This window comes from Streptomyces sp. NPDC037083 (assembly GCF_055606485.1).
The window spans coordinates 249,012-456,973 of the sequence record NZ_JBVJSQ010000007.1 but is presented as its reverse complement, the minus strand read 5'-3'; the positions used below and the strand labels follow the sequence as shown (position 1 = coordinate 456,973).

Genomic DNA, 207,962 nt, shown 5'->3' with positions numbered 1-207,962 from the left:
GCGGAGTGCTGCTGCCGTTCTTCTCCTTCATGACGTTCCTCATCGCCGTACCCACCGGCGTGAAGTTCTTCAACTGGATCGGAACGATGTGGAAGGGCTCGCTGTCCTTCGAGACGCCGATGCTGTGGGCGACGGGCTTCCTGATCACCTTCACCTTCGGCGGACTGACCGGCGTCATCCTGGCCTCGCCGCCGATGGACTTCCACGTGTCGGACTCGTACTTCGTGGTGGCGCACTTCCACTACGTGGTGTTCGGCACGGTCGTCTTCGCGATGTTCTCCGGCTTCCACTTCTGGTGGCCGAAGATGACCGGCAAGATGCTCGACGAGCGCCTCGGCAAGATCACCTTCTGGACGCTGTTCATCGGTTTCCACGGCACCTTCCTGGTCCAGCACTGGCTGGGCGCCGAGGGCATGCCGCGTCGGTACGCCGACTACCTGGCCGCCGACGGGTTCACCGCCCTGAACACGATCTCGACGATCAGCTCGTTCGTCCTCGGTCTGTCCGTCCTTCCGTTCTTCTACAACGTGTGGAAGACCGCCAAGTACGGCAAGCCGGTCGGCGTCGACGACCCGTGGGGCTACGGCCGCTCCCTGGAGTGGGCCACCTCCTGCCCGCCGCCGCGCCACAACTTCCTCACCCTGCCGCGGATCCGCAGTGAATCCCCGGCGTTCGACCTGCACCACCCGGAGATCGCGGCGCTCGAGCAGCTGGAGCACAGCGGCCACGGCGCCAGCGCCATCGCGGGCAGCAAGGAGGCCGGCAAGTGAAGATCCAGGGCAAGATGTTCGTCTGGCTGAGCGTCTTCGTCCTCGCCATGGCGGTCGTCTATGGCGTGTGGTCGAAGGAGCCGGCCGGTACCACGGCGCTCTTCCTGGCCTTCGGCCTGTGCATCATGATCGGCTTCTACCTGGGCTTCACTGCCCGGCGGGTCGACGCGGGCGCGCAGGACGACAAGGAGGCGGACGTCGCGGACGACGCCGGCGAGGTGGGCTTCTTCAGCCCGCACAGCTGGCAGCCGCTGTCGCTCGCCATCGGCGGCGCCCTGGCCTTCCTCGGTGTCGCGGTCGGCTGGTGGCTGCTCTACTTCTCCGTCCCGATGATCATGATCGGTCTGTGGGGCTGGGTCTTCGAGTACTACCGCGGTGAGAACCGCACCCAGTAACACGCGTGGCATGCCGCGAGAGCCCGGACACTCCGTCAGGAGGGTCCGGGCTCACGCTTTTGCCGTAGTCGGAGTCCTCCGTCCGTGTCACTCAGCGCGCCGCGGCCGACCCGGCTCCCTAGCGTGAAGCCATGAGCCACCAACCCCGCACCCGCACCGTCGTCGGCTGCACCCTGCTGGTGATCGCCCTGGTCGCGGTCGCCGGCGCCTGCGGCTCGGACGGCGACCCGCTCTCCGCGCGCCCCTACGACGCGACGGACCAGATCTCCTTCAACGGCCCCGACGGCGACGGCGAGAAGGCCGACCCGGACAAGCCGCTCGAGGTCACCGCGGAGGACGACGACCGCATCACGGACGTCACCGCCGTGGACGGCACAGGCCGCTACCTCGCGGGCGAACTCTCCGCCGACGGCAGCCGCTGGCACAGCACCGAGCCGCTGGCCGCAGGCGCCCACTACACGGTCCGCGTGAGCACCGAGGACGACGACGGCGCACCCGGCCGCCGGGTCCTCGCCTTCGACACCGGCAAACCCACCACCAGGAAGCGGCTGGCGGTCGAGTTCGGCCCCGACGCCGGCGAGTACGGCGTCGGCCAGCCCGTCACCGCCAAGCTGGACCAGCCCGTCAAGGACCCCGCCCAGCGGGCCGTCGTCGAACGGGGTCTCAAGGTCACCTCCACGCCCTTCGCGCAGGGCGGCTGGCACTGGGTGGACGACAAGGAACTCCACTACCGGCCCAAGGAGTACTGGCCCGCCCACGCCACGGTCCGCGTCCGCAGCAATCTGGACGGCATCAAGATCAGCGACCGGCTGTGGGGCGGCCCCACCAAGGACCTCAAGCTGACGATCGGCGACCGGGTCGTCGCCGTGACGGACGCCTCGTCGCACTCCATGACGGTCTTCAAGAACAACGAGGAGATCAAGCAGATCCCCGTCACCACCGGCAAGCCCGGCTTCGACACCCGCAACGGCGTCAAGGTCGTCCTGGGCAAGGAGTACTTCGTACGGATGCGCGGCACCACCGTGGGCATCGCGGAGGGCTCCTCGGAGAACTACGACCTGCCCGTCTACTACGCCACCCGCGTCACCTGGAGCGGCGAGTACGTGCACGCCGCCCCCTGGTCCGTGGGCTCCCAGGGCTCCGAGAACGTCAGCCACGGCTGCACCGGCATGAGCACGTCCAACGCCGAGTGGTTCTTCGACAACGTCCGTCAGGGCGACGTCGTCCAGGTCGTCAACAGCAACGGCCACACGATGGAGACCTTCGGCAACGGCTTCGGCGACTGGAACCTGGACTGGGCGAAATGGACCAAGGGCAGCGCACTGACCGGCGGCAAGCGCGAGACGAACCAGGACACGGCACGACTCAGCCCGGCGGCCGTGTAGACGCCGTCAGCCCTCGGGGGCGCGGGGCCGTGACCTGTGCGGCCGCGCCGCGTGGGCGCGACAGGCCACGGTGGACCCATGGGGCCGCCGTACCGCCGCGCCCTTGTTCCGCGGGCGTCACGCGCTCTGCTGAAGCCTCTTGGTCCGCATCAGGGAGGCCAGCGCCGCCGCGAACTCCACGGGCTCCACGGGCAGCGTCACGGCCGCGTCCGCCCGGCTCCAGGTGGCCAGCCACGCGTCCTGCGGCCGCCCGATGAGCAGCAGCACCGGCGGGCACTGGAACACCTCGTCCTTGAGCTGACGGCACAGCCCCATGCCTCCCATGGGCACGGCCTCCCCGTCGAGGACGACGACGTCGATGCCGCCCTTGTCGAGCTCCCGCAGCACCGCCGCAGGCGTCGCGCACTCCAGGAACTCCACCACAGGGACGTCCGGTGCGGGCCTGCGGCCGGTCGCGAGCCGTACCTGCTCCCGCGTGTTGGAGTCGTCGCTGTAGACCAGCACCGTGGCGGTCGCCTGCATGCTTCCTCCGTGACATCAGTGTCGTACGGACAGAACCGATGCCGCGGATGCTACTCCCTCGCCCACCTCGTCAACACCGCCTGGAACACGACTTCGATGGGCCATACGGGCACTCCACGGCGTGCGAACACTCCGAACGGCACCCCCCGGAGTGAGGGCGGGATAAGGGACCGACATAATGTCGGTCGTGGCGACAGCAACGACAGTAGAAACCGGGCACGCGCACCCGTCGGTCAATCGGCCGAACCTCACCAGCGTCGGAACCATCATCTGGCTGAGTTCCGAGCTGATGTTCTTCGCGGCCCTCTTCGCGATGTACTTCACCCTGCGATCGGTGACGGGTCCTGATCACTGGAAGGAAATGGCCGAGGCCCTGAACTTCCCGTTCTCGGCCACCAACACCACGATCCTGGTGCTCTCCTCCCTCACCTGTCAGCTCGGCGTGTTCGCCGCCGAGCGCGGTGACGTGAAGAAGCTGCGGATGTGGTTCATCGTCACCTTCATCATGGGTGCGATCTTCATCGGCGGTCAGATCTACGAGTACACGGAGCTGGTGAAGAAGGACGGGCTCTCGCTCTCCTCCGACCCGTACGGCTCGGTGTTCTACCTGACCACCGGCTTCCACGGCATGCACGTGACGGGCGGCCTCATCGCCTTCCTGTTCGTCCTCGGCCGCACGTACGCGGCCAAGAGGTTCACCCACGAGCAGGCGACCGCGGCCATCGTCGTGTCCTACTACTGGCACTTCGTCGATGTCGTCTGGATCGGCCTCTTCGCCACGATCTACATGATCAAGTAGCCGGGCACGCTCGCTCCCGCACATCCCAAGCATCGACGCAGAAGATCCTGACACCGGGGTAATCCGTGAAAAAGCTCTCCGCACGACGACGCCATCCGCTGGCGGCGCTCGTCGTCCTACTCCTCGCGCTGGCGGCTACTGGGGGGCTGTACGCCGCGTTCGCGCCCGCGAGCAAGGCGCAGGCAGACGACAGCGCCCAGTCCCTCACCATCGACGAGGGCAAGAAGCTCTACGCCGTCGGCTGCGCCAGCTGCCACGGCACCGGCGGTCAGGGCACCTCCGACGGTCCGAGCCTGGTCGGCGTGGGCGCCGCGGCCGTCGACTTCCAGGTCGGCACCGGCCGCATGCCGGCGGCGACCTCCCAGGGCCCGCAGGTGGTGAAGAAGAAGAACATCTACACGCAGGCCGAGATCGACCAGCTCGCCGCGTACATCTCCTCCCTGGGCTCCGGCCCGTCCGTCCCGACCGAGGCCGAGTACGGCCCGGAGGGCGCGGACATCGCCAAGGGCGGCGACCTGTTCCGCACCAACTGCGCGCAGTGCCACAACTTCACCGGCAAGGGCGGCGCCCTGACCAAGGGCAAGTTCGCTCCGACCCTCGAGGACGTGGACCCGAAGCACATCTACGAGGCCATGCAGACCGGCCCGCAGAACATGCCTTCCTTCCCCGACACCACCCTGTCGGAGCAGAACAAGAAGGACATCATCGCGTACCTGCACGCGGTCAACAGCGACGAGACGAACAACCCCGGTGGTCTGGAACTGGGCGGCCTCGGGCCGGTCAGTGAGGGCCTGTTCGCCTGGATCTTCGGTCTCGGCGCCCTGATCGCGGTCGCCGTCTGGGTCGCCGCTCGGACCGCAAAGGCCAAGAAGTCATGAGTAGCCAAGACATTCCTGAAGAGAACCTGCCCGCTGAGCAGGGCCACGCGCACGGCGCGGTAGGCGTCGCGGACGAGAAGAACCCGTTCGCGGACCCCGGTCTGCCGCCGCACGAGCACCGCGTCCAGGACATCGACGAGCGGGCCGCCAAGCGGTCCGAGCGTGCGGTCGCCTTCCTGTTCACGCTGTCGATGCTGGCCACGGTCGGCTTCATCGTCTCGTACGTGGCGATCCCCGCCGACAAGTCGATCTTCGTGTTCCCGATCGGCCACCTCAGCGCGCTGAACTTCGCGCTGGGTCTGACGCTGGGCACGGCGCTGTTCACCATCGGCGCCGGCGCGGTCCACTGGGCCCGCACCCTGATGTCGGACGTGGAGGTCGCCGACGAGCGGCACCCGATCGCCGCGAGCCCCGAGGTCCGTGCGAAGGTCCACGCGGACTTCAAGCAGGGCGCCAAGGAGTCCGCGATCGGCCGCCGCAAGCTGATCCGCAACACGATGCTCGGCGCGGTCGCCCTGGTGCCGCTCTCCGGCATCATGCTGCTGCGCGACCTCGGCCCGCTGCCCGAGGACAAGCTGCGGCACACGCTGTGGGCCAAGGGCAAGCTGCTCGTCAACATGAACACGAACGAGCCGCTGCGTCCCTCGGACGTCGCCGTCGGCTCGCTCACCTTCGCCAAGCCCGAAGGCCTGGAGGAGCACGACGAGGACTTCCAGAACGAGATCGCCAAGGCGGCCCTGATGATCGTCCGGCTGCAGCCGGACAACATCAAGGACAAGCGCGAGCTCGAGTGGTCGCACGAGGGCATCGTGGCGTACTCGAAGATCTGCACCCACGTCGGTTGCCCGATCTCCCTGTACGAGCAGCAGACGCACCACGTGCTGTGCCCCTGCCACCAGTCCACCTTCGACCTCTCCGACGGTGCCCGAGTGATCTTCGGTCCCGCCGGTCACGCCCTGCCGCAGCTGCGCATCGGTGTGAACGACGAGGGCTACCTCGAGGCGCTCGGCGACTTCGAAGAGCCCGTCGGTCCTGCTTTCTGGGAGCGCGGATGAGCACGACAGAGAACCACGGAAGCAACACGGCCCGCGAACGCGGGAAGGCTCCGGCCGGCGAGCGCATCGCCGACTGGGCCGACGGCCGGCTGGGGATCTACTCCCTCGCCAAGGCCAACATGCGCAAGATCTTCCCCGACCACTGGTCGTTCATGTTGGGCGAAGTGTGCCTGTACAGCTTCATCATCATCATCCTGACGGGTGTGTATCTGACGCTGTTCTTCCACCCGTCGATGAACGAGGTGGAGTACCACGGCAGCTACGTCCCGCTCCAGGGACAGCTGATGTCCGAGGCGTTCAGCTCGACCCTGCACATCTCCTTCGACGTGCGCGGCGGTCTGCTCATCCGGCAGATCCACCACTGGGCGGCGCTGATCTTCCTCGCCGGCATGTTCGTGCACATGATGCGCGTGTTCTTCACGGGCGCGTTCCGCAAGCCGCGTGAGGTCAACTGGCTGTTCGGCTTCCTGCTGTTCGTCCTGGGCATGTTCACCGGCTTCACCGGTTACTCGCTCCCGGACGACCTTCTCTCCGGCACCGGTGTGCGCTTCACGCAGGGCGCGATCCTGTCGATGCCGATCGTCGGCACGTACATCTCGATGTTCCTGTTCGGCGGCGAGTTCCCCGGCCACGACTTCGTGGCGCGGTTCTACTCGATCCACATCCTGCTGCTGCCGGGCATCATGCTGGGCCTGGTGGTGGGCCACCTGATCCTGGTCTTCTACCACAAGCACACGCAGTTCGCGGGCCCCGGCAAGAGCAACAAGAACGTCGTGGGCATGCCGCTGCTGCCGGTGTACATGGCCAAGGCCGGAGGCTTCTTCTTCCTGGTCTTCGGCGTGATCGCGGCCATCGCGGCCGTCGCGCAGATCAACCCGATCTGGGCCATGGGCCCCTACCGTCCGGACCAGGTGTCGACCGGCGCCCAGCCCGACTGGTACATGGGCTTCGCCGAGGGTCTGATCCGCTTCATGCCGGGCTGGGAGATCAACCTCTGGGGCCACACGCTGGTCCTGGGCGTGTTCATCCCGCTGGTCCTGTTCGGCGTGGTCCTCGCGGCGCTGGCGCTCTACCCCTTCATCGAGGCGTGGATCACCGGCGACAAGCGCGAGCACCACATCCTGGACCGCCCGCGCAACGCGCCGACCCGTACGGCGCTCGGCGTCGCCTGGGTCACGATGTACATGATCACGCTGGTCGGCGGCGGCAACGACCTGTGGGCCACGCACTTCCACCTGTCGATCAACTCGATCACCTGGTTCGTCCGGATCTTCTTCTTCGTCGGACCGGTCATCGCGTACATCGCCACCAAGCGGATCTGCCTCGGTCTGCAGCGTCGCGACAAGGACAAGGTGCTGCACGGTCGCGAGACCGGCACCATCAAGCGCCTGCCGCACGGTGAGTTCATCGAGATCCACGAGCCGCTCAGCCAGGAGCAGCTGCACACGCTCACCGCGCACGAGCAGTACGAGCCGGCCGCGATCGGCGCCACCGTCGACGAGAACGGCGTCGAGCGCAAGGTCACCGGCAAGGAGAAGCTCCGCGCGAAGATCAGCGGAGCGTACTTCGGCGAGGACCAGCAGATTCCGAAGCCCACCGTCGAGGAGTACAAGGAGATCACGAGCGGCCACGGCCACCACTGATCGCTGAGGCGTCGCCACGCCGCACAAAGGGCCCCGTCCGGTCTTCGGACGGGGCCCTTTGCCGTGCCCGTGGCTGGATAGGGTGGGGGTTCACCCTGTTCCCACGACGGACGACGACACACGCAGGAGCGGCTATGAGCGCTGTGACCCCCGCTGGAGGCGACACCGCGGCGGGCCGTTCCTGGCCCGAGGTGCTGAACGGCCTGCTCTACGGCCAGGACCAGGGCGCCGACGCCACGTTCTGGGCGCTGGACCGGATCATGCGCGGTGAGGCGACCGACGCGCAGATCGCCGGCTTCGTGGTGGCGCTGCGGGCCAAGGGCGAGACCGTCGAGGAGATCAACGGGCTCGTCCGGGCGATGTACGAGCACGCCAACCTGATCGAGGTGCCGGGGCGGACCGTCGACATCGTCGGCACCGGCGGCGACGGCGCGAAGACGGTCAACATCTCCACGATGTCGGCGATCGTCGTCGCGGGCGCGGGCGCCACGGTCGTCAAGCACGGCAACCGGGCCGCGTCCTCCGCGTCCGGCGCCTCGGACGTGCTGGAAAAGCTCGGCGTCAATCTGGAACTGACCCCGCGCCGGGTGGCCGAGGTGGCGCAGGAGGCCGGGATCACCTTCTGCTTCGCGATCAAGTTCCATCCGGCGCTGCGTCATGTGGGCGCGGCGCGCGGCCAGTTGGGCATCCGCACGGTGTTCAACGTGCTCGGCCCGCTGACGAACCCGGCCAAGGTGCGGGCCCAGGCGGTCGGGGTCGCCGACCCCCGCATGGCGCCGGTCGTCGCGGGCGTCTTCGCCGAGCGCGGCAACTCGTCCCTGGTCTTCCGGGGCGACGACGGCCTCGACGAGCTGACCACCACGGCGACCTCCCACGTGTGGGTCGTGCGCGACGGCAAGGTCGCCGAGGAGACCTTCGACCCGCGTGACGTCGGCCTGGACCTGGTCCCGGTGGAGGCCCTGCGCGGCGGCGACCCGTCGTACAACGCGGAGGTCGCCCGCCGCCTGCTGGAGGGCGAGACGGGCCCGGTCCGTGACGCCGTCCTGCTGAACTCGGCGGCCGCGCTCGTGGCGCTCGACCCGGGCGCCGGGACGCTGGCCGAGCAGCTGCGGGCCGGCATGGCCCGGGCCGCCGAGTCGATCGACTCCGGCGCGGCCAAGCGGGCCCTGGAGCGCTGGGTGGCGGCCAGCAACGCCTGACGCCGGCATGACGCGGTCCCGCCATCCGGACACGGGTTGCGGGACCGTGATCACCTCGCGTACGTTTCTGTATCAGGTCATGAGTGACAGTCATGAGGCCCCGGCCGACTGTCCGGCAACCCTCCGTCCGTGGCGGGGTGCCCCGGGTGAAGACCAGGTCGTGGACAGCAAGGTCCACGGCAAGCGCGGACCCCTCGCGAAACCAGGGGTCCTGGGTCGTTCGAGGGAGTCTCCCGTGAGCAAGCGAATGCGCTAGGGCGTAGAGCCCCGCCTCCGCATCCCCCTTTCACCTTCCTCCGTGCCGGAGCCATGTCCGCCCGCACGGCGGTTCCGCCCTGCCTTTCACGGGAGTTCCCCCATGTCCGTCTCCACCGTTGCCGCCGGCCGTACCCTTTGTGCCCCTCTGCCTGTTCTGGGCAGTGATGTCACCGTCCCGCTCGTGACGGGCGGCGAGGTCGCCTACGCGGCCCTCGACTACGCGGCCAGCGCCCCCGCCCTGCAGCGCGTCTGGGACGACGTGGCGGCCTACGCCCCGTACTACGGCAGCGTCCACCGCGGCGCCGGGTACCTCTCGCAGCTCTCCACCGACCTCTTCGAGAACGCCCGCAGGACGGTCGCCGAGTTCCTGGACTGCCGGGCCGACGACCAGCTGATCTTCACCCGCTCGACCACGGACTCCCTCAACCTGCTGGCCAGGGCCCTCCCCGCCGGCTGCCAGGTCTTCGTCTTCGAGACCGAGCACCACGCCTCGCTGCTGCCCTGGCAGAACGCCCGGGTCAGCTACCTCGACGCCCCGCGCACCCCGCGCCAGGCCGTCGAGACGCTCGAGCGGGCCCTCGCCGAGCGCGACCCCCACGGCCCGGCCCTGGTCTGCGTGACCGGCGCCTCGAACGTCACGGGCGAGCTGTGGCCGGTGCGCGAGCTGGCGGCCGCCGCCCACGCGCACGGCGCCCGGATCGTCCTGGACGCGGCACAGCTGGCCCCGCACCACGCGGTCTCCGTGCAGGAGCTCGACGTCGACTGGGTCGCCTTCTCGGGCCACAAGCTGTACGCGCCCTTCGGCTCCGGCGTCCTGGCCGGCCGCGCCGACTGGCTGGCCGAGGCCGCCCCGTACCTCGCGGGCGGCGGCGCCAGCCGCAGGGTCACCCGGCGCGAGGACGGGGGAGTGGACGTGGAGTGGCACGAGAGCGCCGCCCGCCACGAGGCCGGTTCCCCGAACGTGATCGGCGCCTACTCCATCGCCTCGGCCTGCAGGGCGCTGACGGAGGCGGGCTTCGAGAACCTGGTCGCCCGGGAGGAGCACCTGATCGCCGAGGTGCGGGCGGGCCTGGCCGACGTTCCGCAGGTCAGGATCCTGTCCCTGTTCGGCGACGACGCCCCCCGGGTGGGCGTGCTCTCGTTCGTCGTCGAGGGCTGGAACAGCTCCCACTTCGCCGCCGCCCTGTCCGCCGAGTACGGCATCGGCGTCCGCGACGGCCTGTTCTGCGCCCACCCGCTGGTCCGCACCCTCCTGGGCGGCGACCCGCACACCCAGGGCGAGTGCGGCGCTCCGGAGGCGGCCCCGGGGGAGAAGTCCCTCAACGCCATCCGGGTGAGCTTCGGCGCGGGCACGCCCGACGAGCACGTCGAGCGCTTCGTCGCGGCGGTCCGTGAGCTGGTGGCCGAGGGGGCCAAGTGGCAGTACCGCACCGAGGACGGCCGCTGCGTCCCCGCCGTGGGCTGACCTCCGCGGCCGGAGCCCCCGAAGGCGCGGGGAACCGGACGACCGGCCGGCCGCGGCGCGCGCACGCGGGCCGCGGCCGCGCGGAGGCGGAGGCGGGATCGTGCGGCCGGGGCCGACGGGATCGCGCGGGCGCGGGCCGGGGTACCGCGGAGGCGGGGCGGGGCGGTTCTACGAGTCCAGTCCCTCTACGAGTCCAGTACCTCTACGAGTCCAGGCCGATGGCGAACGCGGCTTCCAGGTCGTGCTGCGAGTACGTGCGGAACGCCACGTGGGTGTCCGTCCCCTCGACGCCCGGGATCTTGCTGATGCTGCCGGGGATGACCTCCGCGAGGTCTTCGTGCTGCTTCACCCGCACCATCGCGATGAGGTCGTAGGTCCCCGTCACGGAGAAGACCTCGCTCACGGACTCCAGCGAAGCGATCCGCTCCGCGATCTCGGGGATCCGGTCCACGCTGGTCTTGATGAGGACGATCGCGGTGATCACGGCTGGTTCTCTCCCTCGGGGGCCGGAGCTGGGGCGGGCTTCACTCTACGCGTCCGCCCGAACCGGGCCCATGCGTAGCCGAACCCCAGGCCGAAGCCCACCAGGTGGGCCAGATACGCCACCCCCGGCCCCTGGGAGGCCCGCCCCGCGGCCACCCACTGCAGGGCGGCCCAGAACGGCAGTACGACCCAGGCCGGGAAGCGCAGCGGCAGGAAGAACACAAACGGCAGGAGACTGGTGACCCGCGCGCGGGGAAACAGATACAGAAAGGCGCCGAGGACCGCGGAGATCGCCCCGGAGGCGCCGACCAGGGACTGCGACGACCCGGCGTTGGCGGCGGCGTAGCCCAGCAGGGCCAGGTAGCCGCAGCCGGTGTAGAAGAACGTGAACTCGGCGCGGCCCATCCGGTGCTCGGTCATCGCCCCGAAGACGTAGAGGAAGAGCATGTTGCCCAGCAGATGCACCCAGCTGCCGTGGACGAAGAGGGCGGTCGCCGGGGTCAGCGCGGCCCGGGGAGCGCCCTCGAAGAGCTCCACGGGCACCACGCCCCAGTCCCGGAAGTAGGCGCGCTGCGCCGCGGGCAGGTCGTCGCCCGAGCCGTACGCCGCGTTGAGGCCGGAGGCGGGGCCGATCACGAAGATCAGGCAGCACAGGGCGATCAAGCCGCGGGTCACCGGCGCCGAGGGGTTCCGGAGCGTCCTGCCGACCGGCCCGTTCCAGTTGCTGATCATGGGTACAGAGCATGACGTAACCGGACGCACTAGCCCAGAGCGCCTCGCCGCCCGACGGCCCCCGTGGACGGACGGGCGGCGAGTACCCGCCAGGCCGTAGGGTTACGAGCCACACGCACGGGGGAGCCTCCGGCCCGACCCCGGCACCGGAAAGCACGACACTAGAAGGAAGCGGAAAGTCACGATGACGGTTCCCCTGCCGACCGCCACGACGCGGTGGCGCTGCACGCTCTGCGGCAACCTCACGCGGTTCGACGTGACGCGCTCGTCGAAGGTCGTCGAGTACGTGCACCTCGACCTCGCCGGTGAGCCGAAGGTCGAGGAGCGCGAGGTGGTCAGTGAGACCATCGAGTCGGTGCGGTGCCGTTGGTGCAATGCCGTGGACCAGGTGGAACTCGTGGACCGGCCGGGCGCCGGTTCCTGACGACGGGGGTCCCCCCGCCCGAGCGACGAGGGTGGGGAGGCCTCGCACAGTATTGGGGTGTGACGGATGGTGGAGAGCGCAGGCGGGGGGCCGGGCGACGGCGCCGCCGAGATGCTCGACCGTCCGCTGCCGGACGGCGTGCGGCGCAGGGTCGTCACGATCGTCTCCGACGGCTTCGGCGGACTGACCGTCGGCGAGCTGCCCGTCCAGTTGCGGCAGTACGCGCGCTTCGCCCCCAACCGGCGGGCCAAGTTCGCCGGCAACGCGATGGCGGCCGCGCTGGAGACCGATCCGCTGTTCAGGCAACGCATCGCCGAGAAGTTCAGAGAGGTCCAGCCGGAACTCTCCGGCGCTCTCGACTCCGGCTCGCCGACCCCGGCCGCGGACCCGCTCGACGTGGCGGCCGCGGCCTACGTACTGCGGCCCGTCGGCTGGGTGAAGCTGGTCACCGCGGCCGGCGAGGAGGCCCAGCGGGCGGACGCCGAGCGCGCCGGCGAGGAGAGCCGGGCCGAACTGGAGCGGCTGCGCGAGGAGCTCGAACGGGCCCGGGAGCAGACCCGGACGGACACCGAGCGGCTGCGCGCCGAACTGGACGCGGCGAAGAAGGAGACCGAGTCGCTGCACCGCAAGCTGCGTTCGGCCCTCAGCGACGTCAAACGGGGCGAGGCCGCGCTGCGCAAGGCGCAGGGCGAGATGGAGACCGTTCGCGCGGAGGGGCAGGCGCAGGTGTCGGCCGCCGAGAGCGAGACCCGGCGGCTCAAGGCGCGGCTCGGGGAGGCGGAGGCCGCGCTGGAGGCCACCCGGCGGGCGGCGCGCGAGGGCCGCAGCGTCGAGGACATGCGGGTGCGGCTGCTGCTGGACACCGTGCTCGACGCGGCCCAGGGGCTGCGGCGGGAGCTGGCGCTGCCGCCGGTGTCGGTGCGGCCGGCGGAGACCGTCGACGCGGTCGAACCCGGGCGGATGTCCCCCAAGGACATCGCCGCCCGTGCCCTGTCGGAGCACGATCCGGCCATTCTCGACCAGTTGCTCGCGCTGCCGCAGGCGCATCTCGTCGTCGACGGCTACAACGTCACCAAGACGGGCTATCCGCAGATGCCGTTGGAGAAGCAGCGGCTGCGGCTGCTGGGGCAGCTCTCACAGCTCGCCGCGCAGACCGGCGCCGAGGTCACCTGTGTCTTCGACGGGGCGGAACTGGCCGCCCCGGTGCTGCTCGCGCCGCCGCGCGGGGTGCGGGTGCTGTTCTCCAAGCCGGGCGTCACGGCCGACGAGCTGATCCGTCAGCTGGTGCGGGCGGAGCCGTCCGGCCGGCCGGTCATCGTCGCCTCGACCGACCGTGAGGTGGCCGACGGGGTGGCGAAGGTAGGCGCCCGACCGGTGGCTTCCGCGGTACTTCTGAAGCGCCTGTCCTGAAGGTCGAAGTTCGCAGGTTTAATGACCGAATTGACTGAATCGTCACGCAACGTAGTGTCAATCCCGCATCACAGCATGTGAGTTGCGTGAAAAAACTGCGTTGCGTGATGAGGTTTTTTCTCCTGAGGATTTGAACTGATCACGGCGGGGTCACTAAGGTCTGGTGCTCGAACCTCCACACGGGTGATCACTCAAAAGAAGGAGCCCGTCTCCGTGGCGTCCCATCGTCGACCGAAGCAGCCGAGTCGCACGCGCGTGACCGTGCTGACCACCGCAGCAGCCGCTGCCGTGGCCCTGAGCTCCCAGGCCGCCAACGCGGCGCCCGCCGAGAAGCTCACCAAGGACGAGGTCAAGACCAAGGTCGACAAGCTCTACGAAGAGGCGGAGCAGGCCACCGAGAAGTACAACGGGGCCCAGGAGAAGCAGGAGAAGCTCCAGAAGGAGATCTCCACCATCCAGGACAACGTGGCCCGGGGGCAGTCGGAGCTCAACGAGCTGCGCGACTCCATCGGGCTGGCGGCCGCGGCCCAGTACCGCACCGGCTCCATCGACTCCTCCCTGCAGCTGCTCCTGTCGTCGAACCCGGACGACTTCCTGGACAAGGCGTCCACCGCGGACCAGCTCAGCGCCCAGCAGGTCGAGGCGCTGAAGAAGATCCAGGAGAAGCAGCGCGAGCTCGCCCAGGAGCGCAGCGAGGCCTCCACCAAGCTGACGGACCTCGCCTCCACCCGCACCGAACTGGGCAAGAAGAAGAAGGAAGTCCAGGCCAAGCTCGCCGAGGCGCAGCGGCTCCTCAACACGCTGACGGCCAAGGAGAAGGCCGCCCTCGCCGCCGCCGACTCCCGCGCCAGCCGCGACGCCGGCGACCGGGTCGACCTCGGGGACGCTCCGGCCGGCTCCGGCCGGGCCATGGCCGCCTTCCAGGCCGCCCAGAGCCAGATCGGCAAGCCCTACGTCTACGGCGCCACCGGCACCGCCTCGTACGACTGCTCGGGTCTGACCTCCTGGGCCTACGCCCAGGCCGGCGTCTCCATCCCGCGCACCTCGCAGGCCCAGGCCAACGCCGGCACCCGCATCTACTCGCAGAGCGCCCTCAAGGTCGGCGACCTGGTCATCTTCTACGGCGACCTGCACCACGTCGGTTTCTACGCGGGCAACGGCCAGGTGCTGCACGCCCCGCGCTCCGGCACCGTCGTGCGCTACGAGTCGATCAACAACATGCCGTTCCAGTTCGGCGTCCGGATCTGATCCCGGTCGTGATCCCCGCCGGGATCATGCCCCGGCCGACTTCAAGATCAGGACACCACGCCGCCCGAACGGGCGAATCGTGACGACGAGAAGTGACCCCACGCCCCGCCGGTGACCTGCGTCAGCGGCGGGGCGTCACTGTGCGTGCCCGCCGAGGTCTTTGGCCGACCCCCTGCCACGGGGCTACTGTCTGCCGCGTTTCCCTGTCCACCGGTGGAAGGAGCGCGGCTTCCCGTGGGGTCCCATCGCCGCCTTGCACAGTCCGGGTTCGACCGGGGCGCCTACAGCGCCCTGAGCGTGCTGTCCGTCGCGGCCGCCGCACTCGGCGCGGTGTCCGCCGTGCCGGCCACGGCCGCACCGCACGACGACACCCGCGCCGAGGTGGACCGTCTCTACGAGGAGGCCGAGAAGGCCACCGAGGCCTTCAACAAGGCCGACGAACGCGCCGACGCCCTGCGCGAGCAGGTCGGCGAGGCCCAGGACCACATCGCCCGCCAGCAGGAGCGCATCAACGGCCTGCGCGAGCAGCTCGGTTCGCTGGCCGGCGCCCAGTACCGCTCCGGGGGCCTCGACCCCTCCCTGGCGCTGCTGTTCTCCGACGACCCGGAGGAGTATCTCGCCAAGGCGTCCGTCCTGGACCGGATCACCGCCCACCAGGCCGGTGAACTGAGGGAGCTGCAGGGCGCCATGCGCGAGCTCGCCCAGGAGCGCTCCGAGGCCGCCCACAAGCTCGCCGAGCTGGAGAAGAGCCGCAAGGCGGTGGTCGGCCACAAGCGGACCGTGGAACAGAAACTCGCCAGGGCGCGGCAGTTGCTCAACCTGCTGCCGTCCGCGGACCGCGCCGCCTACGACCGCGCCTCCCGTTCCGGCCGCGAGGACATGCCCGGCTTCTCCGGCGCCGTCCCGGCCTCCGGTCGTGCGGGCGCCGCCCTGGCCGCCGTCCGTTCCGCGCTCGGCAAGCCGTACGTCTGGGGCGCCAACGGGCCCTCCGGCTTCGACTGTTCGGGCCTCGTGCAGTGGTCGTACGCGCAGGCCGGGGTCTCGCTGCCGCGCACCTCGCAGGCCCAGGCGCACGCCGGCCGGCGGGTGCCGCTCTCCCAGGCGCAGCCCGGCGACATCGTCACCTACCGCTCCGACGCCAGCCATGTCGGCATGTACGTCGGCAACGGCCAGGTCATCCACGCCCCCTATCCGGGTGCGCCCGTGCGCTACGACCCGGTCGGGATGATGCCGGTCTCGTCCGTCACCAGGCCCTGACCCTCGGCCCGTCCGGCACCGCGGCCGTACGATCGGGAGGATGACTGGTCGAAGGCGGGTGCGCGGATCCCGGGTGGTCGGGTCCTGGCTGCCGATCGTCACGCTGCTCGTCTCCCTGGTCGCCTGCGGCGGCCGCCCGGGCACCGACGGCGCGAGGGCCGAGGTGCAGCGGGTCCTCGACCGGCGGGCCGCCGCGGTCCTCGACCACGACCCGGGCGCCTACGCGGCCACCGGACACGCGGCCGGATACGCGGCCGTGCGGTCCGTTCCGCTGGCGGCCTGGTCGTACCGGGTGACGGCACTCCGTCGCAGCGGGGACACCGCCACCGCGGACGCCGAGCTGAGCTACCGGGTCGACGGCTACGACCGGGCCCCGGTGGTCGTGGACCGCACCCTGGCCCTGGCGCTGGACGCGGCGGGACGATGGTCGGTGACCTCGGAGCGGCCCGCGAGACGGACCGGCCAGCAGCTGTGGGACCAGGGCACGGTGAGCGTGGTGCGGGGCGCGCACAGCCTGGTGCTGGGGGTGGGGCAGTCCGGCGAACAGCTGCGGTCCTTCGCGGAGCTGGCCGACGACGCCGTCCCGGCGGTGTCGGCGGCCTGGGGCACCGACTGGGCGGGGCACGTCGTCGTCCTGGTGCCGAAGTCGCTGGAGGGCATGGCGGGGCTGCTCGGCTCGCCCGCCTCCTCCTACCGGGGGATCGCCGCGGTCACCACGGGTGAGACGGGCGGCAGGGCCAGGGCGCCCGCGGACCGGGTGATCGTCAATCCCGACGCGTACGCCATGCTCGGCCGGGTGGGCCGGCAGGTGGTCCTCACCCACGAGACGACGCATGTCGCCACCCGCGCCCACACCAACGCCGCCACCCCGCTGTGGCTGTCCGAGGGGTACGCCGACTGGGTCGGCTACCGCGGCACCGGCCGCACCCCGCGGGAGGTGGCCCCCGAACTTCAGCACGCCGTGGGCAGCGGCACCGTCCCGGCGGCGCTGCCCGCCGACGGCGACTTCGGCTTCTCCGGCGACGCGGACCGGCTGGCCAAGGCGTACGAGGGCGGCTGGCTGGCCTGCCGGATGGTCGCCGAGCGCTGGGGCGAGGTGAAGCTGGACGCGTTCTACCGGGCCGTGGGGGAGCACGCGGAGCGGCCGGGGGCGGTGGAGGGCGCGTCCCAGAGCGTGCTGGGCGTCTCCCTCGCGGAGTTCACGCGCGACTGGCAGGACTATCTGAAGGCTCAGTTCGGCTGAGCCGGCCGGGTCAGCTCCTCGATCGCCTCACACAGCCACGCCCGCTCCGCCCGGCCCGTCGCCCGCGCGACCCGCGGCATGCCCTGCCGGGGGCCCTGGGCGGGGTCTTCGAGGGCAGCGGGGGAGCGCCCGTGCCGCTGCGGGTGTCCTTGCTCGGCACGGCCGTCCAGCTGCCGCCGGCGTACGGGCTGCCGGGGCTCGGGCTGCCGGGGGTCTGCCGGGCGACGGCGCTCTCCACGGGCGTGCGGTGCACGGTGGTGGGGGCGGTGCTGCGGCGGTCCTGGCATGAGCCTCAGGGGGAGGCGGCGGGCTCGTCGGTGCGGACGGCGTGACCGAGGAGGGGGACGCGATCGCGGCCCGCCGCCGTCGAGCGCCAGAGGCGTACGGCCGCGGTGAGCGCGGCGGCCACCAGCAGGCCGTTGCGCAGGAACACGAGGGCGACGCCGAGGGCGGTGCTCGCGACGACGTCCGCGAAGAAGACGGGGAACTCCAGGCCCGTCACCCCCGCCGCGGCCAGGACCAGGACGGCGGGTGGCGTCATGCACCCGGCCCGGAAGCACAGGCAGACCGCCGCGAGGCCGATCAGCCACACCAGGTACTGCGGGCTGATCACCCGGCTGGTGACGGTGAACAGCAGAACCGCCGTGAAGGCGGCCTCCGCGAGCGTGTGCGGCGCGAGGCGTCGCGCGGTGAGCCGCCACAGCAGCAGCCAGCCGAACGCCAGCACGGTGAGCCCCAGGGCCACCTCGTCCACGACGCCCACGTACGGGCCGGCGAACTCCAGGGAGCCGTAGCGGAAGAGCACCTCGCCCCGCCAGCCGAACTGCCGGGCCATGTGCAGGGCGAGGGCGCCCACCGACTCCACCTCGGTGCCCCGGTCGCGCTGGAAGGCCAGAAAGGCGAAGGCGCCGGGCATGGTCAGGGCGAACAGGGCGCACAGGGCGAGGACCGTCACCGCCGCCGCACCCCACGCCCGACGGCGCACCGCGCCCGCCAGCAGCAGTACCGGCCACGCCTTCAGCAGCGCCGCCAGGCCCGTCAACGCCCCCATCACCCGGGGGCGGCGGACGCCGGCGACCAGGGCGGCGACCGCGACCGCCGTCACCATCACGTCGTAGCGGGCGTAGACGGTGGGGCCCAGCAGCGGGACGCCCGCCGCCCACGTCCAGGCGCCGCGCAGCGACCGGCCGGGGCGCAGGCCCGTGTCCAGCAGCAGCACGAGGACGGCCAGGTCGGCGAGGAGGGCCAGGACGAAGAAGGCCGACGCGTAGCCGAGGAAGGGCAGCAGGCCGGGGGAGAGGACCGCGAGGGCGGCGCCGGGCGGATACTGCCAGGTGACGTCGGCCGCCGGGAAGACGCCGGTGCGCAGCACCTCGTACCAGCCCCGGTAGATGACGGACACGTCGCCGGTGACGTCCGGACCGGGGAAGGGCAACACCCCGAGGACGAGGAGCAACAGCGCCGGCCGGGTCACGCCCCACGTCGTGAGCAGACGGGTCGGGGGCCGCCTCGCGTCCGTGATCTCCACCTGTGGCCGTCCGTTCCTGTCCGCCCGCTCGTCCGGGTGCGCGTCGCGCACATGATCCCCCGCCGGGCTGTCGGGCGCCGCCGGGCGCGGCGGTGAAAAGCGTTTGGATAGGGTCGGCTGCGATGCACAAGACCCTCATCGTCACGAACGACTTCCCGCCCCGTCCGGGCGGCATCCAGGCGTTCCTGCACAACATGGCGCTCCGGCTCGACCCCGACCGCCTGGTCGTCTACGCGTCCACCTGGAAGCGCTCCCGCGAGGGCGTCGAGGCGACCGCCGCCTTCGACGCCGAGCAGCCCTTCACCGTCGTGCGGGACTCCACGACGATGCTGCTGCCGACGCCCGGGGCGACCCGGCGGGCGGCCGGGCTGCTGCGGGAGCACGGGTGCACGTCGGTGTGGTTCGGGGCGGCCGCGCCGCTCGGGCTGATGGCGCCCGCGCTGCGCAGGGCGGGCGCCGAGCGGCTGGTGGCCACCACCCACGGGCACGAGGCCGGGTGGGCCCAGCTGCCCGCCGCCCGGCAGCTGCTCGGCCGGATCGGTGAGAGCACGGACACGATCACGTACCTCGGCGAGTACACCCGCTCGCGGATCGCGACCGCGCTGAGCGCCGGGGCCGCCGGGCGGATGGTGCAGTTGCCGCCGGGCGTCGACGAGAAGACCTTCCACCCGGGCTCGGGCGGCGACGAGGTGCGCGCGCGGCTCGGGCTGACCGACCGGCCGGTCGTCGTGTGCGTCTCGCGGCTGGTCCCGCGCAAGGGCCAGGACACGCTGATCCTGGCCATGCCGCGGATCCTGGCCGCCGAGCCGGACGCCGTGCTGCTCGTCGTCGGGGGCGGGCCGTACGAGAAGGACCTGCGCAGGCTCGCGCACGAGAGCGGGGTCGCCGGCTCCGTGCGCTTCACCGGGTCCGTGCCCTGGTCGGAGCTGCCCGCGCACTACGGCGCCGGGGACGTCTTCGCGATGCCGTGCCGCACGCGGCGGGGCGGTCTCGACGTCGAGGGGCTCGGGATCGTCTACCTGGAGGCGTCGGCGACCGGGCTGCCCGTCGTCGCAGGGGACTCCGGGGGTGCGCCCGACGCCGTGCTCGACGGCGAGACGGGCTGGGTCGTGCCGGGCGGCTCGCCGGCCGCGACCGCCGAACGGATCGTCGCCCTCCTCGGGGACGCCGAGCTGCGCCGCCGGATGGGGGAGCGGGGGCGCCAGTGGGTCGAGGAGAGGTGGCGCTGGGATCTGCTGGCGGAGCGGCTGAGAAGCTTGCTCTAGACTTTTCTCCCTTTGCCCTAGGCGGAGGGAGAAAATCCGCTGATGCTGCGCACATGACAGCCAAACTGATGCAGCGTCAGCTGACGAGACGTCAAATCCTTGGTATGGCCGCCCTCCAGACGGCGGCCACCCTCGGCTTCACCCGCATAGGTCTGCAGTCGGCACAGTCGGCCGAGCCCGCCGCGGTCGAATCCGCCCCCGCCGTCGTGGTCGGTTCCGGCTACGGCGCCGCCGTCGCCGCCCTGCGCCTGGGCCAGGCAGGCATCCGCACCCTGGTCCTGGAGATGGGCCGGCTGTGGAACACGGCCGGCTCCGACGGCAAGGTCTTCTGCAACACCGCCAGCCCCGACCAGCGGTCCATGTGGTTCCGCACCCGCACCGAGGCGCCACTGGCCACCTTCCTGTGGCTGGACGTCGTCAACAAGGACATCGGCCTCTACCCCGGCGTCCTGGACCGGGTGCACTTCGCGGACATGTCCGTCTTCGTGGGCCGCGGGGTCGGCGGCGGCTCCCTGGTCAACGGCTCCATGGCGGTCACCCCGCTCCCGTCCTACTTCGCCGAGCAGTTCCCCACCGTCGACGCGGCCGAGATGTACGCGACGTACTTCCCGCGCGCCCGCGCCATGCTCGGCGTCAACACCGTCGACCCCGCCTGGTTCGAGTCGACCGAGTGGTACAGGTTCACCCGCGTCTCCCGCAAGCACGCGGTGAACGCCGGGCTGAGGACCACCTTCGTGCCCAGCGTCTACGACTTCGGCTACATGCAGCGCGAGGCCGCGGGCACCGCCACCCGGTCCGCCCTCGGCCAGGAGGTCATCTACGGCAACAACCACGGCAAGAAGAGCCTCGACAAGACGTATCTCGCGGCGGCGCTCGGCACCGGGAACGTCACGATCCACACCATGGAGAAGGTGCGCGGCATCAGCCGGGCGAACGACGGGACGTACGTCCTGACCGCCGACCGCATCGACGACACGGGCCGGGTCGTCGAGACCAAGCAGTACGGCTGCACCTACCTGTTCCTGGGCGCCGGCAGCCTCGGGACCAGCGAGCTCCTCGTCCGGGCGCGGGAGACGGGCACGCTGCCCGCGCTGAACGCGAGCGTCGGGGCGGGCTGGGGGACCAACGGCAACGTGATGCTGGGGCGGGCCAACCACCTGTGGGACACGGTCGGCGCCAACCAGTCGACCATGCCGGTCATGGGCATCGACGACTGGGCGAACACGGCCAACCCGGTCTTCGCGGAGATCGCCCCGCTGCCCACGGGGCTGGAGCACTGGGTGAGCCTCTATCTGGCGATCACCAAGAACCCGCAGCGCGCCGCCTTCACGTACGACGCCGCCTCGGACGGGGTCAGGCTCGGCTGGAGCGCCGCCCAGAGCGCCGTCTCCGTGAGCATGGCGAAGAAACTGTTCGACCGCGTCAACGCGGCGAACGCCACCATCTACCGCTACGACCTCTTCGGCTCCGGCAACAAGGTCTTCGCCGACGACTTCACCTATCACCCGCTCGGCGGCTGCGTGCTGGGAAAGGCGACCGACGACTACGGCCGGGTGAAGGGGTATGCGAGGTTGTACGTCACCGACGGCTCGCTGGTGCCCGGCAACATCGGGGTGAACCCCTTCGTCACCATCACCGCGCTCGCCGAACGCACCATGGCGCGGGTCCTCGTGGAGGACACCGCGCCATGACGTCCGGTCAGCAGGCCCTGCGGGGCCGCTACTTGGCGTAGATCGCCTCGATCTCGCCCGCGTAGTCCTTCGCCACGACACTGCGCTTGAGCTTCAGCGACGGCGTGAGGTGGCCCGAGTCCTCCGTGAACTGGGAGGAGAGAATGCGGAACTTCCGCACCGATTCCGCCTTCGAGACCGCGGCGTTGCCGTCGTCGATCGCCGACTGGATGGCGGCCTGCAGGTCGGCGTCCTCGCGCAGCGACGCCGCGGTCGAACCCGCCGGCTTTCCGTGGTCGGAGACCCAACGCCCGAGGAACTCCTCGTCGATGGTGACCAGCGCGCCCACGAACGGCCGCCCGTCGCCCACCACCATGCACTCCGCGACCAGCGCGTGCGCGCGGATGCGGTCCTCGATCACGGCGGGAGCGACGTTCTTGCCGCCCGCGGTGACGATGATCTCCTTCTTGCGGCCGGTGATCCGCAGGTAGCCGTCCTCGTCGAGGGTGCCGATGTCACCGGTGTGGAACCAGCCGTCGGCCAGCGCCTCGGCCGTCGCGCCCGGGTTGTTCCAGTACCCCTGGAACAGGTGCTCGCCGTGCAGCAGCACCTCGCCGTCGTCCGCGATCCGCACCACCGAGCCGGGCAGCGGCTGACCGACCGTGCCGATCTTCTGCCGGTCCCACGGGTTGAAGGCGGTGGCCGCGCAGGACTCCGTCAGGCCGTAGCCCTCCAGGACGGTGAAGCCGATGCCGCGGAAGAAGTGCCCGAGACGCTCGCCCAGCGGCGCGCCGCCCGAGATCGCGTACTCGCCCCGGCCGCCGAGCACCGCGCGCAGCTTGCTGTAGACCAGCTTGTCGAACACCTTGTGCTTGATCTTCAGCGCGAGGGGCGGGCCCGCGGGCAGCTCCAGCGCCTTGCTGTAGGCGATCGCGGTGTCCGCCGCCTTGTCGAAGATGGCGCCCTTGCCGTCCGCCTGCGCCTTGGCGCGGGCCGAGTTGTAGACCTTCTCGAAGACCCGCGGCACGCCCAGGATCAGCGTCGGCCGGAAGGACGCCAGCTCGTCGGTGAGGTTCTTGATGTCCGGCACGGTGCCCAGCTTGATCGGCGCCATCATCGGGGCGATCTGCACCAGCCGCCCGAAGACGTGCGCGAGGGGCAGGAAGAGCAGGACGCTGCACTCGCCGGTGCGGAACAGCGGCCGCAGCCGCTCCACGACGTTGCCGCACTCGGCGAAGAAGCTGCGGTGGGTGAGCACACAGCCCTTGGGCCGGCCGGTCGTGCCGGAGGTGTAGACGATCGTCGCCGGGTCGTCGGCCCTGGCCTGCGAGCTGCGCTCCTCGACGACCTCGTCGGAGACGTCCCTGCCGAGCCGCCCGAGCTCCTCGACGCCCCCCGCCTCGATCTGCCAGACGTGCTTCAGCGCGGGCAGCGACTCGCGCACCGACTCGACGGCGGCCGCGTGAGCGTCGAGTTCGACGACGACGGCGGTCGCGCCCGAGTCGGAGAGGATCCACTGCACCTGCTCCGGCGAGCTGGTCTCGTACACCGGGACGGTGACCGCGCCCGCGCACCAGATCGCGAAGTCGAGCAGCGTCCACTCGTAGCGGGTGCGCGACATCAGGCCCACCCGGTCGCCGGGCTGGACGCCGGAGGCGATGAGGCCCTTGGCGGCGGCGTGCACCTCGGCGAGGAACTCCGTGGCCGTCACGTCCTGCCAGGCGCCGCCCACCTTGCGGGCGATGACGGCGACGTCGGGATGCTGCGCGGCGTTTCTGCGGACGATGTCGGTCAGATTGCCGTCCGCAGGGACCTCGTACAAAGCCGGAAGGCTGAACTCGCGCAAGACTGCTGCTCCTCATAGGGCGCCGGCGCCACGACGTTGTGTGATGCGACGGTGCGGTCCAAGGCTCGGGCTTGGGCTCATGGATCTCGGTGGACCTCGGTGGTTGAAATCCTGAGCACGACTGGACTGCCCGGACGTTACCCGCCGGTATGGCCTCTTCGACAGGGGGGTCCACGAGATGTTCGCTGCGTCACACAGATTGGTGTTTCCCGGGTGACAGTAGTCCACCACTTTACTGACTGGCCAGTAACCGCTATCCGGGCCGCCACTGTTCACGTATGCCGCACACGCCTACCCTTGATCGCCATGGCACCCACACCGTCCGGTACGCGCGGAACACGCATTCACGTGGTCAGCGACGTACACGGCAACGCTCGCGACCTGGCCCGGGCCGCGGACGGCGCGGACGCGCTGATCTGTCTGGGCGACCTCGTCCTGTTCCTGGACTACGCCGACCACTCCCGCGGGATCTTCCCCGACCTCTTCGGCGTCGAGAACGCCGACCGCATCGTCGAACTGCGCACCGCCCGCCGCTTCGAGGAGGCCCGTGAGCTGGGCGCCCGGCTGTGGGGCGGCATCGGCGGCGACCGGGCCGCGCTGATCGAGCAGGCGGTCCGCAAGCAGTACGGCGAGATGTTCCCCGCCTTTCCGACCCCGACCTACGCCACCTACGGCAACGTCGACATGCCGCAGCTGTGGCCCGAGTTCGCCGGCCCGGGCACGACCGTCCTGGACGGCGAGCGGGTGGAGATCGGCGGCCGCGTCTTCGGCTTCGTGGGCGGCGGCCTGCGGACGCCGATGCGCACCCCCTACGAGATCAGCGACGAGGAGTACGCGGCGAAGATCGAGGCCGTCGGCGAGGTGGACGTGCTGTGCACCCACATCCCGCCGGAGGTCCCGGAACTCGTCTACGACACCGTGGCCCGCCGCTTCGAACGCGGCAGCCGCGCGCTGCTGGACGCCATCCGCCGCACCCGGCCCCGCTACTCCCTCTTCGGGCACGTCCACCAGCCGCTCGCGCGCCGGATGCGGATCGGGTCGACCGAGTGCGTGAACGTCGGACACTTCGCGGGCAGCGGCAAGCCATGGGCCCTGGAGTGGTGAACTCGCCCGGCCGACCGCGCGGTAGCCTTCACGCTGCACACACGTACCCTTACGGGCCCGCATCCGGAGGAGCCACGGCGATGGCGGAACACACCAGCTCGAGCATCACGATCGAGGCGGCACCGGCCGACGTCATGGCGGTGATCGCAGACTTCGCCCGCTATCCGGACTGGACCGGAGAGGTGAAGCAGGCGGAGGTCCTCAAGAAGGACGAGCAGGGCCGCGCCGAACAGGTCCGCCTGGTCATGGACGCCGGCGCGATCAAGGACGACCAGGTCCTCGGCTACACCTGGACCGGCGAGCACGAGGTGTCCTGGACGCTGGTGAAGTCCCAGATGCTGCGCCAGCTCGACGGCTCCTACCTCCTCAAGCCGGCCGGCGCCGGCGGCACCCAGGTCACCTACCAGCTCACGGTGGACGTCAAGATCCCCATGCTGGGCATGATCAAGCGCAAGGCGGAGAAGGTGATCATCGACCGGGCGCTGGCCGGCCTGAAGAAGCGGGTGGAGTCGGGCGAGAAGTAGGCGGCCCCTTCCTCGGGCACGGCCGGGCGCCACTCCGGCCGCCGCTCGAGGGCGAGGCTCCTCGGGACCGAAGCGGGTCCGGGGCGCAGGCCCCGGGCCGGCACGACCGGTACCGTTCACCCCCATGCGCACCCTCCTGATCACCGGCCCCGGCGGCAGCGGCCGTACCACGATCGCGGCCGCCACCGCACACCACGCAGCCGCCGGAGGCACTCGCACCCTCGTCCTGAGCGCCGACCGCACCGACACCCTCGGCGCGGCGCTCGGGGTGCGCACGGGTCCGAGTCCCGTGGACGTCGCCCCGCACCTCACCGCCTGGCGTCCCGACGCCGCCGCCGGCTTCCGGGACGACCTCGCCGGATTCCAGGACCGCGCCACCACCGTGCTCGACCTGCTCGGCGCCTCCCGGCTCGACCCGGAGGAGGTCACCCCTCTCCCCGGAGCCGAGGAACTGACCCTGCTGCGCGCACTGCGCGACGCCGCCCTCGCCGAGGCCCACGACCTCCTCGTGGTCGACCTGCCGCCCGCCCCGCAGGCCCTCGCCCTGCTCGCCCTCCCCGAGGAACTGCGCCGCTACCTGCGTCGTCTGCTCCCGCCCGAGCGCCAGGCGGCCCGCGCCCTGCGGCCCATGCTCGGCCGGCTCGCCGGGGTGCCGATGCCCGCCGAGTGGCTGTACGAGACGACCGCCCGCTGGGACATGGAGCTGGCCGCCGTCGAGGCCGTCCTCGCCGACCGCCGCACCGCCGTACGGCTCGTCGCCGAGCCCGGACCCGCCGGCGCCGACGCGCTCCGCGACGCCCGCCTCGGCCTCGCCCTGCGCGCCCTGCCCGTCGAGTCGCTCGTCGCCAACCGGTTGCTGCCGGAGACGGACACCGACGACGGCCGGCTCGGCCGGCTCGTCACCCAGCAGCGCAAGATCCTGGAGGAGTGGGGCGAGACGGCCCGTCCCGTCGCCCACCTCGGCCATGATCCCCGCGGCGCCGACGACCTCGCCGCACTCGCCGTGCCCGCCGTCAACCCGGCGGTCTCCCCGGTCGAGTGGCCCGTCGTCGACCGGCTCGAGCAGGACGGCGTGCTCGTCTGGCGCCTCCCGCTGCCCGGCGCCGTACGGGACGAACTCGACCTCGTCCGGCGCGGCGACGAACTCGTCGTCACCGCCGGGCCGTTCCGCCGCATCGTCGCGCTGCCCTCCGTGCTGCGCCGCTGCACCGTCGACGGCGCCGCCCTGCGCGACGGCGAGCTGTGCGTGCGCTTCGCCCCCGATCCCGGCCTGTGGCCGCGCGCGAAGTGAACGGCATACCGCCGTTCGGGTAACGTCGTAGAGACGAGCCGTAGTCAGGCGTCGTCCACCAGGAGTCGTCAGGAGTCCGCCATGAGCGAAGAGCGCCCCACGCCCGACGCCGCCGGGGAGCCCGCCGGGACACAGGGTTTCGACGAGGAGCGTCGCGCGAGCGACGCCGACGCCTGGGCCACCGCCGCCGCCGAGGACCTGGCGGCGGAGAAGGCCCGCCGCCGCGCCGAGCAAGGCCGGCCGCAGGGCTCGGCCGCCGACGAACTGCGCAAGCTCGTCGACGCCGTCAGCGACAAGCTGTCGTCGATCCAGTCCCCGCTGCTCGGAGCGGTCGCCGGACCCGCCGCCCAGCAGGCCGTGCGACAGGTCGTCCAGCAGGCCAGGGCCGCCGTGGAGCCCGTCATCGAGCGCAATCCGGATGTCTTCGACCACCTCGCGGCGGCCGGCAGCGAGCTCCTCGCCGCCTACCGCTCGGCGGTCCAGACCCAGGAACGGCGCTGGACGACCGGAGCGAGCGACCCGCGCGACACGGGCCGCGAAGGCGGCGACGACACCGGCCCGGGCCAGCGCATCGACTTGGACTGAAGCCTTCCCACGGCAGGGGCTCGGGTACGGTTGGCCGTAGCGGGGCTCGACCGGAACTGAGGGATTCATGGGACTCACCATCGGCGTCGACATCGGCGGCACGAAGATCGCGGCCGGCGTGGTCGATGAGGAAGGCAACATCCTCTCGACCCACAAGGTGCCGACCCCGGGCACGCCCGAGGGCATCGTGGACGCCATCGCCTCCGCCGTGGAGGGCGCGCGTGCCGGGCACGACATCGTCGGTGTGGGCATCGGCGCCGCCGGCTACGTCAACCGCCAGCGCTCCACGGTCTACTTCGCGCCCAACATCGACTGGCGCCAGGAGCCGCTGAAGGACAAGGTCGAGGCCCGCGTGGGTCTCCCGGTCGTCGTGGAGAACGACGCCAACGCAGCCGCGTGGGGCGAGTACAAGTTCGGTGCGGGCAAGGGGCACCGCAACGTCATCTGCATCACCCTCGGCACCGGCCTCGGCGGCGGCATCATCATCGGCAACAAGCTGCGCCGCGGTCACTTCGGCGTGGCCGCCGAGTTCGGCCACATCCGCATGGTGCCGGACGGCCTGCTGTGCGGCTGCGGCTCGCAGGGCTGCTGGGAGCAGTACGCCTCCGGTCGCGCCCTCGTGCGGTACGCCACGCAGCGCGCCAACGCCACCCCGGAACGTGCCGAGGTGCTGCTCGGGCTCGGCGACGGCACCCCCGACGGCATCGAGGGCAAGCACATCTCTATGGCCGCCCGCCAGGGCGACCCGGTCGCCGTGGACTCCTACCGCGAGCTCGCCCGCTGGGCCGGCGCCGGTCTCGCCGACCTCGCCTCCCTCTTCGACCCGTCCGCGTTCATCGTCGGCGGCGGCCTCTCCGACGAGGGCGACCTGGTCCTCGACCCGATCCGCAAGTCCTACAAGCGCTGGCTCGTCGGCGGCAACTGGCGTCCGGTGGCCGACGTCATCGCCGCCCAGCTCGGCAACAAGGCGGGCCTGGTCGGCGCGGCGGACCTGGCCCGGGAGCCCGACCCGATCATGTAGGCGTACCGCACGGTGCGGTGGGACGGGGGCCGCTCGCGGCCCCCGTTCGCTTTTCCGGACGTACGGGACGCGGCGGCGTATCTTGATCGCTATGCCGACGACGTCGCCGCTGCCCGACTCCCGTACCGAGCCCGACGGTTCGGCCGTCATCCGGGTCCTCAGCTACAACATCCGCTCGATGCGGGACGACACGGACGCCCTCGCCCGCGTCATCACCGCCTGCGCCCCCGACCTGGTCCTCGTCCAGGAAGCGCCGATCTTCTTCCGCTGGCGCAAGAAGCTGGCCGCTCTCGCCGCGGCCGCCGGCCAGGTGGTCCTCACCGGTGGCGGCACGGCCGCCGGACCCGCGATCCTCTGCTCGCTGCGGGCGACCGTCGAACGCACCGAGGACGTGCTGCTGCCGCTCACGCCGGGGGAGTTCCGGCGCGGCCTCGCCACCGCCGTGGTCCGCTTCGGCGGCACCAGGATCGGCGTCGTCAGCTGCCACCTGAGCCTGCGCGGGGACGAGCGCCACGAGCAGGGCGGCATGCTCCTCGACCGGCTCGCCGGGATGGGCGTGGAGCACGCGGTCGCGGGCGGCGACGTCAACGAACGGCCCGACGGACGCACCTTCGGCCGCCTGGCCGCGACCCTCCAGGACTGCCGTACCGCCGCGCCCTGGGGGGCCGAGCACACCTTCCCGTCCACCGGGCCGGACCGCCGCATCGACGGGATCTTCGCGACGAAGGGCGTGGAGGTACTGGGCTGCGGGGTGCCCCTCGGGCTGCGGGGCATCGCCGAGAACGACTTGAGGGCGGCCACGGACCACCTCCCGGTCCTCGCCGCCCTCAGAATTCCCGCCGCCGTCGCTTGAGACGACCGACCGCCGGTCGGTCAGGAACCCGCCCCTCCGTCACGAGCGCTCCGACGGTCGGACGACCGACCGCTCGCCGTCAGGACCCCGCCCCCGGGTCAGGAGCCCGCCTGTCGATCGGACGAACACCCGTCGGCCGGACGGACGGGCGTCGGTCAGACGACCGCGCCCCGGCCGGGGTCCCCGTCGTCTTCGTCGTCCGTCCGCATCCGCATCACCAGCGTGGCGAAGCCGCCGAGGAAGCCGCCGAGGGCGACCGTCGTCAGCCACCACGTCATCTCCCAGCCCAGCAGCACCGCGAGCAGGAGCAGCACGGGCCCGCCGATCACCCCGAGCCAGGCGAACTTGGCCGTGGTGTCGGCGGCGGGCAGCGGCGGCGGCTCCGGCGGGACGAAGTGACCCTCGTCCTCCTCGTCGAAGTCCTCCTCCACCGGTTCGGCCGCTGTGTAGTCGCGAGGTCCGACGCCGGGTGCGAAGGCGACCGAACTGCCCAGCGGCTTGGCCGGTTTCTTCTCCTCGCCGGGGTCCTTCACGGGCTCTTTGCCCGCTTCCGTCCCGGCCTCCTCGTCGTTCGCCTCGACTTCGAGGAGCGCCAGATCCTCGACCGACTTGAACGGCTTGGCGCCCGGCGGGTCCGGCGGTTCCTCGCCGTACCCCGCGACGATCGCCGCCCACGCCGCGGCCTCGTCGAAGGGCACGCTCTGCTCCTCCGGCTCGTGGCCCCGACGGGCATCCAGGCCGTCCCGCTCGTCCCGGTTCTCCCGGTCCTCGCGGTCGGCGTCGTGCTCAGCCACCTACGGCCGTCCCTTCCTTGCCGACACTGGGCGCGATCCGGGCGATGAACGCGTAGCTCTCCTCGAAGATCCGGTCCGCATCGTGGTCCAACGTTGCCACGTGGTAGCTCTGTTCCAGCAGGATCTCGGTCACGTCCGTCGAGGACACCCGGCTGAGCACCCGGGCCGAGTCCGCCGCCGGCACCACATGGTCCTGGACGCTGTGCAGGAGCAGCAGCGGCTGGGTGACCTGCGGCAACTCGCCGTCGACCAGCCGCAGGAAGGCGCGCAGGGAGTGCGCCGAGTGCAGCGGCACCCGGTCGTACCCGCTCTCCAGGACGCCCTCCCTGGCGATGTCGCTCGTGATCCCCTTCGTCGTGCGGACGACGTGGCGGGCCACCGGAAGCGCGTACGCGGACAGACCGTGGACCTTGTTCGCGGGGTTGACGACGATGACGCCCTCCACCCCCTCGCCGTGCCTGGCGGCCAGCCGCAGGGCCAGCGCTCCGCCCATGGACAGACCCGCCACGAACACCCTCGTGCAGCGGCGGCGCAGCGCGCGCAGCTCGCGGTCCACCTCCGCGTACCAGTCCTGCCAGCCGGTGAGCGCCATGTCCTCCCAGCGCGTGCCGTGCCCCGGCAGCAGCGGAAGGGAGACGGTCAGACCCTGCCCGGCCAGGTGGCGCGCCCAGGGCCGCAGCGACTGCGGGGAACCGGTGAAGCCGTGACAGAGGAGCACTCCGACCTCCCCGCCCTCATGGCGGTACGGCTCGGCTCCAGGAAGGACCGGCACCTTCGGTCTCCTGTCTTCGTCTGTTCTTCATGGGAGGGACGTGTGCTTCACCGTACGCGACCCCACTGACACCGACCAGGGTCGCCGGAGCCATTGCGGCCGCTCCGGGTTAAGGTCTGAGCGACACAAACAGGAGGCACTCGCTTGTTGTACGGCGCGATGAAGGTCGCTATCGGGGGACCGCTGAAGGTCGCCTTCAGGCCCTGGGTGGAGGGCCTCGAGAACATCCCCGACGAGGGCCCCGCGATCCTGGCGAGCAACCACCTGTCGTTCTCCGACTCGTTCTTCCTGCCCGCGGTCCTCGACCGCAAGGTCACCTTCATCGCGAAGGCCGAGTACTTCACCACGCCCGGTGTGAAGGGCCGGCTGACGGCGGCCTTCTTCAAGGGCGTCGGCCAGCTCCCGGTGGACCGCTCCGGCGGGCGCGGCGCGGGTGAGGCCGCGATCCGCAGCGGGATACAGGTGCTGGAGCGCGGTGAGCTGTTCGGCATCTACCCGGAGGGCACGCGCTCGCCCGACGGCCGGCTCTACCGGGGCAAGCCGGGCGGCCTCGCGCGCGTGGCGCTCGCCACCGGCGCGCCCGTGATCCCCGTCGCCATGATCGACACCGAGAAGATCCAGCCGCCGGGCAAGGTCCTCCCGAAGATCATGCGGCCCGGCATCCGCATCGGCAGGCCGCTGGACTTCAGCCGCTACCAGGGCATGGACCACGACCGGTTCGTGCTGCGCGCCGTGACCGACGAGGTCATGTACGAGATCATGAAGCTCTCCGGGCAGGAGTACGTCGACATGTACGCGACCGCCGCCAAGCGGCAGATCGCGGAAGCGGCGAAGGCCGAGAAAGAGGCGGAGAAGGCCGCGAAGGCGGCGCTCGCGCAGGCCGAGAAGGACCAGGCGGCGAAGGACAGAGACCAGTAGTCGGCGGTCCCGGGGGGCGGACGGATGGCCAAGCGCGAGAGAGTCCTGAGAATGTCGGTCGAGCTGCCGCTGTGGCGTGCGCTCGCCGGCTACCGGGTGCTCACCATGCTGTACGCGGTGGGCTTCTTCGCCACCGCCTACGACGGGTTCGTACGTCCCTGGGTGGCCGTCGCCTACTACAGCGTCCTGGCCGTGTGGACCCTGGCCACCCTGCCCCGGGTCGCGAACGCGGCGAGCTGCACCAAGCGCTTCCTCGCCGCCGACCTCACCATCGCACTGGTCGGCATCATGCTCACGACCGTCGCCGACGCACCCGAGCGCATCCAGGCGGGCGGTCCGACGCTGCCGTCGATATGGACCGCCGGCTCCGTCCTGGCCTTCGCCATCAAGGGCGGCTGGCGCTGGGCGGCCGTCGCCTCCTCCGCGGTCGCCGTCGTCAACCTCGTCGAGCGCGGCACCCCGGCCCGGGACACCGTCCACAACGTGATCCTGGTCTGGGTCGCCTCCATCGCCATCGGCTACGTCGTCGAGGTCGCCCGCGCCTCCGAGCGCACCCTCGCCCGCGCCCTGGAGATCGAGGCGGCGACGCGGGAGCGGGAACGCCTCGCCCGGGACATCCACGACAACGTGCTGCAGGTGCTGGCCATGGTGCAGCGGCGCGGCGCGGTGATCGGCGGCGAGGCGGCCGAGCTGGGCCGGATGGCGGGGGAGCAGGAGGTGGCGCTGCGCACACTGGTCTCCGGCGGCCTCGTGCCGGTCTCCCGGGTCTCCCAGGACGCGGCCGACGGCGCCGTCGTCTACGCGGTGGAGGAGCCGTCGCCGGAGCCGTCCGAGCAGGACGGGCCCGTCGACCTGCGCGCGCTGCTCGCCCCCTTCGCCGCCGCCCGCGTCAACCTCGCCGAGCCCGGCGCCCCGGTGCCGCTGCCGGCGCCCGCCGCGAGGGAGCTGGCCGCGGCGGTCGGGGCCGCCCTGGACAACGTCCGCCGGCACGCCGGCGAGGACGCCCGGGCCTGGATCCTCGTCGAGGACGAGCCCGACGCGGTGATCGTCACCGTGCGGGACGACGGGCCGGGCATCCCGGAGGGGCGGCTCGCGCAGGCCGAGGGCGAGGGACGGCTCGGCGTCGCCCAGTCGATCCGCGGCCGGCTGCGCGACCTCGGCGGCAGCGCCGAGCTGATCTCGACGCCGGGGCAGGGCACGGAGGTCGAACTGACGGTGCCGAAGGAGAAGAACGTGCAGCGGGGGAAGGCAGGACAGTGATGAGCCGGCAACAGGATCCGATCAGGGTCATGGTGGTCGACGACCACCCCATGTGGCGCGACGCGGTCGCCCGGGATCTGGCGGAGTCGGGCCTCGACGTGGTCGCCACCGCCGGCGACGGCGAGCAGGCCGTGCGCCGCGCCAACGCGGCCATGCCGGACGTGCTCGTGCTGGACCTGAACCTGCCCGCGAAGCCGGGCGTCCAGGTCTGCAAGGAGGTCGTCGCCGCGAACCCCGCCCTGCGGGTCCTCGTGCTGTCGGCGAGCGGCGAGCACGCCGACGTGCTGGAGGCGGTGAAGTCCGGCGCGACCGGCTATCTGCTGAAGTCGGCGTCCACGGAGGAACTGCTGGACGCGGTGCGCCGGACGGCCGTCGGCGACCCCGTGTTCACGCCGGGCCTGGCCGGCCTGGTCCTGGGCGAGTACCGGCGCCTGGCCTCCGACCCCGGTCCCGCCGCCGGCGGCGACGAGCCGAACGCGCCCCGGCTGACCGACCGGGAGACCGAGGTGCTGCGGCTGGTCGCCAAGGGCCTGAGCTACAAGCAGATCGCCGAACGCCTCGTCATCTCCCACCGCACGGTCCAGAACCACGTCCAGAACACCCTCGGCAAGCTGCAGCTGCACAACAGGGTGGAACTGGTCCGGTACGCCATCGAACGGGGCCTCGACGACGAGTGAGGGCCCTCGCCGCGCGGTGGACGGAGCCCTCGTCACCGTCGGCGGCGAGGACACCGTCGGCGGCGAGGGCCGCCCCGGCGGCGAGGGCGGCCCGTCGCCGGCGGCGAGGCGGACCACCGGCGCTCTGCGGCCGGGCCGCTACGGCCGCAGGCTCGGCGCGCCGATCCCGGCCACCGCCTCGCGCACCACGGCCGTCCCGTTCAGCGTCAGCACCGACTCCGGATGGAACTGCACCCCGGCGAACCCGGGTCCCCGCAGGGCGTGCACCTCGCCGTTCGGGGCCCGGCTCACCTCCACCCCGTGGGCGGCCAGTTCCCGCGCGGCGTCGTCGTCGCACCGCGCCACGAAGCTGTTGTAGAAGCCGACGGTCTCCGCCCGTCCGAACAGGTCGATCACCGTCTGCGCCCCCTGGTACGGCACCTCCTTGCGGACGATGTCCATCCCCAGCTCGGCCGCGATCAGCTCGTGCCCGAGACAGACGCCGAGCACCCCGTGCCGGTGCTCCCGCAGCACCCGGGCGGTCAGCTCCCGCAGGAACCGCATCTTGGGATCGTCCAGGTCGGACGGGTCGCCGGGGCCCGGACCCAGCACCACCGGCCCCTGGTGCGCGAGCACCGCCGCCCGCAGCCCGGGCTCGTCGTAGCGCCGGACGCTCACCCGAAGGCCGCTGGAGCGCAGAACGTGCGCGAGCATCGCCGTGAAGGTGTCCTCGGCGTCGACGACCAGCGCGTGCCCGGTCAGCTCCCGCGTCGGCTCCTGCATCCGCAGCCAGAACGGCGCCAACGAGGCCCGACGTCCGTCGAGCGCGGCCCGCACCCGGGGGTCGTCGGCGAGCTGCGGCCGTACGCCCTGCGCGCGCGGGCGCTGCGCACGCACCCCCAGCGCCGCCAGCACCCCTGCCGCCTTGGCGTGCGTCTCCGCGACCTCGCCCGCCGGGTCCGACCCCCGCACCAGGGTGGCCCCGACCGGCACCCGCAGCCGCCCGGCCGCGTCGATGTCGGCGGTGCGGATGAGGATGGGGGAGTCGAGGGTCTGCGCCCCGCCCGAGTCGCGCCCGATCAGGGCCAGCGCGCCCGCGTAGTACGCCCGCCCGCCGACCTCGTGGCGCTCGATGACCCGGCAGGCGTTCTGCACCGGCGAGCCGGTGACGGTCGCCGCGAACATGGTCTCCTTCAGCACCTCCCGGACGTCCAGCGAGGACTTGCCGCGCAGTTCGTACTCGGTGTGCGCGAGGTGTGCCATCTCCTTCAGCCGCGGCCCGACCACCACCCCGCCCATGTCGCCGACGGTGCACATCATCTTGAGTTCCTCGTCGACGACCATCGACAGCTCCTCGATCTCCTTGCCGTCGGCGAGGAAGTCCAGCAGATGTCCGGGGGTCGGCCCCTCGTCGGGATACCGGTACGTCCCGCTGATCGGGTTCATGACGACCGTGCCGCCGGACATCCGCACATGCACCTCGGGGCTGGCGCCGACCAGTGTCCGGTCACCGGTGTGCACGACGAACGTCCAGTACGCGCCGCGCTCGCCCTCCAGCAGCCGCCGGAACAGGGCGAGGGCGTCGGCGCGCCCGAACCCGGGGATCTCCCCCTGGTAGGTCCGCCGGATCACGAAGTTCGCGCCCTCCCCCCGGCCGATCTCGTCGCGCAGCACCCGTCCGACGATCTGCGCGTACGCGTCGTCGGCGACGTCGAAGCCGCCGTTGTCGACTCTCACCTCGTGGGCGGGCAGCTGGGCGATCGCCGTGGCGAGCGGGATCTCGTACCGCTCCTCGGGGGTCAGGACGGTCAGCGGGGTGCCGTCGTCGCGCACGTCGAAGCCGCGCTCGCGGATCTGGCGGAAGGGAACGAGCGCGAGGCCCTCGTCGGGGAGGTCGGCGAGCCGGTCGTGGTCGGCGACCGGGCCGAGGAGCAGTTCCACGACGTGGTCGTCGTGGCCCGGCGTGCGGCGGCGCAGCAGGGCGAACGGGCGGGGATCGTCCAGCAGGTCGAGCAGATGCATGGGGCGTGTCCTTCTCGCTGGGAGGAGCTGTCAGGAGAGGGACGGCCGGGCCCGGAAACACCGAAGGCCGCCCCTCGGGCGGCCTTCGCGACGTCTTGGGTACGCGCAGTCAGTGGGCCGCCGGATGAGCGGTCCACCACCAGTTCTGGGTCGAAAGCGCGAACATGCGCCGCACCCTACCGCATGCGTCCCGGCCCCACAGGTGAGCGGTACTGCGTCTCACCTGTCGAGCCGGGCGAAAAGGACTCGACACGACCCCGTAATGTGGAGGGCGTGACCGTGAACGCTAAGACCAGCTCCAGCGCTGGCAACACCTGGCGAGACCTGCCCGCGGCGCAGCAGCCCGAGTACCCCGACACCGAGGCTCTGCGCGCAGTGATCGCGGACCTCGAGTCGTATCCGCCGCTCGTCTTCGCGGGCGAGTGCGACCAGCTGCGCGCCCGGATGGCGGCCGTCGCCAAGGGAGAGGCGTTCCTCCTCCAGGGCGGCGACTGCGCCGAGGCTTTCGACGCGGTGTCCGCCGACCACATCCGCAACAAGCTCAAGACGCTGCTCCAGATGGGCGCCGTGCTGACGTACGCGGCCTCCGTGCCGGTCGTCAAGGTCGGCCGCATCGCCGGCCAGTACTCCAAGCCGCGTTCCAAGGGCACCGAGACCCGCGACGGCGTGACGCTGCCGACGTACCGCGGCGACTCGGTCAACGGCTTCGAGTTCAACGAGGCGGCCCGCATCCCGGACCCCGAGCGCCTGAAGCGGATGTACAACGCGTCCGCCTCCACGCTCAACCTGGTGCGCGCCTTCACCACCGGCGGTTACGCCGACCTGCGCCAGGTGCACGCCTGGAACCAGGACTTCGTGAAGTCGTCGCCGTCCGGCCAGCGCTACGAGCAGCTCGCCCGCGAGATCGACAACGCGCTCAACTTCATGCACGCCTGCGGGGCCGACCCGGAGGAGTTCAAGACGGTCGAGTTCTTCTCCTCGCACGAGGCGCTGCTGCTCGACTACGAGTCCGCGCTCACCCGCGTCGACTCCCGCACCGGGCAGCTGTACGACGTCTCGGCCCACATGGTGTGGATCGGCGAGCGCACCCGGCAGCTGGACCACGCGCACATCGAGTTCGCCTCGAAGATCCGCAACCCGGTCGGCATCAAGCTCGGCCCGACGACCACGGCCGAGGAGGCGCTGCAGTACATCGAGCGTCTCGACCCCGACCGTGAGCCGGGCCGGCTGACCTTCATCGTCCGCATGGGCGCCGACAAGGTCCGCGACAAGCTGCCGGAGCTGGTCGAGAAGGTCACCGCCTCGGGCGCGACCGTGGCCTGGATCACCGACCCGATGCACGGCAACACCTACGAGGCGGCCTCGGGTCACAAGACCCGCCGCTTCGACGACGTGCTCGACGAGGTCAAGGGCTTCTTCGAGGTCCACAAGGGCCTCGGCACCCACCCGGGCGGCATCCACGTCGAGCTGACCGGTGACGACGTCACCGAGTGCGTGGGCGGCGGCGACGAGATCTTCGTCGACGACCTCCACCAGCGCTACGAGACCGCCTGCGACCCGCGTCTGAACCGCAGCCAGTCCCTGGACCTGGCGTTCCTGGTGGCGGAGATGTACCGGGACCAGTAGTCGTCGGTCATGGGAGTGGGGCGCGGATCACATACGATCCGCGCCCCACTCCACTTTTGTGCTCGCCGAGTGCCGGGTAAGGTTAGGTTAGCCTTATTGATCTCGGCGGGAGGTGAATCCGCGTGTACGTCTGCAGCTGCTTCGGTGTGACCGAAGCGCAGGTCCAGCGGCACGCGGACGACGGGGCCTGCACGCCCCGCCAGATCGCCTCCGCCTGCAAGGCCGGCACGGACTGCGGCTCGTGCGTCCGCCGCATCCAGGCGATCCTCGGCCGGGGCGCCTGCTCCCGCCGAGACCTGACCGACCGCGTCGCGCCCGTGGTCGCCGGACTCGAGGACGCGGCGGCGGCCTAGCGGCCCCGAGGTCCCGCCTCAGCCCTCCGGCTGCTCGATCAGCTGGGCGATGTACAGCGCCTCGCCGAGCTTCTCCACCAGTTCCAACTGTGTGTCGAGGTAGTCGATGTGGTGTTCCTCGTCCGCGAGGATCGACTCGAAGATGTTCGCCGACGTGATGTCGCCCTTCTCGCGCATCACCTTGATGCCGCGCCTGAGGCGGTCGATGGCCTCGACCTCGACCTGCCGGTCGGCCTCGAACATCTCCTTGACCGTCTGGCCGACCCGCACGTGGAACAGGCGCTGGTAGTTCGGCAGACCGTCCAGGAAGAGAATCCGGTCGGTGAGCACCTCGGCGTGCTTCATCTCGTCGAACGACTCGTGCCGCGTGTACTTCGCGAGCTTCGTCCAGCCGAAGTTCTCCTGCATCTTGGCGTGGAGGAAGTACTGGTTGATCGCGGTGAGCTCGCCGGTGAGCTGCTCGTTGAGGAACTCGATGACCTCGGGGTCGCCCTGCATCGCAGAGGCTCCTTCCACGTGGGTACTCGGAGAGGAAATCCGGGGAGGGAATTCGGGGTGGTTGCCGCCGCATGATTTCACCGGTGACGAAGATCGTCCAGTAAGTGCGTACTTAGTAAGTTAGTGCATGCTTAGTAGCAGTTGCCCGATTCGGGATTTGCCCGGTCATGGCTGGTCATGTGCACCGTCCCGGGTCTGTCAGGATGGAGTCATGGGTCAGCCGGTGGAGCGCGAATCTGGAGAAGAAGCGGTGTCCGAGCTTCCGCCGGGACAGCGACTGCAGCGTGGCTGGCCCGTCACCCACTACGGTCCGGTGCCCAAGTTCCGGCCCGAACGGTGGGACTTCAGGGTCTTCGGCGCCACCGCCGACGGCGAGAAGCACTCCTGGAACCACGAGGAGTTCACGGCCCTTCCCCACGCGTCCGTGGTGGCCGATCTGCACTGCGTGACGAAGTTCAGCATGCTCGGCGCCGAGTGGGGCGGCATCCCGGCCCGCACGATCCTCGACATCGCGCCCCCCGCGCCCCACGTCACCCATGTGATGGTGTGGGCCGAGTACGGGTTCAGCTCGAACCTGCGCCTCGCCGACTTCACCGCCGACCGCACGATCTTCGCCACCCACAAGGACGGCGAGCTGCTCACGGCGGAACACGGCTTCCCGCTCCGGCTGGTCGTGCCGCACCTGTACGCCTGGAAGGGGCCCAAGTGGGTCCGGGGCGTCGAGTACATGACCGCCGACCGGCGGGGATTCTGGGAGGAGCGCGGCTATCACAACGTCGGCGATCCCTGGAAGGAACAGCGCTACTCGTACCAGGAGGGCCCGGGGGACGGCCCCGAGCTCTGACGCGCCGGGGCGCGGGAGCCCCCGGCGCCTCGGCCGCACCCGGAGTTCTCCAGCGGTCCCCGACGTTCTTCGGCGGTCCCAGACGTTCTTTCGCCGCACCCGGGGTGCGTCAGCCGTCCCGGAGTTTCTTCAGGCGCTCCACGTCCGCCGCGTGACCTTCCTTGCCGCCGGGCGTCTCGATGATCAGCGGCACGCCCGCGGTCGCCGGGTGGGTGAGCAGCGCCCGGAACGGGTCCTCGCCGATGTGACCGGCGCCGATGTTCTCGTGCCGGTCCTTGTGGGCGCCGACCACGTCCTTCGAGTCGTTGGCGTGGATCAGCTTCAGCCGGCCCTCGCCGACCGTGTCCACCAGCAGGTCGAGCGTCTGGTGCATGCCGGCCGGGCCGGTCAGGTCGTGCCCGGCGGCGAAGACATGGCAGGTGTCGAGACAGACCCCGAGCCTGGGGTGGGCGTCGAGCGCCTCGAAGTACGGTCCGAAGTCCCAGGCGCGGGAGCACAGTGAGGAGCCCTGGCCCGCGGTGGACTCCAGCAGCACGAACGGGTCGTCGTCGTGGGTGAGCTCGTCCAGCAGCGGCAGCAGATGCTCGCGCACCTGCTTCAACGCCACGGAACGGTCGCGTCCGCCGGTCGCGCTTCCCGTGTGCACGACCACGCCCAGCGCGCCGATCTGCCGCCCGCGGCGCAGCGAGTGCCGCATCGACTCCACCGACCGCTCCGCCGTCGCCTCGGTGTGCGAGCCGAAGTTGATCAGGTACGGCGCGTGCACGTACGCCGGGACCGACTCCGCCGCGCACCGCTCCCGGAAGGCCTCGTCCTGCCGCGGGTTCCCGACGGGCGTGGCCCAGCCGCGCGGGTTGGCGACGAACACCTGGACCGTCTCCGCCCCGAGGTCATGGGCGTACGACAGGCCCACGTCGTGCAGGCCGCCGGCCACGGGGACATGACTGCCGACGGGGTTGCGGGAGCGCAGGGGGGCTTCAGGACTCACCCGTTCAGGGTGTCATGTCCGCCGGGCGCGCCGGTCACCGGATGGTGATCGTGATCGTCGAGCCCTTGGGCGCCGTGTCGCCGGCCTCCACGGACTGGCTCTTCACCGTGTCGCCGAACAGCCCGAGCAGCCCGCGGTCCTCCTTGACCTCGAACCCGGACTGCTCCAGGAGCGACGTGGCGTCGTCGACGCTCGCGCCCACCACGTCGGGGACCTCGACCATCTCCGGGCCCTTGGACAGTGTCAGCGTCACCGTGTCGCCGTCGGCGACCTGGCTGTCCGCCTTCGGTGTCTGCGCGGCGACCTGCCCCTTGTCGAACTCGGAGTTGACCTCCTGGGCGGAGACCTTCACCTTCAGGCCGGCCTCCTCCAGCTCGGCCCTGGCGTCTTCCAGATCCTCGCCGGTGACGTCCGGGACGTCGATCGGGCTGCCCTTGCTCACGACGATCGCGACCGCGGTGCCCGCGCGGCGCTGCTTGCCCGCGCCGGGGTCGGTGCTGACGACGAAGCCCTTGATGACGTCCTCACTGAAGGCCTCGGTGACCAGGCCCGGCTCGAGGCCGTCCGCCTTCAGCAACTCCTCGGCCTTGTCCAGCCGGGAGCCCTTCACGTCCGGCACCTTCACGATCTCGGGGCCGTCGGAGACGGTGAGCGTGACCGCGTCGTGCTTGCGGATGCGGGCGCCCGGATCCGGGTCCGTGTCCATGACGGTGCCGCGCTTCACGGTGTCGCTGTGCCGGTGCTCGACCTTGCCCACCTTCAGCCCGGCCGCCTCCAGCCGCTTGGTGGCCTCGGCCTCCTTCTGCGTCAGCACCGCGGGGACCTTGGTGAACTGGCCGGAGTTGATGTACCAGACGCCCGCGCCCACGCCGAGCACCAGCAGCACGGCGGTGATCAGCGCGAGCACCCCGCGGCGGGGCCGCACGGAACGGCGCCGGGGCGGCAGGGGCGGCGGGCTCTGCAACCGGGAGGTGTGGTGGAGCGCGACCTCTTCGTCGTCGTCGCCTACGGGCAGGCGCCGGGGGACGGTCAGGGAGCGCGGGATCACGCTGGTGCGGTCCTCGGCGTTGTCGTGCGCGGCGGAGACCGCCTGCGGGGGCAGCGCGTCCAGCTGGTCCTCGCTGAGCGTGGCGCGCGCCTCGCGCACCTCGCCCAGCAGCGCGACGGCGTCGTGCGGGCGGACGTCCGTCGTGCGGGCGGTGGCGGCCGCGACCAGCTCGTCCAGCGCGAACGGCAGGCCGGGCACGACGGCCGACGGCGGCGGCACGTCCTCGTGGAGGTGCTTGTACAGCACGATCGCGGGGGAGTCCCCGTCGTGCGGCTTCTCGCCGGTGAGCATCTCGTAGAGCACGACCCCGCACGCGTACACGTCGACCCTGGGGTCGGCGGCGCCGGGCTGCTCGATCTGTTCGGGGGCGAGATAGGCGACGGTGCCGAGCACGGCGCCGGTGGTGCTGGTCACGGTGTCCACGGACCGCACCAGCCCGAAGTCGGCGACCTTGACCCGCCCGTCGTCCCCTATCAGCACGTTCTCGGGCTTCATGTCCCGGTGCACGAAGCCGGCGCGGTGGGCCGCGCCCAGCGCCGCGAGCACCGGCTCCATGATGTCGAGCGCGGCCCTCGGCTGCAGCGCCCCGCGCTCACGCAGCACGTCGCGCAGCGTGCAGCCGGCGATGTACTCCATGGCGAGGTAGACGTACGACCCGTCGGCACCCTGGTCGAACACCTGCACGACGTTCGGGTGCGCGAGGCGGGCGACGGACTTCGCCTCACGGATGAACCGCTCGACGAACGCCGCGTCGACGGCGAGCGCCGGGTGCATCACCTTGAGCGCGAGCACGCGGTCGAGGCGGGTGTCCACGGCCCGGTAGACCGTGGCCATCCCGCCGACCGCGATCCGCGCCTCGACGCGATACCGGCCGTCGAGCACCTGCCCGACCAGAGGGTCCTGAAGGGTCGTGTCCACGCAGGTGAGTGTACGAGCCGTCACCGACAACTCACCGGTCCCGCCGGGATCGCAGCGGGACTGCAGCCGACCTGTGACGCGAGTCGCGGAAGGGAGTCGTTGTCGGCCGGACGGGGGTCAGAACGCGGGGCGCTCCGGGTCCAGCGCCGCCAGGCCCTCGGCGGGGGACGACGCCTGCGCGAAGTAGCGGCGGGGGATGCGGCCCGCCAGCCGGGCCAGCCTGCCCGCCTCGACGCCGGCCCGCATGGCGGACGCCATCCGTTCGGGATCCTGCGCCCGCGTCACCGCCGACGCCAGCATCACCCCCGCACACCCCAGTTCCATCGCCAGGGCCACGTCCGACGCCGTACCGGCGCCCGCGTCCAGAATCACCGGCACACGCGCGTGCTCCACGATCAGCTGGAAGTTGTGCGGGTTGCGGATGCCCAGGCCGGAGCCGATCGGAGACCCCAGCGGCATGACCGCGGCGCAGCCTACGTCCTCCAGCTTCCGCGCCAGCACGGGGTCGTCGTTGGTGTACGGCAGCACCGTGAACCCGTCGTCCACCAGCGTCTCCGCCGCATCCAGCAACTCCACCGGATCCGGCAGCAGCGTCCGCTCGTCGGCGATGACCTCCAGCTTGACCAGCTCGGTACCGAGCGCCTCCCTGGCCAGCCGCGCCGTCAGCACGGCCTCGCCGGCCGTGAAACACCCCGCGGTGTTCGGCAGCACCCGGATGCCCAGGCGCTCCAGCACCGACAGCACCGAACCGTGCACCGTGGGGTCCACCCGGCGCATCGCGACCGTCGTCAGCTCGGTCCCGGAGGCGACCAGGGCCCGCTCCAGCACCTCCAGGCTGGGCGCACCCCCCGTGCCCATGATCAGCCGCGACGAGAAGGACAGGCCCCCGAGGGCGAAGGAATCGTCGGCCATGGCTCTCAACCCCCCTGGACCGCGGTCAGGACTTCCACGCGGTCGCCGTCGCGCAGAGCCGTGGACGGCCACTGCGCGCGCGGGACGACGGTCTCGTTGAGCGCGGCGGCCACCCCGGAGGGCGCCGGCGTCAGGGACCGTACGACGCTGTCGAGAGCCGTGCCGGGAGCGAACTCCCGCCGCTCGCCGTTCACCGAGACGTTCATGCGGGCTGCTCCGAGAGTGCGGCGACGCCGAAGCGCCGGGGCGTGAAGGGTCGGGCCTCGTCCGGGAGTTCCCCGGTGGCCAGGGCGTGCGCCATCGCGTCGCCGGTCACCGGCGTCAGCAGCACGCCGTTGCGATAGTGCCCGGTCGCCAGCGACAGCCCCGCGAGCTCCGTCGGCCCGAGCAGCGGCGCGTTGTCCGGGGATCCCGGCCGCAGCCCCGCGCGGGTCTCCGTGAGCGGCAGCTCGGTGATCCCCGGGACCAGTTCGTGGGCGTCGCGCAGCAGCTCGTACACGCCCCCCGCCGTGACCGTCGTGTCCCAGCCCATTTCCTCGCTGGTCGCGCCGACCACCAGCTCGCCGTTCTCGCGCGGCACCAGGTAGACCTGGCTGCCGCGCACCACGGCCCGCACGGTCCGGCTCAGGAACGGCGCGTACCGCTGCGGCACGGTCAGCCGCAGCACCTGCCCCTTCACCGGCCGCACGGGCGGCACGACGTCCTGCGGGACCCCCGCGAGCCGCCCGCTCAGGCTGCCGCCGGCGAGCACCACCTGCCCCGCGGGCAGCGTCGTCCCGTCCCGCGTGACGACCCCCTCGGCCCGCTCGCCCGCCACGCACAGCCGCTCGGCCCAGTCCCGGCGGAACACCACGCCCGCCCGCTCGCACGCGGTCACCAGGGCCGCGGTCAGCCGTCGCGGGTCGATCTGGTGGTCGCCGTCCACCCGCAGACCGCCGCGCACCCCCGGCGCGAGCATCGGCTCCAGGCGCCGGCACTCGCGCCCGGACAGCCACTCCGACTCCAGCCCCGACTGCCGCTGCAGGGCGTGCAGTTCGCGCAGATGGGCACGGTCGTCGGCGTCCAGCGCCACCGCGAGCGTGCCGCACCGCCGGTAACCGAGGTCCTGCCCGGTCAGCTCGGTGAGCTCGGCCGCGAAGTCCGGATAGCGCCGGGCCGAGGCGAGGTTGAGGCCGAGCAGTGTCTGCTCGCCGTGGTGCAGTTCGGTGACGGCGGCCAGCATGCCGGCGGCCACCTGGGCGGCCCCGCCGCCCGGCCGCGGGTCCACCACCGCCGTGGCGAAGCCGCGCTGCGCGGCCCGCCAGGCCGTGACCAGCCCGATGATCCCGCCCCCGATGACGAGGACGTCTGACGTACGTGGAGACGACATGGGCGTCCAGCCCCTCCCTTCGCCGGCATGACCCGGATCAGGTTCGTACGGTCGGAGGCCGCCAGCCTCCCTCTCAGCCCGGTGCGTCCGGGCTCCCGCGAGTGCTCTACGGTGGCCACCCTAGCCCGCCGCCGCACACCGCAGTAAGGGAGCCTCCGCGCATGGCCCGGTCACTGGACGGCCTCGTCCTCGCCCCTGTCGCCGACCAGGCTCCCGGGCAGGTCGGCACTCGCACCCGCTTCGCGTACCACGAGCGGGACGGAGCGGTCTGGGCCGAGTACGCGGGCGGTGACGTCGTACGCGGGCATCTCGTGGGTACCCGTGAGGGAGACCGGCTCGACTTCCGGTACGTCCAGCTCAAGCACGACGGGACGACGTCCTCGGGGCACTGCGTGTCCACGGTCGTCGAACTGCCCGACGGCCGGGTCCGTCTCGACGAGACCTGGGAGTGGGAGTCGCAGCCGGGCAGCGGCACGAGCGTGGTGGAGCAGATCCCGGACGGTGTGGAGCAGTTCACGGAGCAGGACGGCTGACTGACTGATCGTCAGTTGTCTAAGGTGATCAGGTGAGTGAGCAGAGGCAGGAAGAAGGCAGGCCGGGCGGGCGGCGCGTGGTCGTCGCCGGCGCGGGCATGGCCGGGGTGCAGACCGCGGTCGCGCTGCGCGAACAGGGCTTCGACGGCCGGGTGACGCTGATCGGAGCCGAACCCCACCAGCCCTACGACCGGCCCCCGCTGTCCAAGGCCGTGCTGCTCGGCAAGGCCGAGGGCTCCGCCTTCGACGTCGACTTCGAAGGCCTCGGCATCGAGCTGGAACTCGGCCGCGAGGTCCTCGGTCTGCGACCCGCCGACCACGAGCTGGACACCGAGCGCGGACCCGTCCCGTACGACGTCCTCGTCATCGCCACCGGCGCCGAGCCGATCCGGCTGCCGGGCGCGGAGGGCGTGCCCGGCGTGCACCTGCTGCGCACCCTGGACGACGCCGAACGGCTGCGGCCCGTGCTCGCCGCCCGGCACGACGTCGTGGTCGTCGGCGCCGGCTGGATCGGGGCGGAGTTCGCCACGGCCGCACGCGAGGCCGGCTGCGAGGTCGCCGTCGTCGAGGCGGCCGACCGGCCGCTGGCCGGCGCCCTGCCCGCCGAGGTCGCCGCCCCGATGGCCGCCTGGTACGCCGAGATCGGCGCCGTCCTGCGCACCCGCACGCGCGTGGAGCGCGTCGAGCCCGGCGCGGTCGTCCTCGACGACGGCTCGCGGCTGCCCGCCGACGCCGTCGTGGTCGGCATCGGCGCCCGGCCCGCCACCGCCTGGCTGGCCGGCTCCGGCATCGAGCTCGGCGCCCACCGCGAGATCGTGGCCGACGCCTGTCTGCGCACCTCCCTGCCGGACGTGTACGCGGTCGGCGACTGTGCCTCCTTCCCGTCGGGCAGGTACGGCGAGCGGCTGCTCGTCCACCACTGGGACAACGCGCTCCAGGGGCCGCGCACGGTCGCGGCGAACATCCTCGGCGAGGCCACCGGCGAACCGCCGGCCGTCTACGACCCGGTCCCGTACTTCTGGTCCGAGCAGTTCGGCCGCTTCGTCCAGTACGCCGGGCACCACGCCGAGGTCGACGGCGTCCTGTGGCGCGGCGACCCGTCCGGACCGGCGTGGACGGTCTGCTGGCTGCGCGAGGACCGCCTGGTCGCCCTGCTGGCCGTGGGGCGGCCGCGCGACCTCGCCCAGGGCAGGCGGCTGATCGAGGCGGGCACGCCCATGAACCCGCGGCTCCTCGTGGACCCGGCGAGGCCCCTGAAGGCGGCGACCGCCTGAGCCGGACGGGCCCGGCCGGACCGGCCGGCTTCCGACTGTCAGCGGCAGATGGCAGGCTTGTTCCCGTGACCGAGATTGACGCAAAGATCGATGCTCTCGTCCCCGCCTGGCTCACCCTGCCCGACATCGCCGAAATGCTCGACGTCGAGGTGACGCGTGTGCGGCAGCTGGTCAAGGACGGCCAGCTCATCGCCGTACGCCGGGGCGAGAACCGCGCGCTGCACGTCCCCGCCGCCTTCATCGACGAGGACAAGGTGGTCAAGGGCCTGCACGGGACCCTGACCCTGCTGCGGGACGACGGCTTCACGGACGAAGAGATGCTGGAGTGGCTCTTCACCCCCGACCCGAGCCTGCCCGGCACGCCGGCGCAGGCCCTGAGTGAGAATCGCGGCACGGAGGTGAAGCGCCGCGCCCAGGCGCTCGCCGTCTGACCTTCGGATTCGAACCGACACCCGGCGTACGGGGGCCCTGGCGGCCCCCGTCCGCCACCACCCTGGGGGGACTTCCGCATGCCCGACACCGCCCGCGCCCGTCTGACCTCCGCCCGGCTGTACCTCTGCACGGACGCCCGCACCCGCCAGGGCGACCTCCCGGAGTTCCTGGACGCGGTCCTCGCGGGCGGCGTCGACATCGTCCAGCTGCGCGACAAGGGCATGGAGGCGGCCGAGGAACTGGAGCACCTGAAGGTGTTCGCGGACGCCTGCGCCCGGCACGGCAAGCTGCTCGCGGTCAACGACCGCGCGGACGTCGCCCACGCCGCCCGCGCCGACGTCCTCCACCTCGGGCAGGGCGACCTGCCCGTCCCCGCGGCCCGCGCCGTCCTCGGCGACGGCGTCCTCGTGGGCCGTTCCACGCACTCGGTGGCGGAAGCGGAGGCCGCCGCCGTGCAAGAGGGCGTGGACTACTTCTGCACCGGCCCGTGCTGGCCGACCCCGACCAAGCCCGGCCGGGCCGCCCCCGGCCTCGACCTGGTCCGGCACACGGCGTCCCTCGGCACCGGCCGTCCCTGGTTCGCCATCGGCGGCATCGACCTCGGCAACCTCGACGAGGTGCTGGCCGCGGGCGCCCGCCGGGTCGTCGTCGTCCGGGCGATCACCCAGGCGGACGACCCCGGCGCAGCGGCCGCCGAGTTCGCCAAGCGGCTGAACGAGGGGTGAGCGGTCCGCCGTCGCGCCCGGTCGTCACGCGCCTCGCACTGCTGTCCAAGGGATGGACAACAAATAGACAATCCGGGCAAATATCCCGCATCCGGTTGGGGGACCGCCCACCCCTGGCTAACCTGCCCGTATGGCCCTAGGAACCGCATCCACCAGGACGGACCGCGCGCGCACCGTGCGCGACATCCTGGCGACCGGCAAGACGACGTACTCGTTCGAGTTCTACGCGCCGAAGACGCCGAAGGGTGAGCGGAGCCTGTGGAACGCCCTGCGCCGGGTCGAGGCGGTCGCACCCGACTTCGTCTCGGTGACCTACGGCGCCGGCGGCTCGACCCGGGCCACCACGGTCAGGGAGACCCAGCAGATCGTCGTCGACACCACCCTCACGCCGGTCGCGCACCTCACCGCCGTGGACCACTCCGTCGCCGAGCTGCGCAACATCATCGGCCAGTACGCCGACGCCGGGATCCGCAACATGCTCGCCGTGCGCGGCGACCCGCCCGGCGACCCGATGGGCGCCTGGGTGCCGCATCCGCAGGGCCTGACGTACGCCGCCGAACTCGTCCAGCTCATCAAGGAGTCCGGCGACTTCTGCGTGGGCGTCGCCGCCTTCCCCGAGATGCACCCGCGCTCCAGCGACTGGGACGCCGACGTCTCGCACTTCGTCGACAAGTGCCGGGCCGGCGCCGACTACGCCATCACACAGATGTTCTTCGAGCCCGAGTCGTATCTGCGTCTGCGCGACCGGGTCGCGGCGGCCGGCTGTGTGACTCCGGTCATCCCCGAGGTGCTTCCGGTGACGAGCGTGAAGATGCTGGAACGCCTGCCCAAGCTCAGTAACGCCCACTTCCCGGACGCCCTGAAAGAGCGGATCCTCACAGCCAAAGACGATCCGTCCGCTGTACGCTCCATTGGCATCGACTTCGCCACGGAGTTCTGCGCACGGCTGCTGGCCGAGGGAGTGCCCGGACTGCACTTCATCACGCTCAACAACTCCACGGCGACGCTGGAAATCTACGAGAACCTGGGCCTGCACCATCCGCCGCAGGCCTAGACCGGTCGCACTCACATACGACACACTGCGTAGCGGCCACTGGGAGAGGGGCGTACATGGGCTGGACGGTCCTCTACATCGCGTTCGGCATCGTCGCGCTGTGGCTGCTCGGCGAGGTTCTGCTGCAGTACAAGGCGCGGCTGCGCTGGCGACTGCTGGCCTTCGTCGGCTTCCTGGGCGTCGTCCTCGGTGTCCTGATTCCGTCGGTCGTCGTCATCGCGCTCGGCGCGGCCGCCTTCGCGGTCGGCCAGACCTACGTCACCCTGTCGTTCCGGCGGGGCTTCGCGGAGGGCTGGGCCTTCCGGCGCACGGACACGGAGGGCGACGGGGACGTCGTCACCAAGCGCCGCCGCGGCAAGGCCGAGCGCCAGGACCCCACTCTGGAGGTCTCCGACCTCGAACCGACCGAGGCCGGCTTCGACCCGGGGACGCCCTACGGACAGGACGAGAACGCCTTCGCCGGCAAGAACGCCTTCGCCGACGACGACTACGACCGCGACGACGTCTTCACGCCCGCGTCCCGCTCCGCCGGCCCGACGGCCGCCGAGACCACCTCCGTCTACGAGCCGCAGCCCCTGCCCGACGACACCGGCTCCTACGGCATATACAGCGACGCCGCGTACGCGGCCGCCACCGGCCAGGGCCAGCCCCAGGACCAGTACGCCACGGCCGCCCAGGGCTCGGACCAGAACTACGGCTACGACACCTACGCCGGGTACCACCAGCAGCAGTACGGCTACGACGCCACGGGCGAGCAGCAGTACGCCGCCTACTCCGACCCGTACATCGGCACCCAGACCTACGGCGGCGGCTCCTACGACGCCGGTTACGGTCAGCAGCAGTACGGCCAGCAGGGCTACGGGCAGGACCAGTACGGCGGCGGCTACGGGGAGACCCCGGCCGGCGGGGTCTGGGTCCCGCAGCAGCGCAACACCGACGACCCGCTCGGCGGCGAACTCCCGCCCGAGCAGCAGTACCCGTACCAGGGCGGCGGACAGCAGCCGGGCCAGGGCAACGGCTACGACGAGCAGTACCGGTTCTGACGGCCGCGTCCGCCTCGGCTCCTGCCCGCGGGGCCCGTCCGCCTCACCGCCGCGGGCTCACTGCGAGCCCTTGAACTCCGGCCCCTCCACGATCAGTCCGGACACCAGCGCGCCCGACATCCCGGCGTGCGGGAGGCCGCCGCCCGGGTGCGACCAGCCGCCGACCGTGAACAGCCCCTGCAGGCCGGTGGAGTTGGCGGGATGCAGCAGTCGTCCCCCGGCCGCGGCCAGCGCGGGCGCGGGGACGGCGCCGCCCGCCGCGCCGGTCTCCCGCGCGATGTCGTCGGGCGTGCGCACCTCGCGCCACAGGACGCGCTCGCGCAGACCGGGGACGGCCCGCTCGGCGACGGCGACCAGCGCGTCCACGCTCGCGTCGGACGTCTTCGCCCCGGCGGGGACCACCGCGCTGAGGGTGAGCGCCTCATGGTCGCCGTCGGGCGCCGACCGGGCGTCGTCGGGCCGCAGGATCGTGACCGTCGGCCGCGCGGGCACGGACGGCGCCGTGCCGAAGAGACACTCCAGCTCGTCTTCACGGTCCTGGGCGTGCACCACGGTCCGGTGAGCCGTGCCCTGCGGCCGGGAGCCGCGCAGCGCCAGCAGCACGGTCAGCCGGCTCGGCAGGCCCCGCTGGGGCGCGACCTCGGCCGTGCCGCGCGCGGGGAGACCGGGGAAGCAGCCCGGAGCCAGCACGAAGTCGGCCTCCGCGACCGTGCCGTCGGCCAGTTCCACACCCGTCGCCCGGCCGTCCTTGTCCAGGACCCGCGCGACCTCGGCGTCGAAGACGAACTCGACCCGGCGTGCCAGACACCGCTCGTACACCGCGCGGGCCAGCTCCCGCAGGCCCCCGCGCACATACCAGGTGCCGAAGGCGTGCTCCATGTACGGCAGGACGGCCGCGCTCGCCGGGGTGACCCGGGGGTCGAGGCCGTACGCCAGCGCGTGGCCCTCCAGCAGGGCGGCGAGCCGGGGGTCGCGCAGCTCCCAGGCGCCGACCTCGGCGAGGGTGGCCGCCCGACGGGTGCGCAGCAGGCGCTTGTGGGGAACCGCCGGATAGGGCTCGCGGTCGGCGAGGACCGACCAGTTGGGCCACAGCGGCTCCTCCAGGAGCGGGCGGCGGGTGCGGTCCCAGGCCTCGCGGGCACGGACCAGGAAGTCGCCCCAGCGCTGCCCGGCCCGCGCTCCGAGTGCTTCGTCCAGTGCGGAGACGACCCCCGCGCGCGAGGCGTTCGGCAGATCCACCTCGGTGCCGTCCGCGAACACATGGCGCGCGGACGGGTCGACCTGGACCAGCTCGACGCAGGCCTCCAGCGGCTCCTTGCCGGTCTTCACGAACAGGTCGCGGTAGACGGCGGGCAGGGGGAGCAGGCCCGGCCCGGTGTCGAACACGAATCCGTCCCGCTCGAAACGGCGTACCGCTCCGCCGTACGTCCGCGTCCGCTCGTACACCGTCACCCGGTGGCCCGCGACGGCCAGCCGGGCGGCCGCCGCCAGCGCGCCCGTCCCGGCGCCGATCACCGCAATCCCTGCCATGACCGCGACCTTATCGGCCGCCGCCGACACCCGGTCCGTCAGCCCGGCGGGTGCGGACCGGGAAACCCGGCCGGCCGGCGCTCCTCCCGCCGTTGCGCCCTGCGCCGCAGGAACCGGCGGATCCGTGACACCAGGAAGAACAGGACCAGCAGCCCGCCCAGCAGCAGGGCCCCCGCGACGACCGAGGCCGCCAGCGGATGGAATATCGCGAACGTCACGATCCCGGCGACCCCGAGATCCTCCGCCAGACTCACGACCACGTTGCTGAAGGGCTCCGGGGAGGTGTTGACCGCCATCCGCGTGCCCGCCTTGACAACGTGGCTGGCCAGCGCCGTCGAGCCGCCGAGCAGGCCGGCGGCCGCGTCGGAGAGCGAACCGCTCTGCCCGGCGAGCAGGGCGCCCACCCAGGCCCCGGCCAGCGGCCGGACCACCGTGTGCGCCGCGTCCCACGCCGAGTCCACGTACGGGATCTTGTCGGCGACCGCCTCGCACAGGAACAGAAGGCCCGCGACGGCGAGCACCTCGGGCCGCTGCAACGTCTGCGGGACGTCGTCGCTCAGGCCGGTCGCGCCGAAGACGCCGAGCAGCAGCACCACCGCGTAGGCGTTGACGCCGCTGGCCCAGCCGCTGGTGAAGACGAGGGGGAGTACGGACACGGACGCGATCGTAACCAGTCGGCCGCCCGGCGTCCTGGGGTTGAGCGCGCAGACCTGAGTACGCGTACCTAGGGACGGAGTTGAGTACGCGCGCGGATGGGGGGCCACCTGCGCGAACGGGAGAGTGGAGGCACGGAAAGGGGCGCGGCTCCGGCACCGGCGACACGGGGCGCCGGAACGGAGCGGCCCTCGATCCGCTCCTTCCGCCGACCAGCTCGGCGGGAGCGAGGCACGGGGGGAACCCCGGGGGAACGACCGAACGGGGAGCAACGGGGGAGGTGACGGGGGAACGGGGGAGCACGCGGAAGCGCCGGTTCGAGGCGGCCCACGGGGGACGTGGCCATCACGAACCGGCGCTTTCGCGTCCACGCGCGCGTGCCGTCTCTGCGTCCACGCGCGCGTGCGGTCATTCGTGCGCACGCGCGCGTGGCGCACCGCTAACGGTGGCCGCTCACCCGTCCCTGCAGCAACCGCGACAGCGCCGAGTGGACGTCGTCCAGGGAGCGCTCCGGCTGGAAGGCCTGCCAGTCCAGGGCGGCCACCAGCACCATGCCGACCAGTGCGGCCGCCGTCAGCGGCACGTCGATCTCGTCGCTGAACTCGCCGTTGTCGACGCCCTCGCGCAGCACCCCCTCGACCACCGCCACCGCCTCCTGCCGGACCACCATGAGCGTGGACTGCCAGGCCCGGTTGGTGCGCCACAGCTCGGCCACGTACAGCTGCGTGAAGGACGGGTAGCGGTCGATGAACACGAGACCCGCGCGGATCATCGCGTCCAGGGCGTCGACCTTGCTCCCGCCTTCCCGCGCCGTGCGGTCGGCGGCCTCCCGCAGCGACGCCGTGAGCAGGCCCACGCCGTGCCGCAGCAGCTCCTCGAAGAGGACGGACTTGCTCGCGAAGTTGTAGTAGACCGTGCCCTTCGCCACGCCCGCGCGTTCGGCGATCTCGTCCACCGTGGTCGCCGAGAAGCCCTGCTCGGCGATGAGGGTGACGGCCGCCTCGTAGAGCTTTTGCCGGGTGGCCTCGCGGCGCGTGCGGACGCCCGGGGTCGTGCTGCTTTCCATGGTCCTGATTGTCACAGGAACGCGGCCTCCCGGACGCCGGATCGTCACAGGCTCAGCTCCGGGTGCAGCCGGTCCAGGGTCCACACCTGGCGACGGCGGGCCGACAGCGAGGTCAGCGCGAGGGCGCCCGCGGTGAACGCGACGAGCACCACGCACGCGTGCCACACCGGTTCCAGGCCGCCGCCGCTGATGAGCCTCCGGAGCGCCTCGACGACGTAACTCATCGGCAGCCAGGGGTGGATCGCGTTGAAGAACCCGGGACTGGTCTGCACGGGATAGGTGCCGCCCGCGGACGTCAACTGCAGCATCAGCAGAGCCAGGACGAAGATCCGGCCCGCGGCCCCGAAGCGCGCGTTGAGCCACTGCACGAGGGCCGCGAAGCACGCCGTCACCAGGAACAGGAAGCCCACCGTGCCGGCTGCCCGGGCCATCTGCAGGCCGACCGCCCAGTGCAGCACGGCCATCAGCGCCGTCGTCTGCAGCACCCCGACCGCGACCACCGGCAGCCAGCCCGCCAGCGCGATCCGCCACGCCGAGGCGCCCGCGGCGAGCGCGCGTCGGTTCATCGGCGCGATCAGCATGTACGCCACCATCGCGCCCACCCACAGCGACAGCGGGATGAAGTAAGGGGCGAAACCGGTGCCGTAGTTGGGCGCCTCGTGCAGGTCCCGCGAGGCGAGCTGCACGGGGTCGGCCATGACGGCGGTGCGCGCCTCGCGCTGCCGCCGGTCGTAGTCGGGGATCTGCTCGACGCCGTCGTGCAGCCCGTCGGCGAGCTTCCCGGAGCCGTCGGACAGCTTGAACATGCCGCCGTTGAGGTCCTGGGCGCCCGTCTCGAGCTTGCCGACGCCCTCGTCGAGGTCGACGGAGCCGGTCTTGGCCGTGCCCAGCCCGGTGTTGATCTTCTCGGCGCCCTTGGCGACCTTCCCGGCGCCGGTGTTCAGGGCGTTGACCTTGGTCACGGCGTCGTCGAGGTCCTCGGACAGGTGCGGGGCGTCGTCGGCGAGCGCCTGCGCCTGCTTCTGGAGGGTGGTGACGTTCGTGCGGAGCGTCTTCAGATCGCCGTCCTGGTCGGCGATCAGCGTGTTGACGTCGTCGGCGACCTTCGCCGCGTCGGCGGCCGCGTCCTTGGCCTTCTTCAGGTCGGCGCACGCGGGGTCGGGCAGCACCTGTGCCTCGCACCGCGCCTTGTGGACGGCGGCGAGGGTGTCCGCGGCCGTGTGCGCGTCCTCGGCGGCGGTCGGCGCGACCTTCACCAGGGTTTCGAGATTGTCGTGGATGATTTTGGAGGAGTCCGCGACCAGTTGGGCCGTGTCCCCGATCGTCTTCTCGTTGTCCTTGAGGAAGGGCCCCGCCGCGTCGGCGATCCCGTTGACCTTGTCGGCCAGCGCCTGGGTGCCGTCCGCGACCTTCTGGGCTCCGTCCTGGAGGCTGTCGGCGCGCTCGTCGAGCGTGGTGAGCCCCTTGGCCAGCTTGCCGCTGCCGTCCTTGGCGTCGCCCAGCTTGTCGGCGAGTTCCTTGGACCCCTTCTCGGCCTTCCCGATGCCGCCGTTGAGGTCGTCGGCGCCGTCGGCGGCCTTCGCGGTCGCGCCGTGGATGTCGGAGAAGGAGACGAAGATCTTGTCCAGGAAGGACCGCGACGCCTTCGTGGACGCGGCCGTGCGCACCTCGCTGAAGACCGTGCGCGAGATCTGCCCGACGATGTAGTTGTTCGCGTCGTTCGTGCGCACCTGGAGGGCGCTCGACTCCGGGGAGTCGCCCGAACTGGAGGCGATCCGCCGGCTGAAGTCGGCCGGCATGGTGAGCGACAGGTAGTACCTGCCGTCCTCCACGCCCGCGCGTGCCTCGGCGGAGCTCACCTCGTGCCAGTCGAAGACCTTGCTGTCGCGCAGGTTCTCGGTGATGTCGTCACCGGCGGTGATCTTCTTCCCGTCGGCGGTGGCTCCTTTGTCGTCGTTGACGAGCGCCACGGGAATGCGGTCGAGCCTGCCGTAGGGGTCCCAGAAGGACCACAGGTACAGCGCGCCGTACAGCAGGGGCAGCAGCAGGAGCGCCACCAGGGCGGCCCGCGGGAGCCGGCCCCGGCCGAAGCGCCTGAGCTCAAGCGCGGCGAGTCTCGGCGAGCGCATCCGCCTCCCCCTCCTCATTCTTCTTCTGCCGGTCCTTCTGATCGGCTTCCTGCCCGGCTTCCCGCCCGGCTTTCTGCTCCGCTTCCTCTGCGGCTTCCTGGTCGTCGTCCCGTCCGGCTTCCTTCTCGCCGTCCCGCACGCCGTCCTGCACGCCGTCCCGCTCGTCGCCCTGTTCGCCGTCCCGCTCGTGGTGCCGCTCGACGCCCTGTTGGTCGTCCTGCTCGGCGTCCTGCTCGGCGGACGGGACGGCGTCCGGGCCGGTGGAGACCGCGACCGCGCCCTCGGGGGCCCCGGCGCACACCGCCAGGACGGTCGTCCCCGCCTCGGCGAGGGATCCGAGCAGCGCCCAGGCCTCCTCCCGCTCGGCTTCCGTCAGCTTCAGGTCGACGTCGTCCACGGCGAGCAGCCGGGGGCGGGCGATGAGCGCCAGCGCCACCGACAGCCGCAGCGCCTCGATGCGCTCCAGGTCGCGGACGGCGGTGCGCGAGCCCTTGGGCAGGGCCTCGCGGTCGAGTCCGGCGGCGTCGAGCGCGGCGTCGATCCGCAGCCTCGCCTCGGCCGCCCGGTCCGCGCGCGGCCGCAGCAGCGCGCGCAGGGAGCCGCCGAAACGCCGCTGCAGCAGCGCCCGTTCGCGCAGGTGCTCGTCGACGGTGAGGGCCGGGTCGAGGTCGGTCACGCCGGTGACGTGCGCGAGCGCGCTGACGCGACGTACGGCCGACAGCTGCTTGGGCAGCCGCGCCCCGCCCACGGTCGCCGTCCCCTCGGTGGCCTTCATCCGCCCGGTGAGGGCGAGCAGCAGGCTGGTCCGGCCCGAGCCGGAGGCCCCCTCGATCGCGATCAACGAGCCCGGCCTCGCGTCGACGCCGATGTTCCGGAACGCCCAACCGCGAGGGCCTCGGAGCCCGAAGCCGTCGGCTGTGACACCGACTCCGTCCATGGGGTCCCCCCTGGATCCTTTTGAACTGACTGGTCAGTGCAAAAACTAACCCGAACCTTCGATCGAAGCAAAAGCCCAGGTCAGAACGGATTGTCAGTGGCATACCGCACGATGGGCACATACGGCAGCCCGTATCAGGGCGTGCCGTCACACAGACGACAGGAGGTTCGTCATGGCCACCTACCACGCAGCCGCCGCAAACCGGCGCCGCGCCACCGGCCCTGCCCCCTCACTGACCGGCCCGGCGAACGACGTGCACCCCGTGCTGCGCCGCACCACGGCCCCGCCCGCCGCCCTCGACCTGCTCGCCCAGGCCCGCGCCGGGCTGGACGAGGCGGCCACCCTCGACACCCCCAACGAGCGCTACGCCACGGCTCATCTGGCGGCCCTGCGCACCGCGGCGGCCGTGCTCGCCGCCCGCGGCCGCCCGGAGCCCTCTCCCCGCCGGCGGGCCCGCATCCGCAGCGCCTGGGAAGTGCTCCCCGAGATAGCGCCCGAACTCACCGAGTGGAGCGCGCTGTTCGCCTCCGGGGCCCGGCGCCGCGCCCGGGCCGAGGCGGGCATCCAGGGCGCGGCCAGCCGCCGCGACGCCGACGACCTCGTGCGCGACGTGGCGATGTTCCTCCGTCTCGTCGAGCGGATGCTGGTGCTCCAGCCGGTCCTGCCCCAGCCACGCCACGACGAGGACGGCCCGGAGGCCACCGGAGCGGCCCGCGACCTCCCGGACGCGGGGTGACACGACAGCCGGACATCCGCCGACCCCGGCCCCTCGCCGGCGTCCTGAGCCGCGCGACCCCTCGGGCGCAGGGCCGAGCCAGGGCCCGACGGCGGCCTGCCCGGCACCGGCTCGACGAGGCCTGCCGGGCACCGGGCCCGACGCAGCCATGTCGGGCACCGGCTCGACGCGGTCCGCCGGATACCTGCCGGCGCGGCCTGTCGGACGGTCGCCCGTGTCACGCCGGACACCCGCCGCGGTGGGCCCACCCTGCGCCGTCCGCCGGCGCGGTCAGCCGGTGTGGCCCGTATCCGGGTCCGGTCGGTGGACGCGGTTCGGTCGGGTGGCCGGGCGGTGCGTCGGAGGCAATAGGGTGGAAGGCGCCTGAAGCCTTCCCTCCGTCCCTCCCTCGGCCCGCGCGCCGGGCCGGACCTGGCCGGGGAGGGCAGCCCGTTCGCTCCGCCGCGCAAGAGGCGGTGCCGCGCCGAGGAGTCAACTGCCGTGTCGGACCCGATGCGCCCGCCCGCCTCCCACCACAGCCCGCAGCCGACGTCGCCACGGGCCGGCGGCCCCTCGCGGTCCCGCGCCTCTCTCCGTACCGCCGTGGTCTGGGAGGTCCTGCAGGACGCCCTCGAGCGCCGGGGCAAGGCGACCGGCCGTGAGTCGCTGGACGTCCTCGACACCGGGGGCGGCAGCGGCAACTTCGCGGTGCCCGTCGCTCTCCTCGGGCACCGGGTCACCGTCGTCGACCCCAGCCCCAACGCGCTGTTCGCCCTGGAGCGCCGTACCGCCGAAGCCGGCGTCGCCGACCGTGTGAAGGGCGTCCAGGGTGACGTCCACGGGCTGTTCGACGTGGTCGAGCGCGGCGGCTACGACGCCGTCCTGTGCCACGGCGTCCTGGAATACGTCGACGACCCGGCCGAGGGCGTGCGCAACGCGGTGGCCGCGCTGCGCGCCGAGGGCGTCCTCAGCCTGCTCGCCGCCGGCCTCGGCGGAGCCGTGCTCGCGCGCGCCCTGGCCGGCCACTTCAAGGAGGCCCGGCAGGCCCTCACCGGACCGGACGGCCGCTGGGGCTCGGGCGACCCCGTGCCGCGCCGCTTCACCGCCGAGCAGCTCACCGCGCTGGTCGAGGACGCCGGCCTCACGGTCGGGGCCGTGCACGGCGTGCGGGTCTTCGCCGACCTTGTGCCCGGCGTTCTCGTGGACACCGAGCCCGGAGCCCTGGAGGCGCTGCTGAAGCTGGAGGAGGCCGCCGCCGAACTCCCCGCCTTCCACGCCGTGGCCACCCAGCTCCATGTGCTCGGTGAGGCACGGGGGACCGACGGGAGCTGAGCGCCTCCCGGGGCGTACCGCTGATCAGGGGCTTGACTGCGCATGGAGTACGCCACAGGCCCCCCGTTCGGGCGTGGTGCGCCGTATGATCGAGGGAGACCGCCCGGCATGACGGGTCGGCTGCTGGGGAATGGAAACCTCAGTGAGCCGGGACGTCCATGGCGGGCTCCGGTTGGCCAATTGGCGTAGAGGGGCGGGTTTCACGGGGGCGATTCCCTGCCTATCCTGAAGGGACCCCCGGGTCGCCCCGGCGACTGCACGATGAGGAGGACTCCGTGCCGCTCTCGGAGCACGAGCAGCGCATGCTCGAGCAGATGGAGCGAGCGCTGTACGCCGAAGATCCCAAGTTCGCGTCGGCGCTCGAGGGAAGCGGGCTGCGTACGTACACCCGGCGGCGGGTCTACCAGGCGGTCGCTGGCTTCCTCGTGGGAATCGCGCTCCTCATGGCCGGTATGGTCGCCAAGCAGGTCTGGCTGAGCGTGGTGGGCTTCCTCGTGATGCTGGGCTGTGCGGTTCTCGCCGTGACCGGCTGGCGCAAGGCCCCCAAGCCGGGTGAGCAACCCGCCGCAGGAGCCCAGGGCGCCTCGCACACACGCGGTCAGGGCAGGCAGAAGCGCTCCATGATGGACCGGATCGAGCAGCGGTGGCAGCGCCGCCGTGACGAGCAGGGCGGCCACTGACACCGCCCCCGTACGAACCATGACGAGGGGGTGACCACCCAGGCCGGGTGGTCACCCCCTCGACGTTTTGCCTCCCTGGTCGGAGCAGTTCCGCTGCTCCGACGCCCTGCCGGTCAGCCGCTCTGCTGGCCCGAGGGCCGGCCCCAGGGCCGGCGCACCAGGGCGGTCAGCCGGGCCGTCCCCGACGCCTTGAGGGCCGCCCAGCGGTCGACGAGCTCCCAGACCGCGCGGACGGCGGAACGCGGCGCCGCCACGGCCCGCAGGCGCGTGGTCCAGCCGGCCTTCTCCCGCAGCGCCGCCCGCACCCGGCGAACCTCGTCGGCCAGCCCTGCCTCGGCCTTCGGCTCCGGGGCGTACAGCACCTGCTCCACCGCGCCCGCGACCCGGTGCACCGAACGGCTCACCGTCTCGTCCAGCTCTCCGATCCGGACGATCCGAGCCGCCGCCCGCCGGGGGGTCAGCGCCTCGTCCGGCTCGATGCCGTAGTCCCAGGCCGTGTCGGTGAGCTCGCGCCACACCGCCAGCACATGCCCGGCCGCGGCCGCACCGGCCTCCTGCGCGGGGACGTCCAGCAGCACCGCCGGATCGGCGTCGTCCGCCTCCCGGCCGTCGGCGCCCCCGCGCCGGCCCGGCACGGCCCCGGCCGCCGCGGAGTGCTGGGCGGACGCCAGCCGCACCGAACGCCGTCTCAGCCGCCACAGCATCGGCAGCAGCGGCAGGGCGAGCGCCGCGCCTCCCAGCAGCGTCCATGCGGCGATCTTGTACCAGGGGGTCCCGCCGCCGCCCTGGCCCGCCTGGTCCACGGGCAGCGCGCTCGCGCACCCCTCGAGCTTCTTCTCGGCGGCCGAGCAGCTGGTGCTCTCCGAGGGCTGGCTCGACGGCGCGGCGTCCGCCGAGCGCGAGGCCTGCGGCAGCTCGGGGAGGACTTCGCCCGGCGAGTCCGGCACCGTGTAGGTGGGCGTCGTGCCACGGGTCGGGGTCGGTTCGAAGCGGGTCCAGCCCACGCCCTCGAAGTACAGCTCGGGCCAGGCGTGCGCGTCCTTCAGGCCCACCGCCACCGAACCGTCCGCCTGCGGAGAGCCCGGCGCGAAGCCGACCGCGACCCGCGCGGGTATGCCCAGCGTGCGGGCCATCGCCGCCATCGCGAACGAGAAGTGCACACAGAAGCCCTGCTTGTCCCGCAGGAAGCGGGCGATCGCACCCGGGCCGGTGCCGACCTCCACCTCGGTGTTGTACTCGAAGCCGCCCGTCACCGCGAAGTGGTCCTGGAGCTTGACCGCCTTCTCGTAGTCGTTCGCGGAGCCCTTGGTGATCTCCCGGGCCTGCCGTGCCACCACCGCCGGCAGGGAGTCCGGCACCTTGGTGTAGTCGCGCTCGATCGAGTCGGGAGCATGGGGAGCCGCCGCCAGCTGCTGCGCCGTCGGCTGCACCTGGAGGCTCGTCACCTGGTACGTCTTGCCGCTGGTGTTCTGGCCGTGGTCGCCGACGAGGGTCATGCCGACCGGCTCGTACCGCCACTTGCCCTTGATCTGCACCCCGCTGGGCGGGTAGGGCATCGGCAGCCAGTCCTGGGCGTAGTCGGGGGCGGCCGCGATCCGGGTGGTGATCTCCGCGCGCTTGACCTCGGGGCCCAGCCCGGTGGGTGAGGGGAAGTCGTCGGGCACGGCGACGATGTGGCGCTTGGCCGGCTTCCAGGTGGTGCCGTCGAAGTCGTCCAGCGACACGATCCGCAGATACATGTCCGCGAGGTTGTTGGTGTTGGTGCGCAGGGTCAGGACCGTGCGGTCCTCGTCCACGTTCAGGCTGTCGCGCAGCGACACCAGCGGGTTCACCGCGGAGATCGTGCCCCCGCCGCCGTTGCCCGCGCCCACTCCGGTTCCCGTCCCGCCGAGCAGGCCGCCCTGTATCGCCGGCAGCGGGAGCAGCGGCACCACTAGGGCGACGCCCAGCGCGGCCATGCCGATGCGCCGGCCGGTGCGCACCGGCGCCACCGGTCCCGGCTGCCCGCCCGGGCCGCGCGCCGTCCCGCCGAAGACGCGGCCCCACTGCGAGAGGCGCTCACGGCTCTCGGCGAGCAGCAGCATCAGGTAGCCGGCGGCGGCGAGCAGGAACCACAGCCAGTCGGCCGCCCCGTCGGACAGGCCGGCGGCGACCGAGTACAGGGCGAGCAGCGGCAGGCCGGCCGGGGCGGCGTTGCGGTAGGTCACCGCGAGGGTGTCCACGGCCAGGCCGATCGTCAGCACCCCGCCGATCACCATCAGGCGTATGCCGTCGGACAGCGGGGCCGGGATCGCGTACCGCCCCACGTCGTCGGCGCCCGCCTGGAACAGGTCGCCGAAGTACCGGAAGGCCTCGGGGCCGGGAATCAGGCCGCCGAGTGCGTGCTCGCGGGCGAAGAACAGGGTCAGCAGCAGCAACGTGACCAGGGCCTGCACGGCCACCGTCAACGGCCGGGCCAGCGGCACGCGCCGGGCCGCGGCGCCCGCTCCCGACTGGACCGCGAGCAGGAAGGCCGCCTGCACCAGCCAGGTCGCCGGCTCCACCAGGGGCAGCAGGGCGGACGACGCCATCAACGTGGCCGCCGCCGAGCACAGCGTCAGTCGAGCCCGCCCGCTCATGATCTGCCCTCCCCGCCGCTCGCCCCGCTCGGCGTCATCACGCCCGCACGGTCGCGGTCCGCCTGACGCCACAGCTCGTTCAGCGAAGCGCCCCGCGGCACGCTCAGGGCCGTCCAGCCCGCCTCCCGCAGCATCCGCAGCCGCTCCTCCTGCCTGTTCATCGCATCGGGGGCGCCGTTCGGTTCACGTACCCAGTCGTCCCCGTCCAGCAGGAAGGCGACGGCGCCGCCGCTGCGCTGGCGCATCTTCGCGGCCACCGCCGCCTCTTCCTCGTCGAGATCGCCGAGGAACGCCACCAGCAGCCCCTCGTTGCCGCCGCGCAGCACGTCGTACGCCCGGGACAGGCCCGTGCCGTCGGAGTGGTCGACCACGGCGAGGGTGTCCATCATCAGCCCGGCCGCGTCCGCCGACTCCTGGCTCGCTCCGGCGAACCCGTCGGCCCCTTCGCCGGGTACCGAGTTGCCGGTGTCCGTCAGCAGCCGCACGGAGAAACCCCGTTCCAGCATGTGCACCAGCACGGACGCGGCGCCGGAGACCGCCCACTCGAAGGCCGAGTCGGGGCCCGCCCCCTGGTAGGCCAGGCCCCGGGTGTCCAGCAGCACCGTGCAGCGCGAGCGCTGGGGCTGCTCCTCGCGGCGCACCATCAGCTCGCCGTAGCGGGCGGTCAGCCGCCAGTGCACGCGGCGCAGATCGTCGCCGTAGCGGTAGCCGCGCGGGATCACGTCGTCCTCGCCGGCCAGCGCCAGGGCGCGCTGCCGGCCCTCGCCGTACCCCTTGGCCTCGCCGCTCAGGCGGACCGCGGGCAGCGGCTCCACGCGCGGTATGACCGTCAGCGTGTCGTAGGTGGAGAAGGCCCTGGTGAGCTCGCACATCCCGAACGGGTCGTTCAGGCGCAGCTGCAGCGGTCCCAGCGGGTAGCGGCCGCGCAGGTCGGAACGGACCCGGTAGGACACCTCGCGGCGGCCGCCCGCCTCGACCCGGTCCAGGACGAAGCGGGGGCGCGGGCCGAGCACGTAGGGCACCCGGTCCTGGAGCATCAGCAGACCGGTGGGCAGCCGCGAGACGTTGTCCATCCGCAGATGGACGCGGGCCTCGCTGCCGGCGGGCACCCGGGCCGGAGAGAGCCGTCGGCTGCCGGCGACCCGGTAGCGGGTGCGGTAGACGACGGCCGCGCAGATCAGCGGAAGGGCGGCCAGCAGCAGCCCGACCCGGAGCAGGTCGGGCTGTCCGAGCACATAGGCGCAGATGGCGGCCGCGACACCGGCGGCCAGGAAGGACCGGCCGCGGGTGGTCAGCCCGGCCAGAGCCGTGCGCACGCCGCTCTTGTCGCCCTTGCGGCCCGTGTCGTCCTGGCCGGTCGAGGGCCGCCCGGATCCCCCGGCGGCCATCACAGCCTCCGCGACTGCTGGCCGTACGCCTGGGGGCCGCGGCCGAGCCCGTACCCGTGCTGCTGGGGGGACGAGGGCACCGGGGTGCGCTGGATGATCTCCTCGACGACCTGCTCGGCCGTGCGGCGGTTGAGCTGGGCCTGCGCGGTGGGCAGCAGACGGTGGGCCAGGACGGCCACGGCGAGGTTCTGCACGTCGTCCGGCAGCGCGTAGTCCCGGCCGCTGAGGGCGGCGGTCGCCTTGGCCGCGCGTACCAGGTGCAGCGTCGCGCGCGGGGAGGCGCCGAGTCTGAGGTCGGGGTGGGTACGCGTGGCGGTGACCAGGTCGACCGCGTAGCGCCGCACGGAGTCGGCGACGTGGACCCCGCGTACGGCGTCGATGAGCTTCACGATCTCGTGGGCGTGGGCGACCGGCTGGAGGTCGTCCAGCGGGCTGATCCCGCCGTGCACGTCGAGCATCTGCAGCTCGGCCTCGGGGCTCGGGTAGCCGATGGAGACCCGCGCCATGAAGCGGTCGCGCTGGGCCTCGGGCAGCGGGTAGGTGCCCTCCATCTCGACCGGGTTCTGGGTGGCCACCACCATGAAGGGGCTGGGCAGCTCGTACGTCTGCCCGTCGATGGTGACCTGGCGCTCCTCCAGCGACTCCAGCAGCGCCGACTGCGTCTTGGGCGAGGCGCGGTTGATCTCGTCGCCGATCACGATCTGCGAGAAGATCGCACCCGGCTTGAATTCGAATTCCCGGCGCTGCTGGTCCCAGATCGACACACCGGTGATGTCCGAGGGCAGCAGGTCGGGGGTGAACTGGATCCGGCGTACCGAGCAGTCGATGGACTTCGCCAGCGCCTTCGCCAGCATCGTCTTGCCGACGCCCGGTACGTCCTCGATCAGCAGATGCCCCTCGGCGAGGAGCACGGTCAGCGAAAGCCGTACGACCTCGGGCTTGCCCTCGATCACTCCCTCCACCGAACTGCGGACACGCTCCGCAGTGGCGGTCAGATCTGTGAGGCTCGCTCGCTCGTCATAGGTCGTCACCCGGCCCTCCTCGGCCCAAACTTTCCCGGGCCGACGCACTGTGCGGCAAACCGGCCCACCCCGAATCACGGACGCCGCTCCAGAACTGCTCAGCGTGGCGTCACACCCGCATTCTTGCCGCCGTTACCGATTCGTGTCACTCGCCTGTGGACAACTGTCTGCGATATGTCGGCGTTGTGGCGATTCACGTGCCCTGAGGGCGCACATCAACAGCGAATCGACAGTCGACGACAGGGTCGAAGAACGGTTACGCGAAGGTCACGGCAGCGACTGCGCGGGGCTGGGGACGAGACTACGCGGGGCCGGGCAGGAGATTACGCGGGGTCGATCTCGCGCAGCAGACCCGTCCGCACGTCGAACACGAACCCGCGGACGTCGTCGGTGTGCAGCAGGAACGGCGAGGTGCGCACCCGCTGCATCGACTGCCGGACGTCCTGGTCGACGTCGCGGAAGGCCTCCACCGCCCAGGCCGGACGCTGGCCGACCTCCATCTCCAGCTCGGTGCGGAAGTCCTCGGTGATCGCCTCCAGGCCGCAGCCCGTGTGATGGATCAGGACGACGCTGCGGGTGCCGAGCTTGCGCTGGCTGATGGTGAGCGAGCGGATCACGTCGTCGGTGACCACACCGCCCGCGTTGCGGATCGTGTGACAGTCGCCGAGCTCCAGGCCGAGCGCCGCGTGCAGGTCGAGGCGGGCGTCCATGCAGGCCACGACCGCGACGTGCAGGACGGGGCGGGCGTCCATGCCGGGGTCGGCGAAGGCCGCGGCATACCGCCCGTTCGCCTCCACCAGGCGGTCGGTCACGGCGCCACCGCGTATGGCGCCTTCGGACTCGGTGGGTACGGATGCGGAAGTCGTCATACCCATGACGGTACTGGTCACGGACGTTCCGGTCCTGCTGTGAGTACGGAAAAAGAGCGTCATCACGCCCTCTTTGTGAGGTACGCCACAACCATGTGGGAAAGGGGGCCCTCATCGGGCCGCGCCGCGCAGGCCGGTTGATTGACCGCGAGACAGCGTGGACTAAAGTGACGCGAAGCGGGAGGCGACGATCTCCCTGCTGGACTGAATCCCGAGAGACCCCGGCCCGGCCGCCGGAGATCTCCCCGCGGCGCCGGCAGGCCTTCCCTTCACGAGGGGCGGGGAACCCGGCGGTGCGTACCACCCGCCGGATCTGAGAGGGCCCCTTGAGTCAGAGTCGACACGTCCCGGTGATGCTCCAGCGGTGCCTGGACCTGTTGGCCCCCGCCCTCCAGGAACCCGGAGCGGTGGTCGTCGACTGCACGCTCGGCCTGGGCGGGCACAGCGAGGCCCTGCTCACCCGGTTCCCCGAGGCCCGGCTCGTCGCCCTCGACCGCGACAAGGAGGCCCTGCGCCTGTCCGGCGAGCGCCTCGCCCCCTTCGGGGAGCGCGCCACCCTCGTGCACGCGGTCTACGACGAACTTCCCGAGGTGCTGGACCGGCTCGGCCACACGCGCGTGCAGGGCGTCCTGTTCGACCTCGGCGTCTCCTCCATGCAACTGGACGAGGCCGACCGCGGCTTCGCCTACGCCCAGGACGCCCCGCTCGACATGCGCATGGACCAGACGACCGGCGTCAGCGCCGCCGAGGTCCTCAACACCTACCCGCCCGGCGAACTCGTGCGGATCCTGCGGGCGTACGGCGAGGAGAAGCAGGCCAAGCGGATCGTCTCCGCGATCGTGCGCGAGCGCGACAAGGAGCCGTTCACCAACAGCGCCCGGCTCGTCGAGCTGATCCGCAACGCCCTTCCGCAGGCCGCCAAGCGCACCGGCGGCAACCCCGCCAAGCGCACCTTCCAGGCGCTGCGCATCGAGGTCAACGGCGAACTCTCCGTCCTGGAGCGGGCGATCCCGGCGGCGGTGGAGGCGATCGACGTGGGCGGGCGGATCGCCGTCCTGTCGTACCACTCGCTCGAAGACCGGCTCGTGAAGCAGGTGTTCGCGGCCGGCGCCGCCAACACCGCGCCGCCCGGGCTGCCGGTCGTCCCCGAGCGCTACCAGCCGCGACTCAAGCTGCTCACCCGCGGTGCCGAACTTCCCAGCGAGGAAGAGGTCGCCGAGAACCGGCGCGCCGCCCCGGCGCGTCTGCGCGGGGCCGAGCGAATCAGGGAGTCCATCGAATGACGGGCGTGAGCCGAGGACGGGGAGTCCCGTCCGGGGGAGGGCGAGTGAGCAGGAAACCCGAACTGAAGGGTAGGGCCGCCCGGCTCGCGCGGCTCTTCCCGACAGGACCGCGGCAGGCGGCCCGCACTCCGTTCGTCCTCCTCGTCGTCCTCCTCCTCGGCGGCGGCCTCATCGGACTGCTCGTGCTGAACTCCGCGCTCAGCGAGGGGTCGTTCAAGATGGACGACCTGCAGCAGGACACCAAGAGCCTCACCGACGAGGAGCAGGCGCTCCAGCGCGACGTCGACTCCTACTCCGCCCCCGACGCCCTCCAGCGGCGCGCGCGCGAACTGGGCATGGTCCCGGGCGGGGACCCGGCCTTCCTCGACCCCGACGGCACCGTGAAGGGCGTCCCCTCGACCGCGCGCCAGTCCGTGCAGGAGGCCCCAGCCGTACAGCCGCCCGAGGCCCTTCCGCTCTCCCGGACGCCCGGGTCCCCGCCGTCGCCGGAACCGAGCGGCGCCGACGGCGCTCCCGCACAGGGCACCGCCCCCGACGAGCCGGGCGCGGCCCCCGACCCGACCGCAACCACCCCCGAGACCCCCGGCAGGTGACGGAAGTGTCCGACAGGGAACCGCCGCGCCGGCGCGTGCCCGGGCCCGCCCGGCCCGCCCGGCCCTCCCGCCCCGCGTCCGGCCAGCGCCGCCCGGGCGCCGGCGGCCGCCCGGCCCGCCGTCCCGCACCGCCCGCCCCCCGGTCCGCGCCCCCGCGCGTCATCCGGCTCGGCAGCCCCCGGCCCCGGCTGCGCATGGTCGGCCTCGCGCTGACGCTGGTGCTCCTTGCCTTCGTGGTCCGCCTCCTGCAGGTGCAGGCCGTCGACGCGAGCAGCTACACCGCCAAGGCCGAGCAGAACCGGTACGTCGGCCAGGTGCTGGCCGCCGAGCGTGGCGAGATCACCGACCGCACCGGCGTGGCCTTCGCGACCAGCGAGGACGCCTACGACATCACGGCCGACCCCACGATGTTCGCCCCCGAGCAGCTGAAGATCGACGACGGTCCCGAGCAGGCGGCCGTCCTGCTCGCCCCCATCCTCGGCCAGGAACAGTCCGCGCTCGTCAGGAAGCTGCGGCCCAAGGCCGAGAACGTGCGCTACGTCAAGCTCGCCGGCCGGCAGACCCCGCAGGTCTGGAAGCAGATCAGGGACCTGAGGTCCGCGCTCACCAGCAAGGCGAAGACGGACAAGTCCACGGCCAACGTACTCGCCGGGGTCTTCTCGGTGCCCAGCAGCAAGCGCGTGTACCCCAACGGCGAGCTCGCCGCCGGGATACTGGGCTGGGTCAACGCCGACGGCAAGGGCGGCGGCGGCGTCGAACAGCAGCTGGACGCGACCCTGGCCGGCAAGGACGGCAAAATCCGCTACGCCCAGTCCGGCGGCCGCCAGGTGCCCACCGCGGGCTCCACCGAGACCCCCGCCGTGCCCGGCTCCGACGTCGAGCTGACGATCGACCGTGACATCCAGTGGGCCGCGCAGAACGCCATCACCGAGCAGGTCGAGCAGTCCAAGGCGGACCGCGGTTACGTGATAGTGCAGGACACGCGCACCGGCGAGATCCTCGCCATGGCCAACTCGCCCGGCTTCGACCCCAACGACCTCTCCAAGGCCGACGCCACGGCCCTGGGCAACGCGGCCGTCCAGGACGCCTACGAGCCCGGGTCCACCGCCAAGGTCATGTCGATGGCCGCCGTGCTGGAGGAGAACGCCGCCACACCGCTGACGCACGTCACCGTGCCCAACCGGCTGCACCGCGGCGACCGGCTCTTCCAGGACGACGTCGACCACGCCACCTGGTACCTCACGCTCAACGGCGTGCTCGCCAAGTCGAGCAACATCGGCACCATCCTGGCCACCGGCCAGCTCGGCAAGACGCAGGCGCAGGCCAACCGGGTTTTGTACTCGTACCTGCGCAAGTTCGGCATCGGCAGCCACACCGGGCTCGGCTTCCCCGGCGAGACCAAGGGCATCCTCGCCGCCCCCGACAAGTGGTCGACCTCGCAGCAGTACACGATTCCTTTCGGCCAGGGCATGTCCCTCAACGCGCTGCAGGCGGCCTCCGTGTACTCCACGATCGCCAACGGCGGGGTCCGCGTCGAGCCGACCCTGGTGCGCGGCACCAAGGGACCGGACGGCCGCTTCACTCCCGCCGAGGCGCCCGGGAAAACCCGGGTCGTCAGCCAGAAGACGGCGAAGACCCTCGCCCAGATGCTGGAGTCGGTCGTGGACGACGAGCAGGGTACGGGCGCCAAGGCGCGCATCCCCGGCTACCGCGTCGCGGGCAAGACCGGCACCGCCAACCGCGTGGATCCGGCCACCGGCACCTACAAGGGATACACCTCGTCGTTCGCCGGGTTCGCGCCCGCCGACAACCCCCGGGTCACCGTGTACTGCGCCATCCAGAACGCCACCGAGGGCAGCTACTTCGGCGGCCAGATCTGCGGCCCCGTCTTCAAACAGGTCATGGAGTTCGCCCTGAAGACGCTGCAGGTCCCGCCGACCGGCGCGAAGCCCGCGAAGCTCCCGGTCTCCTTCACGCCCTGAGCGGCCCGCCCCCGGGCCGGCCGCTTCCGCCCGATCCCCCCGACGACCCGCCCCCGCCCGCCCACGACCCCCGCCCGCCACTGTTCAGCGCCGAACAAGCCAGGAACCGAGCCCGTGACCATGATCACTCCCGACCCCGGGAAACCCGCGTCGCCCGCGTCCCCCGCAGCGCCCTCGCTTCGCCCCCGGGCGGGTACGCCCGGTACGCTCACCGCCGTGCCACACGCTGATCAGTCCCAAACCACCCAGAAGGGCGCTTCCGTGACATATCCGGGACCGCCGCGACCGGCCCAGGTCTCCGCCACACCCCTCGTGGAGCTCGCCGGTCAGCTGGGGGCCGAGCAGCCGGAGAGCGCCGCAGTCGAGGTCACGGGTATCACCCACGACTCGCGCGCGGTCCGCCCCGGCGATCTGTACGCCGCGCTCCCCGGCGCCCGCCTGCACGGCGCGGACTTCGTCACCCAGGCCGCGAGCCTGGGCGCGGTCGCCGTGCTGACCGATCCGGCCGGTGCCGAGCGCGTCGCCGCGACCGGTCTGCCGGCCCTGGTCGTCGACGACCCGCGCGGACGGATGGGCGAGCTGGCGGCCACGATCTACGGCCGCCCCGGCCGCGACCTCCTCCAGATCGGCATCACCGGCACCTCCGGCAAGACCACCACGGCGTACCTCGTCGAGGGCGGTCTGAAGTCGGTCAGGTCCACCGGACTCATCGGCACCGTCGAGATGCGCATCGGCGACGAGCGCATCAAGTCCGAGCGCACCACCCCCGAGGCCACCGACCTCCAGGCCCTGTTCGCGGTCATGCGCGAGCGGGGCGTCGAGGCGGTCGCCATGGAGGTCTCCAGCCACGCACTGGTCCTCGGCCGGGTCGACGGCTGCGTCTTCGACATCGCCGTGTTCAACAACCTCAGCCCGGAGCACATGGAGTTCCACTCCGGCATGGAGGACTACTTCCAGGCCAAGGCACAGCTGTTCACGCGGAAACGCAGCAAACTCGGCGTGGTCAACTTCGACGACGAGTACGGCCGCCGACTGGTCGACGAGGCGGAGGTCCCCGTCGTCACCTTCTCCGCCGAGGGGCACCCCGACGCCGACTGGCGCGCGATCGACGTCGAGATCGGTCCGCTGGACTCGACGTTCACCGTCATGGGCCCGGACGGGGTGCGGGTGGCCGCCAGGTCGCCGCTGCCGGGCTCCTTCAACGTGGCGAACACCCTCGCCGCGATCGTGTCCCTCGCCGCCGCCGGCATCGACGCGCAGACCGCCGCCGACGGCGTCGCCGCCGTGCCCGGCGTGCCGGGCCGCCTGGAGCGGGTGGACGCCGGTCAGGCCTACCTCGCGGTCGTCGACTACGCCCACAAGACGGACGCCGTCGAGTCGGTCCTCAAGGCGCTGCGCAAGGTCACCAAGGGGCGGCTGCACGTCGTCCTCGGGTGCGGCGGCGACCGGGACCGCACCAAGCGCGGCCCGATGGGCGCCGCCGTGGCCCGGCTCGCCGACACCGCCGTGCTGACCTCCGACAACCCCCGCTCCGAGGACCCTCTGGCGATCCTCGCGACCATGCTCGAGGGCGCGGCGTCCGTGCCCGCGCACGAGCGCGGCGAGGTCCTGCTGTTCGAGGACCGGGCCGCCGCGATCGGCGCGGTCGTCGCCCGCGCGCACGCCGGGGACACCGTGCTGGTCGCGGGCAAGGGCCATGAGCAGGGCCAGGACATCGCCGGCGTCGTCCGTCCGTTCGACGACCGCCAGGTGCTTCGCGAAGCTATCCAGCAGACCCAGGGATGAACTTGTGATCGCCCTCTCCCTCGCCGAGATCGCAGCAGTCGTCGGCGGGCAGACGCACGACATACCGGATCCGTCCGCGCAGGTCACCGGACCCGTCGTCCGGGACTCCCGCGAGGTGGAGCCCGGCAGCCTCTTCGTCGCCTTCGTCGGCGAACGCGTGGACGGCCACGACTACGCGGCCGCGGTCGTCGAGGCGGGCGCGGTGGCCGTACTGGCCTCGCGGCCGGTCGGCGTCCCCGCGATCGTCGTGGACGACGTCCAGGCGGCGCTCGGCGCCCTCGCCCGGCACGTCGTGCACAAGCTCGGCGTGACGCTCGTCGGTCTCACCGGCTCGGCCGGCAAGACCAGTACCAAGGACCTCATCGCGCAGGTGCTCCGGCGCAAGGCGCCGACCGTGTTCACGCCCGGCTCGCTCAACAACGAGATCGGACTGCCGCTGACGGCCCTGTCGGCCACCGAGGAGACGAAGTTCCTCGTGCTGGAGATGGGGGCCCGCGGGATCGGGCACATCCGCTACCTCACCGGTCTGACGCCCCCGAAGATCGGCCTCGTCCTGAACGTCGGCACCGCCCACATCGGCGAGTTCGGCGGCCGCGAACAGATCGCACAGGCAAAGGGCGAGCTGGTCGAGGCCCTCCCGCCCGCGAGTGAGGGCGGCGTCGCGATCCTCAACGCCGACGACCCGTCGGTGCGGGCCATGGCCTCCCGTACGAAGGCGAAGACGGTCTTTTTCGGAGAGTCCGACGAAGCGGACGTTCGGGCCGAGAACGTGCGACTCACGGACAGCGGACAGCCCGCCTTCAGCCTTCACACACCCTCCGGGTGCAGCGATGTGACCATGCGCCTGTACGGTGAGCACCACGTGTCGAACGCGCTCGCCGCGGCCGCCGTCGCCCATGAGCTGGGCATGTCCGCGGAAGAGATCGCCACCGCGCTCTCCGAGGCGGGCTCCCTCTCCCGCTGGCGGATGGAGGTCACCGAGCGCCCGGACGGCGTGACGATCGTCAACGACGCCTACAACGCGAACCCCGAGTCCATGCGAGCCGCCCTGCGCGCGCTCGCGGCCATGGGCAAGGGGCGGCGGACCTGGGCGGTGCTCGGCAAGATGGCCGAGCTCGGGGACGAGGCGCTCGCCGAGCACGACGCGGTCGGACGGCTCGCCGTCCGGCTCAATGTCGGCAAGCTCGTCGCGGTCGGGGGCAGGGAAGCCGCCTGGCTGCAACTGGGCGCATATAACGAGGGTTCGTGGGGTGAGGAGTCGGTGCACGTGTCCGACGCACAGGCGGCGGTCGACCTGTTGCGCAGCGAGTTGCGCCCGGGGGACGTCGTGCTCGTGAAGGCGTCCCGTTCGGTCGGCCTCGAGAGTGTCGCGCAGGCGCTGCTCGCGACCGGCGCCGAGGGTGAGGTCGCCGCCCGATGATGAATCAGATCCTGTTCGCGGGTGTGATCGGCCTCTTCCTGACGCTGGTCGGCACGCCACTGCTGATCAAGCTGCTGGCGCGCAAGGGCTACGGCCAGTACATCCGTGACGACGGCCCGCGTGAGCACGCCAGCAAGCGCGGTACGCCGACCATGGGCGGCATCGCCTTCATCCTGGCGACGGTCGCCGCGTACTTCCTGTCCAAGGTGATCACCGGCAAGCCGCCGACCTACTCCGGTCTGCTGGTGCTGGGCCTGATGTGCGGCATGGGCCTGGTCGGCTTCCTCGACGACTACATCAAGATCGTCAAGCGCCGTTCGCTGGGTCTGCGGGCCAAGGCGAAGATGGCCGGCCAGCTGATCGTCGGCATCGCCTTCGCCGTGCTCTCGCTGCAGTTCTCCGACGCGCGCGGCAACACCCCGGCCTCCACCAAGCTGTCGTTCATCACGGACTTCGGCTGGACGATCGGCCCGGTGCTGTTCGTGGTCTGGGCGCTGTTCATGATCCTCGCGATGTCCAACGGCGTGAACCTGACGGACGGTCTGGACGGTCTCGCCACCGGCGCCTCCGTCCTGGTCTTCGGCGCCTACACCTTCATCGGCGTCTGGCAGTTCCAGGAGTCCTGCGCCAACGGCGAGACCCTGACCAACCCCAGCGCCTGTTACGAGGTGCGCGACCCGCTGGACCTCGCGGTCATCGCGTCCGCGCTGATGGGCGCCTGCCTCGGCTTCCTGTGGTGGAACACCTCGCCGGCCAAGATCTTCATGGGCGACACCGGTTCGCTGGCGCTCGGCGGCGTGCTCGCGGGCCTCGCGATCTGCTCCCGCACCGAGCTGCTGATCGCCCTCCTCGGCGGCCTGTTCGTGCTGATCACCATGTCGGTGGTCATCCAGGTCGGCTCCTTCAAGCTCACCGGCAAGCGCGTCTTCCGGATGGCGCCACTGCAGCACCACTTCGAACTCAAGGGCTGGTCCGAAGTCCTGGTGGTGGTCCGTTTCTGGATCATCCAGGGCATCTGTGTGATCGTCGGACTGGGCATCTTCTACGCGGGATGGGCAGCGGACAAGTGACCGACTGGCAGGGGAAGAACGTCACCGTCGCCGGGCTCGGCGTCTCCGGCATCCCGGCGGCCAAGGTGCTGCGCGGGCTCGGCGCGAACGTCACCGTCGTCAACGACGGCGACGACGCACGCGCGCGTGAGCAGGCCGCCGAGCTCGAGGCGCTGGGCGTCACCGTGCGCCTCGGCGACGGGGCGACCCTGCCCGAGGGCACCGAACTCATCGTCACCGCACCCGGCTGGAAGCCGGACAAGCCGCTGTTCACGGCGGCGCACGAGGCCGGGGTCCCGGTCTGGGGCGACGTCGAACTGGCCTGGCGGCTCAGGGAACTGGACGGCAGGAAGGCCGCGCCCTGGCTGTGCGTCACGGGCACCAACGGCAAGACGACCACCACCCAGATGCTGGCCTCCATCCTCAAGGCGGCCGGCCTGCGCACGGCGGCCGTCGGCAACATCGGGGTCTCCCTGCTGGACGCGGTGCTCGGGGACGAGGAGTACGACGTCCTGGCCGTCGAACTCTCCAGCTACCAGCTGCACTGGGCGCCCTCCCTTCGCGCCCACTCCGCCACGGTCCTGAACCTGGCCCCCGACCACCTCGACTGGCACGGCTCCATGGAGGCGTACGCCAGGGACAAGGGGCGCGTCTACGAGGGCAATCGGGTCGCCTGCGTCTACAACGTCGCCGACAAGGCCACCGAGGACCTGGTGCGCGAGGCGGACGTCGAGGAGGGCTGCCGCGCGATCGGCTTCACCCTCGGCGCCCCCGCCCCGTCCCAACTCGGCGTGGTGGACGGCATCCTGGTCGACCGCGCCTTCGTCGAGAACCGGCAGAAGAACGCCCAGGAGCTCGCCGAGGTCGCCGACGTCGACCCGCCGGCCCCGCACAACATCGCCAACGCCCTTGCGGCGGCGGCCCTCGCACGCGCCTTCGGGGTGCCCCCCAGGGCCGTCCGGGACGGTCTGCGGGCCTTCACCCCGGACGCCCACCGCATCGCCCACGTGGCGGACGTGGACGGCGTCGCGTACGTCGACGACTCCAAGGCGACCAACACGCATGCGGCACAGGCCTCGTTGGCGGCCTACGCGTCGATCGTCTGGATCGCGGGCGGACTGGCCAAGGGGGCGACCTTCGACGAGCTGGTCGCCGAGTCGGCCGGGCGGCTGCGCGGCGCTGTGCTCATCGGCGCCGACCGCGCCCTGATCCGGGAAGCCCTGGCGCGACACGCCCCGGAAGTACCCGTCGTCGAGCTCGACCGGACCGACACTGGGGCGATGCTCGCGGCTGTCCAGGAGGCTCGGCGCCTCGCCGTGGAAGGCGACACGGTGCTCCTCGCCCCGGCCTGCGCCTCCATGGACATGTTCGTCAACTACAACCAGCGCGGTGACGCGTTCGCACAGGCCGTTCGCGAACTCGGCGCCTGACCCGGCCGCCTGCCGGGCGACCTTGGGAGGGACGCGTGGGACCGTCACGGCCGACGTACAGCGGACACATCGCGTGCGGAGCGGCAGATGCCCGGTAGCCGTACCGGGCGTCCGCCCGTCCAGCGGACCGTCCGCCGACCCCCGACCGCCTCCCGGCCGGGCCGCGACAACCCCGTACGACGGCTCTACACGCGCGCCCAGAAGGCCTGGGACCGGCCGCTGACCGCCTACTACCTGATCTTCGGCGGCAGCCTGCTGATCACCGTGCTGGGCCTCGTGATGGTCTACTCGGCCTCCCAGATCACCGCACTGCAGATGTCGTTGCCGGGGTCGTTCTTCTTCCGCAAACAGTTCCTGGCCGCCTCCATCGGGGCCGTGCTGCTGCTGGCCGCGTCCCGGATGCCAGTGAAGCTGCACCGCGGGCTCGCCTACCCGATCCTCGCGGGCGCCGTCTTCCTGATGGCGCTGGTGCAGGTGCCGGGGATAGGGATGTCGGTCAACGGCAACCAGAACTGGATCTCGCTCGGCGGTTCCTTCCAGATCCAGCCCAGCGAGTTCGGCAAGCTCGCCCTGGTGCTGTGGGGCGCCGACCTGCTCGCCCGCAAACAGGACAGGAAGCTGCTGGCCCAGTGGAAGCACATGCTGGTGCCGCTCGTGCCGGTGGCGTTCATACTGCTCGGGCTGATCATGCTCGGCGGCGACATGGGCACGGCGATCATCCTGACGGCGATCCTGTTCGGCCTGCTGTGGCTCGCGGGGGCGCCCACACGGCTCTTCGTCGGGGTCCTGTCGATCGCCGCCGCACTCGGTGTGATCCTCATCAAGACCAGCCCGAACCGCATGGCCCGGCTGCAGTGCATCGGCGCGACCGACCCCGGCCCCGGGGACGCCTGCTGGCAGGCCGTGCACGGGATCTACGCCCTGGCCTCCGGCGGGATCTTCGGTTCCGGGCTCGGCGCGAGTGTGGAGAAATGGGGCCAACTCCCCGAAGCCCACACCGACTTCATCTTCGCCGTCACCGGTGAGGAACTGGGCCTCGCGGGGACGCTGTCGGTGCTCGCCCTGTTCGCGGCTCTAGGCTATGCGGGTATCCGCGTGGCCGGACGCACGGAGGACCCCTTCGTGAGGTATGCCGCGGGAGGCGTGACCACGTGGATCACCGCTCAGGCGGTGATCAACATAGGTGCGGTGCTCGGCCTGCTGCCGATCGCCGGCGTCCCCCTCCCGCTGTTCTCCTACGGGGGCTCCGCCCTGCTGCCGACCATGTTCGCCATCGGGCTGCTGATCGCCTTCGCACGCGACGAGCCCGCTGCGCGGGCGGCGCTTGCGATGCGACACCCCCGCTTTGGTAGAAAACGGGGGGCGGGGGGCTCGGCGTTCGACCGGAGCCCCCGGAGATGGAACACGATGCGACGGCGTGCCTCGGCGGCGCGCCCGTCCGGAGAGCGGTGAATTTCGGTGCATGTCGTACTCGCTGGTGGGGGGACCGCCGGCCACATCGAGCCCGCGCTCGCCCTCGCGGACGCCCTGCGCAGGCAGGACCCCGGTGTGGGGATCACGGCCCTGGGCACGGAGCGCGGCCTGGAGACCACGCTCGTTCCGCAGCGGGGCTACGAGCTCGCGCTGATCCCCGCCGTGCCGCTGCCGCGCAAGCCCACCCCTGAGCTGATCACCGTCCCGGGCCGGCTGCGCGGCACGATCAAGGCCGCCGAGCAGATCCTGGAGCGCACCAAGGCGGACTGCGTCGTCGGTTTCGGCGGTTATGTGGCCCTGCCCGGCTACCTCGCCGCCAAGCGCCTCGGCGTGCCGATCGTCGTCCACGAGGCCAACGCCCGCCCCGGCCTGGCCAACAAGATCGGCTCGCGCTACGCGGCCCGGGTCGCCGTCTCCACGCCCGACAGCAAGCTGCGCGACGCCCGCTACATCGGCATTCCGCTGCGCCGCTCCATCGCCACCCTGGACCGGGCCGCGGCCCGCCCCGAGGCCCGGCACATGTTCGGCCTCGACCCCAACCTGCCGACCCTGCTGGTCTCCGGCGGCTCGCAGGGCGCCCGGCGCCTCAACGAGGTCGTCCAGCAGGTCGCGCCCTGGCTGCAGCAGGCCGGCATCCAGATCCTGCACGCGGTCGGCCCGAAGAACGAACTGCCGCATGTGCAGCAGATGCCGGGGATGCCCCCCTACATCCCGGTACCGTACGTGGAGCGCATGGACCTCGCGTACGCCGCCGCCGACATGATGCTCTGCCGCGCGGGCGCGATGACCGTCGCCGAACTGTCCGCCGTCGGGCTCCCCGCCGCCTATGTCCCGCTGCCCATCGGCAACGGCGAACAGCGGCTGAACGCCCAGCCGGTGGTCAAGGCGGGCGGCGGCCTGCTGGTCGACGACGCGGAACTGACCCCTGACTGGGTCCGGGAGAACGTCCTGCCCGTGCTCGCCGACCCGCACCGGCTGTACGAGATGTCGCGTGCCGCCAGCGAGTTCGGCCGCCGGGACGCCGACGACCTGCTCGTCGGCATGGTGTACGAGGCGATCGCCGCCAGCCGTGCACACCGTTAGGTAACGCATCGGCCGGTGAGCCGACGGGGCACGGCGGTGCCGAGAGGCCGCGCACGCGGAGGCCCGAGGGGCCGGGCGCGGCCGGCCCCTCGGCGCCGGCCGCCGCGCCCCTGAGGCGAACCGGGCCAGGAAAGGGAGTGCGCGTGGCCGGATCCGCCACCGCCGAGCGCGGTGCACGTCGGCAGGAGCCGCCGTCCGGCCCGCCTCTCGTCCGGCGGCTCGGGCCGCGCGGGCTTCGTGTGATCATCATTCTTGCGTTGGCCGTCGTGCTCCTGGGCGCCGGCGTCGTCTGGGTGCTGTACGGCTCGCAGTGGCTGCGGGTGCAGCGCGTCGCCGTCTCGGGCACTGCCGTGCTGACGCCGCAACAGGTGCGCGAAGCCGCCGACGTGCCGGTCGGAGCGCCGTTGATTTCCCTCGACACCGGCGCGATCGAGACGCGACTGCGCAGGGAATTGCCCCGAATCGACTCGGTTGACGTGGTCCGTTCCTGGCCTCATGGAATCGGTCTGAAAGTGACCGAACGTACCCCGGTCCTGCTTGTCCAAAAGGGGTCGAAGTTCGTGGAAGTGGACGATGAAGGCGTCCGTTTCGCCACGGTTTCCGAGGCCCCCAAAGGGGTGCCGCTTCTGGAAATGGCGGCGCCCTCCTCGCGTTCGGCCGCCGCGAGTCTGCGCCGTTTCGGCGAGGCCAGGCTGGTGCGTGAGGCGGTCCGGGCGGCGGGATCGCTGCCGGCCGGCGTCGCGCGCGACACCCGGCTGGTCAAGGTCCGTTCCTATGACGACATCTCGCTGGAGCTGGGCGGCGGCCGTACGGTCGCCTGGGGGAGCGCCGAGAAGGGGGCCGCGAAGGGGCGCGCACTCACCGCTCTCATGAAAGCCGCCCCGGCCGCCCGGCACTTCGACGTCAGTGCTCCCACCGCCCCTGCGTCATCAGGGAGTTGACGCACATCCGCGCAGGCCAGCACCCTGGTTGGGCAGCGACACGGCTGATCACATAGGGTGAAAAGAAAAACGGGAGGTTCGGCGTGTTCGTTGAACGGGCGCCACTTGTCGACTTAGTGTCCTGTTCAGAAGACTTCAAGGAACGGACACACTGGTAACCCTAAACTTCAGCGTTAGGGTTCGGGTCGGCGAAACGGACCGTCCCATTCGGCATCAGTCGTCGGATCGCATCACCTGCGAGGCGACGACACGTAACTCGAGGCGAGAGGCCTTCGACGTGGCAGCACCGCAGAACTACCTCGCAGTCATCAAAGTCATCGGTGTCGGCGGCGGTGGTGTCAATGCCATCAACCGGATGATCGAGGTCGGTCTCAAGGGCGTCGAGTTCATCGCCATCAACACCGACGCGCAGGCGCTGTTGATGAGCGACGCCGACGTCAAGCTCGACGTCGGCCGCGAACTCACCCGCGGACTCGGCGCCGGCGCCAACCCGGCCGTCGGCCGCAAGGCCGCCGAGGATCACCGCGAGGAGATCGAGGAGGTCCTCAAGGGGGCCGACATGGTCTTCGTAACGGCCGGTGAGGGCGGCGGCACCGGTACCGGCGGCGCGCCGGTCGTGGCCAACATCGCCCGCTCCCTGGGCGCCCTCACCATCGGCGTGGTCACCCGCCCCTTCACCTTCGAGGGCCGGCGCCGCGCCAACCAGGCCGAGGACGGCATCGCCGAACTCCGCGAAGAGGTCGACACCCTCATCGTCATCCCCAACGACCGCCTGCTGTCCATCTCGGACCGCCAGGTCTCGGTCCTGGACGCCTTCAAGTCGGCGGACCAGGTCCTGCTCTCCGGCGTCCAGGGCATCACGGACCTGATCACCACCCCCGGTCTGATCAACCTCGACTTCGCCGACGTCAAGTCGGTCATGTCCGAGGCCGGTTCGGCGCTCATGGGCATCGGCTCGGCCCGCGGGGACGACCGTGCGGTGGCCGCTGCCGAGATGGCGATCTCCTCGCCGCTGCTGGAGGCCTCCATCGACGGCGCCCGGGGCGTGCTGCTCTCCATCTCCGGCGGCTCCGACCTCGGCCTGTTCGAGATCAACGAGGCCGCCCAGCTGGTCAGCGAGGCGGCCCACCCCGAGGCCAACATCATCTTCGGCGCGGTCATCGACGACGCGCTCGGCGACGAGGTCCGGGTCACCGTCATCGCGGCCGGCTTCGACGGGGGACAGCCCCCGGCCCGCCGGGAGACCGTCATGGGCCAGTCCTCGTCCTCGGCCCGCCGTGAGGAGCCCACTCCGGTACGGCAGCCCGAGAGCCGGCCGTCCTTCGGCTCGCTCGGCAGCGTCACGCCGAAGGAGGAGCCCGAGCCGGCCCCCGAGCCGGTGGCCGACCTCCCGGTGTCCCCGCCGGTGCCGCCGTCGCGGACCTACTCGGACAGCGCGGCCGAGGAACTGGACGTGCCGGACTTCCTGAAGTGATAGGACAGCGCGAGAGCGTGAGCGGCGCGCACTTCGCCTTCACCGACCGGTGGGGCGGAGTGAGCGCCGCTCCGTATGAGGAGCTCAACCTCGGCGGAGCGGTCGGCGACGACTCCGACGCCGTACGCGCCAATCGCGAGCTGGCCGCCAAGTCGCTGGGACTGGACCCGGGCCGGGTGGTCTGGATGAACCAGGTGCACGGCGACGACGTGGCCGAGGTCGACGGGCCGTGGACCACCCCGCTGACCCCGCCGGTCGACGGCCTGGTGACCGCGACCCGCGGACTCGCGCTCGCCGTGCTGACGGCGGACTGCGTGCCGGTGCTGCTCGCCGACCCCGTGGCCGGGGTGGTCGCCGCCGCCCATGCGGGAAGGCCCGGCATGGTCAAGGGCATCGTGCCGGCGGCGATCGACGCGATGGAGTCGCTCGGCGCCGACCCCGCCCGGATCGTGGCCCGCACCGGACCCGCCGTGTGCGGCCGGTGCTACGAGGTGCCGGAGACGATGCGAGCCGAGGTGGCCGCCGTCGAGCCGGCGGCGCACGCCGAGACGAGCTGGGGCACGCCGGCGGTCGACGTGACCGCGGGAGTGCAGGCCCAGCTCGACCGGCTCGGCGTGCGGGACCGGCAGGCCTCGCCCGTGTGCACCCGGGAGTCGAACGATCACTTCTCGTACCGCCGCGATCGCACCACGGGGCGACTCGCGGGATATGTCTGGCTGGACTGATGGACATGACGGACCGTAAGGGCGAACTCGCCGCAAACCTGGCGAAGGTGGAGGAGCGCATCGCCGCCGCGTGCGCGGCCGCCGGGCGCGGTCGGGAGGAGGTGACCCTGATCGTGGTCACCAAAACCTACCCGGCGAGCGATGTGCGGATCCTGGCGGAGCTCGGCGTGCGTCATGTCGCCGAGAACAAGGACCAGGACGCGGCGCCCAAGGCGGCCGAGTGCTCCGACCTGCCGCTTCGGTGGCACTTCGTGGGGCAGTTGCAGACCAACAAGGTGCGTTCGGTGGTCGGTTACGCGGACGTGGTGCAGTCGGTGGACCGGGCCCGGCTGGTGACGGCTCTGTCGAAGGAGGCCGTACGGGCCGGCCGCGAGGTGGGCTGTCTCGTCCAGGTCGCCCTCGACGCCGGGTCGGGCGAGCGGGGCGAGCGGGGCGGCGTCGCTCCAAGCGGCGTCGCGGAGTTGGCCGACCTGGTCGCCGGTTCGCCGGGACTGCGGATCGACGGACTGATGACCGTCGCACCCCTGACCGGGGAGTACGCCGGACGTCAACGAGCGGCGTTCGGGCGGTTGATGGATTTGTCGACTGACCTGCGCCGAGCCCATCCGGCTGCGAACATGGTGTCCGCAGGGATGAGTGCGGACCTCGAGGAGGCCGTGGCGGCCGGAGCGACACATGTACGCGTCGGCACTGCGGTACTCGGAGTCCGCGCCAGGCTCGGGTAACGTCGCCAGGAAGTCGGACCACAGCAGAAAATATGGTCATTACCGCCGAAAGGCGGACACAAGGGCCACGTGGATCGCGGGACTTGGCAGTCGGAAGTCGATCCACCACAGAGCGGAGGACTCAGAGCATGGCCGGCGCGATGCGCAAGATGGCGGTCTACCTCGGCCTCGTGGAGGACGATGGGTACGACGGCCGGGGATTCGACCCCGATGACGACTTCGAACCCGAGCTCGACCCGGAGCCCGAACGGGATCACCGGCGGCACGAGCCGTCCCACCAGTCACACGGAGCGCATCAGTCCCAAAGGGACGAAGAGGTGCGAATCGTGCAGCCGCCCGCTCCGCGCGAGCCGGTGGCCCGATCCGCTTCGCTCGCCGCGGAATCCGGACGTCCGGCGCGCATCGCGCCCGTGGCATCCATCACACAAGAACGCCAGTCCCTGGAGAAGAACGCACCGGTGATCATGCCCAAGGTCGTGTCCGAACGAGAGCCGTACCGGATCACCACGCTTCACCCCCGGACCTACAACGAGGCCCGTACCATCGGGGAACACTTCCGTGAGGGCACCCCGGTGATCATGAATCTGACTGAGATGGATGACACAGACGCGAAGCGACTTGTCGACTTTGCGGCCGGTTTGGTGTTTGGTCTTCACGGCAGCATCGAGCGGGTGACGCAGAAGGTGTTCCTGTTGTCGCCTGCTAACGTCGATGTCACGGCGGAGGACAAGGCCCGCATCGCAGAGGGCGGGTTCTTCAACCAGAGCTGAGACGCAAGACCGGAACAAGGCAGTACAGAGCAGGGGAGAGGGAAGCACCGAACATGAGCGTGGTCCTGGATGTCGTCTACATCGCGCTGATGGTCTTCCTCATCGTGCTCATCTTCCGGTTGGTCATGGACTACGTCTTCCAGTTCGCCCGCTCATGGCAGCCCGGCAAGGCGATGGTGGTCGTTCTGGAGGCCACCTACACTGTCACCGATCCACCGCTCAAGCTTCTGCGGCGGGTCATCCCGCCGTTGCGTCTCGGGGGCGTGGCGCTCGATCTGTCCTTCTTCGTACTGATGATCATCGTCTACATCCTGATCTCGATCGTGAGCCGGCTGTGAGCGATGTGAACTACCGTCTTGCCGATGCCGACGACTACGTTGAGGTGAAGAGATGCCGTTGACCCCCGAGGACGTGCGGAACAAGCAGTTCACGACCGTCCGCCTCCGAGAAGGCTATGACGAGGACGAGGTCGATGCCTTCCTCGACGAGGTCGAAGCCGAACTGACCCGCCTGCTCCGCGAGAACGAGGACCTGCGCGCCAAGCTGGCCGCGGCGACGCGTGCTGCTGCCCAGAACCAGCAGAACATGCGCAAGCCCCCGGAGCAGGACCAGCAGCAGGGCGGCATGCAGCAGCAGGGTGGCATGCAGCAGGGCGGCATGCAGCAGCAGGGGATGCCCCAGCAGGGGATGCCTCCGCAGGGGATGCCGCAGCAGGGCATGCGAGGCCCGGGCGGCCCGGTGCCCGCCGGCATATCGGGCCCGCCGCAGCAGCAGATGGGTGGCCCCATGGGTGGCCCGCCCCAGCTGCCGAGCGGTGCGCCGCAGCTGCCCGCCGGCCCCGGTGGCGGTCAGGGCGGTCCGCAGGGTCCCGGCCCGATGGGTCAGGGTCCGATGGGCCAGGGCCCCATGGGTCAGGGTCCGATGGGCGGCCAGCCCCCCATGCAGCAGCAGATGGGTGGCCCGATGGGCGGCCCCATGGGCGGTCCGATGGGCGGCCCCGGTCAGGGCCCGGGTGGCGACAGCGCCGCGCGTGTCCTCTCGCTGGCCCAGCAGACCGCCGACCAGGCGATCGCCGAGGCCCGTTCCGAGGCCAACAAGATCGTCGGTGAGGCGCGTTCGCGTGCCGAGGGTCTCGAGCGTGACGCCCGTGCCAAGGCCGACGCCCTGGAGCGGGACGCGCAGGAGAAGCACCGCGTCGCCATGGGCTCCCTGGAGTCCGCCCGCGCCACGCTGGAGCGCAAGGTCGAGGACCTGCGCGGATTCGAGCGCGAGTACCGTACGCGGCTGAAGTCCTACCTCGAGTCCCAGCTGCGTCAGCTGGAGACCCAGGCCGACGACTCCCTCGCTCCGCCGCGTACCCCGGCCACGGCCTCCCTGCCGCCGTCCCCGGCGCCCTCGATGGCTCCGGCCGGCGCGAGTGCCCCGTCCTACGGCGGCAACCCGGGCATGGGTGCTCCGAGCCCGGCCGCTCCGTCCTACGGCGGCCAGCAGCAGATGTCGCCGGCGATGACTCAGCCGATGGCTCCGGTGCGTCCGCAGGGTCCCTCCCCGATGGGCCAGGCTCCCTCGCCGATGCGTGGCTTCCTCATCGACGAGGACGACAACTGACGGCCAGTAGTACGCCTTAGGCGTCGGCAGCGTTCAAAGGGCGGGACCCCGGATCACGATCCGGGGTCCCGCCCTTTTTACGCGTGTTGACGATGTTGACGTGCGGTGCGCCGGTTGCGCGCCGAGCCGAAGGGCCCGGCCCCCTGGGGGAGCCGGGCCCTTCGGCGTGCGGCCCTACGCCTTGCGCAGGCGGAACGTCAGGGTCAGGGCCTCGTCCGTGAACGGGGCGCCGTAGGAGTCGTCCGCCTCGCCCTGGGCGAAGTCCGTGGCGAGGACCTCGTCGGCGATGAGACCGGCGTGGCCGGACAGGGCCTCGACCGTGGCCGGGTCGGTCGCGGTCCAGCGCAGCGCGATGCGGTCGGCGACGTCGAGGCCGCTGTTCTTGCGGGCCTCCTGGATCAGCCGGATCGCGTCACGGGCCAGGCCCGCGCGGCGCAGCTCCTCGGTGATCTCCAGGTCCAGGGCGACCGTGGCGCCGGAGTCGGAGGCGACGGACCAGCCCTCGCGCGGGGTCTCCGTGATGATCACCTCGTCGGGCGCGAGGGCGATCGTCTCGCCCTCGACCTCCACCGACGCCGTGCCCTCGCGCAGGGCGAGGGACAGCGCGGCCGCGTCGGCGTTCGCGACCGCCTTGGCCACGTCCTGGACGCGCTTGCCGAACCGCTTGCCCAGGGCGCGGAAGTTGGCCTTGGCCGTCGTGTCGACCAGCGACCCGCCCACCTCCGAGAGGGACGCCAGGGACTCGACGTTCAGCTCCTCCGTGATCTGCGCGTGCAGTTCGGGGGAGAGGGCGTCGAAGCCGGCGGCGGCGACCAGGGCGCGCTGAAGCGGCTGGCGGGTCTTGACGCCCGACTCCGCGCGCGTGGCGCGGCCCAGCTCCACCAGGCGGCGGACCAGGACCATCTGCTTCGACAGCTCCGGGTCGATCGCCGAGAGGTCGGCCTGCGGCCAGGAGGAGAGGTGCACGGACTCCGGGGCCCCGGGGGTGACCGGCACGATCAGGTCCTGCCAGACCCGCTCGGTGATGAACGGGGTCAGCGGGGCCATGAGCTTCGTGACGGTCTCGACGACCTCGTGCAGCGTGCGCAGCGCCGCCTTGTCGCCCTGCCAGAAGCGGCGACGGGAGCGGCGGACGTACCAGTTGGACAGGTCGTCGACGAACGCGGAGAGCAGCTTGCCGGCGCGCTGGGTGTCGTAGGCCTCCAGGGCCTGCGTCACCTGGTCGGTGAGCGCGTGGAGTTCGGACAGCAGCCAGCGGTCGAGCAGCGGGCGGTCGGCGGGGGCCGGGTCGGCCCCGCTCGGCGCCCAGCCGGACGTGCGCGCGTACAGCGCCTGGAAGGCGACCGTGTTCCAGTACGTCAGGAGCGTCTTGCGGACGACCTCCTGGATGGTGCCGTGGCCCACCCGGCGGGCCGCCCACGGCGAGCCGCCGGCCGCCATGAACCAGCGGACCGCGTCGGCGCCGTGCTGGTCCATCAGCGGGATCGGCTGCAGGATGTTGCCCAGGTGCTTGGACATCTTGCGGCCGTCCTCGGCGAGGATGTGGCCCAGGCAGACGACGTTCTCGTAACTGGACTTGTCGAAGACGAGCGTGCCGACCGCCATCAGCGTGTAGAACCAGCCGCGGGTCTGGTCGATGGCCTCGGAGATGAACTGCGCCGGGTAGCGGGACTCGAACAGGTCCTTGTTCTTGTACGGGTAGCCCCACTGCGCGAACGGCATCGAGCCCGAGTCGTACCAGGCGTCGATGACCTCCGGCACGCGCGTGGCCGTCCGCCCGCAGTCGTCGTGCCGGCACGCGAAGGTGACGGCGTCGATGTACGGGCGGTGCGGGTCCAGCTCCGACTGGTCCGTGCCGGTGAGCTCGGTGAGCTCCGCGCGTGAGCCGACGACGGTGAGGTGGTCGTCCTCACAGCGCCAGATCGGCAGCGGGGTGCCCCAGTAGCGGCTGCGGGACAGCGCCCAGTCGATGTTGTTGTTGAGCCAGTCGCCGAAGCGGCCGTGCTTGACCGTGTCGGGGAACCAGTTGGTCTTCTCGTTCTCCTGCAGCAGACGGTCCTTGACGGCCGTCGTGCGGATGTACCAGGACGGCTGCGCGTAGTAGAGGAGCGCGGTGTGGCAGCGCCAGCAGTGCGGGTAGCTGTGCTCGTACGGGATGTGCCTGAAGAGGAGGCCGCGCTGCTGGAGGTCCTCGGTGAGCTTTTCGTCCGCCTTCTTGAAGAAGACGCCGCCGACCATGGGGACGGACTCCTCGAAGGTGCCGTCCGGGCGGACCGGGTTCACCACGGGCAGGCCGTAGGAGCGGCAGACCTTGAGGTCGTCCTCGCCGAAGGCGGGCGACTGGTGGACCAGACCGGTGCCGTCCTCGGTGGTGACGTACTCGGCGTTGACGACGTAGTGCGCCTCGGCCGGGAACTCCACGAGCTCGAACGGACGTTGATACGTCCAGCGCTCCATTTCGGCGCCGGTGAAGGTCTGCCCGGTGGTCTCCCAGCCCTCGCCGAGCGCCTTGGCGACGAGCGGCTCGGCGACGACGAGCTTCTCCTCGCCGTCGGTGGCGACGACGTAGGTCACGTCGGGGTGGGCGGCGACGGCCGTGTTGGAGACCAGGGTCCACGGGGTCGTCGTCCACACCAGGAGCGCGGCCTGGCCTGCGAGCGGACCGGAGGTGAGCGGGAAACGGACGTACACGGACGGGTCGACGACCGTCTCGTAGCCCTGGGCCAGCTCGTGGTCGGACAGGCCGGTGCCGCAGCGGGGGCACCAGGGGGCGACGCGGTGGTCCTGGACCAGCAGGCCCTTGTTGAAGATCTCCTTCAGCGACCACCAGACCGACTCGATGTACTCGGGGTCCATCGTGACGTAGGCGTCGTCGAGGTCGACCCAGTAGCCCATGCGGGTCGTCAGGTCGGAGAAGGCGTCGGTGTGGCGGAGCACGGACTCGCGGCACCTGGCGTTGAAGTCGGCGATGCCGTACGCCTCGATGTCCTTCTTGCCGCTGAAGCCGAGCTCCTTCTCGACCGCCAGCTCCACCGGGAGCCCGTGGCAGTCCCAGCCGGCCTTGCGGGCCACGTGGTAGCCGCGCATGGTGCGGAAGCGGGGGAAGACGTCCTTGAAGACGCGCGCCTCGATGTGGTGGGCGCCCGGCATGCCGTTCGCGGTGGGCGGGCCCTCGTAGAACACCCACTCGGGGCGGCCCTCGGACTGCTCCAGGCTCTTGGCAAAGATCTTCTGCTCGCGCCAGAAGTCGAGCACCGCGTGCTCGAGGGCGGGCAGGTCGACCTGGGCGGGCACCTGGCGGTACTGCGTCATCGATCTTCCTCCGGCGGACGTACTGCCTTCCGTCGGAGGGACGAGAGCCTTGTTGCCTGTCTACGCCGTGTGCGGCGCGCTCCCGCGGTACCACCCTCCTTGGCCCTCCGGTGCGCCCTGCGCTCCGGTGAGCCCCCTCATTGGGGTCGCGATGCCGGGTCTACCAACCCACGAGGGGCCTTCTTCCGGCGGCTCCGGGGTGATCTTCACGTCGCGCTCGCCCCCGGGCTCCCACCGTCCCCGGGTCGCTCTGGGCTGCGTACGCCGCTACTCGTCCCCATCCACGCTTTTCGCTCCGCCCAGTGTACGGCTCGACGACGACAGCGGCCGACCGGTTTCGGGGGCCCGCGGGCACGGCGGGCGGAGGGGTCCGGGATGCCCCGAATGGTGGCTGAATGCGGACGTGTGTCTGTTCGTATTCCGGGACGTCCCGCTGGGCGGATTACCGGGCGGGGAGTTGGGCACAACGGATGCAGGCTTGCCGCGCAGCGTGCGCGAGGCGGGCGAATCGGGCGGTGTGCCCCGTTGCCGCGGGCTCCAAGTCGATTTATCGTCCCAGCACGATTCGCGTGCAAGATCACAATATGTGAAGGGGCCGCGGCCATGGTGGCGAAGAAGACCGCCGTACAGCGTTCGGCATCCGGCAGGTCCACGAGTGCCTCCGGCGCGGCCAGGGACTCCAAGGCCGTGCAGGCCGTGCAGGCCGTGAAGACGGTCCGGTCCGCCGCGGCGGGGGAAACGGAGAAGGCCACGGCGGCCGGGAAGACGGCCGCCGTCAGGAAGAACGCCGTGGCGAAGGCGGCCACGGACAAGCCCGTCGCGGAGACCGCGGTCGCCAGGAAGGCGGCGGCCAAGGAGACGACCGCGAAGAAGACGACCGCGAAGAAGACGACCGCGAAGAGGACGACGACGAAGAGGACGACCGCGCAGAGAACGGCCGTGCGGAAGACGGCCGCGAAGCAGACGACTGCGAAGAAGACGGCCGCCGGGAAGACGACTGCCGGGAAGGCCGTCGCGAAGAAGGCCGTCGCCAAGAAGGCGGCGGCCGAGAAGACCGTCGGTGCCAAGGGCGTGGCCGCGACCAGTGCGGGCAGGAAGAACTCGGCCAAGAAGGTGGGCGCGGCCTCGGCCGCGGAGCAGACGGGAGCCACGACTGTGGTTGCGAAGAAGACTCCGAGTACGGCCACGGCGGCGAAGACCGCCGTTCCCAAGGCGCGCCTCGCGGCGGTGGAACCGGGCGAGCTGGCGGTGCGACCGGGTGAGGAGCCCTGGACGCCCGAGGAGGTCGAGGAGGCGCGCGCGGAGCTGCAGTCCGAGATGGAGCGGCTGCGCGCGGAGCTGACCTCGTCCGAGGCGGCCCTGGTCGGCCTGATGCGGGACTCGGGGGACGGCGCCGGCGACGACCAGGCCGACACCGGCACCAAGAACATCACGCGCGAGCACGAACTGGCGCTGGCCGCCAACGCGCGCGAGATGCTCGTCCAGACCGAGCACGCCCTGGAGCGGCTGGACGCCGGCACCTACGGCCTGTGCGAGAACTGCGGCAACCCCATCGGCAAGGCCCGGATGCAGGCCTTCCCGCGGGCCACGCTGTGCGTCGAGTGCAAGCAGAAGCAGGAGCGCCGGTACTGATCACCTGACTGCCGGGGGGTGTGCCGTACCCTCGTGCTCAGTCAGGCACCTAGGTTGAGGGACTCACGTGGCAGAGGCGGAGCGCGTCATCGGTACGCCGGACACCCCAGAGGCGGGGTCCGAGCCGGAGCAGTCGTCCGGCCCGGGCGAGCAGGAGAACGCCGGGGCGCGGCCCAGGGGCAAGCGCCGCATCGCCGTGCTCTTCGCCGTGGCCACGTTCGCCTACGTGCTCGACCTGGTCAGCAAGATGGTCGTGGTCGCCAAGCTGGAGCACCACGCGCCGATCGAGATCGCCGGGGACTGGCTGAGGTTCGAGGCCGTCCGCAACGCGGGCGCGGCCTTCGGCTTCGGCGAGGCGTTCACCATCATCTTCACGGTGATCGCCACGGCCGTGATCGTGGTGATCGCCCGGCTCGCCCGCAAGCTCCGCAGCCTGCCCTGGGCGATCGCGCTGGGGCTGCTGCTGGGCGGCGCGCTGGGCAACCTCACCGACCGGATCTTCCGTGCGCCGGGCGTCTTCGAGGGCGCGGTCGTGGACTTCATCGCGCCGAAGCACTTCGCGGTCTTCAACCTCGCGGACTCGGCGATCGTGTGCGGCGGCATCCTGATCGTGCTGCTGTCCTTCAAGGGACTGGACCCGGACGGGACCGTCCACAAGGACTGAGACCGCCCCGCTTTCGCGGGCGGTCGTCCACAGGCCCGTACGGCGGTGCCGTGGCCGTCCGGCATACTCGACGGGTGAGCACGATTCCCGAGATCCGTACCCTGCCCGTGCCGGACGGCCTGGAGGGCGAGCGCGTCGACGCCGCCATCTCCCGCATGTTCGGCTTCTCCCGTACGAAGGCCGCCGAGCTGGCCGCGGCGGGGAAGGTCATGGTCGACGGCTCGGTGGTCGGCAAGTCCGAGCGGGTCAGCGGCGGGGCCTGGCTGGAGGTCGAGATGCCGCAGGCACCGGCGCCCGTGCAGATCGTCGCCGAGCCGGTCGAGGGCATGGAGATCGTGCACGACGACGACGACGTGGTCGTGATCGTCAAGCCGGTCGGCGTGGCCGCGCACCCGTCGCCCGGCTGGAGCGGGCCGACGGTGATCGGCGGCCTGGCCGCGGCCGGCTACCGGATCTCCACCTCGGGTGCGGCCGAGCGACAGGGCATCGTGCACCGGCTCGACGTCGGCACGTCCGGTCTGATGGTCGTCGCCAAGTCGGAGCGGGCCTACACGTCGCTGAAGCGCCAGTTCAAGGAGCGCACGGTCGACAAGCGCTACCACACGCTCGTCCAGGGCCACCCCGACCCCACCAGCGGCACCATCGACGCGCCCATCGGACGCCACCCCAACCACGACTACAAGTGGGCGGTCACGGCCGAGGGCAAGCCCTCCGTCACGCACTACGACCTGGTCGAGGCCTTCCGCGCGGCCTCCCTGCTGGACGTGAAGCTGGAGACGGGCCGCACCCACCAGATCCGCGTCCACATGTCCGCCCACCGCCACCCCTGCGTGGGCGACCTGACGTACGGCGCCGACCCCACGCTCGCCAAGCGGCTGGGGCTGACCCGGCAGTGGCTGCACGCCGTGCGGCTGGGCTTCGAGCACCCCGGGGACGGGCAGTGGGCGGAGTTCGCCAGCGACTACCCCGAGGACCTGCAGAAGGCGCTGGACCAGGTGCGCGAGGAGACCTACGGATGACCGGGCCGACGCGCGCGTACGAGGTGCGCGTCGCCGGGGACCTCGCCGACCGGGAGGCCTGCTTCGCGGTGCGCAAGGAGGTCTTCGTCCGCGAGCAGGGCGTGCCCGAGGACCTGGAGTACGACGCGCACGACGCCGGCGCCGTGCACCTGCTGGCGGTCCGGGAGGACGGCCTGGCGCTCGGGACCGGACGGCTGCTGTACGGCGAGGCGGCCGCGGCCAGGACCGGCGGCGACCCGTCGGTGGGCTCGCTGGGACGGCTCGCGGTGATACGGCAGGCGCGCGGGCTGGGCGTCGGCGCGGCGCTGGTGCGGGCCGTCGAGGAGGCGGCACGCGCCCACGGGCTCGCCACGGTGGAGCTGCACGCGCAGACACGGGCGCTGGGCTTCTACGAACGGCTCGGGTACGCGGCGTACGGCCCCGAGGACCTGGAGGCGGGCATTCCGCACAGGTCCATGCGGCGTTCGCTGTAGCGGACGGCGGTCGTGCGACGCTGGAGGACCGGATGTCCTTGATCGTCTAGACCCGGAGCGCTGACCGTGGACCAGTTGGCCCTGTTGTTCGTCCTGTTGCTCGGGGCCGTGGTGAGCGTCCCCGTGGGGGACCGGTTCGGGTTGCCCGCGCCGGTGCTCATGACCCTGCTCGGGATCGTCCTCGCGGTGCTCGAGTTCGTGCCCAACGTGGAGATCCCGCCCGACCTGATCCTGCCCCTGCTGCTGCCTCCGCTGCTGTACGCGGCGGTACGGCGGACCTCGTGGCGGCAGTTCGCGGCGAACGTACGGCCGATCTTCCTGCTGGCCGTGGCGCTGGTGTTCGTCACGACGGTCTGCGTGGCCGCCGTGGCCCACGCGATCGTGCCGGGGCTGCCGGTCGCCGCCGCCGTCGCGCTGGGGGCGCTCGTCGCGCCGCCCGACCCCGTGGCCGCGACGGCCGTGGCCGGACAGCTCGGGCTGCCCCGTCGCCTGGTGTCCATCCTGGAGGGCGAGGGGCTGTTCAACGACGTGACGGCCATCGTGCTGTACCACGTGGCGATCGCCGCGGCCGTGAGCGGGTCGTTCTCGCCGTGGCGGGCCGGCCTCGACCTGGTGCTGTCCGCGGTGGTGGCGGTCGCCGTGGGCGTCGCCCTCGGGTGGGGCGCGAACCGGCTGCTGGACGTCCTCGGGGACACCACGCTGCAGATCGGTCTGACGCTCCTGGTGCCGTACGCCTCGTACGTGCTGGCGGAGGAGTTCCACGGGTCCGGGGTGCTGGCCGTGCTGACCACCGCGCTGTTCCTCGCCGAGTACGCCACCGACCCCGACGACGTGCTGACCCGGCTGGCCGGCCACACCTTCTGGGACATCATCGACACCCTCGTCACGGGCGTCGCGTTCGGGCTGATCGGCCTGGAGCTGCACAACGCGATCCGGACGGCGTCCGGGCGGTGGGGGGAGATGCTCGGGTGGGCGGCGGTGATCGTGGCCGTGGTCGTCGTCGTACGGCTGCTGTGGCTGATGCCGGCGACCTGGCTGACGCAGCGGCTGCACGCCCGACAGGACCACCTCGAGGACATCCCGACGAACTGGCGGGAGACCGTCGTCATGTGGTGGTCGGGGATGCGAGGGGTGGCCTCGGTGGCGTTGGCGCTGGCCGTCCCGCTGAAGACCGACGACGGGGGACCCTTTCCCGACCGTGACGAGATCATCTTCATCGCGTTCGGCGTGATCATGGCGACGCTGGTCCTGCAGGGACTCACCCTGCCCTGGCTGGTGAGGCGGCTCGACGTGCAGTCGGACACCGACCGCGAGAAGGAGTTCGAGAAGGAGCTGGCGGTGCGGGCCGCGAAGGCGGCGAAGCGGCGGCTGCGGGAGATCGAGGCCGAGGAGGACCTGTCGGAGGAGCTGTCCGAGCAGATGCTGCGGCGGGCCCTCGACATCGGGCTGCGGATCAGCCCGGACGTCGGGGAGGACGAACGGCGGGAGGGACACGATCAGCGGGTGCGCAGGCTGAAGCGGGTGCGGCGGATCCAGGGGGAGATGCTCAGCGCGGCTCGGCACGAGGTGGTGGCGGCGCGCAGCGAGCCGGGCGCCGACCCGGAGATCGTGGACCGGGTCCTGCGCCACTTGGACGTGCGCAGCCTGCGGTGAGAGGGGGTGAGACGGGTGAGACGGCCGGTGGGCGGCTCGCGGTCCAGGGGGACCGGGTGCTGTTGTCGGCCCGCCTGACGCCTGACGCCTGACGCCTGACGCGCGCCGTCTGCCGCGGCCGGAGGCCGGCCGCGGCAGACGGGGTATGGGGTGCGGGGTGCGGGGTGCGGGGGTTGCGGGCAGGCTCCGAGGTCGTCCCGCGCGCCTGCGCCTGCGGTCTTTCCGCCACCCCGGCCGGCAGCTGGGCGGCCTTCAGCCCGGGGGCCGGGTCGGCACGTTCCCGCGCCGCCACCCTGCATTGGCTCGCTCCCCGGCCTGCCGGTCGCCCCGACCTGCCGGTCGCCCCGACCGGCAGGCCGTCCCGACCGGCAGGCCGTCCGGGGCGACCGGCGCTCAGCGGCCCGTGCTCAGCGGCCCGTGCGCGGCGGCTCGTGGGCGCGGCGGGCCGCGCCGTCGGGGGACGAGGCCTGGGCGGGCAGGCGGCCCGGGGGCAGGGCCGCGTCCGCCGTGTTGACCCGCGGCAGCGCGTACGGGTGTTCCTTCCACAGCCAGCGGATCATCTGCTCGCGGACCGCGACGCGCACCGTCCAGATGTCGTCGGCGTCCTTCGCCGTGACCAGCGCCCTCACCTGCATGGTGTTGGGCGTGGTGTCCGTGACGTCCAGACCGCAGGCGCGGCCGTCCCAGGCGGGGCACTCGCGCAGGATGTCGCGCAGCTTCTCGCGCATCGCGTCCACCGGCGCCGCGTGGTCGACGTGCCAGTAGACGATGCCGGTCATCTGCGGGGTGCCGCGGGACCAGTTCTCGAAGGGCTTCGAGGTGAAGTACGACACCGGCATCGTGATGCGGCGCTCGTCCCAGGTGCGCACGGTCAGGAACGTCAGGGTGATCTCCTCGACCGTGCCCCACTCGCCGTCCACCACGACCGTGTCGCCGATGCGCACCATGTCGCCGAAGGCGATCTGCAGGCCGGCGAACATGTTGCTCAGCGTCGACTGGGCCGCCACACCGGCGACGATGCCGAGGATTCCGGCCGAGGCCAGCAGGGAGGCGCCCGCCGCGCGCATGGCGGGGAACGTCAGCAGCATCGCCGCCGCGGCGACCACGCCGACGACGGCCGACACCACCCGCATGATCAGCGACACCTGGGTCCGGACCCGGCGCACCCGGGCCGGATCGCGGTGCATGCGCGCGTAGCGCGAGTACGACGTCTCGACGATCGCCCCGGTGATCCGGATCACCAGCCAGGCCGCCGATCCGATCAGCACCAGGGTGAGGGTGCGGCCGATGCCGACCTTGTGGTCGTCCAGCAGCTGCGCCTGGTCGTACGAGCCTCTCAGCAGCGCCGCGCACAGCACGAGCTGGTAGGGGATGCGCCCACGGCGCAGCAGACCCCACAGCGAGGTCTCGGGGTGCCGTTGGTCGGCCTTGCACAGCAGACGGTCGGTGGCCCAGCCGATGAGGACTGTCAGCACAACCGAGCCGCCCACCACGATCACGGGGCGGAGCAGGTTCTCCATGCCTTCGAACGTAACCGGGTCCAAGCGACCTTGAACATGCGAACTCCTGTGAGGAGGCGCACGCCCGGCGTTGTCACGGCGGGCAGGGACCGTCGTCCATGCAGGCCCGGGACCGTCGTCCGTGCCCGCCCGGACCGTTGTCACTGCAGGTCGGCACCGTTGTCGGTGCGGGCTGGCACCATGGGCGCATGAACATCATGCTCTTCCATTCGACCTATGGTCTGCGGCCCGCGGTGCGCGAGGCGGCGGACCGGCTGCGCGCCGCCGGACACGAGGTCTGGACGCCGGACCTCTTCGGGGGGCGCACGTTCGACACGGTCGAGGAGGGCATGGCGCACAACGAGGAGATCGGCAAGGACGAGCTGCTGAGGAGAGCGGTCCTGGCCGCCGCTCCCTACTCGGAGCGCGGGCTGGTGTACTGCGGGTTCTCCCTCGGCGCGTCGGTCGCGCAGACCCTCGCCCTCGGCGACGACAAGGCACGTGGTCTGCTGCTCCTGCACGGCACCTCGGACCTCGCGGCGAACGTCACGGTCGACGAGCTTCCGGTACAGCTGCACGTCGCCGAGCCGGATCCGTTCGAGACCGACGACTGGCTGAGCGCCTGGTACCTGCAGATGGGCAGAGCCGGCGCCGACGTGGAGATCTACCGGTACGCGGGCGCCGGGCACCTCTACACCGACCCCGGCCTGCCCGACTACGACGAGGAGGCCGCCGAGGCCACCTGGCGGGTGGCACTCGGCTTCCTCGAAACCCTGTGACCGGCGCGGCCGGCGGTCAGACCGGGTCGTAGGTGCGTTCCACCTTCTGCGTGCCGCTGCGCGTGCGGTACGAGCGGTACCAGGAGGAGGTCGCGGTGGGACTGATCCTGTCGGACAGGACGTAGTAGTCCATCTGCGCACGCTCGGCGGTGATGTCCAGGACGCCGTAACCGTGCCGGTCGGTGTCCACGAAGTGCACGTGCCGGTTGGCCGCCCGGATGACCGGTGAGGCGATCGCGGTGAGGGTGCCCTCGGGAACCTTCACGATGTCGTCGAGGTTGTCGGAGGTCACCGAGGTCACCACGAACTCCGTGGCGGCGGAGGCCGACAGCGGGTACGTGCCGGCGTCCACCGGCACGTCGTTGGCCCATGCCATGTGGATGTCGCCGGTCAGGAAGACCGTGTTGCGGACGGCGTTGGCGCGCAGGTGGGCGATGAGCTCACGACGGTCGTCGGTGTAGCCGTCCCACTGGTCGGTGTTGAGGGCGATGCCCTCCTGGGGCAGGCCGAGCAGCTTGGCGAGCGGCTTGAGCAGGTCCGCGGAGAGTGAGCCGACCGCGAACGGGGAGATCATCACCGAGTTGCCGACCAGCCGCCAGGTGGTGTCGGAGGCCTTCAGCCCGGCCTTCAGCCAGTCCAGTTGGGCGCGCCCGGTGATCGTACGGTCCGGGTCGTCCACGCTGCCCTTGCCGACGGCGACCTGCTGCGAGCGGAAGGACCTGAGGTCCAGCAGGGACAGGTCGGCCAGCTTGCCGAAGCGCAGCCGGCGGTAGGTGGTGCCGGCGATCGCCGGACGGACCGGCATCCACTCGAAGTAGGCCTGCTTGGCGGCCGCCTGGCGGGCCGCCCAGGCGCCTTCGGCGCCCTCGGTGTGGTTCTCCGCGCCGCCCGACCAGGTGTCGTTGGCGAACTCGTGGTCGTCCCAGATCGCGACGACCGGCGCCTTCGCGTGCAGGGCCTGCAGATCCGGGTCCGTCTTGTACTTGCCGTGCCGGGTGCGGTAGTCGGCGAGCGTGAGGATCTCGTGCGTGGGCGCGGTCTGCCGTACGACGGTGCCGCGCGTGCCGTACTGGCCGGTGCCGTACTCGTAGATGTAGTCGCCGAGATGCAGCCAGGCGTCCAGGTCGCCGCGGGCCGCGAGGTGACGGTACGAGGAGAAGTAGCCCGCCTCCCAGTTGGCGCAGGAGACCACGCCGAACCGCAGACCGCTCACCGCCGCGTCCGCCGCCGGCGCGGTGCGGGTGCGCGCCACCGGGGAGTCGGCGCCGCCGGCCGAGAAGCGGAACCAGTAGTCGGTGGCGGGCGCCAGACCGCGGACGTCGGCCTTGACGGTGTGGTCGCTCGCGGCGGTGGCGGTGACGGAGCCCTTGGCGACGACGTCCGTCAACGCCTTGTCCCTGGCGACGACAAAGCTCACCTCGGTGTCCGGGCCGATTCCGGAGCCGGGTATCGCCTCGGCGACGGGCGTCACCCGGGTCCACAGCAGGACACCGTCGGGCAACGGGTCACCGGAGGCCAGGCCGTGCAGGAAGACCGGGGCCTCGGCGGCGCGGGCGGGCATCGCGGCGGCGAGCGGTCCGGCCAGCACAGCGGTCGCCGCCGCGGCCTTGACGACCGTACGGCGGCGCGGGGAAAGCGAGTTGGGGCGCTCTGACGGAACGTCGGCGCTCGAGGATGATCTGTATCGACTGGTCACGGGCAATCAGATTACTGACCAGTACGACGAAGAGCGGGCGAACCGGAAAGAAGTTCGCCCGCTCTTCGGCTGCGCGTCAGGGAGGGTTCGGTCCTCGAGGCCCGGAGGGACGCGCGGCGCGGTCCGCCTCCCGCCGCGACGCCGGCGACCCTCGCCGTCCCCGCACTCCCTCCCACGCGTCTCCGCACTGCTTCCGGACGGCCCGAGACGGCCCGTCAAGGAACTGACGGGCCGTCACGGAGAATCGGGGTCAGCAGATGTTCACCGTCCCGGACGACAGGGACAGGTTCTCGGAGAAGATCCAGCCCTTGGTCTGGCCGCTTCCCACGCGCCCGTACACCCAGAAGTTCCCGGACGTGTTGTAGACCCCGCACCATGCGTGGAACGCCGTGCCGGGCACCACGGACTGGGTCTGCGTGCACGACGCAAACGGGCCGTTCCGTAAATGCCCCACCACGACTTTGAGCTCGCCATTGGAATTGTTGGTGCCGCTGCTGCCGCATCCAAATGTGGCCGCATTGGCCGACGTCGCCCCACCCACGGTGAGTCCCCCGATTGCCGCCGTTGTGGCGGCAATCGACACGAGGGCTTTCTTGAATTTCATCTTTCCTCCCACAACTTTCTGGCGTCGGTGCGGCGTGAACGTTACCCGGCTCGAGCGGTGGGTGTAAATGGAATATTTTCGGATTTGCAAGTGGCTTGATCGTTGCGTCCGCAAGGTGAATGTGGGGGGAATTTCGCGCTTTGCGCAATTCCCGGGTCGGCTTCCCGGAAAAACGGAATGCCCCGGACCGGTTCCACGGTCCGGGGCATTCCGGTGTCTCAGCCCTTGAGCGCTGCGGCGATCGCGGTTTCGTAGTCCGCCACGGTCTGGGGGACGTTGCCGTTGCTGCCGGTGACGAGCTTGCCGTCCATCACCAGGGACGGAGTTCCCTGGATGCCGTACTTCTCGCTGTCCGTGTCGAACTTCCCGCTCATGACGAGCGCCCACTTGTCGTAGGTGCCGTTCTTCACGGCGGTCTGGAACTTCGTGTTGTTCTTCAGGGCGGAGACCGTGTCCGCCACCTTGATCAGGTAGGAGTCGTCCTTGAACTTGTCCTCGGTCTCCTCGGGGTGGTACTTCGCCGAGTACAGCGCGGTCTTGTACTCGAGAAAGGCCTCGGGGCTGACGTTGAGAGCCGCGCCGAGAGCGCTCAGCGCGTTCCTCGATCCCTCGCCGCCGAGCTTGTTGTCGAGGAAGGTGGCGCCCACGTACTGGATTTTGTACTTGCCGTCCGCGACGTCCTTGTCGAGGGTCGAGCCGACCGTCTGCTCGAACTGGGCGCAGATGGGGCAACGCGGGTCCTCGTACATCGCGAGGGTCTTCTTGGCGCCGGCCTTGCCGATGGTGACGGTCGTCCCGTTCTCGCCGGTGGTGTTGGCCGGCTTGACGAGCTTCTCGCTCTTGACGTTCTCCCAGTATTCGGGCTTGTTGGCCTGGACGACGGCGTAACCTATGCCGCCCGCAGCCGCCAGTACGCCGACGACCGAGCAGGCGACGATGATCTGACGCTTGACCTTGGCGCGCTTGGCCTCGCGCTCGCGCTCGATGCGCAGCCGCTCCCGGGCCGCCGTCTTCGCCGCCGCGCTGTTCCGCTTGCTCATGGTGTTCTCCAAAGGGACGCGCACACGTGGGTACGCGGAAGTTCGTGTGGACGTGGGTGGAACCGAGGTGTGCTCAGGTGGGGCGGTCCGTTCAGACCGCGGCGACCGGGCACGGCGGTCCACGCCGTCCGAGGGAGTGCACGAGGATCCGCTCGCGGACGGCGGCGGCACGGCGCGCGGGGCGCGGCAGGCGGCGGGCCGCCGGGGCGCGTCGTACGGTCACGGCGGCCACGGCCAGCAGCAGCGGCCGGAAGGTGGTCGCGGTCGCCGCCCGCAGCAGCTGGACCAGCGCCCGCTCGCCACGGCGCAGCCAGGCGGCGGCGACGAGGCTCACGCAGACGTGCGCGGCGAGCAGCAGCCACGCGGTGGCCGGGTCGGCGTGGGCGAGGAGGCCGCCGAGCCTGTCGGTGTCGGCGCCGGCGACCTGGGCCAGCGGGGTGCCGACCTGCGTGCCGCCGCCGCACAGCACGTTCCAGCCGACCGAGGCCAGCGGGCCGGCGACCGGGCCGCCCGCCCGGCCGTAGCAGACGTGCTGGCCGGTGGTGAAGACCGTGTCGGCTGCCAGCTCCAGCGGGATCAGCAGGGCGGCGATCCGTCCGTATCCGCACTCGCGGCCGGCCAGGGCGTACGCGAGGGCGAACACGGCGGCCGCGATCACGGCCACCGTGTTGAACGGCAGCGGGGCCCGCGACAGCAGCACGTGCGACGCGGTGCTGAGCGTCACGACGAATGCCGTGAACAGCGCCGCGCGTACGGCTCTGAGGCGGGTCCCGGATATGTCCATAGCGCTGGAGAGTGTGCCACGTGCTCCCGTAAGGGACCGCTAAAGGGTCCCTGTGAGCCGCGGACCGTTAGAGACCTGGAATCCGGCCGTTGCGGAACAGGTCGACGAAGATCTGGTGGTCGGCACGCGCGCGTGCGCCGTAGGTGTGCGCGAAGTCGACCAGCAGCGGTGCGAAGCCCTCCTCGTCGGCCGCGATGGCGGCGTCGATGGCCCGCTCCGTGGAGAACGGGACCAGCGACTCGCCGGACTGGTCGTCCGCGGCCGCGTGCATGGTGGCGGTGGCCCGGCCCAGGTCCGCGACGACGCCCGCGATCTCCTCCGGATCGTCGATGTCGCCCCAGTTCAGGTCGACCGCGTACGGCGAGACCTCGGCGACGAGCTGCCCCGCGCCGTCCAGCTCGGTCCAGCCCAGCCACGGGTCGGCGTGGGCCTGGAGCGCGCGCTGGGAGATCACCGTGCGGTGGCCCTCGTGCTGGAAGTAGCCACGGATCGCCGGGTCGGTGATGTGCCGGGAGACGGCCGGGGTCTGGGCCTGCTTGATGTAGATCACGACGTCGTTCTCCAGGGCGTCGCTGTGGCCCTCGAGGAGGATGTTGTACGACGGCAGACCGGCCGAGCCGATGCCGATGCCGCGGCGGCCGACGACGTCCTTCACCCGGTAGGAGTCCGGACGGGCCAGCGACGTCTCCGGGAGCGTCTCCAGGTAGCCGTCGAAGGCGGCGAGGACCTTGTAGCGGGTCGCCGCGTCCAGCTCGATGGAGCCGCCGCCCGGCGCGAAGCGGCGCTCGAAGTCGCGGATCTCCGTCATCGAGTCCAGCAGCCCGAAGCGGGTCAGCGAGCGGGCGTCGCGCAGCGCGTCCAGCAGCGGGCCCTGGGCGGTGTCCAGGGTGAAGGGCGGCACCTCGTCGCTCTTGGCGCCGGTCGCCAGCGCGTGGATGCGCTCGCGGTACGCGCCCGCGTAGACCTCCACCAGTTCGCTGATCTGCTCGTCGCTGAGCGCCTTGGCGTAGCCGATGAGGGCGAGGGAGGCGGAGAGGCGCTTCAGGTCCCAGGTGAACGGGCCGACGTAGGCCTCGTCGAAGTCGTTGACGTTGAAGATCAGCCGGCCCGTGGCGTCCATGTAGGTGCCGAAGTTCTCCGCGTGCAGGTCGCCGTGGATCCACACGCGCGAGGTGCGCTCGTCCAGGAACGGGCCGCCGCGCTTCTCGGCGTCGAGATCGTGGTAGAAGAGGCCCGCCGTGCCCCGGTAGAACGCGAACGCCGAGGCCGCCATCTTCCGGAACTTGACTCGGAACGCGGCCGGGTCGGCGGCCAGGAGCTCGCCGAACGCGGTGTCGAAGACGGCGAGGATCTCCTCGCCGCGGTGCTCGTCGTTGAGCTGCGGAACCGACATCGCTGGGTGCCTCCTGGTGCATGACATGTACGACAGCGTTTCTGTCGTCTCCAACGGGCGGGGCCGTGCGAAAGTGCCCATGCCCCTCGCTGTGAAGGTACGCGGGCGAGCCCCCGGAGTGTCAGTGGCGAGGCATAGACTTCGACGCTGTCCCCCAGACTGTCCGCGTCCCGTGGGACACCAGTCGTCGTTCGTTTCCCTTGGAGGCCGCAGCCGTGTCAAAGCCGCCGTTCACGCACCTGCACGTCCACACCCAGTACTCGCTGCTGGACGGTGCCGCGCGGCTGAAGGACATGTTCGACGCGTGCAACGAGATGGGCATGACCCACATCGCGATGTCCGACCACGGCAACCTGCACGGGGCCTACGACTTCTTCCACACCGCGAAGAAGGCCGGAGTCACCCCGATCATCGGGATCGAGGCGTACGTCGCCCCCGAGTCGCGGCGCAACAAGCGCAAGATCCAGTGGGGCCAGCCGCACCAGAAGCGCGACGACGTCTCCGGTTCCGGCGGTTACACCCACAAGACGATCTGGGCGGCCGACGCGACGGGCCTGCACAACCTCTTCCGGCTCTCCTCGGACGCCTACGCCGAGGGCTGGCTGCAGAAGTGGCCCCGCATGGACAAGGAGACCATCTCGAAGTGGTCCGAGGGGCTCATCGCCTCCACCGGCTGCCCCTCGGGCGAACTCCAGACGCGGCTGCGCCTCGGCCAGTTCGACGAGGCGCTGAAGTCGGCCGCCGAGTACCAGGACATCTTCGGCAAGGACCGCTACTTCCTGGAGCTGATGGACCACGGCATCGACATCGAGCACCGGGTCCGCGACGGACTGCTGGAGATCGGCAAGAAGCTCGGCATCCCGCCGCTGGTGACGAACGACTCGCACTACACGTACGCGCACGAGGCGACCGCGCACGACGCGCTGCTGTGCATCCAGACCGGCAAGAACCTCTCCGACCCCGACCGCTTCAAGTTCGACGGCACCGGCTACTACCTGAAGTCCACGGACGAGATGTACGCCATCGACTCCTCGGACGCCTGGCAGGAGGGCTGTGCCAACACCCTCCTGGTGGCCGAGCAGATCGACACGACCGGCATGTTCGAGGCCAAGAACCTCATGCCGAAGTTCGACATCCCCGAGGGCTACACCGAGGTCACCTGGTTCAAGGAGGAGGTCCGCCGGGGCATGGACCGCCGTTTCCCCGGCGGCGTCCCCGAGGACCGGCAGCGCCAGGTCGAGTACGAGATGGACGTCATCATCCAGATGGGGTTCCCGGGCTACTTCCTCGTCGTCGCCGACTTCATCATGTGGGCCAAGAACAACGGCATCGCGGTCGGCCCCGGCCGCGGCTCCGCGGCCGGCTCGATCGTCGCGTACGCCATGGGCATCACCGACCTCGACCCGATCCCGCACGGTCTGATCTTCGAGCGGTTCCTGAACCCCGAGCGCGTCTCCATGCCGGATGTCGACATCGACTTCGACGAGCGCAGGCGCGTCGAGGTGATCCGGTACGTGACCGAGAAGTACGGCGCCGACAAGGTCGCCATGATCGGCACCTACGGCAAGATCAAGGCCAAGAACGCGATCAAGGACTCCGCGCGCGTGCTGGGCTACCCGTACGCGATGGGCGACCGCATCACCAAGGCGATGCCCGCCGACGTCCTGGGCAAGGGCATCGACCTCAACGGCATCACCGACCCCTCGCACCCCCGGTACTCGGAGGCGGGCGAGGTCCGCGCGATGTACGAGAACGAGCCGGACGTCAAGAAGGTCATCGACACCGCCAAGGGCGTCGAGGGCCTGGTCCGGCAGATGGGCGTGCACGCCGCCGGCGTGATCATGTCCAGCGAGACCATCACCGAGCACGTCCCGGTCTGGGTCAGGCACACCGACGGCGTGACCATCACGCAGTGGGACTACCCGAGCTGCGAGTCGCTCGGCCTGCTGAAGATGGACTTCCTGGGTCTGCGCAACCTGACGATCATGGACGACGCCGTCAAGATGGTGAAGTCCAACAAGGGCGTCGACATCGATCTGCTGAGCCTGCCGCTCGACGATCCGACGACCTTCGAACTGCTCCAGCGCGGTGACACCCTCGGCGTCTTCCAGTTCGACGGCGGGCCGATGCGCTCACTGCTGCGTCTGATGAAGCCCGACAACTTCGAGGACATCTCCGCCGTCTCCGCGCTCTACCGTCCCGGCCCGATGGGCATGGACTCGCACACCAACTACGCCCTGCGCAAGAACAAGCTCCAGGAGATCACCCCGATCCACAAGGAGCTGGAGGAGCCCCTCGAAGAGGTCCTGGCCGTCACCTACGGCCTGATCGTCTACCAGGAGCAGGTGCAGAAGGCCGCCCAGATCATCGCCGGGTACTCGCTCGGCGAGGCCGACATCCTGCGCCGCGTGATGGGCAAGAAGAAGCCCGACGAGCTGGCGAAGAACTTCACCATCTTCCAGGCCGGCGCGAAGAAGAACGGCTACAGCGACGAGGCGATCCAGGCGCTGTGGGACGTGCTGGTGCCGTTCGCCGGCTACGCGTTCAACAAGGCCCACTCCGCCGCGTACGGACTGGTCTCGTACTGGACGGCCTACCTCAAGGCGAACTACCCCGCCGAGTACATGGCCGCACTGCTCACCTCGGTCAAGGACGACAAGGACAAGTCCGCGATCTACCTCAACGAGTGCCGGCGCATGGGCATCAAGGTGCTGCCGCCGAACGTCAACGAGTCGGTGCACAACTTCGCCGCCCAGGGCGACGACGTGATCCTCTTCGGACTCGAGGCTGTCCGCAACGTCGGCACGAACGTGGTCGACTCGATCATCAGGAGCCGCAAGGCCAAGGGGAAGTACGTGTCCTTCCCCGACTACCTCGACAAGGTCGAGGCGGTCGCCTGCAACAAGCGCACCACGGAATCGCTGATCAAGGCGGGCGCGTTCGACACCATGGGGCACACCCGCAAGGGTCTGACCGCGCAGTTCGAGCCGATGATCGACAACGTGGTGGCGGTCAAGCGCAAGGAGGCCGAGGGGCAGTTCGACCTCTTCGGCGGCATGGGCGACGAGGACACCAGCGAGCCCGGCTTCGGCCTCGACGTCGAGTTCACGACCGACGAGTGGGAGAAGACGTATCTGCTCGCCCAGGAGCGGGAGATGCTCGGCCTGTACGTCTCCGACCACCCGCTCTTCGGCCTGGAGCACGTGCTGTCCGACAAGGCGGACGCGGGCATCGCCCAGCTCACCGGAGGCGAGCACGCGGACGGCGCGGTGGTGACGATCGGCGGCATCATCTCCGGCCTCCAGCGCAAGATGACCAAGCAGGGCAACGCCTGGGCGATCGCCACCGTCGAGGACCTCGCGGGCTCCATCGAGTGCATGTTCTTCCCGGCCACGTACCAGCTCGTCTCGACCCAACTCGTCGAGGACGCCGTCGTCTTCGTCAAGGGCCGCCTCGACAAGCGCGAGGACGTGCCGCGGCTCGTCGCGATGGAGCTCCAGGTCCCCGACCTGTCCAACGCGGGCACCAACGCGCCCGTGATTCTCACCATCCCGGCCACCCGGGTCACCCCGCCGATGATCAACCGCCTCGGCGAGATCCTCACCCACCACAGGGGCGACAGCGAGGTCCGGATCAGGCTCCAGGGCCCGACGAAGACGACCGTCCTGCGCCTGGACCGCCACCGGGTCAAGCCCGACCCCGCGCTGTTCGGCGATCTGAAGGTGCTGCTCGGCCCGTCCTGCCTGGCGGGCTGATCAGGCGAAGACAGGTGCGAGGGGCGCGTCCGGTACCGGACGCGCCCCTCGTCTGTGCCCGGGCTGCAAGAGCCCGTCGCGCCGACGTCAGTTGTGGCCGAAGCGCCTCTGCCGGCCCTTGCGGGCCACATCGGCGGGCGTCACCTGGGCGATGTGCTGCTCGGCCTGCGACTCCATCGTCGACGGCCGTGCCGCCTGCTGACCACGGTCGGACTGCGGCTGCTTACGATCCTGCTTCTTGTTCTTGGCCATGGTGCTCTGCCTCCTGAGGGGATCTAAGGGCCAGGGCCGGGACCAGATTCACATAGGCTGACTTGCGACGCATTTCGGATAATTACCGTCTGTAACAGGGGTTGTCGGCGCACAAGCCCTCGAAACGCCACGCCGAAGATCGAGTTCGGGCCGTTAACCCCCGCGCAGTCGGGCAGACTCGAAGGAAGCCCGAAGCAAACCTCCCGGAAAGAGGGTGAGTCGTGTGGACCGCTGCATCGTCCTGGTGGACGCCGGGTATCTGCTGGGGGCCGCCGCGAGTCTCCTCGCCGGAGAGCCCTCGCGATCCCGCATCACCGTCGACCACTCCGCCCTCGTCCAGGGCCTGCGCGAACAGGCCGAGTCCGAGACCGAGCGCCCGCTGCTGCGCATCTACTGGTTCGACGGCGCCCCCGACCGCGTCCCCCAGCCGGAGCACCGCAGACTGCGCGTGATGCCCCGGGTGACCGTCCGGCTGGGCGCCCTGACCCGCAGCGACGGGCGGTGGGCCCAGAAGGGCGTCGACGCCGCCATGCACGCGGAGCTGACCGAGCTGGCCCGCAACCGCGCCTGCTCCGACGTCGTCCTGGTCACCGGCGACGGCGACCTGCTGCCGGGCATGATGGCCGCCAAGGAGCACGGGGTCGCCGTCCACCTGTGGGCCGTGCAGGCCGCCGACGGCGACTACAACCAGTCCGAGGACCTGGTCGCCGAGGCCGACGAGCGGCGCGTCCTGGACCGCAACTGGATCACCAAGGCCGTACGGGCGAAGGACCTCGGCGGGATCTGCGCGCCGCCGCCGGCGCCCCGGCCCGAGATCGCCGCCATCCTCTCCGCGCCGCTGCCCGACTCCGGTCTCGCCCCCGCCGAGCGCGCCTCGGACGAGCCCGAGCACGCCTCCGCGGCCGCCGGCTCCGACAACGGGACGCAGGAGCGCGTCCCGGCCCCCAAGGGCGTCCCGACCCCCAAGGACCTGGCCGCCCTGCGCGCGCCCGGCGCACACGCCGTCCAGCACCCCGCCACCGCGACCCTGCGCTGGTCCTCCGACAAGGGCTGGGTCGACCGCCCCGGGACCGCCGCCGAACCCGCCGAGGTCGCCTCGATGCCGACGCTCGCGCAGCTCACCACGGCGGAACAGCGCTGGGCCGACCGCGAGGAGGACATCACCACCGTCGGCGGGGACCCCTACGAGGTCGGGCAGGTCTTCGCGCGCCGGTGGATGGAGCGGCTCGGCGACTCCGGCCATCTGCAGAAGCTGTCGGGCATGTACCCGCGGATCCCGCACCGCATCGACGGCGAGCTGCTGAGGTACGCGGCCCGCTTCGGACTTCTCGCGCACAAGGACGACCAGATCGACGAACACGACCGGTACGCCATCCGGGCGGGATTCTGGCGCGAGATCGACGTGCGGACCGCCGCCGAGCACGCCCCGGCGGGGGACTGAACCGGGCGTCCTGGACGCCCCCGACGGCGGGCGGACCTCCTCGACCCCGTAGTCTCGTCCCTTGTGAGTACGCGCGCGGCATCGGCCATCCGGCACGGGGACGAGGTCGTGTGTGCCGTGCGCGGGCTGACGAAGTCCTATCCCGCGGTCCGGGGCCGGCGCGGCACTCCCGCGACACCCGAGGTGCGGGCCACCGACGACGTGCGGCTGGACATCCGGCGCGGTGAGATCTTCGGCCTGCTCGGTCCGAACGGCGCCGGCAAGACCACCCTCGTGCGGCAGATGACCGGGCTGATGCGGCCCGACGCGGGGAGTGTGGAGATCCTCGGCCACGACATCGTGCGCCACCCCGAGCGGGCCGCCCGCATCCTCGCCTACCTCGGGCAGGAGTCCAGCGCCCTCGACGAACTCACCGTCTCCCTCGCCGCCGAGACCACCGGGCGGCTGCGCGGCCTCGACGTACGCGCGGCGCGCCGGGAGCGCGACGCCGTCCTCGACGAGCTCGCCCTCACGCCGCTCGCGGGGCGGCCGCTGCGCAAGCTGTCCGGCGGGCAGCGGCGGCTCGCCTGCTTCGCCGCCGCGCTGGTGGGGGAGCGGCCGCTGCTGGTGCTGGACGAGCCGACCACGGGAATGGACCCGGTGGCGCGGCGGGCCGTGTGGGCCGCCGTGGACCGCCGGCGGGCCGAGCGCGGGACGACCGTCCTGCTCGTCACCCACAACGTCATCGAGGCCGAGACCGTCCTCGACCGCGTCGCCGTCCTCGACCAGGGCCGCGTCATCGCCTGCGACACCCCCGCCGGACTGAAGGAGCAGGTCGCCGGCGAGGTGCGGGTGGAGCTGGTGTGGCGCGAGCGGGCGCCGCTGGACGTCCCCGAGGTCGCCGCGCTGCGTGAGCGGGCCGTGGAGTCCGGGCGCCGCTGGACGCTGCGGCTGGCGCCCGACGAGGCCCGGGCGGTCGTCGCCACCGTCACCGGCGGGGCCGCCTTCGCCGCGCTGGACGACTTCACCCTGGCCACCCCGAGCCTGGAGGACGTCTACCTGGCGCTGGGCGGGGCGGCACGGCAGGGCCTGGTGCGGGCATGAGCGCGCGGGCGGCCGAGGGCGCGAGGGGCGCCGAGGTGAGCGGGCGGACAGCCGGGGCCGTATGGGACGGTATGAGAACCGTAGGGAAGAGGAGCAGCGCCACGTGAGTGTCGTACCCGCCGAGGTTCTGCCGGGCAGTGCCCGGGCCGTTCCGGAGACCCGCCGTGTCGCCCCGGCCGAGCTGGCGCCGCGCGCCCGGCTGTGGCCTTCGCTCGTGGCCGTCTACCGGGCGCAGCTGTCCCGGGCGCGGGTGGCGCGCATCCCGCTGCTGTTCGTGGCGACCTTCCAGTCGGTCGGCATCCTGATCATGATGCGGGGCGTGGTGGACGGAGGCCGCGAGGCGGAGGCCGTGGTGGCCGGGTCCGCGGTGCTGGTCGTCGCCTTCGTCGCGCTCAACCTGCTCGCGCAGTACTTCGGACAGCTGCGGGCGAGCGGCGGCCTGGACCACTACGCGACGCTGCCCGTGCCGCCCGCGGCCGTGGTGCTGGGGGCGGCGGGGGCGTACGCCTCCTTCACGGTGCCGGGCACGCTGGTCACCGCCGTGTTCGGGTGCGTGTTGTTCGGGCTGCCGCTGACGCATCTGTGGGTGCTCGCGGCCGTGATCCCGCTGGCCGGCGCCGCGCTGTCCGGGCTCGGCGCGGCCTTCGGCCTGCTCGCGCCGCGGCCGGAGCTGGCCACCGTGCTGGGCCAGCTCGGCATGTCGGCCGCGCTGCTGCTGGGCGTCCTGCCGCCGGACCGCATGCCGGAGGCGGTGCGCCTCGCCCGCGACCTGCTGCCGTCGACGTACGGGGTCGAGGCGTTCGCCCGGACCTTCGGGGCGGACCCCGACTGGGCGTTCGTGCTCGGCGACCTCGCCGTCTGCGCGGGCGTGGGCGTCGTCTCGCTGGCCGTCGCCACCTGGGCGTACCGCCGAGCCGCCGTCCGGTGACGCGCCGGACGGGCGGGCCTGGCACGATGTCAGGGTGACCGCACCGCTGACTCCGCCTCCGCCGCCGCACGAACCGTCATCGCACGACGCATGGCCGCCGTCGCCCGGCGGGTACGCCGGAGTCGCCGCCGCGCCCCACGACGTCGCGTACGGACAGGACGGCCCCGGGATGAAGACCGAACTGCGGGAAGCCGCCGTGATCACGGTGGCGGTCGCGCTGACCGGCGTCCTGCTCGGGTTGCTGTGGGTGTGGCTGGCGCCGAAGGTGCCGCTCGTCGGCGACCTCGCGGACAAGCAGTGGGTCGTCTACTTCAAGGACACCGAGGGCGAGCAGGCGATCGGGGTGGACGGGACGTTCACCCTGCTGGCCCTGGCCTGCGGCGCCGTGAGCGCGGCGGCGGTCTTCGCCTGGCGGCGGCGCGGGGGAGTGCCGCTGGTGGTCGCTCTCGGCCTCGGGGGGTTCCTCGGATCGCTGCTGGCCTGGCGGCTCGGGGTGTGGCTGGGGCCGGACTCCGACGTCATCGCCCATGCGCAGGCGGTGGGCAAGGGGGTCACGTTCCCGGCTCCGCTGAAGCTGGGGGCCAAGGGGGCGCTGTTGGCCTGGTCGTTCGCCGCGGTGCTGGTGCACCTGGGGCTCACGGCGTTGTTCGGGCCCCGGGACCCCGACGCCTACCCGCCGCACGGGGGCATGCCCAAGGACGGGTACGGGGCGCCCATGGCGTGAAGGCGGTTCCCGCCCCCGCCGCCCCTTCCTCTTCCCGACCCCGGGGGTTCCCGGCCTCGGGAGTGCCCGACCCCGGGGGTGCCCGGCCTCGGGGCTGCGCACGCCCAGACCCCCTTCACGGCCCTGAAGAGGCCTCGCCCTCGCACGCCGGACGGGCCGGAGAAACCCTCAGCCTCAGCCCCGCCCTGGAGCGCCGGACGGGCTGAAGGACCTCAGCCCCGGCCCGAAGCGCCGGACGGGCCGAAGAAACCCTCAGCAGCCTCAGCCCCGGCCGATCTGTGCCAGCACCGCTCCGGTGAGTTCGGCCAGATCCTTGGGCGACAGCTCGACCTCCAGGCCCCGTCTGCCCGCCGAGACGCAGATCGTGGCGTGGGCCGTCGCCGAGTCGTCCAGGACCGTGGGGAGTCTCCTGCGCTGGCCCAAGGGGGAGATGCCGCCCCGGACATAGCCCGTGGTGCGTTCGGCCTGGGCGGGGTCGGCCATCGCCGCCCGCTTGCCGCCCACCGCCGATGCCAGGGCCTTGAGGTCCAGGGAACCGGCGACCGGGACCACCGCCACCGTCAGGGCCCCGTCCACGTCCGCGACCAGGGTCTTGAAGACCCGGTCGGGGGAGACGCCCATCGCCTCGGCCGCCTCCTCGCCGTAGGACGGGTGACCCGGGTCGTGGTCGTAGGCGTGCACGGTGAAGTCCACGCCCGCCGCGGTCAGGGCCACCGTCGCGGGCGTGCCCCCCGGCTGCTGTTGCTTCTTCGACTTCTTCGCCATTCGGGCCTTCTCGGTGACGTCAGTTGAGGCTCGTCGGGCCGCGGGTCAGTTCCGCCGCGGGCAGCGAGGGCAGGTTGCGGATGATCGCGGTCTCCGCGCGCAGCAGGGTCAGCTCGTCCCGCAGGCGGGAGGCCGTGTCCGGGGCCTGCAGGAGCCGCTGCTTGGTGGGGGTGTCCAGCATCATCGCGGCCGCCACCAGGTACGACACCACCGAGGGGTCGTCCGGGAGGTCCGCGCCCGTGGTCAGGGAGCGTTCCCGGGCGCCCGCCAGACGCTTCTGGTACTGGCGGAAGGCCCGCAGCACGCCCTCCGCGAGAGCGCCCGCCTCGTCGCCGGGGTCCTCGGGCAGCTCCTGCAGCTCGGCCGTCAGGAACGGGCCGGAGGCGTCCACCGACAGCAGCTTCACGCGGGTCGTGCCCGTCGCCAGCACCTCGAAGGTGCCGTCGGCGCGCTCGCGGACGGTCGCCGCGTCGGCCACACAGCCGACGCCGTGGAACGCCTTGACCGGGTCGTCGCCGAAGCCGGCGGCGGGGCCGCGCTCGGGCACCGCCGTCTGGTCGGGCATGCCCGGGGAACTGGGCGCCACCTCGTGGCCGTCGCGGATGGCGACGACGGCGAACCGGCGCGATTCGTCCTCGGGGGTCTTCATCAGATCGCGCATCATGGCGCGATAGCGCTCCTCGAAGACGTTGAGCGGGAGGACGAGTCCCGGGAACAACACCGAGTTCAGGGGGAAGAGCGGCAGACGGACGGTGGTCACGACGCAGAAGCCTAATGGTCCAGCGGGCGGGCTCGTCCGCCGTGCCCATTCCCCGGATGCCACGGGGGCCGGCCGGACGGCCCCGAGCGCACTTCCTCGCGTACCGCCAGGAAGTGGCCGAGCGGATCGTCCGACAGCCGGTCCCAGGGGAAGGACGTGGCGTACGGGCCGATCAGGCGCAGTTGCGCGAGGGCCTCGTCGCGGCGGTCCAGGCGGACCAGGACGTACGTCAGCACGTTGCGGATCTCGGCCGGCCACGGGTCGGCGGCCGGGAAGCGGGCGGAGAGCGCGACGGCTCGGTCGGCGGCCGCCTCCAGCCGTTCGCGCGGTACCTCGGGGCCGCAGCCGTCGGTCAGGTAGGCGAAGGCCGCCCGCGCCGGCAGCGCCTGGACGAGGGAGCCGGCGGGCGCGTCCTGCGCGGCCCGGTCGGCGAAGTCGAAGCACTCGCGGTGGGAGCCGTGCCACGACTCGGCCAGATAGCGCTTGGCGGCCACATGGCAGCCGTAGTGGTGCGGGGCGCGGCGGACCGCGGCCGCCCACAGCTCGCCGAAGTACTTGTGGCCGGCCTGCGTGCCGCGGGCGTGGTCCAGGGCGATCCGCCAGGGCACCGGGTCGCGGACGTCGCTCTGGGCGGCCGCCGTGATCAGCGGGCTCACCTCGCGCAGCAGTTCGGCCCGGGCCGGCGACCGCCAGGCCCTGGCCAGGGAGAGCTGGGCGGAGACGAGCAGCACGTCGGGGTCGCGCGGGGCGGCCTCGCGCCACTCCTCGAACCACTCCGGGCGGGCGTGCGCGAAGGACGCCAGGCGGGTCGCGTACCGGTCGTGGTACTCCCACTCGGCGCGTTCGCGGGTGTGGGCCATCAGTTCGGCGGCGGGCGCGTAGGCGCCCAGGCCGGCCGCGACCAGCGCGGGCCCGAGCCGGTCGTCGGGCACGTCGAGGAGCACCTCGTCGTCGGCGGGGAGCCCGGCGGCGCTGTGGGGGGCGACGACCCGTGCCGTCCGGGATATCCGGGAGGCGCGGATGAAGGGGGGCAGCAGAGCCATGGTGCCGACCATTGAAAAGCCGCAGGTTCAGATTGCGCCAGAGGGTGCGGGCAACCGGCGGAAAGTTGTACGGCGCGAGGTCAAGGGAGGGTAAAGGCGAGAGTGGGGAGTGAACGGCCGGGAGCCGCGTGCTCAGCTGCGGCGCAGCAGACGCGTCGCTCCCGCCGCCACCGCCGTCGCCAGGACCCAGCCCAGCAGGATCAGCGCCGTCGACAGCCACTGCCAGCCGCCGTGCAGCTGCCACTGGCCGACCTGCCCCAGGTCGATGACCGGCAGCAGCAGGTCCAGGGTGAACAGGGCGGGGTTCCAGGGCGGGTGCCCGTCGCGGTCCACGGGCGGATGGGCGGCGTGCGCGAAGGCCAGGGAGCTTGCGGCCCACAGCACCGCCATCCACACCGCCGCACGCCCCGGCCGGTACCCGTACGCGACCGCCCAGTCCTGGGCGTACCCCCACACCTTCGCGGCCGGCGGGAGGGTCTCGCGCCGGCGGCGCTGCTTGGCCAGCAGCACCTCGCGGGCGTCCTCGTCCTCCCCGCCGGCCCGCAGCACCGCCGCCAGCCGCTCGTACGGCTCCGGGGCGTACTCGGCGGTGGCGGCGGCCACCCAGCGCAACCGCTCGGCCAGCGAGAACGGACCCTGCGGCACCAGGTTCTCGTACGTGAAGCCGCCCATGTGCAGACTGCCGGGCCCCGGCCAGGCGCTCGCCCGGTCCACGAGGTTGATCACCCGGGCGCCGGACAGGACGACCCGGCCGCGTTTGGGCCGCTCCCCGAGGAAGCGCAGCTCGGGCGTCTGGACCCGGCGCAGCGACAGCTCCTGGTCGTCGGTGAACGTGAACCGGGCCTGCTCCAGGTCCACGGCGTCCCCGAACCGGCCGTCGTCCAGGCGCACCCCGCCGCGGCAGTCGAAGCGCTGGATGCGTGTCCCGCGCGCGGGGGTGGTGCCGCTCAGCGCCTGCCCGCCCACGCCGGCCGGGGTCAGATACAGCGTGCGCCCCACGGTGAGCTGGGGCGCGTTCAGCGCGAGCCGCGTGTAGGGGTTGGCCAGCCGGGCCCCGCGCAGGCTCAGGGACACGCCGATCTTGGCGCTGCGCAGACTCAGCTCGCCGTGTGACTCAAGCAGCTCGGCCTGCAGGTCCTGGCCGACCGTCATGCCGTCGGCGGCGATCGAGCGGCCGGTGCGGTCCCGGTAGACGATCGCCTGGTTGAGCAGCAGGTCCGTGCCGATCTGCGCGTCGGTGAGCCGTACGCCGTTGTGGAAGCGGCAGCGGGGCAGGTGCAGATCGCCCTCGGTGTGCAGCCGGGCCGCCTCCAGCCGCGGCACCGAGCAGTCCACCATCCGCATGGTGGTGAACCGCGCCTCCGGCATCCGCACCTCGCGCTCGAAGCGGCAGCGCTTCATCTCCACGTACGGCACCACCGTGCCGCCCGCGAGGTCCAGGGAGCCGCTGATCTGCACGCCGGCCAGCTTCAGCGAGGACACGCGGCCGGCCAGCGCGGGCGGCCCGTCCAGCAGCAGCCAGGCCACGATCCGGGCCCGCACGGTCCGGTTCCCGCCCCACGGATGCCCGCCGTGCGGATCGTCGACCACCGTGTCCCCGCTGCTCAGGTCGTACACGCTGCCGTTGCGGAAGGCCTGCCACATGCCCGCCTCGGCGGGAGTCAGGTCCTCCGGCAGATCGCCCGCGTGGACGCCGGCCCCTTCGGTCACTCTTGTCGCCCCCATCGTTACTCACGGGTTCCGCACAGCCGTTCATGCCCGCTGGGTGAGCCCGCCAACGCTAGACGTGAAGGTGATCTTCCGGGTTCCGGCCACGTTCTGTATCAGCCATTGATACGCGCGGACGACGTCCGATCCCGGTCTGAGAGAATTGACCACGTGATCTCCCGAATCGATCTGCGCGGCGACGCCCTTCCCGAGGGCCCCGCCCTGCGCGACCTGCTGCCCCGAGCCGACTTCGACGTCTCGGCCGCCCTGGAGAAGGTGCGTCCGATCTGCGAGGCCGTGCATCATCGGGGCGACGCGGCGCTGATCGACTTCGCCGAGAAGTTCGACGGTGTTCGACTGGAATCCGTCCGGGTCCCGGCCGAGGCGATCGCCGACGCGCTGGAGCGGCTCGACCCGGCGGTGCGCGCGGCGCTGGAGGAGTCCGTCCGCCGTGCCCGTCTCGTCCACCGCGAGCAGCGCCGTACGACCCACACGACCCAGGTCGTGCCCGGCGGCTCGGTGACCGAGAAGTGGGTTCCGGTCGAGCGGGTCGGGCTGTACGCGCCCGGCGGCCGCTCGGTCTACCCGTCCTCGGTCGTCATGAACGTCGTGCCCGCGCAGGAGGCCGGTGTCGGGTCCGTCGCGCTCGCCTCGCCCGCCCAGGCCGAGTTCGGCGGTCTGCCGCACCCCACCATCCTCGCCGCGTGCGCCCTGCTGGGCGTCGACGAGGTGTACGCGGCCGGCGGCGCCACCGCCGTCGCCATGTTCGCGTACGGCACCGAGTCCTGCGCGCCCGTGAACATGGTCACCGGCCCCGGCAACATCTGGGTCGCCGCCGCCAAGCGCTACTTCACCGGCAAGATCGGCATCGACGCCGAGGCCGGCCCCACCGAGATCGCGGTCCTCGCGGACTCCACCGCCGACCCGGTGCACGTCGCGTCCGACCTGATCAGCCAGGCCGAGCACGACCCGCTGGCCGCCGCGGTCCTGGTCACCGACTCCGTCGAGCTGGCGGACGCCGTCGAGAAGGAACTGGAGCCGCAGGTCGCGGCCACCAGGCACATCGAGGACCGGATCGTGCCCGCCCTCAAGGGCAGGCAGTCCGCGATCGTGCTCGTCGACGGCGTCGACGAGGGCCTGCGGGTCGTCGACGCCTACGGAGCCGAGCACCTGGAGATCCACACCGCCGACGCCGCCGCCGTGGCCGACCGCGTCAAGAACGCGGGCGCGATCTTCGTCGGCCCCTGGTCGCCGGTGTCCCTGGGCGACTACGCGGCCGGGTCCAACCACGTGCTCCCCACGGGCGGCTGCGCCTGCCACTCCTCCGGGCTGTCCGTGCAGTCCTTCCTGCGCGGCATCCACATCGTCGACTACACGCGGGACGCGCTGGCCGAGGTCGCGCACCACGTGGTGACGCTGGCGGAGGCGGAGGACCTGCCGGCGCACGGCGCGGCGATCAAGGCAAGGTTCGGGTGGAAGGTGCCGGCGACCAAGTGAACTTCGGAATCGACGATCTCCCCGTACGGGACGAGCTGCGCGGCAAGTCCCCCTACGGCGCGCCCCAGTTGGACGTCCCCGTACGGCTGAACACCAACGAGAACCCCTACCCGCTGCCCGAGCCGCTGGTCGAGCGGATCACCGAGCGGGTGCGCGAGGCGGCCCGCCACCTCAACCGCTACCCCGACCGGGACGCGGTCGAGCTGCGCACCCGGCTCGCGGAGTACCTGACGGACACCTCCGGGTACGAGGTCGGCCTCGCGAACGTCTGGGCCGCCAACGGCTCCAACGAGGTCATCCAGCAGCTGCTGCAGACGTTCGGCGGGCCCGGCCGCACGGCCATCGGCTTCGAGCCGTCGTACTCGATGCACGGGCTCATCGCGCGCGGCACGGGGACGGGCTGGATCTCGGGCCCGCGCGGCGAGGACTTCACCATCGACCTCGCGGCCGCCGAGAAGGCCATCGCCGAGCACCGCCCGGACGTCGTCTTCGTCACCACCCCCAACAACCCCACCGGCACCGCCGTCCCCGCCGGGACGGTCCTCGCGCTGTACGAGGCCGCCCAGGCCGCCAAGCCGTCGATGGTGGTCGTCGACGAGGCGTACATCGAGTTCAGCCACGGAGCGTCGCTGCTGCCGCTGCTCGAAGGCCGGCCGAATCTCGTCGTCTCGCGGACGATGTCGAAGGCCTTCGGCGCGGCTGGACTGCGCCTCGGGTACCTCGCCGCGCACCCGGCCGTGGTGGACGCCGTCCAGCTCGTCCGGCTGCCGTACCACCTGTCGGCCGTCACCCAGGCGACCGCCCTGGCCGCCCTGGAGCACACCGACACCCTGCTGAAGTACGTCGAGCAGCTGAAGTCGGAGCGCGACCGCCTGGTGAGCGAACTGCTCGCCGCCGGTTACGAGGTCACCGCGTCCGACGCCAACTTCGTGCAGTTCGGGCGGTTCGAGGACGCCCACGAGGTCTGGCGGAAGATCCTCGACCGGGGCGTTCTGGTCCGTGACAACGGCGTGCCCGGCTGGCTGCGGGTCACCGCCGGAACCCCCGAAGAGAACGACGCGTTCCTCGACGCGGTCCGTGAAGTGAAGAAGGAGCAGAGCGCATGACTCGCCAAGGCCGTGTCGGAAGAATCGAGCGCACGACGAAGGAGACCTCGGTCCTCGTCGAGATCGACCTCGACGGCACCGGCAAGGTCGACGTGTCGACCGGCGTCGGTTTCTACGACCACATGCTCGACCAACTCGGCCGGCACGGTCTGTTCGACCTGACCGTGAAGACCGACGGCGACCTGCACATCGACTCGCACCACACGATCGAGGACACCGCCCTCGCGCTGGGCGCCGCATTCAAGCAGGCCCTCGGCGACAAGGTCGGCATCTACCGCTTCGGCAACTGCACGGTCCCGTTGGACGAGTCCCTGGCCCAGGTGACCGTCGACCTCTCGGGCCGCCCCTACCTCGTGCACACCGAGCCCGAGAAGATGGCGCCCATGATCGGCGAGTACGACACCACGATGACCCGGCACATCCTGGAGTCCTTCGTCGCACAGGCGCAGATCGCACTGCACGTGCACGTGCCCTACGGGCGCAACGCGCACCACATCGTGGAGTGCCAGTTCAAGGCGCTGGCCCGGGCCCTGCGCTACGCCTCCGAGCGTGACCCGCGCGCGGCCGGCATCCTCCCCTCCACGAAGGGCGCGCTGTAAAACCATGAGCGGACTGTCCACCGTCCTGATCGTCGTCGGGCTCTTCCTGGCCGGCGGCGTCTACTCCTTCGTCAAGCAGCGGATGCCCAAGAACCTGATCGTGCTGCTGTCGATCGGCGCCGCGATGTGCCTGGTCGCGGGTGTCGTGAGGCTGGAGGTGTGGAATTGAGCGGCGCCCCGACGCGTACGAAGAAGGTCGTCGTCTTCGACTACGGCTTCGGCAACGTCCGCTCCGCCGAGCGCGCCCTCGCGCGCACCGGGGCCGACGTGGAGATCACACGTGACTTCGACACGGCGATGAACGCCGACGGGCTGCTGGTGCCCGGCGTCGGCGCCTTCGCCGCCTGCATGCGGGGCCTGAAGGAGGCCCGCGGCGACTGGATCATCGACCGGCGGCTGTCCGGCGGGCGCCCGGTCATGGGCATCTGCGTCGGCATGCAGATCCTGTTCGCGCGCGGCATCGAGCACGGCGTGGAGACCGAGGGCCTCGACGAGTGGCCCGGCGCGGTCGAGCCGCTGCAGGCCGAGATCGTGCCCCACATGGGCTGGAACACCGTGGACGCCCCGGCTGACTCCGAGCTGTTCGCCGGCCTGGACGCGGACGCGCGCTTCTACTTCGTGCACTCCTACGCCGTCCACGACTGGTCCCTGGACGTGCACAACCCGGTGATGCACGCCCCGAAGGTGACCTGGTCGACGCACGGCAAGCCGTTCGTGGCCGCCGTGGAGAACGGCGCCCTGTGGGCCACCCAGTTCCACCCCGAGAAGTCCGGCGACGCCGGAGCCCAGCTCCTCACCAACTGGATCGGAACACTGTGAGCAAGCTCGAACTCCTCCCCGCCGTCGACGTCCGCGACGGTCAGGCCGTCCGTCTCGTGCACGGCGAGTCCGGGACCGAGACCTCCTACGGCTCCCCGCTGGAGGCCGCCCTCGCCTGGCAGCGCTCGGGCGCCGAGTGGCTGCACCTGGTCGACCTGGACGCCGCGTTCGGCACCGGCGACAACCGGGCGCTGATCGCCGAGGTCACGAAGGCGATGGACATCAAGGTGGAGCTCTCCGGCGGCATCCGCGACGACGACACCCTGGCCGCCGCCCTCGCCACCGGCTGCACGCGCGTGAACCTGGGCACGGCCGCCCTGGAGACGCCCGACTGGGTCGCCAAGGTCATCGCCGAGCACGGCGACAAGATCGCGGTGGGCCTGGACGTCCGCGGCACGACCCTGCGCGGCCGCGGCTGGACCCGCGACGGCGGCGACCTCTACGAGACGCTGGAGCGCCTCAACAAGGAGGGCTGCGCGCGCTACGTCGTCACCGACATCGCCAAGGACGGCACCCTGCAGGGCCCGAACCTGGAGCTGCTGCGCAACGTGTGCGCGGCGACGGACCGGCCGGTCGTGGCCTCGGGCGGTGTGTCGTCGCTCGACGACCTGCGCGCCATCGCCGAGCTGGTGCCGCTCGGTGTCGAGGGCTCCATCGTCGGCAAGGCGCTCTACGCCAAGGCGTTCACCCTGGAAGAGGCCCTGCAGGCGGTGGCCCGGTGAGCGACGTACGACGGGTGAGCACCGGCGCGCCCTGGGAGGAGACCTTCGGCTACTCCCGCGCGGTGGAGCTGCCGAACGGTCTGGTGCTGGTCTCCGGCTGCACGTCGATAGTGGACGGCGAGATCGCCGGGGGCGGACCCTACGAGCAGACGGTCAACGCCTTCAACGTCGCGTTCGCGGCGCTGGAGCAGCTCGGTCTGGGGCGCGACGACGTCGTGCGGACGCGCATGTACCTCACCCACGCGCGGGACGTGGACGACGTCGGACGCGCTCACAAGGAGTTGTTCGACGCCGTCCGCCCCGCCGCGTCCATGCTCATCGTCTCCGGCTTCGTGGACCCCAGCCTGGTCGTCGAGGTCGAGGTGGAGGCCTTCCGAGGAGTGTCGTCAGCATGACCCTCGCCGTACGAGTCATCCCCTGTCTGGACGTCGACGCCGGCCGGGTCGTCAAGGGCGTCAACTTCCAGAACCTGCGCGACGCGGGCGACCCCGTCGAGATGGCCAAGGTCTACGACGCCGAAGGCGCCGACGAGCTGACGTTCCTGGACATCACGGCCTCCTCGGGCAACCGCGAGACCACCTACGACGTGGTGCGCCGCACCGCCGAACAGGTGTTCATCCCGCTGACCGTCGGGGGCGGCGTGCGCACCCCGGAGGACGTCGACAAGCTGCTGCGGGCCGGTGCCGACAAGGTGGGCGTGAACACCGCCGCGATCGCCCGGCCCGAGCTGATCCAGGAGATCGCCGAGCGGTTCGGCCGCCAGGTGCTGGTCCTGTCGGTCGACGCGCGGCGGACGGCGTCGGGGTCCTTCGAGGTGACGACCCACGGCGGCCGCCGGGGCACCGGCATCGACGCCGTCGAGTGGGCGCACCGCGCGGCCGAGCTCGGCGCGGGCGAGATCCTGCTCAACTCGATGGACGCGGACGGCACGAAGGACGGCTACGACCTGGAGATGCTCGCCGCCGTCCGCAAGCACGTGACGGTCCCGCTGATCGCCTCCGGCGGCGCCGGCCGGCTCGCCGACTTCCCGCCGGCCGTCGAGGCGGGCGCGGACGCGGTGCTGGCCGCGTCGGTGTTCCACTTCGGCGACCTGAGGATCGGGGAAGTGAAGGACACGCTGCGGGGGGCGGGTCACCCCGTGCGGTGACGCCCGCGCGGGCGCGGTGAGAGAGGGTGAGCCCCGGCCGCCGGCGGCCGGGGCTCACTCATGGGGAGATGCGAAAGGAAAGTTGCGCAAAATTTATTGCGCAAGTTTTCCTTCCTGCCTACGGTGAGGGCATGACAGGCAAGGAGAGGAACCGCCGGATCACGGACCTGGGCACGCTCAAGGCCCTCGCCCACCCCCTGCGGATGAAGCTGTACCGGGGGCTGACCGTCGCCGGGGTCGCCACGGCCTCCCATCTGGCCGAGCAGGTCGACGAGGCCGTCTCACTGGTCAGCTACCACCTGCGCAAGCTCGCCGAGCACGGTCTGATCGAGGAGGCCGAGCCGCAGAGCGGGGACGGCCGGGAGCGCTGGTGGCAGCCCGCCTCGGACGGCGTGAGCATCCGCGACGAGGACTTCCGCGACGCCCCCGAGAAGGCGGCCGCGCACACGGCGGCCAGCAGGTTCTTCGCCGAGCAGCGCATGGACATGTACCGGCGCTGGCTCGACGAGCGGGCCCACTGGGGACCCGAGTGGAACCGCGGCGCCGAGTCCTCCGAGGCCACCCTGCGCCTCACCGCCGACGAACTGGCGGAGCTCACCAGGGAGATGCTCGCGCTCGTGCGCAGGTACGACGAGCAGGGCCGGGCCGCCCACGCCGCCGGTGAGACCGAAGGCCGCGAGAACGTCGCGGTGCACACGTACGCGTTCCCGTTCCGCATCTGAGAGAGGACGCCCGTGACCGTCATCGCGCCCGAGACCGCCCGGCGGACCGCGCCCGGGCCTCCCGCCCACCGCGACCCCAACGTCCTGCGCTGGCTCGCCGCCTACACCTCCTCGATGGTCGGCGACAGCGTGTACTACATAGCCCTGTCGTGGGCCGCCGTCCAGGCCGGCACCCCCTCACAGGCCGGGCTGGTGATGACGGCGAGCGCCGTGCCGCGGGCCCTGCTGATGCTGGGCGGGGGAGTGATCGCCGACCGGCTCGGGCCGCGCCGGGTCGTCATCGCCGCCGACGCCGTGCGCTGCGCGGCCGTCCTCGCGGTGGCCGCGCTGCTGTACACGACCGCCCCCGGCCTGTGGGCGCTGGCCCTGCTGGCGCTGGTCTTCGGCGCCGTCGACGCGGTGTTCGTGCCGGCCGTGGGCGCGCTGCCCGCGCGCGTGACGCGCCGCGACCAACTCGCGCGCGTACAGGGCATGCGGGGGCTGGCGATCCGGTTCGCGAGCGTCGTCGGCGCCCCGCTCGGCGGCTTCGGCGTGGCGGCCGGCGGGGCGGCGGCCGCGTTCGGCCTCGCCGGGTTGCTCATCGCGGTGTCGGTGCCCCTGCTGGTCTGCGTCCGGATGCGCGACCTCGCACCGGACGACACGGATGCCACCGGCGGTAACGCCGACACGGATGCCACAGCCGGCACCGGTGCCACCGGCGGCCACGCCGACACCGGTGTCACCGCCGCGACCGACGCGCCCCGCGTGCCGGGCGTGACCGACTCGACCCGCGCGACCGCCACGGCCGGCATAACCGCCACGACCGACGCGACCCGCGTGACCGAGGCGACCGACGCGACCGCCGCGCGGGCCGTGAGTGCTCGGGCCGATCTCGTGGGCGGTCTGCGTCATATTCGCCGTCACCCTGTCCTCGCCCCGCTGATGGCGGCCATCGCGCTCGGCGACCTCGGCTTCGTCGGGCCGCTCAACGTGGGCCTGACCCTGCTCGCCGACGAACGCGGCTGGGGCGCCTCCGGCATGGGCTGGGTGCTCTCGGGGTTCGGCGTCGGCGCGGGCGCCGCCTCGCTGCTGCTGGCCCTGCGGGGGCGGCTCCCGCACGCCGGACAGGTGGCCGGATGGTCGATCCTGGCGGGCTCGGTGGCCATCGGCGCCCTGGCGTACGCGCCGACCGTCGCCGCCGCCGTCGGCACTGCCCTGCTGATCGGGCTCCTCGCCGGCCTCAGCGGCGCCATGTGCGGCGCCCTGCTGCAGACTCAGACCGACCCCGCCTACCTGGGCCGAGTCACCGCCGTCGCCAGCCTCGTCAGCCTCGGCCTCACCCCACTCAGCATGCCGCTGTCCGCCGCCGCCATCGGCGTCTGGGGCACCGGCCCGGTGTTCGTCGTCAGCGCCGGGTTCTGCGGACTCGGCGGAGTCGTGGCCCTGGGCGTCCCCGCCCTGCGCCGCGCCGAACTCCCGCGCTGACCCCACCCCTCGGACGGGCCCGGCGGCGCACCTCGGCCGACGCGGCTCAGAACCCGAGCTGCTTGCCGCCGTGCAGTCGGTCGATCGCCTCCTTCTCGCCCTCCAGGTCCACCCTGGCCTCGTTCTGCCGCCCGTACAGGAGCAGCAGGAGCTCCGACGGCTCACCGGTCGCGGTCACCACCGGGGTGCCCCGGTTGGCGACCGCCGTACGGCCGTCCGGGCGGCGCAGCACCAGACCCGTCGGCGCGCTGCGGCCCATCAGACGGGAGGTGCGCTCCAGCCGGGACCACAGGGCGTCCTGGAAGACCGGGTCGAGCTCGCGCGGCGACCAGTCGGGCTGGGCGCGGCGCACGTCCTCGGTGTGGACGTAGAACTCGATCGTGTTCGACGCCTCGTCGAGCTGCTTGAGCTGGAACGGCGAGAAGCGCGGCGGGCCCGTGCGGATCAGCTGGACGAGCTCCTCGTACGGCTTGGCGGCGAACTCCTCCATCGCCCGGTCGAGGCGGGACGCGAGCTGTTTGATCAACAGGCCCCCGGCGGCGTCCGGCCGACGCTCGCGCACCACCACGTGCGCCGCCAGGTCCCGGGTCAGCCACCCCTCGCAGAGGGTCGGCGCGTCAGGACCCGCGGTTTCCAAGAGGTCGGCGAGCAGGAGCCGTTCACGCTTGGCGAAAGTCGACATGCAGTCAGCCTACGGCGGCGCCGCCGGTCCGCCCACCCGTCGCGATCGCGCCACCGCTTCCCACTCAGTGGACATCGCGCCGTCACTGTCAGTGGCGCACGGCACAATGGCACCCATGACCAGCACGCCCCCGCCCGCCCGTCGGCCGGCCGCCGCCCCGCACCGAGGCGCCTCGCACCACGGTTCCCCCTCCGGCGGCCTGGACCCCGAGATCGCCGCCCGCCTCAAGCGCAGCGCGGACGGCCTCCTCCCCGCCATCGCCCAGCAGTACGACACCGGTGAGGTGCTCATGCTCGGCTGGATGGACGACGAGGCGCTGCACCGCACGCTCACCACGGGCCGCTGCACCTACTGGTCGCGCAGCCGCCGCGAGTACTGGGTCAAGGGCGACACCTCCGGCCACTTCCAGTGGGTCAAGTCCGTCGCCCTGGACTGCGACGCGGACACCGTGCTCGTCAAGGTCGACCAGGTCGGCGCCGCCTGCCACACGGGCGCCCGCACCTGCTTCGACGCCGACGTGCTCGTCAAGGACGCGGGGGCGGCCGATTCCGGCGTCCCGGCCTCGGATCAGTAAGGTCAGCCGCCATGGACCTCGAGACGTTCCGCAAGCTGGCCACCGACCGCCGCGTCATTCCGGTCACCCGCAAGCTGCTCGCCGACGGCGACACCCCGGTCGCGCTCTACCGCAAGCTCGCCGCCGAGCGCACCGGCACCTTCCTGCTGGAGTCCGCGGAGAACGGCCGCTCCTGGTCCCGGTACTCCTTCGTGGGGGTCCGCAGCGCCGCCACCCTCACCGCGCGCGAGGGCCGGACGCACTGGCTCGGCACCCCGCCCGTCGGCGTCCCCGTCGACGGGGACCCGCTCGCCGCGCTGCGCGCCACCATCGAGGCCCTCCACACCCCCCACCAGGAGGGCATGCCGCCGTTCACCGGCGGCATGGTCGGCTACCTCGGCTACGACATCGTGCGCCGCCTGGAGAAGATCGGCCCCGGCGAACGCGACGACCTCAAACTCCCCGAGCTGACCATGCTCCTGACCAGCGACCTCGCCGTCATGGACCACTGGGAGGGCTCCGTCCTGCTGATCGCCAACGCGATCAACCACAACGACCTCGACACGGGCGTCGACGAGGCCTACGCCGACGCGACGGCCCGCCTCGACGCCATGGAGGCGGACCTCTCCCGCGCGGTCGCCCAGCCCCCGGCCGTCCTGCCGCCCTCCGAGCTCCCCGAGTACACCGCCCGGTGGGGCGGCCCCGACTTCCGCGAGGCCGTCGAGGACATCAAGGAGCGCATCCGCGCGGGCGAGGCCTTCCAGGTCGTCCCCTCCCAGCGCTTCGAGACGGCCTGCACCGCGAGCGCGCTGGACGTCTACCGGGTGCTGCGGGCGACGAACCCCTCCCCGTACATGTACCTGTTCCGCTTCGACGGCTTCGACGTCGTGGGCTCATCCCCCGAGGCCCTGGTCAAGGTCGAGGACGGGCGGGCCATGGTCCACCCCATCGCCGGCACCCGCCACCGCGGGGCCACCCCGCAGGAGGACCAGGCCCTCGCCGACGAACTGCTCGCCGACCCCAAGGAGCGCGCCGAGCACCTCATGCTCGTCGACCTGGGCCGCAACGACCTGGGCCGGGTCTGCGAGCCGGGCTCGGTCGAGGTCGTCGACTTCATGTCCGTCGAGCGGTACTCGCACGTGATGCACATCGTCTCCACGGTCACCGGCAAGGTCGCCGCGGGCCGCACCGCCTTCGACGTCCTCACCGCCTGCTTCCCCGCCGGCACCCTCTCCGGCGCCCCCAAGCCGCGCGCCCTGCAGATCATCGACGAACTCGAGCCCTCCCGGCGCGGCCTGTACGGCGGCTGCGTCGGCTACCTGGACTTCGCCGGCGACTCGGACACCGCCATCGCCATCCGCACCGCCCTGCTGCGCGACGGCACCGCCTACGTCCAGGCCGGCGCGGGCATCGTCGCCGACTCCGACCCCGTCTCCGAGGACCAGGAGTGCCGCAACAAGGCGGCGGCCGTGCTGCGCGCGGTCCACACCGCCAACCGACTGGGTGAGCAGGCCGCTCTCGGACACGGCGCGCGGAACTAGGACGCGTCTCACGTGAACCCCGGGTGCCGGTTCGCCCGGGGTTCAGGCGATAGTGGGGTACGTGACTGCTGCTGTTCCTCCCCCCCGACCCGAATCCGCCTCCGCCCGGGCAGGCCGCCGGAGCCTCGCCCTCGCCCTGCTGTGCGGTGCGCTGGGCTCGGCCGTGGCCCTGCTGTCCACCCGGCAGCGCTGGTCGGAGGGCACGGCGACGGTCGCCGGCGGCCCCTTCCCCCTGACCGCCAGGGGCAGCGACGTCACGGGCGTGCCCGCGGCGCTCGCCATAGTGGGCCTCGCCGCGCTCGTCGCCGTCTTCGCCGTCCGGCGGGCCGGCCGCCTCGCGGTCTCCGCCCTGCTCGCGCTCTCCGGCGCCGGGATCATGGTCGCCGCCCTGCTCGGCGCCACCGACACCGCCGCACTCGACGAGCAGGCCGCGAAGGCCTCCGGCGACACGTCGGCCACCGTCGCCTCGTTCAGCCACACCGCGTGGCCCTACGCGGCGGTCGTCGGCGGCGCCCTGATCCTCCTCGCCGGCCTGCTGGCCCTGCGCTTCGGCCGCCGGTGGCCCGCCATGTCCGGCCGCTACGAACGCGACGGCGCCCCGCGTCCCCGGCGCACCGCCCGGCCCGTGGACCCCGAACGGCCCGAGGAGATGTGGAAGGCCCTGGACCGGGGCGAGGACCCGACGCGCATGGACCCGGCCTGACCAGGTCGCGGTCCCGGTTCCCGATGTGGTGAATCAGACTCGACCGGATCCCACCCCCGCGTCCGGCACGCCTGCGCGTACGGGACAATGGACGGCGAGCGTCCGGCTCGGACGGACACAGAGACAGCAATGAGGAGCAAGTCATGGCGGGCAGCAGCCACGGACACACCCCGGCCGCCTGGACCGGTGTCATCATCGCCATCATCGGTTTCACCGTCGCGGGCGCGTTCATGGTCATGGCCGAGCCGCTCGGGTTCTGGGCCGGCATGGCGATCGTGGCGCTCGCCGGCGTGGTCGGCGGTGCGATGCGCGCGGCCGGCCTGGGCCAGCCGAGGGACGCGCACCCGGTGCACCAGGTGACGGCGACCGCCACGCCGGCGACCGCCAAGCCGGCGAGCGTCGAGGGCTGAGTCCCCGCAGGACTTCGTGAGGGGCGGCCGGTGCGCGACCGGCCGCCCCTCACGCGCGCGTGAGGGGCGGCCGGGGCACAATGCGAGGCGTGAACGCAGCAGACCGGAGGGTGACGTCGAGCGCCGTGGGGCGACTGGCCGTGCCCGCCGGGGTCCTCGCGGCCGTCGCCGGGGCCTTCGCATACGTCGGGGCCGTCGACCCCAACGAACCCGGTCACTACCCGGTCTGCCCCCTTCTGCGCCTCACGGGTCTGTACTGCCCCGGCTGCGGCGGTCTGCGCAGCGCCCACGCGTTCGTGCACGGCGACTTCCAGGCCGCCCTCCAGGACAACGCGATGGCCGTCGTCGCGTATCTGGGCTTCGCGGTCGTGTGGACCGTCTGGGTGGTCCGCGTGGCGCGCGGGCGGCCCGTCGGCATCGACCTCGCACCGGTGCTGCTGTGGACGACGGGTGCGTTGCTGCTGGTCTTCACGGTTGTCCGGAACCTGCCCTTCGGTGGCTGGCTCCACCCTTGATCAACGGGTGAACGCCCAGTAAGGGGCACCTTCCGCCCGAGCCGTGCGAAGCTGGTCCGAGGGCGGGGGCGGGACCGCCGTCAACCGGATGTGAGGCCTTCGCCTTCCTCCGGATACCATCGCAGTGACCACCTTTTTCCACTGGTCGCTGGAACTGTCAACCGACTCTCAGGCATCCGGAAGGGGGCCGCTCGCGTGAGTGTGCTCGACGAGATCATCGACGGAGTCCGTGCCGACCTCGCGGAGCGGCAGGCGCGCGTCAGCCTCGACGAGCTCAAGGAGCGCGCGGCGAAGGCCCCCGCCGCCAAGGACGGCGTGGCCGCGCTCCGGGGCGACGGCGTCAAGGTGATCTGCGAGGTCAAGCGCTCCAGCCCGTCCAAGGGCGCGCTGGCCGCGATCGCCGACCCGGCGGGTCTGGCCGCGGACTACGAGGCGGGCGGCGCTGCCGTCATCTCCGTCCTCACCGAGGAGCGCCGCTTCGGCGGCTCGCTCGCCGACCTCGAAGCGGTGCGCGCACGCGTGGACATCCCCGTGCTGCGCAAGGACTTCATCGTCACGTCCTACCAGCTCTGGGAGGCCCGTGCGTACGGCGCCGACCTCGCGCTGCTGATCGTGGCCGCCCTGGAGCAGTCCGCCCTGGAGTCGCTGATCGAGCGTGCCGTCTCCATCGGGCTGACCCCGCTCGTCGAGGTGCACGACGAGGACGAGGTGGAGCGCGCGGTCGACGCGGGCGCCAAGGTGATCGGCGTCAACGCGCGCAACCTGAAGACCCTCGAGGTCGACCGGGGCACCTTCGAACGCGTCGCCCCCGAGATCCCGGCCCACATCGTCAAGATCGCCGAGTCCGGCGTCCGCGGCCCGCACGACCTCATCGCGTACGCCAACGCCGGCGCCGACGCGGTCCTGGTCGGCGAGTCCCTGGTGACGGGACGCGACCCCAAGACCGCGGTGGCCGACCTGGTGGCGGCGGGCGAGCACCCCGCACTGCGGCACGGCCGGGGCTGATCTCCCGCTAGGCTTGCCCCGATGACTCCGACGACGCCCGCGACCGCCGCGGACCGCTACGCCCGCCTCGCGCGCGGCTGCCGTCCGCGCGGTTGCCGCGCGCCCGCACGCAGGGTGCACGGCCGCCGGGTCCGGTACGTCATCGGGGACGAGCCCGGTCAAGTGAACGGCATGCGATGGCAGCGGCCGACCTGTCAGGGGCGCGGGGAACTGCGCGACCGGTCACAGTCGGCCTGAGGCCGTCCGCACAGCCCCGCCCCCACGGCGATCAGTGTCTTTTCCGCACTCACCGTGAGGTTTCCGCATGCCCAGCGAGTTCTTCATTCCCGACCCCGACGGTCAAGTCCCCAGCGCGGACGGCTACTTCGGCGCGTTCGGCGGCAAGTTCATCCCGGAGGCCCTCGTCGCCGCCGTGGACGAGGTCGCCGTCGAGTACGACAAGGCCAAGCACGACCCCGAGTTCGCCCGCGAGCTCGACGACCTGCTCGTCCACTACACCGGCCGCCCCAGCTCCCTCACCGAGGTGCCGAGGTTCGCCGAACACGCCGGCGGCGCCCGGGTGTTCCTCAAGCGCGAGGACCTCAACCACACCGGCTCCCACAAGATCAACAACGTGCTCGGCCAGGCGCTGCTCACCAAGCGCATGGGCAAGACGCGCGTCATCGCCGAGACCGGAGCGGGCCAGCACGGCGTGGCCACGGCCACCGCCTGCGCCCTGTTCGGCCTCGAGTGCACGATCTACATGGGCGAGATCGACACCCGGCGCCAAGCCCTCAACGTGGCGCGGATGCGCATGCTGGGCGCCGAGGTCGTGGCCGTGAAGTCCGGCAGCCGCACCCTGAAGGACGCCATCAACGAGGCCTTCCGGGACTGGGTCGCCAACGTCGACCACACCCACTATCTGTTCGGCACCGTCGCCGGGCCGCACCCCTTCCCGGCGATGGTCCGCGACTTCCACCGGGTCATCGGCGTCGAGGCCCGCCGCCAGATCCTGGAGCGCGCCGGCCGCCTCCCCGACGCGGCCGTCGCCTGCGTCGGCGGCGGCTCCAACGCCATCGGCCTGTTCCACGCCTTCATCCCGGACGCCGACGTGCGCCTGATCGGCTGCGAGCCGGCCGGACACGGCGTCGAGACCGGCGAGCACGCGGCGACTCTCACCGCGGGCGAGCCCGGCATCCTGCACGGCTCGCGCTCCTACGTCCTGCAGGACGACGAGGGCCAGATCACCGAGCCCTACTCCATCTCGGCGGGCCTGGACTACCCCGGCATCGGCCCCGAGCACTCGTACCTCAAGGACAGCGGCCGCGGCGAGTACCGCGCGGTTACCGACGACGCGGCCATGCAGGCGCTGCGTCTGCTGTCGCGCACCGAGGGCATCATCCCCGCCATCGAGAGCGCCCACGCGCTGGCCGGCGCCCTCGAGGTCGGCAGGGAGCTCGGCAAGGACGGGCTGATCGTCGTCAACCTGTCCGGCCGCGGTGACAAGGACATGGACACGGCCGCACGGTACTTCGGCCTGTACGACACCGACGCCGAGGTCGCCGCCGACGCGGCCGACACCGCCGAGATCGAGGGGGACGCCAAGTGAGCGGGAACATCCAACTGCTGTCGGACACCCTCGCCGCCGCCAGGGCCGAGGACCGGGCCGCGCTCATCGCCTACCTCCCCGCCGGATTCCCGACCGTGGACGGCGGCATCGAGGCGATCAAGTCCGTCCTCGACGGCGGCGCCGACGTGGTCGAGGTCGGCCTGCCGCACAGCGACCCCGTCCTCGACGGCCCGGTCATCCAGACCGCCGACGACATCGCCCTGCGCGGCGGGGTACGCATCGCGGACGTCATGCGCACGGTCCGCGAGGCGTTCGAGGCCACCGGCAAGCCGATCCTGGTCATGACGTACTGGAACCCCATCGACCGCTACGGCGTCGAGCGCTTCACCGCCGAGCTGGCCGAAGCGGGCGGCGCGGGCTGCATCCTGCCCGACCTGCCGGTGCAGGAGTCCGCGCTGTGGAGGGAGCACGCCGACAAGCACGGTCTCGCGACGGTCTTCGTCGTCGCGCCGAGCAGCAAGGACGCGCGCCTCGTCCAGATCACCGAGGCGGGCAGCGGCTTCGTCTACGCGGCCTCGCTGATGGGCGTCACCGGCACCCGTGAGTCGGTCGGCGCACAGGCCCAGGACCTGGTCGAGCGGACCCGCGCCACGGGCACCGGCCTGCCGGTCTGCGTCGGCCTAGGCGTCTCCGACGCCAGGCAGGCCGCCGAGGTGGCCGGCTTCGCCGACGGTGTGATCGTCGGCTCGGCCTTCGTCAAGCGGATGCTGGACGCGCCGGACGACGCGGCCGGGGTCGAGGCGGTCCGTGCGCTCGCGGGCGAGCTGGCGAAGGGCGTGCGCCGCCAGGTCTGACGAGAGGTTCGGTCACCCGAACGGGTGGACCTGGGACCGGGGAGGCGCAATGCGCCTCCCCGGTTCGTTCTGGGGGTGTGAGCGAGAAGAATCGTGACGGAAAGCGCAATGCCCGGGAACGGCTGGCGGCGGAGCGCGAGAAGCAGAAGGCCGCCGAGCGGCGGCGGCGCACACTGATCGTCGGCGCGAGCGTGGTCTGTGTGCTGGGTCTGGCCGCGGTGATCGGCGTCGTCGCCGCGAACTCCGGCAAGGACGACAGCAGCGACAAGGCGGGCCCGGTCGTGGCGCCCTCGGGGGCCCAGGGCGAGGACGCGCTGGCGATCCCCGTCGGCAAGGACGGCGCCAAGTCCACGCTCACGGTGTGGGAGGACTTCCGCTGCCCGGCCTGCAAGGCGTTCGAGACGGCGTACCGCCCCACGGTCCACGAGCTGACGGAAGCCGGAAAGCTCAAGGTCGAGTACCACCTGGCCACCCTCATCGACGGCAACATGGGCGGCAGCGGCTCCCGCACCGCGGCCAACGCGGCGGCCTGCGCCCAGGACGCCGGGAAGTTCCCCGCGTACCACGACGTGCTGTTCGAGAACCAGCCGGAGGAAACGAAGGACTCCTACGCCGAGGACGCCAGGCTGATCGAGCTGGCGGGCAAGGTCGACGGCCTCGACACGCCCGCGTTCCGCACCTGTGTCGAGGACGGCACGCACGAGAGCTGGGTCGTCAAGTCCAACCAGGCCTTCCAGAACGGCCACTTCGGCGGCACTCCGACCGTGTTGTTCAACGGCAAGAACATCTACCAGGACCAGTCGATGACGCCGGCCAAGCTGAAGCAGATGGTGGAGGAGGCCGACAAGGGGTGACGAGGGGTAAGGCCCTTTCACACCTGCCCGTTATGGAGCCGTAGCCGGGCTGCCCGCCGTCGGCCCGGTCCGGCACGGTAGCGTCGACCCTGCCATGGAACTTGCCTACATTCCCAGCCCGTCGCACGGGGTGCTGTACCTCGGCCCCGTTCCGCTGCGCGGCTACGCGTTCTGCATCATCATCGGCGTCTTCGTCGCGGTCTGGCTCGGCAACAGGCGCTGGGTCGCCCGGGGCGGGCGGGTCGGGACGGTGGCCGACATCGCCGTCTGGGCGGTGCCCTTCGGGCTGGTCGGCGGCCGGCTCTATCACGTGATCACGGACTACGAGCTGTATTTCAGCGAGGGCCGTGACTGGGTGGACGCCTTCAAGGTGTGGCAGGGCGGCCTCGGCATCTGGGGCGCGATCGCGCTCGGCGCGGTGGGCGCGTGGATCGGCTGTCGTCGCCGGGGCATCGCACTGCCCGCGTACGCCGACGCCATCGCTCCCGGTATCGCCCTCGCCCAGGCGATCGGCCGCTGGGGCAACTGGTTCAACCAGGAGCTGTACGGCAAGGAGACCGACCTCCCCTGGGCCCTGCACATCACGTCCTCGGCGGACGGCCGGGTGCCGGGCTACTACCACCCGACGTTCCTGTACGAGTCGCTGTGGTGCATCGGCGTCGCCCTCCTCGTCATCTGGGCCGACCGCCGCTTCAAGCTGGGCCACGGCCGGGCGTTCGCGCTCTACGTCGCCGGGTACTGCGCGGGCCGCGTGTGGATCGAGAACATGCGTGTCGACGACGCCCACCACATCCTGGGGCTGCGGCTCAACGTCTGGACCGCGCTGATCGTGTTCGTCCTGGCGGTCGTGTACATCGTGATCTCGGCGAAGAAGCGTCCCGGGCGCGAGGCGGTCGTCGAACCGGCCGCGCACACCCCCGACGGTGAGGCCGGGACGGAAGGCGAGGGCACGTCCGAGGCCGACGCCGACGCGAAGGCCGAGCCCGAGGCCGACGCGAAGGCCGATGCGAAGGACGCGACCGCGGCTGAGGCGGAGACCTCGGGCGCGAAGGACGAAGCCGAGGCCGACGCCGGGGCCGGCGCGAAGAGCGGCGTCGGAGCCGACGCGAAGTCCGGTGCCGAGGGCGACGCGGCGAAGGCCGGGGGCGACGTGAAGAAGGACGAAGCCGAGTCGGCGGGCAAGAAGGGCTGACGGCCGGCAGTACGACGACGAGGGCGCCCGGGGTCTGCCGGGCGCCCTCGTCGTGTGCGCGGCGGGCTCAGCCGCCGCGGGCCGCCAGCGACAGGGTTCGCTGGGCCGCCGCCACCACGGCCGCGTCGATGAAACGGCCGTCCGGGAGCGCCTGGGCGCCCCGGTCGGTGGCGGCCGCCTTCACGATCGTCTCGGCGTCCTCCAGCTCCTGCTGGGTGGGCAGGTAGGCCCGTTCGATGATCGGGAGCTGGCGGGGGTGGATGGCCGCGCGGCCCAGGAAGCCGAGGGTGCGGCCGCGGGCGCAGGTGACGGCGAGGCCGTCCAGGTCGCGGATGTCGGGGTGGACCGACTGGGGCGGGGGCGCCAGGCCCGCGGCCCGGGCGGCGACGACCACCCGGGAGCGGGACCAGTCGAGGCCGGCGTCCTCGCGGACCCCCAGGTCGGCGCGGAGGTCCGCCTCGCCGAGGGCGATGCCGCGCAGGGAGGGGTGGGCCGAGGCGATGGCGTAGGCGTGTTCGACGCCGAGGGCCGTTTCCAGGAGGGCGTGCAGCGGGGTGGCTCCGCCCTCGGACCGGGTCGCGCTCTCGGCCACGCGGGTGATCTGGTGCGGGGACGTCACCTTCGGCAGGCGCAGGCCGCAGACGCCGGGGAGGGCGGCCATCGCCCGCAGGTCGGCCGAGGCGAAGGGGGTGTCCAGGGCGTTCACCCGGACGTGGACCGGCACCGGCTGGGGTTCGCTGAGGCGCTCGGCGGTGGCCGCGCGGGCGTACGCCTTGCGGTCCGGGGCGACCGCGTCCTCCAGGTCGACGATGACGACGTCGGCGCCCGAGGCGAGGGCCTTGGTGACGGTCTGAGGGCGGTCCCCAGGGACGTAGAGCCAGGTCAGAGGGGGGCTCGTCACAGGGCCCCCTCCGTGCGCAGGGCGGTCAGCTCGGCCGGTGTCAGGCCGAGTTCGGTCAGGACCGCCTCCGTGTCGGCGCCGTGCGGGCGGCCGGTCCAGCGGATCGCACCGGGGGTGGCGGAGAGCCGGAAGAGGACGTTCTGCATGCGGATGCGGCCCAGCTCCGGGTCGTCGACGGCGGTGATCGTGTCGAGGGCCTGGTACTGGGGGTCGGTCATCACGTCGCGTACGTCCTGGACCGGGGCGATGGCCGCCTCCGCCTTCTCGAAGGCGGCGAGGACGTCGACACGGGTGCGGGCGGCGATCCAGGCGCCGACCGCCTCGTCGAGGACGTCGGCGTGCGCGGCCCGGTCGGCGCCGGTCGCGAACCACGGTTCGTCGATCAGGTCGGGGCGGCCGACGAGCCGCATCACCCGTTCCGCGACGGACTGGGCCGAGGTCGAGACGGCGACCCAGCCTCCGTCGGCCGTGCGGTAGGTGTTGCGCGGGGCGTTGTTGGCGGACCGGTTGCCGGTGCGGGCCTGGACGTAGCCCAGCTGGTCGTACCAGAGGGGCTGGGGGCCGAGGACGGTGAGGATGGGCTCGATGATCGCCATGTCGACGACCTGGCCCTCGCCGGTGCGGTCCCGGGCGGCGAGGGCCGTCATCACGGCGTAGGCGGTGGCCAGGCCGGCGATCGAGTCGGCCAGGCCGAAGGGCGGCAGGGTCGGGGACGCGTCCGGCTCGCCGGTGATCGCCGCGAAGCCGCTCATCGCCTCGGCGAGGGTGCCGAAGCCGGGGCGGTGGGCGTAGGGGCCGAACTGGCCGAAGGCGGTGACCCGGGCGAGGACCAGCCGGGGGTTGGCCGCCGACAGCTCCTCCCAGCCGAGGTCCCACTTCTCCAGGGTGCCGGGACGGAAGTTCTCGATGATCACGTCGGCGGTGGCGGCCAGGCGCAGCAAGGTCGCGCGGCCGCCCGGCTTGGAGAGGTTCAGGGTGATCGTGCGCTTGTTGCGGCCGAGGAGCTTCCACCACAGGCCCACGCCGTCCTTGGAGGGGCCGTGGCCTCGGGAGGGGTCGGGCTGGGCAGGGTGCTCGACCTTGACGACCTCCGCGCCGAAGTCGCCCAGCATGGTGGCGGCGAGGGGGCCGGCGAAGAGGGTGGCCAGGTCGAGGACGCGCACCCCGTGCAGAGGAGGGGTCGTCCCGGTCATGAGGCGTACTGCGTCTCGATCTCGGAGCGGTACGGCATCGAGGCGGACGCGCCGGGACGCTGGACCGACAGCGCGGCCGCGGCGGCCGCCCAGGCGAGCGCCTCCCGCACGGGGCGCTCCTCGCCGAGCGCCACCGCGAGGGCGCCGACGAAGGTGTCGCCCGCCCCGGTGGAGTCGACGGCGGTGACGCGCGGGGCGGGGACGGTGAGGGGCTCGGCGCCGCGGGCCGCGTACAGACTGCCGGCCGAGCCCAGCGTGATGACCACCTCCGGCACGCGGTCCAGCAGGGCGGACGCCGCCTCGCGCGGGTCGGTGCGGCCGGTGAGGGCGGCCGCCTCGTGCTCGTTGGGGACCAGCAGGTCGGTGGCGCCGAGGAGGTCGGGCGGGAGCGGCTGGGCGGGGGCCGGGCTGAGGATCGTCCGTACGCCGTGGGCGCGGGCCGCCCTGGCGCCCGCGACGACGGCGGCCAGGGGGATTTCGAGTTGCAGCAGGAGTGCGTCGGCGGAGGCGATGAGGCCCTCGTCGCCGGGGGCGAGGTGGTCGACGGTGCCGTTGGCGCCGGGGACCACGACGATCGCGTTGCCGCCCTCGTCGTCCACGACGATGTGCGCGGTGCCGGAGGGCGCCTCGACGGTGCGCAGGTGGTCGGTGTTGACCCCCGCGAGTTCGAGCGTGGAGCGCAGCCGGGCGCCGAAGGCGTCGTTGCCGACCGCGCCGATCATCGAGACGGTGGCGCCCGCGTGGGCCGCGGCGATCGCCTGGTTGGCGCCCTTGCCGCCGGGGATGGTGCGGAACTCCCGTCCCGTCACGGTCTCCCCGCGCTGTGGGGGCTTCTCGACGTAGGCGACGAGATCCATGTTCGTGCTGCCGAGCACGACGATGTCGGTCATGGGCGGGAAGCCTCCCGGTGGGTGAGGGACCAGGTGAGCTGGGCCAGGGTGTCGAAGCCGACGCCGTCGAAGTCGGCGACGGAGGTGGCCAGCCGGTTCTTGAGGGGGGCCGTCCAGTGGTCGGGGAGGGCGGCCGGGTCGCCGGTGAGGAGGGCGGCGATGCCGCCGGCCGTCGCGCCGTTGGAGTCGGTGTCCAGGCCGCCGGACACGGCACGGCGGACGGAGCCCGTGAAGTCCCCGTCGGCGTGGGTGAGGGCGGCGGCGATCAGAGCGGTGTTGGGGACGGCGTGGACCCAGTGGTACCCCGCGTGGTGGGCGTGGAGTTCGTCCACGACCGTGTCGAACTCGTCCGGGCCGGGGTGTGCCTCGGCGACCCGCACGGCGTGCGTCACGGCCCGGGCGAGGCGGGAGCGCGGCGGGACGACGGTCAGGCCGGTGCGCAGACAGGCGTGCACGTCGTGGGCGCCGGTCGCGGCGGTGGCGATGACGGCCGCGGTGAACATCGCCGCGTAGACGCCGTTGGCGGTGTGGGTGAGGCAGGCGTCGCGGTGGGCCTGCTCCGCGGCGGCGGCCGGGTCGCCGGGATTGCTCCAGCCGTGGACGTCGGCGCGGATCAGGGCGCCGATCCATTCGCGGAAGGGGTTGCGGTGGCGGGCGGTGTGCGGGGGCTCGATGCCGCAGAGCAGGTTGCGCAGGGCGACGCGTTCGGCGGTGAAGGCGCGGCCGGCCGGAAGTTCGTCCAGCCAGAGCCGGGCCACGTCCCCGGTGGTGAAGTCCCGGCCGTGGCGTTGGAGCAGGAGGAGGTTGAGCAGCGGGTAGTTGAGGTCGTCGTCCTCGGGCATGCCGTCGATGTTCTCGGCGAGCGAGGTGTCCGCCGAGCGGCGGTTCCAGGGGTGGGCGTCCAGGAGGGTCCGGGGGACTCCTGTCGCGGTGAAGTACCCGGTGAGGGGCCAGTTGCCGGCGGCGCGGGCGAGGGCGCGGATGGCGTCCAGGGGGAGCTTCTCGACGGGCTTGCCGAGGAGACAGCCGACGGCCCGGCCCAGCCAGGCCGCTTCCAGCGAGGCCGGGGTCGGGGCGGAGGCCGGGGTCTGGGCCAGGGGCCGGGGCGCGACGGGGGCCGGGGCGGGGGTGCCGCCCGGCGGGGCCGCGACGGGGGCCGGGGCGGGGGTGCCGCTCGGCGGGGCCGGCCACTGCGGGCACAGGGCCCTGATCCTCTCCTGCTCCGTCGGCTCGTCCTCCGCCGTCCTGCTGGGCAGGTCGGCCAGTTCGTCCAGGAGGTCCTCCGCGAGGAGGCGCAGATAGCGGGAGGCGCGTTGCGGTGAGGCGCCCGCCCGGGGCGGCGCCTCGCAGCCGCCCGCGGCCTTCCAGCGGGCGGCGACCACCCCCGCCTCGCGACCGTCCTGGGCGGCCTGGCGCAGTTCGTGACCGAGGAGGTCCTCCGGCTGGACCCAGGTCAGTCGGAGCATCGCGGGCCTCCCAGGGCGCGGAACGCCTGCTCGTGGGCGCGGCGGCGGCGCAGGTCACGGTCGAAGATCTCCCGGGCGACGTCGGTGAGAGCCGCCGCGGGCTGCCACAGGTCGAGGCGGCTGGCCTCGGCGACCTGCTTCGCCCAGTCGTCCGGGACCGGCGAGCCCAGCGCGCCGGCCATCGCTCCCGCCATCGTGGCGATGGAGTCGCAGTCGCGGCCGTAGTTCACCGAGCCGAGGACGGCCTGCCGGTAGTCGCCGCCGGCCACCACCAACATCCCCAGGGCGACGGGGAGTTCCTCGATGGCGTGCACCCGCGAGGGGCGGCGGGCGGCGAGCGAGGGCCGGCGGTAGTCGGGGCCGACCGTGTCGAACGGCGCCACCGCCTCCCGGAGCGGGGCCAGCGCGGACTCGAAGTCGCTGTGGAGGGCCGCCGTTTCGCAGACCTTCTCGATCGCCGCGCGCGTTCCGTCCTTCGCCAGGGACAGACAGGCCGAGACGACCGAGTCCGCCGTCGCCTCCGGTGCGCAGGCCGCCGCCACCGCCGCCGCGAAGACTCCTGCCGCCTCACGGCCGTACGACGACTGGTGGGCGCCCGCGACGTCCAGCGCCTCGGCGTACGCGCCCGCCGGGTCGGCGGCGTTGACCAGTCCCACCGGGGCCATGTACATCGCCGCGCCGCAGTTGACGATGTTGCCGACGCCGGCCTCGCGTGGGTCGGCGTGGCCGTAGTGGAGTTTCGTCACCAGCCATTTCTCCGCCAGGAAGATCCGGTGCAGGGGGAGCGCCTCCGCCTCCAGTTCCGGGATCCAACGGGGTGTCGTCATCAGGTCGGCGACCAGGTGGTCGGCGATCGCGTAGGCGTCCAGGTGATCGCGGACGGCGGCGTAGACCCTGATCAGCGCGTGGGTCATCAAGGTGTCGTCGGTGACGTGGCCGTCGCCCTTGTGGTAGGGCGCGATGGGGCGGGCGGTGCGCCAGTCGTCGCCGTTCCAGGGGCCGACGATGCCGTGGACCCGGCCGCCGTGCCGCTGGAGGATCTGCTCGGGGGAGTAGCCCTCGACGGGGCCGCCGAGGGCGTCGCCGACGGCGGCCCCCACCAGGGCGCCGGTGATGCGTTCTTCCAGGGTTCCGCCGTTGCTTTCTGTTGCTTTGGGCGTCATGCCCCGAATCATCCTCCTGGTGGGGCCGGTTGTGTGGCTTCCAGGAGTCCGGCGAGTTCCACCAGGTCGGTGCCGGTGAGACGGGGCAGGGCGCAGCCGGAGAGGGTGCGGCAGCTGTCGCGCCATGCGTCGGGGATCGCGTCGCCGCCGCCCAGCGCGCCCGTCAGCGCGCCCGCCAGGGCCGGGGCCGAGTCCGCGACCCGGGACAGACAGGCCGCCGCGGGCACCGCCTCGCAGATGCGGCCGCCGGCTGCCGTGACCAGGGCGAGGGCCACCGGGACGGTCTCCGCCGCCGCGATGCCGTAGCTGTAGACGTGGTCGACGATCTGGTGTTCCAGCAGGGGGATCAGCGCGAAGGCGCTGTCGGCGTCGAGGGCCAGCTTCAGCGCGTGCCGGGCGTTGCGGCCGATCTCGGTGTGGTCGGGGAGTTCGGCGAGGGCCGCGGCGACACAGGCTTCGGCGTCCGCGCCGACCAGCGCCAGTGCGAGGGCCGCCGCCATCGCGCGCGCGCCGTGCACGCCGTCGCCGTCCTGGGTGTAGCGGGCGTCGAACTCGGCGAGTTCGGCGGCGAGTCGGGGGTCGCCGGGGTGGGCCACCGCGAGGACGCAGGCGCGTACGCAGGCCGCGTCGTCGAAGTAGTGGGGGTTGTCGTGACCGGTCGCCGGGGGGCGCAGGCCGGCGGCGAGGTTGCCGAGGCCGGCCCGGACGGAGATGCGGGCGCGCAGGGGGAGGACGGCGGACTCGATCTCGGGGGCGCGGTCGGCCGCGGCCGCCACCTCGCAGGCGAGCGCGTTCCAGGTGAGGTCGATCGCGGCGCGCGTCCGGCGTTCGCGGCTCAGGTCGCCGAGGGCGGCGTCGTCGCCGGCCCGCAGGACCGCCTCGGCCGCGAACGCCGCCCACTCGGCGTCGTCGGAGGGGCCGAGGCGCAGGGGTTCGGGGGGCTGGTTCAGGGCGATGGGCACGGGGAGGGTCGTCGTCGCGTTGTGTTCGGCGAAGGTGTCGAGCTCACGGGTCAGACGGCGGGTCCACTCGGGCATCCGGGCGGCGCGGTGGCGGGCGGCGGGCCAGCCGGCGGCGTCGCCCGCGGCGAGACCGAGCAGCAGGCCCTCGATCCGGGTTCCCTGCGGGACCCGGTCGGCGTCGGCGGCCCGGGCTGCGCCTTCCGCGGCGCCGTACCCGCGTTCCGTGCCGTCGTGCCCACCCGCACGGCCCGTGCTGCTTTCGTGGTCAGGCGCGGGCGGCCCCTGGGGGGCGCGGGGCTTCGCCGCGCCCGGCGCGCCGGCCGTCGGGGCCCCGCCGCACTCCGCCCCGGCCGCTTGCTCGTCCCACGGCGCGGGCGGTCTCATGAGCCCGCCTCCGCACCGTCGGTCGCCGCCAGGGTGAAGGCGGCCGGGTCCGGCGCCGTGAACCGGCCGAGGCCCATCAGGTGCGTCACCAGTTCCTCCAAGACCATTCCCTCGCCCCATTTCCCGCCCTCGCCCGGCACCAGCAACTCCGCGACGTCCAGGACGTGGTGGCCCGCCATCGAGGGCAGGCAGCTGCCCCGGGCCGGGCCGATCGCCGCCGCCCACTGCGCCGGGATCGCCGCGACGCCCCTGGTCGCGCCGGCCAGGGCGCCCGCCACCGCCGCCGTCGTGTCCGCGTCGCGGCCCATGTTCACCGCCGTGAGGACGGCCTCGCGGAAGTCGCCGTCGGCGGCCGCGTACGCCCCGAAGGCGAGGGCGACGGCCTCGGGGGCGAGGTCGGTCCAGGGGTAACCGCCGATGACGACGGCCGAGCGGACGGCCCGTTCGCCCCGGTGGGCCACCGCCACCGCCCGGCGCAGGGAACGGGCCGTCCAGGAGTCCTCGGGGACCACCGCCAGGGCCGACGCCACCACAGCGGTCGCCGGCGCTCCCGCCATCGCCGCCGCCACTCCCGCCGCCACCGCCTGGCCGCCGTAGATGCCCTCGCCGTCGTGGCTCACCGCGCCGTCGATCGCGACCAGCCGGGCCGCCTCCGCGGGGCGGCCGGCGGCGAAGACGCCGAAGGGCGCCGCGCGCATGGCCAGGCCGTCGCTCCAGGCGTGCCGGTGCTGCGCCGAGATCGGGGCCGCCAGGCCTCTGCGCAGGTTCTCCAGGGTGCCGCGTTCGCTGAAGCCGGCGCCGCGGAAGGGGCCCTCGTCGCGGTCGGCGATCCACTGGTGCCAGGCGGACTCCACGTGGGCCGCGGTGAGCGCGGAGCCGTGGCGGGCCAGCAGCAGGCCGGAGAAGATCGCGTACTCGGTGTCGTCGGTGCCGGCCGGTCTGTCGGCGACGTAGCCCGTGATGCGGCCCCATCGGGCGCGGATCTCGGAGGGTTTCAGGTTCTCGGCGGGGGCGCCCAGGGCGTCTCCCACGGCCAGGCCGAGCAGAGCGCCGCGGGCTCGTTCACGGATCGTCGCCATAGGCGGCCTCTCCTCCGGGGGATCCGCACGGGCGCGGAACCGTCAGCGGATGTGTCCCACCATCGGCGGTTGACCTCAGCCCGATGTCCGCTCATGTCACCCGGTCGACATCTGGGCGCACTGTTTCTCGAATGAGCGCTCGAAGGTAAAGCTGCAGGTTAGCGGAGCCTTTCCTTGGTGGCGGCGCGGAATGCCCCGGCGTATTTTGGTGTTGTCAGAACTTAGAACTTGTCCAAAGTTAGCTTTGCCTCAGCTATCTTTTCCTGTCCCTGGGGGATCTTCATGGCCATCATCGACACCGAGGCGCCGCTGCACGAGGCGCACCGCGACAACCACACCCACCGCGACGTCAACGGCGGCTGGCTGCGGCCCGCCGTGTTCGGCGCGATGGACGGCCTGGTCTCCAACCTCGCCCTGATGACGGGTGTCGCCGGCGGGTCGGTCGGTCAGCAGGTCATCGTCATCACCGGCCTCGCCGGGCTGGCCGCCGGCGCCTTCTCCATGGCCGCCGGCGAGTACACCTCCGTCGCGTCGCAGCGCGAGCTCGTCGAGGCCGAGCTGGACGTCGAGCGGCGGGAGCTCAGAAAGCACCCGCAGGACGAGGAGGCCGAGCTCGCCGCGCTGTACGAGTCGCGGGGCGTCGAGCCCGCGCTGGCCCGGCAGGTCGCGCAGCAGCTCTCGCGCGACCCGGAGCAGGCGCTGGAGATCCACGCCCGCGAGGAGCTCGGCATCGATCCCTCGGACCTGCCCTCGCCGCTGGTCGCCGCGGTGTCCAGCTTCGGGGCCTTCGCGCTGGGCGCGCTGCTGCCCGTGCTGCCGTATCTGCTGGGCGCGGTCTCGCTGTGGCCGGCCGTGCTGGTCGCGCTGCTCGGACTGTTCGGCTGCGGCGCCGTGGTGGCCCGGGTGACCGCCCGGACCTGGTGGTTCAGCGGGCTGCGGCAACTCGCCCTGGGCGGTGCCGCCGCCGGTGTGACGTACGCCCTGGGCAGCTTGTTCGGAACGGCCGTAGGATAGATCGGATGCTACTTATGCGTTGGGCCGCATAAGTAGTCGTTACTGACTGGTTTCGGCTGCTTAACCAGCGGGCATGAGCCGTAAGCGCTGTGGGCAATGACGCCTGCGGCGCACTTGCGGGGTGGGTGAAGCCGCTCCCCCCGCCTTCCGGGCCGACGGACGCCGATCTGATCGATCTCGTCCCGTCCGGCCCCCACATACTTCCAGCCACATCTGCGGTACCCCGCCGACAGCCTGTGGCGTCCGCATGTTGGAACGGAGTATCCGGTTCCCGAGAACCGCTCCATCATGTAACCTGCACGAAATTTTGCACTCCACGCAGAGGGCCAACGTCGTCCCTTCGCCAGCAGATATGCCACTTGAGACGACGACGGGAGAGCCGATGCGTACGCCGCGCCAGCCGTCCCAGCATTCCGCGAATGGCCAGAACTGGTCTTTCATGGATGCTCGCCCTGCTGCGCAGGGTATGTACGACCCCCGCAACGAGCACGACGCCTGCGGCGTCGGCTTCGTGGCCACCCTCACCGGCGAGGCGAGCCACGCGCTGGTCGAGCAGGCGCTCACCGTTCTGCGCAACCTCGAACACCGTGGCGCCACCGGCTCCGAGCCGGACTCCGGCGACGGCGCGGGCATCCTGACCCAGGTTCCGGACGCCTTCTTCCGCGAGGTGGCCGGATTCGAGCTGCCCGAGGCCGGCCACTACGCCGTGGGCATCGCCTTCCTCCCCGAGGACGGCATGGCGGACACCGTCTCGCAGATCGAGACGATCGCCGGCGAAGAGGGCCTCACCGTCCTCGGCTGGCGCGAGGTTCCGGTCGCCCCGGAGCTGCTGGGCGCCACCGCCCGCTCGACCATGCCCGCCTTCCGCCAGGTCTTCGTCACCGACGGCCGGTCGCAGGGCATCGACCTCGACCGCAGGGCGTTCGTGCTGCGCAAGCGCGCCGAGCGCGAGGCCGGCGTGTACTTCCCGTCGCTGTCCGCGCGGACGATCGTCTACAAGGGCATGCTGACCACCGGCCAGCTCGAGCCCTTCTTCCCGGACCTGTCCGACCGCCGCTTCGCCTCGGCCGTGTCGCTCGTCCACTCGCGCTTCTCCACGAACACCTTCCCGTCGTGGCCGCTCGCGCACCCGTACCGCTTCGTCGCGCACAACGGTGAGATCAACACCGTCAAGGGCAACCGCAACTGGATGCGCGCCCGCGAGTCCCAGCTCGTCTCGGACCTGTTCGGCCAGGACGAGAAGGCCCTCGAGCGGATCTTCCCGGTGTGCACGCCGGACGCCTCCGACTCGGCGTCCTTCGACGAGGTGCTCGAGCTGCTCCACCTCGGTGGCCGCTCGCTGCCGCACTCCGTGCTGATGATGATCCCGGAGGCGTGGGAGAACCACGACTCCATGGACCCGGCCCGGCGCGCCTTCTACCAGTTCCACGCCACGATGATGGAGCCCTGGGACGGCCCGGCCTGCGTCACCTTCACCGACGGCGTCCAGGTCGGCGCCGTGCTCGACCGCAACGGTCTGCGCCCCGGCCGCTACTGGGTCACCGACGACGGCCTCGTCGTCCTCGGCTCCGAGGTCGGCGTCCTCGACATCGACCCCGCCAAGGTCGTCCGCAAGGGCCGCCTGCAGCCCGGCCGCATGTTCCTCGTCGACACCGCAGAGCACCGCATCATCGAGGACGACGAGATCAAGGCGCAGCTCGCCGCCGAGAACCCCTACGCCGAGTGGCTGGAAGCCGGCGAGATCGAGCTGATCGACCTCCCCGAGCGCGAGCACATCGTGCACACCCACGCCTCGGTCACCCGCCGGCAGCAGACCTTCGGCTACACCGAGGAAGAGCTGCGCATCATCCTCGCCCCGATGGCCAAGACCGCCGGCGAGCCCCTCGGCTCCATGGGCACCGACTCGCCGATCGCCGCGCTCTCCTCGCGCCCGCGGCTGCTCTTCGACTACTTCACGCAGCTGTTCGCGCAGGTCACCAACCCGCCGCTGGACGCCATCCGCGAGGAGCTCGTCACCTCGCTGCGCTCCTCCCTCGGCCCCGAGGGCAACCTGCTGGAGCCCACGGCCGCGTCCTGCCGTACGGTCACCCTGCCGTTCCCCGTGATCGACAACGACGAGCTGGCCAAGCTCATCCACATCAACGCCGACGGCGACATGCCCGGCTTCAAGGCCGCGACGCTCTCCGGTCTGTACCGGGTGCACGGCGGCGGCGACGCGCTGGCCGCGCGGATCGATGAGATCTGCGCCGAGGCCGACGCCGCCATCGACAACGGCGCCCGGCTCATCGTCCTGTCGGACCGCCACTCGGACGCCGAGCACGCCCCCATCCCGTCGCTGCTGCTCACCGCGGCCGTCCACCACCACCTCATCCGCACCAAGCAGCGCACCCAGGTGGGCCTGCTGGTCGAGGCCGGCGACGTCCGCGAGGTCCACCACGTCGCCCTGCTCATCGGGTTCGGCGCCGCCGCCGTCAACCCGTACCTGGCGATGGAGTCGGTCGAGGACCTGCTGCGCGCGGGCACCTTCCTCGACGGCATGGAGCCCGAGCAGGCGATCCGCAACCTGATCTACGCGCTCGGCAAGGGCGTCCTGAAGGTCATGTCCAAGATGGGCATCTCGACCGTCGCCTCCTACCGCGGCGCCCAGGTCTTCGAGGCCGTCGGCCTCGACGACGCCTTCGTCGAGAAGTACTTCAACGGCACCGCCACCAAGATCGGCGGCGTCGGCATCGACGTCATCGCCAAGGAGGTCGCCGCCCGCCACGCCAAGGCCTACCCCTCCTCCGGCATCGCGCCGGCGCACCGCGCCCTGGAGATAGGCGGCGAGTACCAGTGGCGCCGCGAGGGCGAGCCGCACCTGTTCGACCCGGAGACGGTCTTCCGCCTCCAGCACTCCACGCGCACGGCCCGCTACGACATCTTCAAGAAGTACACGGACCGCGTGAACGAGCAGTCCGAGCGCCTCATGACGCTGCGCGGACTGTTCGGCTTCAAGTCGGGCCGTCAGCCGATCTCCGTCGACGAGGTCGAGCCCGTCTCCGAGATCGTCAAGCGCTTCTCCACCGGCGCCATGTCGTACGGCTCCATCTCCCAGGAGGCGCACGAGACCCTCGCCATCGCCATGAACCAGCTGGGCGGCAAGTCCAACACCGGTGAGGGCGGCGAGGACCCGGAGCGCCTGTACGACCCGGCGCGCCGCTCCAGCATCAAGCAGGTCGCCTCCGGCCGCTTCGGCGTGACCTCGGAGTACCTGGTCAACGCGGACGACATCCAGATCAAGATGGCCCAGGGCGCCAAGCCCGGCGAGGGCGGCCAGCTGCCCGGCCACAAGGTCTACCCGTGGGTGGCCAAGACCCGGCACTCGACCCCGGGCGTCGGTCTGATCTCCCCGCCTCCGCACCACGACATCTACTCCATCGAGGACCTGGCGCAGCTCATCCACGACCTGAAGAACGCGAACCCGCAGGCGCGGATTCACGTGAAGCTGGTCTCGGAGGTCGGCGTCGGCACGGTCGCCGCGGGTGTGTCCAAGGCACACGCGGACGTCGTCCTGATCTCCGGCCACGACGGCGGTACCGGCGCCTCGCCGCTCACCTCGCTCAAGCACGCGGGCGGCCCCTGGGAGCTCGGTCTCGCCGAGACCCAGCAGACCCTGCTGCTCAACGGGCTGCGCGACCGGATCGTGGTCCAGACCGACGGCCAGCTCAAGACCGGCCGCGACGTGATCATCGCCGCGCTGCTGGGCGCCGAGGAGTTCGGTTTCGCGACCGCGCCGCTCGTCGTCTCCGGCTGCGTCATGATGCGCGTCTGCCACCTCGACACCTGCCCCGTCGGCATCGCCACCCAGAACCCGGTGCTGCGCGACCGCTTCGCCGGCAAGGCCGAGTACGTCGTGAACTTCTTCAAGTTCATCGCCGAAGAGGTCCGCGAGCTGCTGGCCGAGCTGGGCTTCCGCTCGATCGAGGAGGCCGTCGGCCACGCCGAGGTCCTCGACGTCGAGCGCGCCGTCGACCACTGGAAGGCGCAGGGCCTGAACCTGGCCCCGCTGTTCCACGTCCCCGCGCTGCCCGAGGGCGCCGCCCTGCACCAGGTCATCGAGCAGGACCACGGCCTGGAGAAGGCGCTCGACAACGAGCTGATCAAGCTCGCCGCCGACGCGCTGGCCGCGGACTCCGCGACCGACGCCCAGCCGGTGCGCGCCCAGGTCGCGATCCGCAACATCAACCGCACGGTCGGCACCATGCTCGGCCACGAGGTGACGAAGAAGTTCGGTGGCGCCGGCCTGCCCGAGGACACCATCGACATCACCTTCACCGGCTCCGCCGGCCAGTCCTTCGGCGCCTTCCTCCCGCGCGGTGTCACGCTGCGCCTGGAGGGCGACGCCAACGACTACGTCGGCAAGGGCCTCTCCGGCGGCCGGGTGATCGTCCGTCCCGACCGGGGCGCCGACCACCTCGCCGAGTTCTCGACGATCGCGGGCAACACCATCGCCTACGGCGCGACCGGCGGCGAGCTGTTCCTGCGCGGCCGCACCGGCGAGCGGTTCTGCGTCCGCAACTCCGGCGCGACGGTCGTCTCCGAGGGCGTGGGCGACCACGGCTGCGAGTACATGACCGGCGGCCACGCGGTGATCCTCGGCGAGACGGGCCGCAACTTCGCGGCCGGCATGTCCGGCGGCATCGCCTACGTGATCGACCTGAACCGCGACAACGTCAACGCCGGCAACCTCGCCGCCGTCGAGGAACTGGACGACAGCGACAAGCAGTGGCTGCACGACGTGGTGCGCCGGCACGCCGAGGAGACCGCCTCGACGGTCGCCGAGAAGCTGCTCGCCGACTGGGACGTGGCCGTGGAGCGCTTCAGCAAGATCATCCCCAGCACGTACAAGGCAGTGCTCGCCGCCAAGGACGCCGCCGAGCAGGCGGGACTCTCCGAGTCCGAGATCACCGAGAAGATGATGGAGGCGGCGACCAATGGCTGACCCGAAGGGCTTTCTGAACCACGGCCGCGAGGTCGCCAAGTCCCGTCCCGTCGACGTGCGTCTGAAGGACTGGAACGAGGTCTACGTCCCCGGTTCGCTGCTGCCGATCATCGGCAAGCAGGCCAGCCGGTGCATGGACTGCGGCATCCCGTTCTGCCACAACGGCTGTCCGCTGGGGAACCTGATCCCCGAGTGGAACGACTACGCCTACCGTGAGGACTGGTCGGCGGCGTCCGAGCGGCTGCACGCCACGAACAACTTCCCGGAGTTCACCGGGCGGCTGTGCCCTGCTCCCTGCGAGTCGGCGTGCGTGCTCGGCATCAACCAGCCGCCGGTCACCATCAAGAACGTCGAGGTCTCGATCATCGACAAGGCGTGGGAGACCGGGGACGTCGCCCCGCAGATCCCGGAGCGCCTGTCCGGCAAGACGGTCGCCGTCATCGGCTCCGGCCCGGCCGGTCTGGCCGCCGCCCAGCAGCTCACCCGGGCCGGCCACACCGTCGCCGTCTACGAGCGCGCGGACCGCATCGGAGGCCTCCTGCGGTACGGCATCCCCGAGTTCAAGATGGAGAAGCGGCACATCAACCGCCGCATCGAGCAGATGCGCGCGGAGGGCACCCGCTTCCGCACCGGCATCGAGATCGGCCGCGACCTCAAGGCGACCGACCTGAAGAAGCGCTACGACGCCGTCGTCATCGCCGCCGGCGCCACGACCGCACGCGATCTGCCGGTCCCCGGCCGTGAGCTCAAGGGCGTGTACCAGGCGATGGAGTACCTGCCGCTCGCCAACAAGGTCCAGGAGGGCGACTTCGTGGCGCCCCCCATCTCGGCCGAGGGCAAGCACGTCGTGGTCATCGGCGGCGGCGACACCGGTGCGGACTGCGTGGGCACCGCCCACCGGCAGGGCGCGGCCTCGGTCACCCAGCTGGAGATCATGCCCCGCCCGGGCGAGGAGCGGAACGCGGTCTCCCAGCCGTGGCCGACCTTCCCGATGCTCTACAAGGTCACCAGCGCGCACGAGGAGGGCGGCGAGCGGGTCTACTCCGTCTCCACCACCCACTTCGAGGGCGACGAGGACGGCAACGTCCAGTGGCTGCACCTCACCGAGGTCGAGTTCGTCGACGGCAAGCTGACCCCGAAGCCGGGCACGGAGCGCAAGATCCCCGCCCAGCTGGTGACGCTGGCGATGGGCTTCACCGGCACGGACCGTGAGAACGGTCTCGTCGAGCAGTTCGGCCTGGAGCTCGACGAGCGCGGCAACGTCGCCCGCGACGCCGACTTCCGGACCAACGTGCCGGGCGTGTACGTCGCCGGTGACGCGGGCCGCGGCCAGTCGCTCATCGTGTGGGCGATCGCGGAGGGCCGCTCGGCCGCCCGCGGCGTCGACCGGTTCCTGACCGGCGCGAGCGAACTGCCCGCCCCGATCCGCCCGACGGACCGCTCGCTGATGGTCTGACGCCCCTTCACCAGGGCACTTGGAACGTCCCGTACAAAGGCGTGCGGAACACAACGCGGCGCCTGCCATGTCCCCGACCGGACCGGCAGGCGCCGCGGCATGTCCGGCGCACGCGGCGAACGAGGCGCCGTCGCACGTCCCGGCTCGCCCGCTACTGCACCCCGAACGTCTCCCCGTACACCTGCCAGCGCAGCGGCGGGTTCAGTTGGAGGTTGCCCTCGCGCAGGAAACGGCGTTGCGTGGTGTCGACGCGCGAGGTGTCGATCCCGGGGTGCCGGGTCAGCATGGCGCGGCGGCGCGCGTCGAGGAAGGCGTCGAGGTAGGCGGTCTCGCCGCCGCCCCGGGCGGGGGTGCGCGCCGCGCTCATCGCCCGTGCCCGGATGCCGTCGAAGCTGGTCGGGCCCGAGCCGGGGCCGTGGAAGACCAGGGCGTCGTAGTAGATGAACTGGCCCAGCGCGCCCAGGCCGTCGGCCCGGCCCCGACGGACCGCCGGGTCGAAGTAGACGCGGTCGCGCTCGGCGTCCTGCGCGGCCCGGAAGGCGGAGACCCGGGACTCCCTGCGCCAGGCGGCCGGGAAGCCGGGGTCGAGCCCGGCGTGCGAGTCGGTGCCGTCGACGCGGCGCAGGGCGGGCAGGTAGCGGGCGAGGGCGTTGCCCGGGTGGTCGCGCGTGTAGCCCTCGACGAGGGTGAGCAGATCGTGGGTGCCGGTGCAGAAGCCGATCAGGCCCGCCGTGTAGCCCTGGCCGTCGCCGATGTCCTCGACATAGCCGTACGCGGTGCGCCAGTCGAGGGTTCCGTTCTCCGCGCTGGCCACGATCTGCTGGGCCAGTTCCTTCTGCGCCGGGGCGGCGAGACCGGGCGGGGGCGCTTGTGCGTCGGTCGTCGGCTGGGCCGGTCGTGCGAACTGTGCGGGATGGAGCAGGTACACCGTCGACGCCACTGCGGCGCAGACCAGGGCGGCGGCACGTTTCATGCCGCACACCCTAAAACGGGAATGTCTTGTTCCTTGTCATTTCATCCTCATTGGACGGCGAACGGCCCCCGATGGGGCGGCGAACGAACAAGGTGGCGAGTTCCGGCGCGTGTGGGAGGCTGTCCGCCATGGTCGCGATCAGTCTCACCAAGGTCCAGCAGACCGCGCCCGCGCTGGTCGATCTGTACAAGAGCGCCGGGGTGTCCCTCGTCAAGCACGGACTGGACGGGCAGCGGGCCGCCGTCTATCTCGTCGTCGACTACTCGGGTTCGATGAAGCCGTACTACCAGGACGGCAGCGTGCAGGCGCTCGCCGACCGGGTGTTGGGGCTGTCCGCGCACCTCGACGACGACGGCCGGGTGCCGGTCGTCTTCTTCTCGACCGACGTCGACGCCGTCACCGACATCGCCCTCGCCGACCACCGGGGGCGGGTGGACCGCATCGTGGCCGGACTCGGACACATGGGCAAGACCAGCTACCACCTGGCCATGGACGCCGTCATCGACCACTACCTCGACAGCGGCTCCCAGGACCCCGCGCTGGTGGTGTTCCAGACCGACGGCGGCCCGATCAACAAGCTCGCCGCGGAACGCTATCTCTGCAAGGCGTCCAGGCTGCCGCTGTTCTGGCAGTTCATCGGCTTCGGCGACCGCGGCAGCAGGCAGTTCGACTTTCTGCGCAAGCTCGACGAACTGCCCGTGCCGGACAAGCGGGCGGTCGACAACGCAGGCTTCTTCCACGCCGGTCCGGATCCGCGGAAGGTGTCGGACGCCGAGCTCTACGACCGGATCGTGAGCGAGTTCCCCCGGTGGCTGACGGCCGCACGGGCGCGGGGAATCGTACGGCCGTAGCCGAGCGGGTCCGCGCTGCCGCACGCACCGTTGGCTCGACGGGCCCCTCGTGCCACTCTGGGATCGGTCCAACGGGGAGGCGGGGGCACATGGGCGACGGCGTGCGATCGGTGAACGAGGCGGCGGCCGGGGGGAGTTCGGGACCGAGGAGCGAGCTCGGCAGGGGGGAGAGGGTCGCCGACTGGGCCGACGGACGGCTCGGGCTGTACACGCTGGCCAGGGCCAACCTGCGCAAGGTGTTCCCGGACCACTGGTCGTTCATGCTGGGCGAGGTCTGCCTGTACAGCTTCCTCGTCCTGCTCCTCACCGGCGTGTACCTCACCCTGTTCTTCGAGCCGAGCAGCGCGGAGGTCGTCTACGACGGCGCCTACGTCCCGCTCAACGGCATCACCATGACGAAGGCGTACGCCTCGACGCTCGACATCAGCTTCGACGTGCGCGGCGGGCTGCTGATCCGGCAGATCCACCACTGGGCCGCGCTGGTCTTCGTCACCGGCATGCTCGTGCACATGATGCGGGTGTTCTTCACCGGCGCGTTCCGCAAGCCGCGCGAGGTCAACTGGCTTTTCGGCTGGACCCTGTTGTTCCTCGGCATCATCACCGGCCTGACCGGCTACTCGCTCCCCGACGACCTGCTCTCCGGGACCGGGGTGCGGTTCGCCGACGGCGCGATCCTGTCCATCCCGATCGTCGGGACGTACCTGTCGTTCTTCCTGTTCGGCGGGGAGTTCCCGGGGCACGACATCATCTCGCGGTTCTTCCCGATCCATGTGCTGCTGCTGCCCGGGATCATGCTCGGGCTCGTCGTCGCCCATCTCATCCTGGTGTTCTTCCACAAGCACACCCAGTACCCGGGGCCCGGACGCGACCAGAAGAGCGTGGTCGGCATGCCGTTCATGCCGGTCTACATGGCGAAGGCGGGCGGCTTCTTCTTCCTGGTCTTCGGCGTGCTGGCGGTGATGGGCGGGATCGCGAGCGTCAACCCGGTGTGGGCGTTCGGCCCCTACCGCCCGGACCTGGTCACGACCGGCGCCCAGCCGGACTGGTACCTCGGCTTCTCCGAGGGGCTGATCCGGGTGATGCCGGGCTGGGAGATCAACGCCTGGGGCCACACCCTGGAGCTGGGCGTGCTGATCCCGTTCTCGCTCTTCCCGCTGATCCTGCTGGCCATCGGCGTCTATCCGTTCGTCGAGGCGTGGATCACCGGCGACCGGCGCGAGCACCACATCCTGGACCGACCGCGCAACGCGCCCGTGCGCACCGGCCTCGGCGCGGCCTGGCTGACGCTGTACGCGGTGCTGCTGATCGGCGGCGGCAACGACATCGTGGCCACGCATCTGCATCTGTCCATCAACGCGATCACCTGGTTCGTGCGGATCTCCGTGTTCGTCGCCCCGGTCGTCGCCTTCACGGTGACCAAGCGGATCTGCCTGGGGCTGCAGCGCCAGGACCGGGACAAGGTGCTGCACGGCCGGGAGACGGGCACCATCAGGCGCCTGCCGCACGGCGAGTACGTGGAGGTCCATGAACCGCTGGACCGGGCACGGCTGTTCACCCTCACCCAGCACGAGCAGGACCCGCCGTACGCGATCGGGCCGCTCGTCGACCACAACGGAGTGCGCCGGCCGGTCACCGTCTCGCAGCGGGTGCGGGCGAGGCTGGCGCGGGCCATGTTCGGCGCCGGCAGTCACGTCCCGAAGCCGACAGCGGAGGAGTACCGCCGCGAACTGGGCGGCGGGCACGGGCACTGACGCCGGGGGCGCGGGCAGTGCCCCGCGGCGGGACCCGCCCGGCCCGTCACTCCTTGGGCGGCCAGTTGCGCAGCAGGGCGTCGAGGGCGTCCAGGATCCGGGTCCAGGTCTCCTGGGTGTCGGGGGCGCTGTGGCTGAAGCCGCCGCCCAGCTCCAGGCTGACGTAGCCGTGGAAGACGCTGCCCAGCAGGCGGACGGCGTGCGTCTGGTCCGGTTCCGTGAGGTCGTAGCCGCGCAGGATCGCGCGCGTCATGCGGGCATGACGGCCGCCGGCGCTCGCCGCGGCCGCCTCCGGGTCGAGTCTCAGCTGGGCTGCGGCGTAGCGGCCGGGGTGCTCGCGCGCGTAGTCGCGGTAGACGTCGGCCAGCGCGGTCAGGGCGTCCTTGCCAGCCCGCCCGGCGAGCGCGAGGTCGCCCCGGTCGGCGAGCTCGGCCAGGGCGAGCAGGGCGATCCGGGTCCGCAGGTCGTCGGAGTTCCTCACATGCGAGTACAGGCTCGCGACCTTGACGTCGAAGCGCCTGGCCAGCGCCGAGACGGTCACCTGGTCAAAGCCCACCTCGTCGGCCATTTCCGCGCCCGCCCGGACCAGGCGCTCCGTGCTCAGCCCCACACGCCCCATGGTCGTCTCCCGCCCGATGTCTCTTCCCCGACTGGGCGAGCCCGCCCCGCCGCAGGCCATTATGCGTCACGCGCTAGGCCTTGACCGTGACCGCTTAAGCGTTTGCCTAAAGGTTGTAGGCAAATTAGCCTGCACCATATGAAGCCGCTGACCGAGCAAGAGATCCGCGCCGCGTTCGTGAACTGCACCAAGGGCGAGGCGAAGCGCCTGTCCGTGCCGCGCGACCTGGCCGACCGCCCCTGGGGCGACCTGGACTACCTCGGCTGGCGGGACCCCCAGGCCCCCGACCGCGCCTACCTCGCCCTGGAGCTCGACGGCCGGCTGCAGGCCCTCGCACTGCGCTCCTCCGCCTCCGGCTCCTGGCAGGCCCGGCGCAGTATGTGCACGATGTGCCTGACCACCCACTCCGGCGGCGTCTCGCTGATGGTCGCGCCCAAGGCGGGCAGGGCCGGCCAGCAGGGCAACTCCGTGGGCGCCTACATCTGCAGCGACCTCGCCTGCTCGCTGTACGTGCGGGGCAAGCGGGACGTGGGCGTCGGGGCCCGGCTGCACGAGACGATCACGCTGGAGGAGAAGATCGAGCGGACCGTCGCCCACCTCGCCGCGTTCATCGCCAAGGTCACCGGCTGAGGCCCTGCGTGCGGGCGCGCAGCACCTGCGCCCGGCAGTCGTCCGGTGTGCCCCACGCCGTGCGCAGGGCGCGGGCCTTGGTGAGCCACAGGGACAGGTCGTACTCCGCCGTGTAGCCGAGCGCGCCGTGCAGTTGGAGCGCGGTGCGCGCGCTCGCGTACGCCGCCTCGCAGGCGCTCGCCTTCGCCGCGGCGACGTCCGCCGGAGTCATCGTCACAGCGGCCCCCAGGACCAGGGGGCGGGCGAACTCCAGGGCGATCTTCGCGTCCGCCAAACGGTGCTTGACCGCCTGGAACGAGCCGACGGGGACGCCGAACTGGACCCGCCGGCCGACGTGGGCCACGGTGCGGTCCAGCAGCGCCAGGCCGACGCCGAGGGCCTGGGCGGCGGTGGCGAGACGGGCCCACAGCAGCGCGCGGTCCGCGGCCGGGGCCGGGGTGAGGAGTTCGCCGCCGGGCAGCAGCCGGGTGAGGCGGCGCGCGGGGTCGAGGGAGGCCCGGACCGGGCCGTGACCGGGGGCGAGCCGCAGGCCGTCGCCGTCCAGGGCCAGACGCAGCGTCGCCGCGTCGCCGTCCAGGGCGTAGGAGCCCTCGCGGGCCACCGTCGCCATCGACTCGCCCGAGGCCAGCCCGGCGAGGAACCGTTCGGCCGGACCCGGGTCGAGCAGCAGGGCCGCCGCGGCGACCGTCTCCACCAGCGGGCCCGGCACCGCGTGCCGCCCCAGCTCCACGAAGGCCACGGCCAGGTCGACCGGCCGCGGCCCCAGCCCCTCGTACTTCTCGGGCACCGCCAGGGCGAAGACGCCCGCCTCGGCGATCCGGGACCACAGCGCCCGGCCGCGCGCCCGGTCGCCGCGGCTCCAGTCGCGGACCGCCTGCGCGGTGCCGGCCGCGCCCAGCATGGCGTCCAACGACCGGGCGAACGCCCGCTGTTCGGCGTCGAGCAGGAATCGCAGCTGCGCCTGCGGCGAGGTCATGGGCGGCGTCCCCTCGGCAGGCCGAGCAGGCGCTCGGCGACGATGTCGCGCTGGATCTCGTTCGTGCCCGCGTAGATCGGCCCGGCGAGGGAGAAGACGTAGCGCTCCGCCCAGTCCGTGTCGCCCAGTTCGCCGTCCTCGCCGAGCAGATCCAGTGCCGTCTCGTGCAGGGCGATGTCGTACTCGGACCAGAACACCTTGTTCAGGCTCGACTCCGGGCCGGACCGCTCCCCGGCCAGGAAACGCGCGGCGGCCGCGTAGGTGAACAGCTGGTACGCGCGGGCGCCGATCAGCGCGTCGGCGACCCGGCCCGCGGCGCTCGGCGGGCTGCCCTGGGCCTGCCACAGGGCGTGCAGCCGGTCGGCCGACGCAAGGAAGCGGCCGGGGGAGCGCAGGGTGAGCCCGCGTTCGCCGGCCGCCGCCGACATCGCGATCCGCCAGCCCTCGCCCGGCCGGCCGATCACGTCCTCGTCCGGCACGAACACCCCGTCCAGGGACAGCTCCGCGAACGCCGGCTTCCCGTCGAGACGGCCGATGGGGCGGACGGTGACGCCGGGGGCCCGCAGGTCGAACATGACGTAGCTGAGCCCCTGGTGCGGCGCCGGAGCGTCGGCGTCGGTGCGGAACAGGCCGAAGGCGCGGTCGGCGAAGGCCGCGCGGGAGGACCACGTCTTCAGGCCGGTCAACCGCCAGCCGCCCGGGACGCGGACCGCCCTCGCGCGCAGCGCCGCCAGGTCCGAGCCGGCCTCGGGCTCCGACCAGGCCTGCGCCCAGACGACCTCCCCGGCGGCCATGGCCGGCAGCACGCGGTCCCGCTGCTCCTGGGTGCCGTGGTCGAACAGGGTGGGTGCGAGGAGGCTGACGCCGTTCTGGCCGACGCGGCCCGGAGCGCCCGCCGCGTAGTACTCCTCCTCGAAGATCAGCCAGCGCAGCAGCCCGCAGTCCCGCCCGCCGTAGCGCGTCGGCCAGTTCACCGCCGACCAGCGGTCGGCCGCCAGTTCCGCCTCCCACGCGCGGTGCGCGGCGAAGCCCTCGGCGGTCTCCAGAGAGGGCAGCGGCTCGGGCGGCACGTGCGCGTGAAGCCAGGCCCGGGCCTCGGCGCGGAACGCCTCGTCGGCGGGGGAGTGTGCGAGATCCACGGCCACCCTCATTCCCGAACGGCCCCGGGCACGCCCCGGAGGTCCCCGGACGTCCCCGGAGGCCCGCGGACGTCCCCGCAGGTCCCGGGAGGTCCCCGAAGGTCCCCGGGCGTTCTTCCCTGGTCGTTCTTCCCTAACAAGTGTTTGGTAGGTTAGCGTGCTGTCATGACGAACGTCGAGGGTCCGCCGTACGTTCCCGGGCACGCGCTGCTCGACGGGCGCCACGCGGTGATCACCGCGGCGGCCGGCGCGGGCATCGGCGGAGCGACCGCCCGCCGCTTCCTGGAGGAGGGCGCGCGCGTACTGATCAGCGACGCCCACCCGCGCCGACTGAAGGCCTACGAGGCCGAACTGGCCGAGGAGTTCGGCGCCGCAGCGGTGTCGGCGATGCCCTGCGACGTCACCGACGAACGTCAGGTGCGAGCCCTGTTCGACGCGGCCGCCGAGACGCACGGCCGACTGGACGTCGTCGTCAACAACGCGGGACTGGGTGGGACTTCACAGCTCGCGGACATGACCGACGAGCAGTGGACGCGGGTCCTGGACGTCACCCTGAACGGGACCTTCAGATGCACCCGCGCCGCCCTGCGGCTGATGCGCGCGACCGGCGCGGGCGTCATCGTCAACAACGCCTCCGTCGTCGGCTGGCGCGCCCAGGCCGGACAGGCGCACTACGCCGCCGCGAAAGCGGGCGTGATGGCGCTGACGCGCTGCGCGGCGATCGAGGCCGCCGCGTACGGGGTGCGGGTCAACGCCGTCTCACCGAGCCTGGCCATGCACCCCCACCTGGCGAAGGTGACCACGCCCGAACTGCTGGCGGAACTCACCGCACGCGAGGCCTTCGGACGGTACGCGCAGCCCTGGGAGGTGGCCAACGTGATCGTCTTCCTCGCGTCGGGCTACTCCTCTTACATGACGGGCGAGGTCGTCGCCGTCAGCAGCCAGCACGCCTGACGACCGGAGCAGCCCACAATGGACCCGTGCCGACCAAGAAGAAGCCCCAGGTGACCGCCGCGCCCGCGCGCCGCGGCGAACTGCTCAACACCGCCGCCGAGGTCTTCGCCGAGCAGGGCTACAACGCCACCACCGTGCGCAAGATCGCCGACCACGCCGGCATGCTCGCGGGCAGCCTCTACTACCACTTCGACTCCAAGGAGTCGATGCTCGAAGAGATCCTGCGCACCTTCCTCGACGAGCTGTGGGACGGCTACGACACCGTCCTCGCCGCCAAAACGGGCCCCCGGGAGACGCTCGAAGCGCTGGTCACCGAGTCGTTCCGGGAGATCGACCGGCACCGCGCCGCCGTCGCGATCTACCAGAAGGAGAGCAGACAGCTCGTGGCGCAGGAACGGTTCGCGTTCCTCGCCGAGTCGCAGCGCAGGTTCGAGAAGGCGTGGCTGTCCACGCTGGAACGCGGCGTCGCGGAACGGGTCTTCCGCGCCGACCTCGACGTCCGCCTCACCTACCGGTTCGTCCGCGACACCGTGTGGGTCGCCGCCTCCTGGTACCGGCCCGGCGGACAGCACAGCCCGGAGGAGATCGCCCGCCAGTACCTGTCGATGGTGCTGGACGGGATCGCCGTACGTGAGTAGCCCGCACCCGAACAGTCCCAGCAAGTGCCCCTTTGTGTGAGGGAGTTGCCATGGCCGAGGCCTACATCGTCGAAGCGGTCCGTACGCCCGTTGGGCGGCGCGGAGGGGGTCTGTCCGGGGTGCACCCGGCCGATCTCGGGGCGCATGTGCTCAAGGAGCTCGTCTCGCGCTCGGGCGTCGACCCGGCCGCCGTCGAGGACGTCGTCTTCGGCTGCCTGGACACCGTCGGACCCCAGGCCGGTGACATCGCGCGGACCTGCTGGCTGGCGGCCGGACTGCCCGAGGAGGTGCCGGGCGTGACCGTGGACCGCCAGTGCGGCTCCTCGCAGCAGGCCGTGCACTTCGCCGCCCAGGGCGTGCTGTCCGGCACGCAGGACCTGGTGGTCGCGGGCGGCGTGCAGAACATGTCGCAGATCCCGATCGCCTACGCCACCCGCCAGGCCGCCGCACCGCTCGGCTTCACCCAGGGCCCCTTCGCGGGCAGCGAGGGCTGGCGCGCGCGGTACGGGGACCGGCCCGTCAACCAGTTCGCGGGCGCCGAGGTGATCGCCGCCAAATGGGGCATCACCCGGCAGGACCAGGAGGAGTTCGCGCTGCGCTCGCACCGGCGGGCCGTCCGCGCCCTCGACGAGGGCCGCTTCACGCGCGAGACCGTCGCCTACGGGGACGTCACCGCCGACGAGGGGCCGCGCCGGGACACCTCCCTGGAGAAGATGGCCGCGCTCAGGCCCGTCATCGACGGCGGCACCGTCACCGCCGCCTGCTCCTCGCAGGTCTCCGACGGCGCGGCCGCCCTGCTGCTGGCCTCCGAGGACGCCGTCCGCGAACACGGGCTGCGGCCCCGCGCCCGCGTGCACCACCTCTCCGTCCGCGGCGAGGACCCCATCCGCATGCTGACCGCCCCGATCCCGGCCACCGCGCACGCCCTGAAGAAGACCGGGCTCACCATCGACGACCTCGACCTCGTCGAGATCAACGAGGCCTTCGCGCCCGTCGTCCTGGCCTGGCTGAAGGAGACCGGCGCGGACCCCCGGAAGGTCAACGTCAACGGCGGCGCGATCGCCCTCGGACACCCCCTCGGCGCGACCGGCGCGAAGCTGATGACGACCCTCCTGCACGAACTCGAACGCACCGGCGGCCGCTACGGCCTGCAGACCATGTGCGAGGGCGGCGGGCAGGCGAACGTGACGATCATCGAGCGGCTCTGAGCACGTTCAGGGACGCCAGCACCCGCTCCGCCTCCTCCATGAGGCGCTCCACCAGCTCCGCGCACGACGGCAGGTCGTCGATCACTCCGGCGACCTGCCCGGAGGCCATCACGCCCACATCCGTGCGGCCCTCCACCATCGCCGACCTCAGCAGCATCGGCGTGTTCGCGGCGAGCAGCACCTGACTGAACGAGAGGTCCTTGCCGTGCCGCAGCGCCAGACCGTCGCGGACCATCTCCCGCCAGGTGAGACCGGACAGCCTGCGGAAGCCGGCCGCGTGCCGCACCGCCCGGAGCAGGGCCCTGGCGCGGCCGGCGTCCCCCAGGGCGTCGACCAGCTCCGTACGCAGCATGCGGTGCGGCAGACCGTCCACCGCGCGGGTGACGACGACGTCGCGCACCGTCGCCGCCAGGTACCGCGCCTTCACCGCGTCCGGGACCGGCGAGTCCGAGGTGAGCAGGAACCGCGTGCCCATCGCCACGCCCGCCGCCCCGTACGCCAGCGCCGCCACCAGCCCCCGGCCGTCGAAGAAGCCGCCCGCCGCCACGACCGGGATGTCCACGGCGTCCACCACCTGCGGCAGCAGAACCGTCGTCGCCACGTCGCCGGTGTGGCCGCCGCCCTCGCCGCCCTGCACGATCACCGCGTCCGCACCCCACGCGGCGACCTTCTCGGCGTGCCGGCGGGCCCCGATCGAGGGAACGACGACGACGCCGGCCGCCTTGAGCTCGGCGATCAGCCCGGGGGACGGCGCGAGCGCGAAGGACGCGACCCGCACCCCCTCGTCGAGGATGATCCGCACCCGCTCGCCGGCGTCCGCCGCATCGGCCCGCAGGTTGACCCCGAACGGCGCGTCCGTCCGGGACCTCACCTCCCGCACCGCCGCCCGCAGCTGGTCGAGGGTCATCGTCGCGGAGGCCAGCACGCCCAGCGCCCCCGCGTTCGCCGCCGCCGACACCAGGCGGGGGCCCGCCACCCATCCCATCCCGGTCTGCACGATCGGGTGGCGCACCCCGACCAGCCGGGTGAAGGCCGTCTCCATCAGCCGGCGACCTCCCGCGCCCGGGCGCCGTCCGGGTCGATCACCTCGCGGATCAACCGCAGCTCCACGGCCGTCGGCTCACGGGTGTACGGCACATCGGGCGGGATCACCAGGTCGAAGCCGGTCGCCTCGCGGACCTGCCCGACGCTCACCCCGGGATGCAGCGACGCCAGCCGCATCGACCGGTCGGGTGTGGCGAAGTCGAACACGCCGAGGTCGGAGACGACCCGTGGGATGCGGTGGTGGCGCGCGCCGCCCGCACGGTCGTACCCCACCCCGCACACCATGTCGACCTTCTCGACGAACACCCGCCGCGAATGCCGGGACACCCAGTAACTCGTCGGGTTGTTGAGGGTGTTGACCGGCGCGCCCCGCACCCCGAGCAGCTGCCGCACGGGCTTCGCCCAGTCGCCGATGCAGGAGATGTTCTGGTTGCCGTACCGGTCGATCTGGCTCGCGCCCATCATCACGTGCCGCCTGCCCCCGGTCACCAGGGCCAGGTGCTGCCGGTAGGGCAGCCAGCCCTCGACCGTGCCGTCGAGGCCGACGAGCAGCGCCTCGCCGTCGGTCAGCAGCAGCTCCGGCGCGAAGGTGCGCCGGGCGAGCCGCGCGCCCACGGAGGGGATCACGCCCATCGGGCTCGCCAGGATCTCGCCCGCCCCGCGCCACGCCTCGGCGCAGGCGACGACGCAGTACTCGGCCCGCGTCACCCCGCTCATGTCTCCTCCTCGACGGCCGCCCGGTACGCCTGTTCGTCCCCGGCGAGGAACCGCGCGGCGAACTGCGCCCAGGGCGTGGTCGCGTACCGCTTCTGAAACGCCTCGTCCCGGCCGTAGTCGGGGGCGCACGACGTGAAGTGCGCCCCGTTCGGAGCCTCCACGACACCCGTCACCGTGTGCCGTTTGACCAGCAGGGACTGCGGCGGCGCCGCCTTCGTCAGCTCGGCGGTGTCGACGATGCGTTCACAACTGACGTACGCCGCGTCCGCCGCCTCGCAGAAGAGGTCGTCGAAGTACGGGTCCGGGCCCAGGTACTGCCCGTTGCCCAGCCGGTCGGCCCGGTTGACGTGCACCAGGGCTGCGTCCAGCCGCAGGGCCGGCATGGCCACGAACGTCTCCCGGTCCTCGTACGGCGAGGTCACCGTGCGCAGCCGCGGGTTGACCCGCATCACGTCCGAACCGAGGCCCGCCCGCACGGGCAGGAAGGGCAGCCGGTTCGCGGCCGCGCGCAACCCCCACATGAACATCGCCTCGTCGACCTCCGTCAGTTCGAAGGCGCCATGTTCGCGGGCCGCCCGGTAGTGCGGTTCGAGGGGGATCGAGTCGAGGGTGACGAAGGCCGTGACCAGTCTGCGGATCCGCCCGGCCGCCGCGAGCATGCCGACGTCCGGGCCGCCGTACGAGACGACCGTCAGATCGGTGACCGGCGACCGCAGCAGCGCCCGCACCAGGGCCATCGGCTTGCGGCGCGAGCCCCAGCCCCCGATGCCGAGGGTCATGCCGCTCTCCAGCCGGGAGACCGCCTCGTCGGCGCTCATCGTCTTGTCACTCACCCGTGCCCCCCTGGCCGGCGTCCCTGCCGAAGGTGTCGCGGACCCGGTCGGCGACCCCGCCGACGCTCGCCTCGTAGGTGAAGCCCTGCTCGAAGCGGTAGCTGCGGCGCACGTCGACCGGGTCGATGCCGTTGAGAGCCGCCTTCGCCAGCCGCAGCAGCTCGCCGTCCTTCGCGGCGATCTCACCGGCCAGCTCCAGCGCCGCCGCCCGGAGCCCGTCCGGGGGGACCACCCGCCACACCGACCCGTGTCCGTGCAGCTCGGCCGCCGTGACCGTGCGCGAGGTGTAGTACAGGGCGCGCAGCAGATGCTGGGGGACCAGCCGGGCCAGATGCGTGGCGGCGCCCAGCGCGCCCCGGTCCAGCTCGGGCAGCCCGAACACGGCGTCCTCGCTCGCCACGATCACGTCCGCGTTGCCCACCAGGCCGATGCCGCCGCCCAGACAGAACCCCCGCACCGCGGCCACCACCGGGACCTCGCACTCGTACACCGCCGCGAAGGCCTCGAAGCAGCCGCGGTTGGCGCCGATGAGGGCGCCGCGGCCCTGCGCCTGGATCTCCTTGATGTCCACGCCCGCGTTGAACCCCCGCCCCTCGGCGGTCAGCACCACACAGCGGGTCGCCGGATCGCGGCCGGCCGCCCGCACGGCTTCGGCCAGCGCGAACCAGCCGCTCACCGGCAGCGCGTTCACCGGCGGGAAGTCGACGGCGACGAGCGAAATCCCCTTTTCCGGGGACGAGGTGGAGACACCCATGGAAGCATCAGCTACCTTTCCACCAAACGTTTGTTAGGTGGAAGGTAGCAGCGAATGGAGCTGGACGGGAAGGTCGCCGTCGTCACCGGAGGCACCCGGGGCGTGGGCGCCGGCATCGCACGCTCCCTCGAGCGCGCGGGCGCCGACGTCGTCGTCTGCGCCCGACGCCCCCCCGAAGTCCCCCTGCCCAAAGCCCGGTTCGTCCCCCTGGACGTGCGCGACCCCGACGCCGTGCACGCCTTCTTCGCCGAACTGCCCCGGCTCGACGTCCTCGTCAACAACGCGGGCGGCGCCCCCCACCGCCCGCTCGCGCACGCCGACGCCCGACGCCACGCGCGCGTGATCGAACTCAACCTCCTCGCACCCCTGACCGTGTCCCTCGCCGCCCACGACCACCTCATGCGCACCGAGGGCTCGATCCTCATGATCGGCAGCGTCAGCGGCAGCCGCCCCTCGCCCGGCACCGCGGCGTACGGGGCGGCCAAGGCGGGTCTGGAGAGCCTCGCACGGTCCATGGCCGTCGAGTGGGCCCCCCAGGTGCGGGTGAACACCCTGGTCGTCGGCATGGTCCGCACCGAACTGACCCACCTCCACTACGGCGGCGAGGACGGCGTGCGGGCCGTCGCCCGCACCGTCCCGCTCGGCCGGCTCGCCACCCCCGCCGACGTGGGCGAGGCCGCCGTCTTCCTCTCCTCCGACGCGGCCCGCTACATCAGCGGGGCGAGCCTGCTCCTCCACGGAGGCGGGGAACGGCCCGCCTTCCTCGACGCCGCGACCGCCAACAAGGGAGACATGACATGAGCGCACTGTGCGAGGGGCGGGTCGTCGTCGTCACCGGAGCCGGCCGCGGCCTCGGACGCGCGCACGCCCTCGCCTTCGCGGCGGAGGGCGCCCGGGTCGTCGTCAACGACCTCGACGTCGGCCTGGACGGAGCACCCGCCACATCCGGCGCGCCCGCTACATCCGGCGCGCCCAACCCCGCCGTCCCGGCCGGGCCCGGCAGTCCGGCCGCCCGCGTGGTGGCCGAGATCCGCGCCGCCGGCGGCGAAGCCCTCGCACACGGCGGCGACATCGCCACACCCGAGGGCGCGGCGTCCCTCGTGGCGACTGCCCTGGACGCCTACGGCCGGCTCGACACCCTCGTCAACAACGCCGGCTTCCTGCGCGACCGCATGCTCGTCAACCTCGACGAGGGCGACTGGGACGCCGTCCTGCGCGTCCACCTCAAAGGCCACTTCCTCACCCTGAAACACGCCGCCGCGCACTGGCGCGCCGAAGCCAAGGCGGGCCGCACGCCCGACGCCCGGATCGTCAGCACCGGCAGCGGCGCCGGACTCCTCGGCTCCGTCGGACAGGGCAACTACAGCGCCGCGAAGGCCGGGATCGTCGCCCTCACCCTCGTCGCCGCCGCCGAACTCGCCCGCTACGGCGTCCAGGCCAACGTCATCGCCCCCGCCGCCCGCACCCGCATGACCGAACGGACCTTCGCCGAGACCATGGCCGCCCCCGCCACCGGCTTCGACGCCATGGCCCCCGAGAACGTCTCCCCCCTCGTCGTCTGGCTCGGCTCCGCCGCCAGCCACGGCGTCACCGGACGCGTCTTCGAGGCCGAAGGCGGCCGCATCACCGTCATGGAAGGCTGGCGGCCGGGCCCCAGCCTCGACAAAGGGGCACGGTGGAGCGCCGACGAAGCCGGGGAAGCCGTACGGAAACTCCTCGCCCAGAGCACGCAGCCGGGCGCCGTGTACGGGACGTAGCAGCCATCCCCGTACGGGACGTAGCAGCCCCGGACACCGCCCAAACGCCTACGTGTCGCACTCCAGCACCGTCCGGCACAAGCCGCACCGCGCCCGCACCCGGCCCCGCACCGGCACCCGGATCCGCTGATGACACGTGGGACACGGAAACGTCACCCGCAACGGCCCCGCCGGATCCGGAGCGAACGCGTACGGCACGTCCCCCGCGTGCGCGGCCACCGCCGACCCATGGCCCTGGGCATGACGACGGTCACGGGCGTACCGCCGCCGCCCCGCCCAGCCCGCCGCCGTCAGCGGCGGCTGCCGCTCGTCATGACGAGCCCGCTCCAAGCCCCGCTCGTACGCCGTGTACGCCTGCGCGCTGGTGAACCACACCGACGGATCCTCACCGAACACCAGCGACCGCTTCGCCAGCACGTACCCGAACTCCTCCGGCGTGAGATACCCCAGCTTCTGCGACGACGCCGCGTCCTCCCGGTAGGCGTCCAGCAGCAGCCAGCCCGCCCCCAGGTACGTCGTCGCCGTGTCCGTCAGGATCTCGTTGTCCCGCGTCCCCGGGAACGACAGATCCACCCGGTGCAGATACACATGCATGATCTCGTGCGCCAGAGCCGCGCCGATGTCCCGCCGATGCCCGCGGAAACGGTCGTTCAGCTCCACGAAGTACTCCGGCCCCGCCGCCAGCTCCACGTTCGCCGCGTGCTGCATCTCCCGGAACGCCACGATCATCCGGGCGTCCGGCAGCCGGAAATGCCGCACCAGTTCACGCGCCACCCGCTGCGTCCCCAGATGCAGATCATCGGTGTCGCAGAACGCCACGTCGGCCGGCGGGACACTGGCCGCGAACTGGTGGACGGTGTCGTACGACAACCGCCGGTACAACGCCGTGACGGCCGCCCGCACCGTCTCCAGATGCGGAAAACCGTGCTGGACCGGTCCGCCGTCGGCCACGCCCGCACCCCCAAGACGCCGTAGACCCCATTCCACTGTACGGGCAGCTCGAACGCCCCCGCAGGCATGCCCTAGGGTGATCGCCCATGACCACCAGCAACACCCCCGGACCCGGCGTCGCCGAGGTCGACCCCGCCGTCCGCGAGGAGCTCGCCCGGCTGCGCGACAGCATCGACAACATCGACGCCGCCGTCGTCCACATGCTCGCCGAACGCTTCAAGGCCACCCAGCAGGTCGGCCACCTCAAGGCCCGCCACCAACTGCCCGCCGCCGACCCCGCCCGCGAGGCCCGCCAGATCGACCGCCTGCGCACCCTCGCCGAGAACGCCAAGCTCGACCCCGCCTTCGCCGAGAAGTTCCTCAACTTCATCATCGCCGAGGTCATCCGCCACCACGAGCGCATCGCCGAGGACACCGCACCCCCCACAAGGCGCTGACGACAGGTCCGGCGCTCCGGCGCGAGAAGGGACATAGGGCGCGTACCGATCCGCCCCTGTGCCCGACCGGCGCCATCAGGCAGCATGTCGTGCATGTCCGTACTGACGCGCGACGAAGCGCAAAGCCGTGCCAAGCTCCTCGACGTCCACCGCTACACCATCGAGCTCGACCTGACGACCGGCGACGAGACCTTCGAGTCCGTCACCGTCATCCGGTTCGCCGCGCGCGCCCACGGGAACACCTTCGTCGAGGTCAGGCCCGCCGAGCTGCACTCCGTCACCCTCGACGGCGAGCCCCTCGACCCCGAGACGCTCGACGGCAACCGGCTGCCCCTGAACAACCTCACGGCCGGCGACCACGAACTGCGCGTCCGGGCCGGCATGCACTACTCCCGCACCGGTGAGGGCATGCACCGCTTCACCGACCCCACCGACGGCGAGACATACCTCTACACCCAGCTGTTCATGAACGACGTCCAAAGCGTCTTCGCCGCCTTCGACCAGCCCGACCTCAAGGCGGTCTTCGACCTCACCGTCACGGCGCCCCAGGGCTGGACCGTCCTCGCCAACGGCATCGCCGAACACCTCGGCGAAGGCCGCTGGCAGGCCGCCCCCACCCCCCTCATCCCCACCTACCTCGTCGCCGTCGCCGCCGGCCCCTGGCACTCCGTGCGCACCGAACACCGCGGACTGCCCTTCGGCCTGCACTGCCGCCGCTCCCTCGCCCCCCACCTCGACGCCGACGCCGAAGAACTCCTCGACATCACCCGCGCCTGCTACGACCGCTACCACGAGAAGTTCGAGGAGCCCTACCCCTTCGACTCCTACGACCAGGCCTTCGTCCCCGAGTTCAACGCCGGCGCCATGGAGAACCCCGGCCTCGTCACCTTCCGCGACGAGTTCGTCTACCGCTCCGCCGTCACCGACACCGAACGCCAGACCCGCGCCATGGTCATCGCCCACGAGATGGCCCACATGTGGTTCGGCGACCTCGTCACCCTCCAGTGGTGGGACGACATCTGGCTCAACGAGTCCTTCGCCGAGTACATGGGCTACCAGACCCTCACCGAAGCCACCCGCTTCACCGACACCTGGACCGACTTCGGCGTCGTCCGCAAAGCCTCCGGCTACGACGCCGACCAGCGCCCCTCCACCCACCCCGTCGCCCCGGAGAACGTCGACGACACCGCCTCCGCCCTGCTCAACTTCGACGGCATCTCCTACGCCAAGGGCGCCTCCGCACTCCGCCAACTCGTCACCTGGCTCGGCGAAAAGGACTTCCTCGCCGGCATCAACACCCACTTCGCCCGCCACCGGTTCGCCAACGCCACCCTCGCCGACTTCGTCGACTCCCTCGCCGCCCACACCGACCGCGACGTCCACGCCTGGGCCGACGCCTGGCTGCGCACCACCGGCGTCGACACCCTCACCCCCACTATCAGCGGCACCAACGGCGACCGCACCCTGACCGTCGAACACCACGGCAGCCGCCCCCACCGCGTCGCCGTCGGCCTCTACGACCTCGACCTCGCCGACGAGGGCCGCCACCTCACCCTGCGCCAACGCCTCGAGATCGACATCCCGCAGAGCGCACCCCAGCCCATCGGCAAACGCCCCGCCCTGCTCATGCTCAACGACGGCGACCTCACCTACGCCAAGGTCCGCTTCGACCCCGAGTCCTTCGAAACCGTCCGCAACAGCCTCTCCGGCCTGCCCGCCCCCCTCACCCGGGCCGTCGTCTGGAACGCCCTGCGCGACGCCGTCCGCGACGGCGAACTCGCCCCCACCGCCTACCTCGACGCCGCCCGCGCCCACCTCCCGCAGGAAACCGACCTCGCCCTCGTCCAAGGCGTCCTCGCCTTCGCGGGCCAGGCCGCCGACCGCTACGTCACCCCCGAGCAGCGCCCCGCCGCCCTCGCCACCCTCACCGCCGTCTGCCGCGACCTCATCCGCCGCACCGAGGACGGCGACCACCCCGGCCTGCGCCTCGTCGCCGTACGCCGCTTCATCGACGTCGCCGCCCACCCCGACACCATCGCCGCCTGGCTCGCCGACGGCACCGTCCCCGGCGGACCCGAACTCGACCCCGAGCTGCGCTGGCGCGTCCTCGCCCGCCTCGCCGTCCTCGGCGCCACCGACGCGGACGCCATCGCCGCCGAACTCGACCGCGACCCCTCCGCCACCGGCCGGGAAGGCGCCGCCCGCTGCCGCGCCGCCCTCCCCGACGAAGACGCCAAGCGCACCGCCTGGGCCGCCATGTTCGACGACGACAGCCTCTCCAACTACCTCTTCACCGCCACCGCCAAGGGCTTCTGGCAGCCCGAACAGGCCGACCTCGTCAGCCCGTACGTCCCCCGCTTCTTCCAGGACGCCGTCGCCCTCGCCGGCCGCCGCGGCCCCGCCATCGCCGAGGCCGCGGGACGCTGGGCCTTCCCCGCCCACGCCGTCGACGCCGACACCCTGCGCCTGGGCGAGGAATGCCTCGCGACCGCGGAACTCACCCCCGCCCTGCGCCGCAAACTCGTCGACCAACTCGACGACCTCACCAGGGCCCTGCGCGTCCGCGAGTCCACCCACACCTGACCCCGGAGCTGGCCCGTCCCCTCGTGACGGGCCCACCTCGTCGCACCCGCGGCCCCGGCCTCGCCCTCCCGCGGCGGGGCCGCTCCCGGCTTCGGACGGGGGAGGACCCCTGGCATTCGCAGCCGCGGGTCCCCAGTGCCCCTACAGCGGGTCCAGGGCACGACTCCGCCCAGAGGACGCCCCTTTCGCGCGCTCCCGTCCGCCGCTCGCCCACCCCGGAGTCCTCGCACTCCCCGAGCAGCGCGAGCAGCGCGAGCAGCGCCGCCTCGTGGCCGGGACCCGGCCCGCGCCGCACCACCGGCCCGCCCGCCACCACCGGCCCCGGCTCCACCCTCAGCCCCGGCTCCACCCTCAGCCCCGGTTCGAGCACCAGCCCCGGCTCCTCCACGGTCCACGCCGCGCCCAACCGTCGACGTCCGGCAAGGGCACACCCCCACCCGCGTTCCACGCACGGGAGTACCCCCTGCCCAACCGTCGACGTCCGGCAAGGGCACACCCCCACCCGCGTTCCGCGCACGGGAGTACCCCCTTTCGAGTACCGATCGCCGGGCTTCCGGGCGCGCCCGGGCAACCGCGTACAAGCTGGAACTCCCGCTGCCCCCGCCCCGCCCGGAGGAGCCCCATGAGCACGCCACCCCTCGCCTCAGGCCCCCAAGGACCCGACGCCCTCCGGCCGTTGCTCGCCACCGTCCTCGACGCGCTGGACGCAGGCGCCCGCGCACGCGGCGGACCGCTGCCCGCGGGCGGACCCGACACGGTGACCGCCCGCCTCGCACACGCCGTCGGCGACCCACTGCCGGCCGACGGCGACCCCGACGCCCTCCCCGCCCTCGTACGCGCACTCGCCGAAGGCTCCGCCGACCCCGCCCACCCCCACTGCGCCGCCCACCTGCACTGCCCGCCCCTCGCCGTCGCCACAGCCGCCGACCTCGCCGCCTCCGCCCTCAACCCCTCCCTCGACTCCTGGGACCAGGCGCCCGCCGCCTCCGCCCTCGAAGCGCTCGTCACCCGCGCCCTCGCCGCACACGCCGGACTCGCCGACGCCCTCGTCACCACCGGCGGAACCGAAGCCAACCAACTCGCCCTCCTCCTCGCCCGCGAAACCCACGGCCCCACTCTCCGCCTCGTCTGCGGAGCCAACGCCCACCACTCCCTGCCCCGCGCCGCCTGGCTCCTCGGCCTCCCCACACCCCTGATCCTCCCCACCCCCACCGGCACCCTCGACCCCACCGCCCTCCACAAGGCCCTCACCACCCGGCCCGGCCCCCACCTCGTCGCCGCCACCGCAGGCACCACCGACGCCGGCCTCATCGACCCCCTCCCCGCCATCAGCGACCTGTGCCGCACCCACGGCGCCCGCCTCCACATCGACGCCGCCTACGGAGGCGGCCTCCTCTTCAGCGACCGCCACCGCCCCAAACTCACCGGCCTCGACACCGCCCACACCGTCACCCTCGACCTGCACAAACTCGGCTGGCAACCCGCCGCCGCCGGACTCCTCGCCGTCCGCGACCCCCACGACCTCACCGCCCTCCACCACCACGCCGACTACCTCAACGCCGGCGACGACACCGAAGCCGGCCTCCCCGACCTCCTCGGCCGCTCCCTGCGCACCACCCGACGCCCCGACGCCCTCAAGATCGCCGTCACCCTCAAGACCCTCGGCCGCACCGGCCTCGGCGCCCTCGTCGACCACGTCTGCGACCAGGCCCAGCAGTTCGCCGACCTCGTCACCGCACACCCCCGCCTCCAACTCCACGCCCCACCCACCATCAGCACCGTCCTCTTCCGCCCCACCGACGCCACCGACACCGCCGTCGCCGAAACCCGCCGCCGCCTCCTCACCGACGGCCACGCCGTCCTCGGCCGCGCCCGCGCCGACGGCCGCCTCTGGCTCAAGACCACCCTCCTCAACCCCCACACCCGCCCCGACGACCTCACCGCCCTCCTGCACCTGGTGGAAGGAAACACCCCCACATGACCACGCCCCCACCCCACGACACCCCCCGCGACCTCGTCGGCATCGGCATCGGCCCCAGCAACCTCTCCCTCGCCGCCCTCGCCCACCCCCTCGCCGAACTCGACGCCGTCTTCTACGAACAACGCCCCCGCTTCGACTGGCACCCCGGCCTCCTCATCGACGGCGCCCGCGTCCAGGTCCCCTTCCTCGCCGACCTCGTCACCCTCGCCGACCCCACCAGCCCCTGGACCTTCCTCAACTACCTCAAAACCCACCACCGCCTCTACCCCTTCTACTTCGCCGAGCGCTTCCACACCCACCGCGCCGAATACGACACCTACTGCCGCTGGGTCGCCGACAACCTCCCCGGACTCCACTTCCGCCACCAGGTCGACGCCGTCCGCTGGAACCCCGAACGCGACATCTTCGAAGTCGACTTCACCCACCTCGACCCCGACGGCGAAGCCGAAGCCCTCGGCCGCACCCACACCCGCAACGTCGTCCTCGGCATCGGCACCCAACCCCACATCCCCGACCCCCTCCGCCCCCTCGCCGAAGCCCCCGGCGTCCCCGTCATCCACGCCACCGACTACCTCACCCACCGCGACACCCTCCTCACCGCCGGCCACATCACCGTCGTCGGCTCAGGACAGTCCGGCGCCGAGATCTTCCTCGACCTCCTCCGCCACCGCCCCACCGGCCACGAACAACTCCACTGGATCGGCCGCACCGACGCGTTCGCCCCCATGGAGTACTCCAAACTCGGCCTCGAACACTTCACCCCCGACTACACCCGCTACTTCCACGCCCTCCCCGAAAACGTCCGCGACCGCCTCACCGCCGCCCAATGGCAACTCCACAAAGGCGTCGACGCCGACACCCTCGCCGCCATCCACGAAGAGCTCTACCGCCGCACCCTCCACGGCGACTGGCCCGACGCCGTCCTCACCCCCGGCGTCCGCGTCCGCACCGCAGGACGCATCGCCACCACCAGAATCGAACTCCACCTCGAACACATCCAGCAGAACACCCGCACCCGCCTCACCACGGACGCCGTCGTCCTCGCCACCGGCCACCGCGAACGCCCCCTCGACCGCATCCTCGCCGGCCTCGACCCCTACATCCGCCGCGACAACAGCGAACGCCCCCGCATCGACGAACACTTCCGCCTCGTCCTCGACCCCTCCATCACCGCCACCGGCTGCAACGTCTACGTCCAGAACGCCGAACGCCACACCCACGGCGTAGGCGCCCCCGACCTCGGCCTCGCCGCCTGGCGCAGCGCCACCATCCTCAACACCCTCACCACCAAGGAGACCTACCCCCTCCCCACCCGAACCGCCTTCACCACCTTCGGCCTCCAAACCACCGCAACCACCCGACCCACCACCCCCACCATCGGCACCCAACGCCGCGGCACCTACGTACCCCTCAAAGACTGACCCCACCATGACCTGCCCACCCGACCGCGCCGCCCCACACCACCGGCCGGCCGCCAACGACGGAGGCGGGAACCGTGGACACCCCACGACTCCCGCCCCACACCACAACCGCTCACCGCCCCCGGGGCCGCCCACCCGACCACGGCCCCCCGGCAGCGAACAGCCCTCGACCACAGCACCCCAGGCGCCGCACTAGAACACCGGCGTACCGTTCCGCGTCAGCTTCCAGTCCACCGACGCGAAGTCCTTCGGATCCAGCACACCCTTCGCCGTCACCCACTCCGAGATCCGCGTACGGATCTCCGTCGACTCCGACCACAGCTCCTGCGCCGACGCCACATGCGGGAACGCGCCACCACCATTGGCCCGGTAGTTGTTCACCGCCAGCACGAACTGCTGCGCATCGTCCAACGCCGCCCCGCCGAACGTCAGATTCTTGATCCGCGAACCCGCCGGCTGCGCGATGTCGATCTCGTACGCCAGACCCGACACATAGTCGTAGTTGTAGTCCGGACGCCCCGCCGCGTTCGTCAGCTTCTCCGTGTCGACGACCGCGCCCGCCGCCGTCTGCACGAAGTACTGCGCCGAGTACTCCAGGTACGCCCGCACCTGCGCACCCGTCAGCAACTTCGCCACCAGCGTGTTGTCGTACACATACAGGCTCGACAGATCCCGGATCGTCACCTCGCCCGCCGGGATCTCCGACGTACGCGAGAACGGCGACGCCTGCGCGATCACCGGCAGCGACGCATACGACGTACCCGCCAGCGCCGCCTTGACGACGTCCTCCTGCACCTTCGTGATCAGGTCGATGATCGGAGCGTCCTTGTACCGCGCCTCCGCCGTCGTCAACGTCTCCGTCGCCGTACCGACCACCTGGTTGACGTACGCCACGACCTTCGCGTGCTCGTCGCCCAGCAGCTTCGTGATCTTCGGGTCGTCCGCGACCGTGTTGGAATTCAGCACCTTCGAGGAAACGGACTCGACGACCCACTTCCCCTTCTGGAACACCAGCTCGACGTCGAACACCGACAACCGCTCCGCGTAGGCCAGCGGCTCCGAAAGCACCACCGTCCTGCCCGTCTTCGCGTTCGTCACCCGCAGCTCGGGAATCTCCACATGCGCGTGCCCGACCAGAATCGCGTCGATGTCCGGCACCTGCTGCGCCACCAGAGCCGCCGAATTCTCCACATACGGCAACTGATCACCGTACGACGACGTCCCCGACGAACCCGAGTGCGCCGACACCACGACGACATCCGCACCCATCGACTTCAGCTTCGGCACCCACTTCGCCGCCTGCTCCTCCAGACCCGGGAACGCCAGCCTGCCCTGCACATACGCCTTGTCCCAGATCGCGATACCGGGATTCGTCAGACCCAGAACCGCCACCTTGACCGGCGGCGCACCCTTCACACAGAACGTCTTCATCACATAAGGAGGGAAGGCCGGCTGCAGCGTCTTCGCGTCCACCGCGTTCGCACCCAGCAGCGGGAAACGCAACTGCGACTCGAACTTCCGCAGCGTCTCGATCCCGTAGTTGAACTCGTGGTTGCCCAGCGCCGCCGCGTCATAGCCGATCGCGTTCATCGCCTGCGCCATCGGATGCACCGGACCACCCTTGGCGGTGATCGGGTCCACCTTCGCGTAGTAGTACGTCAGCGGCGTGCCCTGGATCGTGTCACCCGCGTCCAGCAGCAGCGTGTTCTCGCGCCCCTTCTCCTTGCGGATCTGGTTCACCAGCGTCGAGATACGCGCCAGCCCCTGCGCATTCCCGGCCGCGTCCTTGTACTCCGCGTCCTTGAAGTAGTCCCAGTTGAAGACATGACCATGCAGGTCCGTCGTCCCCAGCACCGTCAGCGCATACCGCTTCGGCTGTCCGCCCGACTGCGCCGGCATCCCGGCCTCCACGGCCTGCGCCGACGGAGCCGCAGCCGCGCCCGCGATCGCCACCCCCGCCCCGGTCACAGCGGACTTCTTCAGGAACTTCCGGCGGTTCAACGGCATGTCTCGTACTCCTCGGGGGAAGGTCAACGACGCGCGTAGATTCTGACCCGGCCACGACCGACGGCAACAGATCCAGGAGGTTTCGATCTGATGACCACCACGGTCAACTCCAGCCAGGGCACCGGGAAAACCATGACAAGGTAGGACGCATGACCTCCCCGCAGAATCCCCCGTACGGCACCCCCGACGCCCCCCTCCTCACCGTCCGCGGCGAAGCCGAACTAGAAGTCGACCCCGAGATCGCCCGCCTCGGCATCACCGTCACCGCCCGCGGCCGTGACCGCCGCACCACCCTCGACGACCTCACCCACCGCAACAACACCGTCCTGGACCTCGTCAAGTCCTACGGACCAGCCGTGCAGAACATCTCCACCGGCACCGTGTCCATCACCCCCGAACTGGAACAACACGGCCGAGGCGAACGCATCCGCACCCACCACGGCACCCTCCACCTCGCCGCCGAACTCACCGACTTCACCGCCCTCGGCGAACTCGCCACCCGCCTCGCCGACCTCGACCTCACCAGCGTCGACGGCCCCTGGTGGGCCCTGCGCACCGACTCACCCGCACACCGCCGAGCCCGGCAACAGGCCGTACACGACGCCGTCCGGCGAGCCCGCGAATACGCACAGGCCCTGGACACCACCGTGGCCGCCCTGATCGAACTGGCCGACACCGGCACAGCAGCCCCCGGCCCGCACCCACAAGCCGCCCGCAGCCCACGAATGACCCGATCGGCCGCCATGGCCAAAGGGGAAACGGCACCCGAACCCCTCGACCTCGAACCCCGACGCATGCACGTCCACGCAGAGGTCACCGCACAGTTCACGATGCATCCGCCCACCCTCTGAATTCACGCATTCGCAAAAATGCTCATCAGAGCGGCAGCCCGCACAATTTAATAGTTGTCAACAACCCTTCACCCAAGCGTTGTTGAGCAGCCATGTGCGACCAATTCACTACCCGCCGGTAAGACATAAGCTCGAAACATGCGCCGAGCAAAAATCGTCTGCACCCTGGGCCCCGCCACCGACACATACGACCAGCTCAAAGCCCTGGTCGACGCCGGAATGGACGTAGCCCGCTTCAACCTCAGCCACGGCACCCACGCCGAACACGAGGAGCGCTACCACCACGTACGCAAGGCCTCCGACGAGACCGGCCACAGCGTCGGCATCCTCGCCGACCTTCAAGGCCCGAAGATCCGCCTCGGCCACTTCACCGAAGGCCCCGTACTCCTCGAACGCGGAGACATCTTCACCATCACCGTCGAAGAAGGCACCGCAGGCGACGGCACACACTGCGGCACCACCCACGCCGGCCTCGCAAACGACGTGACACCCGGCGAACGCATCCTCGTCGACGACGGCAAAGTCAGCCTCGAGGTCACCCACGTCGACGGACCACGCGTCCACACCCGCGTGATCGAAGGCGGCATCATCTCCGACCACAAAGGCCTCAACCTGCCCGGCGTGGCCGTCTCCGTCCCCGCCCTCTCCAAAAAAGACGAAGAAGACCTGCGCTGGGCGCTGCGCACCGGCTTCGACGTCATCGCCCTCTCCTTCGTCCGCAACGGCCGCGACATCATCGACGTCCACCGCATCATGGACGAAGAAGGCCGCCGCCTCCCCGTCATCGCCAAGATCGAAAAACCGCAGGCAGTCGAGAACATCGACGAGATCGTCGCCGCCTTCGACGGAATCATGGTCGCCCGCGGAGACCTCGGCGTCGAAATGCCCCTCGAACAGGTCCCCATCGTCCAAAAACGTGCGATCAAACTCGCCAAGCGCAACGCCAAACCGGTCATCGTCGCCACCCAGATGCTCGACTCCATGATCGAACACTCCCGCCCCACACGAGCCGAGGCCAGCGACGTCGCCAACGCCGTCATCGACGGCACCGACGCCGTCATGCTCTCCGGCGAGACAAGCGTCGGCAAACACGCGGCCCAGACCGTCCGCACCATGGCGAAGATCGTCGAAGCAGCAGAAGAAGACATCCTCGCCAAAGGCCTGCCACCCCTGACCGAAAGCAACAAGCCCCGCACCCAGGGCGGCGCCGTCGCCCGGGCAGCCGCCGAAATCGGCGACTTCCTCGGCGCCAAATTCCTCGTCGCCTTCACCCAGAGCGGCGACACCGTCCGCCGCCTCTCCCGCTACCGCTCCCCGATCCCGCTCCTGGCCTTCACCCCGGAACCGGCGACCCGCTCCCAGCTGAACCTGACGTGGGGCGTCGAGACGTTCCTCGGGCCGCAGGCGGACTCCACGGACGCGATGGTCGACCAGGTGGACGAACTGCTGCTGACGTACGGCCGCTGCCAGAAGGGCGACGTCGTCGTGATCACGGCGGGCTCACCCCCCGGCGTCTCCGGCTCGACGAACCTGGTCCGGGTCCACCACATCGGCGAGGACGACAGCCCGAAGTAGGGAGCCGGCCGGGTCAGTGCTTGGGGCCTATGTGGGTCTCCATGAGGGCTACGGACGCTTTGCGGGCGACGGAGACGTTGAACGGGTCGCTGCCACGAGCGAGCGTCGTCCACTCGACGCCGACCTTGTCGAGGGTGTCGGTGAAGAGCCGCCGGATGTCGTCCGACTTGTTGGCGAAGAAGTAGCGGGGGTATTCGTAGCGCTTGAGCTCACCGGCGACGATGCGGGTCGTCCAGTTGGTGATGCGGCATCCGTCGGAGTGGATGAGGCCGCGGACGAACTCCCAGGGGTGCTCGTCGGCGATGGCTTGCTGCCAAGGCTCGAGGACGATGGGCCGCTCGTGCTTCTTGCCGGGGCCGTGCTGGGGGAAGAGGCAGTGCAGATGCTTCGAGTAGACCTTCACGTTGCGGCAGCCTGTCCTGCGGACCCGGCAGACTGAGTTGTCGGGGAAGACTGTGCGCATGGCCTGCTCGCACTCATCCATGAGCCCGGGCCATGATTCAGCGCAGGTGATCATGAGGTTGGGCACACGGTGCTCTGAGTAGTGACTGATGTGGCCGTCGCCGAGGTAGAGCGCCAAGAGATAGCTGTATGCCGAGTCGTCGAGCTCTCGTCCGTCACACCGGGGGCACTTTGGATCATGCGAGCCAGGACACTCGCCGCGTTTCGCGCGGTCCATGTGCTTCCAGTAGCCGACTGTTCCGAGTGGAATGTCGAGGCCCCGGGCCACGGCGGCGTTGCTCATGCCGTCGCGTAGAAGGCTCAGGGCCTTCTGTCGCACTTCAGTGCCATGGAAGTTCATGCGGATACTGTGTGTCACTGACAGTGACCTTGCGCAGCAAAAAGCGGAAGATCACGCGAACGTGATCCTCCGCTTATCGGTGCCGGGTGCGGGACTCGAACCCGCAAGCCCTCTCGGGCAGATGTGTTTGAGACATCCGTGTATGCCATTCCACCAACCCGGCAGGCTGGGCTGCTCGGAAGCATACCCGGTCACCGTACTTGCCCGCCTCTAGGTAGGCTGCATAGGCAGCAGCACCTGCCCGGCCCGTAACAAGGAGCCCCCGTGACCGCCCCCGAGTCGCCCCAGCCCGTAGACGCGCCCGACGACGACAAGTCGCACGTGCCTCCGCTGACGACCCGTGTCGTCATCGCCGAGGACGAGGCGCTGATCCGCCTCGACCTCAAGGAGATGCTGGAGGAGGAGGGCTACAGCGTCGTCGGCGAGGCCGGTGACGGTGAGCAGGCCGTCGAGCTCGCCCGTGAGCACAAGCCGGACCTGGTCATCCTGGACGTGAAGATGCCCAAGCTGGACGGCATCTCCGCGGCGGAGAAGATCGCCGAGGAGCGGATCGCGCCGGTGCTGATGCTCACGGCGTTCTCGCAGCGTGACCTGGTGGAGCGGGCGCGGGACGCGGGTGCGATGGCGTACCTGGTGAAGCCGTTCAGCAAGAGTGACGTGGTTCCGGCGATCGAGATGGCCGTGTCCCGTTTCACGGAGCTGAAGGAGCTGGAGAACGAGGTCGCGGATCTGACGCTGCGGCTGGAGACGCGCAAGCTGGTGGACCGGGCGAAGTCGATTCTTCAGACGGAGTACGGGTTGACGGAGCCGGCGGCGTTCCGGTGGATCCAGAAGACGTCGATGGACCGGCGGATGTCGATGCAGCAGGTGGCCGAGGCGGTCATTCAGGACGCCGATGAGAAGAAGGCGAACAAGGGGTAGTTCCCGCAGCGCCCGTTCGCACGACGAGGCCCGCGCCCGGAGAAGGGGCGCGGGCCTCGTCGTGTTCGAGGGTTGGGCTCTAGTCCTCGCCGAGGTACGCCTTGCGGACGGACTCGTCGTGGAGGAGGTCCTGTCCGGTGCCGGAGAGGACGATCTTGCCGATCTCCATGACGTGGCCGTGGTCGGCGAGCGAGAGGGCGGCCTGGGCGTTCTGCTCGATGAGCAGGATGGTCATGCCCTGGGACTTCAGCTCGGCGATGGTGGCCATGATCTTCTGCATCATGATGGGGGAGAGGCCCATGGAGGGCTCGTCCAGCATGAGCAGTTTGGGCTGGGACATGAGGGCGCGGCCCATGGCGAGCATCTGCTGTTCGCCGCCGGAGAGGGTGCCGGCGGCCTGCTTGCGGCGCTCTCCCAGGATGGGGAAGAGGTCGTAGGCGCGCTGGATGTCCTTCTCGATGCCGGCCTTGTCGTTGCGGAGGAAGGCGCCGAGGCGGAGGTTGTCCTCGATCGTCATGCGCGGGAAGATGTGCCGGCCCTCGGGGGAGTGGGCGAGTCCGAGCGAGACGATGTCGTGGGCGGGGATCTTCTTCAGCGATTTGCCGTTGAACTTGACCTGGCCGCCGACGGGCTTGAGGAGTCCGGAGAGGGTGCGCAGGGTGGTGGTCTTGCCGGCGCCGTTGGTGCCGATCAGGGTGACGACCTCGCCGGCCTCGACCTTGAACGAGATGCCTTTGACGGCCTCGATCTTGCCGTAGGCGACCCGGAGGTCCTCGACTTCGAGCAGTGCGGTCATCGGTCGTTCTCCTTGGCGGGCGCGGCGTCCGTCGTGGTGTCGGCGTTCGCCTCGGCGGCCTCGACTTCGGCTATTTCTTCGTCGCCGGGGGCGTTTTCGAAGGGTTCGCCGAGGTAGGCGGCGACGACGCGTTCGTCGCCCTGGACGGTGGCGCTGTCGCCTTCGACGAGTTTTTCGCCTTGGACGAGGACGGCGACTCGGTCGCAGAGGTTGAAGATGAAGCGCATGTCGTGCTCGATGACGAGGACGGCGATGCCCTTGTCGCGGATGGCGAAGACGAGTTCTTCGGTGGCGCGGGTTTCCTGGGGGTTCATGCCGGCGGTGGGCTCGTCGAGGAGGAGCAGGCCGGGGTCGCTGGCGAGTGCCCGGGCGATTTCGAGCTTGCGCTGTTCGCCGTAGGGGAGGTTGCGTGCGAGGTGGTCGGCCTTCTTTTCGAGGCCGATGAACTCCAGGAGTTCCATGGCGCGTTCGCGGGAGGCGGCTTCGGCCCTGTGGAAGGAGGGGAGGCGCAGGACGGCCGACCAGAAGCCTTCCTTGGTCCGCGTGTGGCGGCCGACGAGGACGTTTTCCAGGACGGTCATGTTGCCGAAGAGGCGGATGTTCTGGAAGGTGCGGGCGATGCCTGCGGCTGTGACCTTGAAGGACTTGGGCGGCAGGACCTTGTCCTTGTAGCGGACTTCGCCTTCGGTGGGGATGTAGAGGCCGGTGAGGCAGTTGAAGAAGGTGGTCTTGCCGGCGCCGTTGGGGCCGATGAGGCCGACGATTTCTCCGGCGTTGACGTGGAGGTCGACGTCGCGGACGGCGGTGAGGCCGCCGAAGCGCATGGTGACGCCGCGTGCGTCGAGGACCCTTTCGCCGGTGGGGGCGACCGTGGTGGTGGTGTCGGTGGTCATGGTGGTCAGGCCCCTGCCTTCGTCAGGACGGTGGGTGCTTCCGCGTCCTCGTGGAACTCGAGCTGGCGGCGCCGGTTGGGGATGAGTCCCTCGGGGCGGAAGCGCATCAGCAGGATGAGGGCGAGACCGAAGGCGAAGAGCTGGTAGTCGCCGAGGAACTGGAGCTTGTTGGGGATGAGGAAGAGCAGTGCCGCGCCGATGAGGGGGCCGCTGATGGTGCCCATGCCGCCGAGGACGACTGCGGCGAGCAGGAAGGCGGAGTTGGGCGGGATGGGGCCGGCGAAGAGGTACTGCTCGGGTGTCACGGTGTAGGTGACGTGTGCTTGGACGGTGCCGGCGAGGCCGGCGAGTGAGGCGCCGACGGCGAAGGCGATGAGCTTGACGCGGAAGCCGTTGATGCCCATGGCGAGGGCGGCGGTCTCGTCTTCGCGGATGGCGACCCAGGCGCGGCCGATGCGGGAGTCTCCGCTGCGTCGGAACACCAGGACGACGATCGCCGTGATGATGAGCATGAGGAAGAAGTAGTTGGCGAAGCGGCCGATGGTGAATCCGGCGATGGCGTGCTCGGTCCCGAAGTCGAATCCGAGGATGTTGAGGTTCGGGATGGAGGAGATGCCGTTGGAGCCGTTGGTGAGGTCGGGGCCGGAGGTGCCGTCGAGGTTGTTGGCGGTGATGCGGAAGATCTCGCCGAAGCCGAGGGTGACGATGGCGAGGTAGTCGCCGCGCAGTCGCAGGGTCGGGGCGCCGATGAGGACGCCGAAGACGAGGGATGCGGCGGCGCCTACGAGGACGGCGGCCCAGAACGGGAAGTGCACGTCGAAGGGTGAGCTGGGGGAGCCGGAGACGAGGGCCGCGGCGTAGGCGCCGACGCCGAGGAAGGCGACGTAGCCGAGGTCGAGGAGGCCGGCGAGGCCGACGACGATGTTGAGGCCGAGGGCGACGGTGCCGAAGATCAGGATGTAGACGCCGACGGTGGCGTACTGGTCGTCGGTCTGGGTGAAGGGGAACATCGCGGCTGCGACGAAGGCGCCGCAGATGGTGATGTTCTGGTGTCGGGCGGTGATCTGGCTGGCCTGGGCGACGAGGCCGGACTTGTTGAGTGCGGCGAAGCCGAAGGCGGCGGTGATCAGGAAGCCGATGAAGAGTTCGTCGTACTCGGTGCCGATGCCGTAGGTGAAGACGGTGAGGCCGAGGCCGAGGACGGCGACGATGATGAGGATCTCGGCGTAGGAGGGGAGCTTGCCGAGGGGGCGGGCGGTGCCGCCGGCGAATGCTGCCTTGGTGATGTCGCGGCCGGTGCGCAGGCGGTGGCGGAAGAGGTCCCAGCCGGTGTCGTCGGGGTCGTGGAGCTCGGGTTCGGGCCGCTCGAAGGGGAGGGCGAGGGCGCCGAGCAGGGCGGCCAGCGAGGCGAGGGCGGCGATGTAGCCGCCGGGCTCGAGGTTGACGACGCCGCCGAGGTCGACCGCGATGGCGATGACCGTGTACCAGACGGTGGCGAAGGCGGCGAGGGCGGCGAATTTGATGGCGCCGTCGGCGCCGGCCGGGGTGAGCCAGCGCAGGCCCTTGATGCCGTAGGAGGACAGGCCGAAGAGGGTGGTGAGGGCGCCGCCGATGAGGGCGAGGACCTGGAGGCCACCGGGGTAGCCGTAGACGGTGAGGTCGCCGGGGAAGCTGGCTGTCCAGGTCCAGGCGAGGAAGGTGGAGACGATGGTGAGGGCGCCGCCGCCGGTGGCGAGGGCGCGGCCGGCCTGGGCGGGGATGCCGATGAGGCCGGTGGTCGCCCCGGTGGTGGGGGTGCTGGGGGTTTCGGGTGCGGTGGTCTGTGTGGTCATCGGTGTCACGCCCTGTCCGCGACGCGCTCGCCGAGCAGGCCCTGTGGCCTGAACAGCAGTACGAGGATGAGAAGTACGAAGGCCCAGACGTCGGCCCAGGACTGGCTGCCGAACTTGTCCATGCCGGGGATGTCGGCGATGTAGGCCGTGGCCAGGGTCTCGGCGATGCCGAGGACGACGCCGCCGATCATGGCGCCGTAGATGTTGCCGATGCCGCCGAGGACGGCTGCGGTGAAGGCCTTGAGTCCGAGGATGAAGCCCATGCGGTAGTCGATCTGACCGTACTTCAGGCCGTAGGCGACGCCGCCGATGGCGGCGAAGACGGCGCCGAGGGCGAAGGCGATCACGATGATGCGGTCGGTGTTGACGCCCATGAGCTTGGCGGTGTCGGGGTCCTGTGCGGTGGCCTGCATGCCGCGTCCGGTGCGGGTCTTCATGACGAAGTAGGCGAGGACGGCCATGCTGATGGGGGCGGCGGCGAGGAGGAAGATGTCACCGGTCTGGATGGTGACGTCGCCGATGTGGAAGGGGCCGCCTTCGATCTGGGGGAAGGTGCGGGCCGACTTCGCTTCCGGGTACCAGGCCCAGACCGCCTGCTGGAGGGCCAGGGAGAGGCCGATGGCGGTGATGAGGGGGGCGAGGCGGGGTGCGCCGCGCAGGGGGCGGTAGGCGAACCGTTCCGCTCCGATGGCGACGAGGGCGGCGACCAGCATGGCGCCGATGAGCATGAGCGGCAGGGCTATCCACATGGTTGTGCCGTTGGGCACTACCCAGAGGTAGACGGAGAGAGCCCCGAATGCGCCCGTCATGAAGATCTCGCCGTGGGCGAAGTTGATGAGCTGGACGATGCCGTAGACCATTGTGTAGCCAATGGCGACCAGCCCGTACATGGATCCCAGTAGCAGGCCGTTGACCAGCTGCTGCGGCAGTTCGTTCACCGCATGTCCTCCGAGACGTTCGGATGTTTTCGACGGATGTGTCCGGATGTGAGTTCGCGCGGGGCGCCAGTGGAACAGCGCCCCGCGCGGCTCATGTGATGCGGGTGGGTCAGCCGGTGTAGGTGCCGGACTTCACCGGCTTCCAGGCGCCGTTCTCGACGGCGTACACGGTGAGCTGCTTGTTGGTGGCGTCACCGAACTCGTCGAAGGAGACCTTGCCGGTCACACCGTCGAAGGAGACGTTCTGCATGGCGGCGGTGACCTTGGCGCGGGCGTCGTCCGGAAGCTTGCCGTCGTTGTCCTCGACGGCCTTCTTCACGGCCTCGATGATCGCCCAGGCCGAGTCGTAGGAGTAGCCGCCGTAGGCCTCGTAGGCCTCCTTGTAGCCGCCGTTCTTGTAGTTGGCGACGAACTCCTTGGCGGAGGGGAGCTGCTCGACCGGGGCGCCGACCGAGGTGGCCAGGTCGCCGGTGGCGGTGGCGCCGGCCAGCTTGATGAAGTCTGCGCTGTAGATACCGTCGCCGCCGACCACGGGGATCTTGGCGCCGGCGGCCTTGATCTGCTTGCTGAGCGGGCCGGCCTGCGGGTATTCGCCGCCGTAGTAGACGACGTCGGCGCCGGAGTTCTTGACCTTGGTGGCGATGGCCGAGAAGTCCTTGCTGTCCGGGTTGATGTGCTCGGTGCCGGCCACCGTGCCGCCGAGCTTCTTGAACTCTTCGGTGAAGGTTCCGGCGAGGCCGGCGCCGTAGGTCTTCTTGTCGTCGATGACGAAGACCTTCTTCTTCTTGGCGTCCTTGACCAGGTACTGCGCGGCGAACGGGCCCTGGATGGCGTCCGTGGTCGCGGTGCGGAAGTACGACTTGTAGACGCGCTTCTTGGAGGTCGCCCAGTCGGTGCCCTGGGTGAGCGCCGGGTTGGTGTTGGCCGGGGAGACCTCGACGAGCTTGGCGTCGTCGAAGACCTTCTGCATCGACTCGGCGACGGAGGAGTTCAGCGGGCCGACCACGCCGAGGACGGACTTGTCGGCGACCAGCTTGGTGGCGTTCTGCTGGCCCGAGGACGGCTGGGCCTGGTCGTCGAGCGCCTCGATCTTGAAGGTGACGCCGTCGACGTACTTCTGCTTGTTGGCCGTCTTGGCGGCGAGGTCGACGGAGTTCTTGATGCCGAGGCCCAGCGCGGACAGGTCGCCGGTCAGCGGGGCGTCGACGCCGATGGTGACGGTGGTGCCGCCGCCGCTGTCGGAGCCCTTGTCGTCGCTGTCGCGCGAGCCGCAGGCGGTGAGGGTGAGTGCTCCCGCGGACAGCGCGGCGGTGATGGCGATAAGCGAACGTTGACGCACGTTCCAGTCCTTTCCCTGGGCGGCCCTCCCCCCTGGAAGAAGCCGAGTCGAGCGCTTGAGCTGGAGGGGTATTCCAGCCGCGCGGTGACTGGGCGTGACTCTAAGCGGGTGGAGGGAACGTGGAGGAGGGTCTGACGAAGGCTGTGACGCTCTTGTTATGACACGAGGTAATGCAGAGCGGTACTTGGTGGGTGGAACAGCGGAATTCAGGCCGATTCGCCCTGTCCACATGCTGAGAATGTGCAGGACGACCCTAGGTGGGGTCAGGCGTCTCGGGTATTTTGGTGGTTACTCGAAATCGTTGCTGCAGGCGACCTGTATGGCTGCGGAGAGGTCGTGCGCATAGTTCGGCCCGAGGATGTAGCTGTGGTCCTGTATTGCGCGCGCATTACGTAGAGTTACGTCGAGGAAAGGAAGTCCCGCGTTCTTCGGCACTTTTCCGCATTCCGTCACGTGCAGGGTGACGACGATCTTGCGGGCGGAGCCCTTCTTCGTCCGGATCGGGGCGCGCGGCGCCGAGGTCAGGGACAGTCCGGCGTAGGGCTGGGTCATTCGCGTCAGGGTGACCGGCGGCCCGGAGTCCACGGTGAGCAGCACCTCGAAGGCGAACGTGCGCGGGCGGGTGCCGGGCGGGACGGGGATCTCGCCGAGGTAGCTGACATCGACGGCCTGGGACGGGAACGGCGCTTCCGGGGTGGGGGGTTGGGGCTCGTGCGGCCGGGTCGTGTACAGGTAGCCGGCGCCCGCGAGGAGGAGGGCCGCGGCGAGGGCGGCGTGCGTGGCGCGGCGGTGGGCGGTGTGGAGGCGGGCGAGCGGGCCGACGTCCGCGCGGGCGGTCGCGGGGGCGTGCTCGAGGGCGTTCTCGGGGTGGGGGCGGGTGCCCTCGCCGGGCTCGAGCGGGCCGATGGCGTTCACTGCCAGGGGCCTTCGTCGGGGCCGCCCGAGCGATACCGGTTGACGCAGCCCGTGCGGGCCCGACGGTCGATCAACTCGTCGGCCGCCGCCGCTCCTTGCTGTTTCTTCGCGGTGCGGGCGGCGTCCACGACGGTCCGCAGGATCTCGTACTGGCCGTTGGACAGTCCCATGGACTGGTAGTCGCCGTAGGTGTCGCTGTCGAGCACCTCGCGCGACCAGTGGGCGACGATGCGGGTGCACAGCTCCGCGGGGGCCACGGTGGGCGTCGACGGGGCCGCAGGTGCGGCGGGGGAGGCGTGTGCCGTGGCGGCGGCGTGCTGGGGTGTCTGGCCGCAGGCGGTCGCCGACAGCCCCGCCAGCACGCCCGCCAGCAGGGCCGGTCCGAGCAGCCGTGTCGTCGTTCTCGCCCCCGGGGCGACCGCCGTTGCCATGCCCCGACGCTAGGCCGCCGGGGCGGGGGTGGGCAACGGGTGCCGCCGCACGGGGTGTTGGCCCTCAGCCCTGGGCGGGGGCGTCGCGCAGCAGGCAGGTCAGCCGGGCGGTGCACACGCGTCGGCCCTCCTCGTCGCTGATCACGATCTCGTACGTGGCCGTTGAGCGCCCCCGGTGGACGGGGGTGGCGACGCCCGTGACCAGGCCGGAGCGGGCTCCGCGGTGGTGGGTGCAGTTCAGGTCGACGCCGACGGCGAGCTTGGAGCTGCCGGCGTGCAGCATGGAGCCGACCGAGCCGAGGGTCTCGGCGAGGACCGCGGAGGCGCCGCCGTGGAGCAGTCCGTAGGGCTGGGTGTTGCCCTCGACGGGCATGGTGCCCACGACCCGGTCCGCGGAGGCCTCGACGATCTGCACGCCCATGCGGGTGCCGAGGTGCCCGGCGGAGAACAGGGCGAGGAGGTCGACGCCGAGTGCGGCGTACTCGTCGATGACCTCTTGCGGGAACTTGACGTGCTGCTGCTCGCCCATGGGGTCCGGCTCCGTTCGTCGATCATGTCCTGCGTCACTGAGCAAACGCTCAGTGGGTGCTCGATTGTTCCAGACGCACGACGACGGATTTGCTGGCCGGGGTGTTGCTCGTGTCGGCGGTGGCGTCCAGCGGGACCAGCACGTTGGTCTCGGGGTAGTAGGCGGCCGCGCAGCCCCGGGGCGTCGGGTAGAACACCATCCGGAAACCGGGCGCCCGCCGCTCCACGCCGTCCTTCCACTCGCTCACCAGGTCCACGTAGGAGCCCTCGGCGAGGTCGAGGGCGCGCGCGTCCTCGGCGTTGACCAGGACGACCCGGCGGCCGTTCTTGATGCCGCGGTAGCGGTCGTCGAGGCCGTAGATCGTGGTGTTGTACTGGTCGTGCGAGCGCAGGGTCTGCAGCAGGAGACGGCCTTCGGGCAGCTTGGGGTACTCGACCGGCGCCGCGGTGAAGTTGGCCTTGCCGGTGGCGGTGGGGAAGCGGCGTTCGTCGCGCGGGGCGTGGGGGAGGGTGAAGCCGCCCGGGGCGGCCACGCGCGCGTTGAAGTCCTCGAAGCCGGGGATCACGCGCGCGATGCGGTCGCGGATCGTCGCGTAGTCCTTCTCGAACTCCTCCCAGGGCGTCCTGCTGTTCTCGCCCAGCACGCGGCGGGCCAGCCGGCAGACGATGGCCGGCTCGGACAGCAGGTGCGCGCTCGCGGGCGCGAGACGGCCGCGGGAGGCGTGCACCATGCCCATGGAGTCCTCGACGGTCACGAACTGTTCGCCGCTGTCCTGCAGGTCGCGCTCGGTGCGGCCGAGGGTGGGCAGGATCAGGGCGCGCGCGCCGGTGACGACGTGCGAGCGGTTCAGCTTGGTCGACACGTGGACGGTCAGCCGGGCGCGCCGCATGGCGGCCTCCGTGACGTCGGTGTCGGGGGAGGCCGACACGAAGTTGCCGCCCATGGCGAAGAACAGCTTCGCCTCGCCGTCGCGCAGGGCGCGGATGGCGCGCACCACGTCGAAGCCGTGCTCGCGCGGGGGCGCGAAGCCGAACTCCTTCTCCAGTGCGTCCAGGAAGGCCGGGGCGGGCCGTTCGAAGATGCCCATGGTGCGGTCGCCCTGGACGTTGGAGTGACCGCGCACCGGGCACACGCCCGCGCCCGGGCGGCCGATGTTGCCGCGCAGGAGGAGGAAGTTGACGACCTCGCGGATGGTCGGCACGGAGTGCTTGTGCTGGGTGAGGCCCATGGCCCAGCAGACGATGGTGCGCTTGGAGGCGAGCACCATGCGCAGGGCTTCCTCGATCCGGGCGCGGGTGAGGCCGGTCGCGGTGAGCGTCTCGTCCCAGTCGGCGGCGCGGGCGGCCTCGGCGAACTCCTCGAAGCCGTGGGTGTGTTCGGCGATGAACGGCTCGTCGAGGGCGCCCTCGGTGTCCAGGACGAGCTTGTTGAGGAGGCGGAAGAGTGCCTGGTCGCCGCCGATGCGGATCTGCAGGAACAGGTCGGTCAGGGCGGCGCCCTTGATCATGCCCTGCGGGGTCTGCGGGTTCTTGAAGCGTTCCAGGCCCGCCTCGGGCAGCGGGTTGACGCTGATGATCTTCGCGCCGCCGGCCTTGGCCTTCTCCAGGGCGGACAGCATGCGCGGGTGGTTCGTGCCCGGGTTCTGGCCGGCGACGATGATCAGGTCGGCCCGGTGGAGGTCCTCGAGCAGGACGCTGCCCTTGCCGATGCCGATGGTCTGCGACAGGGCCGAGCCGGAGGACTCGTGGCACATGTTGGAGCAGTCCGGCAGGTTGTTGGTGCCGAGCTCGCGGGCGAAGAGCTGGTAGAGGAACGCGGCCTCGTTGCTGGTGCGGCCCGAGGTGTAGAAGACGGCCTCGTCGGGGGAGGCGAGGGCGGCCGTCTCCTCGGCGATGATGTCGAAGGCGCGCTCCCAGGTGACCGGCTCGTAGCGCTCCGCGCCCTCCGGCAGATACATGGGGTGGGTGAGCCGGCCCTGCTGGCCCAGCCAGTAGCCGCTGCGGCCGGCGAGGTCGGCGACGGTGTGCGCGGCGAAGAACTCGGGGGTGACCCTGCGCAGGGTCGCCTCCTCGGCGACCGCCTTCGCGCCGTTCTCGCAGAACTCCGCGGCGTGCCGGTGCTCGGGCTCGGGCCAGGCGCAGCCCGGGCAGTCGAAGCCGTCCTTCTGGTTGACGCGCAGCAGGGTCAGCGCGGTGCGCTTCACGCCCATCTGCTGCTGGGCGATGCGCAGGGAGTGCCCGACGGCCGGCAGGCCCGCGGCCGCGCGGCGGGGTTCGGCGACCTGTGGCGCGTCCTGGACCGGATCGGCTTTGGGCGGCTTCGTTGCCATCGCGCGCTCTCCTTCGACCTGCCGTGTGTGGCGACTGCGGGGTGCGCGGTGCGTCGTGGCGTGCGCGCCCACCGCGATCCTCGCACGCGGCGGTGACAACGAACCCGTGTGGTCCTGCTCACGGTGGCGGGGAGGGGTGCGGGCCGCTGCGGGGGCCCGGGCCGCGGTGGCCGGAGCCGACTGTCGGTGGGGCGTGGCAGGATCGGGGGCGTGGCAGAGACAGCAGCGAAGAAGACCGACACCCCCACCGGCGCAAGCCGCCCGCGCCTGATGCTCATGGACGGGCACTCGCTGGCCTACCGCGCGTTCTTCGCGCTGCCCGCGGAGAACTTCACCACCGCGACGGGCCAGCCGACGAACGCGATCTACGGTTTCGCGTCGATGCTGGCCAACACGTTGCGTGACGAGGCGCCCACGCACTTCGCGGTCGCCTTCGACGTCTCCCGCAAGACCTGGCGCTCGCAGGAGTTCACCGAGTACAAGGCGAACCGCTCCAAGACGCCCGACGAGTTCAAGGGGCAGGTCGAGCTGATCGGCGAGCTGCTCGACGCGATGCACGTGTCGCGGTTCGCGGTCGACGGCTTCGAGGCGGACGACGTCATCGCCACCCTCGCCACCCAGGCCGAGGCCGCCGGCTTCGACGTGCTGATCGTCACCGGCGACCGCGACTCCTTCCAGCTGGTGTCCGAGCACACCACGGTGCTGTACCCGACGAAGGGCGTCTCGGAGCTGACCCGGTTCACCCCGGAGAAGGTCTTCGAGAAGTACGCGTTGACGCCCGCCCAGTACCCCGACTTCGCGGCGCTGCGCGGCGACCCGTCCGACAACCTGCCGGGCATCCCGGGCGTCGGCGAGAAGACGGCCGCGAAGTGGATCAACCAGTTCGGTTCGTTCGCGGAGCTCGTCGAGCGGGTCGAGGAGGTCAAGGGCAAGGCCGGGCAGAACCTGCGCGACCACCTGGAGGCCGTCAAGCTCAACCGCCGCCTCACCGAGATGGTCCGTGACGTCGAGCTGCCCAAGGCGGTCGCCGACCTGGAGCGCGCCCCGTACGACCGCACGGCCGTCGCGATGGTCCTGGACACCCTGGAGATCAGGAACCCCTCGCTGCGCGAGCGGCTGTTCGCCGTCGACCCGGGCGGCGAGGAGGCCGAGGCGACCCCGGTGATCACCGGCGGTGTGGAGCTGGACGGCACGGTGCTGGGCACGGGTGAGCTGGCCGGCTGGCTCGCCGAGCACGGCGGCGAGACCCTGGGCGTCGCCACCGTCGACACCTGGGCGCTGGGCGCGGGTTCGGTCGCCGAGGTGGCGCTCGCCGCGGCCGGCGGGGCGGCCGCCTGGTTCGACCCGGCGGAGCTGGACGAGGCCGACGAGAACGCGTGGGCGGCCTGGCTGGCGGCCGAGGAGCGGCCCAAGGTCCTGCACGACGCCAAGGGCGCCATGCGGGTGTTCGCCGAGCACGGCTGGTCCGTCGCCGGCGTCTTCATGGACACCGCGCTGGCCGCGTATCTGGTCAAGCCGGGCCGGCGCTCGTTCGACCTGGACGCGCTGTCCCTGGAGTACCTGGGCCGCGAGCTGGCGCCCGCCGCGGCGGCCGACGGACAGCTCGCGTTCGGCGCGGACGACGGCGCCGAGGCCGAGGCCCTCATGGTGCAGGCCCGCACGATCGTGGACCTGGGGGAGGCCTTCCGGGGCCGGCTGGAGGAGGTCGGCGCGGCGGATCTGCTGGGCGACATGGAGCTGCCCACGTCCGCTCTGCTGGCCCGTATGGAGCGCCATGGCATCGCGGCCGACCGCGCCCACCTGGAGGCCATGGAGCAGATGTTCGCCGGCGCCGTCCAGCAGGCGGTGAAGGAGGCGCACGCGGCGGCCGGGCACGAGTTCAACCTGGGCTCGCCCAAGCAGCTCCAGGAGGTTCTCTTCGGTGAACTGGGCCTGCCGAAGACGAAGAAGACCAAGACCGGCTACACCACCGACGCCGACGCCCTGGCCTGGCTGGCGGGCCAGACGGACAACGAGTTGCCGGTCATCATGCTTCGCCACCGTGAGCAGGCGAAGCTGCGCGTCACCGTCGAGGGCCTGATCAAGACGATCGCCGCCGACGGCCGCATCCACACCACGTTCAACCAGACGGTCGCGGCGACCGGCCGCCTGTCCTCCACGGACCCCAACCTTCAGAACATCCCGGTCCGCACGGACGAGGGCCGGGCCATCCGCCGCGGCTTCGTCGTCGGCGAGGGCTTCGAGTCCCTGATGACGGCCGACTACAGCCAGATCGAACTGCGTGTGATGGCCCACCTGTCGGAGGACGAGGGCCTCATCGAGGCGTTCACCTCCGGCGAGGACCTGCACACCACGGCCGCCTCGCAGGTGTTCGCCGTCGAGCAGGGCGCGGTGGACGCGGAGATGCGCCGCAAGATCAAGGCGATGTCCTACGGCCTGGCGTACGGGCTGTCCGCGTTCGGCCTGTCCCAGCAGCTGAACATCGACGCGGGCGAGGCCCGTGCCCTGATGGACGCCTACTTCGAGCGTTTCGGCGGGGTGCGGGACTATCTGCGGCGCGCGGTCGACGAGGCGCGGGCGACGGGCTACACGGCGACCCTGTTCGGCCGCCGCCGCTATCTGCCCGACCTCAACAGCGACAACCGTCAGCGCCGTGAGGCGGCCGAGCGCATGGCCCTCAACGCGCCCATCCAGGGCACCGCGGCCGACATCGTCAAGATCGCCATGCTCAAGGTGGACGGCGCGCTGCGTGCGGCGGACCTCACCTCCCGCATGCTGCTGCAGGTCCACGACGAAATCGTCCTGGAGATCGCTCCCGGCGAGCGGGCGGCCGTGGAGGAGCTGGTCCGCCGCGAGATGGCGGGCGCGGTCCACCTCAAGGCTCCGCTGGACGTCTCGGTGGGCGTGGGCACGGACTGGGAGTCGGCGGCGCACTAGCGTGCGACGGCCGGGCGGGCGTCACGCCCCCCGGTCGCTGCGGTCCGGGTGGGCCCTGACCAGGCGGTCAGGGCCCACCCGGCTGTTCGCCTACGGCCGCGGCCCGCGAGGGGCTCTTCGTCACCGCCGGTCATCCCCCGAAGGGCCCTCACCCGCGTGGCCCCGGAGAACAGGCCCCCGGCGGGCGGCGACCGCCAGGATGCGGCCATGGGTATACGCCTGCTCCACCGCCGCAAGGCCCACGCACGCGTTCACGCCACGGCTGCCGCCGACGGACGGATCGAACCCGCGGCGCCCTGGAGGCGTCCACGCCCCGCCCTGGCGCCCGGCGCCGCCACCCCCCGCGTCCCGAGGACGCCCGCCGCGGCCCTGCGCACGGCCGCCGCCCGGCTGGGCCGCACGGCCCTCGCCCGGCTCCTCCCCGCCCGGCTCCTCCCCGCGCGTCTGCCCCGGCTCGTCCGCCCGCCGGCGCTGCGCGGCGTGGCCCGGCGTTCGTGGGCCGAGGCGGTGCGCGGCTGCCTGACGCTCGCCCTGAGCGTCCTGGGCCTGCTCCCCGGGCCCCGCGTGCTCCGCCGCATCCCCGTCTTCGTCGCGGCCCCCGGCCCGCTCACCGAACGCCCGGACGGTCCCGCCGCGCGCTGACCGCCTCCGCCTCCGCCGCCGTCCCCGCCCGCCGTCCGCCGCCCACGCCCCTGCGGGCCGGACGCCACAGCCGCACGCCGACGGCGTACGCCAGCACGCCGAGGACCAGCCCAGCGCCGGTCCCGAAGCACACCGTCGGGACGAGCTCCCACGGCCTGGCCTCGCGCGGGCCCCAGTACTCCCACCACCGCGTCGCCCGCCGCACCGCGGCGACCAGCGCACAGCCGCCGATCAGGGCCGCCGCCCCCCACCGGTCCCGGGCCGAGAGCACCGCGACGCCCACCGGCTCGCCGTCGGGCGTCCGGCGCAGCGCGTGCGTCACGAACACGGCGATCACGAACGCGGCCACCGCCGAACTCCCGTACTGCACATACCAGTACACCGGCAGGCCGGCCATCTTCCCGCCGAGGACGGGGAACAGGCGCAGGCCCCAGCGGTCGTGATGGGTGAACGCGTCCCACACCACGTGCGTCAGCGCGCCGAGAACCGCGGAGGCGTACCACCGAAGGATCAGCGAGGGCCGCACACGCGCGCGTGGCGCTCCGCATCGCGTCAGGGCGGCGGTACGGCCCTGTCGTCCGCGGGGCAGCAGCGCCACGAGCGGTTCGCGCACCAGCAGCCAGAGCCCCACCAGCGCCCACGCGACGAGCACGTCGACCGTGAACACGCCTGCGAAGGAGTGGGTGACGTCGCCGAACTCCATGGCCCCCGACAGGACACTCGCCGCGAAGTAGGTCATGTCGGGAGCGAACGACCCCGCTACCAGGACGGCCGGCGCGAGCCGCCCGCGGCCGGTGCCGTCGGCGCGCAGGGCGGGCAGCACGGCCGCGGCGTGACTCAGGGTGAACGGCAACGGGGCTCCCGGAGGGGGACGTTGGCGGGCCGGACGGCCCCATGATCGACGACGTCCAGTATGCGGGGCCCGGTTCCCGGCGGACGGCGGGTGACCGTCCGGTGAAAACGACGTCCGAACGGGTGCCGGTCGAAAAGAAGTTGTCGTAGGGTCGCGGGGTCGCCGCGCCCCCGGGCGCGTCGAACAAGGCAACAGAACAGGGCAAACCGCTTGCGAGTGCAACCCTCGGGGCGGGTCGCTCGTCACAAGAGTGACAACGGCAACGACGGCAACAGCACGGCAGGTGCGGGCGAAGACGGGCGTTCGGCGTCCACGGGAGGGTTTCACTTCATGTCGGCGCATTTCGGCACGAGGCTGCGCAAGGGAGCGGTCAACACGACCGTGGCCGCACTGGCCGTCGCGGCGCTGGCCGCGTCCCAGGCACCGGACGTCACGGCCGACGGCCAGGGCAGACGGACCGCCGCCGACACCCCGTCCGCCGACACCGGCGCCGGAACCGCCGACAGCGCCACCGGCAACTCGCCGTACTACACGGACCTGCCGCCGCTGAACACCCCTGTCCCCGCCCCGAGCGCGAGCTCTCCCACCACCCCGGTCGCCACCGGCGCCGCCGAGGCGGGTATCCCCGCGACCGTCCTGGACGCCTACAAGAAGGCCGAGGCGGCGCTGGCGCAGTCCAAGCCGGGCTGCAACATGCCCTGGCAACTCCTCGCCGCCATCGGCAAGGTCGAGTCGGGCCAGGCCCGCGGAGGCAACGTCACCGCGGACGGCACGACCGTCTCGCCGATCCTCGGCCCGGTCCTCAACGGCGTCGGCTTCGCCAACATCAGGGACACCGACAACGGCGCCTACGACGGCGACAGCACCTACGACCGCGCCGTCGGCCCCATGCAGTTCATCCCCTCCACCTGGGCGTGGGCGGGCCGCGACGGCAACGCCGACGGCAAGAAGGACCCCAACAACATCTACGACGCCGCGCTCGCCGCCGGCCACTACCTGTGCCGCTACGGCTGGAACATGTCCACCACGGCCGGGATGCGCAGCGCGATCCTCAGCTACAACAACTCCACGGACTACCTCAACACCGTCCTGTCGTGGCTGGAGTACTACCGCAAGGGCACGCACGAGGTCCCGAACGGCACCGGCACCGTGCCCGGCAACCGCAGCGACGACTACCCGAACACGCCCACCTCGCCGTCCGCCCCCTCGACGCCCGGCAAGCCCGGCCGGCCGACGACGCCGAGCAAACCGTCCACGCCCAGCACCCCGTCGACCCCCGGCAAGCCGTCGGATCCGGGCACGCCCGGCACACCCCCCAAGCCCTCCAAGCCGACGACCCCGGCGCCCACGCCGACCGACACGGTCGACCACCTCGAGGACGCGGGCACGGCCGGCCTCACCGCCATGGCGGGCGACACCTACACCGAGCGGATCAGCACCCGCGCGGAGACCTTCACCGGCAGGGCCGTCGCCAAGGTCAGGGTCCGCTTCACCATCGTCGGCGACACCGACGCCGCCTTCGCCGGCGGCGAGAGGGTCGCCACGGTCGTCACGGACGGCAAGGGCGTCGCCCTCGCGCCCGCGCTCACGGCCGGCGAGAAGACCGGCGACTTCACCGTGCGCGCCACGATCGCCGGCCGTACGCTCTCCGCCCTCGACTACAAGGCCACCGTCACCGCGCGCGCCGCCGACGCCCTCGCCCGCACCGGTGACACCGCGCTGACGTGCACCGCCGGCGGCGAGTTCGCCGACCAGGTCGAGGTGAAGGCCACGTACAAGGGCGCCGTCGCGGACAAGGTCGCGGCCACCGCCACCCTCGTCAAGTCGGCCGACGACCCGGCCGCGAACGACAAGGGCCCCTACTTCAAGGACGCCGTCACCGGCGTCCCCGTGCGCACCCTGGAGCTGCAGACCGACGCGAACGGCCTGCTGCGGCTGCCCAAGCTGTACGCGGACGACACGGCCGGAACGTACCTGCTGCGCATCACCACCACGGGCGGAGCGACCCTCACCGTCGAACTCACCGTCACGGCACCCGCGGCCTCCTCGCCGAGCCCGACGCCCACCGCGACGGAGTCCACGGCCCCCGCTTCGTAACCCCCTCGCGCACCACGACGGCGGCGCCCCTCGCACGGGGGGCGCCGCCGTCGTGTGCGACGTGTTCTCATCTCGTCCGCCCGTTGCTACCGTGCCGGACCTGACGCCCTGTCAGTTCCACTGCCGGTTCCCGTGACCGGCGCCAGTGGCCGTTTCGACGGGAGGCCCGTATGCGCGCCCTCATCGCCGCCGCGACCGGTCTCGCCGTCGCGCTCGCCGTCGTCCTCGCACTCACCGCCCTCGGCGCCCCGACCGGCGGCACCTCCCCGAAGCCACTGCTGACGACGGTCCCAGCGCACCCGTGACCGCCCGCCCGCAGCCGTCCGGCCCCCAGCCGTCCGGCCCGTGACCGCCCCGCCCGCCGCTTCCACCCGCGAAGGAGGCCGAGATGCGCCGCACAGCCGGCCTGGTCCTGCTCGCCCTCGCCGTGTTCTTCGCGGCGCTCTCCCCACTGCTGCGCTGGTACGCCTTCCCCCGCCTGGCCAAGATCCCGGCGAACGAGTACCAGACGATGGTCCTGCAGGCGAAGAACGCCACCCTCCTCGACTACGGCACCATGACCGCCCGCACGGTCCCCGAGATCACCATCGTCCAGACCCTCAAGGGCGACGTGGAGGCCTCCGAGAGGATCGAGAGGACGGCGGGCCGGGACGTCGTCGTCTGGGACGGCCTGTCCTACGTCCAGGGACCCGACGGCAAGATGGTCTCCAAGGTCCCCGAGCGCTACATCTTCGACGCCCACACCCAGGAACCCGTCCACGCCACCGGCGAATCCGTCGACGGCGACCCCGTCCGCCGCAAGGGCATCGAGTTCAAGTGGCCGTTCCTGACCCAGAAACGCGACTACGAGTACTTCGACGCCCAGACCCGCACCACCGCCCCCATCCACTACAAGGGCACCCAGGACTTCCGCGGCCTGAAGGTCTACTACTTCGAACAGACCGTCCCCTGGACCAAGGTCCCCCTGCCCAGGACGATGCCCGTCGAGGGCATCACCCCCCAGACCGTCGCCAGGACCGGCACCACCCGCTGGTACACCACCGTCCGCAGGTTCTGGGTCGAACCCGTCACCGGAGCGCCCGTCTACGGCGAGGAGATCCACCAGGAGGAACTGCGCGGCGGCACCCTCCTCGGCGGCCGCGCCAAGGTCACGGCGTTCGCCGGACACGTCAAGATGCGCGAGGACTACATCGACCACACCGTGGCCGTGGTCAAGTCCAACCGCACCCTGGTCCTGCTGCTGACCGCCTACCTGCCCTGGGGCTTCCTCCTGCTCGGCGTCCTGCTGACGGCCCTGGCCCTGTGGCTGGAGGCCCGCACCCGTCGCCCGCGCCCGCCGGCCGCCGCCGAGCCCGCCGAACCGCGCCCCGTCACCGCCTGAGCCGCGCGTTGGTGTACCGGGTCGGCTCCGCGCCCGCCGGATCCTCCGGCCACGGATGCCTCGGATACCGGCCCCGCAGATCCGCCCGCACCCCCTTGTAACCCTCCCTCCAGAAGGACGCGAGGTCGGCGGTGACCGCCACGGGCCGGCCGGCCGGGGACAGCAGATGCACGAGCAGCGGCGCCCCCGCCACCCGCGGCGACTCCTGGAGCCCGAACATCTCCTGCAGTTTCACCGCCAGAACCGGCCGCTCCGGCTCGGAGTAGTCGATCCGGATCCTGGACCCGCTGGGGACGGTGATCCGCTCGGGCGCCAGCTCGTCCAGCCGGCCCGCCTCCCCGGAAGCCCAGGGCAGCAGCCGCCCCAGCGCCTGCCCCGCGTCGATCCGCCCCAGATCGCCGCGCCGCCGGGCCCGGCTCAACTCCGGCTCCAGCCATTCGTCCACGCGCGCGTGCAGCGCCGCGTCCGAGACGTCCGGCCACGGCTCGCCCACGCGCAGCCGCAGAAAAGCCAGCCGCTGCCGCAGGACGTCCGCCTCGGGCGACCACCGCAGCAACCCCAGCCCCTCCCTCCGCAGCCCCTCGAGGAGCGCACCGCGCACGAGCGAGGGGTCCGCGTCCCAAAGCGACCGCACCGCCAGCTCCACCGCTCCCAGCCGCTCCACCCGCCGCGCCACCACGTCACCCCCCGCCCAGTGCACCTCCTCCCGCTCGTCGAGCAGCACACCGGCCGCGGCCCGGGCCACCCCCTCGTCCACGACCGCCGCGAGCTGCACACGCGCGTGCCCCCTGCCGACAGGCCGGTCGGCGACCGCGACGGCGAGCCAGGGCGCACCCCGCAGACCGGTGCCCTCACGCACCTCGGCCCGTGTCCCCGAGACCATGAGGTAGGAGCCGCCGTCGGCCCTGGCGAGCCGCTCGGGGAACGCGAGCGCCACGACGAGCCCCACGAGGCCGTCGCCGTCCGCCTCCGCCGGACGCGAGACCGGGGCGGGCAGTCCGGAGAGGTCCTGGGCGGCGACGGCCCGCAGCCGCCGCACCTCGGCACGCCACCGCCCCGAGTAGGCGTCACCCCCGTGCCGCGCGCGACGCAGAGCGGCGGCCAGATCGTCCCCGTACTCCCGCGGAGCCTCCTCGCTCAGCAGCGCGACCACCTCGGCGGCCCGCTCCACCCCCACCGCGGACGCCCCGTCCAGCAGCGCCCGCCCCAGCCGCGGATGCAGCCCCAGCCGGGCCAGCCGCACCCCCCGCTCGGTCGCCCGGCCGGCCGGGTCCACCGCCCCGATCGCCGTCAGCAACTCCCGCGCCGCCGCCATGGCCCCGGTCGGCGGCCGGTCCAGCAACGCCAGTCCCGACGCCTGCGGATCGCCCCAGCAGGCCGCCTGAAGGGCGAACGCGGAGAGATCGGCCACCTTGATCTCCGGCGCGGGAAACAACGGCAGCCGCGCGTCCTCCGCCTCCGCCCAGCACCGGTACACCGTGCCCGGCGCCTCACGCCCGGCCCGTCCCGCCCGCTGCCGACCCGCCGCCCGCGAGGCCCGCACGGTCGCGAGCGCGCTCAGCCCGCGCGCATGATCCACGCGCGGCTCGCGCGCCAGCCCCGAGTCCACGACCACCCGCACCCCCGGCACGGTCAACGAGGACTCCGCCACGGACGTCGCCAGCACCACCCGCCGCCGCGCACCCGGCGCCAGCACCGCGTCCTGCACGGCCGCCGACGCCCGCCCGTGCACCTGGAGCACGTCCACACCGGCCTGCTCCCCGAGCAGACCCGCCACCCGCGCGATCTCCCCGACACCCGGCAGGAAGCACAGCACGTCCCCGGAACGCTCGACCAGCGCCCGCCGCACCACCGACGCCACATGGGCCAGCAGGGCCGGGTCCACCCGCATCCCGTGCGGCGGCCGCACGGCACGGGCCGGAGGCGCCCAGACCACCTCCACGCCGAACGCGGAGCCCTGGGCCTGCACCACCGGCGCCCCGCCCAGCAGCCGCGCCCACCCTTCCGTGTCGGTCGTCGCCGAGGCCGCCACCAGCCGCAGATCGGGCCGCAGCGTCTCGCGCACGTCGCACAGGAACGCGGCCGACGTGTCCGCGTCCAGATGCCGCTCGTGACACTCGTCCAGCACCACGACGTCCACGCCCGTCAGCTCCTGGTCGCGCTGCAGGCGTTGCAGCAACACACCGGTCGTGACGACCTCCACGCGCGTGTGCGGCCCCACGACCCGCTCCCCGCGCACCGTGTGGCCGACGCTCTCCCCGGCCCTCTCGCCCAGCAGCCACGCCATCCGCCGCGCCGCCGCCCGCGCCGCGATCCGCCGCGGCTCGGCCACCAGCACCCGTCGCGCCGGCCGCCCGTCCAGCAGGCCGGCCAGCGCGAGCGGCACCAGCGTCGTCTTGCCGGTGCCCGGCGGCGCGGCGAGGACGGCGGCGCCGTGCCCGTCCAGAGCGTCGTTCAGGGCGGGCAGGGCGGCCCGCACGGGCAGCGCGTCCAGGGCGTCTTCACGGAGGATCACGCCCCCAGTGTCGTACGCGCGAAGACGCGCCCACGCGCGCGTGCGCCCGCCACTGAGAGGACGGCCCGACCGTCTCGCTAGTCGCGCTCGCAGACGAAGACAGCCGTGCCCGGGATCAGGTTCCCGCGCAGCGGGGACCAGCCGCCCCACTCCGACGAGTTCCAGGCCGGCCACTCCGGCTCGACCAGGTCCACCAGCCGGAAACCGCCCGCCACGATGTCGCGGACCCGGTCGCCCAGCGTCCGGTGGTGCTCCACGTACACCGCGCGGCCCTGATCGTCCTGCTCGACATAGGGAGTGCGGTCGAAGTACGAGGACGACACCGTCAGCCCCTCCGGCCCCGGCTCGTCCGGGAAGGCCCACCGGATCGGATGGGTCACCGAGAACACGAATCGGCCGCCCGGACGCAGCACCCGCCGCACCTCCTTCAGGACCCGCGCCGGATCGGCGACGAAGGGCAGCGCCCCGTACGCCGAACACGCCAGGTCGAAGGAGGCGTCCGCGAAGGGCAGCGCCCCCGCGTCCGCGCACACCAGCGGGAACGAGCCGCCGATGCGCAGCGCGTGCTGCAGCTGGCGGTGGGAGATGTCCAGGGCGACCGGACGCGCGCCCTGCGCGGCCAGCCAGCGCGCGCACTGGGCCGCGCCGGCGCCGATCTCCAGGACCGCCCTGCCCTTCAGGTCCTCCGGCGGGCCGAGCAACTCGGCCTCCACCTCGTCCAGACCCTCGGGACCCCACACGAAGCGGTCGTCGCCGAGGAACGTGCCGTGCTCGATCTGGTATTCGTCCGCGTTGCGGTCCCACCAGCCCCGGTTGGCCCGGGCGCTCTCGGTGACATCGGAGTCACGTCGGGTGGCTTCCGGCTCGAAGGCCGTCTCGGACGATGCGGGCTCTTGGATGATCGGCTCCCTCGTCGTACTCTTCCGTGCAACCCGCCCGACGGTGCCACTCAGGTGTCACCGAAGGGACTTCCTGTGGCCTGCGCGGCCTCGGGAGAAAGGTTGTGTGCCGGGTATGCGGCGATCCGCCCCGGGTGTGCGCCTTCGCGCATTGACCCTGCCCGGCTGCCCCCGTATGCTACAAGTTGCGCTGCGGGCCTGCGCACCTCAGACGTAGCAGGCTGCGCTCGCATCTGTTGTAGTCCCCTCGGTTGTCGAGGCGTCATCACCGGTTTCATGGTGGGGCGCTTCCTTGGCTGTCCGGCTTCTTCAGAGCGATACGGGCTCCCGGCGTAGCAGTACCTACGACTTTCTGTCCGTAACCGGAGCCCTTTCCCACATGACGAGCAGCACCGAGACCACCGCCACCACCCCGCAGGTTGCGGTCAACGACATCGGTAACGAGGAAGCCTTCCTCGCCGCGATCGACGAAACGATCAAGTACTTCAACGACGGCGACATCGTCGACGGCGTCATCGTGAAGGTCGACCGGGACGAGGTCCTGCTCGACATCGGTTACAAGACCGAAGGCGTTATCCCGAGCCGCGAACTCTCCATCAAGCACGACGTCGACCCCAACGAGGTCGTCGCCGTGGGCGATGAGATCGAGGCCCTCGTTCTCCAGAAGGAGGACAAGGAAGGCCGTCTCATCCTGTCCAAGAAGCGCGCTCAGTACGAGCGTGCCTGGGGCACGATCGAGAAGATCAAGGAAGAGGACGGCATCGTCACCGGTACCGTCATCGAGGTCGTCAAGGGTGGTCTCATCCTCGACATCGGCCTCCGTGGCTTCCTGCCGGCCTCCCTGGTCGAGATGCGCCGCGTTCGCGACCTCCAGCCCTACGTGGGCAAGGAGCTCGAGGCGAAGATCATCGAGCTGGACAAGAACCGCAACAACGTGGTCCTGTCCCGCCGCGCCTGGCTGGAGCAGACCCAGTCCGAGGTCCGCCAGACGTTCCTCACGACCCTCCAGAAGGGTCAGGTCCGCTCCGGTGTGGTCTCCTCGATCGTCAACTTCGGTGCCTTCGTGGACCTGGGTGGCGTCGACGGTCTGGTCCACGTCTCCGAGCTGTCCTGGAAGCACATCGACCACCCCTCCGAGGTCGTCGAGGTCGGCCAGGAGGTCACGGTCGAGGTCCTCGACGTCGACATGGACCGCGAGCGCGTCTCCCTGTCGCTGAAGGCGACCCAGGAAGACCCGTGGCAGCAGTTCGCCCGCACCCACCAGATCGGCCAGGTCGTGCCCGGCAAGGTCACGAAGCTGGTTCCGTTCGGTGCGTTCGTCCGCGTGGACGAGGGCATCGAGGGTCTGGTCCACATCTCCGAGCTGGCCGAGCGCCACGTGGAGATCCCGGAGCAGGTCGTCCAGGTCAACGACGAGATCTTCGTCAAGGTCATCGACATCGACCTCGAGCGTCGTCGCATCAGCCTCTCGCTGAAGCAGGCCAACGAGTCCTTCGGTGCCGACCCGGCCTCGGTCGAGTTCGACCCGACCCTGTACGGCATGGCCGCGTCCTACGACGACCAGGGCAACTACATCTACCCCGAGGGCTTCGACCCCGAGACCAACGACTGGCTCGAGGGCTACGAGACCCAGCGCGAGGCCTGGGAGCACCAGTACGCCGAGGCGCAGCAGCGCTTCGAGCAGCACCAGGCTCAGGTCATCAAGTCCCGCGAGGCCGACGAGGCCGCTGCCGCCGAGGGCGGCGAGGCTGCTGCTCCGGCCGCGGCCGGTGGCGGTTCGTACTCCTCCGAGGGCGCCGACACCTCCGGCGCGCTGGCCTCGGACGAGGCGCTCGCCGCGCTGCGCGAGAAGCTGGCCGGCGGCCAGAGCTGACTCTCCCCGGCAGGGGCGCCCCCGGGTGTCCCCGCTGAGGATTAGCCGGTAGTCGAGGGCCCGTACCTTTCGAGGTGCGGGCCCTCAGCCGTGCCCTGCCCCTGCCCCGACGCCGGCCTCTGCGCGAGGCTCGTGCGGTGCGGTGTCACGGCTCGCGCGGCGCCGTGACAACACGCCCGAGCAGGTCCGCCGTCCGGCCGACGGCCACAGCCGGCCGGGGGAGGGGGAAGGGGGCCGATCGTGGGTTCCCCCGCCCCTGCCGGACGACCGACCGGAAGACCCGCCGGATTCCGGGCCCCGGCGGGAATGCCCACGCTCCCAAGGGCGTTGTTCGGTAGGAACACGAGGAGGAGCGGTCCAAGTGCTTGATCCGCAGGGTTTGTACGCATGGGAGCCGAAAGGCCTGGCAGTCGTCGACATGGCGTTGGCCCAGGAATCGGCCGGACTTGTCATGCTCTACCACTTCGACGGATACATCGACGCGGGCGAGACCGGCGACCAGATCGTCGACCGGCTCCTCGACTCGCTGCCCCACCAACTCGTCGCCCGCTTCGACCACGACCGGCTCGTGGACTACCGCGCCCGCCGCCCGCTGCTCACCTTCAAGCGCGACCGGTGGACCGAGTACGAGGAACCCGCCATCGAGGTACGCCTCGTACAGGACGCCACTGGAGCACCCTTCCTGCTGCTCTCCGGCCCCGAGCCGGACGTCGAGTGGGAACGCTTCGCCGTCGCCGTGAAGCAGATCGTGGAGCGCCTCGGAGTCCGCCTGTCGGTGAACTTCCACGGCATCCCCATGGGCGTCCCCCACACGCGCCCCGTGGGCATCACCCCGCACGGCAACCGCACCGACCTCATGCCCGGCCATCGCAGCCCCTTCGACGAGGCCCAGGTCCCCGGCAGTGCCGAGGCCCTCATCGAATACCGCCTCATGGAGGCCGGCCACGACATCCTCGGCGTCGCCGCGCACGTCCCGCACTACATCGCCCGCTCGACGTATCCGGACGCGGCCCTCACCGTCCTGGAGGCGATCACTGCGGCGACAGGCCTGGTCCTGCCGGGCATCGCCCACTCCCTGCGCACCGACGCGCACCGCACGCAGACCGAGATCGACCGCCAGATCCAGGAAGGCGACGAGGAGCTCACCAGCCTCGTCCAAGGCCTTGAACACCAGTACGACGCCGCGGCCGGCGCCGAGACCCGCGGCAACATGCTCGCCGACCCGGTCGACATCCCGTCCGCGGACGAGATCGGGCAGGAGTTCGAGCGATTTCTCGCGGAGCGCGAAGGGGAGGGCTGAGCCGTCCAGGGGCCTGCCGGACGCTCCGTCACCGGCAGGCCCTAAGCTTCCGCTCATGCTGAAGGTGGGCCTGACCGGCGGGATCGGCGCCGGCAAGAGCGAAGTGTCCCGGCTGCTCGTCGAGTGCGGAGCCGTACTGATCGACGCCGACCGCATCGCCCGCGAGGTCGTCGCACGCGACACGCCCGGCCTGGCAGCGGTCGTCGACGCCTTCGGCCAGGACGTCCTCGCCGAAGACGGCAGCCTCGACCGCCCCCGGCTCGGCTCGATCGTCTTCGCGGACCCCGAGAAACTGGCCCTCCTCAACTCGATCGTGCACCCCTTGGTCGGCGCCCGCTCCCGCGAACTGGAGACGTCCGCCCCGAAGGACGCCGTCGTCGTCCACGACGTCCCCCTCCTCACCGAGAACGGCCTCGCCCCCCTCTACGACCTCGTCGTCGTCGTGGACGTCCACCCCGACACCCAACTCGACCGGCTCGTCCGACTGCGCGGCATGACCGAACAGGACGCACGCGCACGCATGGCCGCCCAGGCCACCCGCGAGAAGCGCCGCGAGATCGCCGACATCGTGATCGACAACGACGTCCCACTGCCCGAACTGCGACAGCGCGTGCAGGACGTGTGGGCCGACCTCGTACGCCGGGCACACACGCCACGTGAGACCTCCCCGGAATAGCGGCCCCGACCGCGCGCGTTGAACCCTGCCAGCAAGGGAAGGATTTTTCCGTGCCCGATACCGCAGGTTCGACCGGACGCACTCCGGAGACACACGTCATCGACTTCCGTGCCGCGGAACAACTCCTCGCCGCACGGGACCCGCGGGGCGCGGTGAAGCTGCTCGACAAAGTCATCGCCGCGCACCCCGAGAACACCGCCGCCCGCCTGCTGCGCGCGCGTGCCTTCTTCGCCGCCGCTCAACTGCGCCCCGCCGAACTGGAATTCACGGTGGTCCTGGAGCGCGAGCCGGACAACGCGTTCGCCCACTTCGCGCTCGCCCGCACCTACGAACGGCAAGGCCGCGGCGACCAGGCCAAGCGCCACTTCCGACTGGCCGCGGCACTGGACCCGAACCCGCAGTACCTGAAGGCGGCACGATTCGAGACCTGAGGGACAGCCGGCGCCCCCGGCCCCTTCAGGGCGACGGCCCCTCGAAGGACCACGGTCCCGCAGGGCCGACGGCCTCTCAGGGGAGACGATGCCCGGGGGCGAAGGGGCTCAGGGACAGCAGCGCTCACGGGCGACGGTGCTCAGGTGGCCGGTACGGCGGGATGTCGCGGCCCGGCTGATAGTGAGGACCCTGCCGGATGTGCCTGATCACCATCATCAGATCGACGGTGACCACCACCGCCAGCACCCCGCACGCCGCGGACCACCCCGGACGCCCCGCGAGAGCGAACGCGGCCGTCCCGAAGACCGCCCAGGCCAGACCCCACAGGGCCAGCCCAAGACGCATCCGCAGCGCACTGCGCGCGGTCACCGGCTCACTGCCCGTACGCATCCCGATCCCTGCTCCTTCCTGAAACGTACTCCCGGCTCCGGACGTTCTCCATCTGGGTCCGGCGCCCCCACGGGCGTCCTCCAGAGGCCTTCTCCGGACGGGCCCCCGTCGAAGAGGAGTCGTTTCCCCGTGCTGCCGAACACCGACGAGCTGGCCGAGGCGCTCCTCGACCTTGCGGTACCGCACCAGGACATCGACGAAGCCGTCCGGCTGAGCCGGCACGTGTCGCGCGACGCGGAGTCGCTGCTGCTCCTGCAGGAGACGGTGGCCGACCTCGTCCGGGACCTGGGCACCGGACAGATCCGCGGATCCGGGGCCGACATCCCGGCGCCCCCCGGCGCCTCGCCGGCGACGGCCCGCTTCTTCCCCCTGTACGTCTTCGTCGCCGCGCTGCCCCACGTGCGGGCACACCACCGAGAACGGGGCATCCCCGAGGACGTCAGCCGGCACACCCTCGCCGACGTCGGCCGGTACGTCGCCTGGCACCGGCGATGGCACGGCACGGGCGGACTGATGGACCCGCGATGGCTGACACTGCACTTCCGGGGCGAGCTCTACCAGCTGGGCCGGCTGCAGTTCCAACGCGACCGCGTCGACCGGCGGACCAGCGACTCGATCACGGCAGCGGGACCGCCCATGGCACCGGAGGACCCGGGACTGGGCGTGCACGTGCCCGACTTCATGGGCCCGCTCACCCCCCTGGCCGTCGACCGCTCCCTCGCGCGCGCACGGGAGTTCTTCGCCCGCCACTACCCGGACGAGCCCTACACCGTGGCCACCTGCGGTTCATGGCTGCTGGACCCGCAGATCAGGAACTACCTGCCGCAGGACTCCAACATCGTCCGCTTCCAGGAGCGGTTCCGTCTCAGCCACCTGCCGACCGAACCCCGCGACACCGACCCCCTCCGCTTCGTCTTCGGCACCACCGACGTCCCCCTGGACCGGCTGCCCCGCCGCACCCTCCTGGAACGGACCGTCGTGGACCACCTGCGGGACGGCGGCCACTGGTACGGCGGCCAGGGATGGTTCGCGCTGTAGCCCACCGAGGGGGGCTCCACCCTCCGCCCCGGCCCCCGACTCCGCCCCGAACGCACGTCTCATCCCTCGAACGGGTGAACCCGTCCGCCCGGGGAACGGCCCCGCACACCCGGCCCGTTGAACGGACATGACGCCACACATGCGACAGGGACACGAGGGAACCGGCCCCGGTGCGATCACCCCGGACGGCTGCGCGGTCGAGTTCTACTCACGCCTGCCCGTCGGCAACGAGCCGGACATCATCGCCGCAGCGGTTCCCCCGGGCGCGCACATCCTCGAACTCGGCAGCGGAGTCGGCCGCGTGACCCACGCCCTGCTGGAACGCGGATTCACGGTCACGGCGGTGGACGAGTCCGCGGAGATGCTGGAGCGGGTCCACGGGGCCCGCACCATACGCAGCCCGGTCGAGGACCTCGACCTGGGCGAGACGTTCGACGTGGTGATGCTCGCGTCGTTCCTCGTGCACAACGGCGACGTCGACATACGGCGACGGATACTGCGCGCCTGCGCACGGCATGTCGCCAAGGGCGGATGTGTACTGATCCAACGCGAGGGCGAGGACTACCACTCCGACCTGCCGCGTGAACGCGTCGATCCGAGCGGCTTCACGGTACGCATCGTCTCGGCCGGACCCGTCGAGGACGGCGTGCACCCCGTGCGCGCGGAATACGAGTTCCCTGACGCGGTATGGACCCAGACCTTCCGAACCCGCCCGCTGACCAAGGAACAGTTCGAGCAGGCGCTGGCCGAAGCGGGCCTACGCGTGGACCGGTACCTGACCCAGGACCGGATCTGGGTGAGGGCTGTGCCGGCGACGGAGTAGGCGACGGACTGGTCTTACGGTGGAGACATGGACGCCTCCGCCTCCTCCGCACCTGCCTCCTCCGCACCCGCCTCCTCTGCGCTTGCCGGGCTCGACCGGCGGGTTGCGGGGTGCAGGGCGTGTCCTCGGTTGGTGGCCTGGCGTGAGGAGGTGGCCCGTACCAAGCGGGCGGCCTTCGCGGACTGGACGTACTGGGGGCGTCCCGTGCCCGGATTCGGTCCGCCCGACGCCCGGCTGTTGATCGTGGGGCTCGCCCCCGCGGCGCACGGAGGGAACCGTACGGGTCGTATGTTCACCGGCGACCGTTCCGGGGACGTGCTGTACCAGGCGCTGTACGACGTGGGGCTCGCCTCGCAGCCCACCTCCGTCTCCGCCGACGACGGCCTGGAGCTGTACGGAGTGCGGGTCACCTCGCCCGTCCACTGCGCGCCGCCGGCCAACAAGCCCACCCCGGGGGAGCGGGACACCTGTAGGCCCTGGCTGGTGCAGGAGCTGCGGCTGCTGCGGCCGACGCTGCGAGCGGTCGTCGTACTCGGCGCCTTCGGCTGGCAGGCGACCCTGCCCGTGCTCGCCGAGGCGGGCTGGACCGTCCCCAGGCCGCGGCCCCTCTTCGCGCACGGGATTCGGGTGCCGCTCGAAAGGCCGGACGGCGGCGAGGGCATCGAAGTCCTCGGCTGTTTCCACGTCAGTCAGCGCAACACCTTCACGGGCCGGCTCACCCCGGCGATGCTGCGGGACGTATTGCGCACAGCTGCCGGGGTCGCCGGGGCCTGACGCCCACAGGGGCGGCGGGGCCTGAGGAGCGGTGAGGTGTGCCGCCCACCGCGTACCGCCGACTGCCTACCCGCCGGGCGCCGACGACCGGCGTCTCCTTCCGCTCCGCCACCCCGCCTCGTCCTGAGTAATCCTGGCGACGGCGGCGAGGCCGAGGTCGTACGGTGCCGAGATGGGGCTGTATCCGGAGATCGAACCGTACGACCACGGCATGCTCGACGTCGGGGACGGCAACCGCGTGTACTGGGAGACCTGCGGGAACCCGCGGGGCAAGCCCGCCCTGGTGCTGCACGGCGGGCCTGGCTCAGGCGCCACGGCGTACCACCGGCGGCTCTTCGACCCGGCCGCGTACCGGATCGTGCTGCTCGACCAGCGCGGCTGCGGCCGCTCCACGCCGCACGCGAGCGCGTACGGCACCGACCTGGCCGTCAACACGACGGCGCATCTGGTGGCCGATCTGGAGCTGCTGCGGCACACGTTGGGGATCGGGCGCTGGCTGGTGTGGGGCGGCTCGTGGGGGTCGGTGCTGGGGTTGCGGTACGCGCAGAGGTGTCCGGCGGCGGTGAGCGAGTTGGTGCTGGCCGACGTCGCGACCGGGTCCGACGCCGAGGTGGAGCTGCTGACCCGAGGGCTGGGGAAGGTGTTCCCGGAGGCGTTCGAACGGTTTCTGGCGGGGCTGCCGGAGGGCGGGGCGCGGGACGGCAATCTCGCGGCCGCCTACAACAGGTTGCTCGAATCGCCCGACCCGGAGGTGCGGGAGCGGGCCGCGCGGGCGTGGACCGACTGGGAGACGGCGACGATTCCGGCGCCGCCGCGGTCGGTGGAGAGGTTCGAGGATCCCGTCTTCCGGATGGGCTTCGCCCGCACGGTCACGCACTACTGGGGCAACGGTCACTTCCTGGACGGAGAGGAAGCCGTCCTGCGCGACGCCCAGCTCCTCGACGGCGTGCCCGGCACGCTCGTGCAGGGCAGCCTCGACTTCGGCAACCTTCTCGGCACCGTCTGGCGGCTCCATCACGCATGGCCCGGCAGCGAGTTGATCGTCGTGGACCAGGCCGGGCACGGCGCGAGGACGCCGGGCGTGGTGGAGGCGCTGGTGGCGGCCACCGACGGCTACGCCCGACGCTGAGACGGCCCGGCCGGACGGTGCGGGGGCCCTTCGGACGAAGCGGCCCCCGTTGACCAGGCGGACGGTGCTTCGGAGGGGTCGCCGTACAAGTGCCGCACCGTGGAACGGTAGTTGGCCTGTACGTGGTTCAGGGCGTGGGTGCGAGCGAGGCCGGGATCGCCGGAGGCGATGGCGTCGTAGAGCTCCTGGTGTTCGGTGAGGAGCTGGGGCCACTCCTCGTTGCGCCGGGTGAGCCATTGCAGGCGTCCGGCGACCGGCTCCATGACCGAGATCAGCAGGGTGTTGCCGGCCATGGCGAGGAGACGGTCGTGGAAGCGGGTGTTGATGTCGGTGATGGCCTCGGCGTCCCCGGCCTCGGTCGCGGCGGCCGCGTCCGCCAGTAGTTCCCGCAGTTCGGCGAGGGCCTCCGGGGTCGCCCTGGTGGCGGCCAGCCCTGCCGCGTACACCTCCAACGCCTCGCGCAGTTCGAAGAGTTCCTTGACGTCCGCGGGGCTCAGGGGTCGTACGACCATGCGGCGAGGGGTCTCGGACAGGACGAAGCCCTCGGCGACCAGGGCGCGGATGGCCTCCCGGACCGGAACCCTGGAGACGCCGAACCGCTCGGCCAGTTCCCGCTCGACGAGTCGGTCTCCAGGGCGCAGCCGGCCGGCGATGATCTCCTGCCGCAGGGCCCCCAGGACGCGCTCGCGCACCGCTCCGAGCGGTTCGATCTTCGTCATGGACCCATCTTCGCCGACACGAGGGGGCTTTTACGGAGGCGTAACGGGACGGACATCGGTCAGAACGCTTGACGGCGGGACCATGACCGCAGTTTGGTATACCAAACGGCAGCTGTCCTCCTCCGTCCCCCTGTCCTGGGAGGCCCCGTGTCCCTCGCCGACCGCGCCGAAGCCACCGGCGCACCAGCGTTCGTTCCCGATCCCCGGCTCACCAACGAAGACCTCGCACCCGCGGGGAAGCGGAACTGGAAGGTCTTCGACCTCTTCGCCATGTGGATGTCGGACGTCCACAATCTCGGCAACTACACCTTCGCCGCCGGTCTGCTGGTCCTCGGCATGAACGTGTGGCAGATCTTCACCTCCCTCCTCGTCGGCTTCGTGCTCATCTACATCGGCATGAACTGGATGGGGAGGATCGGCCAGCGGCACGGCGTGCCCTTCCCGGTGGTCAGCCGCATCAGCTTCGGCGTCTGGGGCGCCAACATCCCGGCCCTCATCCGCGCAGTGATCGCCATCATGTGGTACGGCATCCAGACCTATCTGGCCTCCGTCGCCGTCAACGTGATGCTGCTGGCGGCCTGGCCGGGACTGGAGTCCTGGACCCACGACTCCTTCCTGGGGCTCGACGCGCTGGGCTGGATCTCCTTCCTCGCGCTCTGGCTGGTCCAGGCGCTGATCATCAGCCAGGGCATGGAGTCGGTGCGCAAGTTCCAGGACTTCTGCGGCCCGGCGATCTGGCTGGTGATGATCGCGCTGGCGGTCTGGGTCCTGTCCAAGGCGGGCTGGACGATCTCGCTCACCTCCACCCCGCACCCCGTCTCGGTGGGCGAGCAGTGGCGGCAGTGGTTCGGCGCGATCGGACTGATCCTCGCCACCTACGGCACGCTGATGCTCAACTTCTGCGACTTCTCCCGCTTCGCGCCCGACTACAGGACGGTCCGCCGCGGCAACTTCTGGGGCCTGCCGCTCAACTCGACGGCGTTCGTGATCGTCTCGGTGATCGTCACCGCCGGATCGCTGGAGGTGTTCGGCGAGGCGATCACCGATCCCGCGGAGCTGGTCGCCAAGGTCGGCAACACCTGGGTGCTGGTGCTGGGCGCGCTGACCTTCGCCATCGCCACCATGGGCGTCAACATCGTCGCCAACTTCGTCTCGCCGGCGTACGACCTCGCCAACGTCTGGCCGCAGAGGATCACCTTCAGGGTCGGCGGCATGATCAGCACGGTGGCCGCCCTGGTCGTCACCCCCTGGAACCTCTTCTCCAACCCGACCGTCGTCAACTACTTCCTCGGGGGCCTCGGAGCCTTCCTCGGCCCGCTGTTCGGCGTGATCATGGTCGACTACTACTGGGTCAAGCGCGGCCGCGTCGACGTGGACGAACTCTTCGACGCCACCCCCGGCTCCCGCTACTACTACCGCAAGGGCGTCAACCCCAAGGCGCTGTGGGCGTTCCTGCCCTCCGCGGCGGTCGCGGCGGTGCTGGCGCTGGTGAAGACGTTCAGCGACGTCGCTCCCTACTCCTGGTTCATCGGCACGGCCCTCGGGGCGGGCCTGTACGTGCTGCTGTGCCGCAGTGAGCGGACGGCCGGATCCGCGGTGGCCGCCCCCGGGAAGCCCGTGGAGGTCTGAGCAGCGTGCGGAACGTGCGGATCGTCGTCACCAACTGCAACACCACGCAGGAGATGACCGAGGAGATCGTGCGAGGCGCCCGGGCCGCGGCAGGCCCGGGCACCGCCGTGACCGGGCTGACCCCCGCCTGGGGGCCCGAGTCGGCGGAGGGCTGGCTGGACAGCTTCCTCTCCGCGGCGGCGGTCATGGACGCGCTGCGCACCTACGCCGGACCGCCCTACGACGCCGTCGTCATGGCCGGCTTCGGCGAGCACGGACGCGAGGGCGTACGGGAGCTGGTGGACGTGCCCGTCGTCGACATCACCGAGGCCGCGGCGCACCTGGCGTGTCTGCTGGGGCGCCGGTACGGGGTGGTGACCACGCTGGAGCGCTCCTGCGGCCAGATCGAGGACAGCCTGGAGCTGGCCGGGGTGGGCCGCAACTGCGCGGCCGTCGTCTCCACCGGGTTGGGCGTTCTCGACCTGGGCGACGCCGACCGCACGCGGACGTCCTTCCTGGCCGCCGCCGAACGGGCCCGGGAGGCGGGTGCCGAGGTGCTGGTCCTGGGGTGCGCGGGCATGACGGGACTGCAGCGGGACGTGGAGAACAAACTGGGGCTTCCGGTCGTGGACGGGGTCGGGGCCGCGGTGAAGCTGGCGGAGGGGCTGGTGGGGCTGGGCCTGACCACCAGCCGGGCGGGGAGCTTCGCGAAGCCGGTGCCGAAGCGCAGGGTGTGGCGGACCGGCTAGCGCTGTGACGCCACGGCGCGCCGGGTGGGTGCGCCGGGTGGGTGGGTCGTGGCGGTGCGCCGGGTCGCTGGGTCGTGGCGGTGCGCCGGATCGGCGGTCGCGTCAGTGAGCCCGGTAGGCGGTCGTAGCAGTCGTAGTGGTCATGGCGGTCGTAGTGGTCATGGCGGTCGTGGCGGTCGGATGTGCGGGGACACGAGGTGGTCTACCGGGCCGGCCCACTAAGGTCTCTTCCGGATAATCCGCATCAGATCCAGTTCCACTACGCTGGCAGGCATGACCGCCATGACGCCCGCGCGCACCGAACCGGACCTGTCGTTCCTCCTCGACCACACCAGTCACGTCCTGCGCAGCAAGATGTCCGCGGCCCTCGCCGAGATCGGCCTGACCGCCCGCATGCACTGCGTGCTCGTCCATGCCCTGGAGGAGGAGCGCACCCAGATCCAGCTCGCCGAGATCGGCGACATGGACAAGACCACGATGGTGGTGACGGTGGACGCCCTGGAAGAGGCGGGCCTGGCCGAGCGTCGCCCATCCAGTAGGGACCGGCGGGCCCGGATCATCGCCGTCACCGACGAGGGCGCCCGCGTCGCCGAGCAGAGCCAGAAGATCGTCGACCGTGTGCATCGCGACGCCCTGGCCACGCTCCCCGACGGGGACGGGGAGGCCCTCCTGCGGGCCCTGAAGCACCTGGTCGACGACGGTCTGGCCCACCCCGTCGAGGCTCCGCGCACCGCCCGCCGGGCCCGTCAGTCCAGGTGAGCGGCGGGCGAGGCCGAAAGTAAGACCGAAAGAAATAGTCTGCAACAAAACCATCTGCTACGGTCTCTTCTGTTGTCCCGACCGACAGGAGAGACCGCATGTCTGCTGCATCCGGCTCCGCCCCCGCACCCGCCGCCCCCGCACCTCCCGCCCCGCGCTCACGCCGCCTCACCCTCGGAGTCATCGCCACCGGGATGCTGATGATCATCCTGGACGGCTCCATCGTCACCGTGGCGATGCCGGCCATCCAGAACGACTTGGGCTTCACCCCCGTCGGCCTCAGCTGGGTCGTCAACGCCTACCTCATCGCGTTCGGCGGCCTCCTCCTGCTGGCCGGCCGGCTCGGCGACCTGATCGGCCGCAGGCGCATGTTCCTGGCCGGCGCCGCCGTGTTCACCGCCGCCTCGCTGCTGGCCGGCGTGGCCACCTCGCCCGCCGCACTGATCGCCGCCCGCTTCCTCCAGGGCGTCGGCAGCGCGATGGCCTCCGCCGTCAGCCTGGGCATCCTCGTGACGCTGTTCACCGAGCCCGGGGAGCGCGCCAGGGCCATCGCCGTCTTCAGCTTCACCGGCGCGGCGGGCGCATCCATCGGCCAGGTCCTCGGCGGCGTGCTCACCGACGCGCTGAACTGGCACTGGATCTTCTTCATCAACCTGCCGATCGGCATCGCCGTCCTCGCGATCGCCGTACGCGTGCTGCCCGGTGACGTCGGTCCGGGCCTCAGGGCGGGCGCGGACGCGTTCGGCGCGGCTCTGGTCACCGCCGGACTGATGCTCGGCATCCACACCGTCGTCGAGGTCGAGGCGTACGGCTGGACGTCGGGCCGCACCCTGGGCTTCGGCGCCCTCGCCGCCGTGCTGCTCGCCGCCTTCCTCGTCCGTCAGGCCACCGCGAAGAACCCCCTGATGCCGCTGCGGATCTTCCGCTCGCGCAACGTCTCCGCCGCCAACCTGGTCCAGATCCTGATGGTCGCCGCGCTCTTCTCCTTCCAGATCCTCGTCGCCCTGTACCTCCAGAACGTGCTCGGATACGGCGCCGCCGAGACCGGCCTCGCGATGCTCCCGGCAGCCGCCGTCATCGGCGCCGTCTCCCTGGGAGTCTCCGCCCGTCTCACCGCCCGCTTCGGTGAGCGGAACGTCCTGCTGGCCGGCATCGTGCTCCTCATCGGCGTCCTGGCCCTCCTCACCCGCCTCCCCGTGCACGCCAGTTACGCCGTCGACCTCCTCCCGGTCATGCTGCTCGCCGCGGGCTTCGGCCTCGCGCTGCCGGCGCTGACCGCGCTCGGTATGTCCGGCGCGAACGAGGAGGACGCCGGTCTCGCGTCCGGCCTGTTCAACACCACCCAGCAGATCGGCATGGCCCTGGGCGTCGCGGTCCTGTCCACCCTGGCC

Annotated in this window: 190 protein-coding genes, 1 tRNA gene and 2 riboswitches (1 of these 193 only partly in view); of the genes, 121 read left to right on the top strand and 70 right to left on the bottom strand. The window is 71.7% G+C overall.

The window, feature by feature from the left end; translation table 11 throughout:
* The 3 genes from ACZ7DE_RS21805 to ACZ7DE_RS21795 all read left to right on the top strand — a co-directional run.
* Positions 1-770: cytochrome c oxidase subunit I (locus ACZ7DE_RS21805; RefSeq protein WP_470763600.1), on the top strand; the 770-nt coding region annotated here is incomplete at its 5' end.
* Positions 767-1,165, top strand: coding sequence for a cytochrome c oxidase subunit 4 (locus ACZ7DE_RS21800; protein ID WP_470763598.1), 399 nt, complete (start codon positions 767-769; stop codon positions 1,163-1,165). The genes ACZ7DE_RS21805 and ACZ7DE_RS21800, both read left to right, overlap by 4 nt.
* Positions 1,166-1,296: 131 nt before the next feature.
* A complete protein-coding gene (locus ACZ7DE_RS21795) occupies positions 1,297-2,550 on the top strand; it encodes a L,D-transpeptidase (protein ID WP_470763596.1) in 1,254 nt (417 codons plus the stop codon).
* A 117-nt stretch (positions 2,551-2,667) separates the two neighbouring features.
* On the opposite strand, the gene ACZ7DE_RS21790 is transcribed toward ACZ7DE_RS21795, so the two are convergent.
* Complete coding sequence (locus ACZ7DE_RS21790; RefSeq protein WP_470763594.1) at positions 2,668-3,072, bottom strand: response regulator; 405 nt, start codon at positions 3,070-3,072, stop codon at positions 2,668-2,670.
* 178 nt (positions 3,073-3,250) lie between these two features.
* On the opposite strand from ACZ7DE_RS21790, the gene ctaE reads away from it, so the two are divergent.
* From ctaE to ACZ7DE_RS21760, 6 genes are all read left to right on the top strand, one after another.
* Complete coding sequence (ctaE, locus tag ACZ7DE_RS21785) at positions 3,251-3,871, top strand: aa3-type cytochrome oxidase subunit III (protein ID WP_470763592.1); 621 nt, start codon at positions 3,251-3,253, stop codon at positions 3,869-3,871.
* A gap of 65 nt (positions 3,872-3,936) precedes the next feature.
* Complete coding sequence (gene qcrC, locus ACZ7DE_RS21780) at positions 3,937-4,749, top strand: cytochrome bc1 complex diheme cytochrome c subunit (protein ID WP_470763590.1); 813 nt, start codon at positions 3,937-3,939, stop codon at positions 4,747-4,749.
* Positions 4,746-5,804 carry a cytochrome bc1 complex Rieske iron-sulfur subunit gene (gene qcrA / locus ACZ7DE_RS21775; RefSeq protein WP_470763588.1) on the top strand — a complete coding sequence of 353 codons (1,059 nt, stop codon included), beginning with the start codon at positions 4,746-4,748 and terminating at the stop codon, positions 5,802-5,804. The genes qcrC and qcrA overlap by 4 nt, the downstream gene beginning before the upstream one ends.
* Entirely contained in the window at positions 5,801-7,447 is a 1,647-nt protein-coding gene (qcrB, locus tag ACZ7DE_RS21770; RefSeq protein ID WP_470763586.1) for a cytochrome bc1 complex cytochrome b subunit, read from the top strand. Before qcrA ends, qcrB (ACZ7DE_RS21770) begins: the two co-directional genes overlap by 4 nt.
* Before the next feature lie 134 nt (positions 7,448-7,581).
* Positions 7,582-8,646 (top strand): anthranilate phosphoribosyltransferase, encoded by a 1,065-nt coding sequence (gene trpD, locus ACZ7DE_RS21765; protein ID WP_470763585.1) that lies wholly within the window; start codon positions 7,582-7,584, stop codon positions 8,644-8,646.
* A 75-nt stretch (positions 8,647-8,721) separates the two neighbouring features.
* Positions 8,722-8,838: riboswitch (SAM riboswitch) on the top strand.
* A gap of 166 nt (positions 8,839-9,004) precedes the next feature.
* Positions 9,005-10,369, top strand: a complete 1,365-nt coding sequence (locus ACZ7DE_RS21760; protein WP_470763584.1) for an aminotransferase class V-fold PLP-dependent enzyme — start codon at positions 9,005-9,007, stop codon at positions 10,367-10,369.
* A gap of 202 nt (positions 10,370-10,571) precedes the next feature.
* On the opposite strand, the gene ACZ7DE_RS21755 is transcribed toward ACZ7DE_RS21760, so the two are convergent.
* Both ACZ7DE_RS21755 and ACZ7DE_RS21750 read right to left on the bottom strand, forming a co-directional pair.
* The gene (locus ACZ7DE_RS21755; RefSeq protein ID WP_057579946.1) at positions 10,572-10,853 is read right to left on the bottom strand and encodes an Lrp/AsnC family transcriptional regulator; all 282 of its coding nucleotides are present in this window, start codon (positions 10,851-10,853) and stop codon (positions 10,572-10,574) included.
* Entirely contained in the window at positions 10,850-11,584 is a 735-nt protein-coding gene (locus tag ACZ7DE_RS21750) for a rhomboid family intramembrane serine protease (protein WP_470763583.1), read from the bottom strand. Before ACZ7DE_RS21750 ends, ACZ7DE_RS21755 begins: the two co-directional genes overlap by 4 nt.
* A 184-nt stretch (positions 11,585-11,768) precedes the next feature.
* Here ACZ7DE_RS21750 and ACZ7DE_RS21745 point away from each other — a divergent pair, with 184 nt between their 5' ends.
* The 6 genes from ACZ7DE_RS21745 to ACZ7DE_RS21720 all read left to right on the top strand — a co-directional run bounded on the left by ACZ7DE_RS21745 (position 11,769) and on the right by ACZ7DE_RS21720 (position 17,498).
* The gene (locus tag ACZ7DE_RS21745) at positions 11,769-12,008 is read left to right on the top strand and encodes a hypothetical protein (protein ID WP_055541554.1); all 240 of its coding nucleotides are present in this window, start codon (positions 11,769-11,771) and stop codon (positions 12,006-12,008) included.
* 66 nt (positions 12,009-12,074) lie between these two features.
* Positions 12,075-13,418 carry an NYN domain-containing protein gene (locus ACZ7DE_RS21740; RefSeq protein ID WP_470763582.1) on the top strand — a complete coding sequence of 448 codons (1,344 nt, stop codon included), beginning with the start codon at positions 12,075-12,077 and terminating at the stop codon, positions 13,416-13,418.
* 213 nt (positions 13,419-13,631) lie between these two features.
* Positions 13,632-14,666: a C40 family peptidase gene (locus ACZ7DE_RS21735; protein WP_470763580.1), complete on the top strand. Its 1,035-nt coding sequence runs from the start codon at positions 13,632-13,634 to the stop codon at positions 14,664-14,666.
* Positions 14,667-14,900: 234 nt separating this feature from the next.
* Complete coding sequence (locus tag ACZ7DE_RS21730) at positions 14,901-15,923, top strand: C40 family peptidase (protein WP_470763578.1); 1,023 nt, start codon at positions 14,901-14,903, stop codon at positions 15,921-15,923.
* A gap of 40 nt (positions 15,924-15,963) precedes the next feature.
* Entirely contained in the window at positions 15,964-17,166 is a 1,203-nt protein-coding gene (locus tag ACZ7DE_RS21725; RefSeq protein ID WP_470763576.1) for a hypothetical protein, read from the top strand.
* A 131-nt stretch (positions 17,167-17,297) separates the two neighbouring features.
* Positions 17,298-17,498, top strand: coding sequence for a hypothetical protein (locus ACZ7DE_RS21720; RefSeq protein ID WP_470763574.1), 201 nt, complete (start codon positions 17,298-17,300; stop codon positions 17,496-17,498).
* Here the strand turns inward: ACZ7DE_RS21720 and ACZ7DE_RS21715 are convergent.
* Entirely contained in the window at positions 17,459-18,694 is a 1,236-nt protein-coding gene (locus ACZ7DE_RS21715; RefSeq protein WP_470763573.1) for a glycosyltransferase 87 family protein, read from the bottom strand. The two genes, ACZ7DE_RS21720 and ACZ7DE_RS21715, sit on opposite strands and share 40 nt — an antisense overlap.
* 122 nt (positions 18,695-18,816) lie before the next feature.
* On the opposite strand from ACZ7DE_RS21715, the gene ACZ7DE_RS21710 reads away from it, so the two are divergent.
* Positions 18,817-19,959: a glycosyltransferase family 4 protein gene (locus ACZ7DE_RS21710; RefSeq protein WP_470763572.1), complete on the top strand. Its 1,143-nt coding sequence runs from the start codon at positions 18,817-18,819 to the stop codon at positions 19,957-19,959.
* A 53-nt stretch (positions 19,960-20,012) separates the two neighbouring features.
* Positions 20,013-21,650 (top strand): GMC oxidoreductase, encoded by a 1,638-nt coding sequence (locus tag ACZ7DE_RS21705; RefSeq protein ID WP_470763570.1) that lies wholly within the window; start codon positions 20,013-20,015, stop codon positions 21,648-21,650.
* A 28-nt stretch (positions 21,651-21,678) separates the two neighbouring features.
* On the opposite strand, the gene ACZ7DE_RS21700 is transcribed toward ACZ7DE_RS21705, so the two are convergent.
* Positions 21,679-23,475, bottom strand: coding sequence for an AMP-dependent synthetase/ligase (locus ACZ7DE_RS21700; RefSeq protein ID WP_470763568.1), 1,797 nt, complete (start codon positions 23,473-23,475; stop codon positions 21,679-21,681).
* A gap of 348 nt (positions 23,476-23,823) precedes the next feature.
* Between ACZ7DE_RS21700 and ACZ7DE_RS21695 the strand changes: the two genes are divergently transcribed.
* The 6 genes from ACZ7DE_RS21695 (at position 23,824) to ACZ7DE_RS21670 (ending at position 28,853) form a co-directional block, all read left to right on the top strand.
* A complete protein-coding gene (locus ACZ7DE_RS21695; protein ID WP_470763629.1) occupies positions 23,824-24,579 on the top strand; it encodes a metallophosphoesterase family protein in 756 nt (251 codons plus the stop codon).
* Positions 24,580-24,659: 80 nt separating this feature from the next.
* Positions 24,660-25,103 (top strand): SRPBCC family protein, encoded by a 444-nt coding sequence (locus ACZ7DE_RS21690; RefSeq protein ID WP_470763566.1) that lies wholly within the window; start codon positions 24,660-24,662, stop codon positions 25,101-25,103.
* 124 nt (positions 25,104-25,227) lie between these two features.
* Entirely contained in the window at positions 25,228-26,394 is a 1,167-nt protein-coding gene (locus ACZ7DE_RS21685) for an ArsA family ATPase (protein WP_470763564.1), read from the top strand.
* A gap of 81 nt (positions 26,395-26,475) precedes the next feature.
* Positions 26,476-26,979, top strand: coding sequence for a DUF5304 domain-containing protein (locus ACZ7DE_RS21680; protein WP_470763562.1), 504 nt, complete (start codon positions 26,476-26,478; stop codon positions 26,977-26,979).
* Between the two features lie 67 nt (positions 26,980-27,046).
* A complete protein-coding gene (locus ACZ7DE_RS21675) occupies positions 27,047-28,000 on the top strand; it encodes an ROK family glucokinase (RefSeq protein ID WP_470763560.1) in 954 nt (317 codons plus the stop codon).
* 91 nt (positions 28,001-28,091) lie between these two features.
* The gene (locus ACZ7DE_RS21670) at positions 28,092-28,853 is read left to right on the top strand and encodes an endonuclease/exonuclease/phosphatase family protein (RefSeq protein WP_470763558.1); all 762 of its coding nucleotides are present in this window, start codon (positions 28,092-28,094) and stop codon (positions 28,851-28,853) included.
* 155 nt (positions 28,854-29,008) lie between these two features.
* Here ACZ7DE_RS21670 and ACZ7DE_RS21665 read toward each other — a convergent pair whose 3' ends face one another.
* Positions 29,009-29,647: a hypothetical protein gene (locus tag ACZ7DE_RS21665; RefSeq protein WP_470763556.1), complete on the bottom strand. Its 639-nt coding sequence runs from the start codon at positions 29,645-29,647 to the stop codon at positions 29,009-29,011.
* Positions 29,640-30,419: an alpha/beta hydrolase gene (locus ACZ7DE_RS21660; protein WP_470763554.1), complete on the bottom strand. Its 780-nt coding sequence runs from the start codon at positions 30,417-30,419 to the stop codon at positions 29,640-29,642. The genes ACZ7DE_RS21665 and ACZ7DE_RS21660 overlap by 8 nt, the downstream gene beginning before the upstream one ends.
* 159 nt (positions 30,420-30,578) lie before the next feature.
* On the opposite strand from ACZ7DE_RS21660, the gene ACZ7DE_RS21655 reads away from it, so the two are divergent.
* Genes ACZ7DE_RS21655 through ACZ7DE_RS21645 form a run of 3 tightly spaced genes read left to right on the top strand, consistent with a single transcriptional unit; the run spans position 30,579 to position 33,274 of the window.
* Positions 30,579-31,337 (top strand): lysophospholipid acyltransferase family protein, encoded by a 759-nt coding sequence (locus ACZ7DE_RS21655; protein ID WP_470763553.1) that lies wholly within the window; start codon positions 30,579-30,581, stop codon positions 31,335-31,337.
* Between the two features lie 24 nt (positions 31,338-31,361).
* Complete coding sequence (gene macS / locus ACZ7DE_RS21650; protein WP_470763551.1) at positions 31,362-32,597, top strand: MacS family sensor histidine kinase; 1,236 nt, start codon at positions 31,362-31,364, stop codon at positions 32,595-32,597.
* Positions 32,597-33,274: a response regulator gene (locus tag ACZ7DE_RS21645; RefSeq protein ID WP_470763549.1), complete on the top strand. Its 678-nt coding sequence runs from the start codon at positions 32,597-32,599 to the stop codon at positions 33,272-33,274. Before macS ends, ACZ7DE_RS21645 begins: the two co-directional genes overlap by 1 nt.
* A 138-nt stretch (positions 33,275-33,412) precedes the next feature.
* Here the strand turns inward: ACZ7DE_RS21645 and ACZ7DE_RS21640 are convergent, their stop codons facing one another.
* Positions 33,413-35,275: an anthranilate synthase family protein gene (locus ACZ7DE_RS21640; RefSeq protein WP_470763547.1), complete on the bottom strand. Its 1,863-nt coding sequence runs from the start codon at positions 35,273-35,275 to the stop codon at positions 33,413-33,415.
* Positions 35,276-35,384: 109 nt separating this feature from the next.
* Positions 35,385-35,441 carry a trp operon leader peptide gene (locus ACZ7DE_RS21635; protein ID WP_078912442.1) on the bottom strand — a complete coding sequence of 19 codons (57 nt, stop codon included), beginning with the start codon at positions 35,439-35,441 and terminating at the stop codon, positions 35,385-35,387.
* A gap of 107 nt (positions 35,442-35,548) precedes the next feature.
* Between ACZ7DE_RS21635 and ACZ7DE_RS21630 the strand changes: the two genes are divergently transcribed.
* Complete coding sequence (locus ACZ7DE_RS21630; protein WP_470763546.1) at positions 35,549-36,901, top strand: class II 3-deoxy-7-phosphoheptulonate synthase; 1,353 nt, start codon at positions 35,549-35,551, stop codon at positions 36,899-36,901.
* A 122-nt stretch (positions 36,902-37,023) separates the two neighbouring features.
* The gene (locus tag ACZ7DE_RS21625; RefSeq protein ID WP_470763544.1) at positions 37,024-37,254 is read left to right on the top strand and encodes a (2Fe-2S)-binding protein; all 231 of its coding nucleotides are present in this window, start codon (positions 37,024-37,026) and stop codon (positions 37,252-37,254) included.
* 18 nt (positions 37,255-37,272) lie between these two features.
* Here ACZ7DE_RS21625 and bfr read toward each other — a convergent pair whose 3' ends face one another.
* On the bottom strand, positions 37,273-37,752 hold the full coding sequence (bfr, locus tag ACZ7DE_RS21620) for a bacterioferritin (protein WP_470763542.1): 480 nt from the start codon (positions 37,750-37,752) through the stop codon (positions 37,273-37,275).
* Between the two features lie 211 nt (positions 37,753-37,963).
* Here bfr and ACZ7DE_RS21615 point away from each other — a divergent pair, with 211 nt between their 5' ends.
* Complete coding sequence (locus ACZ7DE_RS21615) at positions 37,964-38,596, top strand: sulfite oxidase-like oxidoreductase (protein WP_470763540.1); 633 nt, start codon at positions 37,964-37,966, stop codon at positions 38,594-38,596.
* 109 nt (positions 38,597-38,705) lie between these two features.
* Here ACZ7DE_RS21615 and ACZ7DE_RS21610 read toward each other — a convergent pair whose 3' ends face one another.
* The 5 genes from ACZ7DE_RS21610 to thiO all read right to left on the bottom strand — a co-directional run bounded on the left by ACZ7DE_RS21610 (position 38,706) and on the right by thiO (position 43,831).
* Positions 38,706-39,584 (bottom strand): deoxyribonuclease IV, encoded by an 879-nt coding sequence (locus ACZ7DE_RS21610; RefSeq protein ID WP_470763538.1) that lies wholly within the window; start codon positions 39,582-39,584, stop codon positions 38,706-38,708.
* Between the two features lie 34 nt (positions 39,585-39,618).
* On the bottom strand, positions 39,619-41,550 hold the full coding sequence (pknB, locus tag ACZ7DE_RS21605) for a Stk1 family PASTA domain-containing Ser/Thr kinase (RefSeq protein ID WP_470763537.1): 1,932 nt from the start codon (positions 41,548-41,550) through the stop codon (positions 39,619-39,621).
* Between the two features lie 117 nt (positions 41,551-41,667).
* Complete coding sequence (locus tag ACZ7DE_RS21600; protein ID WP_470763536.1) at positions 41,668-42,462, bottom strand: thiazole synthase; 795 nt, start codon at positions 42,460-42,462, stop codon at positions 41,668-41,670.
* 5 nt (positions 42,463-42,467) lie between these two features.
* Entirely contained in the window at positions 42,468-42,668 is a 201-nt protein-coding gene (gene thiS, locus ACZ7DE_RS21595) for a sulfur carrier protein ThiS (RefSeq protein ID WP_171401962.1), read from the bottom strand.
* A complete protein-coding gene (gene thiO / locus ACZ7DE_RS21590) occupies positions 42,665-43,831 on the bottom strand; it encodes a glycine oxidase ThiO (protein WP_470763534.1) in 1,167 nt (388 codons plus the stop codon). The genes thiS and thiO overlap by 4 nt, the downstream gene beginning before the upstream one ends.
* A riboswitch (TPP riboswitch) is annotated at positions 43,829-43,940 on the bottom strand. It overlaps the preceding gene by 3 nt.
* Before the next feature lie 52 nt (positions 43,941-43,992).
* Here thiO and ACZ7DE_RS21585 point away from each other — a divergent pair.
* The 6 genes from ACZ7DE_RS21585 to ACZ7DE_RS21560 all read left to right on the top strand — a co-directional run bounded on the left by ACZ7DE_RS21585 (position 43,993) and on the right by ACZ7DE_RS21560 (position 48,892).
* A complete protein-coding gene (locus tag ACZ7DE_RS21585; RefSeq protein WP_470763532.1) occupies positions 43,993-44,364 on the top strand; it encodes an avidin-fold protein in 372 nt (123 codons plus the stop codon).
* Positions 44,365-44,396: 32 nt separating this feature from the next.
* Complete coding sequence (locus tag ACZ7DE_RS21580) at positions 44,397-45,638, top strand: NAD(P)/FAD-dependent oxidoreductase (protein ID WP_470763531.1); 1,242 nt, start codon at positions 44,397-44,399, stop codon at positions 45,636-45,638.
* Positions 45,639-45,703: 65 nt separating this feature from the next.
* Positions 45,704-46,069: an Rv2175c family DNA-binding protein gene (locus ACZ7DE_RS21575; protein WP_470763530.1), complete on the top strand. Its 366-nt coding sequence runs from the start codon at positions 45,704-45,706 to the stop codon at positions 46,067-46,069.
* Between the two features lie 78 nt (positions 46,070-46,147).
* Entirely contained in the window at positions 46,148-46,795 is a 648-nt protein-coding gene (thiE, locus tag ACZ7DE_RS21570) for a thiamine phosphate synthase (RefSeq protein WP_470763528.1), read from the top strand.
* A gap of 130 nt (positions 46,796-46,925) precedes the next feature.
* Positions 46,926-47,849, top strand: coding sequence for a methylenetetrahydrofolate reductase [NAD(P)H] (metF, locus tag ACZ7DE_RS21565; protein ID WP_470763527.1), 924 nt, complete (start codon positions 46,926-46,928; stop codon positions 47,847-47,849).
* A gap of 56 nt (positions 47,850-47,905) precedes the next feature.
* Entirely contained in the window at positions 47,906-48,892 is a 987-nt protein-coding gene (locus ACZ7DE_RS21560; RefSeq protein WP_470763526.1) for an SCO2102 family sporulation regulator, read from the top strand.
* A gap of 57 nt (positions 48,893-48,949) precedes the next feature.
* Here ACZ7DE_RS21560 and ACZ7DE_RS21555 read toward each other — a convergent pair whose 3' ends face one another.
* The 5 genes from ACZ7DE_RS21555 to ACZ7DE_RS21535 all read right to left on the bottom strand — a co-directional run bounded on the left by ACZ7DE_RS21555 (position 48,950) and on the right by ACZ7DE_RS21535 (position 55,208).
* The gene (locus ACZ7DE_RS21555; protein WP_470763525.1) at positions 48,950-50,422 is read right to left on the bottom strand and encodes a phytoene desaturase family protein; all 1,473 of its coding nucleotides are present in this window, start codon (positions 50,420-50,422) and stop codon (positions 48,950-48,952) included.
* A gap of 38 nt (positions 50,423-50,460) precedes the next feature.
* Positions 50,461-51,078, bottom strand: coding sequence for a DUF4126 domain-containing protein (locus tag ACZ7DE_RS21550; RefSeq protein WP_470763523.1), 618 nt, complete (start codon positions 51,076-51,078; stop codon positions 50,461-50,463).
* Between the two features lie 437 nt (positions 51,079-51,515).
* The gene (locus ACZ7DE_RS21545) at positions 51,516-52,142 is read right to left on the bottom strand and encodes a TetR/AcrR family transcriptional regulator (protein WP_470763521.1); all 627 of its coding nucleotides are present in this window, start codon (positions 52,140-52,142) and stop codon (positions 51,516-51,518) included.
* 44 nt (positions 52,143-52,186) lie between these two features.
* Positions 52,187-54,271, bottom strand: coding sequence for a YhgE/Pip family protein (locus tag ACZ7DE_RS21540; RefSeq protein ID WP_470763519.1), 2,085 nt, complete (start codon positions 54,269-54,271; stop codon positions 52,187-52,189).
* Positions 54,243-55,208, bottom strand: coding sequence for an ATP-binding cassette domain-containing protein (locus ACZ7DE_RS21535; protein ID WP_470763517.1), 966 nt, complete (start codon positions 55,206-55,208; stop codon positions 54,243-54,245). The genes ACZ7DE_RS21540 and ACZ7DE_RS21535 overlap by 29 nt, the downstream gene beginning before the upstream one ends.
* A 172-nt stretch (positions 55,209-55,380) precedes the next feature.
* On the opposite strand from ACZ7DE_RS21535, the gene ACZ7DE_RS21530 reads away from it, so the two are divergent.
* The 3 genes from ACZ7DE_RS21530 to ACZ7DE_RS21520 all read left to right on the top strand — a co-directional run bounded on the left by ACZ7DE_RS21530 (position 55,381) and on the right by ACZ7DE_RS21520 (position 57,935).
* Positions 55,381-55,944: an SAV_6107 family HEPN domain-containing protein gene (locus ACZ7DE_RS21530; RefSeq protein WP_470763516.1), complete on the top strand. Its 564-nt coding sequence runs from the start codon at positions 55,381-55,383 to the stop codon at positions 55,942-55,944.
* A gap of 480 nt (positions 55,945-56,424) precedes the next feature.
* Entirely contained in the window at positions 56,425-57,255 is an 831-nt protein-coding gene (locus tag ACZ7DE_RS21525; protein WP_470763514.1) for a methyltransferase, read from the top strand.
* A gap of 275 nt (positions 57,256-57,530) precedes the next feature.
* Positions 57,531-57,935: a DUF3040 domain-containing protein gene (locus ACZ7DE_RS21520; RefSeq protein WP_470763512.1), complete on the top strand. Its 405-nt coding sequence runs from the start codon at positions 57,531-57,533 to the stop codon at positions 57,933-57,935.
* Positions 57,936-58,048: 113 nt separating this feature from the next.
* On the opposite strand, the gene ACZ7DE_RS21515 is transcribed toward ACZ7DE_RS21520, so the two are convergent.
* The 4 genes from ACZ7DE_RS21515 to ACZ7DE_RS21500 form a co-directional block, all read right to left on the bottom strand.
* The gene (locus ACZ7DE_RS21515; RefSeq protein WP_470763511.1) at positions 58,049-60,553 is read right to left on the bottom strand and encodes a transglutaminase TgpA family protein; all 2,505 of its coding nucleotides are present in this window, start codon (positions 60,551-60,553) and stop codon (positions 58,049-58,051) included.
* Positions 60,550-61,941 (bottom strand): DUF58 domain-containing protein, encoded by a 1,392-nt coding sequence (locus ACZ7DE_RS21510; protein WP_470763509.1) that lies wholly within the window; start codon positions 61,939-61,941, stop codon positions 60,550-60,552. Before ACZ7DE_RS21510 ends, ACZ7DE_RS21515 begins: the two co-directional genes overlap by 4 nt.
* On the bottom strand, positions 61,941-62,972 hold the full coding sequence (locus ACZ7DE_RS21505) for an AAA family ATPase (protein WP_470763507.1): 1,032 nt from the start codon (positions 62,970-62,972) through the stop codon (positions 61,941-61,943). The genes ACZ7DE_RS21510 and ACZ7DE_RS21505 overlap by 1 nt, the downstream gene beginning before the upstream one ends.
* A gap of 314 nt (positions 62,973-63,286) precedes the next feature.
* Complete coding sequence (locus ACZ7DE_RS21500) at positions 63,287-63,832, bottom strand: beta-class carbonic anhydrase (protein WP_470763505.1); 546 nt, start codon at positions 63,830-63,832, stop codon at positions 63,287-63,289.
* A 326-nt stretch (positions 63,833-64,158) separates the two neighbouring features.
* On the opposite strand from ACZ7DE_RS21500, the gene rsmH reads away from it, so the two are divergent.
* From rsmH to ACZ7DE_RS21420, 16 genes are all read left to right on the top strand, one after another.
* Positions 64,159-65,115, top strand: coding sequence for a 16S rRNA (cytosine(1402)-N(4))-methyltransferase RsmH (gene rsmH / locus ACZ7DE_RS21495; protein ID WP_470763503.1), 957 nt, complete (start codon positions 64,159-64,161; stop codon positions 65,113-65,115).
* 44 nt (positions 65,116-65,159) lie between these two features.
* Positions 65,160-65,708 (top strand): cell division protein FtsL, encoded by a 549-nt coding sequence (ftsL, locus tag ACZ7DE_RS21490; protein ID WP_470763501.1) that lies wholly within the window; start codon positions 65,160-65,162, stop codon positions 65,706-65,708.
* A 5-nt stretch (positions 65,709-65,713) separates the two neighbouring features.
* Positions 65,714-67,690, top strand: coding sequence for a peptidoglycan D,D-transpeptidase FtsI family protein (locus ACZ7DE_RS21485; protein WP_470763499.1), 1,977 nt, complete (start codon positions 65,714-65,716; stop codon positions 67,688-67,690).
* A gap of 114 nt (positions 67,691-67,804) precedes the next feature.
* On the top strand, positions 67,805-69,475 hold the full coding sequence (locus tag ACZ7DE_RS21480) for a UDP-N-acetylmuramoyl-L-alanyl-D-glutamate--2,6-diaminopimelate ligase (RefSeq protein WP_470763498.1): 1,671 nt from the start codon (positions 67,805-67,807) through the stop codon (positions 69,473-69,475).
* 4 nt (positions 69,476-69,479) lie between these two features.
* Entirely contained in the window at positions 69,480-70,895 is a 1,416-nt protein-coding gene (locus ACZ7DE_RS21475; protein ID WP_470763496.1) for a UDP-N-acetylmuramoyl-tripeptide--D-alanyl-D-alanine ligase, read from the top strand.
* On the top strand, positions 70,892-71,965 hold the full coding sequence (mraY, locus tag ACZ7DE_RS21470; protein ID WP_470763494.1) for a phospho-N-acetylmuramoyl-pentapeptide-transferase: 1,074 nt from the start codon (positions 70,892-70,894) through the stop codon (positions 71,963-71,965). The genes ACZ7DE_RS21475 and mraY overlap by 4 nt, the downstream gene beginning before the upstream one ends.
* Positions 71,947-73,374, top strand: coding sequence for a UDP-N-acetylmuramoyl-L-alanine--D-glutamate ligase (murD, locus tag ACZ7DE_RS21465; protein WP_470763492.1), 1,428 nt, complete (start codon positions 71,947-71,949; stop codon positions 73,372-73,374). The genes mraY and murD overlap by 19 nt, the downstream gene beginning before the upstream one ends.
* Before the next feature lie 87 nt (positions 73,375-73,461).
* Positions 73,462-74,826 carry a putative lipid II flippase FtsW gene (gene ftsW, locus ACZ7DE_RS21460; RefSeq protein ID WP_470763491.1) on the top strand — a complete coding sequence of 455 codons (1,365 nt, stop codon included), beginning with the start codon at positions 73,462-73,464 and terminating at the stop codon, positions 74,824-74,826.
* 6 nt (positions 74,827-74,832) lie between these two features.
* Positions 74,833-75,930, top strand: a complete 1,098-nt coding sequence (gene murG / locus ACZ7DE_RS21455) for an undecaprenyldiphospho-muramoylpentapeptide beta-N-acetylglucosaminyltransferase (RefSeq protein ID WP_470763489.1) — start codon at positions 74,833-74,835, stop codon at positions 75,928-75,930.
* Positions 75,931-76,073: 143 nt separating this feature from the next.
* The gene (locus ACZ7DE_RS21450; RefSeq protein WP_470763487.1) at positions 76,074-76,871 is read left to right on the top strand and encodes a cell division protein FtsQ/DivIB; all 798 of its coding nucleotides are present in this window, start codon (positions 76,074-76,076) and stop codon (positions 76,869-76,871) included.
* 277 nt (positions 76,872-77,148) lie between these two features.
* A complete protein-coding gene (ftsZ, locus tag ACZ7DE_RS21445; RefSeq protein WP_470763485.1) occupies positions 77,149-78,345 on the top strand; it encodes a cell division protein FtsZ in 1,197 nt (398 codons plus the stop codon).
* Entirely contained in the window at positions 78,342-79,070 is a 729-nt protein-coding gene (gene pgeF, locus ACZ7DE_RS21440; protein ID WP_470763484.1) for a peptidoglycan editing factor PgeF, read from the top strand. Before ftsZ ends, pgeF begins: the two co-directional genes overlap by 4 nt.
* Positions 79,071-79,075: 5 nt before the next feature.
* Positions 79,076-79,795, top strand: a complete 720-nt coding sequence (locus ACZ7DE_RS21435; RefSeq protein WP_470763482.1) for a YggS family pyridoxal phosphate-dependent enzyme — start codon at positions 79,076-79,078, stop codon at positions 79,793-79,795.
* A gap of 128 nt (positions 79,796-79,923) precedes the next feature.
* Complete coding sequence (locus tag ACZ7DE_RS21430; RefSeq protein WP_055633826.1) at positions 79,924-80,565, top strand: cell division protein SepF; 642 nt, start codon at positions 79,924-79,926, stop codon at positions 80,563-80,565.
* A 53-nt stretch (positions 80,566-80,618) separates the two neighbouring features.
* A complete protein-coding gene (locus tag ACZ7DE_RS21425) occupies positions 80,619-80,903 on the top strand; it encodes a YggT family protein (RefSeq protein ID WP_020129925.1) in 285 nt (94 codons plus the stop codon).
* 52 nt (positions 80,904-80,955) lie between these two features.
* Positions 80,956-82,173: a DivIVA domain-containing protein gene (locus tag ACZ7DE_RS21420; RefSeq protein ID WP_470763479.1), complete on the top strand. Its 1,218-nt coding sequence runs from the start codon at positions 80,956-80,958 to the stop codon at positions 82,171-82,173.
* A gap of 174 nt (positions 82,174-82,347) precedes the next feature.
* Here ACZ7DE_RS21420 and ileS read toward each other — a convergent pair whose 3' ends face one another.
* Complete coding sequence (ileS, locus tag ACZ7DE_RS21415) at positions 82,348-85,485, bottom strand: isoleucine--tRNA ligase (protein WP_470763477.1); 3,138 nt, start codon at positions 85,483-85,485, stop codon at positions 82,348-82,350.
* A gap of 603 nt (positions 85,486-86,088) precedes the next feature.
* Between ileS and ACZ7DE_RS21410 the strand changes: the two genes are divergently transcribed.
* The 5 genes from ACZ7DE_RS21410 to ACZ7DE_RS21390 all read left to right on the top strand — a co-directional run bounded on the left by ACZ7DE_RS21410 (position 86,089) and on the right by ACZ7DE_RS21390 (position 90,926).
* Positions 86,089-87,117: a TraR/DksA C4-type zinc finger protein gene (locus tag ACZ7DE_RS21410; RefSeq protein ID WP_470763475.1), complete on the top strand. Its 1,029-nt coding sequence runs from the start codon at positions 86,089-86,091 to the stop codon at positions 87,115-87,117.
* A gap of 67 nt (positions 87,118-87,184) precedes the next feature.
* Positions 87,185-87,781 (top strand): signal peptidase II, encoded by a 597-nt coding sequence (lspA, locus tag ACZ7DE_RS21405; RefSeq protein WP_470763474.1) that lies wholly within the window; start codon positions 87,185-87,187, stop codon positions 87,779-87,781.
* A gap of 74 nt (positions 87,782-87,855) precedes the next feature.
* Positions 87,856-88,800, top strand: a complete 945-nt coding sequence (locus tag ACZ7DE_RS21400) for an RluA family pseudouridine synthase (protein WP_470763472.1) — start codon at positions 87,856-87,858, stop codon at positions 88,798-88,800.
* Positions 88,797-89,273 (top strand): GNAT family N-acetyltransferase, encoded by a 477-nt coding sequence (locus tag ACZ7DE_RS21395; protein WP_470763470.1) that lies wholly within the window; start codon positions 88,797-88,799, stop codon positions 89,271-89,273. Before ACZ7DE_RS21400 ends, ACZ7DE_RS21395 begins: the two co-directional genes overlap by 4 nt.
* Positions 89,274-89,339: 66 nt before the next feature.
* Positions 89,340-90,926, top strand: coding sequence for a Na+/H+ antiporter (locus ACZ7DE_RS21390; RefSeq protein ID WP_470763468.1), 1,587 nt, complete (start codon positions 89,340-89,342; stop codon positions 90,924-90,926).
* Positions 90,927-91,333: 407 nt separating this feature from the next.
* Here ACZ7DE_RS21390 and ACZ7DE_RS21385 read toward each other — a convergent pair whose 3' ends face one another.
* Positions 91,334-92,446: a mechanosensitive ion channel family protein gene (locus ACZ7DE_RS21385; RefSeq protein WP_470763466.1), complete on the bottom strand. Its 1,113-nt coding sequence runs from the start codon at positions 92,444-92,446 to the stop codon at positions 91,334-91,336.
* A 188-nt stretch (positions 92,447-92,634) separates the two neighbouring features.
* On the opposite strand from ACZ7DE_RS21385, the gene ACZ7DE_RS21380 reads away from it, so the two are divergent.
* On the top strand, positions 92,635-93,204 hold the full coding sequence (locus ACZ7DE_RS21380; RefSeq protein WP_470763464.1) for a dienelactone hydrolase family protein: 570 nt from the start codon (positions 92,635-92,637) through the stop codon (positions 93,202-93,204).
* A 16-nt stretch (positions 93,205-93,220) separates the two neighbouring features.
* Here ACZ7DE_RS21380 and ACZ7DE_RS21375 read toward each other — a convergent pair whose 3' ends face one another.
* From ACZ7DE_RS21375 to ACZ7DE_RS21355, 5 genes are all read right to left on the bottom strand, one after another.
* On the bottom strand, positions 93,221-94,900 hold the full coding sequence (locus tag ACZ7DE_RS21375; protein ID WP_470763463.1) for an alkaline phosphatase D family protein: 1,680 nt from the start codon (positions 94,898-94,900) through the stop codon (positions 93,221-93,223).
* 250 nt (positions 94,901-95,150) lie between these two features.
* Positions 95,151-95,504 carry a hypothetical protein gene (locus ACZ7DE_RS21370; protein WP_470763461.1) on the bottom strand — a complete coding sequence of 118 codons (354 nt, stop codon included), beginning with the start codon at positions 95,502-95,504 and terminating at the stop codon, positions 95,151-95,153.
* Between the two features lie 218 nt (positions 95,505-95,722).
* On the bottom strand, positions 95,723-96,544 hold the full coding sequence (locus tag ACZ7DE_RS21365; RefSeq protein WP_470763459.1) for a thioredoxin domain-containing protein: 822 nt from the start codon (positions 96,542-96,544) through the stop codon (positions 95,723-95,725).
* A gap of 91 nt (positions 96,545-96,635) precedes the next feature.
* Positions 96,636-97,328: a hypothetical protein gene (locus ACZ7DE_RS21360; protein WP_470763457.1), complete on the bottom strand. Its 693-nt coding sequence runs from the start codon at positions 97,326-97,328 to the stop codon at positions 96,636-96,638.
* Between the two features lie 67 nt (positions 97,329-97,395).
* Complete coding sequence (locus ACZ7DE_RS21355) at positions 97,396-98,721, bottom strand: DUF2252 domain-containing protein (RefSeq protein ID WP_470763455.1); 1,326 nt, start codon at positions 98,719-98,721, stop codon at positions 97,396-97,398.
* Positions 98,722-98,936: 215 nt separating this feature from the next.
* On the opposite strand from ACZ7DE_RS21355, the gene dnaE reads away from it, so the two are divergent.
* Positions 98,937-102,476, top strand: coding sequence for a DNA polymerase III subunit alpha (gene dnaE / locus ACZ7DE_RS21350; protein ID WP_470763454.1), 3,540 nt, complete (start codon positions 98,937-98,939; stop codon positions 102,474-102,476).
* Positions 102,477-102,563: 87 nt separating this feature from the next.
* On the opposite strand, the gene ACZ7DE_RS21345 is transcribed toward dnaE, so the two are convergent.
* Entirely contained in the window at positions 102,564-102,728 is a 165-nt protein-coding gene (locus ACZ7DE_RS21345; RefSeq protein ID WP_470763452.1) for a hypothetical protein, read from the bottom strand.
* 223 nt (positions 102,729-102,951) lie between these two features.
* Here ACZ7DE_RS21345 and ACZ7DE_RS21340 point away from each other — a divergent pair, with 223 nt between their 5' ends.
* From ACZ7DE_RS21340 to ACZ7DE_RS21325, 4 genes are all read left to right on the top strand, one after another.
* Positions 102,952-104,169, top strand: a complete 1,218-nt coding sequence (locus tag ACZ7DE_RS21340) for an NYN domain-containing protein (protein ID WP_470763450.1) — start codon at positions 102,952-102,954, stop codon at positions 104,167-104,169.
* Between the two features lie 63 nt (positions 104,170-104,232).
* Entirely contained in the window at positions 104,233-105,252 is a 1,020-nt protein-coding gene (locus ACZ7DE_RS21335) for an ABC transporter ATP-binding protein (protein WP_470763448.1), read from the top strand.
* A gap of 103 nt (positions 105,253-105,355) precedes the next feature.
* Positions 105,356-106,180 (top strand): ABC transporter permease, encoded by an 825-nt coding sequence (locus ACZ7DE_RS21330; protein ID WP_470763446.1) that lies wholly within the window; start codon positions 105,356-105,358, stop codon positions 106,178-106,180.
* Positions 106,181-106,214: 34 nt separating this feature from the next.
* Positions 106,215-106,904, top strand: coding sequence for a DUF2567 domain-containing protein (locus ACZ7DE_RS21325; protein WP_470763444.1), 690 nt, complete (start codon positions 106,215-106,217; stop codon positions 106,902-106,904).
* A gap of 261 nt (positions 106,905-107,165) precedes the next feature.
* Here ACZ7DE_RS21325 and ybaK read toward each other — a convergent pair whose 3' ends face one another.
* The 4 genes from ybaK to ACZ7DE_RS21305 form a co-directional block, all read right to left on the bottom strand.
* Positions 107,166-107,669, bottom strand: a complete 504-nt coding sequence (gene ybaK, locus ACZ7DE_RS21320; RefSeq protein ID WP_470763442.1) for a Cys-tRNA(Pro) deacylase — start codon at positions 107,667-107,669, stop codon at positions 107,166-107,168.
* Positions 107,670-107,688: 19 nt separating this feature from the next.
* The gene (locus ACZ7DE_RS21315) at positions 107,689-108,429 is read right to left on the bottom strand and encodes an LON peptidase substrate-binding domain-containing protein (protein WP_470763440.1); all 741 of its coding nucleotides are present in this window, start codon (positions 108,427-108,429) and stop codon (positions 107,689-107,691) included.
* Positions 108,430-108,440: 11 nt separating this feature from the next.
* Positions 108,441-109,484 (bottom strand): hypothetical protein, encoded by a 1,044-nt coding sequence (locus ACZ7DE_RS21310; protein WP_470763438.1) that lies wholly within the window; start codon positions 109,482-109,484, stop codon positions 108,441-108,443.
* A gap of 120 nt (positions 109,485-109,604) precedes the next feature.
* A complete protein-coding gene (locus ACZ7DE_RS21305) occupies positions 109,605-111,182 on the bottom strand; it encodes an oxidoreductase (protein WP_470763437.1) in 1,578 nt (525 codons plus the stop codon).
* A 168-nt stretch (positions 111,183-111,350) separates the two neighbouring features.
* Here ACZ7DE_RS21305 and hisD point away from each other — a divergent pair, with 168 nt between their 5' ends.
* From hisD to ACZ7DE_RS21255, 10 genes are all read left to right on the top strand, one after another.
* The gene (gene hisD, locus ACZ7DE_RS21300; protein WP_470763435.1) at positions 111,351-112,676 is read left to right on the top strand and encodes a histidinol dehydrogenase; all 1,326 of its coding nucleotides are present in this window, start codon (positions 111,351-111,353) and stop codon (positions 112,674-112,676) included.
* On the top strand, positions 112,673-113,782 hold the full coding sequence (locus tag ACZ7DE_RS21295; protein ID WP_470763434.1) for a histidinol-phosphate transaminase: 1,110 nt from the start codon (positions 112,673-112,675) through the stop codon (positions 113,780-113,782). Before hisD ends, ACZ7DE_RS21295 begins: the two co-directional genes overlap by 4 nt.
* The gene (hisB, locus tag ACZ7DE_RS21290; RefSeq protein ID WP_470763432.1) at positions 113,779-114,381 is read left to right on the top strand and encodes an imidazoleglycerol-phosphate dehydratase HisB; all 603 of its coding nucleotides are present in this window, start codon (positions 113,779-113,781) and stop codon (positions 114,379-114,381) included. Before ACZ7DE_RS21295 ends, hisB begins: the two co-directional genes overlap by 4 nt.
* A gap of 4 nt (positions 114,382-114,385) precedes the next feature.
* Entirely contained in the window at positions 114,386-114,550 is a 165-nt protein-coding gene (locus ACZ7DE_RS21285) for a hypothetical protein (protein WP_470763430.1), read from the top strand.
* Entirely contained in the window at positions 114,547-115,200 is a 654-nt protein-coding gene (hisH, locus tag ACZ7DE_RS21280; RefSeq protein ID WP_470763428.1) for an imidazole glycerol phosphate synthase subunit HisH, read from the top strand. The genes ACZ7DE_RS21285 and hisH overlap by 4 nt, the downstream gene beginning before the upstream one ends.
* Positions 115,197-115,922 carry a bifunctional 1-(5-phosphoribosyl)-5-((5-phosphoribosylamino)methylideneamino)imidazole-4-carboxamide isomerase/phosphoribosylanthranilate isomerase PriA gene (priA, locus tag ACZ7DE_RS21275; RefSeq protein WP_470763426.1) on the top strand — a complete coding sequence of 242 codons (726 nt, stop codon included), beginning with the start codon at positions 115,197-115,199 and terminating at the stop codon, positions 115,920-115,922. The genes hisH and priA overlap by 4 nt, the downstream gene beginning before the upstream one ends.
* Positions 115,919-116,317, top strand: a complete 399-nt coding sequence (locus ACZ7DE_RS21270; RefSeq protein WP_470763424.1) for a RidA family protein — start codon at positions 115,919-115,921, stop codon at positions 116,315-116,317. Before priA ends, ACZ7DE_RS21270 begins: the two co-directional genes overlap by 4 nt.
* Positions 116,314-117,069 carry an imidazole glycerol phosphate synthase subunit HisF gene (gene hisF / locus ACZ7DE_RS21265; protein WP_470763422.1) on the top strand — a complete coding sequence of 252 codons (756 nt, stop codon included), beginning with the start codon at positions 116,314-116,316 and terminating at the stop codon, positions 117,067-117,069. The genes ACZ7DE_RS21270 and hisF overlap by 4 nt, the downstream gene beginning before the upstream one ends.
* Before the next feature lie 131 nt (positions 117,070-117,200).
* Complete coding sequence (locus ACZ7DE_RS21260) at positions 117,201-117,791, top strand: ArsR/SmtB family transcription factor (RefSeq protein ID WP_470763421.1); 591 nt, start codon at positions 117,201-117,203, stop codon at positions 117,789-117,791.
* 12 nt (positions 117,792-117,803) lie between these two features.
* Positions 117,804-119,255 (top strand): MFS transporter, encoded by a 1,452-nt coding sequence (locus tag ACZ7DE_RS21255; protein ID WP_470763419.1) that lies wholly within the window; start codon positions 117,804-117,806, stop codon positions 119,253-119,255.
* A 46-nt stretch (positions 119,256-119,301) separates the two neighbouring features.
* On the opposite strand, the gene ACZ7DE_RS21250 is transcribed toward ACZ7DE_RS21255, so the two are convergent.
* Positions 119,302-119,937: a TIGR03085 family metal-binding protein gene (locus ACZ7DE_RS21250; RefSeq protein WP_470763418.1), complete on the bottom strand. Its 636-nt coding sequence runs from the start codon at positions 119,935-119,937 to the stop codon at positions 119,302-119,304.
* 115 nt (positions 119,938-120,052) lie between these two features.
* Between ACZ7DE_RS21250 and hisI the strand changes: the two genes are divergently transcribed.
* The 11 genes from hisI (at position 120,053) to lgt (ending at position 129,113) form a co-directional block, all read left to right on the top strand.
* Positions 120,053-120,511, top strand: coding sequence for a phosphoribosyl-AMP cyclohydrolase (gene hisI / locus ACZ7DE_RS21245; protein WP_470763417.1), 459 nt, complete (start codon positions 120,053-120,055; stop codon positions 120,509-120,511).
* 11 nt (positions 120,512-120,522) lie between these two features.
* Positions 120,523-122,031 (top strand): anthranilate synthase component I, encoded by a 1,509-nt coding sequence (locus ACZ7DE_RS21240; protein ID WP_470763416.1) that lies wholly within the window; start codon positions 120,523-120,525, stop codon positions 122,029-122,031.
* Between the two features lie 52 nt (positions 122,032-122,083).
* On the top strand, positions 122,084-122,734 hold the full coding sequence (locus ACZ7DE_RS21235; RefSeq protein WP_470763414.1) for a TIGR02234 family membrane protein: 651 nt from the start codon (positions 122,084-122,086) through the stop codon (positions 122,732-122,734).
* 143 nt (positions 122,735-122,877) lie between these two features.
* Positions 122,878-123,144, top strand: coding sequence for an HGxxPAAW family protein (locus ACZ7DE_RS21230; RefSeq protein WP_470763412.1), 267 nt, complete (start codon positions 122,878-122,880; stop codon positions 123,142-123,144).
* A gap of 80 nt (positions 123,145-123,224) precedes the next feature.
* Positions 123,225-123,659, top strand: coding sequence for a DUF2752 domain-containing protein (locus ACZ7DE_RS21225; protein WP_470763410.1), 435 nt, complete (start codon positions 123,225-123,227; stop codon positions 123,657-123,659).
* Between the two features lie 195 nt (positions 123,660-123,854).
* Positions 123,855-124,664 carry an indole-3-glycerol phosphate synthase TrpC gene (gene trpC, locus ACZ7DE_RS21220; RefSeq protein ID WP_470763408.1) on the top strand — a complete coding sequence of 270 codons (810 nt, stop codon included), beginning with the start codon at positions 123,855-123,857 and terminating at the stop codon, positions 124,662-124,664.
* Positions 124,665-124,685: 21 nt separating this feature from the next.
* Positions 124,686-124,901 (top strand): tryptophan biosynthesis modulator TrpM, encoded by a 216-nt coding sequence (gene trpM, locus ACZ7DE_RS21215; protein ID WP_470763406.1) that lies wholly within the window; start codon positions 124,686-124,688, stop codon positions 124,899-124,901.
* A gap of 67 nt (positions 124,902-124,968) precedes the next feature.
* Positions 124,969-126,252: a tryptophan synthase subunit beta gene (gene trpB, locus ACZ7DE_RS21210; protein ID WP_470763404.1), complete on the top strand. Its 1,284-nt coding sequence runs from the start codon at positions 124,969-124,971 to the stop codon at positions 126,250-126,252.
* Complete coding sequence (gene trpA / locus ACZ7DE_RS21205) at positions 126,249-127,067, top strand: tryptophan synthase subunit alpha (protein WP_470763402.1); 819 nt, start codon at positions 126,249-126,251, stop codon at positions 127,065-127,067. The genes trpB and trpA overlap by 4 nt, the downstream gene beginning before the upstream one ends.
* Positions 127,068-127,144: 77 nt before the next feature.
* Positions 127,145-127,921: a DsbA family protein gene (locus ACZ7DE_RS21200; protein WP_470763401.1), complete on the top strand. Its 777-nt coding sequence runs from the start codon at positions 127,145-127,147 to the stop codon at positions 127,919-127,921.
* A 94-nt stretch (positions 127,922-128,015) separates the two neighbouring features.
* Positions 128,016-129,113: a prolipoprotein diacylglyceryl transferase gene (gene lgt, locus ACZ7DE_RS21195; RefSeq protein WP_470763399.1), complete on the top strand. Its 1,098-nt coding sequence runs from the start codon at positions 128,016-128,018 to the stop codon at positions 129,111-129,113.
* 67 nt (positions 129,114-129,180) lie between these two features.
* Here the strand turns inward: lgt and ACZ7DE_RS21190 are convergent, their stop codons facing one another.
* The 7 genes from ACZ7DE_RS21190 to ACZ7DE_RS21160 are packed head-to-tail and all read right to left on the bottom strand — an operon-like array spanning position 129,181 to position 137,151.
* Positions 129,181-130,014: an HpcH/HpaI aldolase/citrate lyase family protein gene (locus ACZ7DE_RS21190; protein ID WP_470763397.1), complete on the bottom strand. Its 834-nt coding sequence runs from the start codon at positions 130,012-130,014 to the stop codon at positions 129,181-129,183.
* Positions 130,011-131,207, bottom strand: a complete 1,197-nt coding sequence (locus ACZ7DE_RS21185) for a CaiB/BaiF CoA transferase family protein (protein WP_470763395.1) — start codon at positions 131,205-131,207, stop codon at positions 130,011-130,013. The genes ACZ7DE_RS21190 and ACZ7DE_RS21185 overlap by 4 nt, the downstream gene beginning before the upstream one ends.
* Complete coding sequence (gene rbsK, locus ACZ7DE_RS21180) at positions 131,204-132,097, bottom strand: ribokinase (RefSeq protein ID WP_470763393.1); 894 nt, start codon at positions 132,095-132,097, stop codon at positions 131,204-131,206. The genes ACZ7DE_RS21185 and rbsK overlap by 4 nt, the downstream gene beginning before the upstream one ends.
* On the bottom strand, positions 132,094-133,563 hold the full coding sequence (locus ACZ7DE_RS21175) for an ADP-ribosylglycohydrolase family protein (protein WP_470763391.1): 1,470 nt from the start codon (positions 133,561-133,563) through the stop codon (positions 132,094-132,096). Before ACZ7DE_RS21175 ends, rbsK begins: the two co-directional genes overlap by 4 nt.
* A complete protein-coding gene (locus tag ACZ7DE_RS21170) occupies positions 133,551-134,726 on the bottom strand; it encodes an ADP-ribosylglycohydrolase family protein (protein ID WP_470763389.1) in 1,176 nt (391 codons plus the stop codon). The genes ACZ7DE_RS21175 and ACZ7DE_RS21170 overlap by 13 nt, the downstream gene beginning before the upstream one ends.
* 8 nt (positions 134,727-134,734) lie before the next feature.
* Positions 134,735-136,072, bottom strand: coding sequence for an ADP-ribosylglycohydrolase family protein (locus ACZ7DE_RS21165; protein ID WP_470763387.1), 1,338 nt, complete (start codon positions 136,070-136,072; stop codon positions 134,735-134,737).
* Positions 136,069-137,151, bottom strand: a complete 1,083-nt coding sequence (locus ACZ7DE_RS21160; protein WP_470763386.1) for an ADP-ribosylglycohydrolase family protein — start codon at positions 137,149-137,151, stop codon at positions 136,069-136,071. Before ACZ7DE_RS21160 ends, ACZ7DE_RS21165 begins: the two co-directional genes overlap by 4 nt.
* A 282-nt stretch (positions 137,152-137,433) precedes the next feature.
* On the opposite strand from ACZ7DE_RS21160, the gene ACZ7DE_RS21155 reads away from it, so the two are divergent.
* From ACZ7DE_RS21155 to ACZ7DE_RS21145, 3 genes are all read left to right on the top strand, one after another.
* Positions 137,434-138,165: a VIT1/CCC1 transporter family protein gene (locus ACZ7DE_RS21155; protein ID WP_470763384.1), complete on the top strand. Its 732-nt coding sequence runs from the start codon at positions 137,434-137,436 to the stop codon at positions 138,163-138,165.
* Positions 138,166-138,547: 382 nt separating this feature from the next.
* Positions 138,548-143,146, top strand: a complete 4,599-nt coding sequence (gene gltB / locus ACZ7DE_RS21150; RefSeq protein WP_470763382.1) for a glutamate synthase large subunit — start codon at positions 138,548-138,550, stop codon at positions 143,144-143,146.
* A complete protein-coding gene (locus tag ACZ7DE_RS21145) occupies positions 143,139-144,602 on the top strand; it encodes a glutamate synthase subunit beta (RefSeq protein ID WP_470763380.1) in 1,464 nt (487 codons plus the stop codon). The genes gltB and ACZ7DE_RS21145 overlap by 8 nt, the downstream gene beginning before the upstream one ends.
* A 151-nt stretch (positions 144,603-144,753) precedes the next feature.
* Here the strand turns inward: ACZ7DE_RS21145 and ACZ7DE_RS21140 are convergent, their stop codons facing one another.
* Complete coding sequence (locus tag ACZ7DE_RS21140; protein ID WP_470763379.1) at positions 144,754-145,575, bottom strand: chitosanase; 822 nt, start codon at positions 145,573-145,575, stop codon at positions 144,754-144,756.
* Positions 145,576-145,703: 128 nt separating this feature from the next.
* On the opposite strand from ACZ7DE_RS21140, the gene ACZ7DE_RS21135 reads away from it, so the two are divergent.
* On the top strand, positions 145,704-146,426 hold the full coding sequence (locus ACZ7DE_RS21135) for a vWA domain-containing protein (RefSeq protein WP_470763377.1): 723 nt from the start codon (positions 145,704-145,706) through the stop codon (positions 146,424-146,426).
* An 89-nt stretch (positions 146,427-146,515) separates the two neighbouring features.
* Complete coding sequence (gene qcrB / locus ACZ7DE_RS21130; RefSeq protein ID WP_470763365.1) at positions 146,516-148,177, top strand: cytochrome bc1 complex cytochrome b subunit; 1,662 nt, start codon at positions 146,516-146,518, stop codon at positions 148,175-148,177.
* Between the two features lie 46 nt (positions 148,178-148,223).
* On the opposite strand, the gene ACZ7DE_RS21125 is transcribed toward qcrB (ACZ7DE_RS21130), so the two are convergent.
* A complete protein-coding gene (locus tag ACZ7DE_RS21125) occupies positions 148,224-148,796 on the bottom strand; it encodes a TetR/AcrR family transcriptional regulator (RefSeq protein ID WP_470763363.1) in 573 nt (190 codons plus the stop codon).
* 138 nt (positions 148,797-148,934) lie between these two features.
* On the opposite strand from ACZ7DE_RS21125, the gene ACZ7DE_RS21120 reads away from it, so the two are divergent.
* Entirely contained in the window at positions 148,935-149,426 is a 492-nt protein-coding gene (locus tag ACZ7DE_RS21120; RefSeq protein ID WP_470763361.1) for an FBP domain-containing protein, read from the top strand.
* Here the strand turns inward: ACZ7DE_RS21120 and ACZ7DE_RS21115 are convergent.
* Entirely contained in the window at positions 149,416-150,381 is a 966-nt protein-coding gene (locus ACZ7DE_RS21115) for an acyl-CoA dehydrogenase family protein (RefSeq protein ID WP_470763627.1), read from the bottom strand. The two genes, ACZ7DE_RS21120 and ACZ7DE_RS21115, sit on opposite strands and share 11 nt — an antisense overlap.
* Positions 150,382-150,398: 17 nt before the next feature.
* Positions 150,399-151,541: an acyl-CoA dehydrogenase family protein gene (locus ACZ7DE_RS21110; RefSeq protein WP_470763359.1), complete on the bottom strand. Its 1,143-nt coding sequence runs from the start codon at positions 151,539-151,541 to the stop codon at positions 150,399-150,401.
* Between the two features lie 165 nt (positions 151,542-151,706).
* Here ACZ7DE_RS21110 and ACZ7DE_RS21105 point away from each other — a divergent pair, with 165 nt between their 5' ends.
* From ACZ7DE_RS21105 to ACZ7DE_RS21095, 3 genes are read left to right on the top strand one after another with little or no spacing between them, the layout of a single operon-like run.
* Positions 151,707-152,495, top strand: a complete 789-nt coding sequence (locus tag ACZ7DE_RS21105; RefSeq protein ID WP_470763357.1) for an SDR family oxidoreductase — start codon at positions 151,707-151,709, stop codon at positions 152,493-152,495.
* A 26-nt stretch (positions 152,496-152,521) separates the two neighbouring features.
* On the top strand, positions 152,522-153,133 hold the full coding sequence (locus tag ACZ7DE_RS21100) for a TetR/AcrR family transcriptional regulator (protein ID WP_470763355.1): 612 nt from the start codon (positions 152,522-152,524) through the stop codon (positions 153,131-153,133).
* Between the two features lie 50 nt (positions 153,134-153,183).
* Positions 153,184-154,341 (top strand): acetyl-CoA C-acetyltransferase, encoded by a 1,158-nt coding sequence (locus ACZ7DE_RS21095; protein WP_470763353.1) that lies wholly within the window; start codon positions 153,184-153,186, stop codon positions 154,339-154,341.
* On the opposite strand, the gene ACZ7DE_RS21090 is transcribed toward ACZ7DE_RS21095, so the two are convergent.
* Genes ACZ7DE_RS21090 through ACZ7DE_RS21075 form a run of 4 tightly spaced genes read right to left on the bottom strand, consistent with a single transcriptional unit; the run spans position 154,325 to position 157,689 of the window.
* Entirely contained in the window at positions 154,325-155,383 is a 1,059-nt protein-coding gene (locus ACZ7DE_RS21090) for an NAD(P)H-dependent flavin oxidoreductase (protein ID WP_470763352.1), read from the bottom strand. The genes ACZ7DE_RS21095 and ACZ7DE_RS21090 overlap by 17 nt on opposite strands.
* Positions 155,383-156,102, bottom strand: a complete 720-nt coding sequence (locus ACZ7DE_RS21085; protein WP_470763349.1) for a CoA-transferase subunit beta — start codon at positions 156,100-156,102, stop codon at positions 155,383-155,385. The genes ACZ7DE_RS21090 and ACZ7DE_RS21085 overlap by 1 nt, the downstream gene beginning before the upstream one ends.
* The gene (locus ACZ7DE_RS21080; RefSeq protein WP_470763347.1) at positions 156,099-156,935 is read right to left on the bottom strand and encodes a CoA transferase subunit A; all 837 of its coding nucleotides are present in this window, start codon (positions 156,933-156,935) and stop codon (positions 156,099-156,101) included. Before ACZ7DE_RS21080 ends, ACZ7DE_RS21085 begins: the two co-directional genes overlap by 4 nt.
* Positions 156,928-157,689: an enoyl-CoA hydratase family protein gene (locus ACZ7DE_RS21075; RefSeq protein ID WP_470763345.1), complete on the bottom strand. Its 762-nt coding sequence runs from the start codon at positions 157,687-157,689 to the stop codon at positions 156,928-156,930. The genes ACZ7DE_RS21080 and ACZ7DE_RS21075 overlap by 8 nt, the downstream gene beginning before the upstream one ends.
* A gap of 54 nt (positions 157,690-157,743) precedes the next feature.
* Between ACZ7DE_RS21075 and ACZ7DE_RS21070 the strand changes: the two genes are divergently transcribed.
* Positions 157,744-158,490: an SDR family oxidoreductase gene (locus tag ACZ7DE_RS21070; protein WP_470763343.1), complete on the top strand. Its 747-nt coding sequence runs from the start codon at positions 157,744-157,746 to the stop codon at positions 158,488-158,490.
* A complete protein-coding gene (locus ACZ7DE_RS21065; protein WP_470763340.1) occupies positions 158,487-159,446 on the top strand; it encodes an SDR family oxidoreductase in 960 nt (319 codons plus the stop codon). Before ACZ7DE_RS21070 ends, ACZ7DE_RS21065 begins: the two co-directional genes overlap by 4 nt.
* Positions 159,447-159,494: 48 nt before the next feature.
* On the opposite strand, the gene ACZ7DE_RS21060 is transcribed toward ACZ7DE_RS21065, so the two are convergent.
* Positions 159,495-160,397 carry a hypothetical protein gene (locus tag ACZ7DE_RS21060; protein WP_470763338.1) on the bottom strand — a complete coding sequence of 301 codons (903 nt, stop codon included), beginning with the start codon at positions 160,395-160,397 and terminating at the stop codon, positions 159,495-159,497.
* An 86-nt stretch (positions 160,398-160,483) separates the two neighbouring features.
* On the opposite strand from ACZ7DE_RS21060, the gene ACZ7DE_RS21055 reads away from it, so the two are divergent.
* From ACZ7DE_RS21055 to ACZ7DE_RS21040, 4 genes are all read left to right on the top strand, one after another.
* The gene (locus tag ACZ7DE_RS21055) at positions 160,484-160,834 is read left to right on the top strand and encodes a chorismate mutase (RefSeq protein WP_470763336.1); all 351 of its coding nucleotides are present in this window, start codon (positions 160,484-160,486) and stop codon (positions 160,832-160,834) included.
* An 84-nt stretch (positions 160,835-160,918) separates the two neighbouring features.
* Positions 160,919-163,417 carry an aminopeptidase N gene (gene pepN / locus ACZ7DE_RS21050; protein WP_470763334.1) on the top strand — a complete coding sequence of 833 codons (2,499 nt, stop codon included), beginning with the start codon at positions 160,919-160,921 and terminating at the stop codon, positions 163,415-163,417.
* A 622-nt stretch (positions 163,418-164,039) separates the two neighbouring features.
* Entirely contained in the window at positions 164,040-165,398 is a 1,359-nt protein-coding gene (locus ACZ7DE_RS21045) for a pyridoxal phosphate-dependent decarboxylase family protein (protein ID WP_470763332.1), read from the top strand.
* Positions 165,395-166,819, top strand: a complete 1,425-nt coding sequence (locus ACZ7DE_RS21040) for a lysine N(6)-hydroxylase/L-ornithine N(5)-oxygenase family protein (protein WP_470763330.1) — start codon at positions 165,395-165,397, stop codon at positions 166,817-166,819. Before ACZ7DE_RS21045 ends, ACZ7DE_RS21040 begins: the two co-directional genes overlap by 4 nt.
* Positions 166,820-167,011: 192 nt before the next feature.
* On the opposite strand, the gene ACZ7DE_RS21035 is transcribed toward ACZ7DE_RS21040, so the two are convergent.
* Positions 167,012-168,826: a bifunctional metallophosphatase/5'-nucleotidase gene (locus tag ACZ7DE_RS21035; protein WP_470763329.1), complete on the bottom strand. Its 1,815-nt coding sequence runs from the start codon at positions 168,824-168,826 to the stop codon at positions 167,012-167,014.
* Between the two features lie 149 nt (positions 168,827-168,975).
* Here ACZ7DE_RS21035 and ACZ7DE_RS21030 point away from each other — a divergent pair, with 149 nt between their 5' ends.
* The gene (locus ACZ7DE_RS21030) at positions 168,976-169,677 is read left to right on the top strand and encodes an SIMPL domain-containing protein (RefSeq protein ID WP_470763327.1); all 702 of its coding nucleotides are present in this window, start codon (positions 168,976-168,978) and stop codon (positions 169,675-169,677) included.
* A gap of 138 nt (positions 169,678-169,815) precedes the next feature.
* Positions 169,816-171,252 carry a pyruvate kinase gene (pyk, locus tag ACZ7DE_RS21025; RefSeq protein WP_470763325.1) on the top strand — a complete coding sequence of 479 codons (1,437 nt, stop codon included), beginning with the start codon at positions 169,816-169,818 and terminating at the stop codon, positions 171,250-171,252.
* 13 nt (positions 171,253-171,265) lie between these two features.
* On the opposite strand, the gene ACZ7DE_RS21020 is transcribed toward pyk, so the two are convergent.
* Together ACZ7DE_RS21020 and ACZ7DE_RS21015 are read right to left on the bottom strand one after the other, a co-directional pair.
* Positions 171,266-172,054: a helix-turn-helix domain-containing protein gene (locus ACZ7DE_RS21020; RefSeq protein ID WP_470763323.1), complete on the bottom strand. Its 789-nt coding sequence runs from the start codon at positions 172,052-172,054 to the stop codon at positions 171,266-171,268.
* An 80-nt stretch (positions 172,055-172,134) separates the two neighbouring features.
* A tRNA-Leu gene (locus tag ACZ7DE_RS21015) sits at positions 172,135-172,217 on the bottom strand.
* Between the two features lie 101 nt (positions 172,218-172,318).
* Here ACZ7DE_RS21015 and ACZ7DE_RS21010 point away from each other — a divergent pair.
* The gene (locus ACZ7DE_RS21010) at positions 172,319-172,975 is read left to right on the top strand and encodes an ANTAR domain-containing response regulator (protein ID WP_470763321.1); all 657 of its coding nucleotides are present in this window, start codon (positions 172,319-172,321) and stop codon (positions 172,973-172,975) included.
* 79 nt (positions 172,976-173,054) lie between these two features.
* Here ACZ7DE_RS21010 and ACZ7DE_RS21005 read toward each other — a convergent pair whose 3' ends face one another.
* The 9 genes from ACZ7DE_RS21005 to ACZ7DE_RS20965 form a co-directional block, all read right to left on the bottom strand.
* Positions 173,055-173,771 carry an ABC transporter ATP-binding protein gene (locus ACZ7DE_RS21005; RefSeq protein WP_470763319.1) on the bottom strand — a complete coding sequence of 239 codons (717 nt, stop codon included), beginning with the start codon at positions 173,769-173,771 and terminating at the stop codon, positions 173,055-173,057.
* Positions 173,768-174,664 (bottom strand): ABC transporter ATP-binding protein, encoded by an 897-nt coding sequence (locus ACZ7DE_RS21000; RefSeq protein WP_470763316.1) that lies wholly within the window; start codon positions 174,662-174,664, stop codon positions 173,768-173,770. Before ACZ7DE_RS21000 ends, ACZ7DE_RS21005 begins: the two co-directional genes overlap by 4 nt.
* A 5-nt stretch (positions 174,665-174,669) precedes the next feature.
* Positions 174,670-176,496 carry a branched-chain amino acid ABC transporter permease gene (locus ACZ7DE_RS20995; protein ID WP_470763314.1) on the bottom strand — a complete coding sequence of 609 codons (1,827 nt, stop codon included), beginning with the start codon at positions 176,494-176,496 and terminating at the stop codon, positions 174,670-174,672.
* A gap of 5 nt (positions 176,497-176,501) precedes the next feature.
* Positions 176,502-177,434, bottom strand: a complete 933-nt coding sequence (locus tag ACZ7DE_RS20990) for a branched-chain amino acid ABC transporter permease (RefSeq protein ID WP_470763312.1) — start codon at positions 177,432-177,434, stop codon at positions 176,502-176,504.
* Between the two features lie 109 nt (positions 177,435-177,543).
* Positions 177,544-178,773: a branched-chain amino acid ABC transporter substrate-binding protein gene (locus ACZ7DE_RS20985; protein ID WP_470763310.1), complete on the bottom strand. Its 1,230-nt coding sequence runs from the start codon at positions 178,771-178,773 to the stop codon at positions 177,544-177,546.
* Between the two features lie 288 nt (positions 178,774-179,061).
* A complete protein-coding gene (locus ACZ7DE_RS20980) occupies positions 179,062-179,688 on the bottom strand; it encodes a Tat pathway signal sequence domain protein (protein WP_470763308.1) in 627 nt (208 codons plus the stop codon).
* The gene (locus ACZ7DE_RS20975) at positions 179,685-180,119 is read right to left on the bottom strand and encodes a hypothetical protein (RefSeq protein WP_470763307.1); all 435 of its coding nucleotides are present in this window, start codon (positions 180,117-180,119) and stop codon (positions 179,685-179,687) included. Before ACZ7DE_RS20975 ends, ACZ7DE_RS20980 begins: the two co-directional genes overlap by 4 nt.
* 64 nt (positions 180,120-180,183) lie before the next feature.
* A complete protein-coding gene (locus ACZ7DE_RS20970; protein ID WP_470763306.1) occupies positions 180,184-180,648 on the bottom strand; it encodes a PaaI family thioesterase in 465 nt (154 codons plus the stop codon).
* Positions 180,649-180,697: 49 nt separating this feature from the next.
* Positions 180,698-182,977 carry an FdhF/YdeP family oxidoreductase gene (locus ACZ7DE_RS20965; RefSeq protein WP_470763304.1) on the bottom strand — a complete coding sequence of 760 codons (2,280 nt, stop codon included), beginning with the start codon at positions 182,975-182,977 and terminating at the stop codon, positions 180,698-180,700.
* Positions 182,978-183,187: 210 nt separating this feature from the next.
* On the opposite strand from ACZ7DE_RS20965, the gene polA reads away from it, so the two are divergent.
* Together polA and ACZ7DE_RS20955 are read left to right on the top strand one after the other, a co-directional pair.
* Positions 183,188-185,914: a DNA polymerase I gene (gene polA / locus ACZ7DE_RS20960; protein WP_470763302.1), complete on the top strand. Its 2,727-nt coding sequence runs from the start codon at positions 183,188-183,190 to the stop codon at positions 185,912-185,914.
* Between the two features lie 207 nt (positions 185,915-186,121).
* Complete coding sequence (locus ACZ7DE_RS20955) at positions 186,122-186,556, top strand: hypothetical protein (protein WP_470763300.1); 435 nt, start codon at positions 186,122-186,124, stop codon at positions 186,554-186,556.
* Here the strand turns inward: ACZ7DE_RS20955 and ACZ7DE_RS20950 are convergent.
* Positions 186,522-187,409 carry a DUF4184 family protein gene (locus ACZ7DE_RS20950; protein WP_470763298.1) on the bottom strand — a complete coding sequence of 296 codons (888 nt, stop codon included), beginning with the start codon at positions 187,407-187,409 and terminating at the stop codon, positions 186,522-186,524. The genes ACZ7DE_RS20955 and ACZ7DE_RS20950 overlap by 35 nt on opposite strands.
* 330 nt (positions 187,410-187,739) lie before the next feature.
* On the opposite strand from ACZ7DE_RS20950, the gene ACZ7DE_RS20945 reads away from it, so the two are divergent.
* From ACZ7DE_RS20945 to pgfA, 3 genes are all read left to right on the top strand, one after another.
* Positions 187,740-189,506: a lytic transglycosylase domain-containing protein gene (locus tag ACZ7DE_RS20945; RefSeq protein WP_470763297.1), complete on the top strand. Its 1,767-nt coding sequence runs from the start codon at positions 187,740-187,742 to the stop codon at positions 189,504-189,506.
* A gap of 170 nt (positions 189,507-189,676) precedes the next feature.
* Positions 189,677-189,811: an SPW_0924 family protein gene (locus tag ACZ7DE_RS20940; protein WP_470763295.1), complete on the top strand. Its 135-nt coding sequence runs from the start codon at positions 189,677-189,679 to the stop codon at positions 189,809-189,811.
* An 83-nt stretch (positions 189,812-189,894) separates the two neighbouring features.
* Positions 189,895-190,887: a cell envelope lipid trafficking protein PgfA gene (gene pgfA / locus ACZ7DE_RS20935; RefSeq protein ID WP_470763293.1), complete on the top strand. Its 993-nt coding sequence runs from the start codon at positions 189,895-189,897 to the stop codon at positions 190,885-190,887.
* Here the strand turns inward: pgfA and hrpB are convergent.
* Positions 190,877-193,399 carry an ATP-dependent helicase HrpB gene (gene hrpB, locus ACZ7DE_RS20930; protein WP_470763625.1) on the bottom strand — a complete coding sequence of 841 codons (2,523 nt, stop codon included), beginning with the start codon at positions 193,397-193,399 and terminating at the stop codon, positions 190,877-190,879. The genes pgfA and hrpB overlap by 11 nt on opposite strands.
* A gap of 80 nt (positions 193,400-193,479) precedes the next feature.
* Positions 193,480-194,304 (bottom strand): class I SAM-dependent methyltransferase, encoded by an 825-nt coding sequence (locus ACZ7DE_RS20925; protein ID WP_470763623.1) that lies wholly within the window; start codon positions 194,302-194,304, stop codon positions 193,480-193,482.
* Positions 194,305-194,680: 376 nt separating this feature from the next.
* Here ACZ7DE_RS20925 and rpsA point away from each other — a divergent pair, with 376 nt between their 5' ends.
* The 4 genes from rpsA (at position 194,681) to ACZ7DE_RS20905 (ending at position 198,581) form a co-directional block, all read left to right on the top strand.
* Positions 194,681-196,174 carry a 30S ribosomal protein S1 gene (rpsA, locus tag ACZ7DE_RS20920; RefSeq protein WP_470763291.1) on the top strand — a complete coding sequence of 498 codons (1,494 nt, stop codon included), beginning with the start codon at positions 194,681-194,683 and terminating at the stop codon, positions 196,172-196,174.
* A 361-nt stretch (positions 196,175-196,535) separates the two neighbouring features.
* Entirely contained in the window at positions 196,536-197,474 is a 939-nt protein-coding gene (locus tag ACZ7DE_RS20915; protein WP_470763289.1) for a PAC2 family protein, read from the top strand.
* 55 nt (positions 197,475-197,529) lie between these two features.
* Positions 197,530-198,150 carry a dephospho-CoA kinase gene (coaE, locus tag ACZ7DE_RS20910; protein ID WP_470763287.1) on the top strand — a complete coding sequence of 207 codons (621 nt, stop codon included), beginning with the start codon at positions 197,530-197,532 and terminating at the stop codon, positions 198,148-198,150.
* Positions 198,151-198,200: 50 nt separating this feature from the next.
* Positions 198,201-198,581: a tetratricopeptide repeat protein gene (locus tag ACZ7DE_RS20905; RefSeq protein WP_351357395.1), complete on the top strand. Its 381-nt coding sequence runs from the start codon at positions 198,201-198,203 to the stop codon at positions 198,579-198,581.
* A 124-nt stretch (positions 198,582-198,705) separates the two neighbouring features.
* On the opposite strand, the gene ACZ7DE_RS20900 is transcribed toward ACZ7DE_RS20905, so the two are convergent.
* A complete protein-coding gene (locus tag ACZ7DE_RS20900; RefSeq protein ID WP_470763284.1) occupies positions 198,706-198,972 on the bottom strand; it encodes a DUF6343 family protein in 267 nt (88 codons plus the stop codon).
* Positions 198,973-199,101: 129 nt separating this feature from the next.
* Between ACZ7DE_RS20900 and ACZ7DE_RS20895 the strand changes: the two genes are divergently transcribed.
* From ACZ7DE_RS20895 to pip, 4 genes are all read left to right on the top strand, one after another.
* Positions 199,102-200,010 (top strand): acyltransferase domain-containing protein, encoded by a 909-nt coding sequence (locus ACZ7DE_RS20895; RefSeq protein WP_470763282.1) that lies wholly within the window; start codon positions 199,102-199,104, stop codon positions 200,008-200,010.
* A gap of 139 nt (positions 200,011-200,149) precedes the next feature.
* On the top strand, positions 200,150-200,833 hold the full coding sequence (locus tag ACZ7DE_RS20890) for a class I SAM-dependent methyltransferase (RefSeq protein ID WP_470763280.1): 684 nt from the start codon (positions 200,150-200,152) through the stop codon (positions 200,831-200,833).
* 27 nt (positions 200,834-200,860) lie between these two features.
* Positions 200,861-201,607: a uracil-DNA glycosylase gene (locus tag ACZ7DE_RS20885; protein ID WP_470763278.1), complete on the top strand. Its 747-nt coding sequence runs from the start codon at positions 200,861-200,863 to the stop codon at positions 201,605-201,607.
* A gap of 172 nt (positions 201,608-201,779) precedes the next feature.
* Positions 201,780-202,736 carry a prolyl aminopeptidase gene (pip, locus tag ACZ7DE_RS20880; protein ID WP_470763276.1) on the top strand — a complete coding sequence of 319 codons (957 nt, stop codon included), beginning with the start codon at positions 201,780-201,782 and terminating at the stop codon, positions 202,734-202,736.
* Here pip and ACZ7DE_RS20875 read toward each other — a convergent pair.
* Positions 202,721-203,455 (bottom strand): GntR family transcriptional regulator, encoded by a 735-nt coding sequence (locus ACZ7DE_RS20875; protein ID WP_470763274.1) that lies wholly within the window; start codon positions 203,453-203,455, stop codon positions 202,721-202,723. The genes pip and ACZ7DE_RS20875 overlap by 16 nt on opposite strands.
* 147 nt (positions 203,456-203,602) lie before the next feature.
* Between ACZ7DE_RS20875 and ACZ7DE_RS20870 the strand changes: the two genes are divergently transcribed.
* The 4 genes from ACZ7DE_RS20870 to ACZ7DE_RS20855 form a co-directional block, all read left to right on the top strand.
* The gene (locus ACZ7DE_RS20870) at positions 203,603-205,084 is read left to right on the top strand and encodes an NCS1 family nucleobase:cation symporter-1 (RefSeq protein WP_470763273.1); all 1,482 of its coding nucleotides are present in this window, start codon (positions 203,603-203,605) and stop codon (positions 205,082-205,084) included.
* A 14-nt stretch (positions 205,085-205,098) separates the two neighbouring features.
* The gene (locus ACZ7DE_RS20865; protein ID WP_470763621.1) at positions 205,099-205,812 is read left to right on the top strand and encodes an aspartate/glutamate racemase family protein; all 714 of its coding nucleotides are present in this window, start codon (positions 205,099-205,101) and stop codon (positions 205,810-205,812) included.
* A 273-nt stretch (positions 205,813-206,085) separates the two neighbouring features.
* The gene (locus ACZ7DE_RS20860; protein ID WP_470763271.1) at positions 206,086-206,571 is read left to right on the top strand and encodes a MarR family winged helix-turn-helix transcriptional regulator; all 486 of its coding nucleotides are present in this window, start codon (positions 206,086-206,088) and stop codon (positions 206,569-206,571) included.
* Positions 206,572-206,669: 98 nt separating this feature from the next.
* Positions 206,670-207,962 carry the 5' portion of a DHA2 family efflux MFS transporter permease subunit gene (locus ACZ7DE_RS20855; protein WP_470763269.1) on the top strand. It continues 177 nt past the right edge of the window, so the window shows 1,293 of its 1,470 coding nt (coding positions 1-1,293); the start codon lies at positions 206,670-206,672; its stop codon lies off the right edge, out of view.

What these genes read in the sequence shown, in the direction of transcription:
- ACZ7DE_RS20875 (WP_470763274.1), bottom strand. Translation starts at nt 203,455, where the DNA reads ATGACGAAGATCGAACCGCTCGGAGCGGTGCGCGAGCGCGTCCTGGGG.
- trpM (WP_470763406.1), top strand. Translation starts at nt 124,686, where the DNA reads ATGACTCCGACGACGCCCGCGACCGCCGCGGACCGCTACGCCCGCCTC.
- mraY (WP_470763494.1), top strand. Translation starts at nt 70,892, where the DNA reads ATGATGAATCAGATCCTGTTCGCGGGTGTGATCGGCCTCTTCCTGACG.
- ctaE (WP_470763592.1), top strand. Translation starts at nt 3,251, where the DNA reads ATGTCGGTCGTGGCGACAGCAACGACAGTAGAAACCGGGCACGCGCAC.
- ACZ7DE_RS21680 (WP_470763562.1), top strand. Translation starts at nt 26,476, where the DNA reads ATGAGCGAAGAGCGCCCCACGCCCGACGCCGCCGGGGAGCCCGCCGGG.
- ACZ7DE_RS20970 (WP_470763306.1), bottom strand. Translation starts at nt 180,648, where the DNA reads ATGGGCGAGCAGCAGCACGTCAAGTTCCCGCAAGAGGTCATCGACGAG.
- ACZ7DE_RS21310 (WP_470763438.1), bottom strand. Translation starts at nt 109,484, where the DNA reads ATGGTCGGCACCATGGCTCTGCTGCCCCCCTTCATCCGCGCCTCCCGG.
- ACZ7DE_RS21035 (WP_470763329.1), bottom strand. Translation starts at nt 168,826, where the DNA reads ATGCCGTTGAACCGCCGGAAGTTCCTGAAGAAGTCCGCTGTGACCGGG.
- ACZ7DE_RS21655 (WP_470763553.1), top strand. Translation starts at nt 30,579, where the DNA reads ATGAAGGTCGCTATCGGGGGACCGCTGAAGGTCGCCTTCAGGCCCTGG.
- rpsA (WP_470763291.1), top strand. Translation starts at nt 194,681, where the DNA reads ATGACGAGCAGCACCGAGACCACCGCCACCACCCCGCAGGTTGCGGTC.
- ACZ7DE_RS21515 (WP_470763511.1), bottom strand. Translation starts at nt 60,553, where the DNA reads ATGAGCGGGCGGGCTCGACTGACGCTGTGCTCGGCGGCGGCCACGTTG.
- pepN (WP_470763334.1), top strand. Translation starts at nt 160,919, where the DNA reads ATGTCGTGCATGTCCGTACTGACGCGCGACGAAGCGCAAAGCCGTGCC.
- ACZ7DE_RS21545 (WP_470763521.1), bottom strand. Translation starts at nt 52,142, where the DNA reads ATGGAAAGCAGCACGACCCCGGGCGTCCGCACGCGCCGCGAGGCCACC.
- ACZ7DE_RS21385 (WP_470763466.1), bottom strand. Translation starts at nt 92,446, where the DNA reads ATGGAGAACCTGCTCCGCCCCGTGATCGTGGTGGGCGGCTCGGTTGTG.
- hisI (WP_470763417.1), top strand. Translation starts at nt 120,053, where the DNA reads ATGACCAGCACGCCCCCGCCCGCCCGTCGGCCGGCCGCCGCCCCGCAC.
- ACZ7DE_RS20965 (WP_470763304.1), bottom strand. Translation starts at nt 182,977, where the DNA reads ATGGCAACGAAGCCGCCCAAAGCCGATCCGGTCCAGGACGCGCCACAG.
- ACZ7DE_RS21120 (WP_470763361.1), top strand. Translation starts at nt 148,935, where the DNA reads ATGAAGCCGCTGACCGAGCAAGAGATCCGCGCCGCGTTCGTGAACTGC.
- ACZ7DE_RS21045 (WP_470763332.1), top strand. Translation starts at nt 164,040, where the DNA reads ATGAGCACGCCACCCCTCGCCTCAGGCCCCCAAGGACCCGACGCCCTC.
- ACZ7DE_RS21740 (WP_470763582.1), top strand. Translation starts at nt 12,075, where the DNA reads ATGGTGGAGAGCGCAGGCGGGGGGCCGGGCGACGGCGCCGCCGAGATG.
- bfr (WP_470763542.1), bottom strand. Translation starts at nt 37,752, where the DNA reads ATGCAGGGCGACCCCGAGGTCATCGAGTTCCTCAACGAGCAGCTCACC.
- ACZ7DE_RS21030 (WP_470763327.1), top strand. Translation starts at nt 168,976, where the DNA reads ATGACCTCCCCGCAGAATCCCCCGTACGGCACCCCCGACGCCCCCCTC.
- ACZ7DE_RS21090 (WP_470763352.1), bottom strand. Translation starts at nt 155,383, where the DNA reads ATGGAGACGGCCTTCACCCGGCTGGTCGGGGTGCGCCACCCGATCGTG.
- lgt (WP_470763399.1), top strand. Translation starts at nt 128,016, where the DNA reads ATGGAACTTGCCTACATTCCCAGCCCGTCGCACGGGGTGCTGTACCTC.
- gltB (WP_470763382.1), top strand. Translation starts at nt 138,548, where the DNA reads ATGCGTACGCCGCGCCAGCCGTCCCAGCATTCCGCGAATGGCCAGAAC.
- hisF (WP_470763422.1), top strand. Translation starts at nt 116,314, where the DNA reads ATGACCCTCGCCGTACGAGTCATCCCCTGTCTGGACGTCGACGCCGGC.
- ACZ7DE_RS21230 (WP_470763412.1), top strand. Translation starts at nt 122,878, where the DNA reads ATGGCGGGCAGCAGCCACGGACACACCCCGGCCGCCTGGACCGGTGTC.
- ACZ7DE_RS21250 (WP_470763418.1), bottom strand. Translation starts at nt 119,937, where the DNA reads ATGTCGACTTTCGCCAAGCGTGAACGGCTCCTGCTCGCCGACCTCTTG.
- ACZ7DE_RS21555 (WP_470763525.1), bottom strand. Translation starts at nt 50,422, where the DNA reads ATGGCAGGGATTGCGGTGATCGGCGCCGGGACGGGCGCGCTGGCGGCG.
- ACZ7DE_RS21690 (WP_470763566.1), top strand. Translation starts at nt 24,660, where the DNA reads ATGGCGGAACACACCAGCTCGAGCATCACGATCGAGGCGGCACCGGCC.
- qcrB (WP_470763586.1), top strand. Translation starts at nt 5,801, where the DNA reads ATGAGCACGACAGAGAACCACGGAAGCAACACGGCCCGCGAACGCGGG.
- ACZ7DE_RS21175 (WP_470763391.1), bottom strand. Translation starts at nt 133,563, where the DNA reads ATGCTCCGACTGACCTGGGTCCAGCCGGAGGACCTCCTCGGTCACGAA.
- ACZ7DE_RS21005 (WP_470763319.1), bottom strand. Translation starts at nt 173,771, where the DNA reads ATGACCGCACTGCTCGAAGTCGAGGACCTCCGGGTCGCCTACGGCAAG.
- ACZ7DE_RS21000 (WP_470763316.1), bottom strand. Translation starts at nt 174,664, where the DNA reads ATGACCACCGACACCACCACCACGGTCGCCCCCACCGGCGAAAGGGTC.
- ACZ7DE_RS21430 (WP_055633826.1), top strand. Translation starts at nt 79,924, where the DNA reads ATGGCCGGCGCGATGCGCAAGATGGCGGTCTACCTCGGCCTCGTGGAG.
- ACZ7DE_RS21155 (WP_470763384.1), top strand. Translation starts at nt 137,434, where the DNA reads ATGGCCATCATCGACACCGAGGCGCCGCTGCACGAGGCGCACCGCGAC.
- qcrB (WP_470763365.1), top strand. Translation starts at nt 146,516, where the DNA reads ATGGGCGACGGCGTGCGATCGGTGAACGAGGCGGCGGCCGGGGGGAGT.
- ACZ7DE_RS21085 (WP_470763349.1), bottom strand. Translation starts at nt 156,102, where the DNA reads ATGAGCGGGGTGACGCGGGCCGAGTACTGCGTCGTCGCCTGCGCCGAG.
- ACZ7DE_RS20890 (WP_470763280.1), top strand. Translation starts at nt 200,150, where the DNA reads ATGCGACAGGGACACGAGGGAACCGGCCCCGGTGCGATCACCCCGGAC.
- rbsK (WP_470763393.1), bottom strand. Translation starts at nt 132,097, where the DNA reads ATGACCGACATCGTCGTGCTCGGCAGCACGAACATGGATCTCGTCGCC.
- ACZ7DE_RS20955 (WP_470763300.1), top strand. Translation starts at nt 186,122, where the DNA reads ATGGGTATACGCCTGCTCCACCGCCGCAAGGCCCACGCACGCGTTCAC.
- ACZ7DE_RS21365 (WP_470763459.1), bottom strand. Translation starts at nt 96,544, where the DNA reads ATGAGCAAGCGGAACAGCGCGGCGGCGAAGACGGCGGCCCGGGAGCGG.
- ACZ7DE_RS21285 (WP_470763430.1), top strand. Translation starts at nt 114,386, where the DNA reads ATGAGCGGACTGTCCACCGTCCTGATCGTCGTCGGGCTCTTCCTGGCC.
- ftsW (WP_470763491.1), top strand. Translation starts at nt 73,462, where the DNA reads ATGCCCGGTAGCCGTACCGGGCGTCCGCCCGTCCAGCGGACCGTCCGC.
- ACZ7DE_RS21760 (WP_470763584.1), top strand. Translation starts at nt 9,005, where the DNA reads ATGTCCGTCTCCACCGTTGCCGCCGGCCGTACCCTTTGTGCCCCTCTG.
- trpD (WP_470763585.1), top strand. Translation starts at nt 7,582, where the DNA reads ATGAGCGCTGTGACCCCCGCTGGAGGCGACACCGCGGCGGGCCGTTCC.
- ACZ7DE_RS21075 (WP_470763345.1), bottom strand. Translation starts at nt 157,689, where the DNA reads ATGGGTGTCTCCACCTCGTCCCCGGAAAAGGGGATTTCGCTCGTCGCC.
- ACZ7DE_RS21160 (WP_470763386.1), bottom strand. Translation starts at nt 137,151, where the DNA reads ATGGCGACGATCCGTGAACGAGCCCGCGGCGCTCTGCTCGGCCTGGCC.
- ACZ7DE_RS21710 (WP_470763572.1), top strand. Translation starts at nt 18,817, where the DNA reads ATGCACAAGACCCTCATCGTCACGAACGACTTCCCGCCCCGTCCGGGC.
- ACZ7DE_RS21370 (WP_470763461.1), bottom strand. Translation starts at nt 95,504, where the DNA reads ATGAAATTCAAGAAAGCCCTCGTGTCGATTGCCGCCACAACGGCGGCA.
- ACZ7DE_RS21600 (WP_470763536.1), bottom strand. Translation starts at nt 42,462, where the DNA reads ATGGCCGACGATTCCTTCGCCCTCGGGGGCCTGTCCTTCTCGTCGCGG.
- ACZ7DE_RS21070 (WP_470763343.1), top strand. Translation starts at nt 157,744, where the DNA reads ATGGAGCTGGACGGGAAGGTCGCCGTCGTCACCGGAGGCACCCGGGGC.
- ACZ7DE_RS21360 (WP_470763457.1), bottom strand. Translation starts at nt 97,328, where the DNA reads ATGGACATATCCGGGACCCGCCTCAGAGCCGTACGCGCGGCGCTGTTC.
- pyk (WP_470763325.1), top strand. Translation starts at nt 169,816, where the DNA reads ATGCGCCGAGCAAAAATCGTCTGCACCCTGGGCCCCGCCACCGACACA.
- ACZ7DE_RS21585 (WP_470763532.1), top strand. Translation starts at nt 43,993, where the DNA reads ATGGCCCGGTCACTGGACGGCCTCGTCCTCGCCCCTGTCGCCGACCAG.
- pip (WP_470763276.1), top strand. Translation starts at nt 201,780, where the DNA reads ATGGGGCTGTATCCGGAGATCGAACCGTACGACCACGGCATGCTCGAC.
- ACZ7DE_RS20945 (WP_470763297.1), top strand. Translation starts at nt 187,740, where the DNA reads ATGTCGGCGCATTTCGGCACGAGGCTGCGCAAGGGAGCGGTCAACACG.
- ACZ7DE_RS21225 (WP_470763410.1), top strand. Translation starts at nt 123,225, where the DNA reads ATGCGAGGCGTGAACGCAGCAGACCGGAGGGTGACGTCGAGCGCCGTG.
- ACZ7DE_RS21705 (WP_470763570.1), top strand. Translation starts at nt 20,013, where the DNA reads ATGACAGCCAAACTGATGCAGCGTCAGCTGACGAGACGTCAAATCCTT.
- ybaK (WP_470763442.1), bottom strand. Translation starts at nt 107,669, where the DNA reads ATGGCGAAGAAGTCGAAGAAGCAACAGCAGCCGGGGGGCACGCCCGCG.
- ACZ7DE_RS21645 (WP_470763549.1), top strand. Translation starts at nt 32,597, where the DNA reads ATGAGCCGGCAACAGGATCCGATCAGGGTCATGGTGGTCGACGACCAC.
- macS (WP_470763551.1), top strand. Translation starts at nt 31,362, where the DNA reads ATGGCCAAGCGCGAGAGAGTCCTGAGAATGTCGGTCGAGCTGCCGCTG.
- ACZ7DE_RS21140 (WP_470763379.1), bottom strand. Translation starts at nt 145,575, where the DNA reads ATGAAACGTGCCGCCGCCCTGGTCTGCGCCGCAGTGGCGTCGACGGTG.
- ACZ7DE_RS21790 (WP_470763594.1), bottom strand. Translation starts at nt 3,072, where the DNA reads ATGCAGGCGACCGCCACGGTGCTGGTCTACAGCGACGACTCCAACACG.
- ACZ7DE_RS21105 (WP_470763357.1), top strand. Translation starts at nt 151,707, where the DNA reads ATGACGAACGTCGAGGGTCCGCCGTACGTTCCCGGGCACGCGCTGCTC.
- ACZ7DE_RS21020 (WP_470763323.1), bottom strand. Translation starts at nt 172,054, where the DNA reads ATGAACTTCCATGGCACTGAAGTGCGACAGAAGGCCCTGAGCCTTCTA.
- ACZ7DE_RS21240 (WP_470763416.1), top strand. Translation starts at nt 120,523, where the DNA reads ATGGACCTCGAGACGTTCCGCAAGCTGGCCACCGACCGCCGCGTCATT.
- ACZ7DE_RS21055 (WP_470763336.1), top strand. Translation starts at nt 160,484, where the DNA reads ATGACCACCAGCAACACCCCCGGACCCGGCGTCGCCGAGGTCGACCCC.
- ACZ7DE_RS21260 (WP_470763421.1), top strand. Translation starts at nt 117,201, where the DNA reads ATGACAGGCAAGGAGAGGAACCGCCGGATCACGGACCTGGGCACGCTC.
- ACZ7DE_RS21670 (WP_470763558.1), top strand. Translation starts at nt 28,092, where the DNA reads ATGCCGACGACGTCGCCGCTGCCCGACTCCCGTACCGAGCCCGACGGT.
- metF (WP_470763527.1), top strand. Translation starts at nt 46,926, where the DNA reads ATGGCCCTAGGAACCGCATCCACCAGGACGGACCGCGCGCGCACCGTG.
- ACZ7DE_RS21750 (WP_470763583.1), bottom strand. Translation starts at nt 11,584, where the DNA reads ATGATCAGCAACTGGAACGGGCCGGTCGGCAGGACGCTCCGGAACCCC.
- ACZ7DE_RS21135 (WP_470763377.1), top strand. Translation starts at nt 145,704, where the DNA reads ATGGTCGCGATCAGTCTCACCAAGGTCCAGCAGACCGCGCCCGCGCTG.
- ACZ7DE_RS21345 (WP_470763452.1), bottom strand. Translation starts at nt 102,728, where the DNA reads ATGGCCAAGAACAAGAAGCAGGATCGTAAGCAGCCGCAGTCCGACCGT.
- ACZ7DE_RS21145 (WP_470763380.1), top strand. Translation starts at nt 143,139, where the DNA reads ATGGCTGACCCGAAGGGCTTTCTGAACCACGGCCGCGAGGTCGCCAAG.
- coaE (WP_470763287.1), top strand. Translation starts at nt 197,530, where the DNA reads ATGCTGAAGGTGGGCCTGACCGGCGGGATCGGCGCCGGCAAGAGCGAA.
- ACZ7DE_RS21795 (WP_470763596.1), top strand. Translation starts at nt 1,297, where the DNA reads ATGAGCCACCAACCCCGCACCCGCACCGTCGTCGGCTGCACCCTGCTG.
- ACZ7DE_RS21530 (WP_470763516.1), top strand. Translation starts at nt 55,381, where the DNA reads ATGGCCACCTACCACGCAGCCGCCGCAAACCGGCGCCGCGCCACCGGC.
- trpB (WP_470763404.1), top strand. Translation starts at nt 124,969, where the DNA reads ATGCCCAGCGAGTTCTTCATTCCCGACCCCGACGGTCAAGTCCCCAGC.
- ACZ7DE_RS21685 (WP_470763564.1), top strand. Translation starts at nt 25,228, where the DNA reads ATGCGCACCCTCCTGATCACCGGCCCCGGCGGCAGCGGCCGTACCACG.
- thiO (WP_470763534.1), bottom strand. Translation starts at nt 43,831, where the DNA reads ATGTCGTCTCCACGTACGTCAGACGTCCTCGTCATCGGGGGCGGGATC.
- thiS (WP_171401962.1), bottom strand. Translation starts at nt 42,668, where the DNA reads ATGAACGTCTCGGTGAACGGCGAGCGGCGGGAGTTCGCTCCCGGCACG.
- ACZ7DE_RS21500 (WP_470763505.1), bottom strand. Translation starts at nt 63,832, where the DNA reads ATGACGACTTCCGCATCCGTACCCACCGAGTCCGAAGGCGCCATACGC.
- thiE (WP_470763528.1), top strand. Translation starts at nt 46,148, where the DNA reads ATGCCCGACACCGCCCGCGCCCGTCTGACCTCCGCCCGGCTGTACCTC.
- ACZ7DE_RS21675 (WP_470763560.1), top strand. Translation starts at nt 27,047, where the DNA reads ATGGGACTCACCATCGGCGTCGACATCGGCGGCACGAAGATCGCGGCC.
- ileS (WP_470763477.1), bottom strand. Translation starts at nt 85,485, where the DNA reads ATGACGCAGTACCGCCAGGTGCCCGCCCAGGTCGACCTGCCCGCCCTC.
- ACZ7DE_RS21170 (WP_470763389.1), bottom strand. Translation starts at nt 134,726, where the DNA reads ATGACGCCCAAAGCAACAGAAAGCAACGGCGGAACCCTGGAAGAACGC.
- ACZ7DE_RS21185 (WP_470763395.1), bottom strand. Translation starts at nt 131,207, where the DNA reads ATGACCGGGACGACCCCTCCTCTGCACGGGGTGCGCGTCCTCGACCTG.
- ACZ7DE_RS21510 (WP_470763509.1), bottom strand. Translation starts at nt 61,941, where the DNA reads ATGGCCGCCGGGGGATCCGGGCGGCCCTCGACCGGCCAGGACGACACG.
- hisB (WP_470763432.1), top strand. Translation starts at nt 113,779, where the DNA reads ATGACTCGCCAAGGCCGTGTCGGAAGAATCGAGCGCACGACGAAGGAG.
- ACZ7DE_RS21410 (WP_470763475.1), top strand. Translation starts at nt 86,089, where the DNA reads ATGGTGGCGAAGAAGACCGCCGTACAGCGTTCGGCATCCGGCAGGTCC.
- ACZ7DE_RS20860 (WP_470763271.1), top strand. Translation starts at nt 206,086, where the DNA reads ATGACCGCCATGACGCCCGCGCGCACCGAACCGGACCTGTCGTTCCTC.
- ACZ7DE_RS20885 (WP_470763278.1), top strand. Translation starts at nt 200,861, where the DNA reads ATGGACGCCTCCGCCTCCTCCGCACCTGCCTCCTCCGCACCCGCCTCC.
- ACZ7DE_RS21125 (WP_470763363.1), bottom strand. Translation starts at nt 148,796, where the DNA reads ATGGGGCGTGTGGGGCTGAGCACGGAGCGCCTGGTCCGGGCGGGCGCG.
- ACZ7DE_RS20940 (WP_470763295.1), top strand. Translation starts at nt 189,677, where the DNA reads ATGCGCGCCCTCATCGCCGCCGCGACCGGTCTCGCCGTCGCGCTCGCC.
- pgfA (WP_470763293.1), top strand. Translation starts at nt 189,895, where the DNA reads ATGCGCCGCACAGCCGGCCTGGTCCTGCTCGCCCTCGCCGTGTTCTTC.
- ACZ7DE_RS21380 (WP_470763464.1), top strand. Translation starts at nt 92,635, where the DNA reads ATGAACATCATGCTCTTCCATTCGACCTATGGTCTGCGGCCCGCGGTG.
- ACZ7DE_RS21420 (WP_470763479.1), top strand. Translation starts at nt 80,956, where the DNA reads ATGCCGTTGACCCCCGAGGACGTGCGGAACAAGCAGTTCACGACCGTC.
- ACZ7DE_RS21560 (WP_470763526.1), top strand. Translation starts at nt 47,906, where the DNA reads ATGGGCTGGACGGTCCTCTACATCGCGTTCGGCATCGTCGCGCTGTGG.
- ACZ7DE_RS21165 (WP_470763387.1), bottom strand. Translation starts at nt 136,072, where the DNA reads ATGAGACCGCCCGCGCCGTGGGACGAGCAAGCGGCCGGGGCGGAGTGC.
- ACZ7DE_RS21425 (WP_020129925.1), top strand. Translation starts at nt 80,619, where the DNA reads ATGAGCGTGGTCCTGGATGTCGTCTACATCGCGCTGATGGTCTTCCTC.
- ACZ7DE_RS21355 (WP_470763455.1), bottom strand. Translation starts at nt 98,721, where the DNA reads ATGTCGGTTCCGCAGCTCAACGACGAGCACCGCGGCGAGGAGATCCTC.
- ACZ7DE_RS20900 (WP_470763284.1), bottom strand. Translation starts at nt 198,972, where the DNA reads ATGCGTACGGGCAGTGAGCCGGTGACCGCGCGCAGTGCGCTGCGGATG.
- qcrA (WP_470763588.1), top strand. Translation starts at nt 4,746, where the DNA reads ATGAGTAGCCAAGACATTCCTGAAGAGAACCTGCCCGCTGAGCAGGGC.
- murD (WP_470763492.1), top strand. Translation starts at nt 71,947, where the DNA reads ATGGGCAGCGGACAAGTGACCGACTGGCAGGGGAAGAACGTCACCGTC.
- ACZ7DE_RS21640 (WP_470763547.1), bottom strand. Translation starts at nt 35,275, where the DNA reads ATGCATCTGCTCGACCTGCTGGACGATCCCCGCCCGTTCGCCCTGCTG.
- ACZ7DE_RS21435 (WP_470763482.1), top strand. Translation starts at nt 79,076, where the DNA reads ATGACGGACCGTAAGGGCGAACTCGCCGCAAACCTGGCGAAGGTGGAG.
- ACZ7DE_RS21395 (WP_470763470.1), top strand. Translation starts at nt 88,797, where the DNA reads ATGACCGGGCCGACGCGCGCGTACGAGGTGCGCGTCGCCGGGGACCTC.
- ACZ7DE_RS21535 (WP_470763517.1), bottom strand. Translation starts at nt 55,208, where the DNA reads ATGGACGGAGTCGGTGTCACAGCCGACGGCTTCGGGCTCCGAGGCCCT.
- ACZ7DE_RS21745 (WP_055541554.1), top strand. Translation starts at nt 11,769, where the DNA reads ATGACGGTTCCCCTGCCGACCGCCACGACGCGGTGGCGCTGCACGCTC.
- ACZ7DE_RS21725 (WP_470763576.1), top strand. Translation starts at nt 15,964, where the DNA reads ATGACTGGTCGAAGGCGGGTGCGCGGATCCCGGGTGGTCGGGTCCTGG.
- ACZ7DE_RS20975 (WP_470763307.1), bottom strand. Translation starts at nt 180,119, where the DNA reads ATGGCAACGGCGGTCGCCCCGGGGGCGAGAACGACGACACGGCTGCTC.
- ACZ7DE_RS21095 (WP_470763353.1), top strand. Translation starts at nt 153,184, where the DNA reads ATGGCCGAGGCCTACATCGTCGAAGCGGTCCGTACGCCCGTTGGGCGG.
- ACZ7DE_RS21615 (WP_470763540.1), top strand. Translation starts at nt 37,964, where the DNA reads ATGGGTCAGCCGGTGGAGCGCGAATCTGGAGAAGAAGCGGTGTCCGAG.
- ACZ7DE_RS20995 (WP_470763314.1), bottom strand. Translation starts at nt 176,496, where the DNA reads ATGACCACACAGACCACCGCACCCGAAACCCCCAGCACCCCCACCACC.
- ACZ7DE_RS21040 (WP_470763330.1), top strand. Translation starts at nt 165,395, where the DNA reads ATGACCACGCCCCCACCCCACGACACCCCCCGCGACCTCGTCGGCATC.
- ACZ7DE_RS21065 (WP_470763340.1), top strand. Translation starts at nt 158,487, where the DNA reads ATGAGCGCACTGTGCGAGGGGCGGGTCGTCGTCGTCACCGGAGCCGGC.
- ACZ7DE_RS21540 (WP_470763519.1), bottom strand. Translation starts at nt 54,271, where the DNA reads ATGCGCTCGCCGAGACTCGCCGCGCTTGAGCTCAGGCGCTTCGGCCGG.